Raw genomic sequence first — 199,149 nt, forward strand, 5'->3', positions numbered from 1 at the left:
GGGTGAAGGCGGGGGTGGGGGTGGGGATGTGGAGCACGGGCATGGCCGGGGGTGCTCCGTTCAGGACCGGGCCCGCTGGCCGCGCCGGGTCAGCCAGAGCACGCCGGCGGCGCCGGAGAGCAGCACCGTGCCGCCGAGGGTGCCGAGGGCGAGGGCGGAGTCGGTGGGTCCGGTCTGCGGGAGGGTGTCTTCCGTACCGGCGGAGTCCCCGGACCCGGACGGCGCGGAGCCGGTGACGTCCAGCTCCAGGGAGGGCTTGGGGCTGTTGCCGGGGGTGCAGGTGGTGGTGGTCCCCAGCGCCTTGATGGTGAGCACGCCCGCGGTGAAGGTGACCTTGCCGCTCTTCTTGGGGGTGTAGGTGCCCGAGAGATCGGTGATCTTGATGGGGGTGTTGGCGGGCACGGCCTCGGGATTGGGCGGTCCCGAGACCGGCACGGACGCCTTCTCGGCGCCGCCGACGAGGATGACGGCGCTGGGGCTCATGGCGCCCTTGCCGAGTTCGACGGGGCTGGACGAGACGCCCTTCTGGAAGGACATCGTCAGCTTGTACCCGTCGCCCTCCTTGACGGCCTTGATGTCGATGGGCGAGACCGCCGACTTGTCCCCGATGGGGGTCTTGCAGTCGTACGCGACGTCGACGACGTCGGCATGGGCCGCGGGGGCGGCCAGCAGGACCGCCGCTGCGGCCAGCGCGGAGGCCAGTGCGAGCGCGGTGGAGCGTTTCCGGTCGGACACCTTCGTCTTCCCCTCGGGCCACGAATTCCTGACGGCACATCAGATTGGTGGCTCAAGGTACGCCCGGGGCCTTACGGAGGGAAGACAAAGGACAGGCCCGGATTGACCGTTCGTCAGTGCGCGCGCAGGCCCTTCCGCCAGACCGCCGAAACCAGCGGAACGCCCGGCCGGTAGGCCAGGTGGACGTGGCTCGGGGCCTCCAGGAGGGCCAGGTCGGCGCGGGCCCCGGGGGAGATCCGGCCGATGTCGGTGCGGCGCAGGGCGCGGGCCCCGCCGGCGGTGGCGGACCAGAGCGCCTCGTCCGGGGTCATCCGCATGTCGCGCACGGCGAGGGCGATGCAGAAGGGCATGGAGCTGGTGTACGAGGAGCCCGGGTTGCAGTCCGTGGACAGCGCGACGGTGGCGCCGGCGTCGATCAGGCGGCGGGCGTCGGGCCACTGGGCGCGGGTGGAGAACTCGGCGCCGGGCAGCAGGGTGGCGACGGTGGTGTCCGCGGCCTGGACGAGGGCGTCGACGTCGGCGTCGGTGAGGTGGGTGCAGTGGTCGGCGGAGGCGGCCTCCAGCTCCACGGCGAGCTGCACGCCGGGGCCGTAGGACAGCTGGTTGGCGTGGACGCGCGGGATCAGCCCGGCGGCGGCGCCGGCGGTGAGGATCGCGCGGGCCTGGTCGCCGTCGAAGGCGCCCTTCTCGCAGAACACGTCCACCCAGCGGGCGTACGGGGCGCAGGCCGCCAGCATCTCGCCGGTGACGAGGCCGACGTAGCCGGCCGGGTCCTCGGCGTAGTCGGGGGAGACGATGTGGGCGCCGAGGTAGGTGACCTCCTCGGTGTGCGCGGCGGCGATGCGCAGGGCGCGGGCCTCGTCCTCGACGGTGAGGCCGTAGCCGGACTTGGTCTCGAAGGTGGTGGTGCCCTGGCGGCGGGCCTCGTCGAGGTGGCGGACGAGGTTGGCCTCCAGCTCCGCGTCGGTGGCGGCGCGGGTGGCGGCGACGGTGGTCCGGATGCCGCCGGCGGAGTAGCTCCGCCCGGACATGCGGGCGTTGAACTCGGCGGTGCGGTCGCCGGCGAAGACGAGGTGGGAGTGGGAGTCGACGAAGCCGGGGATCAGTGCCCGGCCGTTCGCGTCGAACGCGGAGTCGGCGGCCGGGGCCTCGTCGGCCGGACCGACCCAGGCGATCTTGTCGTCCTCGATGACGACGGCCGCGTCCTGGAGGAGACCGAGGGGGGAACCGTCGCCGAGGGCGGGGTCGTTGGTGACGAGACTGCCGATGTTGGTGATGGCCGTGGTGGTCATGGGTTCCTCTCAGGGCTTGCTCGTCCCCCGCTCCGCCCCTTCCCGAAACCGGGCTCTGCCCGGTTTCGGGAAGGGGCGGAGCGGGGGAAGGACGACGTCAGCCGCGGAGGGCTGCGATCGATTCGGCCAGGGCCGACGGGACGTCAGGGACCAGGGTGTGGGCGCCGTCGCGGACGACGTGACGGCCGCCGACCACCGTGTGGCGGACGTCCGACGCGGTGGCGGCGAAGACGGCGGTCTCGGCGCCCAGCCGCGGCAGCGGACCCGCCGTGCGGACGGAGTCCAGGGCGATGGTGGTGAAGTCCGCGAGCGCCCCCGCCTCCAGGCGGCCCGCGTCCGCGAGCCCCAGCGCCGCGTGCCCGTCCGCCGTGGCGGCGGTGAGCAGCGCGTTCGCCGTCCAGTGTCCCCGGGTCCGGCTCCGCAGCCGCTCGTTGAGCTCCATCGCGCGGGCCTCCTCCAAGAGGTCGATCACCGCGTGGCTGTCGCTGCCGAGCGAGAGCGGGCTGCCCGCCTGCTGGAGGCGGGTTGCCGGGCCGATGCCGTCGGCGAGGTCCCGCTCCGTCGTGGGGCACATGCAGGTACCGGTCGTCGTGCCGCCCAGCAGTGCGATGTCCCCGTCCGTCAGGTGGGTGTTGTGGACCCCGGTGGTCCGCGGGCCGAGCACCCCGTGGTCGGCCAGCAGCTGCGTCGGGGTGCGCCCGTGCGCGGCCTGGCAGGCCTCGTTCTCGGCGGTCTGCTCGGAGAGGTGGACGTGCAGCGGGGCCTGCCGTTCCTGCGCCCAGCGGGCGACGGTGGCCAGCTGGTCCGCCGGCACGGCGCGTACGGAGTGGATCGCCGCACCGATCAGCGCGTGCCCGCGCGGCTTGAGGGCCGAGACCCGCTCGGCCCAGGCGTCGGCCGTCCCGTCCGAGAACCGCAGCTGGTGCGGGTTCGGCGCCTCGCCGAAGCCCGACGACAGGTACGCCGTGTCCAGCAGCGTGATCCGGATGCCCGCCGCCGCGGCCGCCTCGATCAGCGCCTCGCCCATGGCGTTGGGGTCGGCGTACGGAGCGCCGCCGGGCGCGTGGTGCACGTAGTGGAACTCGCCGACGTTGGTGATGCCGGCCAGCGCCATCTCCGCGTACGCCGCGCGCGCGAGCGCGAAGTACGTGTCGGGGGTGAGGTTCTGGGCGACCTGGTACATGAACTCGCGCCAGGTCCAGAAGGTCCCCGAACCCACCTGCACCAGCGAGCGCAGCGCCCGGTGGAAGGCGTGGGAGTGCGCGTTGGCGAGCCCCGGGACGGTCAGGCCGCGCAGCACCTCGGCGCCCGGCGGCGGGGTCTCGGCCCCGGTCCGCAGGGCGGCGATCCGGCCGTCGGCGCCCACCTCCAGGGCCACGCCCGGCTCGACGTGCGTGCCGAGCCAGGCGTGTTCCAACCAGTACGTCTTCACCGGCAGGCCAGTCCTTCCAGTACGTCGGCCAGCGCGAGGACGCCGGCCACGCAGTCGTCCTCGGGGGCGAACTCCCGCGGGGAGTGGGAGACCCCGGTGGGGTTCCGCACGAACAGCATCGCGGTCGGGACGGCGGCGGAGAGGATTCCGGCGTCGTGTCCCGCCCCGGTGCCGAGGACGGGGACGGAGCCGCCGAGGATGCGGTTCATCTCGTCGCGCAGGGCGTGCTCGAACTCGACGACCGGGGTGAAGGACTCCCGTACGACGGCCAGGTCGATGCCGTCCTGGTCGGCGCGCTCGCGGGCGGCCTTCTCGATGGCGGTGACCACGGTGTCCAGCGTCGCCTGGTCGGCGGCGCGGGAGTCGAGCCAGCCGCGTACGAGGGACGGGATGGCGTTGACGCCGTTCGGCTCGACCGAGATCTTGCCGAAGGTCGCGACGGCGCCGGCCAGGGCCGCCTCGGTACGGGCGGCCAGGACGGTCGACGCGTACGTGAGCATCGGGTCGCGGCGGTCCACGAGGCGGGTGGTGCCGGCGTGGTTGGCCTCGCCGCGGAAGTCGAACCGCCAGCGGCCGTGCGGCCAGATCGCGGACGCGATGCCGACGGCGTCGCCGGAGAGGTCCAGGGCGCGGCCCTGCTCGACGTGGAGCTCGACGAAGGCGCCGATGCGGGCGAGGCGCTCGGGGTCGGCCCCGATGGTCTCGGGGTCGTACCCGGCGGCCTCCATGGCCCGGGGCAGGCTGATCCCGTCGGCGTCGCGGAGCTCGTACGCCTTCTCCTTGGTCAGCTGCCCGGCGGCGAGCCGGGAGCCGACGCAGGCGAGGCCGAAGCGGGCCCCTTCCTCGTCACCGAAGTTGGTGATGGCGAGTGGCCTGGAGAACTCCGCGCCCCTCCTGCGGAGTTCGTCCAGGGCCGCGAAGGAGGACACCACGCCGAGGGGGCCGTCGAAGGCGCCGCCGTCGGGCACGGAGTCCAGGTGGGAGCCGGTGACGACGGCGTCACCGGGGAGGACGTCCTTGTATGTCTCAGCGCCGAGCCAGGCCCACTGGTTGCCGTTGCGGTCGGTCTCGTACGCGAGGCCGCGGGCCTCCGCCTGGGCCTGGAACCAGGTCCGGCAGTCGGCGTCGGCCCCGGTCCACGCGTAACGGCGGTAGCCGCCGGACTCGGCGTGGCGGCCGATGGGGGCGAGCTCGTTCCACATGCCGTGGAACGAGGCCGCCCCGGCGGGGTTGTCGCTCACGCGTCGTCGCCCTCGCGCATGGGGACGCGGACGCCGCGCTCGTCCGCCACGGTCTCGGCGATGTCGTAGCCCGCGTCGACGTGGCGGATGACGCCCATGCCGGGGTCGTTGGTGAGCACGCGGCGGATCTTCTCGCCCGCGAGCTTGGTGCCGTCGGCGACGGTGACCTGGCCCGCGTGGATCGAGCGGCCCATGCCGACGCCGCCGCCGTGGTGGATCGAGACCCAGGAGGCGCCGGAGGCGACGTTGACCATGGCGTTGAGCAGCGGCCAGTCGGCGATCGCGTCGGAGCCGTCGAGCATGGCCTCGGTCTCGCGGTACGGGGAGGCGACGGAGCCGCAGTCGAGGTGGTCGCGGCCGATCGCCAGCGGGGCGGCGAGGGTGCCGTCGGCCACCATCTCGTTGAAGCGCTCGCCGGCCTTGTCGCGCTCGCCGTAGCCGAGCCAGCAGATGCGCGCCGGCAGGCCCTGGAAGTGGACGCGCTCGCCGGCCATCTTGATCCAGCGGTGGAGGGACTCGTTCTCGGGGAAGAGCTCCAGCATCGCCTTGTCGGTCTTGTGGATGTCCGAGGCCTCGCCGGACAGCGCCGCCCAGCGGAAGGGGCCCTTGCCCTCGCAGAAGAGGGGGCGGATGTAGGCGGGGACGAAACCGGGGAAGGCGAACGCGCGGTCGTAGCCGGCGATCTGGGCCTCACCGCGGATGGAGTTGCCGTAGTCGAAGACCTCGGCGCCCGCGTCCATGAAGCCGACCATGGCCTCGACGTGCTGGGCCATGGACTCGCGGGCGCGGGTGGTGAACCCGGCCGGGTCCTTCGCCGCGTACGCCGCCATGTCGTCGAAGTCGACGCCCACGGGGAGGTAGGCGAGCGGGTCGTGGGCGCTCGTCTGGTCCGTCACGATGTCGATCGGGGCGCCCTCGGCGAGCATCTGCGGGAGCAGCTCGGCGGCGTTGCCGAGGAGGCCGATGGAGAGCGGCTTGCGGGCGTCGCGGGCCTCGACGGCCAGCTGGAGGGCGTGGCGGAGGTTGTCGGCCTTGACGTCGAGGTAGCGGTGCTCGATGCGGCGCTCGATGGCGCGCGGGTCGACGTCGATGCAGATCGCGACGCCGTCGTTCATCGTCACGGCCAGCGGCTGGGCGCCGCCCATGCCGCCGAGGCCGGCGGTGAGGGTGATGGTGCCGGCGAGGGTCCCGTCGAACTTCTTCGCCGCGACGGCCGCGAAGGTCTCGTACGTGCCCTGGAGGATGCCCTGGGTGCCGATGTAGATCCAGGAACCGGCGGTCATCTGGCCGTACATGGTCAGGCCGAGGGACTCCAGGCGGCGGAACTCCTCCCAGTTGGCCCAGTCGCCGACCAGGTTGGAGTTGGCGAGCAGCACGCGCGGCGCCCACTCGTGCGTCTGCATCACGCCGACCGGGCGGCCGGACTGGACGAGCATCGTCTCGTCCTGCTTGAGGGTGCGCAGGGTGCGGACCATGGCGTCGTAGGAGCGCCAGTCGCGGGCCGCCTTGCCGGTGCCGCCGTAGACGACGAGCTTGTCGGGGTGCTCGGCGACCTCGGGGTCGAGGTTGTTCTGGAGCATCCGGAGGGCGGCTTCCTGCTGCCATCCCAGGGTGCTGAGCTCGGTGCCTCGCGCAGCACGTACGGGGCGGGGTCCTGACATGGCGGTGCCTCCTCCGGTGTTGGGCAATCTATTCACATCCTGACTTCCTGAATAGATTCAGTCAACAGCTGCGGGCCGACCCGCCGGATGATTGGCTGGCGGACATGGCTGCCGAGATGCACGCGCAGGGCGCCGTCGCGCGCCGGGACCTGGCCGTACGGGCCGCGGTGGAGCAGGGCCTGGTGGGCGGGGCCGACGACGCGCCGCCACTGGTCTGCCTGCTGGACACGGCCGGGATCCGGGCCTCCGCCGCGGCCCTGACCGACGCCTTCGCGGCCGCGCTGCCACCCGGTACCCCCGTTCTGCACGCCTTCGCCGTGAAGGCCTGCCCGCTGGTGCCGGTGCTGCGGCTGCTGGCGGACGCCGGGATCGGCTGCGAGGTGGCCGGCCCCGGCGAGCTGGCGCTGGCCCGGGCCGCCGGGGTGCCGGCCGCCCGGACCGTGCTGGACTCCCCCGCCAAGACGGCGGCCGAGCTGCGCGAGGCCCTGGCGCTGGGCGTCGCCGTCAACGCCGACAACCTCCAGGAACTGGAACGGCTCGACGCACTGGTCGGCGCGGGCCCGGCCCGGTCCCCGATCGGCGTACGGATCAACCCCCAGACCGGGGCCGGCGCCATCGGCGCCCTGTCCACGGCCACGGCGACCTCGAAGTTCGGCATCGCCCTGCGCGACCCGGGAGCCCGTGCCCGGTTGGTCCGCGCCTGCCTCGACCGCCCGTGGCTGACCCGGCTGCACGTCCACTCGGGCTCCCAGGGCGTCCCCCTCCCCCTGATCGCGGAGGGGGTCCGCGACCTCCACGCGCTGGCCGAGGAGATCAACGCGGCGGCCGGGCGCCGCCAGATCGACACCCTCGACATCGGGGGCGGCCTGCCGGTGAACTTCACCTCGGACGAGCAGGACCCGACGTACGCGCAGTACGTGGGCGCGCTGCGCGAGGCGGTGCCCGCGCTCTTCGACGGCGGGTACGGGCTGGTGACGGAGTTCGGCCGGTCGCTGCTGGCCAAGCACGGGCTGGTGCTGGCGCGGGTCGAGTACACCAAGAGCACGGGGGCCCGGCCGATCGCGCTCACCCACGCGGGGGTGCAACTGGCGACGCGCACGGTGTACGCCCCGGCCCAGTGGCCGCTGCGGATCCTGCCGTACGACGCGAAGGGAGCCCCGAAGGACGGCGACCCGGTCGCCCAGGACGTGGCCGGGCCGGCCTGCTTCGCGGGGGACCTGCTGGCGACGGCCCGGGAGCTGCCGCCGCTGGCCCCGGGCGACCTGATCGGCGTCCCGGACACCGGCGCGTACTTCTTCACCGCCCACTACGGCTACAACAGCCTCCCGCGCCCGGCGGTGCACGGGTTCACGGTCACCCCGCGGGCCGGCGTCCGCTTCGCGGAGGTCCGCCCCGCCCAGTCCCTCGCGGAGATCGTCGCCGAATCCGGCGGCCCGCTGCGCGACGCCCTGCTGTAGGTGCCGGCGGACCAGAGGCCGGCGACCGGGGCCGGCGACCGGGGGTCACTCCACGAACAGGCCTCGGGCCGCCGCCCGGGCGTCGAAGGCTTCCAGGCGGGCCTGGGCGTCGGGGAGGGCGTCGGCCATCGCCTCCAGGAGGACCCGGCCCAGCAGCATCGGCGCGCACGCCGTGTCGAAGGCCAGGCCGGTGCCGACCGGCGCCGGGATCAGCAGGTCCGAGGAGCGGGCCACGGGCGCGAAGGCCGAGTCGGCGACCGTCACCACCTTCAGCCCCGCCTCCCGCGCGTGGTCCAGCGCCTCCGCCACCTCCCGCGGATGCCGCGGCAGCGCGAAGCACAGCAGCGCCGAAGCCCCCGCCCCCGCGGCCGCGTCGATCCGGTCGGCGAGCATCGAGCCGCCCTCGTCGAGGAGGCGTACGTCCGGATGCACCTTGGCGGCGAAGTACGCGAACCCGCGCGCCTGCGAGGACGCCGCCCGCAGTCCCAGTACGGGCAGCGGGCGGGAGGCGGCCAGCACCCGCCCCGCCTCCTCCACCGGCGACGGGTCGGCGAGCATGGCCGACAGCTGCCGCAGGTTCTCGATCTCGCCCTGGACGGCCTGCTGGTACTCGTTGTACGCGTCCTCCTGCGCGGCCGCGGCGGCGCGCTCGGCGGGTGCCACCTCGCGCAGGTGCCGGCGCAGCGCCGGATAGCCGTCGAAGCCGAGGGCCACCGCGAACCGGGTCACCGAGGGCTGGCTCACCCCGGCCAGCTCGGCGAGCTCCACGCTCGACAGGAACGGCACGTCCGCCGCCCCGCGCACCATGCAGTGGGCGATCCGGCGCTGGGTGGGCGTCAGCCGGTGCCCCTCGAACAGCTTCTGCAGCCGCGCCGCCGGGCTGTCACTCATCCCGACCCCTCCGTCCCCGTGATTATTCAGTCACCGAGCACTCTGCATGCGGTTATGCAGCACGGCAAGCCACGGACCGCTCCGCGAGACGCCCTGACGGGGCTTGGCCTGCGGGCGGGCTTCCGCGGATGTGCGGCTTTCCTCGTTCAGGGTGCGGTGCGACGAGGTGTTCCGGCGGACGGTGTTCGCGGCGACGGGTGTGCCCGATGAGCGGGTGGACGCGCCACCACCGGCCGACGCCGCATCCTCCGCCTCGCCGACCACTTGCTCGCCTGCCGCACTCTCAGGCCAAAGCCGTCCCCAGCAGCTCGACGCGATGCGAAGTCGTTTGGACGCTCACACCGAGTATGCCGAAGATGAGATCACGGCCCATTGTCGCGCCCACCAGCGTATTGACCGGGCCGAACGAGGCCGCCATCGGTGCGACCGCAGCTCCTACCGTGGCCTTTGCCTCCTGGCGTGACGCGATGAAGGCCGGGACATCGGCGGGCCGGATCAGCGGGCCACTCGACCCGACTCGGAGGCCGCAGCCTCCGGTGATCATCGACGCCCCGCGCTCAAGACACGCCTGAGCGCACAGTTCCGGCAGCGATGCAGGATGGTCGGCCGCGACAACGAGGAACCCGCCTTCGCGCAGGTACGGCACCAACGCCTCGCTGGTCGTGATGGTTTCCATCACAGCGGTCGGCTCCGCTTCAGGGAGGCGCTCGCGCACCCACTCGCGGGCCACATCGACCTTTGCTCGTCCGACGTCACAACGCCGGTAGAGATATTGGCGGTTCAAGTTCTCCAGCGCGACTCGGTCGCCGTCCACGAGCGTGAGCCCGCCCACGCCCGCACCCGCGATTTCAGCCAGCACCGCGCCGCCGATGCCGCCGACGCCGAGAACGGTCACGTGCGCCGCACGCAGCCGATCCTGTGCCGCGCCGGCATCCAGACCCAAGGCCGCGAAGTACTCGACCTGGTTCCTCCAGGCGGACGAGTGCCACGAACGGTCGAACGGTGCGACTACGAGGCGAAGCCGAAGAAGCGTACGCACGATGGCGTCCACGTGGCTTCCGCTCGGCGCTGGGAGGCCGGCCGGCTCATCGGAGACCGCTGTGAGCCACGCGAACATCGATTCGGGGCAGCGCCGGACCAGCAGTACGTCGTCGGAAAAAACGCGCAGCTCGTCGCCGTCACGGGACCAGGTCGCCGCAGGCGAGAGAACGTAGCGGTCGATTCCGTCAGCCATCTCTGGCCTTCCTTCGTAGCGAGATCACCGTTTGACGAAGATCATGGAGAATCGGCGCTCCAGCTGAACCGGGGGAAGCGCACAGCGCCCATCGGTGGCCAGGGCTGACCTGCAAGTGCCCCGCGCTGCAGCCAGTGGCCTCGGAGACGCACGAGCGGCAGGACCGGACACTGCTCGCGGACCGCTCGACGCAGCGCGTCGCACGCCGCACCGTCGTCCGGGACTTCGGACAGCCGACGCAGCAGCGGCGCGAGTACGGGGTCACGGCGCGCCGGGTCGAGCAGGTCCAGAGCACAGATCGGATCCTCGAAAAGCGGGCCCCGCAACGCGAGGAGCAAGTCGCAGGACTGCGCCGAGCCCGAGACGAAGTCGGCGGGTGCCACCTCGACCTCGACACCGAGGTTCTCGGTCAGCTGAGCCGCGACCTCTTCGGCCACGACCAGGTTGGGGTAGTAGTCCCAGTACCCCAAGCGCAGCCGTTCACCGGAGCCGATGGTGCTGGGCGGTGCCTCGACGTGGTGGTCGGGCGCCGCCGCCTCCACACCGTTCCAGCACCGTGCGACAAGGCGGTCATAGCGAATCGCGCCGAGGAGCCGGCGACGGAACTCCGCGTCGCCCACCACCGACGGGCTGCCGGGGGTGATCTCCAGACGCATCTCGATCGCGGTCGGTGCCGTGTGGAACTCCTGGCTGTCCGCGAAGTCCGGGACACGGTCGAGCGGAAAGGCCGTCGCGCACGTCACATCGACCTCGCCTCGCCGGAACCTCGCCGGGGCGTCGTGCGGATCGTGGCGGACGAGCACCCGCACAGGTGGCGTGCCGGCCTTGACGGGTTCAAGCCAATACTCGTCATCGGCGGTGCGCACGGCACGCTCGTACGTACCGGAGGACAGTTGCCCGCACGACGAGATCGGAGCGAGATCGACGCTCCGGAGCAGGCTTGGAAGGTGCGGCGCCTGGCGGCGGAGCTCGATGACGAGCGCATCCTTCGATGTGCGGACCGCGTGGATGTCGAGTAGGAACCGCTGGAGCGACGGAACCGTGAGCGCGGTCCGGATCGCCCGAGCGTGATCGCGCGCACGCACCGGGCTCCCATCGGAGAAAGACGCGCCCTGCCGGACGCGGTAGTGCTGGCTCAGCCCATCGTCCGCGACCCACACGAGATCGAGCCGGCTGCGTTGGCTCGCCGCGGCGAACCAACGGCTCAGGTAGTCGCCTCCCGTGGGCCCGTGCCATCGAATCGGGTCGTCGTCCACCTCGACAATGACGGGGCGCGTCACGTTCACGTGGTCACGAGGGGACTGTCGGCCACCTGAGGATTCTGTTCGGGGGCGTCCGGCGAGGCGTCGATCTGGGCACACACCCTTGCCACCGCCGTCGCGACCTCGCGCAGCCGACCAGGGGCGAAATTCGCGAGGAGAGCTTCGCGTTCTTCCCGCTCGCGCGGCATGAGGGCCTTGAACACCTTGGCCTGCGCCGGCGTCAGGCGGAGAGTCGACACCTCTGCCTCACTCACGCGATACACGACCACGACGGTCGGACGGCTCAGCTCCGGCTTCCAGGTGACTTCGCGTGGGTCGGAAATCATCGTGACGACGTCGACATCAAGGTCCGCGATCAGGAAATGCGACTTGTCCCCTACGACGGCGGGCCGCCGGTATACGTTGACGAGCTCTTCCTCGACCTCGTCTCCCCGGAACTCCGCAAGCATCGAGTCGTATGCGAACAGCGCCCTAGCGGCTTGCGCATGCACGCCTTCCATGTGCGCCAGAATCTCACCGAGCGCTTCCTGAATGGGCATTGCAGCCCGTTCGAGCAGTGCGTCGATAAGTTCAACGTATGTGAGCCCCGCACCCTGCTTGAGGAATCGCAGCAGATGGTAATAGCGGCGTGTGAAGTACCGCGAAAGGCGCAACACGTCCTGATAGTATGCGTAGTCCCGATTCCCGCTGCGAATGAAGCTGAATCCGGTGAAGGTCGCCACATCGTCCCTGATGAGCGCGCGGACATCCGACGGGAGGAAGGTACCCATGGCGTCGATTCCACTATCGAGCGGTTCGAGTTCGGCTCGGTACTCATCTGTGATCTCAGCGCCGGGAAGCGGCTGAAGCACACTGAGGTCACTGTTGACGGCACCGTAGGCGATCGCGTCGAAGACGACCTCCAGCGACTTCTCGAGGTCTTCGGCGCTCTCGTCCGGGTATCCTACGATCGTGTTCGTCTCGAACTGGATGCCGACTTCCTGGGCAGACCGGAAGAACTCGTAGGTCCGCTTCGTCGAGGGCATCTTCAGCATGGCCTTGAGAATCTTCTCCGACCCCGCGTCCGTGCCGCAGAAGATGTTGAAGCATCCCGCGTCGGCCATGCGTCGCAGAAGGGACGGGTTGACATTGTCCGGTCGAACCGCGCAGCCCCACTCGAACATGTCGTTGTGCTCGGAGAAATAGGACACGAACTCGTCGAGATACGTGCGCTTGTTGGCGAAGTTGTCGTGCAGGAAGTTGAACTGGGTCACCCCATACGTGCGGTGCAGGAAGCGAAGCTCATCGAGGATGACCGCAGGATCCTTGATCCGGAAGTCGCGATCCCAGAACGTCGACGTCATGCAGAACTTGCACGAATAGGTGCACCCGGAGCCGATGTGCACGTCGAAGATGTGCGGGGTCGACAGCCGGATGTAGTCGCCCATCGGGACGGCGTCATACGCGGGCATCGGCACAAGGTTCAGGTTCGTGGTCGGCTGAGGCCCCTTGGACACGGACTGGCCGTTCTCACACGACCAGAACCCGCGCACCTCGGCGGGATCGGCCCCGTCGGCAAGGGCATCCGCGAGAGCGGTGATCGCGAGCTCTCCCTCACCGCGGCACACGAAGTCGACGCAGTCGGCGAAGCGTGGGAGCGCATCGGGGAAGACACCGAACGTCCCGGGTCCACCGAGAACCACCGTGACATCGGGCCGGAGCCGCTTGACCTGACGCCCGATAAGAAGGCATGCCGGGAGGGTGTCCGCGAGACACGTGAGGCCGAGAATGTCGGGATCGGCGGCGAGCAGACGAGCGCAGGTTTGGTCGAGCCAGTCAGCATCACCGGGTTCGAAGGCACCGATCCGGTGCTCGTACTCCAGGTCGACGACGACGGTGGGATGGCCATGCGCCATCAATGGCGAGGCGATGCAGAGCAGTCCGAGAGGAACGAAGAACGGAGAATTGACGTCGGCATTGATCAAGGGCCGGCCGAGCGTCACGCGAGCATGCTGCGTAGACGATCGAACCGACACCTGGCCCTCTCCCGCAAACGAGAGGGCCAGTCGTTTCGGAGTCGGCATCAGATGCGATCAGCAGCGCCGCGCAACGATGGCACCCAAAGTAGCCGATGACAGGGTGATCAGCTCGACATCATCGGCGAGGTCAAGACCTTCCTCGTCGGAGAAGAGCACCATGTCCGGCTCTGCCTCGTCCATCACGATCACCGGACGTTCCTGTACTTTTTCCGTCATCGTTGTCCCCTCTTCGCCGTGACTGGCATCAACAGCCCCATCTCATACAGTCCTTGGCACCCCGTCAATAGGGAGTGCACACACTGCCCGGTGTAACAGCTGATCCAGAATCCATCGGTCGATGTGCGGCGGTGATGTTGCCGGGAATGAGGAAGTGCCCTGTGGCCTGCGATGACGTAAGTTATTCGGGCTTCCGGCACGCAAGATCACGAGGGCACTTCCGAGATGAAGTCTCCCCGCGACGCGGGCGGGTCTCGGCGCGGTTCGATGATCCGAATCCGATCGCGTACGGGTGCCGGCCCTGCTGGTGAGTATCTCCCTGAGTGGCGGACACGAGGATGCCGAGCCTGCTTGATCAGGAGAAAGCGAGAAGACCACCGACGGCCAATAGATTCCGCTTCTCCCCCGGTTGTCGGCACAGCAGGTGGTGAATGTCCTGGTCGGGGCCCTCGTCGCGCCAGAGGGAGATGTAGTTTCACCGCTCCGGGTGGGGAAATTTCGTGTGCATCGCCTACGTGCCCCGATGTCCGCTGACCGACGGATGCCGGTCCTTTCCCGCCCCTTGTAAGGCTTGATCGAGTCTGGGTAGGCTGCTGCCGGTCCGGAACAGTTAATGCGTCTTCCTTTATGTGACATTCGGGACGGAGCTAGGTGTGACGTCTTCGCAGGCCAACGTTCCTGATCCGGAATCCGCGGCGGTCCCGTTCTTTCCCATTCCCAGGGCGCCTGGTTGTCCACTGGATCCGGCACCTGAGCTCGCCGAGCTGCAGGAACGGGCGCCGCTGGTCCGGGTTCGGCTGTGGGACGGCAGCACTCCGTGGCTGGTGACGAGGCATGCGGAGCAGTGCGCGCTGCTGTCGGACCGCCGGGTCAGCGCGGACTGGATGCAGCCGGGCTACCCGTTCGACAGTCAGTTTCTGCAGGACCACCATGAAGAAGGCCAGTTCCTGACCGCCATGGAGGGCCCCGAGCACCTCCGGCTGCGTCGGATGATCGCCCGGCCGTTCACTCCCCGCAAGGTCGAGCAACTGCGGCCCGCGGTCCAGCAAGTCGTCGACGACCACATCGATGCGCTGCTGGCCGGCCCGAAGCCGGCTGATTTCGTGGCGGATTTCGCCCTGCCGATTCCGTCCATTGTCATCTGCCACGTGCTCGGCGTCCCTTACGAGGACCACGACTTCTTCCACCGCGCCATCAGGACAATGACCAGCAGCGACGTCCCGGACGATGTCGTGAGCAAGTCCGAGCGCGAGCTGTACCACTACCTGGCCCAGCTGATCGGCCGCAAGCTCGATGCCCCCGATGAAGACCTGCTGTCCCAGCTGGCCACCGAACGGCTGGCCACCGGCCAGCTGAACCGGCACGAGCTGGTGATGTTGGTCTTGTTCCTGCTGATCTCGGGGCACGAGACCACGGCCAGCATGATTGCGCTGGGCACGCTGGCCCTGCTGCTCCATCCCGACCAAATCGCTGTGCTGAAGGACGCCGACGGCCCCGAGGTAGCTGCGGCCGTCGACGAGCTGCTGCGGTACCTGACCACCGTCCAGCCCGGCCGTCGCCGCGTGGCCGTGGAGGACATCGAGATCGCCGGGCAGGTGATCCGCGCCGGCGAGGGTCTGATCCTCCCCGAGGAGATCGGCAACCGCGACGAAAGCGTGTTCCCCGGTGCCGGGATGCTGGACCTGCGTCGCGATGCCAGCCGACAACTCGCCTTTGGGTTCGGTGTGCACAAGTGCACCGGCCAACCGCTGGCCCGCTTGGAGCTCCAGGTCGTGTTCACCGCCTTGTTCCGGCGCATTCCGACACTGGCCTTGGCCGTCGACCTCGGCGACCTCCCGTTCATGGACGACGGGCTCGGATATGGCCTCAAGAAAATGCCCGTGAGCTGGTAGGTGAATGAGGTTGAGCCGGTGACAGGAGGCGGAGTGGAGTTGTTGCAGATCGGGCACAGCCGGCCGGAGCCGGAGCCGAGTCCGTCAGTGGTGGAGGAAGGCGCGCTCTCGGTCACGCTGGTGTGCATGCCCTGGGCTCTGGTCGACATGCCGTCCCTGGCCATCAGCACCATCGCCCCGCTCTTCGCGGGGCGTGGCGAAGTCGGACGGCTGGATGCCCTCTACGCCAACATCCGGTGGCTCGACTACCTCACCCAAAGGGTCGGCCTCGCCCGAGAACACTACGAGCTGGTCGTCGACGCCGAGGTTCTCGGGGTCGGAGAATGGATTTTCTCCAGCTGTTTCCGCCCTGATATGGATCCTCGCAAGACGAGCTTCTTCGAATTGCTGCGCGGGCGCGAGCAGGTCGACGCCTATTGTGAAATGTTCCGCGCCGCCCCCCGCTTCGTCGACGAGCTGGGCGAGGAGATCGTCGAGTCCCGTGCGGACGTGGTCGGCTTGACGACGACCTTCGATCAGAACATCGCCTCATTCGCGCTTGCGCGGCGCGTGAAGGAGCTGTCCCCGATCACCGTCACAGTTCTCGGCGGGGCGAACTGTGACGGCGTCCAGGGCACGGCGATCCACCAGGCTCGCACCGAGATCGACTATGTCGTCCGGGGCGAGGCGGAGCACTCGATCGCACCGCTCATCGCGCACATCGCGGCTTGCCGGAGTGGCCGGACCGATCCACGGGACGAAGCGGCACGCGCGATTCCAGGACTCTGCTGGCGATCCGGTCCGGATGGCGCCTCGGTCAGCAATCCTCTCGGGACCAAGCCCATCTTCATGGACGCCGTCCCAGAGCCTGTCTACGACCACTACTTCCGCGAACTGGAAGGATCCGCGCTCACCGAGCTCGTCGATGTCAAGATCCCGCTCGAAGCCAGCAGAGGGTGCTGGTGGGGGGCCAAGCACCACTGCACGTTCTGTGGCTTGAACGGATCGGCAATGGCTCATCGCGCCAAGCCGCCGGAGCGAGTTCAGGCCGAGGCTTCTCGGGCCATTCGGCGGCACAACGTCCTCGACCTGGTGTTCACGGACAACATCCTGGGCCCGGACCACGTCCGCCAGCTCACCACTGACATGGCGCTGCCGGCCGACTGGGACGTTCGGCTGTTCGCCGAGGTGAAGTCCAACCTCGGGTTCCACCATCTCGAGGCACTCGCCCGGGCCGGCTTCACGCAACTCCAGCCGGGCGTGGAGAGCCTGTCCACACCCGTCCTGCGCCTCATGCGCAAGGGAGTCACCGGGTGGCAGAACGTGCGGTTCCTGCGAGACTGCACGACCTGCCGGATCTTTCCGTCGTGGAACGTCCTCGTTGGTTTCCCGGGAGAGGATGACCACGAATACTCGGCATTGGTCGAGTTGCTTCCGGCCCTTCACCACCTCACCGCACCCGACGGTGTCCACCGCATCCAGTTGACGCGTTTCAGCCCCTACTTCGATGACCCCCAGCTCGGTCTGCGGACTCTGGGGCCTTCGAGCGAGCTCACCCGCGCCTACGAAGGGGTGGCCGACGCTCTCGATGACCTCGTCTACGTATTCGACTCCGAGCCCGCCGGCATATCAGCGGGCATGTACGAGACCTTGTCCGAGGCGGTTGGCGTATGGATGGAGAACTCATCGACATCGCGGCTGGTCGCCCTGCCGGCGTCGGAGAACTCCCTCGTTGTCGTCGACGACCGGTACGGCTGGCCCTCGCGCGAACTGGTGCTCTCACGCGGCCTGGAGACCGAGGCCTACCGTGCGCTCGCCAAAGGACGGACTCTCCCCGCACTCGTTCGCCAATTGGACGATCTCGGAATATCAGTGATCGACGGCCGACTCGAAGCACTCGTCGAGGAGTGGACCACGCTCGGGCTCACGTTCCGCGAGGGTTCGACGTACCTGGCACTCGCGACGGGACTGCGCTGGTGACCCCGTCGGCAGCAGGCCCGCGGACGAGCCGTCGGCACCTGTTCGCGACCATGGAATTCCGTTCCGTTGACAATCGGGCAGGCCTCGTCTCCCTGGCGCGAACGGGCTACGCCGGAGTGCGGTTGTCCGGACATCACGTCATGCCGTCCATGCCCGATCGTGATCTCGTCGCCCTGATCGCACTGCTGCGCGACGCGCGCGGCGTCGGCCTGCGGTTCTTGTGGAGTGGCGAATGCGGCGACCTCGACGTCCGATACCTCCGGCACCTCGATCCGCCGCGTCAGCCTGACCGTACTTTCGCATGGTCTCCACGAGCTGATGCGCAGCTCCTCGCACGGCGCGGTCCGACGTTCATCTCCGTCGACGACACGCGTCTTGGTCCCCGCCGACGCATCGTCATCGACCGCTCCACACCCGAGGCGCACGTTCTCGAGGCCGTCGACTGGGGACGCGAGATCACGACCATGGAGCGGGCCGGCATTCGCGGCCTGACACGGGACGGCTTGGCTTTCTCTTCTGGTGACTACTGTGTGGGCCTTCCCGTACGCCAGGGGATCTGGTGTGTCTGAGAGCGTGTTTGAGATCTGTCTCCTGCCGAGCGGGGCCTGGCACGCGCCCCCGCTACGTTGGAACGCCGCGCCCGTACTTCCAGTAGGAACGAGGCCTTCCGCCTTGCGCTCGTACACACCAGGCCCCGCTCGGCCCGCCCTTCGGGCGGACGAAGCCAGATCTCAGACACGCTCTGAGCGCTTCGTTCGCTTCCGGACGGCGGAAATCCTGATTCCAGGCCGTCGCGGAGGCCCAACACCAATGATCACCGGAGTCACCAGGGAGCCCACCGCATGACCGGCACCACGGAGGCCCTTGGCGGGTCGGCTGCAGTCGACGATGCAGCACGAAGCGTCACGCGCCCGTTCTACGTATACGCCGTGCTCGCCAACACGCTGTTCCAGCGCGGCGTATTCGTCATCTTCCTTTATGAGCGAGGCTTCTCCGCCGGGCAAGTGGCCCTGCTTCAGACACTGCTCTACCTGGTCAGCGGACTTGCTGAGTTGCCGACGGGAGTCATCGCCGACCGAATCGGCAGGCGTGCCAGCATCGTGATCGGCCAGGTGCTGATAGCTGGATGTCTGCTCGGTCAGGTGGCGTTCTCCACCTACTGGGTGTTCCTGGCGCTGTTCATCGGGCAGGGCGTGGGCATGGCATGTGTGTCCGGTTCGGACACCGCCCTGCTGTACGACCTGCTCGTGCGTCGTGGTGCAACGGCCAGCTACGTCAAGATCAATTCCCGGTTCACCATGCTCGGGACGGTCACCTCGGGAGCCGCCATCGTCATCGGCGGCCAACTGCAGCAGATTTCCTGGGGAGTCGTCTACGTCGGTTCGGCGGCGTGCCTCGTCCTGGCCGTGGTGGTGCTGATGTCACGGGTGCCCGAGATCCGCGGCGCGGACGCGGTGGACGAGCAGGACGGAGCCGCGGAGGAGCACCGCGACACCACAGCATGGCGGGCGATGCTTCGGGTCGCCACGCCGGCGCTCGTGACGCTTGTCGTGGTGTCCGGATTGATGCATGCGACGTTGACGCCGTACATCATTTTCACGCAGAAGACCCTCTCCGATCAGGGAGCGGGCACCGCATTGGTCAGCGTGGTCATATCGGCGGGATTCTTCGTCGGCGGGCTCACTCCATTGCTGTCGGACCGCGCGGACCGGCACATCGGGTACCGGGTCATCGTCCCGGTGTCCCTCCTGACGCTCGCCGTGGCGCTCGGCCTGAGCGGCCTCGGCCTTGTCTGGGTCACCATCGCCGCGTTCCTGGTCCTGGTCGGAATTCCCGAGATCACCGCCGTGATCGTGGACAACGTCTTCAACGAGGCAGTGCCGTCGCGCCACCGGGCGAGCCTGCTGTCGATGATCGCATTCGTGGAGTCGGCGCTCATCGGCATCGGCTATCTCGTCGTCGGCGCGCTCATGGACGGACTGGGCTCCAGCGTGGGCATGGCCACCTACGCCGCGGTCCCCCTGCTGGCATGTCTCCTGTGGCTCCCGGTGCTCTTCCGAAGGGCACGGGTGACCACCGAGATCGAGAAGCCCGCCGAGCAAAAGGCGTCCTGAAACAGACCATTTCGAGCAACGCCCCGGGCCGGACGGCGGCGGGGATACGGGGGCTAACCCCAGTGCCGCGGGCCGCCGGCCGTTCCTACGCTGGGCGCATGGAGTCCCAGGAGCTGAAGAAGGAACTCGACGCGACGTTGGACGCCCGGCGCGAGCTGGGGCCGGACTACGAGGCCGCGCTCGTGGACTCCTTCGTGGAGAAGGTCGACACGCAGGTCCGGCGCCGGCTGGCCGAGGAACGTCTGGCCGCCGCCCGCGGCGGCCACGCCGCCGGCGCGTCCCCGCTGGAGGGCGGCTTCGGCGAGCGCTTCGGCTTCGCCATCATCACGCTGGTCCTGGCGATCCCGCTGTCGGCCATCGGCGCCGCGCAGGCGGGGTTCAGCGGGCTGCTGGTCGCCTGGGCGGGCGTGCTCGGCGTGAACTTCATCCACGCGACGAAGCGCCTGCGCCCAGGCCACCGGGCGCAGTAGCGCCACGAGGAGTGTGCGCGGGGACCGCCGCACCCTCGCGAGTGCGAGGGGCGGGACGACGGCGGTCCCCGCGAAGGACACGGGCCGGGTCAGGGCCGTCCGCGTCCGTGGCGTTCACGCGGTCCGGGAGCCGCTCCGGAAGTACGCCAACGCCGTTCGGTGGTGCCGGCCGGGACGTTTCCGTTCCCTGCCGACAACCACCACTGTGCCGGAGGCGTGTTAAGCCGGTGCTGCCGTCACATGACGGGCCCGTACCTTTTGTGCGACGGGCACTTCGGCCATTCCTTCCGGCAGTTCGGCCGCTTCGGCCGAAGCGGCCACATACGCCGCTTCGGCTACTTCGCGCCCTTCGCGAGGAACGCCAGCAGGTCCTGACGGCTCACGACACCGGTCGGCTTGCCCTCGACCAGCACGATCGCCGCGTCCGCCTCGCCCAGCACGGCCATCAGCTCGGAGACCGGCTCGCCCGAGCCGACCTGCGGCAGCGGCCGGCTCATGTGCTTCTCCAGCGGGTCCGACAGCGAGGCCTGCTTCGCGAACAGCGCCGCCAGCAGCTCCTTCTCCACGACCGAGCCGATGACCTCGGCGGCCATCACGTCCGGGTGACCGGCGCCGGGCTTGACGATCGGCATCTGGGAGACGCCGTACTCGCGCAGCACCTCGATGGCCTCGCCCACGGTCTCCTCGGGGTGCATGTGGACCAGGGACGGCATGGCGCCCTCCTTGTCCGCGAGCACGTCGCCGATGCGCGCCGCCGGGCCCGCCTCCTCCAGGAAGCCGTGTCCCGCCATCCACTCGTCGCTGAAGATCTTGCTGAGGTAGCCGCGGCCGCTGTCCGGCAGCAGGACGACGACCACGTCGTCCGGGCCGAGCCCCTCGGCGGCCTTCAGCGCCGCGACGACCGCCATGCCGCAGGAGCCGCCGACGAGCAGGCCCTCCTCCTTGGCGAGGCGGCGGGTCATCTGGAAGGAGTCCTTGTCGGACACCGCGATGATCTCGTCCGTCACGTTCGGGTCGTACGCGGTCGGCCAGAAGTCCTCGCCGACGCCCTCGACCAGGTACGGACGGCCCGAGCCGCCGGAGTAGACCGAGCCCTCGGGGTCGGCGCCGATGACCTTGACCTTGCCGCCGGACACCTCCTTGAGGTAGTTGCCCGTACCCGAGATCGTGCCGCCCGTGCCGACGCCCGCGACGAAGTGGGTGATCTTCCCGTCCGTCTGGTCCCACAGCTCGGGACCGGTGGTCTCGTAGTGCGAACGGGGGTTGTTCGGGTTGCTGTACTGGTCGGGCTTCCAGGCGCCGGGCTCGCGCGCGAGGCGGTCGGAGACGTTGTAGTACGAGTCCGGGTGCTCCGGGTCGACGGCGGTCGGGCAGACCACGACCTCGGCTCCGTACGCGCGCATCACGTTGATCTTGTCCATGGACACCTTGTCAGGGCAGACGAAGATGCACTTGTAGCCCTTCTGCTGGGCCACGATGGCGAGTCCTACACCGGTGTTGCCGCTGGTGGGCTCCACGATGGTGCCGCCGGGCTTGAGGGCACCGCTCTGCTCGGCGGCCTCGATCATCCGGACGGCGATCCGGTCCTTCACGGACCCACCGGGGTTGAAGTACTCGACCTTGGCAAGGACGGTGGCCTGCAGGCCTTCGGTCACACGGTTGAGCTTCACCAGCGGGGTGTTGCCGACGAGGCTGATCATCGAGTCGTGGAATTGCACCATGTTCTCCAGGGAGGGGACTCCACGGGTTCTCCGGGAGGTCCCGCCAGACTAAGCGGAAAGGGATTGGCCGACCGGCACTACGGGGCAGGAAGGTCATCGAGACCGGACGGGAAAGGGAGGTGGCTCGAGGGGTGTCCAGGGCGAGGACGGCCCGCCGGATCGCGGCGGGCGCGGCGTACGGCGGAGGCGGGCTCGGGCTGGTCGGAGCCGCCGCGGTCGGGCTGGTGCTGGCGGAGGTCCAGTTCGCGAAGCGGACGGTCGGCACCGGGCTCGGCGATCCGCCGCGGGCGGACGGGCTGTACGGGAGCGAGTTCGCGCTGGCGGCTCCCCCCGGTCCGCATGCGGGCCCGGGGGCCGTGCGAGAGCCGGGCCAGGTGCCGCTGCGGCTGGGCATGATGGGTGACTCCACGGCCGCCGGGCTCGGCGTGCGCCGGGCGAGACAGACCCCGGCCGCGCTGCTGGCCTCGGGGCTGGCGGCGGTGGCCGAGCGGCCGGTGGTGCTGCGCAACGTGGCCGTCTCGGGGGCCATGTCCGACGACCTCGACCGCCAGGCGGGGCTGCTCCTGGACGGGGAGCTGCCGCCGCCGGACGTGTGCGTGATCATGATCGGCGCGAACGACGTCACGCGGCGCATGCCGCCCACGCAGTCGGTGCGCCACCTGACCTCGGCCGTACGCCGGCTGCGGCTCGCGGGCTCCGAAGTGGTGGTCGGCACCTGCCCCGACCTGGGCACCATCGAGCCGGTGTACCAGCCGCTGCGCTGGCTGGCCCGGCGGGTCTCGCGCCAGCTGGCCGCCGCCCAGACGATAGGGGTCGTCGCCCTGGGCGCCCGTACGGTCTCCATGGGGGACCTGCTGGGCCCGGAGTTCGCGGCGAACCCGCGCGAGATGTTCGGCCCGGACTCGTACCACCCCTCGGCGGAGGGCTACGCGACGGCGGCCATGGCCGTGCTGCCCACGCTGTGCGCGGCCCTGTCCCTGTGGCCGGAGTCGGACCGCCTGGAGGTGGCGCGCAACGAGGACATGCTGCCGGTGGCGAAGGCGGCGTCGGCCGCCGCCGGGCAGGCGGGCACCGAGGTCACCCCGGCCCGCGGCCCTTGGGCCCTGCTGAAGCACCGCCGCCGCAGGCGGGTCCCGGCCGAGGACCTGGCGGCCCCCACGGCCCCCCGGTCGGCGGGCCCGGCCCTGCCGCCCCGGGCCGACTCCCCGTCGGCCAACTGACGCGCGGGCCGGCGGGCCGCCGCCCGCCCGGCCCCGGCGGGGCCGGGGGCCCGGGGCGCGGTCCCGCGGACCTCGGCCCACGGCGCGCCGCGCGCGGGCGCGGGCGCGGCGCGCGGGCGCGGCGCCCGTGCCCGGAACAGAACCGCCCGGCGGCGCGTTCCACCCGCGGAGCGACCGGCATCACACGCCCAAGTCGGTGACCTCGACCGTACGGGCCGGTAACTTCGCTTGCGGTCCAGCAACGAGCCGCAACTCACCCCCCTTGGAGCCCCGATGCCCGAAGCAGTCATCGTTTCCACCGCCCGCTCCCCCATCGGGCGCGCCTTCAAGGGGTCCCTCAAGGACGTGCGACCGGACGACCTGACCGCCACGATCATCCAGGCCGCCCTCGCCAAGGTCCCCGAGCTGGACCCGCGCCAGATCGACGACCTGATGCTGGGCTGCGGCCTCCCGGGCGGCGAGCAGGGCAACAACCTCGGCCGCATCGTGGCCGTGCAGATGGGCATGGACTTCCTGCCCGGCACCACGATCACCCGCTACTGCTCCTCCTCGCTCCAGACCTCCCGCATGGCGCTGCACGCCATCAAGGCGGGCGAGGGCGACGTCTTCATCTCGGCCGGTGTCGAGATGGTCTCGCGGTTCGCCAAGGGCAACTCCGACTCCTGGCCCGACACCCACAACCCGCTCTTCGCCGACGCGGAGGCCCGTACGGCCGCCGTCGCCCAGAGCGAGGGCTCGACCTGGCACGACCCGCGCGAGGACGGCCTCGTCCCCGACGCCTACATCGCGATGGGCCAGACCGCCGAGAACCTGGCCCGGATCAAGGGCGTGACCCGCCAGGACATGGACGAGTTCGGCGTCCGCTCGCAGAACCTCGCCGAGGCCGCCATCAAGAACGGCTTCTGGGAGCGGGAGATCACTCCGGTCACCACCCCGGACGGCACCGTCGTCTCCACGGACGACGGCCCGCGCGCCGGCGTCACCCTGGAGGGCGTCCAGGGCCTCAAGCCCGTCTTCCGCCCCGACGGCCTGGTCACGGCCGCCAACTGCTGCCCGCTCAACGACGGCGCCGCCGCGCTGGTCATCATGAGCGACACCAAGGCGCGGGAGCTGGGCCTGACCCCGCTGGCCCGGATCGTCTCCACCGGTGTCACCGGCCTCTCCCCCGAGATCATGGGCCTCGGCCCGGTCGAGGCGTCGAAGCAGGCCCTGAAGCGCGCCGGCCTGACCGTCGGCGACATCGACCTGTTCGAGATCAACGAGGCCTTCGCGGCCCAGGTCATCCCGTCGTACCGGGACCTGGAGATCCCGCTGGAGAAGCTGAACGTCAACGGTGGCGGCATCGCCGTCGGTCACCCGTTCGGGATGACCGGCGCCCGCATCACCGGCACGCTGATCAACAGCCTCCAGTTCCACGACAAGCAGTTCGGCCTCGAGACGATGTGCGTCGGCGGCGGCCAGGGCATGGCCATGGTCATCGAGCGCCTTAGCTAGGCGGTCCGTCCAGATGCCGCAAGGGATCCGCTTGATCCCTTGCGGCGTACTGACGCCGAATCTAATCCCGTCGCGGCCGACCTGTGACCGAATCTCCCCCAGGATGTGACCTTCGTCCTGGGGGTTTGGCATTTCCGCAGGTCAGGGCAGATTTGCAGGGCCCGTGTGTGACCAAAGCCCTGTCCAATTCGTGACGTAATGCACTGCACGCCATTCCCAGGTCAGGACACTCTGATGTAGGAAGTCGGGGGATCGAATCAATCAGGAGTTAGTCAGTGAGCGCCATGTCTCTTGCCCTGCTGCTGACCACGGCCGCCGCCGCGACCGTGGGCGCTGCTGCGCTGCACGCCGTACACGGCCTGCGCAAGCAGGTGACGGCCCTCCGCGGTGAGCTGGCGACGCCCGCCCACACCCGCGGCACGACCGTCCCGCACGCCCGCAGTGCCGTGCATTCCCCCGCCGCCGAGATACGAGCCGCCGTGGCCGAGGCCCTGGCCGAGGAGCGCGAGCGCGAGCTCGCCGAGGCGCGGGCCTTCTGGGCCGCGCAGGAGGCCCGGGACGCCGCCGACGCGCCTTCGCTGCTGGGCGGCCTGCCCGGCCTCGGCGAGGATGGCCCGGCCGTCTTCCTGCCCCGCCAGGCCGACCTGGTGGGTCTGGAACCGGTGCTCGGCGACGAAGCCGCCGACGACTACCCCGAGGATTCGGCCGAGCTGGCCGCGGCGCGCCGGCGCCACCCCTCGCACCCCGACTTCGTACCGGTCCAGACCCCGCCTCCCGGCGCCGACCACGAGCGCACCGTCTCGCGCCTGGAGGAGCTCGCGGAGGCCCGTACGGCCCTCGCGGACGTCCGTCCGGGCCCGCTGGGCACGCTCGACGTGTACGTCTTCACCGACGGCACCACGCTGTGCATGACCCCGGGCCACCGGGAGACGGCGGAGCGCCTCGCCGAGGCACTGCGCTCGGGCACGGCGCCGGTCCTGCTGGGCGGCTCCGGCATCTCGGGCGCCTACGCGCTGACCTTCTCCTGCGGCGACGCGCAGGACCCGGACAACAACGTCTACATCCTCGCGGACCGCGTCATCGCGTCCCTCTGATCCTGATCACCGCGTCGCCCTGGCTTCCGCCCGCTCCACCAGCCGTACGGCCTCGTCCAGCATCCCGGACGGGGCCTTCGCGGTTTCCGGGGGCCCCGACGGCTCCTCGGCAGCGGCGGCGCGCAGCGCCTGCGCGAGGTCCAGTCCGGCCACCGCCACCTGGTCCCCGACCACGAACACCCCCGCGTCGGGCATCTCCCGCGCCGGAGCCGCCCCCGCGCCCTGCCGCGGCGCCTCCAGCGCCTGGGCCCGTACGGAGAGCTCCCGGGCCAGCTCCAGCGCCTCGGCGGCGGCCCCCTGCCGGAGGCGGCTCTGCGGCATGGCCCGCAGCCGGTCGGCGAAACGTTCCACGGCGGCGGTCAGAGGCGAAGTATCAAGCACCCGGCCGACCTTACGCGCCGCCGCGGCGCCATTGCCAACGGGCGAACTCTCCGGCACGGTGGCGTGAAGAGAACAGCACAGCACGGCGATACCTCCGGAGGCGCCCATGTCCGTAGAGTTCTCCGAGCAGACCCACCGCAACATGATCGACAGAATCCCCCTGACCACCGGTCGTGAAGTGTCCGACTGGCTCCGCACCGTGGACGACGGCCCCTCCCTCGTCCGGTTCGAGGAGAAGGTCAGCTGGCTGCGCGGCGCGCACGAACTCTCGTACGGCCAGGCCAAGGCGATCATCCACGAGTACGACCTGCGCAGGGCGGCCCGCAAATTCGGCTGAGCCCTCCCCCGACCCGAGCCCTCGATCCCCGGACCTTCCGATCCCCCGATCCCCCGACCTTTCGTCCCCGACCCCGTACCCCTCCGAGACGCGGGAAGGCCCCGCGAGCGGTGAGCTCGCGGGGCCTTCCCCCTGCCGACGCGCCGGTGGGCCGGCCGGTACGACTAGTCGTCGCCGGAGAGGATCTGGAACAGGCGCAGCAGCTCCAGGTAGATCCACACCAGGGTCAGCGTGAGGCCGAAGGCGGCCAGCCAGGCCTCGTCGCGCGGGGCGCCGTAGGTGATGCCGTCCTCGACCTGCTTGAAGTCCAGGGCGAGGAAGCAGGCGCCGAGGACGACGCCGACGATGCCGAACAGGATGCCGAGGCCGCCGCTGCGGAAGCCGAGGCCGTCACCGCCCGCGAAGACCGAGAACAGCAGGTTCGCGACCATCAGCAGCATGAAGCCCATGGCGGCGGCCATCACGAAGCCGTAGAAGCGGCGGGTGACGCGGATCCAGCGCATCTTGTACGCGAACAGCACGGAGGCGAAGACGCACATCGTGCCGAGCACGGCCTGGATGACCACGCCGGCACCGAAGTAGGTGCTGGTGGCCGCGCTGAGGACGCCGAGGAAGAAGCCCTCGAAGGCCGCGTAGGCGAGGATGATCGGCGGCGAGGCCTTGCGCTTGAACGACTGGACGAGCCCGAGGACCATCGCGACGAGCGCGGCGCCGACGGCGATGCCGTACGACTTGTTCACGTTCGCCGGGTCGACGGGCATGGCGATCCACGCGATCGTCGCCGTGAGGATGACCGTGCCGAGCGTCATGGCCGTACGGCTCACGACGTCGTCCATGGTCATCACGTCGGCGCGGGCGGGCGCCGGCGGCATGCCGGTGGTCGTGTCCGTGGCGTAAGGATTCGTCGCGTACGGGTTGGTCCCGGCCTGCTGGTGCTGCGCGTCAAAGCCCGCGTAGCCCCCGCTGTCGCGGCTGAACCCCCGTCGCGAGAAGACCGGGTTGCTGCTCCTCATCTCACTCCTCCATGGCCACCGTGCGCGGCCTTGCAACAAGAGTAATGCGTTAGCAAAAATCTGACCCTACTGCTCAGGGAGGATCTTTGCCCAGCATCGGCTTCGGCATTTACGCAGGTCGCACAGGAGATTTCCCCCGGGTGCAGCACACCGGAACGGTCGGGTTCGCCGTCCACCGGGCGGCCGGGAGCCCCCGGGGGAAAACAGGACGCCGGGGGCGCCTCGTGGGCGCCCCCGCCGGTCTGTGTGCGGTGTGGACAGAGCGTGTGTCGTGCCCGGAGCCGGACTTGAACCGGCACGGCCTAAGCCAGCGAGGTTTAAGCTCGCCGTGTCTGCATTCCACCATCCGGGCAGGGCGTAGCGGCTCCCGTACAAAAAGCACTGAACGCTGCGCCGAGCCTATCCGGATCACCCTGGTCAGCAGTGGGCCGTCTATCCGATGTTGTCTGATTTTATTGGCGCTTGAGGGGGCGTCAGGGCCCAGAACACGCGGTGGGCCCGTTACAGGCGGCGATCACCCTCGATGCGGGATTGACGGGATTTCGATGGCCCCCGCCACCCCGCGCGCCACCCTCCACGCCACCCCGGGCCACCCCACCCTCCGGAGGCCTCCCCCGGACACCACCCAGCGGCCGTCATACCAGAGGAGGAGGCGCCCGGCCCCGTGATCAGACTCCAGTGGGCCAGCGAACGGGCACCTCGGCTGATCCCCCGCGGGGGTGCGCCCGGCGAGGATGGAAGGGTCCCGCCGATCCGCAGACCGCACCCCGGTCCGCAGCCCGAGGAGTCGCTTCCGTGACCACCATGAACTACGCCCCGCACACCACCCAGGCCGTGGCCGCCCGGGCCACCGGCCTCTCCAAGGTGTACGGCCAGGGCGAGACCCAGGTGGTCGCCCTGGACAACGTCTCCGTGGACTTCGGCCAGGGCCAGTTCACCGCGATCATGGGCCCCTCGGGCTCCGGCAAGTCCACCCTGATGCACTGCGTCGCCGGTCTGGACACCTTCTCCGCCGGCTCCGTCCGCATCGGCGAGACCGAGCTCGGCACCCTCAAGGACAAGCAGCTGACCCAGCTGCGCCGGGACAAGATCGGCTTCATCTTCCAGGCGTTCAACCTGCTGCCGACGCTGACGGCGCTGGAGAACATCACCCTGCCGATGGACATCGCGGGCCGCAAGCCCGACAAGCAGTGGCTGGACACCGTCATCGAGATGGTCGGCCTCTCCGGCCGCCTCGGCCACCGCCCCACCCAGCTCTCCGGCGGCCAGCAGCAGCGCGTGGCCGTGGCCCGCGCCCTGGCCTCCCGCCCCGAGATCATCTTCGGTGACGAGCCCACCGGAAACCTGGACTCCCGCTCCGGCGCCGAGGTCCTCGGCTTCCTGCGCAACTCCGTCCGCGAGCTCGGCCAGACCGTCGTCATGGTCACCCACGACCCGGTCGCCGCCTCCTACGCGGACCGCGTCATCTTCCTCGCCGACGGCCGCATAGTCGACGAGGTGCTCAACCCCACCGCGGACGGGGTGCTCGACCGCATGAAGGCCTTCGACGCCAAGGGCCGCACCAGCTGAGGGACGTTCCCTCCCCGTCCCCGCTGACCCCTTACCACCTGGACTCCTCCACCATGTTCCGTACCGCGCTGCGCAACGTGCTCGCGCACAAGGCCAGGCTGATGATGACGGTGCTCGCCGTCGTCCTCGGCGTCGCCTTCGTCTCCGGCACCCTCGTCTTCACCGACACCCTCAGCAAGGCCCTCTCCAGCCAGTCCGCCAAGAGCTACGACGGCGTCGCCGTCTCCGTGACCTCCTACGGCCAGGGCCGGGGCGATGACGGCCAGCGCGAGGGCGAGGTCGGCCTCAGCCAGCAGACCCTCGACAAGGTCAAGGCGGTCAAGGGCGTCGACTCCGTCTCCGGCCGCGTCTCCGGTTTCGCCGGCGTCGGCGACGAGAAGGGCGAGCTGATCGGCTCCGGCTGGTCCAACAAGGGCTCCAACTTCGCCCCCGTCAAGGACGGCAAGGACCCGCGCTACGCCTTCGCCGAGGGCACCGGTCCGGCCAAGGCCGACCAGATCGCCCTCGACGAGGCGACCGCCGCCACCGGCAAGTACAAGGTGGGCGACAAGGTCCGCGTCGCCACCAACGGCCCGGTGAAGGAGTACACCCTCTCCGGCGTCTTCACCACCGAGGACGGCGCGGTCAGCGCCGGCGGCAGCCTGGTCCTCTTCGACACCGCCGTCGCCCAGGAGCTGTACCTCAAGCCCGGCTTCTACCAGGAGCTGTCGGTCGCGGCCAAGGCCGGGACCTCCGCCGACCAGCTGCTGACCGACATCAAGCCGCTGCTCGACTCCCAGCACACCAAGGCCCAGACCGGCGCCGCCCTCGCCGCCGAGCAGGCGAAGGACGTCGAGCGGGGCATGTCCAACATGAACCAGATGCTGCTCGCGTTCGCCGGCATCGCGCTCTTCGTCGGCATCTTCCTGATCTACAACACCTTCACCATGCTGGTCACCCAGCGCACCAAGGAGCTGGCCCTGCTGCGCGCCGTCGGCGCCAACCGCGGCCAGGTCATCCGCTCGGTCCTCACCGAGGCACTGGTCGTGGGCGTCGTCTCCGCCGTCCTCGGCCTGGTCGCCGGCACCGGCCTGGCGGTCGCCATGCGCTCCGCGATCGAGGCCTTCGGCGCCAAACTCCCGGCCGGCGACCTCGTGATCGCCCCGGGCACCGTCATCGCGGCCGTGGTCATCGGTGTCCTCGTCACCACCCTCGCCGCCCTGCTGCCCGCCTGGCGCACCGGCCGGATCGCCCCGGTCGCCGCCATGGGCAGCGCCCACCTGCCGGCCACCGCCAAGTCCCTGGTCGTACGGAACGTCCTCGGCTCGGTCATCAGCCTCGGCGGCATCGGCCTGGTCCTGCTCGGCGTCTCCATGGGCGGTGAGAACGGCCGCCTGACCCTCGGCGCCGGCGCGTTCTTCATGCTCATCGGTCTGATCGTGGTGCTCCCGCTGCTCTCCAAGCCGGTCATCGGGGCGCTGCGACCCGCGCTGCAGAAGGTCTTCGGCATCCCCGGCAAGCTCGCCGCGCAGAACGCCGTGCGCAACCCGCGCCGCACCGCCGTCACCGCCGCCTCCCTGTCGATCGGCCTGACCCTGGTGACCACGCTGTCGGTGCTCGGCATCACCATGGGCACGGCCGTCGACAAGATGAGCACGGACAAACTGAAGGCCGATTACAAGGTCTCCATGGCCGCCGAGGGCATGAGCCTGGACAAGTCGGTCGCCGAGACCCTGGCCAAGGCCCCCGGCATCAAGGCGGTCTCCCCGCAGGCCGACGGCTACCTGAGGATCGGCGGCGAGTTCCGCTCCGCCTCCGGCGTCACCCCGTCCGCCATCGGCCAGATGCTGAACATCGACACCATCAGCGGCTCGATGGACAGCCTCGCCAAGGGCGAGGTGGCCGTCGCCGAGACCACCGCGAAGAAGCAGAACCTCTCCGTCGGCTCCGCGCTCCAGGTCCAGTACGACGACGGCGAGAAGGGCACGCTCAAGGTCGGCGCGGTCTACAAGGACCTGGAGGGCCTGCTTTCCCCGTACGTGCTCGACAACAAGATCCTCGCCCCGCACAGCGAGGAGCAGTACATCCGCGAGGTGTACGTCAACACCACCGACGGCGCCTCGAAGGCCGCGCAGCAGACGGTCATCGACGCCCTCGGCAAGAACCCGGCGATCAAGGTCGCCACCCAGGAGGACATGCGCAACGAGATGGGCGGCATCATCAACACGATGCTGAACATCATGTACGGGCTGCTCGGCATGGCGCTGATCATCTCGGTGCTGGGCGTGGTCAACACCCTTGCGATGTCCGTCTTCGAGCGCACCCAGGAGATCGGCATGCTGCGGGCGATCGGCCTCGACCGCAGCCGGGTCAAGAACATGATCCGCCTGGAGGCCGTGGTGATCTCGCTCTTCGGCGCGGTCCTCGGTGTCGCCATCGGCGTCTTCCTCGCCTGGGCGGTGGGCACCACCATCGCCAAGAGCGTCCCGAACTACGCCCTGGTCCTCCCCTGGGACCGGATCGGCATCTTCCTCCTGCTGGCCGCCGTGGTCGGCGTCCTGGCGGCCATGTGGCCCGCCCGCAGCGCCGCCCGGCTGAACATGCTGACCGCCATCAAGACCGAGTAGGCACGAGCGGTACGCGGGGACACGGAAGGGCCCCGGGGCACACGCCCCGGGGCCCTTCCCGCTGTCTTGCGAGGTCTTACGAGGTCTTACGAGGCCGGACGGGCCTGCTGTACGGGGCCTGCCGTCGTACGGGGCCTGCCGTGCGGGTCACGCCCCCCAGGTACGCAGCCGCAGCGGCAGCTCCGAGCGTCCGGCCGCCGCGGGCTTCACGGCGAGGACCTGGTTGACGCCGAGCCGGCCGTGCTCGAAGCCCAGCGCCGAGGCCGCCATGTACAGCCGCCAGACCCGGGCCCGCCCCGGCGAGGTGAGCCGTACGGCCTCCTCCCAGCGCTCTTCCAGCCGCGCCACCCAGGCCCGCAGGGTCAGCGCGTAGTGCTCGCGCAGCGCCTCCACGTCGCGGACCTCGAACCCGGCCCGCTCCAGCTCGCCCACCGTCGTTCCCAGCGGGGAGAGTTCGCCGTCGGGGAATACGTACGCGTCGATGAACTCGTCGATCCGGTACGCCTCTTCGTCCGGCTCCGGCGGGCGCGCGATCTGGTGGTTCAGCAGCCGGCCGCCGGGCGCCAGCAGGGCGTGCAGGGTGCGGGCGTACTCGCGGTAGCGCTCCGCGCCGACGTGCTCGGCCATGCCGATGGACGAAATGGCGTCGTACGGGCCGTCCTTGACGTCCCGGTAGTCCTGGATCCGGATGTCGAGCCGGTCGGCCAGGCCCTCCTCCGCGGCCCGCTTGCGGGCGTACACGGCCTGCTCGCGCGAGAGGGTGATGCCGGTGACGCGGACCCCGTACTCCCGGGCGGCGTGCAGGGCCATGGAGCCCCAGCCGCAGCCGACGTCGAGGAGCCGCCGGCCGGGCTGGAGGCCCAGCTTCCGGCAGACCAGGTCGAGTTTGTCCCGCTGGGCCTCCTCCAGGGTGGAGCCGGGGCTCCAGTAGGCGCAGGAGTACACCATCGAGGGACCCAGGACGTGCTCGTAGAACTCGTTGCCGACGTCGTAGTGGTGGCTGATCGCCTGCCGGTCCCGGCTCCTGGTGTGCGTCGCCCCGCCGCGGCGGGGGGCCTCCTCCGGCGGCGGCGCGGGCGCCGGCCAGGGCCGGGCCAGGGTGACGAGGTCGCGCAGGGCGGCCCGGGCGTCCGGATCGCGCAGCAGCGCGGCGGTCCCGGCGGCGCCCGCGGCCCGCTCCGACAGCTGCGGCAGCTGGGGGCGCAGGGCGGCGAGCTTGCCGAGGCCGGAGCGGCGGAGCGCCGGCGGGGTCTCGGGGACGGGGGCGGCGGCGGGCCCGCGCTCCCAGAGCAGCCCGGCCACCCGGTCCAGCAGTTCGAAGAGGTCGCCCTCCACGGTCAGGTCCCCGGCGACCCAGGCCCGGGCCAGGCCCAGTTCGCCCGGCCGCCACAGCACGCGGCGCAGGGCGCGCCGGTTGGCCAGCACCAGGGTGGGTCCGGCGGGCGGCCCGGCCTCGCTGCCGTCCCAGGCGCGAATCCGGACGGGCAGGGGGGCGCCCAGCAGGGTCTCGGCAAGAGCGGCCAGCCGCGGCGCGGCTTCGGTCATCGTAGGCACCTCCGGTAATGATCCGACCGAACGGCCTACCCACTTCGGGCGGCCGTCAATCGGACGACACCCCGAACAGGCCTACGGGGGCACGCCGAAGGGGCCGCCCGCACCACGGATGGCGGACGGCCCCTTCGGGGACGTGCTGGAGGAGTTGCCGGTCAGGCCCGGGTCAGGAGGCCTTGGCCTTCGCGGCCGGGGAAGCGGCGGCGGCCGGAGCCGGAGCCGGCTTGGCGGCCTCGTAGAACTCCTCGCGCGGGGTCTCCAGCGCACCGAGGGAGACGACCTCGCGCTTGAGGAACATGGCGAGGGTCCAGTCGGCGAAGACGCGGATCTTGCGGTTCCAGGTCGGCATGGCCATGCCGTGGTAGCCACGGTGCATGTACCAGGCGAGCCGGCCCTTGAGCTTGATCTTCGTCTTGCCCATGACGATCATCGCGACGCCCTTGTGGAGGCCGAGGCCCGCCACCGCACCCTTGTTGGAGTGCGAGTACTCGGCCTGCGGGAAGCCGCGCATGCCCGAGATGACGTTGTCGCCGAGGACCTTGGCCTGGCGCAGCGCGTGCTGGGCGTTCGGCGGGCACCAGGCGTTCTCGACGCCGGCCTTGCGGGCGGCGATGTCCGGGACCTGGGCGTTGTCGCCCGCGGCCCAGATGTAGTCGGTGCCCTGGACCTGGAGGGTCGGGGCGGTGTCGACGTGGCCGCGCGGGCCCAGCGGCAGGCCGTAGCGGGCCAGCACCGGGTTGGGCTTGACGCCGGCGGTCCACACGAGGGTGTCGGAGTCGACCTCGAGGCCGTTCTTCAGCACCACGTGGCCGTCCACGCAGGAGTCCATGGAGGTGTTGAGGTAGATCTCGATGCCGCGGGACTCGAGGTGCTCCTTGCCCCAGGTGCCGAGCTTGGGCCCGACCTCGGGGAGGATCTTGTCGGCCGCGTCCACCAGGATGAAGCGCATGTCCTCGCGCTTGATCGTGGTGTAGTACTTCGCGGCGTCGCGGGCCATGTCCTCGACCTCGCCGATCGTCTCGGCACCGGCGAAGCCGCCGCCGACGAAGACGAAGGTGAGGGCCTTGCGGCGGACGTTCTCGTCCGTCGTGGACTCGGCCTTGTCGAGCTGCTCGAGGACGTGGTTGCGCAGGCCGATGCCCTCTTCGACGCCCTTCATGCCGATGCCCTGTTCGGCGAGGCCGGGGATCGGGAAGGTGCGGGAGACGGCGCCGAGCGCGATCACCAGGTAGTCGAAAGGCAGCTCGTACGCCTCGCCGACCAGCGGCGTGACGACGGCGACCTTGCGGTCCTGGTCGATGCTGGTGACCCGGCCGGTGAGAACCTCTGCCTTGGGCAGCACGCGTCGCAGCGGGACGACGACGTGCCGAGGCGAGATGCTGCCTGCGGCCACTTCGGGGAGGAAGGGCTGGTAGGTCATGTACGACCGCGGGTCGACGACCGTGACGGTCGCCTCGCCATAGCGCATCTTCTTCATGATCCGCTTGGCCGCGTACAGGCCTACGTACCCACCTCCTACAACGAGGATCCTGGGACGCTCCGTGGTGCTCATGGAACGAGTATCCAGCACCCCAAGGGGTGACGCTCGTGAGCCCCTTCACAAGGTGACGGAAGGCCTCTGCTACACTGCGCGGCCCACGTGACGGAGGTCATGGCGCGAAACGGGAACCAGGGTGTAACAGGATTCGTTGTTCACCCGTCCTGAACTGGCCTCCAGGCCCGTAAGCGGAGTAGACCACCGGGTTGGTGGATACCTACCGACGGGGCCGGACCGCACCCTCATTTCGCACGAACGCTCGGATGAAAGAGGCCCGATGGCCCGCGGAGCGCCCCGAAGGACCCTTCCCGCGGCCCATCAGGCCTCTTTTCCTTGTGAAGAACTTCACGAACTTTCTGTGGGCGAGGGGACCTAAGCCCCCCGTAAAGCCCTCCGAAGGTCCCCCGAGGGGGCCCCGAGGCCCCCCGAGAGCCCTCCGGGGACCTCTCACAGGCTCGCTCCCTCAGGCGATGGACCAGGCGATCCCGTCGAGGATGTCGTGCTCCGAGACCACGACCTCGGCGGCTCCGGTGCGCTCCATGACGGCGAGCAGGACCAGGGTGCCCGCGCCGATCACGTCCACGCGGCCCGGGTGGAGGACCGGGATCGCCGCGCGCTCGGCGTGCACCGAGGTCAGCATGCGATCGGTGATCTCGCGGACCTGCTCGTACGGGATCCGGGCGTGGTGGATCGCGGAGGAGAGGTACTCCGGCAGCCCGAGGGCGATCCCGGCGACCGTGGTCACCGATCCGGCCAGGCCCACCAGCGTGCGCGCCTCGGTCAGCGGGACCGTCCGCTCGACCAGGTCCAGCGCCGCCTCGATGTCGGCCCGTATGGCCGCGATCTGCTCCGCGGTCGGCGGGTCGGTGACCGCCCCGTCCACCACCAGGTGGCGCTCCGTCATCCGGACGCAGCCCACGTCGACCGAGCGGGCCGCCCGTACGTGCTCCTCGCCGACCACGAACTCGGTCGAGCCGCCGCCGATGTCCACCACCAGGAACGGCCGTTCCAGGTGCTCGTGGCCGACCAGTTCCTTCGTGGCGCCGATGAAGGAGAACTCCGCCTCCTGGTCGCCGGAGATCACCTCGGGCTCGACGCCCAGGATGCCGAGGACGCCCTGGACGAAGTCCTCGCGGTTCTCGGCGTCGCGGGAGGCCGAGGTCGCCACGAAGCGCAGGCGCTCCGCGCCGAGCTCCTTGATGACCGCCGCGTACTCGCGGCAGGCCGCGAAGGTGCGCTCCAGCGCCTCCGGGGCCAGCCGGCCCGTCTTGTCCACGCCCTGGCCCAGGCGGACGATCGTCATCCGCCGGTCCAGCTCGACCAGCTCGCCGGTGGCGGGGTCGCAGTCCGCGACGAGCAGGCGGATGGAGTTCGTACCGCAGTCGATTGCGGCGACCCGCGTCACCCGTCCGACTCCTTCTTCTCCGCCTTCTCCGCGCACGGCGTCACGCACGCGCCCTTGGCCCACCACTCGGGCAGCATCGCCAGCGCCTCGTCGCCGAACGGGTTCACCCCGGGGCCGGCGGCCAGCGAGTGGCCGACCAGCACGTGCAGGCACTTCACGCGGTCCGGCATCCCGCCGGCGCTCGGGAAGCCCTGGAGCACCTCGATGGCGTCGCGGCGCCGGATGTAGTCCTCGTGCGCGGCCTGGTAGGCGGCGGCGAGCTCGGGGTCCTCGGCGAGCCGGGCCTGCATCTCCTTCATCACGCCGTTGGCCTCCAGCGTGCCGATCGCGGAGGCCGCGCGCGGGCAGGTGAGGTAGTACAGCGTCGGGAAGGGGGTGCCGTCGGGGAGGCGCGGGGCGGTCTCCACCACGTCCGGCTGGCCGCAGGGGCAGCGGTGGGCGATGGCGCGCAGCCCGCGCGGCGGGCGGCCGAGCTGCTGCTGGAACGCGTCGATGTCCGCGTCGGTCGGCTCGGTCCGGTCGGTCTGGGGCGGGGGCGTCTGCATGCCTGGAGGAAGTCTCTTCGTTCTCGTGGATGGGTGGTGCCGCGGTACGGCGGGCGGTGCGGGCGGTACGGTCACTCGCCGGGGCGGTCGGCCTTGTCGACCCCGTCCCAGACGTTCGAGTACCAGGGCCGGTCGGACCCGGCCGTTCCGGTGCGGTGCCGCTCGGCGGCCCCGGCCCCGGGGTCGGTCATGATGTAGCTGATCTCGCCCGGGCGGACGAAGTGCAGGTGCTTGCGCGCCTGCTGCTCCGCGTACGCGTTGTCCTGCCAGCGGGCCTTCTCGTCGCGGAGGCGTTCGAGGCGCCGGCCCGCGGCCTCGGCGGCCCGCCGCTGCTCCGCGATCTCCGAGCGCTGGGAGACGTACTGGCGCATCGGATACGCGAGGGCGACGACCAGCGTACAGAGGACGAGCACCAGGAGCGCGGCACGGCCGGTGAGCCGGCTGCGGCGGACCTGACGGCGCGTCTGCGAGCGGTAGACGTGGGCGGCGGTCCGCTCGCCGAGCTGCTTGAGCCTGGTCGCGGTGGAGAAGGTGGAGAACCGATCCCGGTTCCCGGCCATTGATCCCGCCTCCCCTATGTCCCTCTGTCTCCAGGTGCGTGGTACGCGCTACGCAATACGTCCCCGCACACGGTACGGGACCGAGTGCGGGGACGTACGGAGGCCAGCCCCGGAGGGGCTGCCGTGATTAGCCCTTGAAGCGCGGGAAGGCGCTGCGGCCGGCGTACACGGCGGCGTCGTCGAGGATCTCCTCGATGCGCAGCAGCTGGTTGTACTTGGCGACGCGGTCCGAGCGGGCCGGGGCGCCGGTCTTGATCTGACCGCAGTTCACGGCGACGGCGAGGTCGGCGATGGTGACGTCCTCGGTCTCGCCGGAGCGGTGCGACATCATGCACTTGAAGCCGTTGCGCTGGGCCATCTCGACGGCGTCGAGGGTCTCGGTCAGCGAACCGATCTGGTTCACCTTCACGAGCAGGGCGTTCGCGGAGCCCTCCTCGATGCCGCGGGCCAGGCGCTCCGGGTTGGTGACGAAGAGGTCGTCGCCGACGATCTGGACCTTGGAGCCCAGCTTGTCGGTGATGACCTTCCAGCCGGCCCAGTCGTCCTCGTACAGCGGGTCCTCGATGGAGACGAGCGGGTACGCGGAGACGAGCTCCTCGTAGTACTCGGTCATCTCGGCGGCCGAGCGGGACTGGCCCTCGAACTCGTACTTGCCGTCCTTGTAGAACTCGGACGCGGCGACGTCGAGCGCGAGCGCGATGTCCTTGCCCGGGGTGTAGCCGGCCTGCTTGATGGCCTCGACGATGAGGTCGAGCGCGGCGCGGTTGGACTCCAGGTTCGGGGCGAAGCCGCCCTCGTCGCCCAGGCCCGTGGAGAGGCCCTTGGTGTGCAGGACCTTCTTGAGGGTGTGGTAGACCTCGGCGCCCCAGCGCAGCGCCTCGGAGAAGGACTCCGCGCCGATCGGGGCGATCATGAACTCCTGGATGTCCACGTTGGAGTCGGCGTGCGACCCACCGTTGAGGATGTTCATCATCGGAACGGGCAGCAGGTGCGCGTTCGGGCCGCCGAGGTAGCGGAAGAGCGGGAGGTCCGAGGCCTCGGACGCGGCGTGCGCGACGGCGAGGGACACGCCGAGGATGGCGTTGGCGCCGAGCGAGCCCTTGTTGTCGGTGGCGTCCAGGTCGAACATGGCCTGGTCGATCAGGCGCTGCTCGGTGGCGTCGTAGCCGACGAGCTCCGGGCCGATCTGCTCGATGACCGCGAGGACGGCCTTCTCGACACCCTTGCCCATGTAGCGGTTGGGGTCACCGTCGCGGAGCTCAATGGCCTCGAAGGCACCGGTGGAGGCGCCGGACGGAACTGCAGCACGGCCGGTGCTGCCATCGTCGAGGCCCACCTCGACCTCGACCGTGGGGTTGCCTCGGGAGTCCAGGATTTCCCGGGCTACGACGACGTCGATGGACGGCACGAGCATCTCCTTCTGGGATGTGACGCTGGGTGTGCGGTGGCATGTCGGGCCGTGGGATGGCCCCGCCGACTAGAGCCTAACCGGATCCGGGCACTCGGCCTGCCGACCGCCCGCCTCCTGGGACGAAAAAGGGCCCGAATACCCGCCTTACGGGACATAGGGGCCTTGACCGCCGGCACAGAGGAGCGGGCTGGGGCCGGTCCGGAGCCACTTCCGGGTCGGTCCGCGCCGGTCCGCGCCGGTCCGGGCCGGGCCGGATCCCGGGAAACGCCGCCGCCCGGCGCGTGAGGGGAAGACGCGCCGGGCGGTCGGGACGCCGCGGCGCCGCACGGGCGGCCGCGGTTGTTACTGCAGGATTCAGCTGAGCTTCAGCATCTGGCCCGGGAAGATCAGGTCAGCGTCCGAGACGATGTCCTTGTTGAGCTCGAAGAGCTTCTCCCAGCCGCCCTTGACGCCGTTGGCCTCGGCGATGGTGCCCAGGGTGTCGCCGGACTTGACCTCGTACGAGCCGTTGCCGGTCTTGACGGCCGGGGCCTCGGCGCGCTCGGAGCGGGTGACCGGCGCGGGGGTCTCGCGCTTGGTCTCCTTCTTCGGCTCGGTCTTCTTCGGCTGGGTCTTCTTGGTCTCGGTCTTCGTCTCCGTCTTCTTCGGGGTGTCGGTCGTACCACCACCGGTGTAAGAGGAGTTGGAGAGGCCGACGCCGCAGGACGGCCACGCGCCCTTGCCCTGGCCCTTGAGGACCTTCTCGGCGATGGCTATCTGCTGCGACTTGGAGGCCTGGTTGGCCTGCGCGGCGTACGCCTTGCCGCCGTACGCGGCCCACGTGGAGGACGAGAACTGCAGGCCGCCGTAGTAGCCGTTGCCCGTGTTGATGGACCAGTTGCCGCCGGACTCGCACTGCGCGACGCGGTCCCACTCACCGGCGGTGGCGGCGGAGGCCGATCCGGCCGCCATCAGGGGGGCGGCGACGACGACACCGGTGACACCGGCGAGCGTGACGATGCGAGCGGCCTTGGAGGCGCGGCGGTGCTTGCCCTTGCCGGAAATCAGCATGGAGTTCTCCTCACCGACGCCTACGAGGTGAGCTGTCGGGTTCGGGCTGATGAGTGCCCGGCCGTGCGACTGGCGCACGACTTAACCCCTAGCCGGTTCCCCGGCCGTCTCTCAACGGCCGCTCCCGGCGCCTACCTTGGTTCCCCCGCTCCTGCCTTCGGCGCTTGACGCGACGACTGTTCCCTCCGTCCGCCGGCAGGATTCGGCGATGCGGTCGAAGGAGCCCGCGGTGGCGGGCGACTCAGAAGGTAGACAGGTCTCTCCCCGATGTTCAACGAGGAACACCGGGGAGAAACGGCCCCTACTTGCCCTCCCCCCACCAGCGTTTGCGCAGGTGAGGGCGGGGTTTGCGGAAGGCTCCAGGCGGGACACGCCAGTTGACCGGAAGAGACACATGTCTCACTTGCAGATAACGGACATTCAGCCTTTTCCGGGTGTCCGAAGTGCCGTTATTTCTAACTTAGATCCAGATTCTGACCGGGCTTGATCAGATTGGCGTCATCGCCGATGACCTGCTCGTTGGCCTGGTAGAGCGCGTTCCAGCCGCCCTTGACCCCCTTGGCAGACGCGATCGTGGCCAGGCTGTCGCCCGCCCGGACCGTGTACGAGGGATCCGACGCCGCGTCAGACGCGGCGGGCAGCTCAAGAGCGGGCGTACCGCGGTGCTTGCCGGTGCCGGAGGGGTCCGGGATGCCGGCCGGGTCGGTGGTGGCGCCCGGGGTGCCCGGGGCCGAGGGGGTGCCGGGAGCGGTCGGGTCGGCCGGATCGACCGGAGCCGTCGGGTCCGTCGGGCTCCCGGGCGTGCTCGGGCTCCCCGGGGCCGTCGGGTCGGCGGGCGCGGTCGGGGTGCCCGGGGTCGTCGGGTCGCCGGGGGTGCCCGGGAGCACCGGGGCGCTCGGCGAGGTGGACGGCGCGTCCGGGTCGGGCATGACGGGCAGTCCGCTGTTGGGCGCGAGCGGCGCCGGCGGAAGCGTGAAGACCGGGGCCGGAGCCGGGGTGGGGGCGCCGAAGTCCCGCGCCTTCGCGCCGGAGCCGCCGGCCGGGACCGAGTCGTCGGGGCGCGAGGGGCTCGGGGCGATCGGGCCGAGCGTGCCGGGCAGGCCCGGGTCCACGGCCGCCGCGGGGCCCTGCTGGGTCAGTCCGGCCGACTCCGAGCAGTGCCCGAAGGCCTGGGCGCCCTGGGTGCCCAGCACGCGCTCGGCGACGGCGATCTGCTGCGAGCGGCTCGCGAGGTCGGGGCGCTCGGCGAATTCGAGGCCGCCAGAAGCGTTCCACTGCTCCTGCGTGAACGAAAGTCCGCCGTAGGACCCGCTGCCGGAGTTGGCGCTCCAGGAGCCGCCGCTCTCGCACTCGGCGACCTTGTCCCACGTGGAGGTGTCTGCTGCGCTCGCGCCGGTGGCGGCGAGCAGCGGCAGGGCCAACGCGGAACCGGTCACTCCGGCGGTGACGACTATCGCGGGTACCTGGCGGGGGCGTCTGTGGCGGCCGTTCCCGGAACGCATGAGCTGCACCTTTCGCATAACGGCTGGGTAACGGCAGAACCTAGCCTTCTTAGCACGTCAGTAACAACTCTTGCCGGGGGCTGACTTACGGTCAGGGAGCGTTCAGGGGTTTCGGGGTGTGAACGTGACGGGAAGAGTGCGCAGGCCACGCATGATCAGACCCCCGCGCCAGCGAAGGTCGTTGGGCGGAACTGCGAGTTCCAGATCCGGCAGACGCGTCAGCAAAGTCGCAAGCGCCGTCTGTCCCTCAAGTCGTGCGAGCGGAGCACCCAGGCAGTAGTGGATGCCGTGCCCGTATCCGAGGTGCTGGTTGTCGGTGCGGGAGAGGTCGAGGGTGTCCGGATCGGCGAACCGCTCGGGGTCCCGGTCGGCCGCGGCGAGGACGACGAGCACCGGATCGCCGGCCGCGACGTCCCGGCCGCCGAGGGTCAGCGGCTCGGTGGCGAACCGCCAGGTGGCCAGCTCCACGGGGCCGTCGTAGCGCAGCAGTTCCTCGATGCCGGTCTCCAGCAGAGCGGTCTCGCCGGCGGCGAGGGAATCCTGGAGGCGGGTGCGCTGGCCGGGGTTCATGAAGAGGGAGTGGACGCCGTTGCCGATGAGGTTGACAGTCGTCTCAAATCCGGCGAACAGCAAGATAAAGGCCATCGCCGTGGCCTCGGCCTCGGTCAGGTGGTCTCCGTGGTCACTCGCGCGGATCAGGTCCGAAATCAGGTCATTGCCCAGATCATCCCGTTTGCGGTGGATGAGTTCACCGAGATAGGTCCGCATCTGCTTCACGGAACGGGCGACCCCGCCGCGCGGGCCGCCGCCGTGCCGGATCATCATCCCGGCCCAGTCCCGGAAGTCGTCCTGGTCCTCGCGCGGTACGCCGAGCATCTCGCAGATGGCGTAGATGGGGAGCGGGAACGCGAACTCGTGGATGAGGTCCGCTTCCCCCCTGCTCGCGAACTGCTCGATGAGGTGGTCGGTCAGCTCCTGCACCCGCGGGGTGAACTCGGCCACCCTGCGCGGGGTGAACGCCTTCGACACCAGCCGCCGCAGCCGGGTGTGGTCCGGCGGATCGATGTTGAGCAGGTGCGTCATCAGCTCCGCCTTGCGCTCCCCCGGGATCCCGGTCTTGCCCTTGGCGTGCGCCGGCTCCGCGTGGTGCGCCGGGTTCTTGCTGAGCCGCTGGTCGGCGAGGGCCTGGCGGGCGTCGGCGTACCGGGTGACCAGCCAGGCCTCGACCCCGCTCGGGAGCTTGGTGCGGTGTACCGGGGAGTGCTCGCGCAGCCAGGCGTACGCCGGGTACGGATCGGTCGCGAACTCCCAGTCGAACAGGGTCGGGCCCTGGGGAGGAGCGCTGTCTTCGGGGACTTCGGAGGCTGCGGGGGTCGGCTCATGCACCCGCTGACCGTATCCCGCGCGCCCGCCGCCATCCCATATGGGTGGTTCGCCGCGGCTGTCCGTAGATCCGCCATCGCTTGACCTCACGTTCCCCGGCGTTCCTACTTTCGGTTTTGTGGATGTGAGGATCTTGAAGAGCAGCTTCGCGGTGGTGGAGAGAAGGGCCGAGCACGCGGTCAAGTACTTCTACTCCCACCTCTTCTGGCACAACCCCGGGATCCGTGAGCTCTTCCCGGCCTCCGCCGAGGACATGGAACGCCAGCGCGACCGGCTCTTCGCCGCGCTGACCCACGTGGTCGCCCACCTCGGCGACGAGAGCCTGCTCCCCTATCTCCACGACCTCGGCCGCGACCACCGCAAGTTCCTCGCCGGCCCCGAGCACTACGCGGCCCTCGGCACCAGCCTGCTCGCCGCCCTCGCCCGGACCTGCGGCGAGTCCTGGAACCCGACCGTGGAGAAGGCCTGGTCCGAGGCGTACCAGGTGATCGCCGACGCCATGATGGCCGGAGCCGCCGCGAGCGAGGACCCGCCGTGGTGGGAGGCCGAGATCGTGCGCCACCTCCAGTACGGGCAGGACATAGGGGTACTGACCCTGCGCCCGCACGCCCCTTTCCCCCACCTCCCCGGCCAGTACGCGAGCGTGAGCAGCGAACGGGTCCCCAGGACCTGGCGCACGTACTCCATCGGGAACGCCCCGCGCCCCGACGGCACGCTCGACCTGCACGTCAGCCGCGTCGAGGGCGGCCGGCTCAGCACCGCCCTGGTCCGCGAGGCCCGGCCCGGCGAGATGCTGCGGATCGGCGCCGCCGGCGGGCAGCTGACGCTGCGCCGCGCCGACCGCCCGGTCAGCCTCATCGCGGCGGGCACCGGCTGGGCGCCGATCCGGGCCATGGTGGAGGAGCTCGCCGGGCAGCCCCCCGACCGGGACGTACGGCTCTTCGTCGTCGCCCGGGACGCCGCGTACCTGTACGACCGCCCGCTGATCGACGAGTACGCCGCCGCCTTCGGCTGGCTCGGCGTCACCTACATCACGCCCGCCCCCGGGCAGCACCGCAACCAGGCCACCGGGCGGCTCGCGACCGCGCTCGGGCACCGGGCCATGTGGCCCGAGCAGGACGTCTACCTCAGCGGGCCGACGCCGTTCGTCGAGCAGACCGTGCACGTACTGAAGGAGCTGGGCGCCCTGCCGGGCCGGATCTTCCACGACTCCGTGCCCGCCGCCGGCACCGGCCACGGCCCGAACGGCCGGCCCCTGGGCTTCGGCGAGTGGTTCCTCGGCCGCCCCGAGCCGCACTGGCACAACCCGTCGGGCCGCGCCCCCCGGTAAGCCCCGCCGGGGCCTACGCCCCGACGCCCTCGGCGGCCCGGATCGCGTCCCGGTAGGCGCGGGCCGCCGCGCGCAGCGCGGTCTCGGGGTCGACGCCCGCCGCCTCGGCGCGCGCCGCCAGTTCCAGCAGCTCGTACCCGATGCCCTCGCCGCGGGGAAGTTCCACGGCCATGCCGCCCGCGCGGACCCGGCCGGCGAGCTTGGCCGCGAGCGCGAGTCCGGGCTGGCCCAGCGGGATCCCGTCGGTGACCGACTCCCGCTGCTTCTCGACCGCCTTGGTGCGCTGCCAGTGCGCGCTGACCTCCTCCGGGGTCTGCGCGTCCGCGTCCCCGAAGACGTGCGGGTGCCGGTGGATCAGCTTCTCGACGAGGCCGCCGGCCACGTCGTCGATGGAGAACGGCTCGTCGGCGTCCTCCTCGGCGATCCTCGCGTGGAAGACCACCTGGAGGAGTACGTCGCCGAGCTCCTCGCGCAGCGCGTCCCGGTCCCCGTCCTCGATGGCCTCGACGAGTTCGTACGCCTCCTCCGTGGCGTACTTGACCAGGCCCTCGTGGGTCTGGCGCGAGGTCCAGGGGCATGCGCGGCGGACCCGGTCCATCACCTGCACGAGGTCGAGCAGGCGGGCGCCGGGGAGGTCGTACGAGCCGGGCAGCAGTTCGAGGTCGGGCATGTCGACGCGGCCGGAGCCGGCGAGCCTGGCCAGTCCGTCGGTGAGCCGCCGGTCGCCCTCGCCGGACGGGATCACCACGACCGTGCGGCCGCCGGCGCAGGCCTCGACCAGCTCGTGCGCGTCCGGGTCCTCGTGCGCGACCTCGACGCCCGCCTCGCGCAGGTACGGCAGCTGCGGGTGGTCCGGGTCGGCGCACAGCACCCGGTCCGCGGCGTGCAAGGTCTGCCAGGCCGGCCAGGACAGCAGGCCGGGGGCGACCCGGTGGCTCGCGGTCAGCAGGACGATCCGGCCGGCGGCCGTGGCGTCGGGGCCGGCCACGGGGGACGGGGCCGGGGCGGGCACGGCGGGGGCGGGTTCGGCGGCGTGGTCGGTCACCCTCCGAACCTACCTCCGTACGGGCGGGTCAGGCTCCGGCGGGGGCCTGCTCGGGCCGGGTCCGCTGGACGATCCAGGGGGTGTCCTGGTCGCCGAGCACGATCTGCTGCGCATCCCAGACCCCGTAGCGCGGGTTCACCTCGATGTGCAGGGCCTTCGCGGCGGCCGCGAGCTTCGAGACGGCCTTGTCCTGGCTGCCGTAGTGGTCGAAGAGCTTGTCGCGCAGCAGCTTGAAGCGGGCGTCGGCGTCGAGCTGCCCGGGCGCCAGCTGGGCCTGCTCCAGGGCCGCCGCGGCCAGCTTGTCGCTGCCGCCCGCCTTCTCCAGCTGGGCCTTGCGGAAGTCCTGGACCTCCTTCTCGCCGACGCTCACGCCCGCGTCCTCGGCGGCGCGCTCCAGCACGACGGTCTGGATCATCTTGTTGAGCTTGACGCGCTCCAGGCCGGGCGAGGACTGGATCAGCTGGGCGGCGGTGGGCCCGGCGTCGTTCTGCGCCGCGCGGACGTCCTTCACCTGGGCCTGGAGCGCGGAGGTGGTGATGCGTTCGCCGCCGACGACGGCCGCGGTACCGGGCCGGGCCTGGCCCGAGCAGGCGGTCAGCAGGGGGGCCGCCACGAGCAGGGCGGCGGAGACGGAGAGCGCAGTGCGACGGTGCAAAGGAGCCTCCAGGGCCGGGAGATTGTGCGTCGGTGCACAGGACACCCCCTAAGGGCCGTGCGGTGATCGATGGTATGCAGTCAAGCTGATCCGAGCCACTGCTTCGACCAACGATTCCCGGGGTGTTGGGGTACGCGTCTGTTGATGTCGCAGCCACCCGGCGGCAACCCTGTGGTCGACCGGCGGTGCCAAGGTCGGCCCACCATGTCGACACCGCACCGCTCGCCGCGCCGCCTGAGCCTGCGCGGCTCGGCCCTCGCCGCCCTGATCACGGTGGTGGCCGTCTGTGCCGGGGACGCGGTCGCCCGCGTGTTCCCGTACGGGCACCGCCACCGCAGCATCAACGACCTCGGCAACCAGTTCGTCCCCTTCCACGCCCACCTGTGGGACCTCCTGCACGGGCGGGCGGAGGGCGGGCTGCTGTTCAACTGGCAGTCCGGCTTCGGCACGAGCTTCCTGCCCGACTTCGGCACGTACCTCTCCAGCCCCTTCGCGGTGCTCGTCGGCCTCTTCCCGCGCGAGGACATCGACCTCGCGGTGTACGTGGTCACCGTGCTGAAGATGGCCGCGGCCGCGGCGGCGATGGCCTGGCTGCTGCGCACGCAGCGCCGCGGGCCGTGGTGGGCGGCGGGCCTGCTGGGGGCCTCGTACGCGCTGTGCGGCTGGTCGGTGATCGAGGCCTCGTACAACCCGATGTGGCTGGACGGGCTGATCGCGTTCCCGCTCCTGTGTCTGACGGGTGAATGGGCGCTGCGGGGGCGCCGGCCCGCCGCCGCCGTCCTCGTGGTGGCGCTGTGCTGGACGGCGAACTTCTACACGGCCTACATGGCGACGCTGGGCGCGGCGCTGGTGCTCCTGGTACGGGTGGTGCTGACGCGCGAGGGCGTACGGGAGCGGCTGCCGGTGCTGGTGCGCGGCGCCGGAACGACCCTGCTGGGCATCGCGGTGTCCGCACCGGTGCTGGTGCCGCTCTTCCTGAGCTCTAAACAGGCGTACCCGGGGTGGACGCGGCAGTTCGACCCGGTGCCCTGGCCGGACCTGTTCGCGCGGATCCTGCCCGCGACGTACTCCTTCTCCTCTCCCGCGCTGTTCGTGGGCACGGGGACGCTGCTGCTGGTGGCGGCCCTGCCGTTCCACGGGGCGGTGCCGGTGCGCACCCGCCTGTGGTGGGCGGGGCTGACGGCGGCCGTGCTGCTCTCCTTCCAGTGGACGCCCACGCATCTGGCCTGGCACGTCTTCGCGACCCCGAACGGGAGCCCGTACCGGCAGACGTTCGTGCTGGCCGGGGTGGCCGTGATCGCCGCGTGGACCGGGCTGGCGGCCGGGCTGCCGAAGCCGCGGGCGCTGGCGGCGGGGGCCGCGGTGCTGGCCGCGGCGGCCGTGGCGGCGAGCGGCAGCACACTGGCGACGGCCTGGGGCTTCGGGCTGTTCTGCGGCGGCCTGGCGCTGGCGGCGGTGGCCTGGTGGTCCCTGCGCCGGCGCGGGCTGGTCCTCCCGGCGGCCGGGGTGCTGGCGCTCGTACTGATCGGGCAGGCGGCCGCGACGACGGCGTTCGGGCACAAGGGCAAGCTGGGCGGGCTGGACGACTACCCCGCGTGGGGCGCGGCGCACACGGCCCGCTCCACGGCACTGGCCGGCGCCGAGGGCTGGCCCGCGTACCGCACGGACCCGAGCCGGCCGGCGCTGACGGGCAACGATCCGCTGCTGCTGGGCGGGGAGGGCGGCGCGTACTACAGCAGCCACACCCCGGACGTGTTCACGCGGACGATGGTGGCCCTCGGTGCGGGCTGGACCTCGCGCGGGCGCAACGTGCAGAGCATCGACAACCCGGTGACGGACGCGGTCTTCGCGGTCGGCGCCCGCCTGCGGCCCGACGGCACGATCAGCCGCGCGCGGGACGTCCCGCCGCTGGTCACGCTCCGCCCGCCGGGGCCCGCGCCCTCGTACGGCGCGGCCGACGGGCCCCCGTTCGCCAACCAGGAGCTGCTGCTGGGCGCCAAGGTGTACGAGGACCCCGTCGCGCCCGGGGTGTGCCGCGCGGGTACGGAGGCCTACCTGTGGGCCCCGGAGTACAACGCGACGGCCCGCCTCGCGGACGGCCGCGCCTTCCGCCTGAACGGCAACGCCCCGCGCAACCGGGCGGCCCTCCAGCCGCTCGGCGCCTCCCGGGGAGCCTCCTCGGCGCTGGTCTTCGACGCTCCGGCGCCACCGCGCTGGGCCCTGTCCTGCCTGGACCGCGCCCGCCTGGACCCGGCGGTGGCCGCCCTGCGGGCGACGGCTCCGACGGAGCTGCGGGTCGGCTCCTCGACCGTCGGCGCCACCGTCCCGGCGGGCACCACGGGCACGGTGGTCCTCTCCTCCCCGGCGATCGCGGGCTGGACCTGCAACGGCCGGCCCGCCACGCCCTACCTGGGGCTGGTCTCCGTCCCGCTGGCCCCCGGCACGACCACCGTCTCCTGCTCCTTCCGCCCCCCGGGCCTCGTCCCGGGCGCGGCGGTCGCGGCCGCGTCCCTGCTGGTCCTGGCCGGCCTGCTGCTGGCGGAGCGCCGCCGCAGGCCCACGGCCGGCCGCATCGCCGGTCCGGCCGACACCGACGCCGGGGCACCCGCGGAGCTCGCCGCGGCCGCCGCGGCCGGGGGCTGAGCCGGGGTCCTCAGCGGACCTGGCTGAGCCAGTGGAGGGTGCGGCGGACCTCCGCCGAGAAGGGGTGCGCCGGGCCGTGGACGCGGTCCGCGTCGAACAGCAGCCGGACCAGGGTGTCGTGGGCCGCCGGCCGGTCGCCGAGGGAGAGCAGCAGCTGGGCTATCCGGCGGCGGACCTCCAGCGGGAGGCCGGGGTCCGGGTTGGCGTAGTGGTTCTCGAACAGCGGGAGCAGCGAGCGGTATTCGGCCAGGGCCGCTCCCGGCGCGTCGAGCTGTTCCAGGCACTGCGCCGCGTCGTAGCGGAAGCGCAGGGACTGCGGGTCTCCGGCCGGGAACTCGTCGGCGAGGCGGCGCAGTTCGGGCAGGGCGCGGCGGTACTGGCCGTCGTCCATCAGGGTGGCCGCGTACTGCTTGCGCAGCGAGCGGACCACCGTGGAGTGTTCGCCGTGCTCGGCCGCCGCGGCCGGCAGGATCCCGCCGAGGATGTCCACGGCCTGGGTGAGGCGGCCCTGCTCCAGGAGGCTGCGGGCCTCGTCCACCGCGGCCGGGATGTCCGGCTTGGGCGGCGGCTGCGGCGTGGGCGGTGAGGTGGGCTGCGGCGGGATGGTGGTGGCGCGGTCCGGCCAGGGGGCGTGCGGGCGCAGGAAGGGGCGGGTCGGGTCGAGCGCGCCCACCGGGGTGCCCTGCTTGGGCAGCAGCGAGGTCAGCGACTCGTACACGTGCTGCGCGGAGGCCGGCCGGTCCTGCGGGTCCTTCGCCAGGAGGTGCAGCAGGACCGCCTCCAGCTGGTGCGGGATCTCCGGGCGCAGCCGGCGCACCGGGACCGGCGGCTCGTACAGGTGGCGGTGCAGGACGCCGAGCGCGGTGGACCCGGCGAACGGGACGTTGCCGCTGAGGAGTTCGTACAGCAGGACACCGAGGGCGTAGAGGTCGGTGTACGGGCCGACGGCGCCGCCCATCGCCTGTTCGGGCGCCATGTACGCCGGGCTGCCGATCGGGGTGCCGGTGCTGGTGAGGCGGGTGGTGTCGGTGTCCATCACCGAGGCGACGCCGAGGTCCAGGACCAGGACGGTGCCGTCCGGGCGGACCATCACGTTGCGCGGCTTCAGGTCGCGGTGCACGATCGGCACCGCGTGCACGGCCGACAGCACCCCGCACAGCTGCGCGATCACGGCGACCGCCCACGGCCAGGGGTACGGGTCGTGCTGCGCGAGGTGGTCGGCGAGGTCGGTGCCCTCGACGTAGCCCATGACGAGGAACAGCTCGTCGCCGTCGCTGCCCGCGTCGTGGACCGTCACCAGGCCCGGGTGGTCCACCTGCGCCGTGACCCGGCACTCGCGCACGAAGCGGCGGCGCAGCTCGTCGGCGACGGAGCCGGGGCCGGCCACCTTGTCGGGGCGCAGCAGCTTGACGGCGACGCGGCGGTCCAGCCGCTGGTCGTACGCCGTCCAGACCTGGCCCATGCCGCCCTGTCCCAGGATGGAGGCCAGCCGGTAGCGCTCGCCGATGATCCGGTCGTCCTCGGTCACCGGGCCGGGCCCTCACCGTCGTTGCCCGGGGCGTGCGGGTACGGGTTCGGGTTCGCCTGCGGGTTGGGGCCCGGGTGCGGGTGCGGCGTCTGCTTGCGCAGCAGTTCGCTCAGCTCGTCGAGCTCGGCGCGGACCTGCCCGATCCGCGGCGGGGCGGCAGGGCCGGGAGCGGGGGCCGGAGTCGGCGTGGGCGTCTGCTGCTGCACCGGCGGGTACCCGTACGCCGGGCGCTGCGGCTGCTGCTGCGGTACGTACGGCGCGGGCTGCGCCGGGTACCAGGGGGCGGTCATGGCCGCCGCCCGCGCCGCCGAGTGGTGCTGGATGTCGGCGACGAGGAAGTACACGCAGGTCACGAACCCGGTGATGATGACGCCGAAGGCGCCCGTATTGCCCTGCCAGCCGTTGGTCTCGGGCGTCGGGTCGGCGCCGATCAGCGCGATCCAGGCGACGGTGAGCACGCAGTTGACGGCCAGCAGCCACCAGTCCCGGGGCTTGCGGGTGACGACCGCGAGCCGCAGCATCGTGCCCCAGCCCAGGAAGCCGCAGCTCAGGACGGGCAGCAGGGCGAACAGCACGCGCAGTGCCACGACTCCCCCGGTACTGGGCTGGGGGCCTTGCTGCGGCGGGAGGCCGGGGCCGTGCATCGCTGCTCCTGACGGACCGTGTCGACGAAGTTTCGGGTCTGAGCGTATACAGCGTTTCCGGCCGCCAGTGAGGGGATGCGCGCAACCGTTGCAGGGTCGCCGCACAGCTCCCGGCGGGCGCGGGCCGCGGGGGGCGCGCGGAAATCACGGACGCCCCCTGACCGGCGGCGACTACCCTCGGCAGTCGATTTGTTGTTCCAGGGGGGAATCCACATGCGAAGCCGGACCATCGGCGTGTCGGTGCTGACCACGACGGCCCTGTTCGGACTGACGGCGGCCTGCGCGCCGGTCGGCGCGGGCAAGGCCGCCGACATCGGCCGGGCGGCCCGGGCCGCCGCTCCGGCCTCGGCCGGGGCGACGCCCCCGCCGGCCGCGAAGGGCAAGGCGGCGGGCAAGGGCACCGGCATGCTCGCGGACCTGTCGGGAGCCGAGATCCTGAGCCAGGCGCACGAGGCGATGCGCAAGGTCGAGTCGGCCCGTGTCGTCGCGAAGATGCACGAGGAGGGCGGCCCGGTCGAGTTCGACCTCACCCTCGACAGGAAGGGCAGCTGCAAGGGCGCGGTCCGGTACGAGGGGATGGGCAAGGTGGACCTGATCAAGTCCACGGACCTGATCCACTTCAAGGGCGACGCCGCCTACTGGCGGGCCACGGCCGCGAAGGAGCACGCCCCCAAGAGGCAGGCGGAGGCGATGGTCACGATGCTCGCCGACCGCTGGCTGAAGATGCCGGTCTCCGACGCCAAGGCCTCCGCGATGAAGCACCTCTGCGATCTGGACGAGCTGACGGACGGCGGCGGCCGGCCCAACCCGCTGGCCCGCAAGGGCGAGACGGTCACCATCGACGGCAAGCAGGGGCTGGCGGTCACCACGGCCGCCAAGAACGGCACGGAGACCGACTACATCGCGACCCAGGGCACTCCGTACGTCCTGAAGTCCACCGTCTCGGGGGACGAGACCGGAGAGATCCTCTTCTCGGACTTCGGCGCGCCGGTCGACACGGCCCTGCCGGAGGGCGCGGACGTCCTGGACCTGTCGAAGCTGGGCGACGGCGGGCCGGCCGAGACGGTCTGAGCCTTCACGGCCGGCGCCGCGGCCGGGACCCCGGGATCCTCAGGGTCCCCGGACCCGGGATCCCCGACCTCGGGATCCCCGACCCCGGGAGCCCCGGCCGCGTACGCCTCACGAACCGAGGATCGTGGTGAGGAACTCCCCGGTCCAGGCCAGCAGTTCCCGCCCGACCAGCGGCTTGCCGCCCACCCGGGCCGTCTTCGGCCGCGGGATCAGCACCTGCGAGGTGGCCGGCTTGAGCACCGAGCCCGGGTAGAGCCGCTTGAGCCGCAGCTCCTGCGACTCCCGCAGCTCCACCGGCCCGAAGCGGATGTTGACGCCCTGGAGGGTGATGTCGCCGACCCCGCAGGCCCGCGCCAGCATCCGCAGCCCCGCCACCAGCAGCAGGTTCTCCACCGGCTCGGGCAGCTTGCCGTAGCGGTCATGGAGCTCCTCCCGTACGGCCTTGATGTCCGCCTCGGAGTTCGCCGACGCGATGGACCGGTACGCCTGGAGGCGCAGCCGCTCGCCCGGCGCGTAGTCGTGCGGGACGTGCGCGTCGACCGGCAGCTCGATCTTGACCTCCAGCGGCGGCTCCTCCTCCACGCCGCCCTCCACGGCGGCCCGGTAGTCGGCGACCGCCTCGCCGACCATCCGGATGTAGAGGTCGAAGCCGACGCCCGCGATGTGGCCGGACTGCTCGCCTCCGAGCAGGTTGCCCGCGCCGCGGATCTCCAGGTCCTTCATCGCCACGTACATGCCCGCGCCCATCTCGGTGTGCTGGGCGATCGTCGCGAGCCGCTCGTGCGCGGTCTCGGTCAGCGGCTTCTCCGGCGGGTAGAGGAAGTACGCGTACCCGCGCTCGCGCCCTCGGCCCACGCGGCCGCGCAGCTGGTGGAGCTGGGAGAGGCCGAAGTTGTCGCCGCGCTCCACGATGAGGGTGTTGGCGTTGGAGATGTCGATGCCGGACTCGACGATCGTCGTCGAGACGAGCACGTCGAACTTCTTCTCCCAGAAGTCCACGACGACCTGTTCCAGGGCCTGTTCGGACATCTGGCCGTGCGCCGTCGCGATCCGCGCCTCGGGCACGATCTCGCGCAGCTTGGCGGCCGCCCGGTCGATGGACTCGACCCGGTTGTGGATGTAGAAGCACTGGCCCTCGCGCAGCAGTTCGCGCCGGATGGCCGCGCCGATCTGCTTCTCCTCGTACGGGCCGACGAAGGTGAGCACCGGGTGGCGCTCCTCCGGCGGGGTGGTGATCGTCGACATCTCGCGGATGCCGGTCACCGCCATCTCCAGGGTGCGCGGGATCGGGGTCGCGGACATCGTCAGCACGTCCACGTTGGCGCGCAGCTTCTTCAGCTGCTCCTTGTGCTCGACGCCGAAGCGCTGCTCCTCGTCGACGATGACCAGGCCCAGGTCCTTGAACTTGGTCTCCTGCGAGAACAGCCGGTGCGTACCGATGACGATGTCGACCGCGCCCTCCTTGAGCCCCTCCAGGGTGGCCTTGGACTCGGTGTCGCTCTGGAAGCGGGACAGCGCCTTCACGTTGACCGGGAACTGGCTGTAGCGCTCGGAGAAGGTCCCGAAGTGCTGCTGCACCAGCAGGGTGGTGGGGACGAGGACGGCGACCTGCTTGCCGTCCTGGACCGCCTTGAAGGCCGCCCGGACCGCGATCTCGGTCTTTCCGTAGCCGACGTCGCCGCAGATCAGGCGGTCCATGGGGACGGACTTCTCCATGTCCTCCTTGACCTCGGCGATGGTGGTGAGCTGGTCGGGCGTCTCCGCGTACGGGAAGGCGTCCTCCAGCTCGCGCTGCCAGGGGGTGTCCGGGCCGAAGGTGTGGCCGGGGGCCGCCATGCGGGCGCTGTAGAGCTTGATGAGGTCGGCGGCGATCTCCTTGACCGCCTTCTTCGCGCGCGCCTTGGTCTTGGTCCAGTCGGCGCCGCCGAGCCGGTGCAGGGTCGGGGCCTCGCCGCCGACGTACTTGGTGACCTGCTCCAGCTGGTCGGTGGGGATGTAGAGGCGGTCACCGGGCTGGCCGCGCTTGGCGGGGGCGTACTCGACGAGGAGGTACTCGCGGGTGGCGCCCTGGACGGTGCGCTGCACCATCTCGATGTAGCGGCCGACGCCGTGCTGCTCATGGACGATGTAGTCGCCGACCTCCAGGGTGAGGGGGTCGATGGACTTGCGGCGCCGGGTCGGCATCCGGCCGAGGTCCTTGGTGGCGGTGCGCTGGCCCGTCAGGTCGGTCTCGGTGAGGACGGCGAGCTTGAGGGCGGGGTCGATGAACCCGTTGTCGAGGGAGCCGCACGCCACGTGGACGATCGAGGGCTCCAGGGTGCGCAGGTCCGCTTCCAGGCGGGCCGCGATGCCCTCGCCGCCGAGCACCTCGACGGTGCGGGCGGCCGGGCCGTGGCCCTCGGTGAGGTAGACGGTGTGCCAGCCGTCGGCGATCCAGCCCTTGGTGTCGGCGAGGGCCCGGGCGGTGTCGCCGCGGTAGGCCTCGGGGGCGTGCATGCCGAGCTTCAGGGTATCGGCGGCCAGGTCGGTGTCGTCCGCCGCGAAGGGGGAGACCGACCACCACATCATGCCGAGCTCGCGCGCGTGCTCCCGTACGTCCGCGATCCCGCGCAGGGAGGCCGCGCCGACGTCGATGGGGGCCTGCCCGCCGCCCGCGGTGGCCGCCCAGGAGGCCATCAGGAACTCCTGGCTGGTGGCGACGAGGTCGGCGGCGCGGGTGCGGACCCGCTCCGGGTCGCACACGACGGCCATGGACCCGGCCGGCAGGACGTCGATCAGCAGTTCCATGTCGTCGACGAGGACCGGCGCGAGGGACTCCATGCCCTCCACCGCGATCCCCTCGGCGATCTTGTTCAGCAGTTCGCCGAGCTCGGGGTGGGCTTCGGCGAGGGCCGCGGCCCGCTCCCGCACCTCGTCGGTCAGCAGCAGCTCCCGGCAGGGCGGGGCCCAGAGCCCGTGCTCGGCGACCTCCAGGGAGCGCTGGTCGGCGACCTTGAAGTAGCGGATCTCCTCGACCTCGTCGCCCCAGAACTCCACGCGCAGCGGGTGCTCCTCGGTGGGCGGGAACACGTCGAGGATGCCGCCGCGCACGGCGAACTCCCCGCGCTTCTCGACGAGCTCGACGCGGGCGTACGCGGCCGCGGCGAGCGCCTCGGTGAGCTCGCCCAGATCGGCGCTCTCGCCGTGCCGCAGGCTCACCGGGACCAGGTCCCCGAGCCCCTTGACCTGCGGCTGGAGCACCGACCGGATCGGCGCGACGACGACGGAGACGGGCCCCGCGGCCGGGTCGTCCTTGCTCGGGTGCACGAGCCGGCGCAGTACGGCGAGCCGCCGGCCCACGGTGTCGCTGCGCGGGGAGAGCCGCTCGTGCGGAAGGGTCTCCCAGGACGGGTACTCGGCGACCTCGTCGGGCGGCAGGAAGGACCGCAGCGCGGCGGCCAGGTCCTCGGCCTCGCGCCCGGTGGCGGTGACCGCGAGCACGGTCCGCTCGCTCTTGGCGGCCAGCGCGGCGATGGCGAAGGGCCGTGCGGCCGGGGGTCCGACGAGGTCCACGTGCATGCGGTTGCCGTCCCCGGCCGCGGTGACCGCCTCGGCGAGGGCCGGGTCCCGGGTGACGGCGTCGAGCAGTCCGTGCAGGCTCATGAAAGGAGGCTTCCGTCCGGTGAAGGGGCAACGCGAAGGACCCGACACGTCTCACGGGCCGGGGCTTCCCACCCTACGACGCCCCCCGGTCCCCCGCGCGAGGGATTGCGGCCACCGCGAGGAGCGCCGGCCCGGGAACGCCGTCGGTCCCGGCCGGCCCCCGAAGGGCTGACCGGGACCGGCGGTCCCCCGAACGAACGCCGAGCCCGCTACTCGCTCGCGATCGCGTTCAGTACGTTCATCCGCCCTGCCCGGAAGGCCGGGACCAGTGCGGCGAACAGGCCCACGAAGGCCGACCCGGCGAACACGCCGATGATCGTCGGCCAGGGGATCTCCAGCACCTTCAGGCCCTCCAGGGCGAGCAGCTGCTGTGCGGTGGCTCCCCAGCCCATGCCCAGGCCGAGGCCCAGCAGGGCGCCGAAGAGGGCGATGACCACCGACTCCAGGCGGATCATGCGGCGCAGCTGGCGGCGGGAGAGGCCGATGGCGCGCATCAGGCCGATCTCGCGGGTCCGCTCGACCACCGAGAGGGCCAGGGTGTTCACGACGCCCAGGACCGCCACGATGATCGCGAGGCCGAGAAGCCCGTAGACCATGTTCAGCAGCTGGCCGACCTGGTCCTTGAGGGACTTCTTGTAGTCGGTCTGGTTCTGCACCTGGTACTGGGGGTACTCCGCGAGCGCGCCCTTGACGGCGGTGTACGCGGTGTCCGCCTTCCCGTCGGCGGCCTTGGCCAGCAGCATGAACGGCCGCGGCATCCGGTCGGCCGGCAGGAACTGCTCGGCGGTCGCGGTGCTGATGTACATCACGCCCTTGTCGAGGTTGCCCTCGTCGGAGGTGATCGCGGCGACCTTCAGCTTGGTGCTCTGGCCGCCGGTGAAGGCGACCGTCAGCTCGTCGCCGACCTTGACGTGGTGCTCGTTCGCGAAGAGCGAGCCGACCGACATCGCGCCCTTGCCGTACGCCGCCGCGTGCTCGCCGGCGATCATCTTGCGCCGGACGTCCTGGGCGTACGTGGGGTCGTTGACGCTGATGCCGCCTTCCTTGACGAAGCCGTCGGGGGCGGTGATCTTCGCCGCCACCTCCCGGTACGCGGTGACGTGGTCGAGGCCCTTGGTGGCGCGCAGCGCCTGCTCGGCCTGCGGCATGATCGGCTGGCCGGTCTGGGACTGGACGATGTAGTCCGCGCCGACCGACTTGTCGAGCTCGTCGGTGGCGGAGGCCACCATCGAGGAGCCGACCACCGACAGGCAGGCGACCAGCGCCAGTCCGATCATCAGCGCGGCGGCGGTGGCGCCGGTGCGCCGCGGGTTGCGCAGCGCGTTGCGCTCGGCGAGGCGGCCGACGGACCCGAAGGGCCGCAGGACGATGCCGGAGAGCAGCCGGACCACGAGGCCGGCGAGCAGCGGGCCGATCACGATGAAGCCGATGAGGGTGAACAGCACGCCCAGGGAGAGCCAGAGCGAGCCGGCGGCGGCCTTGTCGGCGCCCGCGGCGAGGAACAGGCCCGCGCCGCCGATGCCGGTGAGGACCAGGCCCACGGCGGCCCGGATGCGGCCGGCCTTCTTGTCGCCGGGGGTGCCGGCGTCGCGCAGCGCGGCCATCGGGGAGACCTTGCCGGCCCGGCGGGCCGGGATGAAGGCCGAGACCACGGTGACGACGATGCCGAGCACCAGGCCGACGACCGGGGTGGTCCAGGCGACGGTCAGGTCGTCGGTGGACAGGTGCATGCCCATCTGGCCCATGAGCTGCATCAGGCCGACGGCCAGGCCCACGCCGGCGCCGACCCCGAGGACCGAGCCGACCAGGCCGAGCAGGAACGCCTCGACGATCACGGACTTGAGTACCTGCCCGCTGTCGGCGCCGATGGCGCGCATCAGGCCGATCTCGCGGGTGCGCTGGGCGACCAGCATCGAGAAGGTGTTGAAGATGAGGAAGATGCCGACGAGGAAGGCGATCCCGGCGAAGCCGAGCATCACGTACTTCATGACGTTGAGGAAGGAGCCGACGTCCTTGCGGTTGGCGTCCGCGGACTCCTTGGCGGTCTGGAGCTTGTACGCGTCCGCGCCGACGGCCTTCGCGACGTTCGCCTTCAGCTGTTCGTCGCTGACCCCGTCCTTCGCGGTGACGTTGACGTGCGTGAAGAGGCCGGGGCCGCCGAGCAGCTTCTCCTGTGCGGTGGCGGTGTCGAAGTAGACGACGGCCGCACCCGGGTTGGTCACGGTGAAGGTGGCGATACCGCTGATCCTGGCGCGGATGTCGCCGGTGATGGCGATGGTGCGCAGCTCGTCGCCGATCGCCAGGTGGTGCTTCTTCGCGGTGTCCGCGTCGACCATCATCTCGGTCGGGCCGCGCGGGGCCTGGCCGGAGGTGATCTTCATCGACTTGAGCTCGTTGTCGTTCCAGTTGCCCGCGATGGTCGGGGCGCCGGTGGTCGAGCCCATGTTCTCGTTCTTGGCGTTGACGACCGTGACGGACATCGAGACGACGGCGCCCTGGGCGCTCTTGACGCCTTCGGCCTTGCCGACCTGCTCGACGGCGGAGGCGGCCAGCACCTCGGGCTTGCCGCGGTTCGGGTTGTCCTCGCCGCCCTGGGCCGCCTTCGGGGTGACCGTGACGTTGGCGCTGGTGACGCCGAACAGCTTGTCGAAGGTGGTGTTCATCGTGTCGGTGAACACCAGGGTGCCGCAGACGAAGGCCACGGAGAGCAGGACGGCGACGGCGGAGAGCGCCATCCGCCCCTTGTGCGCGACGAAGTTGCGCCGCGAGGTCTTCAGTACGGTGCCCGCGCTCACGAGGTCCGCCCGCGCGCGTCGAAGTCCTTCATGCGGTCCAGCACCTGGTCGGCGGTGGGCGCGTACATCTCGTCCACGATCCGGCCGTCTGCCAGGAAGATCACCCGGTCCGCGTACGAGGCGGCCACCGGGTCGTGCGTGACCATCACGATGGTCTGGCCGAGCTCGTCCACCGAGCGGCGCAGGAAGCCGAGGACCTCGGCGCCGGCCCGGGAGTCCAGGTTTCCGGTGGGCTCGTCGCCGAAGATGATCTGCGGGCGGGCCGCGAGGGCGCGGGCGACGGCCACGCGCTGCTGCTGGCCGCCGGAGAGTTCGGTCGGGCGGTGCTTGAGGCGCCCGGCGAGGCCGACGGTCTCGACGACCCGATCGAGCCACTCCGCGTCGGGCTTGCGGCCCGCTATGTCCATGGGGAGCGTGATGTTCTCCAGGGCGTTGAGCGTGGGCAGCAGGTTGAAGGCCTGGAAGATGAAGCCGATCCGGTCGCGGCGCAGCTGCGTGAGCTTCTTGTCCTTCAGCCCGGTGATCTCGGTGTCGTCCAGGTGGATCTGCCCGCTGGTCACGGTGTCGAGACCGGCGAGGCAGTGCATCAGCGTGGACTTGCCGGAGCCGGAGGGTCCCATGATCGCCGTGAACTGGCCGCGCTTGATGTCCACGTCCACCTCGTCGAGGGCGACCACGCGGGTCTCCCCGGCGCCGTAGGCCTTGACGACCTTGCGCGCCCGGGCGGCGACGGCTCCATGCCCTCCAGTACCCCCGTGCCTGGTTTCGGTCATAGCCGTTGTCACGGTGCTTCCCCTCGTTGATGCGTTGCTCGCGCTGCGATGTGGCCGGATTCGGCTGTCTTGCCGTCGTGAAGTCTGCGGGGCGGAGGCGGCCGGCGCGCTGGTGCCCATCGCCGTATCCGGCGGGGGGTTAACCCCACCCCTGCCCGTAGGAACCAGTTAAGGACCTCGCCGGGCCGTCCTCCTCCTCCGGCGGGACGAATGACCCCTGGGCCCTTGTGAGGAGCAACCCCTAGGGGTTCTGCATCTTTTGGCGGATCACCTCTGGGGGATACCGGGGGGATACCGCCGGATACCCCGCGATGAGAAGGTGTTCCCCGCGGATACGTGCACGGTGAAAGGATCTTGGTGGGCGCGGAGGAGAGCACGGGCGAGCGCACCGGGGCCGGACCGGCGGACGGACCGGCGGCCGGAGCGGCGGCGGAAGCAGCGGCCGGAGCAGCGGCGGAAGCAGCGGCTCCCGGCGGGCCGGCGCCCCGTACCGCCCTGGTCAGCGCCCTGATGCTGGCGATGGCCCTCGTCGCCCTCGACAGCTCGATCGTCTCCACCGCCGTCCCGCAGATCGTCGGCGACCTCGGCGGCTTCTCCGTCTTCTCCTGGCTCTTCGCGGGCTACCTGCTCGCCGTCACCGTCACGCTCCCCGTCTACGGGAAGCTCTCCGACACCTTCGGCCGCAAGCCCGTCCTGCTCTTCGGCATAGCCCTGTTCATCGTCGGCTCGCTGCTGTGCGCGCTCGCCTGGAACATGGCCGCCCTCATCGCCTTCCGCCTCGTCCAGGGGCTGGGCGGCGGCGCCCTCCAGGGCACCGTGCAGACCTTGGCCGCCGACCTCTACCCGCTCAAGGACCGCCCGCGGATCCAGGCCCGGATGTCCTCCGTCTGGGCCGCCTCCGCCGTGGCCGGGCCGGCGCTCGGCGGGCTCATCGCCTCGTACGCCGACTGGCGCTGGATCTTCCTGATCAACCTGCCGCTCGGCGGCCTGGCCCTGTGGATGCTCGCCCGCCACCTCGTCGAGCCCGTACGCTCCCCCGGGCGCCGCGGCCCGATCGACTGGGCGGGCGCCCTCGGCGTCTTCGCCTGCGGCGGACTGCTGCTCTTCGCCCTCGTGCAGGGCGGGGTCGCCTGGCCCTGGCTGTCCGCCCCCTCCCTCGGACTGCTGGGCGCGAGCGCCCTGCTGGCGGCCGTCGTCGTCCGGATCGAACGCCGGGCGGCCGAGCCGGTCATTCCGGGATGGGTCTGGCGCCGGCGCACCATCGCCGCCGTGAACCTGGCCCTCGGCGCACTCGGCGTGCTCATGATCGCCCCGATGGTCTTCGTCCCCACGTACGCCCAGTCCGTGCTCGGCCTCGGGGCCGTCAGCGCCGGGCTCGTCATGTCCGCGATGACCCTCACCTGGCCGGTCTCCGCCGCCTTCAGCCAGCACGTGTACCGGCGCATAGGCTTCCGCAACTCCGCGGCCGTCGGGAGCTCGCTCGCCGCCGTGATCCTGTTCTCGTTCACGCTGCTCCCGTATCCCGCCCGGCCCTGGCAGCCCACGCTGATCATGCTGCTGCTGGGCGCGGCCCTCGGCCTCTTCCAACTGCCGCTGATCGTCGGGGTCCAGTCCACCGTGGGCTGGTCCGAGCGGGGTACGACGACGGCCTCGGTGCTGTTCTGCCGCCAGGTCGGCCAGAGCCTCGGGGCCGCGCTGCTCGGGGCCGTCGCCAACGCGACCATCGCCTCCCGGCTGGCGCACGCCCCGATGCCCGGCCTGCCGGACCACCTCGACGACGTGTCCAAGGCCCTCGACCGGCCCGACCTGCTCCCGCGGGCCGCCGCCGACTACCTGCGCCAGGCGGTGGCCGCCGCCGTGGACCACGTCTTCCTCGGCGCGACCGCCGCGGCCGTGGCGGCGCTGCTCGTCCTGCTCCTGGTGGCACCGCGGCGGTTCCCGATACTGGAGGAGCACCGGGAGAAGGAGCGGAGCGACACGTAACGGGCCGCCGCGCCCGGGTCCCGCTTGTCATGACCCCGGTCAACGGAGTAGACCTCGGAGTCCTGCATCCGAGATCCGTTCCGGGGGGACGACATGGCTTCCGCACTCTTCGCACTGGCCTTACTGGCAGCCCTCGCCGGGCCCATCGGCCTCCGGCTGCGCCGCCATCCGGGCTTCGTCACCGGCCGCGACGGCCGCCTCTCCACCTCCACCACCCTGGCGCTGGCCTGGACGGTGATCCTGGTCTGGCTCCTGCTCACGATCCTCGCGTACGGGCTCACGGCGGGCGGCGGCATCGGCTGGTTCACCGGGGAGCACGGCCCGCTGTCCTCCCTGACCACGGTGTACCTGCCGCTGCTCGGGGGCCCGTACGTGGCCATGATCGCGGCGAAGACGGTCGTCGGGATCCGCGTCGAGAACGGCAGCATGGCCAAGCCCGCCCCGAAACCGACCGGCTCCGGGCAGCGGCCGCTGCGCGAGCTGATCGCGAACGACAGCGGGCGCACCGACCTCGTCGACCTCCAGTACGTGGCGCTCAGCGCGGTCACCATGCTGTACGTGGTGCTGTTCTTCGTCTCCGACGTGGGCGGCGGGCTCCCCCGCCTGCCCGCCGAGATCTGGGCGCTGACGGGCGCCCCGGCCGGGGCGTACCTGGTGAACAAGATGGCCACGCGCGCGAACCCGGTGGTCACGGGCGTGACGGTGACGGGCGCCGCGCTGCTCGTCGAGGGGGGCGGTTTCGGCCCGGAGGCCCGGGTGGAGCTCGACTCCACCGCCCTGCCGACCGAGTACGACCCGGCGAGGGGCACCCTGACCGCCCCGCTGCCGGCCGCCGCACCCGCCGCGTTCACGGTGGTGGTCACCTCCCGCGGCCTGCGCAGCGACCCGTACCGCCACGCGCCGACGGCCCCGGCACCGACATCGACATCGACCCCGGACCCGGCACCGGCACCGGCACCGGCACCGGCCCAGCAGCCGGCGGGGTAGTACGCGGGGGGGGGGCGGGTCAGGTCACGGGAGCTTCGCGAGGAACTCCTCGACCAGCGGGACGATCTCCCCGAGGTGCGTCTCCAGCGCGAAGTGCCCCGCCCCCTCCACGAGGTGCACCTGCGCCTCCGGCGCGTCCCGCAGGTACGCCTTCGCCCCCGCCGGGACGAAGAACGGGTCCCCCGCGCCCCAGACGACCAGGACGGGCACCCGGGAGGCGCGCAGCCAGGCCTGCCAGGCCGGGTACCGGGCGAAGTTCGAGGAGTAGTCGAAGGCCAGGTCGGCCTGCGCGTCGGCGCGCCCCGGCAGCCCGACGTAGTGCACGTCGAGCGTCCGCCCGTCCGGGGAGACCAGGCCGGGGTCGGCGACGCCGGCCTCGTACTGGAACCGGATGCCCTCTGGAGCGAACAGCCCGCGCACCTTCTCCTCGTCGCCCGGCACCTCCCGCCGGTGTCCGGCGAACTCGCGGGCCGCGTCGGAGAGCCCCTCCTCGTACGCGTTGCCGTTCTGCACGATCAGGCCGGTCACCCGCTCGGGCCGGCGCACGGCGAGCCGCAGCCCGACGGGGGCGCCGTAGTCGAAGACGTAGAGCGCGTAGCGGTCCAGCCCGAGGGCGTCGGTGAAGCCCTCCACGATGTCCGCGAGCCGGTCGAAGGTGTACGTGAACCCGGCCGGAGTCTCGGTGCGGCCGAAGCCGGGGTAGTCGGGGGCGATCAGCCGGTACGGCGTGTCGCCGAGGGCGTCCATCAGCCGGGCGAACTGGTGGGAGGAGGTGGGGAACCCGTGCAGGAGCAGCAGGACCGGCCCGTCGGCCGGGCCGCTCTCGCGGTAGGCGACGCGGACCCCGTGCACGTCGGCGGTGCGGTGGTGAACGAGCGACATCACATGCCTCCAATGACCTTGTTCCCATTAGTCTCACCGCATGCACCTAACGGGTCAAGTGCTTCGCGTAGCATTAGTTACATGACGTCGACACCGCCGTTCCCGCTCACGGGCGAGCCCCTCGCCCTGGACCTGCTGAACACCCGGCCCGCCGACACGGGCGATCTGATCGCCGCTCCGGCCGGGCTCGCGGCCTGGCTGACCGTCCAGGAGGGCCGGCTCGGGCCCGTCGCGAAGGTGGGCCCGGCGGAGGTGGCGGCCGTGCACGCCGTACGGGAGGCGGCCGGCGCGGCGCTCGCGGCCGCCCGGCGCGGCGAGCGGCCCCCGGCCGGCGCGCTGCGCGCGCTGAACGAGGCCGCGGCGGGCGCCCCGGCCCACCGCGCGCTCGCCTGGACCGCGGAAACCGGCCTGGCGGCGGCCCCGCACCGTACCGGCACCCCGGCGCGGCGACTCGCGGCGGAGCTGGCCGACGCCGCGGCCGAGCTCCTGACGGACCCCCGGGTGCGGGACGTACGGGAGTGCGAGGGAGCGGACTGCGTCCTGCTGTTCCTCCCGGCGCACCCCAGACGCCGCTGGTGCGTGGCCTCGGCCTGCGGCAACCGCGCCCGCGTGGCCCGCTACTACGCCCGCCACAAACCCTGACCGGCCCCGGCCGCAGGTCTCGGCGGCCCACCCGAGGCCGACCGCGGGCGGCCGGGTCAGCCCTCGGCCGGAGCCCGGCCCGTCAGGGCCGCCAGGCTGGAGCGGACGTGGTTCATGTGCGCCCGCATCTCGTCCTGCGCCTCCGCGTGCTCCCGCAGGATCCGCTCCGTCTCGCGGCCCGTCCGCTCCTCCTGCACCCGCGCCTGCGCCAGCTGCTCCGCGGCCCGCGCCTCCGCGTCCTCCTGCCCGTGCCGCGCCGCCTCCTCCGTCTCCGCGTACCCGCGCCGCGCCTCCGCCAGCCGGACCTCCGCGTACCGCTCCAGCTCCGCGAGCCGGGCCTCCAGATCGGCCTCCCGGGCCGCCAGCTCCCGCTCCGCCGCCTCCCAGCGCTCCACGTGCTCCTGCTCGCGGTCCGCGAGCAGCGCGTCCGACCGGCGCCGCATCTCCGTCAGCGCCGCCTGCGCCTGCGCCCGCCACTCCGCCGCGTCGTCCCTGGCCTCCGCCCGGACCGCGTCGGCCTCCCGGCCCGCCCGCAACAGCCCCTGCCGCGCCCGGACCTCCGTCTGCTCGCGCACCGCCTCCGCGTCCTGCCGCGCCAGCTCCGCCGTCCGGTCCGCGTACGCCTCGGCCGCGCCCATCGCGTCCACCGCGTCCGCCCGCGCGTCCCGCCGTACGGTGTCCGCCTCCTCCTCCACCAGCAGCAGGATCCGCCGCGCCCGCTCGCTCAGCTCGTCGTACGTCTGCGGAGCCAGCGCGGCCACCGCCTCGCGCAGCCGTTCCGCCTCCGCCTCCATCCGCTTCGCGAGGACCGTCAGCCGCGCCACCCGCTCCCACGCCTCGTCCCGGCTGCCGGAGAGCCGGGCCAGATACCGGTCGACCTCTTCCGCGCGGTAGCCGCGACCTCGTACGGTCGCGAAGCCCGGTCCGTGAGGTGACATGGGTGCAGTCATCCTGGAAGCGCCTCTCTCGGGGGGATTCCTGTCAAGGATGCGCCATTTGCGGCCAGAAGCCGGAATGGCCGGGCCGGGACCCCTTACGAGGGTCCCGGCCCGGCCATCCGCCCGACCGTCCGATCAGAGCAGCCCGTCCCACATCTGCTCAAGCAGCACCGACCACCAGCTCTCCGGCGACGCCAGCGCCGCACTGTCGAGCCCCGCCAGATTCGTCTGGAAATCGACGGTCCAGCGCCCCGCCTGCTCCGGCGTCAGGTGCTGTCGCAGCCGCCACATGTGACCCAGCATCGCCAGCGACCGCGCGAACTGCGGCAGGCTCGAATTCACGAACTGCGGCGGCACCGGCGCACCGCCCGGACCGGCCTCCACCGGGACCGCCACTATGTGCGCCGTCCCGTACTGCACGCACAGCGCCTTGCCGAAGTCACTGCCCACGACCAGGTACGAGCCCGCGTCGGACGCCGGCTGCACCTGCCGCTGCGCCGCCAGCTCCGCCAGCGTCGGCACCGGCTGGCCCGGCACCGCCTGCGCCCAGAAGAACGGCCCGAAGTCCGTCGGCAGGCCCGCCCACACCAGGGTCTGCGCCACGATCTCCGGCACGCCCTGGCGCGACACCGCACGCTGATCGAAACGGAACACGCCCTGCGGACCGAACGCCCCGGCCAGCTCCGCGCCGATGGCATCCAGCGGAATCGCCGGCTGGAGCGGCACCTGCTGTACCGGAACCCGCACCGGCGCGGGGCGCGCCGGACCGTCCGCCACCTGGTGCAGCTCACCCTGATGGGTCAGCAGATGGCGCATGCCCTGCTGACGGCCCGCGTGGTCCTTGCCGTACGGGGCCACGCTCGTGATCCGCACCTGCGGCCAGGTCTCCCGGATCATCCGTGCGCAGTAACCGCCCGGCAGCTCGCAGGACTCCAGCTCGGTGTGCAGTTCCAGCACCTGCTGCGGCGGCACGTTCATCGCGCGCAGCTCGTACAGGATCTGCCACTCGGGGTGCGGGGTGCCCGGCGCGGAACGCCGGATGAGCTGCTGCTCGGAGCCGTCGGGCGCGCGGTAGCGCAGTACGGCCTGGTAGCCCGGGCCGACGGTGGGCGCACCGGTGGGCGCCGGAGGCTGCGCCGCGGGACCGGGACCGGCCTGCGGCTGCCCGGGCGGGCCGGGAGGCGCGGGCGGCTGACCCGTCACGGCCGGACCCGCCAGCATCGTCGCGGCATGGTCGAGCCCGCCCCCGGGCGCGCCCGGAGCCCCCGGCGGACCGGGGGGCTGGGGTACGCCGGGACCCGCGAGCATCGTGGCGGCGTGATGGGCCGGGCCTCCGGGAGCACCGGGCGGACCGGGGGGCGCGGGAGGCTGACCCGCACCGGGGGCACCGGGCGGACCGGGAGGCGCCGGCGGCTGACCCGTCACGGCCGGACCCGCCAGCATCGTCGCGGCATGATCCAGCCCACGCCCCAGCGAACCCGGAGCACCGGGAGGACCGGGAGGAGCCGGCGGCTGACCCGCACCCGGAGCACCGGGCGGACCCGGAGGCGCCGGCGGCTGACCCGTCACGGCCGGACCCGCCAGCATCGTCGCACGGCCGGACCCGCCAGCATCGTCGCGGCATGGTCGAGCCCGCCCCCGGGCGCACCGGGAGCACCGGGAGCACCGGGAGCCCCCGGCGGACCGGGAGGCGTCGCCGGAGCCGCACCCGGCCGGGAGACCTGTGCCTTGCTCGTCGGCGCATCGGCGATCGACCCGGAATCCGAGCCGCCGCCCGCACCCGCCCCGAGGTCCAGCGCGGGCGCGATCGCCGTCTTCGGGAGCCGGCTGCCCCCGGGGATCAGCGCGGTCTTGGCCTCCGAGGACCCGCCGGACGGCGGCGCCATGTCGTCCAGGTCCGAACCCGACAGCGGCGGCGCGAACACCGTCGCGGGCAGCGGTACGGACACGTCGTCCGCGCCGGGGTTCACATCGGTCCCGGCCCACGGCGTGGCCCCGACCGGCACCCCGTCGTTCGCGGTCGGCTCGTACGGCACCTCGCGGCGCAGCGGTACCGCCTCCACCGCAGCGGGAGCGGGAACCGGAGCCGGAGCCGGAGCGGCGGGCTCCGGGGCGGGCGCGGGCTCGGCCGCGGCGGGAGCCGGCGTCGGCGCGGGCGCCGGAGCAGCCGGAGCCGCCGGAATCCCCGCCCGGTCCGCCGCCTCCTGGAGCCACTCCGGCGGACTGAGCATGAACGAGGTCTGCTCCGAGTCGATCCGCGGCGTCGGCACCGAGGCCTCCGCCACCGGCGCGGCCGCGGCCCCGTACTCCTCCTCGTACCGGCGGATCACCTCACCCACCGGCAGCCCGGGCCACAGCGTCACCTCACCGCTGTCCCGCGCGATGACCAGCCGCTGCCGGCCGCCACCGGACACCGGACCGGCCGCACGGTCCTCCGCCCACACCACGAACCCGAGTCCGAACTCCCGTACGCGCACCTCCCGGTGCTGGTACGCGGGCACGTCCCCGTTGATCCACTCCTCGGCGCGCTCCTGCGCCTGCGCAAACGTCACCATCGCGCCGTCACCCCTCCACCGGTGCCGCACCGGACACGGGAACCGAGCGTGCGAATCCGCCGTCCACCATCAGACCGGCCACCGTTTCCAACTCCGGCGGATTGCCCGCCAACCGCTCCAGAAAGGCATCGAAATCGGCACCGCACGGCAGCAACAGACGCTCCACGCGCTCCTGCACCGACCAGCCGTCCTGGTCGCGGGCGTCGTCGTACGGGGAGAACCAGACCGAGCCGATCGCCTCGCCCTTCACCTTCACCGCGAGCAGACCGCCCTGGACGAAGGCCACGCACAGGTAGTCCTTCGTCAGGTGGTCCCGCAGACACTTGTTGACGTACACGAGGTCGTTGACCGCCGCCTCCTCACGCACCGTGAAGAAGGGCTGGTCCACCAGCAGACCGAGGTCCACGTCGAGCCCGGCGCCCACCGGCGCGCAGCCGCCCGCCGCCTTCAGGAACGCGCGGTACGCCTCCGGCAGCCGGTAGCCGAGGTCCTCCTCGACGCCCTGCACCGCCTCCTCGGAGACCGACACCACCGTCTTCGGCAGCCCCAGATGCACCGGGCGCAGCTCCTGCAACGGCCGCGTCCCGCGCTTGCCGTGGTCGACCGGCGCCGTCGCCAGCCCCGCGTGATGCCGCAGCAGCGCCTTCACCTCGACCGGGACCAGCTCCATCCGCCGCGTCCCGGCCACGTGGTGCCAGGTCCAGCCGTGCGGGGTCGCCACCGGTCCGACGGTGTCCCACAGCGCGTGGCCGGCCGCGTGCATCGCCGCGTTCGCGGAGACGCAGTCCGTCAGCCGCAACTCGTCCACGCCGAAGCCCTCCGGCGGCTCGGCGATCTCCACGGCCGCGCGCGCGTACGGGGCGAAGTCGGGATGTCCGTCCGCGTCCATCCGTACCCCGTGGGGATGCCGAGCGGCCCGGACCGGGTCCGGGAAATGCACGACCTGCCCGGAGTACGCGGCGTTGGGTGGCGCGGCCTGGTGCCCGAGCCGACCTGTCGTCATGGCGGTAGCCCCCTGCTGGATCTGGCTGGTTCACCACAGCCTATGTGGTCGGGCAAGAGCGTCACCCGCCCACGACCCCCGCACCCGCGCGAGGGCCAGGAACATCCGAATTGATACGAATATTCGACCCCGCTTCCACACGACAGGGGACATTTGACAGGCTGTCCCCTCAGCACGGGGGCGTGCGCGACAGCGGCCACCACCGCCGCCACGGGAGGGAAGACGCGACCATGCAGAACACGGCGACACGCACGGACACGGCCGACGGCGCCTCGGGACGGGGCGACCAGGGCGACCCGGCGGCAGGCCGGCCGGCCGGAGGAACGTCCGCGGCCGGAGACCCCCGCCTGCGCTGGAGCAGCACCGACGGCCGGCCCGCCGCGCCCGTCCTGCGCTTCCGCCGCGACGGCATCCTGCCCACCGTCGCCGCCGCCCTCTCCGTCCGCGGCGAAACCCTCACCGGCACCGCGGGCAAGGCCGACCAGGCGCCCGCCCTGCACGCCCTCGTCCAGGACTTCCTCGACACCCTCACCAGCGGCCAGCGCGAACGATTCACCGGCCGCTGTCCCGAGGCGATACTGCTCTCCCGCCACCTCACCGCCGTCGAGGGCGCGCGCAGCAGGCGCGCCTCCCGCAAACCCCTCACCGCGAGCGAAGCCCGCCGCTCCCTGAAGCACTCCAAGATCACCGCCCGCCGCATCCGCGAGGACGGCGACCCGCTCCACGGCAGCTACGCGCCCCCCTGCCGCTCCTGCGAAGCACTCCTCGCCCACTTCGGCGTACGCGCCGTCGACCTCACCCCCGCGTCAGAGAAGGCCTGACTCCCGCCACCATGACCACCTCCTCCGCCTCCTACGACCGCTCCTCGGCCACCCGCTTCCCGGCCGCCGTGGACACCGCCCTGCGCACCGCCGGCTGGGAGCCCGGCCGCTGGGACATCAAGCAGGCCGAGTTCTGGGCCGATGCCCTGCGCGACCACACCACCCCGGCCGGCCACCGGCACACCGTCTTCCCGGCCGCCGTCGAAGCCTGGGCCGAATTCGGCGGGCTCACCGTCACCGCCCCCGGACCGGGCCGCCAGACCGCACCCGTCCCGGTCCGCCTGGACCCCCTGACCGGACTCCACCTGGCCCGTACCTTCGCCGACCTCGGCCGGGCCCTCTCCACCCAGCTCTGCCCGCTCGGCACCGACTCCGACGGCGGCTCGCACCTGGCCATCGACCGCGAGGGCCGCGTCTACGGGATCGACCACACGGGCGACTGGTACCTGGGCGCGGACGTGGACGAGGCCCTCACCCTCCTCCTCACGGGCCTCCAGCCCACCCGCCTCACCACGGCCACCGCGCCGTAGAGCCGGAGGGATCGCGTCCGGCCCCGGCCGCCGCGTGCACCGCGCGGGGGCCGGGGCCCTGACCGGGCCGCGCCGCGCCGCGCCGCGCAGGGCCGGGCCGCGCCGCGCAGGGCCGGGCCGCGCCGCGTCCGTTCCGCACTACCCCCGGCGCGGGGCGCGCGGCAGGACCGCCGAGACCTTGAAGCCGCCCTCGTCCGTCGGGCCGGACACGAAGACACCGCCCAGGCCGAGCACCCGCTCGCGCATGCCGACCAGACCGTTCCCGCCGCTCGGCAGGCCGGGCCGGTCCACGTCCGCCCCGCACGGCCCGTTCTCCACCTGCATGGCCACCTCACCCTCCCGATGAGCCAGCCGCACCACCACCCGCGCACCCGGCGCGTGCTTGTGGCAGTTCGTCAGCGCCTCCTGCACCACCCGGTACGCCGTCTGCTCCACCTCCGCCGGATACCCCGCCCCCGCACCCCGGACATCCAGCTCCACGGCCATCCCGGCCGCCCGCGACTGCCCGACCAGCGCCTCCAGCTCACCCAGCGAAGGCCCGGGCCCGTCCTCGAAACTCCCCACCAGCGCGGCCACCGGCACCCGCGCAGCCGCGGAAGGGGCCCGCTTGGGCGACTCCGCCGCCCGCAGCACCCCCAACATCTCCCGCAGCTCCGTCAACGCCTGGCGCCCCATGTCCCCCACGAGCGCGGCGTTCTTCGCCGCCCGCTCCGGATCCTTGGCCGCCACCGCCTCCAGCGCCGCCGCGTGCACCACCATCAGCGAGACCCGGTGCGCCACCACGTCGTGCATCTCCCGCGCGATCCGCGTCCGCTCCTCCGTACGGGCCCACTCGGCCCGCTCCTCCGCCCGGTCCGCGAGCAGCGACAGCTCGCGCTCCAGCGAATCCGCCCGCTCCTGCAAGCTCTCCATCAGCCGCCGCCGCGCCCCTATGTACAGGCCGAGCAGCACCGGCGGCACGGTCAGCGCCACCGCCACGAACACGGACAGCACGATGACGAGCGACTGCGAGGCCCCCTGGTCCCCGCTGGTCCGCACGTACATCACCACGAGGGTCGCCACCAGCGACATCGAGGCCAGCGTCGCGGTGATCCGCCGGGGCACCTCGCAGGCGGCGAGCGTGTACAGCCCGACCACCCCGAGCAGGAACCCCATCGCGGCCGGCGACACGGCGATCCCGACCAGCACCACGGCGATCGGCCAGCGCCGCCGCAGTACGAGCGTGGACCCCACGAGCAGCCCGAACAGCACCCCGACCGGCACCGGAAGCCCGGCCTCGTGCGCGAAGGGCACCCCCTCGACGGCGCACTCGACGGCCGAAACCGCCGCCAGTCCCACATCGAGCACGGCCCCCCGCGGCCGCTCCCACCACCACGGCCCGTCGCGCCCGGCCCCGCCCCGCTCTTCCCCCGTACTGGTCATGCCGTCCAGCGTACGCAGCGCCCCCAGCACAGAGCCGACCGAAATTCCGGCAGACCCGCGGCAATCGCACGTACGACTGAATCGTCCGCTGAGCGAGACCTGAATCCCGCATTCCGGACGACATTGGGGACATGACCGAAATCCGACGTCACCCCGGCGACGGCACGGGCGGCCTCCGCACGGGCGCCGCGACCTTCGAGGATCTCCGCGATCAAGCCATCGCCCTCCGCCGCGAGGGCCTCAGCCGCCGCCAGATCCGTGACCGCCTGCACGTCCACAACAACGACATCCTGAACCGCCTCCTGGACGGCGAGCCCGCCCCCGAATGGACCAAGCGCCCGAACGCGAAGGACGACCTGCGCGCCAAGGCCCGCGAACTCCGCCTCCAGGGCATGACCTACGACCAGATCCAGGTCGAGCCGGGCTGCTCGAAAAGCTCGATCTCCCTCTGGGTCCGCGACCTCCCCAAGCCGGCCGCACAGCGCACTCCGGAAGAGTCGTCGGCCATTGCCCGGCGAGGGTGGGAGCGCACCCTCGAAGTCCGCGAGCAGGACCGCCGCGAGACCAAACAGGCCGCGACCGCAGAGGTCGGCGCCCTGTCGGAGCGTGAACTCTTCCTCATCGGCGTCAGCCTTTACTGGTCCGAGGGCAGCAAGGACAAGACGTACGACCGCCGTGAGCGCGCGATCTTCGTGAACAGCGACCCCGGAATGGTGAGCGTCTACCTCGCTTGGCTACGCCTACTCGGAGTCGAAGAGGAACACCTTCGCTACGCAGTCACCATCCACGAAACCGCTGACGTCGCGGGCGCGGAAAGATTCTGGGCGGAGCTCACCCGGGCCACCCCCGGCCAGTTCCTCAAGACCACACTCAAGCGGCACAATCCGAAAACCATCCGGAAGAACACCGGCGAGAGCTACCACGGCCGCCTCGCCGTTCGCGTACTCCAAAGCGCCGGTCTGTACCGTCGCATCGAAGGCTGGTGGTGCGGCATAGTAGGGGCTGCATCGCAGTTCGATCGGCCAAATCGGACATAAATGGCGAACTATCCCGAGTCGTCTAATGGCAGGACAAATGGTTTTGGTCCATTGAATGAGGGTTCGATTCCTTCCTCGGGAGCGTCACAAGCTCGGGTCCTGACCGGTCGGTCGGGACCCGGCTTCGTTTCCGGGGTGCGGCCCCCCGGTATCCTTCACGGGTCCACCACCCGAAGCCGAAGGGCACACCCGTGAGCGCCAACCGCCCGGCAGCCGTCGTCGTACTCGCAGCGGGTGAAGGCACCCGCATGAAGTCGGCCACTCCCAAGGTTCTGCACGAGATCTGCGGGCGCTCGCTCGTGGGCCACGTCGTCGCCGCCTCGCGCGAGCTGGACCCCGAACACCTCGTGGTCGTCGTCGGCCACGCCCGCGAGCAGGTCACCGCGCACCTCGCCGGGATCGACGCCGGCGTCCGCACCGCCGTCCAGTACGAGCAGAACGGCACCGGACACGCCGTCCGCATGGCCCTCGAAGAGCTCGGCGGCCAGCAGAACGGCACCGTGGTCGTCGTCTGCGGCGACACCCCCCTGCTGACCGGCGAGACCCTGCGGCAGCTCGCGCGGACGCACGAGGCCGACGGCAACGCCGTCACCGTGCTCACCGCCGAGGTGCCGGACTCCACCGGCTACGGCCGCATCATCCGCGGCGCGGACGGCGCCGTCACCGCCATCGTCGAGCACAAGGACGCCACCGACTCCCAGCGCGCGATCCGGGAGATCAACTCCGGGGTCTTCGCCTTCGACGGCGCCCTCCTCTCGGACGCGCTCGGCAAGGTGCGCACGGACAACAGCCAGGGCGAGGAGTACCTCACCGACGTGCTCGGCATCCTGCGCGAGGCCGGTCACCGCGTCGGCGCGGCCGTCGGCGGCGACCACCGGCAGATCCTCGGGATCAACAACCGCGTCCAGCTCGCCGAGGCCCGCGCGCTGCTCAACGCGCGCCTGCTGGAGCAGGCGATGCTCGCGGGCGTGACGGTCGTCGACCCGGCGAGCACGTTCGTGGACGTGACGGTGACCTTCGGGCAGGACGCGCTGATCCACCCGGGTACGCAGCTGCTCGGCGCGACGCACGTCGCCGAGGGCGCCGAGGTCGGTCCGAACGCGCGGCTCAAGGACACCCAGGTGGGCCCGCGGGCGCGCGTGGACAACACGGTGGCGGACACGGCGGTCATCGGCGAGTCGGCGTCGGTCGGCCCGTACGCGTACCTGCGTCCCGGCACGAACCTGGGCCCGAAGGCGAAGGCCGGCACGTACGTGGAGATGAAGAACGCGACGATCGGCGAGGGCACGAAGGTGCCGCACCTGTCGTACGTGGGCGACGCGACGATCGGCGAGTACACGAACATCGGCGCGGCCAGCGTGTTCGTGAACTACGACGGTGAGCACAAGCACCACACCACGGTCGGCTCACACTGCAAGACGGGTTCGGACAACATGTTTGTGGCGCCCGTCACGATCGGGGACGGCGCGTACACGGCGGCCGGTTCGGTGATCACGAAGGACGTGCCGCCGGGTGCGCTGGCCGTGGCCCGCGGCCAGCAGCGCAATATCGAGGGCTGGGTGGCCCGCAAGCGTCCGGGAAGCGCCGCGGCGACGGCGGCCCAGTCGGCGGTCCAGGAGGATTCCGACCCCCGCTGAGGCCTCGTTGAGGTGAACTGACCGGAAACAGGTAGGCCCGGCAGGGCGTACCGTGATAGGTGCACGCAATTCGGCTGGCTCACCGTGTGCGGGACGGACGCACACGGGGGCGAGCAGCTTTCAACACGTCTGAGGAGACTGTGCTGTGACCGGGATCAAGACGACCGGCGAGAAGAAGCTGATGCTCTTCTCCGGCCGCGCCCACCCCGAGCTGGCCGAGGAGGTTGCGCATCAGCTGGGCGTTGCCCTCGTGCCGACCAAGGCTTTCGACTTCGCGAACGGTGAGATCTACGTCCGCTTCCAGGAGTCGGCTCGTGGCGCGGACTGCTTCCTGATCCAGAGCCACACGGCTCCGATCAACAAGTGGATCATGGAGCAGCTGATCATGATCGACGCGCTGAAGCGCGCGTCGGCTCGCTCCATCACCGTGATCATCCCCTCCTACGGGTACGCCCGCCAGGACAAGAAGCACAAGGGTCGCGAGCCGATCTCGGCCCGCCTGGTCGCCGATCTGCTGAAGACCGCGGGTGCGGACCGCATCCTGACGGTCGACCTGCACACGGACCAGATCCAGGGCTTCTTCGACGGCCCGGTGGACCACCTGTCGGCCCTGCCGGTCCTCGCGGACTACGTGGGCGCGAAGGTGGACCGCACCAAGCTGACGATCGTCTCCCCGGACGCCGGCCGCGTGCGCGTCGCCGACCGCTGGTGCGACCGTCTGGACGCGCCGCTGGCGATCGTGCACAAGCGCCGTGACAAGGACGTCGCCAACCAGGTGACGGTCCACGAGGTCGTCGGCGAGGTCCGCGGCCGCGTCTGCGTCCTGGTCGACGACATGATCGACACGGGTGGCACCATCTGCGCCGCTGCCGATGCGCTGTTCGCGCACGGTGCGGAGGACGTCATCGTGACGGCCACGCACGGCATCCTGTCGGGGCCGGCGGCGGACCGTCTGAAGAACTCGAAGGTCAGCGAGTTCATCTTCACGAACACCCTGCCGGACCCGTCCGACCTGGAGCTCGACAAGATCACGGTCCTGTCGATCGCCCCGATGGTCGCGCGCGCGGTGCGCGAGGTCTTCGAGGACGGTTCGGTCACCAGCCTGTTCGAAGAACAGCAGTAACCGGTAGTACAGAGATCCTTTTGAGTGCGGCCTCCGCGCCGGGTAGACTCCACGAGTTGCTCGGCGAGGGAGGCCGCACCTTTTTTCGGTGCCGGCGCTCCGTTATCGACGCGCTCTTCGTAGCAGGCCGTTCAGGCCGGGTGACCGTTGTCCATTTCCGTCACCCCACGAGGAGTGAGCATGTCCGAGGTCAAGCTTTCCGCCCAGCTCCGCAACACCTTCGGCAAGGGCTCTGCCCGCCAGGCCCGTCGCGACGCCATGGTTCCCGGTGTCATCTACGGCCACGGCAACGACCCGAAGCACGTCAACGTCGAGGGCCACGGCCTGGCGCTGGCGCTGCGCACCCCGAACGTCCTGATCTCCCTGGACATCGAGGGTGACGGCACCGAGCTGGTCATCCCGAAGGCCGTGCAGAAGCACCCGCTGAAGCGCTCGCTCTCCCACGTCGACTTCCTGATCGTCAAGAAGGGCGAGAAGGTCACCGTCGAGGTCGCCGTCGTCACCGAGGGCGAGCTGGCCGCCGGCAACAACATGCTGGAGACCCTGCTCAACACCATCACGGTCGAGGCCGAGGCCACCCACATCCCGACCGAGGTCACCGTCTCCATCGCGGGCCTTGAGGCCGGTGCCTCCATCCACGCCAAGGACCTGGTCCTGCCGGCCGGCACCACGCTGGCCGTCGACGGCGAGACCGCCGTGCTGCAGGTCGTCTCCCCGCAGGCCGAGGAGCCGGCCGCCGAGGCCGCCGAGGGCGAAGAGGCCTGAGCCTCGCCTTTCCCCCTCAGCACTTGCTGATCGACCGCCGTCCGGCTCCACTGGGAGCGGGACGGCGGTCGTCCTCGTTAAGGAGCATGGATGTCGGACGACACGGCGCCCTGGCTGATCGTCGGCCTCGGCAACCCCGGGGCGGAGTACGCGGGCAACCGCCACAACATCGGGTTCATGGTGGTGGACCTGCTGGCCGAGCGGATGCGCGGGAAGTTCAAGGCGCACAAGTCGCGGGCGCAGGTGGTCGAGGGCCGCATGGGCCCGCCGGGTCCGGCGAACCGCCGGGTGGTGCTGGCGAAGCCCATGTCGTTCATGAACCTGTCGGGCGGGCCGGTGACGGCGCTGCGCGACTTCTACAAGGTGCCGGTGGACCGGATCGTGGCGGTCCACGACGAACTGGACATCGACTACCCGACGCTGCGGCTGAAGCTGGGCGGCGGGGACAACGGGCACAACGGCCTGAAGTCGATGACGAAGTCGATGGGCCCGGAGTACCACCGGGTGCGCTGCGGCATCGGGCGCCCGCCGGGCCGCATGCAGGTCGCGGACTTCGTGCTGAAGGACTTCTCGTCCACGGAGCGCAAGGAGCTGGACTGGTTCGTGGACCGGGCCGCGGACTCCGTCGAGTGCCTGATCGCGGAGGGCCTTGAGCGGGCCCAGTCCGCCTACAACTCCTGACGGACACGACACGAGGAAGCCCCCGCACCGGCCGGTGCGGGGGCTTCCTCGTGTTCCGGGCCGGTACGGGCCCCGAGAGCCCTCAGCCGGTGTTGCGCAGGCCCGCCGCCACGCCGTTGACCGTGAGGAGCAGGGCTCGGGCCAGGAGCGGGTCGGGGTCCTCGCCGCGGGCGGCGGCCGCGCGCTGGCGGGCCAGCAGGGATACCTGGAGGTAGGAGATCGGGTCCAGGTAGGCGTCGCGGACGGCGAAGGTCTGCTGGAGGACCGGGTTGGAGTCCAGGAGCTTCTGGCCGCCGGTGATGCGCAGGACCTCGCGGACGGTGAGCTCGTGTTCGGCCTCGATGCGGGCGAAGACGTGCTTGAGGTCGTCCGGGACGAGGGTGTCGACGTAGTGGCGGGCGATCCGCAGGTCGGTCTTGGCCAGCGTCATCTCGACGTTGGACAGGAAGTTGCGGAAGAAGTGCCAGCGCGCGCCCATCTCGGCGAGGGCGTCGCCCTGGCCGGCCTCGCGCAGGGCCTTGAGGCCCGAGCCGACCCCGTACCAGCCGGGGACGATCTGGCGGGACTGGGTCCAGCCGAAGACCCACGGGATGGCGCGCAGGCCGTCGAGGCCCGCGCCGGAGTCGGGGCGGCGCGAGGGGCGGGAGCCCAGGTGGAGGTCGGCGAGCTGGTCGACGGGGGTGGCGGCGAAGAAGTACGCCGGCAGGTCCGGGTCCTCGACGAGCTCGCGGTACGCGGTGTGGGCGGCGTCGGAGACGGTGTCCATGGCCGCGTCCCAGCGGGCGAGGTCGTCCTCGGACTGCCGGGGGGCGGTGTGCAGGGCGGAGGCCTGGAGGGTGGCCGCGACGGTCAGCTCCAGGTTCTCGCGGGCCAGCGACGGTACGAGGTACTTGTCGGAGATGACCTCGCCCTGCTCGGTGACCTTGATCTCGCCTTCGAGGGTGCCCCAGGGCTGGGCGAGGATCGCGTCGTGAGAGGGGCCACCGCCGCGGCCGACGGTGCCGCCGCGGCCGTGGAAGAGGCGCAGGCGCACCCCGTACCGGTGGGCGACGTCGCGCAGCCGGCGCTGGGCGCGGTGGATCTCCCACTGGCTGGTGGTGATGCCGCCGAACTTGGAGGAGTCGGAGTAGCCGAGCATGACCTCCTGGACGTCGCCGCGCAGCGAGACGAGGCGCCGGTAGGAGGGGTCGGCGAGCATGGCGTCGAGGATGACGTCGGCGGCGCGCAGCTCGTCGGTGGTCTCCAGGAGCGGGACGATGCCGATCTTGGCCCAGCCCGCGTGGAGGTCGACGAGGCCGGCCTCGCGGGCGAGGACGGCGGCGGCGAAGACGTCGTCGGCGCCCTGGCACATCGAGATGATGTACGACTCGATGACCTCGGGGCCGAACTTCTCGAAGGCGTCCTTGATGGCGGAGAAGACGCCGAGGGTCTTCTGGCCGGCGGCGTCGAGCGGGGCCGGGGTGGGGGCCAGCGGGCGGCGCGAGCGCAGCTCCTTGGCCAGCAGCTTCTGCCGGTAGTCGCGCGGCATGTCGGCGTAGCGCCAGGACTCCTCGCCGAGGCGGTCGAAGAGCTGGCCGAGGGCGTGGTGGTGGGCGTCGGCGTGTTCGCGGACGTCCATGGTGGCGAGCTGGAGGCCGAAGGCGGCCAGCGTGCGGATGGTGCGGTCCATGCGGCCGTCGGCGAAGAGGGCGCCGCGGTGTTCGCGCAGGGAGGTCTGGATGAGGGTGAGGTCGGTGAGGAGCTCGGCGGTGCCGAGGTAGTCGCGGCCTTCCTCGTGGGGGGTGCCCTTGGCGAGGCGCTCGCGGGTGTTGACGAGCTTCTGCCGGATGCAGGTGGCCTTGAGGCGGTACGGCTCTTCCGCGTTGAGCCGCTTGTAGCGCGGGCTGATCTCGGGGAGGCGTTCGAGGTCGGCCTGGAGGGAGGAGAGGAGTTCCTCGGTGGCGCCGGTGTAGCGGATGGAGTTCGACAGCAGTCCGCGCAGGAAGTCGACGAGTTCGAGGGCGTCGGTGATGCCGTGCTCGTGCTGGAGGATCAGTACGTCGCGGGTGACGTCGGGGGTGACGTTGGGGTTGCCGTCGCGGTCGCCGCCGATCCAGGTGCCGAAGGTGAGCGGGCGGGTGCCCGCGGGCAGCTCGACGCCGACGCGCTGGAGTTCCGCGGCGAGGTCTTCGAGTACGTCCCCGACGGCGCCGGCGTGCAGCTCGTCGAGGTAGTAGATGGCGTTGCGGGCCTCGTCGGCGGGTTCGGGGCGTACGACGCGCAGCTCGTCGGTCTGCCAGACGAGGTCGATGTTCTCGGCGAGCCGCAGGTCGTGGCGGCGGCGTTCGCCGGCGCCGGCGACGGGCTCCTCCAGCAGGGCCGCGATGCGGCGCAGCTTGTTGAGGACGCTGCGGCGGGCCGCCTCGGTGGGGTGCGCGGTGAAGACGGGGCGGACGTTGAGGTTCTTGACCGTCTCGCGCAGGTGCTCGGGGTCGGCGTCCTTGAGCATGTCGGCGGTGCGGGCGAGGAGCCCGCCCTCCGCGGCGCGGTGGGCGCGCAGTTCCTTGCCGCGGTGCACCTGTTCGGTGACGTTGGCGAGGTGGAAGTAGGTGGAGAAGGCCCGTACGAGCTTGGCGGCGGTCTCCAGGTCGGTGTCGCCGAGCAGCGCGGCGGCGGCTTCGCCGTCGGTGCGGGTCAGGGCGCGCACTCGTTCGACGAGGTCGAGGAGGTCTTGCCCTTCCTGGCGGACGAGGGTCTCGCCGAGGAGGTCGCCGAGGCGGCGGATGTCCGCCCGCAGCTCCGCGTTGGCGGCGGCGACGGCGGTGGCCGGGGCCTTGGCCGGGGTGGAGGAGGCCTGGTCAGCACTGCTCACAGGTGCGGCTCCTTGCAGTGTTCGAGCGCTACTGGGAGGTGGGCTCCGAGGTGCGCGGGGGTGTGCCCGGATTCCTCCCCCGGCTGTCGCTGGGAGGGGCCCCGGTGGGTGTCCCCCACCTGGTGCGCAGCTCGGCTGCCCGTGCGGACCGCGCTGTCCGACGACACCAGGATAGGTGTCCGGGCCTCGTGCCTCGCTAAACGTCTCACCAGGCGGCGCGCGGGCTGCTGCGAGCGCCCTTGAGAGCGCCTCGGGCCCGGCCGTGCTCCCCTTGCCCCGGGCGGCGGCTTTGCCATACTTACGTTGCCGTAGGTTACGGATCCGTAGCCTGGGTGGGCGCCAGGGGCGCCCGCCGATTCCTCACCCCCCAGGGGACCCTCATGACCACCAGTCCGGAGCTGATCAAGGACGCCTCGGCGGCCTCCGATTCCGATTCCCCCGTGCCCTCCGCGACACTCGGAGGCGAGAGCAAGCGTTCCGTCGAACAGATCGCACTGCTGCTGTTCATCGTCGTTCCCTTCCTGGCGCTGCTGGCGACGATCCCGCTGGCCTGGGGCTGGGGGGTGAGCTGGCTGGATCTCGGCCTGATGGTGTTCATGTACTTCCTGGCCTGCCACGGGATCACCATCGGCTTCCACCGGTACTTCACGCACGGTTCCTTCAAGGCGAAACGGCCGCTGCGGATCGTGCTGGCCGTGATGGGTTCGATGGCGGTGGAGGGCCCGCTGGTGCGCTGGGTGGCGGACCACCGCAAGCACCACAAGTTCTCCGACCACGACGGGGACCCGCATTCGCCGTGGCGGTTCGGCGAGACCGTCCCGGCGCTGATGAAGGGGCTGTGGTGGGCGCACATCGGGTGGCTCTTCGACGAGGAGCAGACCAACCAGCAGAAGTACGCCCCGGACCTGGTCAAGGATCCGGCGATCCGGCGGATCTCGCGTGACTTCGTCCTGTGGACGATCGTGTCGCTGGCGATCCCGCCGCTGGTCGGCGGTCTGGTGACGATGTCGTGGTGGGGTGCGTTCACGGCGTTCTTCTGGGGCTCTCTGGTACGGGTCGCGCTGCTGCACCACGTGACGTGGTCGATCAACTCGATCTGTCACGCGGTGGGCAAGCGTCCGTTCAAGTCGCGGGACCGCTCCGGCAACGTGTGGTGGCTGGCGGTGCTCTCCTGCGGGGAGTCCTGGCACAACCTGCACCACGCGGACCCGACGTCGGCCCGGCACGGCGTGCTGCGCGGCCAGGTCGACTCCAGCGCCCGGCTGATCCGCTGGTTCGAGCTGGCCGGCTGGGCGACGGACGTGCGCTGGCCGTCCGAGGACCGCATCGACGCCCGGCGCAGGGAAAACGCGTCGAACGCGGCATGATGGGGGACGTGGCGATCGACGGCAGCAGTTCCAGCAGCGACAAGCCCCGGCGCGGCCGCCGGGTCCGGATGACGGGCGCCGAGCGGCGTCAGCAACTGCTGGACATCGGCCGCACCCTGTTCGCGGAGAAGGGCTTCGAGGGCACGTCGGTGGAGGAGATCGCGGCGAAGGCCGGGGTTTCCAAGCCGGTGGTGTACGAGCACTTCGGGGGCAAGGAGGGCCTGTACGCGGTCGTCGTGGACCGGGAGATGCGCCAGCTCCTGGACGGGGTGACCGGCGCGCTGACGGCCGGGCATCCGCGCGAGCTGCTGGAGCAGGCGGCGTTCGCGCTGCTCGACTACATCGAGTCGTACACGGACGGCTTCCGCATCCTCGTCCGGGACTCGCCGGTCGCCCAGTCGACGGGTACGTTCGCCTCGCTGATCAGTGACATCGCCACGCAGGTCGAGGACATCCTGGGGCTGGAGTTCAAGGCGCGCGGGTTCGACCCGAAGCTGGCCCCGCTGTACGCGCAGGCGCTGGTCGGGATGGTCGCGCTGACCGGGCAGTGGTGGCTGGACGTGCGCCGGCCGAAGAAGTCCGAGGTCGCGGCGCATCTGGTGAACCTGGCGTGGCACGGGCTGGACGGGCTGGAGTCGAAGCCGCGGCTGGTCGGCCACCGCAAGAGCTGAGCGGTACGGCGGCGCGCCGAGGCGCACCGGCACGCGACGGCGCCCCGTCACCGGATTTCCGGTGGCGGGGCGCCGTCGCGTCGCAGGGGGACCGGTGGGGCTCAGGCGAGGGGCTCGGGGCCGCGTTCTTCCAGAAACTCGATCCGGTTGCCCACGGGGTCCTCGGAGTAGAAGCGGCGGTGTCCCGGCAGGTCGTCGTCCCAGACGACCGGGGCGCCGCGCTCCGCCAGTCTCCGCGCGTACGCCTCTATCCCCGTCACCCGCAGCCCCGGGTGCGCCTTGCGGGCGGGCCGGAAGTCCTCCTCGACGCCCAGGTGCAGCTGCACCGGCCCGGCCGCGAACCAGCAGCCGCCGCGGGCGGCGAGGACCGGCGGCTTGGGCACCTCGGTCATGCCGAGGACGTGCGTGTAGTAGGCGCGGAGCCGGTCCTCCGAGCCCGGCGGCGCGGCGAGTTGGACGTGGTCGACTGCGCTCAGCACGGTCAGATCTCCTTGCGGGCCACGACGAAGATGCGGCGGAACGGGAAGACGGTGCCGCGCGGCCCGGGCGGGTAGGCCTCGCGCAGCAGGTCGCGGTATTCGGCGAGGAAGGCGTCCACGGCGTCCCGGTCGTCCCCGAGGGCGGTCAGGACGGGCCGCAGGGCGGTTCCCTTGACCCAGTCGAGCACCGGGTCGGTGCCGGTGAGCAGCTGGTGGTAGGTGGTGTCCCAGGTGTCGACGGCGCATCCCAGCTCGATGAACCGGGCCAGGTATTCGGCGGGTTCGAGGAGGTGGACGTAGCGGGCGCCGTGGCCGGCGAGGCGGCCCCGCCAGCGCGGGGTGTCGCAGAGCCGGGCGAGCAGGGCGTGGCTGGGGGCCGTGAAGTTGGCGGGGATCTGGAAGGCGAAGGTGCCGCCGGGGCGCAGTCCGTTGATCCAGGCGGCGAAGGAGCCGGGGTGGCTCGGGACCCACTGGAGGGCCGCGTTGGAGACGATCAGGTCGTGGGGCTCCTCGGGGAGCCAGCTCGCGAGGTCGCCGTGGCGGAAGTCGAGTCGGCCGCCGCCGGAGGTCTCGCCCGCGTACTCGTCGGTGGCGCGGCGGAGCATCTCTCGGGAGAGGTCGAAGCCGGTGATGCCGGCTTCGGGCCAGCGTTCGGCGAGGAGCGCGGTGACGTTGCCGGGGCCGCAGCCGAGGTCGGCGATGCGGGCGGGCCGGGTGGGGAGTTCGGGTATCCGGTTCAGGAGGTCGAGGAAGGGACGGGTTCGGTGTCCGGCGTGCCGGAGGTATTGCTGGGGGTCCCAGGTGGGCGCGGCGTGGGCGGTGGGTGCGGGGATCCTTGCCGACGCGGTATCGGAATGCATGTTCGAGCCTCCCTACTGGCGGGGCGGTCGGAAGCGGAAGCGGTTCCGGCACCCTCCATGCCCATCGTCGCCCAGAATATATCTCGATGTCAAGATTCATGAGATCGAGATATCGATCCCCGAGATCCTCGATTTGAAGAGACTTCACGTCGACAGACCCCTTACACTGATCGGCATGGAGGACGAGGTCGACCGATTGGTCGCGGCATGGCGGCGGGAGCGCCCTGACCTCGACGTGGAACCGCTCGAAGTGCTGAGCCGCGTCAGCAGGCTCGCCCGGCACCTCGACCGCGCCCGCAGGCTGGCCTTCTCCGAACACGGCCTGGAGCCTTGGGAGTTCGACGTCCTGACGTCGCTGCGCCGCGCCGGCGCGCCCTACCAGCTCTCCCCCGGCCAGCTGCTGACGCAGACCCTGGTCACCTCGGGCACCATGACCAACCGCATCGACCGGCTCGCCAAGAAGGGCCTCGTCGAGCGGCTGCCCGACCCCAACGACCGGCGCGGCGTGCTGGTCCGGCTCACCCCCGAGGGGCGCGACCGCGCCGACCAGGCCCTGGCCGGCCTGCTGGCCCAGGAGAGGGCGATCCTCGCTCAGCTCTCCCAGGCCCAGCGCGGCGATCTCGCGGCGCTGCTACGCCAGTTGACCGCTCCGTTCGACAACATCCCCGGCTAGGTCGGCCGGCCGCACCCCGGCCCGCCGGGCCAGTGCCACCGCCGCGAGCGTGGAGTGCACCCCGAGCTTGCCCAGCACGTTCTGCATGTGCGTACGGACGGTGTGCGGGGACAGGAACAGCCGCGCCGCCACGTCCTTGCGGCCCAGCCCCGCCACCATGCAGCGCAGCACCTCGTGCTCCCGCGGCGTGAGGGACTCGACGAGCCGCTCGCTGTCCGTACGGTGCTTGCGCGCGGCGGTCAGTTCACGGAGCACTCCGGTCAGCAGCGCGGGCGGGAGGTGGGTCTCCTCGCGCAGGACCCCGCGGATGACGGCCAGCAGCCGCGAGAGCGAGCAGTCCTTCGCCACCCAGCCGGAAGCCCCCGCCTGGAGGGCGTGCGCGGCCCGGCGCGGATCGTCGCGCTCGGCGAGCACGACGGTGCGGACCCCGGGGTGGGACACCCGCACCCCGGCGACCAGCGCGATCCCGTCCGCGCCGGGCGATGGACCGGAGCCCGATTCGCGCTGTGCGGGCACCGCCCCGGCGGCGGCGCCGAGATCGGCGTCGACGAGCAGGACGTCGAAGCGGCGGCCCTCGGCCACCGCCCGTTCGAGGCAGCGCAGCGCGGCGGGACCGCTGCCGGCCGCGGACACGTCCACGTCGGGCTCGGCCGCGAGCGCGGCTGCGAGCGATTCGGCGAAGATGCGGTGATCGTCCACCACGAGAACCCGGATGCGAACCACAAAACCCCCAAGGGTCGGGGAACGGACGACTGCGGGTACGGCGCCCGGACCGGGTGATCCGCAGCTGCCGCGGCCGCCGCCGAGACATCTCTGCACTACCCCGGACCGGACGCCGTACCCGGCGTGTCTCGACCCCTGAATCAACACCGGCCCCCACCGGCGTCACGCATCAGCGTAGAACGGGTGACGGCTCGCGGTTGGCCGAATAGCGGAAGTTTTCCGAGCGATTTTCCGGCTGGGCAGGCGCGAACCGGGTTTGTCGTGGCCTGAATTCGACCATATGGACGATCTGGAAGACGGTTTCCGGCAGGCCCGTGCCACGGGCAGTTGCACGGAGGGCTTTTCACCCCGCGTGTGCGCGCCGGGCGCCCGCGCACCGCGCCCGCCCACGGCGCCCCCACCCGTCCGCGCTCCCACCCGTCCGCGCTCCCCGCGCACGCCGCGGCCCGCACGGCGCCGTACGCACCGCGCCCCCCGCACCGTCGGGTGCGGGGGGCGCGGGTGAAGGCGGGCAGCGGGTCAGGAACGGTGCTTGCGGGTGAAGTTCCAGGCGTCCGTGATGATGCCGGTCAGGTCCGAGCGGGCCGGGGTCCAGCCGAGCCGCTCGTGGGCGGTGCGCGCGGAGGCGACGAGCACCGCCGGGTCGCCGGCCCGGCGCGGGGCGACGACCTCGGGGATCTCGGCGCCGGTGACCTTGCGGACCGTCTCGACGACCTCGCGGACCGAGAAGCCGTTGCCGTTGCCGAGGTTGCAGATCAGGTGCTCGCCCTCGGTGGCGGCCTCCAGGGCGGCCAGGTGGGCCTCCGCCAGGTCGGCGACGTGGATGTAGTCGCGTACGCAGGTGCCGTCCGGGGTCGGGTAGTCCTCGCCGAACACCGAGATCGACGCCCGCTCGCCCAGGGCCACCTGGAGCACCAGCGGGATCAGGTGGGTCTCGGGGTCGTGCCGCTCGCCGAACTCCCCGTACGCGCCGGCCACATTGAAGTAGCGCAGCGAGACCGCGGCGACGCCGTGCGCCGCGCACTCGCCGGCGATCATGTGGTCGACGGCCAGCTTCGAGGCGCCGTACGGGTTGGTCGGCTTGGTGACCGAGTCCTCGGTGAGCAGGCCCTCGGTGGGCTCCCCGTAGGTGGCGGCGGTGGAGGAGAAGACCAGCTTGCGCACGCCGTGCCCGCGCATCGCGGCCAGCAGGGCGAGCGTGCCGCCGACGTTGTTCTCCCAGTACTTGCCCGGGTTGGCGACCGATTCGCCGACCTGCGAGGAGGCCGCGAAGTGCAGCACCGCGTCGTAGGAGGGGTCCAGGTACCGCTCGGCGTCCTGGATCCGGCCCTCGATGAACGCGGCGCCCGCCGGGACCCCCTCGCGGAAGCCGGTGGAGAGGTCGTCGAGGACGGTGACCTCGTGCCCGGCCTCCAGGAGGTGCGCCGCGACGACGCTGCCGACGTATCCGGCGCCGCCGGTGACCATGTACTTGAAAGTCGCCGTTTCCGATGCCGCCGTCTTGGAAGTCGCCGTCTCGCTCACTCGTCTACTGCCTCTCGCGGGGGGATGCACGCGGGCGCGTGCACATGCCGGTCACTGGCTTACCGGATTACGGCCCCACGGGGAAATCGGCGGCCGCCGCCGAAAGCCCCGCCCGGTCCAGCAGCCCGGTCCGGGCGGCCAGCGCGGCCGCCTCCAGCCGGGAGCCGACGCCCAGCTTCATCAGCACCCGCTGCACGTGCGTACGGGCGGTGCTCGGCGCGATCTCCATGCCCGCCGCGATGAGCCGGGTGTCCTCGCCCTCGGCGACCCGGACCAGCACCTCCACCTCGCGCGGGGTGAGCAGCCGCAGCAGCCGGCTGCCCTCGTCGTCGGGCTGGGCGGCGGGGTTGAGGAGCTCCGCGAAGGCCCCCTGGAGCAGCTGCGGGGAGATCGCGACCTCCCCCGCCCGGGCCTTGGCCAGCGCCCGCTCCACCCCTTCGATCCGCTCGTCGTGGCGTACGTACCCCGAGGCGCCGGCGGCGAAGGCGGCCGCGATCCCGCGGGGGCTCGGCACCGGGCCGAGGACCACCACGGCGATCTGCGGCCGTTCCCGCTTGATGCGGACGACCGGCTCGAAGACCCCCGGCTCGGCGGGCGTCGCGGTGCCCAGCAGGCAGACCTCCGGCGCCCGGCTGATGACCAGCTCGGCGGCGCCCGCGGCCGGGGCGGCCGCGGCCAGCACCCGGTGCCCGCGCAGCTTGAGGGCCGAGGCCAGCGCCTCGGCCAGCAGCCGGTGCTCGTCGAGCACCATGACCCGTACGCCCATCGCGCACCCACCCCCGACCCTTCTGACCCGGCAAGCTACACGCTTGTTCGACGGTGCGCGGCGGATACCGCGCAGAAGCCCCCGGAAGGCGGACCTTCCGGGGGCTTGGGCCCGCTGCGGTGAACGGCCGGGATCGGCCGGGGATCAGCTGGCGCTGAAGGAGACGAACAGGTACTCGGGGTCGCCCTTGTCGGAGTACGGCTTCCTGGCCGTCGTCCGGGAGATGAAGAGCTTGCCGTTGTGGTAGCGGTATTCGGAGTAGTCCGGCGAGAAACCGGTCTCGGCGGTGCGGCTGGCCTTCTCCGCCGGGTTCTCCATGAGGACGGTCTCCTTCATCGTCGTACCGTCGATGCTGACGACCTGGCCGCCCTTGTCGTACGGGGGCTCCTTGTACGCGATGATGTTCGACCCGTCCATGCGGAGCGGGAACATGGTGTACCGCTCGCCCGCGTCGGCGCGGTCGGTGGTCTGCTTGCCGGTCTCCAGGTCGAAGGAGACCAGCTCGTTGGTGCGGCCGACCTCCGCCGTGCCCTGGTGCTCGATCGTGGGCATGTAGACCTTGCCGTTGCCGACCACGAAGCCGGCGCACTTCTCGACCTCGGTGCCGCCGCACTTGCCGCCGTAGGTGCCGGAGGCGAGCGAGATGCGCGCCTTCAGCTCGCCCTTGGGGTCGACGACGAACAGGTCGCTGACGCCGGTGGCGTTCTTGGCGGTCTTGCCGACGTCGGCGGCGACGATCAGGGGCTTGGTGGAGACGATGGACGCCCACTCGATGCCCGGGGAGAGCTTGTACGAGGACGTCTGCGCGCCGGTGGCCGGATCCAGGGTCTGCGCGTACAGCGACTGGTTGTCGCCGCGGCCGCACTTGCGGATCACGCCGAGGGCCTCGCCGCCGGCGTAGCCGCTGTCGTAGCAGCCCTCGCCGTCGACCTTGGGCGTCCACAGGGACTTTCCGTCGGCGAGGTTCCAGGCGGCGCCGCCGCTGGTGCCGCCCGCGGCGACGGTCTGGCCGCTGAGGGTGACCTCGTAGTAGGAGGCGGGCTTGTCGCCGGTGGTGGCGCCCTTGGCGTTGCCGGACCAGACGAGCTTGCCGGCGTTCAGGTCGATGACGCCGACCTCGGTGCACGCCGGGTACTTGTTCTCGGGCGTGGGCTTGGCGGCCCGGAAGAGGACCGCCGTCTTGTTGTCGCTGACGTGCTTGGTGGCGCCGCAGAGCTCGCCCGGGAGCGGGATCTCCCACTTCTTGCCGCCGTCGACGGTGTTGTAGCCGACGACCTTCGCCACGTCCGACTTGACGTACGTCGAGTCGGTGAGCCAGGAGCCCGCGACGGTGACGACCTCTTCCGGAGTCGGGTTCGGCTGGTTGAACAGCGGCTTCGACTTGGTGTTGGCGGGCGCCTTCTCCGAACCGGGCGTGCCGGAGCCGGGCTTGTCGCCGCCGGTGGTGCCGTTCGCGGTGGGCTGCTTGTCGCTGCCGCCGTCGTCGCCGGATACGTACCAGAAGCCGCCCGCGATGATCAGGACGATGGCCAGCAGGGCCGCGCCGACGATCATCAGCTGGGTGCGCTTGTCGTTGCCGCCGCCCGCGCCGGCCGGGGCCGGGGACTGGGCCGCGTACATGGGGGCCGTGGGCGCGCCGTAGGAGGACGGGGCGCCGGCGCCGGCGGGGGGCTGCGGCTGCTGCGGGTAGCCGTATCCCTGCTGGGGATAGCCGTACGCCGGCTGTCCCTGCGCGGGTACGCCGGGCGCGGCCGGCGCTGCCGGCGCGGTGGGCGCGGCCGGCGGTACGGGCGGCTGCTGCGGCGCGGCCGGCGGCACCGGCGGCGGCTGCGGGGCGGCCGGCGGCACGGGCGGCACCGGCGGCGGCGCTCCGAAGCCCCCGGGTGCGGGCTCCTGCGGCGCTCCGAAGCCGCCGGCGGGCGGCTGGTTGGGGGGCGGCGGGGTACTCATCGCTTGCTACTGCCTCTCGGTGGGCTGCTCGGTGGACGCGTTCACTTGCCGAAGACCATCAGGAGCTTCTCGTCCGTGCCCTTGGCGGAAAGCATGGTGACGCCGATGAAGAACCGGCCGTCCACGTAGTCGATCAGCGGGTTGTAGAAGGCGCTCTCGATCGGGGCGGCGGGTCCTGACGGGTTGCGCAGGAGCGCGGTGGGCGTGCCGCCGGCGGCCGGGATCGAGACGACCTCGCCGCCCTGGTCGGAGGTGGCCTTCCGGTAGGCGAGCAGCTGCCCGTTGGCGGCGCTCAGCGGGGTGATGGTGCGGCCGTCCCCGGCCGGGGTGCGCCACTTGGCCTTGCCGGTGCCCAGGTCGAAGGCGACGATCTCGTTGGTCTTGCCGGACTCGGCGACGGTCGGCATGTAGAGGACGTTGCCGTCCACGGCGGTGCTGGAGCAGATCTCGACGGAGTGGAAGATGCCGTTGTTGCACTCGGTGGCGAAGGTGCCCTCGCCGCTGACGGTGGCGCGCTGCTTCCCGTCGGGTCCGAGGACCACGATGGCGCGTTCCTTCTTGTCCTGGTTGCCGATGTCGAGGACGAGGGGGTCCAGCGAGTAGACGGCGCTGACCCTGTACTTGGCCGGCAGTTTGAAGGTCCAGGTCTTCTTGCCGGTGACCGGGTCGGCGTCGGAGACCTCGCCGGAGAGGTCGTCGTCGTAGCAGGTCGAGATGGCGATCATCTTGCCCTTGTCCGCCACGTACGAGTCGGGCTTGCAGCCCTCCGCGGTGGCGCTGCCGAAGAGCTTGTCGCCGGTGCTGACCTTGAAGGCGCTGGCGGTGCCGCTGCGGCTGACGGCGACGGTGTCGCCGGTGATGCCCAGGGTGGGGCTGGTCATGATGTCGAAGAGGCCCTCCTTGGGGACCTCCTTCGTCCAGCCTTCCTTGCCCGCCTTGAGGTCGACCTGCTTCATCTGGTTGCAGGTCGCGGAATCGCCGTCGCCGTCCTTGACCATGACGACCGTCTTGGAGTCGGCCGCGGTCTGTTGGGTGACGGAGCAGATCGGAGTGGGGAACGCGAGCGTCCACTTCTGCTTGCCGTCCGTGACCCCGTACGCGGTGAGGGTCTTCCAGGCGCTCTTGACGACGGTGTCGCCGACGATCCACTGGCCCTCGGCCTCCACGCCCATGCCGGGGCCGTCGATCTTGGCGGTCTTGAGCCAGAGGACCTTGTCCTCGCCCTGCTTGCGGCCGGCGTTGAGGTCCTCGGCCCCCGCGGAGCCGTTGCCGCTGCCGTCGCCCTTGTCCACCTCGGCCGAGGGCTTGCCGTCGGCGGGCGCGGAGCTCTGCGCGACGGGCTTCTTCGGGTCCGCGTCCCCGCCGTTGAAAAAGGCGAAGTAGCCGCCGGTACCGACGACGAGCACGCCGGCGACGGCTGCGGCGATGACCACGGCCGTCTTCTTCCTCGGCTGCGGCGCGCCACCGGCCGGGTGCATGCCGACGGTGGGCACGCCCGGGGGCGGCGGGAAGTGGCCCTGCTGCGGCGGGGACTGCTGAGGCATCGGCTGCATGGGCTGCATCGGCTGCGTCGGGGGCTGCTGCGCGTACGGGTTCTCACCCTGCTGCGGGTATCCGTAACCGGGCTGCGGCGGGCCGGGCAGGTGACCGTAACCGGAAGGTGTGGGCGGCTGGTTCGGCGGCTGGGGCGGCTCGGTCATCAGCGCGTACCTTCGGCGTCGGGTGGCGTGGGGAGATGACCTTTCTATCACTGACAACGCTTTTACATCGGGCCGGTCCGGCCCCTGTTCCCAAGGGAGGACCGGCCCGTGACAACGCCGTTATCCGGTCGGCTGATGCCTTCGGCCGACCGGATCTAGGCCTCCTCGGCCAGCTCCAGCCAGCGCATCTCCAATTCGTCCCGGTCCGCGATGAGTTCGCGCAGCTCGGCGTCGAGCTTGGCGACCTTGTCGAAATCGGTGGCGTTCTCGGCGATCTGCGCGTGCAGGTTCGTCTCGCGGTCCGACATCTTGTTGAGCTGCCGCTCGATCTTCTGGAGCTCCTTCTTCGCCGCGCGGGAGTCGCCGGAGGCCGACGACTTGGCGGCGGCCGGGGCGGGGGCCGGGGCGGCCGCCTCGATCATCCGCTGCCGGCGCTCCAGGTACTCGTCCAGGCCGCGCGGCAGCATCCGCAGGCTCGCGTCGCCCAGCAGGGCCATCACCGTGTCGGTGGTGCGCTCGATGAAGAACCGGTCGTGGGAGATGACGATCATCGAGCCCGGCCAGCCGTCGAGGAGGTCCTCCAGCTGGGTCAGGGTCTCGATGTCGAGGTCGTTGGTGGGCTCGTCGAGGAAGAGGACGTTGGGCTCGTCCATCAGCAGCCGCAGGATCTGCAGCCGGCGCCGCTCACCACCCGAGAGGTCGCCGACGGGCGTCCACTGCTTCTCCTTGGTGAAGCCGAACTGCTCGCACAGCTGACCGGCCGTCATCTCGCGGCCCTTGCCGAGGTCCACGCGGTCGCGGACGCGCTGCACGGCCTCCAGGACCCGCAGGGACGGGTCGAGTTCGCCGACCTCCTGGGAGAGGTACGCCAGCTTGACCGTCTTGCCGACGGTGACGGTCCCGGCAACCGGCTGCACGTCGCCCTGCGTACGGGCCGCCTCCGCGAGGGCGCGCAGCAGCGAGGTCTTGCCCGCGCCGTTGACGCCGACGAGGCCGATGCGGTCGCCGGGGCCCAGGTGCCAGGTGAGGTGCTTGAGCAGCACCTTCGGGCCGGCCTGGACGCTGACGTTCTCCAGGTCGAACACCGTCTTGCCGAGGCGGGCGTTGGCGAAGCGCATCAGCTCGGACTTGTCGCGCGGCGGCGGCACGTCGGCGATGAGCTCGTTGGCGGCCTCGATGCGGTAGCGCGGCTTGGAGGTCCGGGCGGGGGCTCCGCGGCGCAGCCAGGCCAGCTCCTTGCGCATCAGGTTCTGCCGCTTGGTCTCCTCGGTGGCGGCGATGCGCTCGCGCTCGGCGCGGGCGAAGACGTAGTCGCTGTAGCCGCCCTCGTACTCGTAGACGGAGCCGCGCTGGACGTCCCACATGCGGGTGCAGACCTGGTCGAGGAACCAACGGTCGTGGGTGACGCAGACGAGCGCGGAGCGGCGCTCCTGGAGGTGCTTGGCCAGCCAGGAGATGCCCTCGACGTCGAGGTGGTTGGTGGGCTCGTCGAGGACGAGGAGGTCCTGGTCGGCGATGAGCAGCTGGGCCAGCGCGATGCGGCGGCGCTCGCCGCCGGAGAGCGGCCCGATGACGGTGTCGAGGCCCTGTCCGAAGCCGGGGAGGTCGAGGCCGCCGAAGAGTCCGGTGAGCACGTCGCGGATCTTGGAGTTGCCGGCCCACTCGTGGTCGGCCATGTCCCGGATGATCTCGTGGCGGATGGTCGCCGCGGGGTCGAGGGAGTCGTGCTGGGTGAGGACGCCCATGCGCAGGCCGCCGCTCTGGGTGACCCGGCCGGTATCGGGCTCCTCCAGCTTGGCGAGCATGCGGATGAGGGTGGTCTTGCCGTCGCCGTTGCGGCCCACGACACCGATCCGGTCTCCCTCGGACACGCCGAGGGAGATGCCGTCGAGCAGGGCACGGGTTCCGTACACCTTGCCGACTGCCTCGACATTGACCAGATTGACGGCCATCAGACGCGCTCCAGGGAAGGGTGTGGATCAGCCCCTCAGCCTAACCCTCCGAACCGACGCCGGGCGCTCTACCAGGAGCCAGCCCCCCAGAGCCATGCCGATGGCGGCGGGCGCGGTGACCGGGAGGGCGATCAGGGTGGCGCTGTGGCCCTCCAGCAGGCCGCCGAGCCCGGTCATGGACAGGCCGAGGACGCCGAGCAGGCACAGGGTGATGCCGAAGGCGGCGCCGGGTCCGGATCCGGGGCGTACGCCGCCGCGGCCGGGGGCCTCGAAACGGCGGAAGACGGCGACCAGTACGCCGGTCAGCGCGGCGGCGGCCGCCAGCCGGACGGGGACCTGGGCCCACCAGGCCGCAGTGGCGGGCTCGGGCAGGCGCAGGCCGAGGCCGAGCTGGGCGGCGTACACGGCGAGCATGGCGGTGAGGTGCCAGAGGAAGGCGGTCATGGCGATCCCGTTGGCGGCGACCACGCAGCGCCAGACGCGGGGCCGGGCGAGCAGGGCGGCGGCGGGCGTCTTGAGCAGCTCCACGGCTCCGACGAGCCACATCCCGTGCGCCAGCAGCGCGAGGGTGGGCGGGGCCATGTTGGACACCTTCTCGCCCGGCATCCCGACCATGGACAGCGGGTACGGCCCGTACGCGACGAGCAGCACGGCGCCGGTCAGCCCGGCGGCGGCGAGCAGCCCGGGCCGGGTGATCCGGCCGTCGGCGCGCAGGAAGCCGAGCTGGTGGACGGCGAGCCAGACGAAGGCGAAGTTCAGGAACTCGACGTACGGGACGGTGAGCGCGAAGCGCAGCACGTCGACGGCGGCCGCGGACCCGGCCGCCAGGGCGAAGGCCCCCCAGCCCCACCGCTGGTGGAGCTTCAGCATGGCCGGGGTGAACGCCACCATGGCGAGGTAGATCCCGATGAACCACAGGGGCTGGGTGACCAGCCGCAGGGCGGCCCCGGTCAGCTTCCCCTCCCCGCCGCCGGCGAGCTGTACGGCGAGCGCCCCGGCGGTCCAGAGCAGGACGAAGACGAGCGTGGGCCGCAGCAGCCGCTGGAGCCGGGCCCGCAGGAACGCGGCGTAGACGGGCCGCCCGTCGGCGCGCCGGGCCAGGGACCGGTACGACAGGGCGTGCGAGAACCCGCCGACGAAGAAGAACACCGGCATGATCTGCAGGCCCCAGGTGAGCACTTGGAGCGCGGGGACGAGGGCGAGCAGGTTCCCTATGCCGTCGCTGCTGACGGCGGCCATCAGCCAGTGCCCGAGGAGCACGGTCCCGAGCGAGGCGACCCGCAGCAGGTCGACGTACCGGTCCCGGCTGTCGGGGGTGGCCCCGGCGAGGTCCTTGGCGGTGTGTGCGGCGTATCCCATGGGTGCACGTTCCCGCCCGGGACCCGGGCGGGAACAGAGCGCGGATACTCACTTCGCCCTGGGTACTCGGGAACGTCAGGCCGGAAGGACCGTGGCCCCCGGGGCCGGGCTGGTGGCCGTACGGGTGGTGCGGCAGGTGCCGGAGGCTTCGAGGGCCGCGGCCACCTTGAGCGCGGATTCCGGGTCGCGGACCAGGAACGCCGTGGTCGGGCCGGAGCCGGAGACCAGCGTGGCCAGGGCTCCGGCGGAGGTGCCCGCCTCCAGCGTCGCGGCGAGCTGCGGGCGCAGCGACAGCGCCGCCGGCTGGAGGTCGTTGGCCAGGGTCGCGGCGAGGGCGTCCGGGTCCCCCGAGGCGAGGGCGGCGAGCAGCGCCGGCGAGGCCTCCGGGACCGGGACGGTCCGGCCTTCGGCCAGGCGGTCGAACTCGCGGAACACCGCCGGGGTCGACAGCCCGCCGTCGGCCACCGCGAACACCCAGTGGAAGGTGCCCGCCTCGACCGGGGTGAGGAGCTCCCCGCGCCCGGTGCCGAGCGCGGCCCCGCCGACCAGGCTGAACGGCACGTCGCTGCCGAGTTCCGCGCACATCTTCAGGAGCTCGTCGCGCGGCGTGTCCAGGCCCCACAGGGCGTCGCAGGCCAGCAGGGCGCCGGCGCCGTCGGCGCTGCCGCCCGCCATGCCGCCGGCCACCGGGATGTTCTTCGCGATGTGGAGGTGCACGGCGTCGGACAGGCCGTGGCGGGCCGCGAGGATCTCCGCCGCCCGCGCCGCCAGGTTCGTACGGTCCAGCGGGACCTGGTCCGCGTCCGGGCCGGCGCAGGTGACGGTGAGGGTGTCGGCCGGAGTGACCGTCACCTCGTCGTACAGCGACACCGCGAGGAAGACGTTGGCCAGGTCGTGGAACCCGTCCGCCCGGGCCGCGCCCACGGCGAGCTGCACGTTGACCTTGGCGGGGACCCGTACGGTCACGCTCTTCGGCAGGCTCACAGCGCGGGCCTCTCGGCCGCGGGCTTGTTCTCGGCGATCGCCGCGAACTCCTCCACCGTCAGGGACTCCCCGCGCGCCTGCGGGGACACCCCGGCGGCGACCAGCGCCTGCTCGGCGCCCGCCGCCGAGCCGGCCCAGCCGGCCAGCGCGGCACGCAGCGTCTTGCGGCGCTGCGCGAAGGCGGCGTCCACGACGGCGAAGACCTCCGCCTTCGTGGCGGTCGTCTTGATCGGCTCGGCCCGCCGCACCAGCGAGACCAGGCCCGAGTCCACGTTGGGCGCGGGCCAGAACACGTTGCGGCCGATGGACCCGGCCCGCTTCACGTCCGCGTACCAGTTCGCCTTGACCGACGGCACCCCGTACACCTTGTTGCCCGGCTTGGCGGCCAGCCGGTCGGCGACCTCCGCCTGCACCATCACCAGCGTGCGCTCGATGGTCGGGAACCGGTCCAGCATGGTCAGCAGCACCGGCACGGCCACGTTGTACGGCAGGTTCGCGACGAGCGCGGTCGGCGCTGGCCCGGGCAGCTCCTCCACCAGCATCGCGTCGGAGTGCACCAGCGCGAAGCGGTCCTTGCGCTGCGGCATCCGCGCCTCGATGGTGGCGGGCAGCGCCGCGGCCAGGACGTCGTCGATCTCGACGGCGGTGACCCGGTCGGCGGCCTCCAGCAGCGCGAGCGTCAGCGACCCCAGCCCCGGCCCGACCTCGACGACGACGTCGTCGGGCCGTACCTCGGCGGTGCGCACGATGCGGCGCACCGTGTTGGCGTCGATGACGAAGTTCTGGCCCTTCTGCTTCGTCGGCCGTACGCCGAGTACGGCGGCCAGCTCACGGATGTCTGCCGGTCCGAGAAGGGCGTCGGAGGTCGTGCTGGTCGTGCTCTCGGGCTGCTGCTCTGCGGTGCTCACCGGTAAAGCCTACGGCCGCAGTGGGGCCACGGAGTCGCGCCCCGTTGTACGTAGAGCTTCTTCGCCCGGTACGTCTGTTCCTGCCCCGGGGCGTCCTGGGGGCGGCCGGAGCCGCCGAGGCTCTGCCAGGTGCGGACGTCGAACTGGTACAGGCCGCCGTACGTGCCCGAGGCGTCGGTGGCGGAGGGGCGGCCGCCGGACTCGCACTGGGCCAGTGCCGCCCAGTCGAGGCCGTCGGCGCCGGCCACGGAGCTCGGCAGCGGCCTGGTGCCGACTTTGACGAGCTGGGTGACGGGCTCGCGGACGGTCTCCTCGGCGACCATGCGGGGCTGCTGCCGGACCCCGTTGACCGTGCGCAGGACGTACGTGACCCGGCGCGCTCCGGGCCGGCCGGCCCGCTCGACGAGCTCGGTGCCGGCGAACAGGTCGTCGTCCTCGGTCCTCTCGGTCGCGTACGGGATGCGCTCCTCGCGGACCTCGCGGGTGCCGGTGATGCGTAGCACGGTGACGGTCTGGCCGTCGCGCGGGAAGGAGGTGGGCGGCACCGAGGTGGTGTCCTGGCCCTGGAGGGTGATCCCGGCCTGGCCGAGGGCCTCCTGGACGGTGGCGGCGTTGGTGCGGATGGTGCTCTCGCGGCCGTCCGCCATGAAGGTGACGCTGCGCTCGGTGCGGACGGAGAGGGTGAGCCCGGCCCGGGGCACGGGGGCGGTGCGGGGGGCGGAGAGGTAGGCGCCCTCGACGCGGACGCCGAACTGGCGCAGTGCCCCCTCGACGGTGCCGGCGGTGGTCCACGCCTGGCGGCTCTGTCCGTCGAGGGTCAGGCGCAGGGGGCGGCCGTAGCGGACGACGATCTCGTCGCCGTCGTCGAGGGCCTCGGTGCGGGCGGGGGCGACGAGGTCGTGGGGGCCGACGCCGAGGCCTTCGGCGGCGAGGAGTTCTTCGACGTCGTCGGCGAAGGTGTGCAGGGTCCGGGGCTCTCCGTCGACGGTGAGCCGTACGGACTTGTCGGCGGCGACGAAGGCCGTGGTGCCGCCGGCGAGGAAGGCGACGACCAGGGCCTGCGGGACGATCCGCCGCCAGCTGCCCTGGCCCGCGGCGGTCCCGGCGGGGGCGCTGCGGCGGCGCCGCCCGGTGGGGGCGGTGGCGGACGGGGCGGCGGGGCCGGGGTCCGGGCTGCGGCGGCGGCCCGTACCGGGTCCGGGGCCCGCTCCCGGTCCGGGGCCGGCGGGCGCCGCGAGGGCCGTGCCCCCGGGGGGCGCGCGGCGCCGTCCGGTCGGGGCCGGGGGCGGCGCGGCCGCGACCTCGGCGCTCTTGCGGCGCCGGGCGGCCCGCCGGTCCCCGGTGCGCGGGGCGGGCACCACGGCGGGCTCGGGGTCCGGGGCGACCGCCTCGTTCCCGTACACCCCGGTGAAAGGACTCTCGCTCACGACGCTCGCTCCACTGGTCCGGCCCCATCGGTTCGGGCACGGCACCCTAGCGGACGTCCGTCACTCACCAAAGTCGATCGGCTACCCAGCGTGTCGGACGCCCGGGGCGGGTCCGGGGCGGGTCCGGGGGCTCTCAATAATCGAAGGCGCGGGCCGTGTTCGCCGCCAGGGCGGTGGCCATCGCGTCCTCGCCGATCCCCCGCACCGCCGCCATCGCCCGTACGGTCAGCGGAATGAGGTACGGCGCGTTGGGCCTTCCGCGGTACGGCGCCGGGGTGAGGTACGGGGCGTCGGTCTCGACGAGCACCAGCTCCAGCGGGGCCACGGCGAGGGCCTCGCGCAGCGGCGTGGCGTTCTTGAAGGTGACGGTCCCGGCGAACGACATGTAGTACCCGGCGGCGGCGCATTCGCGCGCCATCTCGGCGTCACCGGAGTAGCAGTGGAAGACGGTGCGTTCGGGCGCGCCCTCCTCGCGCAGGATGCGCAGGACGTCGGCGTGGGCCTCGCGGTCGTGGATGACCAGGGCCTTGCCCTGCCGCTTCGCGATCTCGATGTGGGCGCGGAAGGAACGCTCCTGTGCGGCCATTCCGTCGGGTCCGGTGCGGAAGAAGTCGAGGCCGGTCTCGCCGACGGCCTTGACGTGCGCGAGCTTCGCGAGCTCCTCGATCTCGGCCAGCGCCTCGTCGAGCGCTGCCTCGCCGCCGCCGGCCCGCGCCCCCTGGCGGGACCACCCGTCGGGGTCCCCGAGCACGATGCGGGGCGCTTCGTTCGGGTGAAGGGCCACGGCCGCGTGGACGTTCTCGTACGCGGCGGCGGTCTCGGCCGCCCAGCGGGACCCCTTCACGTCGCAGCCGACCTGGACGACGGTGGTCACGCCGACCGAGGCGGCCTTGGCGAGGCCCTCCTCGACGGTGCCGCGCTGCATGTCCAGGTGGGTGTGGGAGTCCGCCACCGCCACCCGGAGGGGTTCGGGCAGCGGCGGCGGGGTGTCCTTGGAGGCGTCCTTGGCGGCGTCCTTGGCGGCAGTGCTCATGGGGCCGATCTTATGACCGGGTCCTCATGACCGGCGGAAGAGCCTCATCAGCCGGGAGAGCCAGCCCCCGCGCTCCCCGTCACCGTCCGCCGGGACGGGCCCGGGGGCGTCGTGCAGCGGGGCCTTGCGCTGCTTCGGGGCGCGCGGGACGTTCGCGCCGGCCGGCACCGGGCCGGCGATCCCGGGCGAGATGCGGTGGTGGTAGAGCTTGTCGATGGTGCCGAGCACCGAGGACACCTGGCCTTCGCGCATGATCCGCACCACGTGCCCGTCGCAGTTGTGGCAGGTCGGGTTCGACAGCGGGGAAGGGACCCGCTCGCCCTGGACGGTGTAGATGATGAAGGGCTGGCCCTTGCCGTCGACGTGGTGCTCGATCTCGTAGCCCTGCTCCCAGGCGTAGCCGCACTTCATGCACGCGAAGGAGTAGGCCTCGTGCACGGTGTGCACACCAGGCTTCGGCACGGAGACGGGTACGGCCACTGCGGGCGCGGGTACGGGTACCGAGGTGTCTGCGATCTCACTCATGCCAGCTCCTCTTGTTCCACTGGTGCCATTGCCAGTGGACGCCTCTTCGGGCGGGAGCGCATCAGGCCCTGTCTAGTGTTGGACCGCCTTTGGGCGACTCATGTCCCAAGGCGCCCGGTGCGCGGTCTGAGCTTTGCTTTTCAGGTTAGCTCTTTACCGTCTTACAGCACCTTTTGAGCCGCATTCTTTGCCGCGACGACCGCGTCGAAGACCTCCCGCTTGGGTACTCCCGCCTCGGCCGCGACCGCCGCGATGGCTTCTTTTCGCCGCTCCCCGGCCTCCTCGCGCACCCGCACCCGGCGCACCAGCTCCTCGGCGTCCACATCGCCGGGCCGGGCCGCCGGTGCGCCCTCCACGACGACGGTGATCTCGCCGCGGACGCCCTCGGCGGCCCAGGCCGCCAGCTCGCCGAGCCCGCCGCGCTTGACCTCCTCGTACGTCTTGGTCAGCTCGCGGCACACGGCCGCCCGCCGGTCGGCGCCGAAGACCTCGGCCATCGCGGCGAGGGCGTCGTCGAGCCGGTGCGGGGCCTCGAAGTAGACGAGCGTGCGGCGCTCGCCCTCGACCTCGCGGAGCCGGCCGAGGCGCTCGCCCGCCTTGCGCGGCAGGAACCCCTCGAAGCAGAAGCGGTCCACCGGCAGCCCCGACAGGGCGAGCGCGGTGAGCACCGCGGACGGCCCGGGCACGGCGGTGACCTTGATGTCCTTCTCGACGGCGGCGGCGACCAGGCGGTAGCCGGGGTCGGAGACGGACGGCATGCCGGCGTCGGTCACCAGCAGCACCCGCTTGCCCTGCTCCAGCGCCTCGACCAGCTCCGGGGTGCGCGCCGATTCGTTGCCCTCGAAGTACGAGACGACGCGCCCGGTGGTGTGCACGCCGAGCCCCTGGGTCAGCCGGCGCAGCCGCCGGGTGTCCTCGGCGGCGATCACGTCGGCGCGCTCCAGCTCGGCCGCGAGCCGCGGCGGGGCGTCGGCGAGGTCGCCGATCGGGGTGCCGGCGAGCACGAGCACGCCGGCGGATCCCGCCGCGCCTGCGGAACCTGCGGAACCTTCCGGAGAAGAGGCCGGGGCGGAGGCGGAAGCGGGGGTTTCGGAGCCGGTGGGCTGGTCAGTCGTCACCCGCCCATCCTCTCAGCCGTCCCACCCGGCACACGTCATCCGTCCGACCGGGAAACACGCCGTCCGTCCCACCCGGCACACGCATCGACGGTCCCCGGCGCTGGGGTTCGCACAGGTGCGTTCCCTACGATGACCCGGTGACCAGTACCGCGACGCCGCCGCCCAGCCCCGCGGGGGCCCCGCCCGCCCCTTCGGCGGGGCGCGTAGACCAGCCGTCCACCTGGCTGCGCCGCCTGCGCGGCTTCGGCTACGCGCCGCCCGCCGAAGCCCGGCGCGCGGGCACCCGGCACGCGGACGCCCCGAGTCCGGACGTCCGCGCCCGCCTGGTGCCCCCGTACGCCCGGCCCTCCGTGCAGCTGTGGACGGCGCTCGGCGTCCCGCTCTCCGCGGCGGGCACCTGGCAGCGCGTGCTGGCGTGGGCGGGGCCCGTGCTGGTGGCGCTGGTGGCCGGGGTGCTGCGCTTCGTGCACCTGGGCAGCCCGAAGGCGGTGATATTCGACGAGACGTACTACGCCAAGGACGCCTGGGCCACGATCCGGCAGGGCTACGAGGCGAGCTGGCCCAAGGACATCGACAAGTCGATCCTCGCCAACCCCGACGGGGTCGCCCTCCCACTGGACCCCGGGTACGTCGTGCACCCGCCGGTCGGCAAGTGGGTCATCGGGCTCGGCGAGTGGATGTTCGGCTTCACCCCGTTCGGCTGGCGGTTCATGACGGCGGTGCTCGGCACGCTGTCGGTGCTGATGCTGTGCCGGATCGGGCGCCGCCTCTTCCGCTCCACCTTCCTGGGCTGCCTGGCGGGCGCGCTGCTCGCGGTGGACGGCCTGCACCTGGTGATGAGCCGGACCGCGCTGCTCGACCTGGTGCTGATGTTCTTCGTGCTCGCCGCGTTCGGGGCGCTGCTGATCGACCGGGACAAGGCCCGGGCCAGACTGGCGGACGCGCTCCCGGTGGACGAGGAGGGGCGCACCCGCCCGGACGTCACCGTCGCCGAGACGCTGCGCCTGGGCTGGCGCCCGTACCGGATCCTGGCGGGCGTCTGTCTGGGGCTGGCGTTCGGCACGAAGTGGAACGGCCTGATCGTGCTGGCGTTCTTCGGCGTGCTGACCGTCCTGTGGGACGCGGCCGCGCGCCGCACCGCGGGCGCGGGCGCCCCGTACGCGGCGATGCTGCGCCGCGACGCGCTGCCGGGCTTCCTGTCGACGGTGCCGGTGGCGATCGCGGTGTACCTGGGCTCGTGGACCGGCTGGATCCTGTCCCCCGACAACGGCAAGGGCGGTTACTTCCGGGACTGGGCGGCCAAGAACGACCAGCACAGTTCGCTGTCGTTCCTCCCGGAGTGGCTGCGCAGCCTGTGGCACTACGAGACCGAGGTCTACAAGTTCCACGTCGGCCTGACCTCGGGCCACACGTACGAGTCGAACCCGTGGAGCTGGCTGGTCCTGGGCCGGCCCGTCTCCTATTTCTACGAGTCCCCCGATCCGGGGACGGACGGCTGCCCCGCGACGGAGGCGGGCAAGTGCGCCCGCGAGGTGCTGGCCCTGGGCACCCCGCTGCTGTGGTGGGCGGGCTGCTTCGCGCTGCTGTACGTGCTGTGGCGGTGGTTCTTCCGCCGTGACTGGCGGGCGGGCGCGATCGCGTGCGCGCTGGGTGCGGGCCTGCTGCCCTGGTTCAACTACCAGGAACGGACCATCTTCTTCTTCTACGCCGTGGTCTTCGTCCCGTACCTGTGCCTGGCGGTGGCGATGATGATCGGCGCCCTGCTGGGCCCGTCGGGTTCGACGGAACGCAGGCGCGCGCTGGGCGCGATCGCGGCGGGCGTCCTCGTCCTCCTCATCATCTGGAACTTCATCTATTTCTGGCCGATCTACACGGGCCAGACGCTCCCGATGGACTCCTGGCGCGGCCGCATGTGGCTGGACACCTGGGTGTAGCGGCCCGCCTCCGCGACGAGCCCGCCCCACCTCTCGCGGGCTTGTCGACGGGCGCCCATGCTGGAAAGAGGAAGAGGTGGTGCGTCATGCGCATACGACGACTGCTCGGCCTCGCTCTTGCCACGGCAACCCTTGCCGGTATGGGTGCCCTTGGTGCCGCGACGGCCCAGGCGGCGGCATCCCCGACCATCACGTCCCCGGAGTGCACGGCCCAGGGCGGAACGGTCCACAACCAGCCCTACAGCGGAACCTGGTGTGTGCTCCCCGACGGCAGCAAGGTGGCGGTCAGTTGACCTGCCGCGGTGTTCCGGTCTGGTAACAAGCTGTACGCGCTCCGTTCGCACAGCGTAAGGTCCGCACCAGAGGTTCTTTGAACACGTTCAGAGAATACGGGGATCTGGGGAGGAACGTACGTGAACGGGGCGGCGAAAGGGGCCATCGTCGGCGGGGTGTTCCTCGCGATGGTGGGCGGGGCCGGGTACGGGGTGTACGCGCTGGTCGGGGACGCCGACGGGGAGGGCAAGAACGGAGACAAGGGCGGCGGCACCACCGCCGCGTCGGCGAAGGGCAGCGGGCCCGTCACCGACAAGGAGGCCGCACAGACCGCGAAGGCCTTCTTCGCCGCGTGGGCAGCCGGGGACGCGCAGGCGGCAGCCGAGTTGACGAACAACGTGCAGGCCGCGCAGACCGCCGTGGCCGACTACCGGGCCAAGGCGTACGTGTCCAAGGCCGTGATCACTCCGGGGGCGCAGACGGGCACGACCATCCCGTTCGCCGTCGCCGCGGAGATCACGTTCGAGGGCGCCACCAAGCCGCTCGCGTACGAGTCCAAGCTGACCGTCGTACGCGGGCTGACCAGCGGGAAGCCGCTCGTCGACTGGCAGCCCTCGGTGATCCACCCGCAGTTGCAGAAGGACGAGAAGCTGCGCGCGGGCGCGCCCGCGGCCCCGCCGGTCAAGGCCGTCGACCGCAACGGCGAGGAGCTCAGCGCCGAGAAGTACCCGTCGCTGCGGCTGGTCCTCGACCAGCTGCGCCAGACGTACGGCGGCAAGCTGGGCGGGAAGACCGGGGCCGAACTGTGGATCGAGCCGGCCGCGCAGGACGCGCCGAAGCGGACCCTGCTGACGCTGGTGGAGGGCGAGCCGCGCACGCTGAACACGTACCTGGACGCCAAGGTGCAGGCGGCGGCCGAGAAGGCCGTCGCCAAGTACCCGGAGTCCTCGGTGGTCGCCGTCCAGACGGGCAACGGGCACATCCTGGCCGTCGCCAACAACCGCAAGGACGGCTTCAACGCGGCGATGGAGGGGCGGCGGGCACCCGGCTCGACGATGAAGGTCGTGACGGCGGCGATGCTGATCGACCGGGGCAAGGCGGCGGCGGACCGGCCGGCGGAGTGCACCAAGGACGTCGCCTGGGGCGGCCGCACCTTCCACAACCTGAACAACTTCGAACTGCCCGGCGCGAACTTCGCGACCAGCTTCGCCAAGTCCTGCAACACCGCCTTCATCAAGCAGATCGACGACGTCAACGACGACCCGGCGCTCGCGAAGGAGGCCCGGGAGGTCTTCGGCCTCGGGCTGGACAACTGGAAGACGGGCATCCGCTCGACGGACGGCCAGGTGCCGGAGGCAACGGGCGCGGAGGCGGCCGCCGAGTACATCGGGCAGGGCCGGATCACCATGAACCCGCTGAACGTGGCCTCGTTCACGGCCACCGCACGCAGCGGGAGCTTCCACCAGCCCCTTCTCGTCTCGCCGGAGCTCGACGGTCGGCCGATCGCGCAGGCGGCGCGGCAGATGAAGCCGTCGGTCCAGCAGCAGCTGGTGCGGATGATGAAGCTGACGGCGACCAGCGGCACGGCGGCCCAGGCGATGAGCTCGGTGGGCGGCTCCGACAAGGGCGCGAAGACCGGCTCGGCGGAGGTCGACGGCGCGGGCAGCCCGGACAGCTGGTTCACGGGCTTCAGCGGCGACGTGGCCGCGGCGGCGATGGTCGAGGCCGGCGGCCACGGCGGCGACGCGGCGGGCCCCTTGGTGGCGTCGGTCCTGAACGCCTCCTGAGGGTCCGGGCTTCCTGACGGTCCGGGGGTCCCGGCCGTCTCCGGGGGTCCCGGCCGCGGCCGGGACCCCGGGGACGGTCAGAGCGAGGCGCGGACCGCCCGCAGCAGGGACTGGGCGCGGGGGTCGGCGGTGACCGACTTGGCGTGGGCGTTCGTCACGTAGCCGAAGGCGATGCCCGTCTCCGGGTCCGCGAAGCCCAGGGACCCGCCCCGCCCCGGATGACCGAACGACCCCGCCGACAGCAGCGGCGACGCTGGGCTGTGCAGCATGTACCCGGGGCCGAAGCGCGTGTTGACCACCAGCACCCGGTCCGGCCCGGACGACAGCTCCGTACCCGCCAGCCGGCGCGTCTGCGGGGTGAACAGCCCCGCGCCGTCCTGCGTGTCGCCCAGCAGCGCCGCGTACACGCCCGCCAGGCCGCGCGCCGTGCCGATGCCCGCCGAGGCCGGGAGTTCGGCCGCCCGGAACTCCGGGGCGTTCTCGTCGGGCAGCGGCGTGATCGCCGCGAACGCCCGCCGGGTCAGCGAGGACGGGTCCGCCCAGGCCTCCGAAACGTTTCTCCGCGGACGCGTCCTGAGCACGCCCGCCGTCTGCGAAGGCGGCTCCACCGGCTCCACCGGCCCCACCCGACCCACGCGCCCCGTCTCCCCCGCCGGCAGGCCGATCCAGAACTCCAGTCCTCGCGGGCCCGTGACCTCCTGGGCCAGCCACTGGCCCAGCGAGGCCCCGGTCACCCTCAGCACCAGCTCCGACAGCAGCCAGCTGTACGTCTGCGCGTGGTAGCCGTGCGCGGAGCCCGGCTCCCAGAAGGCCGGCTGCCCGGCGACCGCTCGCGCCCCCGAGAGACCGTCGACGGCCTCCGCCGGCGTCAGCGGAGCGTCCAGCGCCGGCACGGCCGCCCGGTGCGCGAGCAGGTCCCGTACCCGTGCCCGCTCCTTGCCGCCCGCCTTGAACTCCGGCCAGTACGCCCCCACCGGGGCGTCCAGGTCCAGCAGCCCCCGCTGGTGCAGCAGCAGCGGTACGACGGCGGCCACGCCCTTGGTGGCCGAGCGCACCACCTGCGCGGTGCCGGCCGCCCAGGGCTCGCCGCCGGCGCCCCCGTCCACGTCCTTCGGGCCCGCCCACAGGTCCACGGCCTTGCGGCCGTCCCGGTACACGGCCACCGCCGCGCCCCGGTCCCCGAGCACCTCGAAGTTGCGTACGAAAGCGTCCCGGACGGCCTCGAAGCCCGCCGTCACCTCACCCTGGATCTCCACGAGCGGTCCAACAACCACCCGGTCGGACTTATGCCACCGACACCGAGCGCGGGTCGAACCCGAACGGCAGCTCCAGCCGGTGCGCCCGCATCAGCTCCTCGTCGCACAGCAGGTCCTGCGTGCGCCCGTCGGCCGCGATGACCCCCTCGCTCAGGATCACCGACCGCGGGCACAGCTCCAGCGCGTACGGCAGGTCGTGGGTCACCATCAGCACCGTCACGTCCAGCGAGCGCAGGATGTCGGCGAGCTCACGCCGCGAGGCCGGGTCGAGGTTCGACGAGGGCTCGTCCAGCACCAGGATCTCCGGCCGCATGGCCAGTACGGTCGCCACCGCGACCCGGCGGCGCTGCCCGAACGACAGGTGGTGCGGCGGGCGGTCCGCGAAGGCCTCCATGCCGACCTGCTCCAGCGCCTCCCGGACCCGCGCCTCCAGCTCCGCGCCCCGCATCCCGGCGGCCGCCGGCCCGAAGGCCACGTCCTCCCGCACGGTCGGCATGAACAGCTGGTCGTCCGGGTCCTGGAAGACGATGCCGACCCGGCGCCGGATCTCGGCGAGGTTCCGCTTCTCGACCGGCAGCCCGGCCACCGTCACGGTGCCGACCCCGCCGCCGAGGATGCCGTTGAGGTGCAGCACCAGCGTGGTCTTGCCGGCGCCGTTCGGGCCGAGCAGGGCCACCCGCTCGCCCTGTCCGACGGTCAGGTCCACGCCGAAGAGGGCCTGGTGCCCGTCCGGATAGGCGTACGCGAGGCCGGAGACGTCGAGGGAGGCAGGAGGGACGGAGGGGGAGGGAGAGGGAGTCACAGGGTCCATCCCATCAGACAGACGGCGAGCGCCGCCGCCGGGAGTACGGCCGCGTACGCCCACTGGGCGCGCGTGGCCACGACTTCGTCGATCACCGGCATCGAGCCGGCGTAGCCGCGGCTGACCATCGCGAGGTGGACCCGCTCGCCGCGTTCGTAGGAGCGGATGAACAGGGCTCCGGCGGTCTTGGCCAGCACTCCCCAGTGCCGGATCCCGCTGGCCTCGAACCCGCGCGAGCGCCGGGCGATGGACATCCGCCGCAGCTCGTCGGTGATCACGTCGCCGTACCGGATCATGAAGGAGGCGATCTGCACCAGCAGCGGCGGCAGCTTCAGCCGCTGGAGTCCGAGCAGCAGCGCCCGCAGCTCCGTGGTCGAGGCGAGCAGGACGGACGCCGCGACCCCGAGCGTGCCCTTGGCCAGGACGTTCCAGGCGCCCCACAGGCCCGAGACGCTCAGCGACATGCCGAGCACCTCCACCCGCTCGCCCTGCGCCACGAACGGCATGAGCACGGCGAAGGCCACGAACGGGACCTCGATCAGCAGCCGCCGCAACAGGAAGCCGGCCGGGATCCGGGCCGCGGCCGCGACGGCCGCGATGAGGACGGCGTACAGCCCGAAGGCCCACACCGCCTCGCGCGGTGTGGAGACGACGACCACGACGAAGGCGAAGGCCGCGGCCAGCTTGCAGTGCGGCGGCAGGGCGTGGATCGGCGAGTGCCCGTGCCGGTAGAGCTTGTGGGCGTGGCCCGCGCCCATCTCAGACCGCCGTGGAGGCGGTCGAGGAGGTGGAGGCGGCCGTCAGGTCTTCCGCGCGCCGGCGGCGTACGGTCCAGAAGATCCCGGTGCCGACGGCCACGGTCGCGCCGACGCCGATGACCCCGGCGAGGCCGCCGGAGAGTCGGGCGTCGCCGACGTCCTTGACGCTGTAGTCGGCGAGCGGGGAGTCGGCGGTGGCGTGCTCCTTGACGTTCTGGTCGATGCCCTTGTCGGCGGCGACCTTCTCCAGGCCGTCGGGGCTGGTGGAGGCGTAGAAGGAGACGAACCCGGCCAGGACCAGGGCGGTGATCAGACCGGTGATCCACACGGGCTTCGTGGAGCGGGCGGCGGCGGGCGCCGCGACCGGAGCCGCCGACGGGGCGTCGACCAGCTCGCCGCCGACCCGCAGCTTCAGCGGCGCGGCCAGCCCGCGCGCCCCGTGCACCAGGTCCGGCCGTACGGCCAGTACGGCGCCCACGGTCGCGGCGGTGATGACGGCCTCGCCGATGCCGATCAGGACGTGCACGCCGACCATCGCGGTGAACACCTTGCCGAGCGGGACGTCGGTGGTCCCGCCGAGGGCGTACAGGAGGGTGAACATGACGGCCGCGCCGGGCACCGAGAGCAGTGCTCCGGCGAAGGCGGCGACGGTGACCGAGCGCCGGGTGTCGGGCAGGAGCTTCAGCAGCCCGCGGAAGACGGCGTACGCGACGACCACGGTCACGACGGCCATGTTCATGACGTTGACCCCGAGGGCGGTCAGCCCGCCGTCGGCGAACAGGACGCCCTGCATGAGCAGCACCACGGACACGCACAGCACACCCGTGTAGGGGCCGACGAGGATCGCGGCGAGCGCCCCGCCCAGCAGGTGCCCGCTGGTGCCGGCGGCCACGGGGAAGTTCAGCATCTGGACGGCGAAGATGAAGGCGGCGACGAGACCGGCCAGCGGGGCCGCACGCTCTCCCCCAGAGCCTTCGGCCTGGGAGGTGCCCCCAAGCTCTCGGCGGGCGCCGCGCAGGCTCACGGCCACCGCACCCGCGGCGGCGACACCTGCGGCGATGGAGACGGGGGCGTCGATGAAGCCGTCGGGCACATGCATGGGGCTGCTCCGCTTCCTGCGGTCTTTGAGCTGACAAAATCTTTAACCGCTTAAGAATAGTGCCCAATTGCAAACTGTTGGCAAGAGCGTCCACACCACAAATACCTCCGCGCGGATTCGTGGGAATGTGCGAGGCTGGGGGCAATAAGGACTTATATGTCCCGATTAGAGGAGTCTTGTCGTGTCAGCCACCGCCGAGAATCCCCCCGCGGCCGCAGCCGCCACCGCCGTCGCCACCGCCGTCGCCACCGCCGTCGAGGACCGCGTCACCGCCCGCGTGATCAGCGACGACCCGCTCTTCCGGAAGATCCCGGTCGCCCTGCGCTTCGCCCCCGCGGAGCCGCTCGCCGTACGGATCGTCTTCCCCGCCGGGCTCTCCCCCGAGGGCACCGACAACGAGTGGGTCTTCCCCCGGGCCCTCCTCGAAGCAGGCTTGCAGGCGCCGACCGGCACCGGCGACGTACGCGTCTGGCCCTGCGGCCGCGTCCAGGCGGTCGTCGAGTTCCACTCCCCCGAGGGCGTCGCGGTGATCCAGTTCGACATCGCCGCGCTGCGCCGCTTCCTGCGCCGTACGAACGCCGCCGTCACCCGGCAGGCGTAACGGGACCGGACGAAACGGACCCGGACGAAACGGGACCGGCGCACAACGGGATCAGCGCACAACGGGCCCGGCCCCGCACCTGAGATCAGGTGCGGGGCCGGGCCCGTTGTGGATCGGGGTCGGGTCAGGCGTTGACCAGCTCGCGGTCCTTGTCCGGTCCCTCCGCGGACCCGGCGGAACCTTCGAGGTGCTTGCGCAGGCTCTCGCCCTCCACGTCCACGTTGGGCAGCAGCCGGTCCAGCCAGCGCGGCAGCCACCAGGCCTTGTGGCCGAGCAGCGCGAGCACCGCCGGGACGATCGCCATGCGGACGACGAAGGCGTCGAAGAGGACGGCGATCGCGAGCCCGAAGCCGATCATCTTGATCATCTGCTCGCTGGCGCCGATGAAGCCCGAGAACACCGCGATCATGATGACGGCGGCCGCCACGACCACCCGCGCGCTGTACTGGAAGCCGGTCACGATGGCCTGGCCCGGGCGCTCGCCGTGGACGTACGCCTCACGCATGCGGGTGACGAGGAAGACCTCGTAGTCCATGGCCAGACCGAAGACGACGCCCACCATGAAGATCGGCATCATGCTCATGATCGGACCGGTCTGCTCCACCCCGAAGAGCGAGCCGAGCCAGCCCCACTGGAAGACCGCGACGACCGCGCCGAGGGCGGCGACCACCGAGAGCAGGAAGCCGAGGGCCGCCTTGAGCGGAACCAGGATCGAGCGGAAGACCAGCATCAGCAGCAGGAAGGCGAGACCGACCACGAGCGCCAGGTAGGGCAGCAGCGCGTCGTTCATCTTCTGCGAGAAGTCGATGTTCATCGCGGTCGCGCCGGTGACGAGGACGTCATCGCCGCTGCCGTCGCGGATCTCGTGGACCAGGTTCTCGGTCTCCACCGAGGACGGGCGGTCCTTCGGGAACACCGTGATCACCGCGGCGTCGCCGTCCTGGTTCGGGGTCGGCGGGGTGACCACGGCCACGCCCTCCAGGCCCTTGATCCGGTCGACCGTGTCGTTGGCGAGCTTCTTGTCGCCGTCGACGACCACCATCAGCGGGCCGTTGAAGCCCGGGCCGAAGCCCTCCGACAGCAGGTCGTACGCCTTGCGCTGGGTGGTGGAGACCGGCTGGGCGCCGTCGTCCGGCAGGCCCATCTCCAGCTTGCTCGCCGGGATCGCGATGGCGCCGAGGCCGATCACACCGACGAGCAGCACCATGACCGGGCGGCGCAGGACGAAACGGGCCCAGCGCGTGCCGCCGTTGGCCTTGGGCTCGGCGCCGGCCGGCTTGCCCTTGCCGAACAGCCTGCTCTTCTTTCCGGCGGGCAGGACCTTCTTGCCGGCGAAGCCCAGGATGGCCGGGACCAGCGTCAGCGCGACGAGGACGGCGATGACCACGGTGCCCGCGGCCGCGAAGCCCATCTTGGTCAGCATCGGGATGTTGACGACGGCCAGGCCCACGAGGGCGATGACCACGGTGAGACCGGCGAAGACGACGGCGGATCCGGCGGTTCCCGCAGCCCGGCCGGCGGCCTCGTCCCGCTCGTGGCCCTCGGCGAGCTCCACGCGGTAGCGGGAGACGATGAAGAGCGCGTAGTCGATGCCGACCGCGAGGCCGATCATCATCGCGAGGGTGGAGGTGGTGGTGCCGAGGTCCAGCACGTTGGCGAGCGCGGTGATGGAGGAGACGCCGATGCCCACGCCGATGATCGCGGTCAGCAGCGGCAGCCCGGCCGCGATCAGCGAGCCGAAGGTGATGACGAGCACGATCGCCGCGATCAGGATGCCGACGATCTCGCCGGAGCCGGTCTCGGGGGCCGTCATCAGGGCGTCGCCGCCGATCTCGACGGTGAGCCCGGCGGCCCGGGCCGCGGTGCCGGAGTCCTTGAGCGCGTCGCGCGTCTCGTCCTTCAGCTCCATGCCGCTGACGTTGTACTTGACGCTCACGTACGCGGTGGAGCCGTCCTGGCTCACCGCCTGGGCCTGGTACGGGTCGGCGACCGAGGCGACCTGGGCCTTGCCCGGGCCGTCCTTCAGGCCGGAGACGATCTTCCCGACCTCGGTCTTGTTCTTCTCGTCGTTGACCGAGGAGCCCGCGGGCGCCTTGACGACGATGCGGGCGGTGGCGCCGTCGGCGGCCATGCCCGGGAACTTCTTGTCCAGCACGTCGAAGGCCTTCTGGGCCTCCGTGCCGGGTATCGAGAACGATCCGGAGGTGGGTGCGGACGCCGTCGCCGCGCCGAAGCCGGCGGCGAACAGCAGCGCCACCCACAGGAGGGCGACGAGGCCGCGGCGCCGGAAGGCGCCCCTGCCGAGTCGGTAGAGGAAGGTAGCCACGGAGGCGGTTCTCCCGTTCAGGTCGTGGTGGATCCGGGACGGATCAGGGCGTGGAGAGCCGGCCCGACGACGAGAGCGGCGTGTCAGGAGCAGCAGGAAGGAGTCGCGAGTCCGAGGGGAGAAGGACTCAGACGCCGAGGGCGGGGAAGACCACGGAGTCGATGAAGTCGGCGAGGAACGCCTGGTCCACGGATCGGTCCTCCATCAGCGGCAACGCGATGAAGGCGCCGATCAGCATGTGCGGCACGAAACGGACGGCGGGGCAGTCCGGGGCGATCTCTCCCCGCTCCACTCCGCGCCGCAGGATCTCGTCGAGGCCGGAGATCTCCGGCTCCATGAGCAGCCTGCGCAGTGCCTGGTGCAGTTCGGGGCTCTCGTGGACGGCGTGGGCGAGGCCCCGCAGCAGTGCGGTGTCCTTCGCCATCTGCGCGTTGTCGGAGAGCTCGACCATGCGGTGGAAGTCGCCGCGCAGCGAGCCCGTGTCGATCTCCCGGAGGGAGGTCGGCTGGGTGCACCGCAGGGCCCTGGCGACCAGCTCGGGCTTGCTCCCCCACTGGCGGTAGAGGGTGGCCTTGCTGGACTTGGTACGGGCGGCGACCGCGTCCATGGTCAGCGCCTCGTAGCCGACCTCGCGGAGGAGGTCGAGGACCGCCTCGTGGAGCTCGGCCTCCCGCTCGGGGGTGATCCGGCTGCGCCGCGACGAGACCTCTGGCGAGACTTCTTCGGACATCTCCGGCACCTCCCTTGCGAACGAAACTGTTTCGTACACCGATGACGATACCCCTGCCCTGAACGAAACGAAACCGTTCCGTTTCGTTTCGGCGCGTGGCGTGGGTCACCTGTCGCGGCCATGGATCACCTGTACGAGTTGCCAGGCCCCCTCGGCGCGGAAAGCATTGTGGGGTGAGTCACGACGGCGCGTACCTCCGCTTCCCGCACCTCCACGACGATCTGCTGTGCTTCGCGACCGAGGACGACCTCTGGGTCGCCCCGCTGGTCCCCGAAGGCGAGACGCCCGGCCGGGCCTGGCGGATCACCGTGGACCGGACCAGGGTCGGCCACCCCCGGTTCTCCCCCGACGGCCGGCACATCGCCTTCACGAGCTGGCGCAGCCTCGACCCCGAGATCCACCTCGCCCCGGTGGCCGGCGGTCCGGCCCGCCAGCTCAGCTACTGGGGCGCCACCGACACCCGGGTCTGCGGCTGGACCCCGCCCGACAAGGACGGCCACAGCGACATCCTCGCCGTGTCCTCGCACGGCCAGCCCTTCTCGTACTACGCCTGGGCCTACAGCGTGCCGACCGACGGCTCGCCCGGCGGCAAGCTCCCCTGGGGACCGGTCTCCGACATCGCGGTCCACGAGGAGGTCCGCGACGGGGAAGGCACCGGGGAGCGGCGCACCCTGCTGCTGACCGGCAAGCCCCCGCACGAGCCCGCCGCCTGGAAGCGCTACCGCGGCGGCGCCACCGGCCGGCTGTGGCTGCACGGCAAGCGGCTGCTGGAGCACATCGAGGGCCACCTCGACGCCCCGATGTTCGTGGACGGCCGGATCGCCTTCCTCTCCGACCACGAGGGCATCGGCAACCTGTACTCCTGCCTGCCCGACGGCACCGACCTGCGCCGGCACACCGACCACGAGGAGTTCTACGCCCGGCACGCCTCCAGCGACGGCTCCCGCGTCGTCTACCAGTGCGGCGGCGACCTCTGGCTCGTCGCCTCGCTCGCCCCCGGGGCCGTCCCGCGCCGGCTCCGGATCCGGCTGGGAGGTCCGCGGGCGGGCCGCCGTACGTATCAGATCCCGGCCGCCAGCCACGTCGACTCGCTCTCCGTCGACGCCACCGGGCGGGCCAGCGCGGTCGTCATCCGCGGCAGCCTGTACTGGCTCACCCACCGCGACGGGCCCGCCCGGACCATCGCCGACACCCCGGGCGTACGGGTGCGGCTGCCCGAGATGCTCGGCAGCAGCGGGCAGGTCGCGTACGTGACGGACGCGGAGGGCGAGGACGCGATCGAGATCGCCTACCTCCCGCGGGCCTCCGGGGACCGGGAGCCGCGCCGGCTGGCCTCCGGCGAGCTGGGCCGCGTACTGGAACTGCTCTCCGATCCGGACGGGGAGCGGCTCGCGATCGCCTCCAACGACGGGCGGCTGCTGCTCATCACCGTGCCCGACGACGAGGCCGGCGCCTCGGGGAGCGCGGAGTCCGGCGGGGAGGTCACCGAGCTGATCCGGTCCGTCAACGGGCCCGTCACCGACCTGGCGTTCTCGCCCGACGGGGACTGGCTGGCCTGGTCGCACCCGGGCATCGGGCGCTCGCTGCGGCAGATCAAGATGGCCCGGATCTCCGGCCCGGGGCCCCACTCCATCGTGGACGTCACCAACGGCCGCTTCGAGGACGAGAACCCGGTCTTCACCCGCGACGGCCGCTACCTGGCCTTCCTCTCGTGGCGCGGTTTCGACCCGGTGTACGACGTGCACACCGGCGACCTGTCCTTCCCCCTGGGCTGCCGCCCGTACCTGGTGCCGCTGTCCTCGGCGACCCCCTCGCCGTTCGCGTTCACCCCCGACGGGCGTCCCGCGGCGGGCGGCCTCGACCCGGGCGAGGGCGAGCCCACCGAGGGCGAGGGCGCGGTCATGGTGGAGGTGGAGGGGCTGGAGAGCCGCGTCACCCCGTTCCCGGTGACGGCGTCGAAGTACTCGGCCCTGTACCCGGTCAGCGGCGGCGGGCTGGTGTGGCTGCGCTGGCCGATCTCGGGCGCGCTCGGCGAGACCTTCGCCAACCCGACCGACACCAGCGGCAAGCCCACGCTGGAGCACTTCGAGATCACCAAGGCGCGCAAGAGCGAACTGGCCTCCGCGCTGGACTGGTTCGCGGTCAGCGGCGACGGCACCCGGCTCGTCATCAACGACGACGGCGACCTGCGCGCGGTCCCGTCGACCGAGTCCGGCGACAGCGACTCCACCGTCTACCTGGACCTGCGGCGCATCCTGCACGAGGTGGACCCCGCCGCCGAGTGGCGCCAGGCCTTCGAAGAGGCCGGCCGGCTGATCCGCGCGTACTTCTGGGAGCCGGGCATGTGCAACATCGACTGGGACGGGGTGCTGCGCCAGTACCGCCCCCTGGTCGAACGGGTCGCCTCGCCCGACGAGTTCGCGGACCTGCTGCGCGAGGTGCTCGGCGAGCTCGGCACCTCGCACGCGTACGTCTCCCCCGCGCGCCGCAACGAGGGCCCGCCGCACTACCACCGGCCCATCGGCCTGCTCGGCGCCAACCTCGTCCCGCGCGAGGAGGGCTGGGTGCTCGCACGGATCCTGCCGGGCGAGTCCTCCGACTCCAAGGCCCGCTCCCCGCTCGCCGGCACCGGCATCCGGGAGGGCGCCGTCCTCACCCACGTCGACGGGCGGCCGGTGGACCCGGTGGCCGGGCCCTATCCGCTGCTCTCGGCGGCGGGCGGCACCACGGTCGAGCTGACCTTCAAGCCCGCCGAGGGCGAGGGCCGGGGCCTGGCGCGGCGGGTGGCGATCGTGCCGCTGATCGACGAGCGGCCGCTGCGCTACCAGGACTGGGTGTCCAAGCGGCGCGCGGTGGTCCGCGAGGTCAGCGGCGGCAAGTGCGGCTACCTGCACATCCCCGACATGGGCGGCTCGGGCTGGGCGCAGTTCAACCGGGACCTGCGGATGGAGATGTCCCGGCCCGCGCTGATCGTGGACGTACGCGGCAACGCGGGCGGCCACATCAGCGAGCTGGTGGTGGAGAAGCTGACCCGCTCGATCCTCGGCTGGGACCTGACGCGCAACGCCCAGCCGGTCAGTTACGCCTCCAACGCGCCCCGCGGTCCGATCGTGGCGCTGGCCGACGAGGCGACCTCCTCGGACGGGGACATGATCACGGCGGCCTTCAAGCTGCTCGGGCTCGGGCCGGTGGTCGGCCAGCGCACGTGGGGCGGGGTGGTCGGGATGACCGGCCGGCACACCCTGGGCGACGGCACGGTGATCACGGTGCCGATGAACGCCGCCTGGTTCCCGGAGTACGGGTGGTCGGTGGAGAACCACGGCGTGGAACCGGACCTCGCGATCCTGCGGACTCCGCTCGACTGGGCGGAGGGCCGGCACGCGCAGCTGGACGACGCCGTGTTCCTGGCGCTGGAGCTGCTGGAGCAGGAGCCGGCCGCGGTGCCGCCGGGGTACGCGGACGTACCGGACCTGCGGCGTCCGAAGCTGCCGCCGAGGCCGTAGGGGGCACCGGCACGGGGAAGGGGCGCGGCCCGCGCACTGCACGGGCCGCGCCCCTTCCTCACTTCCGTGACGAACTCCGGGCGTCAGAAGTCCCAGTTGTCGTCGAGCTCGTCGTGGACCTTTTCCTTCTTCTTCTTGGCCGGCTCGGAGGCGTGCGCAGCGCGCTGGGACGCCTCGTCCTTCGCGCTCCTGCCGGCCTCGTCGGCCTTGTCCTTGAGCTCGCGCGCCTTGTCCTGGAACTGGTCCTTGATGCCCATGCTGTTCACTCCTGGAGGGGTGTAGGGGACCGGGCTGCGACCAGATTTGCACGAGCGGACAAAGCTCGCATTTCGATCAATGACGCTCCGTGCCCAGCGTGCGCTCCTTCTCGTCGGCGGCGCCCCCGGCCCCCACCAGCCCCCGGGAGACGCTCGTCAGCCGGGGCTCGAAGCGCTTCATCTCCCGCTGTCCGACGGTCGCGATGATCCCGGGCAGGTAGCCGCGCACGCCCTGCATCCCGCGCAGCCACCACTGCGCGTACACGTGCGGCGAGCGCCGCTCGATCCCGGCGACGATCCGGTCCACGGCCGGGCCCAGCGGGTACGTGCGGTTCGACGGCCACGGCAGCCGCTGGCGCAGCTCCCGCATGACCTCGTCCTGGTCGGCCCCGCGCACCATGTCGGTGTCGGTCCAGGAGAGGTAGCCGACCCCCACCTTGACGCCCTTGTGGCCGACTTCGGCGCGCAGGCAGTGCGCGAAGGCCTCGACGCCGGACTTGGAGGCGCAGTACGCGCTCATCATCGGCGCCGGCGTGATCGCGGCGAGCGAGGCGATCTGGAGGAAGTAGCCGCGGCTCTCGGCCAGTACGGGCAGGAAGGCCCGGGCGGTGACGGCCCCGCCGATCAGGTTGACCTCGATCACCCGGCGCCAGGCCTCGGGGTCGGAGTCGGCGAACGGCCCGCCGGCGGCCACGCCCGCGTTGGCGACGACGATGTCGACCTTGCCGAAGCGCTGTTTGACCTCCTCGGCGACCCGGGCCATGGCCTCGTGGTCGGTGACGTCGGCGTGCCAGTGGCCGCTGTCGGTGTGCAGCCGCTCGGAGACCTCCTTGAGGGCCTCGGGCTCCAGCCCCACCAGCGCCACCTTCGCGCCGCGCGCGGAGAGCTTGCGGGCGAGGAGCTCACCGACCCCGCGTGCCGCGCCGGTGACGACGGCGACCTGGCCTTCCAGACTCCTGCTCGCGCTCACGGCGTCTTCTCCTTCGGTTCGTCGGTCACGTTCGCCAGGTGGACGGTCAGCTCGCGTATGGCGCCGGTGACCGCCTCGGGGGCCTCGATCGGGGTCATGTGCCCCATGCCGGTCAGCTCGGTCAGCCCCACGCAGTGCGGCAGCGCGGCGGCGAGGCCCCGGGCGTGCACGATCGGGGTGAGCCGGTCGTTCTTGCCGCCGATCACGGCGGTGGGCACGGTGAGCGCCGCGAGGTTCGCCTCCAGGTCCAGCCCGGCCAGCACCTCGGACCAGGCGTACCGGACACCGGTGGGGCAGGCGTGGACGATACGGGCGCACGCCTCCACCTTGTCGGGCGCGGAACCGGGGCCCATGGTGGCGTACTTCAGCACCCGCTTGGCGACCGGCGTGACGGGCCCGAGGGGGGCGCGCGCTCCGAGGACCGCGCCGGTGATACGGGTCCGTACGCGCCCCGGGCGCAGGGGCACGACCAGCGATTCCGCGACCAGCCGGGCGCTGCCGGTGCTGCACAGCAGCGCGGCGGCGGTGTGCTCGGCGAACTCCGGCCGCCCGGCGGCGGCCATGATCGTCATCCCGCCCATGGAGTGCCCGGCGACGACTGCCCGCTCGCCGGGGGCCAGGGCGGACCCGAGGACGGCGACGAGGTCGTCGGCGAGGGCGCCGGTGCCGTAGCGGGAGGCGGCGGGACTGCGCCCGTGCCCGCGCTGGTCGTACGCGATGACCCGGTGGTCCTTGGCGAGCTCCCGGATCTGCGCGGCCCAGAAGGCGGTGGAGCAGGTCCAGCCGTGCGCCAGCACCACGGCCGGAGCGCCCTCTTCCCCGTGCTCCTCCACGTGCAGCCGGGCTCCGTCGGCGGAGACCGCGACCAGCTCGCGCCGGGCGGCGGGCGGGGCGTACCGCCCGGAGGTGACGTACGCGGGCCGGCTCACGCGGCGCCCTCCGCGTGCGCGACCGCGCCGCGGACGGCGTCGGCGTCGGCGCCGGCGTCGGTGGCTCCGGCGGTGGCTCCGGCGGCTTCGCGCTCGGCGTCCCGGAGCCGGATGACCTCGTACTCGGACAGGTCCACGCTCCGCGTCTCCTTCCGGAACTCGCCGGTCGTGCCCGGCCAGACCGTCGTGTTGCGCCCCTGCGCGTCCAGGTACCAGCTGGTGCAGCCGCCGGTGTTCCACACGGTGCGCTCCATACGGGTCTGGACCCGCCGGTTCCACTGGTTCACGGCCGAGGGACGGGCCGCGAGCGCGACCGAGCCGCCGAGCACACGGAGCTGGCGCAGGTAGTCCGCCATGTAGTTCAGCTGCGACTCGATCATCAGGATCATCGAGCTGTTGCCGAGCCCGGTGTTCGGCCCGATGATCGTCATCCAGTTCGGGAAGCCGGCCGCCGTCGCCCCGCGCAGCGACTGCATCCCGTCCTTCCAGTGGTCCGCCAGCGTCCGTCCGTCCGCGCCCACCACCCGGTCCGCGATCGGCATGTCCGTGACGTGGAAGCCGGTGCCGAAGACGATCGCGTCCGCCTCCGTCTCCGTCCCGTCGGCGGCGACCAGCGTGTTGCCCCGGATCTCCCGGAGCCCGGAGGCGACCAGGTCCACATTGGGCCGGGCCAGCGCCGGGTAGTAGTCGCTGGAGAGCAGGATCCGCTTGCAGCCGATCCGGTACGAGGGCGTCAGCTTGGCCAGCAGCGCCGGGTCCTTGATCGAACGCGCCATGTTGGCCTTGGCCAGCGACTCGATGAGCCCGAGCTGGTTCGGCCGCTTGGTGAAGGCGCTGACCTGGAGCTCCCGGATCCCCCACAGCAGTCCCCGGCGGGCCGCCCGGGTGAACGGCAGCTGGCGGTGCAGCCAGCGCTCCGCGCCGCTGATGGCCCGGTCGGTGCGCGGCATCACCCACGGCGGTGTCCGCTGGAACAGCGTGAGCCGCCGTACGTCGGGCGCGATGGCCGGCACGATCTGGATGGCCGAGGCGCCGGTGCCGATCATGGCGACGCGCTTGCCGCGCAGGTCGTAGTCGTGGTCCCAGCGCGCGGAGTGGAAGACCTTGCCGGGGAACTCGGCGAGCCCCGGGATCTCCGGCATCTTCGGGTCGGACAGCGGCCCGGTGGCGGAGACCACGACGTCGGCGGTGAGCTCCCCGGACGAGGTCTCGATCTCCCACCTCAGCCGGTCGGCGTCCCAGCGCATCAGCCGGACCTCGGAGTTCAGCCGCACGTGCGGGCGCAGCCCGAAGGTGTCGGCGACGTGCTCCAGGTACGCGCGGATGGCCGGCTGCCCGGAGAACGTCCGCGGCCAATCGGGATTGGGCGCGAAGGAGAACGAGTAGAGGTGGGAGGGGACGTCGCACGCGCACCCGGGATAGCTGTTGTCGCGCCAGGTCCCGCCCACGGAACCGGCCCGCTCCAGGACGACGAAGTCCGTGATCCCCTCCCGCCGCAGCCGTACGGCCGCGCCCAGTCCGCCGAACCCGGACCCGATCACCGCCACTCGTACGTGCTCGCGCCCGCCCATGCCACCGCTCATGCCCGCCGCCTTCCGCAGCCCCACAGCGCAACACTGCCAGCAATCACTGGCACAATCGGGAGACTAGAGCAGCTCCGTACTCATGGGTAGAGGTCGCGCCCGGAAAGTTACTGTCGGTACGCCATAGGCTGCGCCTGTGGAAGACACGGAAGCGGGGACGACAGTGCGTGAATACCGTACGGAGGAACTGGCCGAGGCGGCCGGCATCCCCGTCCGCACCCTGCGCTTCTACCGCGAGCGCAAGCTCCTCCCGCCGCCGCGCCGCGAGGGCCGGATCGCCTGGTACGACGACCACCACCTGGCCCGGCTGCGCACCATCGCGGCCCTGCTGGAGCGCGGCCACACCCTCGGCGGCATCGCCGAGCTGACCGCCGCCTTCGAGAACGGGCGCGACGTGAGCCAGCTCGGCGAACTGCTCGGCATCGGCTGGTCCGAGGAGACCCCCGTACGGCTGACGCCGGAGGCCCTCGCCGACTACTTCGAGGGCGAGGTCACCCCGGAGAACCTGGCGGCCTCCCTGGACCTCGGCTACCTCGCCACCGACGGCGACGAGATCGTGCACGTCAGCCGCCGCCTGCTGGACGTCTCCTCGGCACTGGTCCGCGAGGGGGTCCCGCTCGCGGCGGTGCTGGAGACGGGCCGCCGGGTCCGCGAGCACGCGGACGCGATGGCGGCCCTGTTCACGGAGCTGATATCGGCCCACCTGACGGAGGAGGCGCTGCCGCGGCTGCGCCCCCTCGCCAAGAGCGTGGTGGAGGCGGAGCTCACCATGGCGATGGACCGCCTCCTGGCCTCGGGGGCTCCGTCGGGGGCTCAGGACCCCAGCTCGTAGACCACGGTCACGGGCGCGTGGTCGGACCAGCGCTCCGGGTGCGTCTCGGCCCGCTCGACGAACGCCTTCACGGCCCTGGCGGCCAGCCCCGGGGTCGCGACCTGGAGGTCGATGCGCCACCCGGCGTCGTTGTCGAAGGCCCGCCCCCGGTAGGACCACCAGGAGTACGGCCCCTCGGTGTCGGGGTGCAGGCTCCGTACGACGTCCACGTACCCGGCGGCGTCGTACACCCGCCCGAGCCACTGCCGCTCCTCGGGCAGGAAGCCGGCGTTCTTCCGGTTGGTCTTCCAGTTCTTGAGGTCGGCCTCCTGGTGACAGATGTTCCAGTCACCACAGACGACGACCTCCCGCCCGTCCGCGGCCGCCCGCTCCCTCAAGGCGCTCAGGTAGGGGAGGAACTCACCCATGAACCGGTACTTCTCGTCCTGCTTCTCGGTACCGGCCTCGCCGGAGGGCAGGTAGAGGCTGGCGACGGTGACACCCGGAAGGTCGACCTCCAGGTAGCGTCCGCTCGCGTCGAACTCCTCGCTCCCGAACCCCACCCGCACCCGCTCGGGCTCGCGGCGCGTGTAGAGCGCGACCCCGGCCCGCCCCTTGACGGCGGCCGGCGCGAACACGGTGTGCCAGCCGTCGGGCTTGCGGACCTCCTCCGGAATCTGCCCCTCCTCGGCCCGCACCTCCTGGAGGCAGACCACGTCGGCGTCCGACCCGGCCAGCCACGGGGAGAAGCCCTTCTTGGCCGCGGCGCGGATCCCATTCACATTCACGGAGGTCACAGTGAGCATCCCCGCACCCTAACGGGAGCGTTCCGTACGATGTTCCGATGTCTCACGGGATCCAGCTCCGCGCCGTGCCGTACGACCACCCGGACGCGCTCAAACTCAACGACCAGGTCCAGATCGAGTACCAGGTGCGCTACGGCGGTGAGGGCGATGTCACACCGCTCGACCCGGCGATGTTCGCCCCGCCGAACGGCCTGTACCTGCTGGCGTACGACGCCTCGGGCTCGCCGGTGGCCAGCGGCGGCTGGCGCGGCCAGGAGGAGAACGACGAGGGCTACTCGGACGGCGACGCCGAGCTCAAGCGCATGTACGTCATACCCGAGGCCCGCGGCCTGGGCCTGGCCCGCCGCATCCTGGCCGAACTGGAAGCCGACGCCCGCGCGGCGGGCCGCACCCGCATGGTCCTGGAAACGGGAGACCGGCAACCGGAGGCGATAGCCCTCTACTTCTCCTCGGGCTACGCGCTCTCCGAAAAGTTCGGCCACTACCGCACCTACGACTCCAGCCGCTGCATGGCCAAACCGCTCCACCCCTGATCCCGAGCCCCGGCCGGCCCGCCCCGTCCGGGCCGCCCCGTCCGCTACCGCGGGAGCCACTCCGCCCGGTCCGTCCCCCACCGGGACGGACCCCGCACCCAGTCCCCGAACGGCACCGGCGGCGCCGCGTACCGCAGCACCCCGTACCCCGAGTCCGTCTCCCTCAGCCACGGCTCCGCGGCGTACGCCGTCCCGGCGGGCCCATCGGGCGCGGCCGGCGGAACGTCCCGTACGAGCCACGACGCCGTCCCCGCCAGCGAGAACCGCAAGGACCGCCCGCCCCCCGCGGCCAGCGCCCGCAGCACGCCCGCGGCCGCCAGGTACCCCGTCCCGTGGTCCAGCGCCTGGGCCGGCAGCACCCCGGGCACCCCGCCGGCCCCGTCCGCGTACGCCGCGGCCACCCCGTACCCCGCCTGCACCAGCGAGTCGAACCCCCGCCGCCCCGCCCACGGCCCCTGCCACCCCCACGCGCACAGCTGCGCCACCACCAGCCCGGGCCGGCGCTCCAGCAGCTCCTGCGCGCCGAGTCCGTACCGCTCCAGCGCCCCCGGCCGGTACCCGGTCACCACCACGTCGGCCTCGGCCAGCAGTCCCTCGAAGACCGCCCGGTCCCCCGCGTCCGCGAGGTCCAGCAGCGCCGACCGCTTCCCGAAGCCGGTGTCCGCGTTCGCGTCGTCCGGCTCCGCCGGCAGCGGCGGGTCGATCCGCAGCACGTCCGCCCCCAGCAGCCCGAGCGTCCGCGTCGCGACGGGTCCCGCGATCACCCGCGTCAGGTCCAGCACCCGCACCCCGGCCGCGGGCAGCGCCCCCGGCCCGAGCTCCCGCCCGGCGCCCCCGGACGCCCGCACCTCCGCCAGCGGCTGCGGATCCCCGTACTCCGCCGCCACGGCGACGGCCAGCCCGCCCTCCCCGTACACGAGCTCCTGCACCTCGACGGCCCCGCGCCCCGCCACCGCCTCCCGCAGCGCCCCGGGGGTCGCGGACGGCAGCCCCAACGCCCGTACCAGGGCCTCCCGGTGGTGCGGATAGTTGGCGTGCGTCCGCACCCACCCGTCCGCCGCCCGCCAGAACCCCGACAGCGGCGCGAAGTTCACCGGCTCGCGCCCCGCCACGCGCAGGTGCCGCTCGCTGACGAACGCGGTGGCCACGGCCCCCTCGTCCACCACCAGCGGCTCCACGTCCTGCGCCGCGCCCCCGCCCCGTACCGCGGCCAGCTCCGCCGCGGCCAGCGCGCACACCCCCACCGTGGCCCGCGCCAGCTCCCGTACGGGCAGCGGCCCCTCCCCCAGCCCGCTCGCACCCCGGTAGGCCACCCGCCCCACCTGCCCGGCCGCCCCGCCGAGCGCACCCCACGCCTGCGCCGTCCCGCCGTCGTAGATCACCATGGCCCCATTCTCCGTGCCGCTCCCCCACGCGGAAGGGTCCCGCCCGATCGTGCGATCGGACGGGACCCTCGTCGGCGCGGGAGCGGTCAGATCCCGTCGCCCTGGCGGTACCAGCGCTGGTCGTCGTTGTTGTTGCAGTCCCACTGGATGAGGTTGGCGCCCTGGTTGGTGGCGGCGCCGTACACCCCGAGGCACTTGCCGGAGTTGCGGTTGACCAGGCGGAACGTTCCACCGGGCTGGTTCGTGTCCATCCACCACATCTGGTCGGCGTTCCCGTTGCAGGCCCACGCCACCGCGTCGGTGCCCTTGTCCGTGCTGCCGCCGTAGATGCCCAGGCACTTGCCCGCACGGTTCGTGACGGTGATGTAGCCGTTGTCCTTCAGGTCGAACTTCCACAGCTGGTCCGGGTTCCCGTTACAGCCCCACTGGATCGCCTCGATCCCGGTGTAGGACCAGATCCCCATGCACAGGCTCGAGTTCGCATTGCGGATCGACTTGCTGCCCGAAGGCAGGGCGGAGGCCGACGGAGCCGCGGCCAGCGCCGCGGCCGCCACCATCGCCGTCCCGGCCGCGACAACCGACATGCTTTTCATCATACTTGCCATGACATTCCCCCAATTGGCGTTGCTTGCCCGTCCTTTGGATCATCTCAGACGACAAACGCCACTCGATCGGGCGACACGCCGCGCCCGACCCTCCTGGCGCCGGAAGTCCGGGCAGACGCCTGTGGGCCACCCCGGCTCCGCGACCGAGACCGGTCCCGAGGCCCGGCCCGCGTGCGGACAGCACCGCGAACACATCCCGAAAACGCCAAAATCCCGCCCGGTCTTCCGACCGGACGGGATCTTGGGACGTTCCCGGGAGCTACCCGCGAACTGTCGTTTGTGGACCTGTGGGGATTTGAACCCCAGACCCCCTCGATGCGAACGAGGTGCGCTACCAGACTGCGCCACAGGCCCTTGCGACGTGTGAAACATTAGCATCCCCGCGCTGGTGCTCCAAAACCGATACCGGGGAGCGTCCGCGCAGGTCCGCTCACTCGTTCGCGGCGCGGGGGCGGTCGTCGCTCTCGTACTGGTCGAACAGGGGCGTGCGGCCGCGGCCCTGGCCGCGCGGGCGGGCGTTCGGGTGCGGCTTCGGGTCCGGCTTCTGGTCCGTCTTCGCCTCGGGCTTCGCGGCCGGCGCGGGCTGGGCCCGCAGCCGGGGGTCCGTCGGCTCGGCCGTGCTGGAGCGGGTCGCGCTCCAGGCGTCCGGGGTCACCGGCCCGGTGGCGCGCGGGGCGACGGGGGCCGTCACGTACGTCGGCAGCGGGACCGGTACCGGCTCCCAGCTGTCACCGCGGGCGGGGCCGCGTTCGCGCTCGCGCTGCTGGTCCACCCACTCGGCGTGGTCGGTCTGCTCGACCAGCGCCCGCCGCCCCGCCTCCTGCGGCGAGACCGGTGGCGCGGGGTCCGGTTCGGAGCCCGCGGCCGCCTCCGGCTCGCGGCGGCGCGGCCGGTTCTCGCGCAGCTGCCGGGCGGCGGCCTCGGCGCGCCGCCGGTCCATCGTGAACTCGTAGCGGCGCCGCTCCTGGACCCGCAGGTGCACGATGTACGCGCTCAGCAACAGGGCCGGCACGGCGGGCGCCCAGAGATAGCCCAGGCCGCCGACCGCGGCCACGATCGCGCCGAGCGTGAAGATCAGGAAGAGGAGTGCGGTGGTGCGCCGGCGGCGCGCGAGCACCTGGAGGCGCTGCTCGCGCCGGTGCCGCTCCGCCACGGCCGACCTCGGCTCCGCCCTGGTCGGGGGTACGACGAGGGCCCGGGCGTCGGCGTCCACGGAATTCACCGTTTCCGTCGCGGCGTCCGGGTCCGCGCGGTGCTGTGGACCGGCCTCCTGGTCGCCGCGTTCACGCAGCCCCTTGGCGTAACGGCGCTCCATTCCCGCCCGGCCGGAAAGCAGCCGAATGGCAGTGGAGAAGCGTTCCGTCGGACGGGCTTCGTTCAGCTCGTCCTGCCTCCGGAGCCACATGGGCACCAAGTAGGCGGCCCAGGCCCCGACAATGACTGCGTAGATGAGGCCGCTGCTGCTCACACCTCACACCGTAGAGGGGCGCGGCCGGGCGGATCCGCCAATTGGGCCGGTGTGTCGCGCGAACCGGCTGATATCACGGACTTTTTTTGTGATTCTTCGGATCAGGTTATGGGCGAATCGGTTCCGGCCCCCGATAATTCGAACAGATATTCGTTTATGCGCGAGCGCGGTGCCACCGGCGCAGCAGCCCCTCCGGGACCTCCTCCGCCGTCAGCGCGTACACGAGATGATCGCGCCACGCGCCGTCGATGTGGAGGTAACGCGGCCGCATCCCCTCCTCGCGGAAGCCCAGCTTCTCCACGACCCGCCGGCTCGGCCCGTTCTCCGGGCGGATGCACACCTCGATCCGGTGCAGCCCGACCTTGGCGAAGCAGTGGTCCACGGCGAGCGCGACCGCCGTCGGCATCACGCCCCGGCCCGCCACCTCGCGGTCCACCCAGTAGCCGACGTGGCCCGCGCACATCGAGCCCCAGGTGATCCCGGCGACCGTCAGCTGGCCGACGAGGCGCCCCCGGTACTCGATGACGAAGGGCAGCATCCGCCCCGCGTTCGCCTCGGCCCGCAGATGGCGGACCATCTGCCGGTACGTCGGCCGGTGGATCACCGGCCCCCAGGGCGCGGGAGGCGGAATCGTCGCCTCCCACGGCCGGAGCCAGTCGCGGTTGCGCCGGTTGACCTCGCGCCAGGCACTTTGGTCCCGCAGTTTTATCGGCCGGAGCGTGACGTCGCCGTCGGTGAGCACCACCGGCCAGGAGGGTCCGTTCAGCTCGCGCTCCCGTGGGACTCCGCCGGTCTGGGGTGGTCTCCGCCCCGGATCTGGTCCACGGCGTGCGGCAGGATCCGGGCCAGGACGGCCAGGCCGTCGCGGACCCCGCCCGTCGAGCCCGGCAGGTTCACGATCAGGGTGCGCCCGGCCACGCCCGCCAGCCCCCGCGACAGGGCCGCGGTCGGCACCTTCGCCAGGCCCTCGGCGCGGATGGCCTGCGGGATGCCCGGGACCTCGTAGTCCAGCACCCGCGCCGTGGCGTCCGGGGTGCGGTCGGTCGGCGAGATGCCGGTGCCGCCGGTGGTCAGGATGACGTCGTACCCGGCGGCCACGCCCTCGCGCAGCGCCTGCTCGACCGGGTCCCCGTCGGGGACGACCCGCGGGCCGTCCACCGCGAAGCCGAGCTTCTCCAGCCCCTCGGCCAGCAACGGCCCGCCCCGGTCGGCGTACACGCCCGCCGAGGCGCGGTTCGAGGCGGTGACCACGAGCCCGCGCGGGGCGCGCCCGGGCTCCCGCACCTCGCCCGCCGCATCCGGTTCCGCGGCCCGCGCCGGTCCGCTCCCGCCGGCCGGTACGGGCACGTGGCTGAAGGCGTCGCCGCCGCGCGGGGCGTTCACGCGCGGGTCCAGTCGCCGGACTTCCCGCCGGTCTTCTCCTCCACCCGGACGTCCGTGATGACGGCGCCCTTGTCGACGGCCTTCACCATGTCGATCACGGTGAGCCCGGCGACCGCGACGGCCGTCAGCGCCTCCATCTCGACGCCCGTGCGGTCGGTCGTCTTGACGGTGGCGAGGATCTCGACGGCGTCGTCGGCGACCGACAGGTCCACCTTGACGCCGGACACGGCGAGCGGGTGGCAGAGCGGGATCAGGTCGGGGGTCTTCTTCGCGCCCATGATGCCGGCGATCCGCGCGGTGGCGAGGGCGTCGCCCTTGGGCACGCCCTCGCCGCGCAGCAGCTCGATCACCCGTGCGGAGACGAGCACGCGCCCGCTGGCCCGTGCCGTCCGCGTCGTGACGTCCTTCTCCGAGACGTCCACCATCCGGGCCGCGCCGGCCTCGTCGATGTGCGTCAGCCTGCTGTGCTCAGGGGGTCCGGGGGTCTCCCCCCGGGAAAACGCTGCCATAGGTTCGTGCCGCTCCCGCTCCGGGCCCCGCAAGGGCCTGTGTGGTGCAACACGCTACCCGCACCGGCCGCACTTCAGCCGAGCAGGACCACTTCGAGCTCGGCCCCCGGCTCCACCGAGGTGACGTCCTCCGGTACGACCATCAGGGAGTCGGCGTGGGCCAGTGCCGCGATCAGGTGGGAGCCCGATCCGCCGACCGGGCTGACCGTGCCGCTCTCCGCGTCGTACGTGCCGCGCAGGAACTGGCGGCGGCCGGCCGGGGAGCCCAGCGCCTTGTCGGCCTTCAGGGCGGCCCGCACGCTGGGCCGGCTGACGTCCGCCAGGCCCATGAGCGCGCGGATCGCGGGACGCACGAACAGTTCGAAGGAGACGTACGAGGACACCGGGTTGCCGGGCAGGGCCAGCAGGGGGGTGTGGTCCGGGCCGATCGTGCCGAAGCCCTGCGGCTTGCCGGGCTGCATCGCCAGCTTGCGGAAGTCCATCCGCCCGCCGTCGGCCCCCTCGTCCGTACTGCCCACCGAGGACAGCGCCTCCTTGACCACGTCGTACGCGCCGACGCTCACGCCGCCCGTGGTGACCAGCAGGTCCGCCCGGATCAGCTGGTCCTCGATGGTGGAGCGCAGGGTCTCGGCGTCGTCGGCCACGGCCCCGACCCGGTAGGAGATCGCCCCGGCGTCGCGCGCGGCCGCGGCCAGCGCGAAGCTGTTCGAGTCGTAGATCGTCCCCGCCGCCAGCGACTCGCCCGGCTGGACCAGTTCGCTGCCGGTGGACAGCACGACCACGCGCGGGCGCGGCCGCACCCGTACGGTGCCCCGCCCGATGGCGGCGAGCAGCGCGATCTGCGGCGGCCCGAGCACCGTGCCCGCGGCCAGCGCGAGGTCCCCGGCCTGGACGTCGCTGCCGCGCGCGCGGACGTGGGCGCGCGCCTCGGCGGCCCGGTGCACCCGCACCTCGCCGCCGGCGCCCTCGGGGGCCGCGCTGGCCGGGGTCATGCCGGCGGCCGCGCCGCCGCCGCTGCCGCCGTCGGTCCACTCGACCGGTACGACGGCTTCCGCGCCCGGCGGCAGCGGGGCGCCGGTCATGATGCGGGCGGCCTGGCCGGGGCCGACGGTGGGCAGCTCGCCGCTGCCCGCCGCCACGTCCCCGATCACCGTCAGCACCGCGGGGAACTCCTCGCTCGCGCCCTGGACATCGGCCGTGCGGACGGCGTACCCGTCCATGGAGCTGTTGTCGAAGGGCGGGAGGGCGACGGGCACGGTGACGTCCTCGACCAGGACACAGCCCTGGGCGTCGAGCAGCTGGAGCTCGATGGGCTCCAGCGGCCGGATCGCGGCGAGGACGTCCGCGAGGTGCTCGTCGACCGACCACAGGCGCTGGGCGGCCTGGCCGGAGTCCTGCGGTACGCGGCTGCTCAAGGTGCTACATCTCCTCCGTGACGTAACGGTGAAGCCAGGTGCGGAACTCCGGGCCCAGGTCCTCACGCTCGCACGCGAGGCGGACGATGGCCCGCAGGTAGTCCCCGCGGTCCCCGGTGTCGTAGCGGCGGCCCCGGAAGACCACGCCGTGCACCGGGCCGCCCACGGTCTCGTCGGCGGCCAGCTTCTGCAGGCCGTCGGTGAGCTGGATCTCCCCGCCGCGGCCCGGCTCGGTCTCCCGCAGTATGTCGAAGATCGCGGGGTCGAGGACGTACCGTCCGATGACCGCGTAATTGCTGGGCGCGTCCTCGGGGTCGGGCTTCTCGACGAGCCCGGTGATCCTGACGACGTCCTCGTCGTCCGTGGCCTCGACGGCGGCGCAGCCGTACAGGTGGACGCTGGCGGGGTCGACCTCCATGAGGGCGATGACCGTGCCGCCGCTGCGGGCGTGGACGTCGGTCATCTGGCGCAGCAGCGGGTCGCGCGGGTCGATCAGGTCGTCGCCGAGGAGGACGGCGAAGGGCTCGTCGCCGACGTGCGGCTCGGCGCACAGGACGGCGTGGCCGAGGCCGCGCGGGTCGCCCTGGCGGACGTAGTGCATGGTGGCCAGGTCGCTGGACTCCTGGACCTTCTTGAGCCGGTCGTCGTCGCCCTTGGCGATGAGGGCCGATTCCAGCTCGTAGTTGCGGTCGAAGTGGTCTTCGAGGGCGCGCTTGTTACGTCCTGTGATCATCAGGACGTCGTCCAGGCCGGCCGACACGGCCTCCTCGACCACGTACTGGATGGCCGGCTTGTCCACGACCGGGAGCATTTCCTTGGGCGTCGCCTTCGTCGCCGGAAGGAAGCGGGTACCGAGACCTGCGGCCGGGATCACGGCCTTCTTGATCACAGGGTGCAACTGAGTCATGGGCAGAACGATAGTGGGTCGCGCAGACCGCTCCGGGTTTGATTCCGGTGAATAGATCCGACATTGCCCCGCTTTGAAAGGAAATCCGAGTCAGCTGTGGTAGAGAACCCGCCCCACCCGTCCGAAAAGGCCCGGCTGCGCCGGGAACTCCTCGCCGCCCGCCGGGCCCTGTCCCCCGGTTCCTTGCGTACGTCGGCCCGCGCGCTCTCCCGCTCCGCCTGTGAACTGCCCGAGCTGGCCGGTGCCCGGACGGTGGCGGCGTACGTGTCGGTCGGATCCGAACCCGGCACCCGCGATCTGCTGGACGCCCTGCGCGCGGCCGGGAAGCGGGTGCTGCTGCCCGTCCTGCTCCCCGACAACGACCTCGACTGGGCCGCGTACGAGGGCCCGGGCAGCCTGGCCGAGGCCGCCCACCCCGGGAAGATGCGGCTGCTGGAGCCGGCCGGGCCCCGGCTCGGGCCGGACGCGGTCACCGGCGCCGACGCCGTCCTGCTGCCCGGGCTGGCCGTCGACGGGCGCGGGATGCGCCTGGGGCGCGGCGGCGGCTCGTACGACCGGGTGCTGGCGCGCCTGGCGCGCGCCGGGGCACATCCCGCGCTGGTCGTGCTCCTGTACGACGAAGAGGTGGTCGCGCGGGTCCCGGAGGAACCGCACGACCACCCCGTTCAGGCGGTGGCCACCCCGTCGGGGGTGGTCAGATTCACGGCTTGAGGGCCGCTCACGGCTTGAGCGTCAAGGTCTCCGTCGTCGCCTTGTCCACGGCCTCCTTGCCGAAGGGCCAGTCCAGCAGCTCGCCCTTGGCCCACATCGTCGTCTGGTCCGTGTAGTTGTCGTGGTACGCGTGGCCCGAGGCGCCGGTCAGGTTGATCCAGCGCGACTTGTCGAGGTCGTTGAGGTTCACGACCATCCGCATCGACGGGACCCAGGTGACCCCGTACCCGCTGGAGGCGTTCCAGCCGGTCGCGTTCACGGTGGCCTCGCCGCCGCCCAGGTTCCACGGGCCGCGGTTGAGGAGCCACTGCATGAAGCCCGGGCCCCCGGTGCCGATGGTCTGGTTCTTCAGCGTCAGCTGGTGCAGGCGGCCCCAGCTCCAGGTGGACTGGTCCTTGCCGAGCTTGGCGGTCAGCTCCCAGCGGGCGTCCTTCATGGCCCGCGCGAACAGCTGGTCGCGGGTGGCGGTCGCCGGCTGGTTGCGGGCGGCCGGCGTCTGCCACCACGCCGACTTCTCGTCCTTGACCAGGCGGCGGACCACCTCGAACCAGCGGTCGCCGCCGTCCGGCTGCGCCGAGTCGGCGTCGCGCGCACCGCACTCGCGGACGGTCTTGGCCAGGTCGTCGACCGGACCGCTGCTCTCCTCCTGGACGTTCATGCAGCTGCCCTCGATCCGCAGCTCCTTCGGCATCTTGTCGCCGAAGGACAGCTTGAGGATGTTGCGCCAGACCGCGTTGAAGTACGCGGCCGCCGCCGAGTCGGGCTCCTGCGTGTAGTTCCAGCCCTCCAGCAGCTTCTGCGCGGAGCGCACGTCGGGGTCCGAGACCTCGATCTTGGCCAGCATCGGGGTGAGCAGCGCGGCGATCTCGCTGCCGTTGTCCATCTGCATGGTCCGCATGTCGTCGGTGGAGATCTTGCCGTTGTCCTTGGTCTTCGCCTCGATGAGGTCGTTGATCCGCTGGCTCCGGGCGCCGTAGCCCCAGTCGGTGGTCAGCACGTACGGGTACTTGCCCGCGCCGGTGCCGCTCTCCACGACCGCCTGGTTCGCGGTGACGATGTAGCCGCGCGCCGGGTTGTAGTCGTACGGCATCTCGTCCTGCGGGATGTAGCCCGCGTTGCCGTCCTTGCCGCCCTTCCAGGCGTACTTGGAGTCCCAGCCGGGGGCCGGCATGCGGCCGTCGCCGGCGCCGCGGATCGGGATGCGGCCCGGGGCCTGGTAGCCGATGTTGCCGGCCTGGCCCTTGCTGTCGGCGTAGATCAGGTTCTGCGACGGCACCTCGAAGTCGCGGGCGGCGGCGCGGAAGCTCGGGAAGTCCTTGGCCCGGTTGAGGCTGAAGACGGCGTCCATCGACTTGCCGGGGTCCAGGGCGGTCCAGCGCAGGGCGACGGCGTAGCCGTTGCCGCGGTCGGGGGCCGAGCTGGAGACGGGGGCGCGGCTGCCGACCGTGCCGAGCTCGTCGCTGCGGTCGGAGATCAGCGGGCCGTTGTTGGTGGTGCGGACGGTGATCTTCTTGCTCTTGCCGCCCGCGATCTTGATGACCTCTTCACGGGTCGTGAAGGGGACCGTCTTGCCGTCGTAGACGTAGCCCTCGGGCTTGACCTGCTCCAGGTAGAGGTCGGTCACGTCGGCGCCGAGGTTGGTCATGCCCCAGGCGATGTCGGCGTTGTGGCCGATGACCACGCCGGGCATGCCGGAGAAGGTGTAGCCGGCGACGTCGTACTTGCACTGGTTGGAGACCGCGCGGCAGTGCAGGCCCATCTGGTACCAGACCGAGGGCAGCTGCGGGGACAGGTGCGGGTCGTTCGCGAGCAGCGGCTTGCCGGTGGTCGTGTACTGGCCGGAGACGACCCAGGAGTTCGAGCCGATGCCGCTGCCGTTGGGGCCGAGGATCGCCGGGACCTTGTCCAGGGTCTTGGCGAGGGAGGTCAGCGAGTTGCGCAGCCCCACGGTGGCGCCCTGGGCGGTGGTGTCGTCCGCGAGGCCGGTGGGGTTGGCGGGGGCGGTGGAGCCCTGCGCGCCGGTCGAGGCCTGCGAGCCGGTGGCGCCGCCACCGCCGGAGCCCTTGCCGGAGCCCGGGCCCGTGGAGCCCGCGGCCGCGCCCTGGGGGGCGTACTTGCCGCCGTCGATCTTGCCCGCGTCCACGATCGGCTTGTTGCGGTCGAAGGGGTACGGCGGGTAGAGCTCGTCGATCTGCGCCTGCGTGAGCTTGTTGGACATCAGTGCGCGGTCGATCTCGTCCTGCATGTTGCCGCGCAGGTCCCAGGCCATCGCCTTGAGCCAGGCCACCGAGTCCACCGGCGTCCACTGCTCGGGCTGGTAGTCGTCACTGAGCTTGAGGGCGGAGTGCTCGACGGAGAGGTCCTTGCCGGACTTCCCCTTCAGGTACGCGTTGACCCCGTCGGCGTAGGCCTGGAGGTACTTCTTCGTCTCGGCCGAGAGCTTCGTGTCGTACTCCGCCTGCGCGACCTGGCGCCAGCCGAGCGTGCGCAGGAAGGCGTCGGTCTCGACCTGGTCGGGCCCGAACATCTCGGAGAGCCGGCCGGAGGTCATGTGGCGGCGGACGTCCATCTCCCAGAAGCGGTCCTGGGCGTGGACGAAGCCCTGCGCGCGGAAGAGGTCGTCGTCGTTGTCGGCGTAGAGCTGGGGAATGCCGTGCGAGTCGCGCTTGACCTCGACGGTCCCGGTCAGGCCGGGGACCTTGAGGGTGCCGGTGGCCTGGGGGAACGAGGCGCGGACGTTGTCCATGCTCCAGTACGTCCCGTAGCCGAAGCCCGTGAGGAGCGCCAGGACCAGCACGAGCACGATCAGACGGGCGCGTCGTCCCCTCTTCTTGGCGGGAGGAGCGGTTTCGTTGGCGGGCATCGCTGTCCTTAGAGGGGCAGGGTGGTCCTGGGAGTGCTGGGAGCAACCATAGGCGCAGGACCCGGTCCGTTGATCCGCCAGGGGTCGAGGTGACGAGGACAGGGCCGAACAGGCGTTTCACAATGTGGTTATCGCGTAAAGAGCGCGTCAAATATTAGGTAAGGTAACGAAGTACCTGCCGATCTTGCCGGACTTGTCGCCTGGAGGAACGTTCCACCGGGCGCCTTGAGGAAAGGGCCGCCCGCTGACCGTCCACACGCTCAATGAGCTCCTGCTGGTCTGCTCGCTCGTGCTGCTCGTCGCCGTCGCGGCGGTACGCATCTCTTCACGCAGCGGCCTCCCCAGCCTGCTCATCTACCTCGGCATAGGCATAGCGATAGGCCAGGACGGCATAGGCAACGTCGTTTTCGACAATGCCGAGCTGACCCAGGTCATCGGCTACGCCGCGCTCGTCGTGATCCTCGCCGAGGGCGGTCTGGGCACCAAGTGGAAACAGATCAAACCGGCCCTGCCGGCCGCGATCGTGCTGTCGCTGGTCGGCGTCGCGATCAGCGTCGGCGTCACGGCCGCGGGCGCGCACTACCTGGTCGGGCTGGACTGGCGGCAGGCGCTGCTGATCGGCGCGGTCGTCTCCTCGACCGACGCCGCGGCCGTCTTCTCCGTCCTGCGCAAGGTCCCGCTGCCCTCCCGGATCACGGGTGTGCTGGAGGCCGAGTCGGGCTTCAACGACGCTCCCGTCGTCATCCTGGTCGTCGCCTTCGCGACCGTCGGCCCCGTGGACCAGTGGTACGTCCTGGTCGGCAAGATCGCCCTTGAGCTGGCGATCGGCGTCGCGATCGGCCTGTCGGTCGGCTTCCTGGGGGCCTACGGCCTGCGGCACGTGGCCCTGCCCGCCTCCGGCCTCTACCCGATCGCCGTGATGGCGATCGCGGTGTCGGCGTACGCGGCCGGCGCGATGGCGCACGGCTCCGGCTTCCTCGCCGTGTACCTGGCGGCGATGGTGCTCGGGAACGCGAAGCTCCCGCACTGGCCGGCGACCCGGGGGTTCGCGGACGGGCTCGGCTGGATCGCCCAGATCGGCATGTTCGTCCTGCTCGGGCTCCTGGTCACCCCGCACGAGCTGGCCCAGGACTTCTGGCCGGCCGTGATCATCGGACTGGTGCTGACCATGGTGGCGCGGCCGCTGGAGGTCTTCGTCAGCCTGCTGCCGTTCCGGCTGCCCTGGCAGGAGCAGGCCCTGATGTCGTGGGCGGGGCTGCGCGGCGCCGTGCCCATCATCCTGGCGACCATCCCGATGGTGACCGGGATCGAGGGCAGCGACCGCGTCTTCAACATCGTCTTCGTCCTGGTCGTCGTCTACACCCTGGTCCAGGGGCCGACCCTGCCCTGGCTCGCGCGCAAGCTGGAGCTCGGCGATTCCGACGCGGGCGCCGCCGACCTGGGGATCGAGTCGGCGCCGCTGGAGAAGCTGCGCGGGCACCTGCTGTCCTTCGCGATCCCGGAGGCCTCGCGGATGCACGGCGTCGAGGTGAGCGAGCTGCGGCTGCCACCGGGGGCGTCGGTGACGCTGGTGGTCCGGGACGCGAAGAGCTTCGTACCGCTGCCGTCCACGGTGCTGCGGCGCGGGGACGAGCTGCTGGTGGTGGCCACGGATCCGGTACGGGACGCGGCGGAGGCCCGGCTGCGGGCGGTGGCGCGCGGCGGCAAGCTGGCCGGATGGCTCGGGACGGGCTCGAACGGCGGCTGAGCGGGAGCTGAGCGGGGCCCTCGCGGCCCGGGCACGGCCCGCACCTGACTTCAACAGAGCGTTAGAGCGTCGTTCTAATTCTGTGTTTTCGGGGTTTGCGGGCCGTTTCACCCCGCTTTCATGGGCTCCGGAATGCGAACTTCCAGTTAATCGCAGGTGAAGACATCACATGTCGCCGGAATCACAGGACACACAACCGGTCTGCCTGTACGATAAAGGCACACCACATCGAACCAACTCTGCCTGACGCAGAGCTGGCGCGACCGCAAAGCGGCCGTGGCTCCCTCCCGCAGTGGGCGCCCAGGTATCACTCGGTTCTGCGCAAGAGGACAGCTCTCGGGGCTCCCACATGTACGGGTGCGGTCGCTCACGAGGCGGCCCGCCGTCCGCAGACGGGGACGCTCTACCAGGCAGCGGAAAGGCCAGGCCGTGACATCCGCGGTCACGACCGACACGTCCGCCCGCCCCGGTTACGGGCAGCTCCTGCGCACGCCCGGCGCCATCGGCTTCGTCCTCCCGGGATTCGCCGCCCGGCTCCCCTTCGGCATGCTGACCATCAGCATTCTGCTGCTCGTCCAGCACACCACCGGCTCCTACGGCAGCGCCGGCATCGTCGCCGCCGTCACCGGTGTCTCGATGGCGCTGTCCGCCCCGGTGATGGGCAAGCTCACCGACCGCCGCGGCCAGAGCGCCGTCCTGGTCCCCGTCGTCCTCATGCACTCCGCCGCCGTCTCCACCCTCGTGGCGCTCGCGCTGCTGGGCGCTCCCGTGTGGGCGCTGGCCCTGGCAGCCGTCCCGGCCGGTGCCTCCGTCCCGCAGGTCGGACCGATGGTCCGGGCCCGCTGGGCCGCCAGGCTGGAGGGCTCCCCGCTGCTGCCGACGGCCGCCGCGTTCGAGTCCGTCACCGACGAGTTCACCTTCGTCGTCGGCCCGGTACTGGCCACCGCGCTGTGCACCGGCGTCCACCCGGCCGCCGGCCTGATCACCGAGGCCGTGCTCACGCTGGCCGGCGGTCTGGTCTTCGCCGCGCAGCGCGCCACCCAGCCGAAGCCGCACGCCGCCCTCGCCGGGGGCGAGAAGCACGCTTCCGCGCTGTCCTTCCCGGGCCTGCGCGTCCTGATCGTGGCCTTCCTCGGCATCGGCGCCGTCTTCGGCGGCATGCAGGTCTCGCTGGCCGCCTTCTCGAACGAGATCGGCAACCCGGGCGCGAACGGCCTGCTGTACGGCGTCTTCGCGGCCGGCAACATGACCGCGGGCATCGCCTGCGGCGCCATCGCCTGGAAGATCGGCCCGCGCCGCCGGCTGCTGCTCGGCTACGCCGGCCTCACCGTCGCCGCCTCGGTCCTGTGGACCGCGCACTCGATGGTCCTGCTGGGCGCGCTCGGCCTGGTCGTCGGCCTGTGCATCGCCCCGGCCCTGATCACCGGCTACACGATGATCGAGTCCCTGATCCCGGCGAACGCCCGGACCGAGGCCTTCACCTGGCTGACCGGCGCCGTCGCCTTCGGCCAGGCCACCGCCGTGACCCTGGCCGGCCGCCTGACGGACGCGCACGGGTCCTCGTACGGCTTCCTGGTGCCCATGGCGGGCACCGTGCTGGCGCTGGCGACCCTGCTCGCGCTGCGGTCGAGCCTGGCCCCGAAGGCCCCGAGCCGGATCATCAACTCCTCGGCGGGATCACCCGCCACCGCTGCTCCGGAGGCCCCTGCTGCGCGGGTGAACGAGCGTGGTGTCGGTCACCGCGTGCCGGTGACGGTGGACTGATCGGCCGGAATAGGTCACCATGGAACGTCGTTAGCACTCATTGAGTCAGAGTGCCAGGAGGAAATTCGTGCCGACCTACCAGTACCAGTGCACCGAGTGCGGTGAGGGCCTTGAGGCCGTGCAGAAGTTCACCGATGACGCACTGACCGAGTGCCCGAACTGCCACGGACGCCTGAAGAAGGTGTTCTCCGCGGTCGGCATCGTCTTCAAGGGTTCCGGTTTCTACCGGAACGACAGCCGCGGCGCTTCGTCGAGCAGCACCCCTGCCTCCTCGAAGCCGTCGACGCCCGCCGCCGCCCCGGCCGCTTCGTCGACGTCCTCGACGTCGAGCACGAGCACCGGCTCCAGCTCCAGCTCCACGTCGGCAGCCTGATCTCTGATCTCGTCCGCTGTTCGTAAGGCCCCGCAGCCCCTTCCGGGCGGCGGGGCCTTGCGCATGCCCGGTTAGGGTGACCGCATGGCTAACGCAGAGATCGGTGTCATCGGCGGCTCGGGCTTCTACTCCTTCCTGGACGACGTCTCCGAGGTCCGGGTGGACACCCCGTACGGGCCCCCGAGCGACTCCCTCTTCATCGGGGAGCTGGCCGGGCGCCAGGTCGCCTTCCTCCCGCGCCACGGCCGCAGCCACAAGGTCCCGCCCCACAAGATCAACTACCGCGCCAACCTGTGGGCGCTGCGCTCGGTGGGCGTGCGCCAGGTGCTCGGCCCGTGCGCGGTCGGCGGCCTGCGCACCGAGTACGGTCCGGGCACCCTGCTCGTTCCCGACCAGCTGGTCGACCGTACGAAGTCCCGCGCCCAGACGTTCTTCGACGGGGAGCCGCTGCCCGACGGCAGCGTGCCGAACGTCGTGCACACCACCTTCGCCGACCCGTACTGCCCGGTGGGCCGCTCGGTGGCGCTGGCGGCGGCGCGCGGGCGGGCGTGGGAACCGGTGGACGGCGGCACGATGGTCGTGGTCGAGGGCCCGCGCTTCTCGACCCGCGCCGAGTCGAAGTGGCACGCGGCGATGGGCTGGTCGGTCGTCGGCATGACGGGCCACCCGGAGGCGGTCCTCGCCCGCGAGCTGGGGCTCTGCTACACCTCGATGGCGCTGGTCACCGACCTGGACGCGGGCGCGGAGACGGGCGAGGGCGTGTCCCACACGGAGGTCCTGAAGGTGTTCGGCGAGAACGTCGGCCGCCTGCGCGAGGTCCTCTTCGACGCGGTGTCGGCCCTCCCGGCGACGGAATCCCGCGCCTGCCTGTGCACCCACGCCCACGACGGCTGGGACCTGGGCATCGAACTGCCGTGAACGACGAGGACCTCCTCGGCGAGCGCGTGGCGCGGTGCGCCGCCACGGGGATCGGCCCGGACGTCTGACGCCGGCCCACTCCTGTGGGTGGCGGCGTTGTCCACAGGCTGGGGATTGTCCACAGGCGTGAGCGGGATTTCGCGGGGCGGCGGATCGTGAGGGGTGTCCGGGCGTCGGGTCCGGGCATCGGAACCCGATTCACCGGTGGTGGCCGCCATGTCCGAGTCCCCGTGCTTCTCCTCCCCTTCCACGTGTCCCCCCGCGCGCCCCGTGCCGTCCTTCCCCCCGCTTCGCGTGGGCCGGGGCGGGGACCGGCTGCGCCGAGCCGTACGGCGCCGGCGGCGGGCCGCGTCGGCCGGCCTGGCCGTCCTGGCGGCCGCGCTCGCGGTGGTGGGCGGTACGGAGGCCCAGGCTTCGCGGGGCGCCGCGCCGCCGGAGGCGAAACCGGCCCCGGCGGCGGTGCGGTGGGTGTCGGCGCCGGTGCGCATCGCGGACGCGGCGACGGTGCGGCTGTTGCGGCCCGGGGACCGGGTGGACGTGGTCGCGGCGGAGCGCGCGGGCCCGCCGCGGGTGGTGGCCGCGGGCGCCCGCGTGGCCGAAGTGCCCGATCCCGAGAAGGGTGTGGCGGACGCCGGGGCGCTGGTGGTCCTGTCGGTGCCCCGGGATACCGCGCGGGCCCTCGTCGGGGCGGGTGCGGTGGCACGACTGGCGGTGACGTTGTGCTGAATCGGACGGGCGTGCCGTCAAGTCACCACAAGACGGGCCCCGATTGGACACGTCGTGCCCGGACTGCCGTAGCTTTCGGAACCGTTGGCTCCATGTTCGGCGGATTCGAAGAGAGGCTCAGTGGTGAGCGAGAAGAAGAAGGAGAGCGTCCTGGCAGGCTTCAAGGCCTTCCTGATGCGCGGCAACGTGGTCGACCTGGCGGTGGCGGTCGTCATCGGCGCCGCGTTCACGAACATCGTGAACTCGGTGGTGAAGGGGATCATCAGCCCGCTGGTCGGCGCCATCGGCACGAAGAGCCTGGACGGTTACACGTCCTGCCTGAAGGGCCCCTGCGGCATCGACGCGAAGGGGGACGCCATCGGCGTGAACATCCTCTGGGGCTCGGTGCTGAACGCCGCCCTGACCTTCCTGATCACCGCCGCGGTCGTCTACTTCCTGATGGTGCTGCCGATGGCGAAGTACCTGGCCAGGATGGAGCAGCGCCGCCGGGCCAGGGAGGGCGTCCAGGAGACCATGGAGATCACCGAGCTGGTGGTCCTCAAGGAGATCCGGGACGAGCTCATCGCCCAGCGCGGCCAGAATGGCCAGGGCGGCCAGGGCGGGTACGGCGGCCAGGGTGGCCAGGGCGGGTATGGCGGCCAGGGTGGCCAGGGCGGCCAGTACGGCCACCCCGGCTCGGGGTACTAGCAGGTCAGACGTGGTGCGGCGGCTTCTCGTCGAGGAAGCGGGCCAGGTCGGCCGCGCTCCCGGCGGAGGCCGGCCGCTCGCCCCACCCGCGGTCGGTGTCGTCCGAGGACTGCTGGTCCAGCGGGTCGTCGAAGACGAGCCGGGGCTTGGGCCGCGCCGCGGGGACGGCCTCGGGCCGGGGTTCGGGCTGCGAGGACTGCGGGTCGGAGGCGGGGGCGCTGCTCATGCCTCCAGGGTACGGCCGCCCCCGCCGGCGCCCGCGCCCCTGCCCCTGCCCCCTCCAGGCTCCGCCCCGGCGGCCCCCGGCATCAGAGGAGAACGTCGCGCGGGCGGCAAGGACAAGGTCCCGTCGCCCACAGTGCGTAGGTCTGGGGCTCCGGCCGCGCGCCTCGCCAGCCGGCCGGCGTACGGCTGCTGTCCTGTGCGGTATGACGTACGTACGGATGACCTCCCGCAGCCGGCACGAGAGCCACCGGGCCTCGACCCCGCTGGAGCTGTTCTTCGACCTCTGCTTCGTCGTCGCCGTGGCGCAGGCCGGCCGTCAGCTCGTCCACGCGCTCGCCGAGGGCCATGTCGGCGACGGCATCGCCGGCTTCCTCTTCGTGTTCTTCGGGGTGTGGTGGGCCTGGATGAACTTCACGTGGTTCGCCTCCGCCTACGACGTCGACGACGTGCCGTACCGGATCGCGACCCTCGTGCAGATCGCCGGCGTGCTCATCTACGCGGCGGGGATCCCGCGCGCCTTCAACGACAACGACTGGACCATCTGCGTCCTCGGCTACGTGGTGATGCGGCTCGCGCTCACCGTGCAGTGGCTGCGCGCCGCCGCCGGGGAGCAGGGGGCGGCCCGGCGCACCGCGCTCACGTACGCGATCGGTCTGCTGGTCTGCCAGGCCGGCTGGGTGGCGCTGCTCGCCGCCCCCGAGCACTCCCGCAGGTGGCTGTTCCTGATCCTGGTGATGGTCGAGCTGCTGATCCCGGCCGTCGCCGAGCGCAGCTACCAGACCCAGTGGCATCCGCACCACATCGCCGAGCGGTACGGCCTGTTCACCATCATCGTGCTCGGCGAGACCATCGCTGCCAGCACGGTCGCGGTCCAGTCCGCGATCGACGAGCACGAGGCGCTGGGCGAGCTGCTGCCGATCGCCGCCGGCGGGCTGCTGCTGGTCTTCGCGGCCTGGTGGATCTACTTCGCGGTCCCCGCGCACGACCGGCTGCGGGGCAACCGCGAGGCCATCCCGTGGGGGTACGGGCACTACGTGATCTTCGCGTCGGCCGCGGCCATCGGCGCCGGCATCGAAGTGGCGATCGAGCACGCGGTCGGCAAGGCCCACGTCTCGGCCCTGTCCGCCAACCTCGCGGTGTGCGTCCCGGCGGCGCTCTTCCTGGCCTTCGTCTGGCTCCTGCACTCCCGCCACTTCAAACGCGGTACGGCCCAGCAACTGGTACTGCCGTCCACGGCGCTGGCGATCCTCGCCTGCGCGTGGACCGGCGCTCAGGCGGTGCTGTGGGCCGGGCTGATCGCCTCGGCCGCCGTCGCGGTGGGCGTGACCTTGGCCGACCGGGAGCGTTCTGGTGCGTGAGGACGGCGGGCGGCACGGCCGCGGCGGCCATGGCGAGCGCGCCGGCGACAGGGAGAAGAAACGATGAAGGTCCCGGTACAGCGGTACGCGGACACGGGCGCGGCGGTGGCGGAGTACGGGGAGCTCGCCGACCCGGCGTTCTGGCAGCAGCCCCCGGCGGCGCGGCTGGCGGCGTTCGCCCGGCTGCGGGCCCTGGACTCCCCGGTCTACGTGCCCGAGGGCAAGGGCCGCGGGCACTGGGCCCTCGTACGGCACGCGGACGTGCAGGAGGCGAGCCGGCTGCCCAAGGTGTTCGCCAGCGCGCCCGGGGTGACCACGCCCGAGCCGGCCCGGTGGGTGCGGGCGCTGTTCGGGGACTCGATGGTCAACCTGGACGGCACGGACCACGCCCGGCTGCGCAAGATCGTGCAGCGGGCGTTCACCCCGCGGCTGCTGGCGGCGGCCGAGGCGGACGTCCACGCCGTGGCCGCCCGGATCGTGGACGACGTACTGGCGCAGGAGCCCGACGAGTTCGTCACGGCCGTGGCCTCCCGGCTGCCGCTGGAGGTCATCTGCAACATGATGGGGATCCCGGAGCGCTACCGCGCCGAGATCGCCGACCGCGTCAACCACGCCTCGGAGAACATCGGCGTCGAGCGGGGCCTGGCCTCGCGGCTGCGGATGCCCGGGCGCGGGCTGCGGGCCCTGGCCAAGATGCAGCGGATGGTCGCGGGCATCGGCCGGGAGCGGCGCAAGAACCCCACCGGTGACCTGATCTCGGCCCTGGTCACCGCGGACGTGGACGGGCAGGCGCTGAACGCCCGCCAGCTCGGCGCGTTCTTCTCGCTGCTGATGGTGGCCGGGGTGGAGACCACGCGCAACGCGATCACCCACGGGCTGACCCTGCTGACCGACCACCCCGCCCAACGGGACCTGCTGCTCGGGGACTTCGAGACGTACGCGGACGGCGCGGTGGACGAGATGATCCGCCACTCGACACCGATCATCCAGTTCCGCCGGACGGTGGCCGCCGAACACACCCTGGGCGGGCATCTGTTCCGGCCCGGCGACAAGGTGGTGCTGTACTACGCCTCCGCCAACCGCGACGAGGCGGTCTTCCCCGACCCCGACGCCTTCGACATCACCCGCTCGCCCAATCCGCACCTGGGCTTCGGCGGCGGCGGCCCGCACTTCTGCCTGGGCGCGCACCTGGCCCGGGTGGAGATGAAGGCCCTGTTCCGCGAGCTGCTGACCCGGCCGGTGGGGCTGCGGGCGGTGGGGCTGCCGGACCTGGCCGGCTCGAACTTCGACAACCGGGTCCGCTCGCTCAAGTTCGCCTTCGAGCGCCCCTGAGGGGACGCGGCCGGCCACCGGGCGGGCTGGGAGCCCGGCGGCCGGAGCGGAGAGGGGATCCCCGGGATCCCGGGAGCGGATCCCCGGGAGCGGATCCCCGGAAGTGCCCCTACCGGAGGCGCTGCACCGCGAGCACGCAGTGGGCGCTGCCCGTGAGCACGGACTCGTCGCCCGCGAACTCCTGGAGGGTCTTCGGGTCGACCGGCTGGCCCGGGACGGCCTCGGGCCAGGCGCGCGTCGCGAACAGGAAGTAGGCCTGGCCGCTCTCGTTGGCCGCGGCGACCCACTCGTCCGGGGCGGTGCAGGTCGCGTTCAGCCCCGGCAGGGTCAATGCGACCTGGTTGTCCGCGAGGACGATCTGCACGGGGAAGCCGGCCGGGTTGCGGGTGCCGTCCATGACCACGTCACCGATGGGCAGACCGATCTCCTCCAGCAGCCCGCGGGCGGCCGTCTCGCCGGCCTCCCGCCCCTGCGGCCCGTCGCCGAGGGTGTAGGCGAGCAGGTACGGGATGTCGTGGCCCTCGGAGGGGTCGCCGATCCAGGCGAGCACGGAAAGGGTGCCGAGGTGGGACCGGTCGGTTTCGGCTTGAGTTGAAGTCATGCGCCGCACCCTAGTGCTCTCTCCGCCGCGCCTTTTCGGCCTTTCACCCGCGCGGGCTATACGACCCAGAATCCCTCTCCGGAATTCGCCTGAATGTTCGCGTCCTGGTACTGGAGCCGCACAATGCGCGCCTTTTCCGGGATTTCGAACACCACCCATCCCTCGGCCCGCTGGCCTACGGCGAGGGATTCGAAGACGAGGGGCTTTCCGGTGGTCAGTTCGCCGGTCGGCACCACCGGGTGACGGCCGCCCGCACTGTCGTGCGCCCACATCTGCCCGAGGTCCCCGTACGAGTCCCCGCCGACGTTGACGAACGACATCGAGGCGGCCACCCAGCGCTTGCCCGCGGGCGGGGCGTAGTCCTTCTCGACGCTGACGGCCGGGTCGACGTACGCGTTGAGCACGGCTTGCAGGTGCCGGCCCACCTGGCGGCCGCGCACCCGTACGGGTTCGCCCACATGGGCATCCCTCGAAGCGGCCCGGGCCGCCCCCGGGGCCCCGGCCGCCGGATCCTCCCCGGCCCCGGGCGCGCCGTCGTCCACCGGGACGGCGGGCGCCGCGGCGGGGGCGAGCGCGGCCCCCTCGGGGGCGCCGGAGCAGGCCGTGGAACCGAACAGCAGCAGGGGCAGGAGGGCGGCGGCGAGGACGGAAGCGGACTGGCGCATGCGTGATCCCTTCGGGGACCTTCGGAGAGTTATTCCGGCCAGTCTCACGCGCCCGAGCGGGCAATTGCACACACCGACACGAGTGTGCGGAAGGAGTTGCCCGCCATCTGCCAGCACAATGCGTTTCGGCGCTTTTGTGCCGACCCACCCCCCATGGAGGATTCATGCGAGTTTCCACCCGCCGCCTGGCCGTGACGGTACTTTCGGCACTGGCCGCCGCGACCGCGTTCACCGCGCCGGCCGACGCCCGCTCCCACGACAATGAGATTTCCGTACAGGAAGTCGGTCACATTTCCGAAGACGGCCACGTCACCCTTTTCGGGACCTACCGGTGCGAGCCCTCGTCACCCCGTGGGGTGCAGATCCAGATCACGCTCGCCCAGGACTCGACCCGTCTGGGCTTCGGCGGCGAGGAGGCCGACTGCGACGGACAGGAGCACGAGTGGTCCGCCTCCGCGTCGCTGGAGCTGGTGAAGGTGCACCCGGGCGCGGCCGGCGCGGAGGCCCGGCTCCAGGCGGCGAGCCTGCACTCCGGATTCGCCGTGCGCGTGTCCTACCTGGCGCAGACCGAGCGGGACATCTGGCTGGAGGAGAAGCACCGCTGAGCCACCGCTGAGCCCCGGGCCCGCTCCGGGCCCCCGCCGGGCCCCCGCCCGGCCGACCGGATCCGCCCGCCGCCGGCAGCCGCCGCTACCGGCAGGCGGGGGCCACGCCGGTCATCGACATGAACGCGACGGTCCGGCAACCGGGATCCGTGTGCGGACGCCCGGCCGTACGGTGCACGGCCGCCGGTACGCCGGCGGCCAGCAGGAGCAGCGCGAGGAGAGCGGTCGTGGCCCCCCTGCCCGGCCGCTTGTTCAGCCGGTGCACGGCGGGGTCCCGGTCCGTGTGGTCGTCCGTTCCATGGACCGCATCATCACTCCGGTCCCCGCATGCCGCAACTCGCAGTGATGGTGCGGTCGCCGTCCGGTACGGGATCACCCGACGCTCCGCGCCGTGCCCGCGACGTCGAACTCGCACCACACCGCCTTGCCGTCGCCCCGGGACTCCACGCCCCAGTGCGTGGCCAGCGCGTCCACCAGCAGCAGCCCGCGCCCGGTGGTCGCGGCCTCCCCCGGGGTGCGCCGGCGCGGCCAGACGCTGGAACGGTCCTTCACCCACAGCCGGATCCGCCGGACCGGCTCCGGCAGCACCTCCATGGTCAGCACCGCCCCGCCGTCCGTGTGCAGCAGGGCGTTGACCAGCAGTTCCCCGGCGGCCAGTTCCACGTCGTCGGCGAGCTCCGGCATGCCCCAGTCGCGCAGGGCCTGGCGCAGGGCGTAGCGGGCCTCCGAGAGGCCCTCCGGGTCCGCCTGGTGGATGTACTGGTGGATCCGCGGGGCCCGGTGGGTGCCCGGGTCGGGTGCCCGGCGCAGCACCAGCAGGGCCACGTCGTCCCCGGAGCCCCAGCGCTCCCAGAGCCGGTCCGACAGGTGGTCGGCGAGCGCCCCCGCCTCCTGCGGGCCGCTGCGCACGGCGTGGGCGAGGGCCTCCATGCCCTGGGTGATGGCGGTGCCGGGCTCCTCGACCAGGCCGTCGGTGCACAGCACCAGCGTCTCCCCGGGGACCAGGTCGAGCCGGGTCTCGGGGAAGTCCTCCTGTTCGAACACCGAGGCCAGCCCGAGCGGCAGTCCGCCCCGTACGTTGGGCCAGCCCGTACGCCCGTCCGTGTGCCGGATCAGCGGCCCGAGATGGCCCGCGCGGACCGCCCGTACGCCGCCGGTCTCCAGGTCCACCTGTGCGTACATGCAGGTCGCGAAGCGCTCGGTGTCCAGTTCGGCCAGGAAGCGGGAGGCCCGGGCCAGGACGGTGGACGGCGGATGGCCCTCGCCCGCGTACGCCCGCAGCGCGATCCGCAGCTGGCCCATGATCGCCGCCGCGTGCGTGTCGTGGCCCTGTACGTCGCCGACGACGATGCCGACCCGGTCGCGCGGCAGCGCGATCACGTCGTACCAGTCCCCGCCGACCTCCCGCCCGCTCCACGCGGAGTGGTAGCGCACCGCGATCTCCCCGCCGCTGATCTCGGGGATCCGGCGCGGCAGCATCGAGGCCTGCAGGCCCGTGGCGAACTCCCGCTCCTGGTCGAACAGGAGCGCCCGCTGGAGGGACTGCGCCACGATGCCGGCGAGGCCCAGGCAGAGGTTGCGCTCCTCGGGGCTGAACTCGGTGCGCCGCCGGTAGAACAGCACCAGCCCGCCGATGGCCTTGGCCTGCGCGATCAGCGGCAGGTAGGCGGCGGCGTCGAAGCGGATCCGGCGCAGGTAGTCCGCGAGCAGCGGGAACTCGCCCGCGAGGTCGGTGAGGGAGGTGACGAACCGCGCCTTGCGGGTGAGGACCGCCTGCGACAGCGGCAGCGAGCCGTCCAGCCGGGTGAACCGCCGCTCGCTGAGGATCTCCAGCGACTCCCCGCTCAGCGCGATGATCTTGATGGCGCCGTTCTCGACCAGCCCCAGGGCCAGACCGTCCGCGCCGAGCCGCTCCAGCGCCCCCGCCCCGGTCAGCGTGGCCGTGACGTCGTCGACCGTCACCGCCCGCGACAGGGCCTCCGTCGTCCGCTGCACGATCGTGGCCTGCTGGGCCCGCGCGGACTCCAGCTTCCGCAGCACGGTGGCGTGCGCGAGTTCGGCCGTCGCGTCCCGTACGATCCCGACGATCCGCAGGGCCTGCCCGTCGGCGTCGCGCAGGATCCGGCCCTGCGTGTGCGTCCACTGGTCGACGCCGTCGCGCCGCTGCACGGTGAAGTACGAGCCGTACGTCTCCAGGCCGTCGTCCAGGGCGGCCTGCGTGGACTCCGCCAGCCGGGCGCCGTCGTCGGCCGGGATCCGCAGCCCCAGCGTCTCCGGGGTGTCGTCGAACTCCTCGCGCTCCAGGTCGAAGACCACGAGCCCGGACTCGTCGAGCGTCAGCGTCCCGGCGGCCAGGTCCCACTCGAAGCTGCCCATGCCGTTCAGCGCGAGCCGCTCGCCGGGCCCCGTCACGGGGTCCCGGCTGCCCTGCCCGGATCTGTCGCGCTCCGCCGCTGCCACGAGACACACCACCTAACGGCCGGGCCAGCACGGCTGGGAGATCAACCGCTCCCACTCCTCGTCAGGATGCCCCGGAAGGGTGCGCCCGGCCTCCTGCCAGCGCTTGACGAGGGAGAGGTAGATCGTCGGCTGGTCCGGTGCCGCGTGCCCGGGAGCGGTGTGGGCGGGAGGGGCGTACGGCGAGGCGGCGGGCTTGACCGCCGGCCTCGGCGCGGGCCTCGCGCCGGGCCTGGCCGCGCCGGGCTGCTCCGCCCGGCTCGCGGGAATGCGCACCCAGCCACGGCCGCCCTGCGCTCGCTGCTCCGCACTCATCGCGGTCCCCTCTCGACCTCACCGCAGAGACGTCTTCGGATGCCCGGCACCGGCCCGGTCGGTCCGTACGGTCCCGGTGGAGCCCGCCGGCCTGCCCCGGGAGCCGAGGCGCTTTCGGACTCCTGCAACCAGTCTCCCCGCCGTGAACCCCGCACCGTGCACGAATCGCATGGAAGGGCCGAATGAGGGAGCCGTCAGCAGCCCCGCGAAGAACAGTCCCGGCCACGAGGACTCGAAACCGGCGCTCAGCTCCGGCGTGCCGCCGTCCCCGACGGTGTCCAGGACGGCCCGCAGCCGGGCGTCCAGCAGCTCCAGGCGCCCCAGGTGCGGGGTGAACCCGGTGGCCGCGACGACGTGCGCGACGTCCAGTACGACCGACTCCCCGGCCGCGGTGGTCAGCCCGAGCCGGGTCCGCCCGCCGCCCACCGCCACCGCCCGGTGCAGCCGGTGCCCGAGCAGCACCGGGACGCTCCGCTCGAAGCGGTCCCGCAGCCACCAGGCCCCGGCGGGCCCGAGCGCGGTCGCCGCGATCCGCTCCCGGGTCGGCGCGGGCAGCCGGCGCACCGCCCAGGGCAGCTCCGACCACACCCAGCTGCGCCAGCCGGTGCCGAGGCCGCTGTGCGGATCGCGCAGGGCGCGCAACACCGGGCGCTCCAGCGGCTGGGGCACGGTGTTCCAGTTCAGCCGGGAGCGGCGGGCGACCAGGCAGGGCCGGGCCCCGTTCTCCGCCAGCAGGGCGGCCGTCTCCAGGGCCGCCTGCCCGGCCCCGATCACGGCGACCTCCCGGCCGGCGAACCGGGCCAGGTCGCGGTGGCCGCTGCTGTGCGAGCAGTGCCCGGGGGGCAGCTCCCGCAGCGGCCCGGGGAGGTGGACGAACGGCATCACCCCTACGGCGAGCGCGACCGTCCGGGCGAGCAGCGGCGGCCCCTCGGCGGTGCGGACCAGGAAGCCGTCGCCCTGCGGGGAGACCTCGGTGACCGTCACCTCCTCCACCTCGGGCACGGCGTGCCGGGCGAACCACATGCCGTACGAGCTGAACACGTCGATCGGCAGCGGGCTGCCGTGCTCGGCCGCCATGCCGCGCCCGGCGCAGTACGCGGCGAGGGTGCGCCGGCCGTCGGGCGCGGACAGGTTGGAGGACCAGGGCTCCGATTTCAGGTACATGCCCTCGGGCATGTGGTCCCGCCACGAGGCCATGGGGCGTCCGAGCACCCGTACGCCGAGCCCGGCCGCCGCCGCGTGCGCGGCGATCGACAGCCCGTACGGCCCGGCGCCGACCACGACGAGATCGTCCATCCGCGTCACCGCTGTCCCTCCAGTCTCATGGGCCCCGCGCCCCTGCCCGGGCCTCCAGCGGTGGGCGGGGGCGGAGGCGGGTGGCGGGGCGTCATCGGGTCACCAGCTCGTCCGGTTCGGCGGAGGCGGCCGGGGTGGTCGGCGCGGCCGGGGCGGCCGGCGGGGTCAGATCGCGGGCGCGCTGGCGCGGGGCGCGCACCACGGCGCGGGCCGTGCGCCGGCCGTGGGCCGGAACACCGCGCAGGGCGCGCGCGCCCTTCCCCGCGCCCCGGCCGAGGAAGGCGGCGAGCATCGCGAAGAACGGCATCGGGTCGTCGGCGGCGAACCAGGCCGCCTCCACCCGCTCCCGCTCCGCGCGCGGCGCCACCCGTACGGGCCCGGGCCGCGCGCCGCCGGGCCGCTCGCCGCCCGCCCGCTCGCCCGCGGTGCTGCCCTGCCCGGCCCCGGTGTCCTCGGCCCGCGCCGGAGCGGGGACGGCGTCCCGGCCGCCCGCCGCGGAGCGCCACGGGAGTTGGCGGCCGCGGACCGCCGCCAGCAGGGCGTAGTTCTCCGCGACGAACACCCGGCCCGGACCGCCCGCGGACTCCGGGACCCGTTGACCCGTCAGGTCCAGGTACATCGCCTGGACCACGTCCAGCCCGCCCGCGTCCGTGAACAGCCGGAACTGCGCGCCCGGCCGGGGGTTGAAGTCCACCAGCCGGAAACAGCCCTTCTCGTCCCGGCGGAAGTCCAGGTCCAGGATCCCCTGGTAGCCCAGCCGCCGGGCGAGCCGCAGCCCCGCCTCCTCCACCGCCGGATCCGGCAGCCAGCGCCCCACCGCCGTCAGCCCCGTCCGCACCGGCCAGGACAGCTCCTTGCGGCCCGACCCCGCGAGCAGCGGGTGCCCGCCCCGGCCGAACGCGCCGTGGAAGAACCAGTCGGTGTCCGTCCCGGCCGGCAGGAACCGCTGGAGCAGCAGCCGGCTCCCGGCCTCCTCCGTGCGCTCGTACAGCCGGCGCGCCTCGGCGGCGGTGTGCACGAGCGTGGTGCTGCGCAGTCCGGCGCCCGCGGGCAGCAGCCAGGGCCGGCTCCACTTGGCCACCACCGGCAGGCCGAGCCGCCACGCGGCCTCCGCCGCCTCGGCCCCGCTCGCCGGGATCACCGTCTCCGGGTGCGGGATGTCCCAGCGCGCGCACAGCCGCGACAGCTCCGCCTTGTCCGCCACCCGGGCCGGCAGCCCGTCGGGCTGATGGGGGATCCGGAACCGCCCGTCGAGCATCGGCGCGATCCGCGCGACGGCGATGGCGCTCAGGTCGTCCATCGCCACGAGCACCGCCGGCCTGCCGATCCGCTCCGACACCCCGACGAGGCACTCCAGCAGCGTCTCCGGGGCCTCGGGGTCCAACCCCCCGGCCGGCCCGGGATGTGCGGCGCGCAGGTAGCGCGAACGCCCCATGGGACCTCCCCCGGCCTCGACGACGGCATGGACCTCCACGCCCCTGCGCCCGAGCGATCTGACGGCGCCGAGGGTTCCGTGGTGGAACGGATTCCGATCGAGTCTGAGCACTACTGCGGGCACATGGCCGTCGAACGCGTGCATGGGAACGGTGTCTTTCACCTAGTCGGACCAAGCGGGGAGGATACGCAGCTGCGAATGGCCTACGCGGCGGTCACCGGACAGGCCATTCGTCAGATGTGATGCCTAACGTCTTTGACAAGCACACCGATTCAGGAAAGTTCGGGAGACGCCATGCCCAGACCACACCGCCGACTGGCGAGCACCTGCATCGGTACGGTGACGGCCGGACTGCTCGCCACCGGAGCCGCGCTCGCGGCCCCCGAGAAGGAGCAGCCCAAGGGTTCCGACATCGCCATGGGCGCGTTTCTCGACTCCGGCCAGACCGGAGTCGCCCGGATCCCGCACCTGTCGCGCTGGCTGGGCGGCAAGGAGATCCGCGTCGGGCACACCTATCTGCCCGGAGACCGGTGGGCCCGCATCGAGAACCCCGACTTCCTGGAGGCCTGGGCCCAGTGGCGGCGGGCCAAGGCGGACCGGCTCTTCGTCCTCAACGTGCCCATGCAGGAGCGCAACGAGGACCACGTCCCCGACCGCGAGGTGGCCCGGCTGATCCGGGCGGGCGCGGAGGGACGGTTCGACCACCACTTCGAGAAGCTCGCCCACCGGCTGGTGGAGCTGGGCGTCCCGGACACGGTGATCGTGCTGGGCTGGGAGATGAACGGCGCCACGTACACGCACCGCTGCGCGCCGGACCCGGAGGGCTGGAAGGAGTACTGGAACCGCATCGTCAACACGATGCGCTCCGTCCCCGGACAGGAGTTCAAGTTCGATTTCGCCCCCAACCGCGGGTCGGACGCGATCGGCTGGACCACCTGCTACCCGGGCGACGACGTGGTCGACGTCGTCGGCATGGATTCGTACGACCAGGCTCCCGGCAAGACCTTCGACGAGATGGTCAGCCAGCCGTACGGGCTCCAGCAGCACGTCGACTTCGCGAAAGCGCACGGCAAAGAGATCTCGTACCCGGAGTGGGGGCTGTTCCGGCACGGGGACAACCCGGTGTACGTGCAGCGCATGCTGAAGTGGATCGAGCAGCACAAGCCGCTCTACCACACCATCACCGACTACTGCCCGCACGGCGTGTGGCAGTGCAAGCAGAACCCCCGGTCCGCGAAGGCCTTCCGGGCCGCGCTCGCACCCGAGCGGCCGGGCCCGGTGATCCCGACCCCGGTGATCCCGACGCCGGTGATCCCGACCCCGGTCATCCCGACCCCGGTGGTGCCGACCCCGGTCATCCCGACCCCGTCGATCCCGACGCCCGAGATCCCGACCCCCGAGGTCCCCGTGCCCTCGCCGGTGGTCCCGAGCCCGCAGATCCCGGTGCCGGTCCCCTCCCCCGAGACTCCCAGCACGAGCCCCGGCACGAGCCCCGTACCCGCCCCCGAGCCGGTGCCCGAGCCGGTGCCCGTCCCCTCGCCGGCCGTTCCGTCGCCCGAGGTCCCGGCACCGGCACCGGTCCCGGTCCCGGTGTCCCCGGAGCCGGTCGAGCCGAGCCCGCAGGTCCCGGCTCCCGAGAGCCCCTCCGCCGAGCCGGCTCCCGACCCCGTGCCCTCGCCGATGGCCCCGAGCCCGAGTCAGGACCCGGTCCCGGTCCCCGTTCCGGTCCCGGAGCCGTCGCCGGTGCTGCCCCCGGTCCCGGTCCCGGTCCCGGTCCCGGTCGTGCCGAAGCCCGAGCCGGCCGATCCGCCCACCAACAGCACGGAGTGGTGCGTGCCGGTCAACTTCGGCGAGTGGCTCTCCAAGCTGGTCGGAAAGCAGTCGGTCTGCGTCAAGATCGACTGGGGCAAGGACTCCGGCTTCTGGCCCTGGTAGAGCCGTCATCGGACCCGCAGTTCGTTGAGCCGCGCCCGCCAGTCCCTGGCGGCCGGCAGCGCCTCGCGCAGCGCGTCCACCGCCCGCTCGCGCCCCGTCACCTGCGATTCGTGCAGGCGGAGCAGGGGCGCGAGCGCCGTCCTGGCCAGCAGGAACCGCTGGTTGACGACGGTCTCGGGCCGCCAGTGGTTCTTGTACGGCTCGTTGCCGCGCAGGAAGCTCACCACCGGGCGGCCCTCCGCCAGGGCGCGGCCCGCCTCGTAGCGCAGCAGCAGCGTGGCCACGTCCACCTTCCGGGTCCGCAGGTCCGGGTCGGCCCCGTACAGGTAGCCGCCGCTGAGCGCCCCCGACAGCAGGGTGACGTTGGCGGCCACCACCTTCCCGTCCAGCCGGAACTCGGTCAGCCGGCCCTCGCCGACCCGCACCATCCGCCGGGTGGCCCGGGTCAGGTGCTCGGCGAAGCGGGGCCTGAGGTGCTCCGGGGTCACCCCGCGCCCGCGCCACTGCTTCTCGTGGAGCTGCAGCAGCGTCCGTACGGCGCGCGGCACCTCCTGCTCGGTGACCTCGTGCTCCTCGATCCCGGCCGCGTCGGTCTTGCGCAGCTTGGCCCGGACCCGCTGGGCACCGGAGGCCGGCATCCGCTTCACGAGCTCGTCGAAGGGCAGCGCGGGCAGCTCCATGCAGGTGGAGTCGGTGAGCTTGCTCCGGATCCCCGGCCACTGGCCGTACAGCGCCTCGGCGGCGGCCCCGGGCCGTACCTCGCGCAGGTCGACGACCGCGCCGCGGGCGGCCCGGTGCAGGCCGTGGGCCAGCGCCGGGACGACCTGGTCGGCGTACTCGGCGGCCACCAGGACGTCGAAGTAGTCGGTGATGCCGCCGCCGAGCGGCACCAGGAGCGGCAGCGGCCGGTGGACGAGCATCAGCGCGCACGCGCCGACGAGTTCCCCGCCCCGCCGTACGAGCACGATCCGCAGCCGCCCGTCCCGGCCGTAGGAGAGCCACCAGGAGTGCAGCCAGGCGTGGCTCTGGAACGGGGTGGCGGTGGGACAGGCCCGGAAGAGCCGGTTCCACGGCTCTTCCAGCGCGGCGAACTGCCGGGGGTCGCGGCACAGCGTCACCGACAGGGCCCCGGTGGAGCCCGTGGTCATCGCACGGACTCCTTCTCCTTGGTCTCGGTGTGGTCGCCCTGGGCGGGCAGGGAGGCGTACTCCTCGACGACGGGCCCGGCGAGGAGCTGCTCCTCGGGCCGCCGGGTGCGGCCGGCGGGCCGGGCGAGCAGCCACAGTCCGCCGAGCAGCCCGCCGGCGCACAGCCCGACGGCCCCGCTGATGGCGGCGGACGGCGAGGCGGGCTCGCTCGGCGCGACGGCCTGGTTGAACAGCAGCAGCTGGACGCCGGTGTTCTTGGCGGCCTGATTGCTGCTCAGCGAGAGCGCGTCGGCTACGGCGTTGGCGATGTCGGCGGCCTCGGCCGCGCTCTTCGACGTCCCCGTGATGGCGATCATCGGCGACTCGGGGGAGGTCTCGGCGCGCACCTGCGTACGGAGCCGTCCGGCGCTGATGCCCGCGCGCGGCTGGGCGTACGCGAGGGTGGAACTGCTGGTGGCGATGCGGGCGTACGCCTGGGCGAAGCCGAGGGCGGTGGCCGGCTCGGTCGTCTCGTTCGGGACCGCGACGACGTAGCTGGTGGCGGCGTACTCGGGGGCCTTCAGCACCCCGTACGCCCCGCCCGCGGCCAGCCCCAGCACGGCGGCGGCGGGCAACGGCCACCAGGCGGGCGGCGGCAGCAGCCGCACCTTGCGACGGCGGCGGTCGGTCTTCCTCTGATCGGCCTTCCTCTGGTCGCCCTTCCTCTCGGCCTTCTTCTCGGCCTTCTCGGCCTTCTTCTGATCGGCGGTGTCAGCCATGTACGTGCCTTCCTGGAGGGGTGGGAGTGGTTTCGGTCCCCCGCTCGGGGGACCCCGTCGGTGGTGCGTCGATCGAGGCGCCCCCCGGCGTCGGGGCGGGACGGGACCCCGGCAGGGCCAGGGCGTAGACCGCGAGGAGGCGCTCCGCGCTGCGGGCGATGTCGTAGCGGCGGGCCACCGGGGGCTGGGGCAGACGCCGCGCTCCCGCCTCCATGTGCCCGCGCAGGGCGGCGACCAGTTCCTCCGTCCCGGTCCCGATCCGCCGCGCCCCGGGCGCCTCCGCGGCCGGGAGGTCGTCGATCGCCGGACAGGTGACGTGCAGCACCGGCAGCCCCGCGGCCAGCGCCTCCACCACCGCCAGCCCGAACGCCTCCTCCCGCGACGGCGACACGAACACGTCCATGGCGGCCAGCAGTGCCGGGATCCCGGGCGTCCGCCCGTCCGCGCTGTCACCGAGCGGGTCCCGCTCCCCCAGCAGGTGGACCCGGCTCTGCGCGCCCAGCTCCGCGGCGAGCCGCCGCAGCGACGCCCGCTCCGGACCCTCCCCGGCCAGCAGCAGGTGCGCTCCCGGCAGCGCCGCCACCGCCCGCACCAGCGAGTCGAACCGCTTGCCCGGCACCAGCCGCCCGACCCCGCCGACCACGAACGCCCGCTCCGGCAGCCCGGTCCGGGCCCGGGTGGCCCGGCGCACCCCCTCGTCGAAGCGGAAGCGGCCGGCCTCGATGCCGTTCGGTACGACGTGCACGCGCGCGGCCGGCACCCCCCAGCCCTCCAGTCGCGCCGCCACGGTCTCCGACACGGCCACGGTCGCCGCGCCCAGCCGTTCGCTGGCCAGGTACAGCGCCCGCACGCCGCCCGTCAGCGGCCGGCCCTCGATCTCTCCCTCGCCGAGCGAGTGCTCGGTGGCCACGGTCGTCCCGACCCCGGCGAGCCGGGCCGCGAGCCGCCCGTACACGCAGGCCCGGTACAGGTGCGTGTGCACGAGGTCGTACTGCTCGCGCCGGATGAACCGCACCAGCCTCGGCAGCGCCCCCAGGTCCCGGTTTCCCCGCATCCCCAGGTGCACCACCCGCACCCCGTCGGCCCGCAGGCCCTCGGCCACCGGCCCGGGGTTGGTCAGCGTGAGCACGTCGCAGCGCATCGGCATGTGCCGCAGCAGCAGCCGGAGCTGCTGCTCGGCGCCGCCGACCCCGAGCCCGGTGATGATGTGCAGCGCCCGCAGCGACTTCACGGGCGCACCGCCCGCCGCAGCTCCCGCACCCGGTACCGCAGCTGCTTGATCCGCAGCCGCCCGGGCCCGTCCGCCTGGCTGACGTGGGTGCGCGGCAGGGCGTGCGGGCCGGCCAGCGGGCCGGGGTCGATGGCGCACGCGTACCCGTACCCGGCGGCCCGCGTCGCCGCGACGACCCGCGCGTCGAGGTGTCCGTACGGGTAGCAGAACCCCTCGGGCAGGGTCCCGGTCAGCTCCCGGATCAGCTCCCGGCTGCCCCGCAGCTCCTGCTGGAGGATGTCGTCGGCGGCCGCGGTCAGGTCCTGGTGGAGCAGGCCGTGCGAGCCGATCTCCTGCCCGGCGGCGGCGACTTCGCGGATGCCCTCGGCCGTCAGCAGGGACTTGCGCGGGCCCAGCGGGTCCCACACGTTGTCCACCCCGAGCCGTCCCGGCAGCACGAACAGCGTGGACGTGCAGTCGTGGCGGCGCAGCAGCGGCAGCGCCCGGGTCAGGTAGTCGGTGTAGCCGTCGTCGAAGGTCAGCCCGACGAGCCCGGCGCCGCGTCCGGACGCGCAGGCCCGGAGCAGTTCGCCGACGGAGACCCCGCGCAGGCCCCGCGAGCGCAGCCACTGCAGCTGCGCCTCCAGCGTGCCCGGGGTGACGGTGATGCCGTACGGGTCCTCGGAGGGGTCGGTGAACTCGGCGACCGAGTGGTACATGAGGACCCACGGCGAGGCGGTCCGGCGGGCGGGGACCGTGGCGGCGGCCGGCGCCGTGCGGGTGTCAGCGGGCATTGCGGAACCTCTGGGTCATCTGGGTGATCTGGGCGGGGAGGGCGGTGATCTCTAGCGCCCGTATGGCCATGCCGCAGGCGCCGAACATGGCGGGGACGAGCAGGCAGCCGAGCGCGGCGCTGAGCAGCGGGTCGGGGATCATCGGCCCGGCGATCCAGCCGGTGCCGCAGGCGCCGACGGCGGCGACGGAGAGCCGGCCGATGCTGAGCGCGACCCGGCGGACCTGGATGGCGACGATCCGCGAGCCGAGCCCGGTGAGCAGCAGGGCGGCGGTGGTGGAGATGCCGGCGGCGTTGGCCGCGGCGATGCCGTACGTGCCCCACCAGCGGACGGCGAAGGCTCCGGCCACGATGTTGACGAGGAGTCCGGCGCCCATCGCGAGCGCCGGGAACCAGGTGGGCCGGGCGGTCGAGAAGAAGGGCCGGGACAGCGCCCCGACGAGGCAGTGGCCGAGGAGTCCGAGGGCGTAGACCCGCATGACGGAGGCGGTGGCCAGGGTGTCGCGGTGGGTGAACGCGCCGCGTTCGAAGAGCACCTGGATGATCTGGGGCGCGTACCCGATGACGAGGGCGCTGCCCACGAGGACGGCGAGGGAGGCCAGCGCGAGGTCCTGTTCGACGCGCCGCCGGGCCTTCTCGCGCTCTCCGCCGGCCATGGCCTGGGCGACGACGGGGAAGGTGACGGTGCAGATCATCAGCGACAGCACCATCGGCATCTGCGCGACCTTCTGCGCGTAGTTCAGGTGCGAGATGGCCCCGGGCGGCAGCGAGGCGGCCAGGAACCGCTCGACCAGTACCTGCGACTGCCGGAACACCGCGAAGAAGATCACCGGGGCGATCAGGCCGAACGCGATGAGGGTGGGCCGGTCCCGGTCGCGCTGGCTGCGCGGCGCGCCCTTGGCGCGGGGCGGCCCGAAGCCCACGTTGCGGAGGAACGCGGGCAGTTGGACGAGCGCCATCAGCAGCCCGCCCGCGGCGACCCCCGCGGCGGCGGCCCGCACCCCCCACACCGCGTGCAGGGCGATCATCGTCCCGATGATCCCGACGTTGTACGAGACGTAGATCGCGGCCGGCGGCACGAACGAGCGGTGCGCCCGCAGCGCGGCGCTGAAGTACCCCGCGACCCCGAAGGACAGCACGGTCAGCGCCGTCATCCGGGTGCACTCCACGGCCAGCGCCGGGTCGGGCAGTCCGGGCGCGAGCACGGCGACGACGAGCGGCGCGGCGACGACGAGCAGGGTGGCGACGACGGCCAGGAACACGGTGAGCCGCGGCAGGGTCGCGCCCACGAGGAGCCGTACGGGGTCCTGCGCGCGGGCCTCCTTGCGGGTGAGCCCGGCGCGGGAGGCCGCCCGCCGGGCCAGGGCCTGGCTGAACGCCGGCACCATCAGCAGCGCCATGGCGTCCTCGATGAGCAGCGTCGAGGCCATCTCGGGCACGGTCCAGGCGATCAGGAAGGCGTCGCTGTCGTGCCCGGCCCCGAAGAGGTGCGCGATGGTCTGGTCCCGGAACAGCCCGAACACCGCCCCGGCGGCGGTCAGTCCGGCGGTGACGGCGGCGGCCTTGGCCAGGAACCGCCCCAGCGGGGCCGGCGCCGCGTTCGCGCCCGCGGTCCCGGCGGGCGGGTCGTCCCGTACGGGCCCCGGGCCTTGGGGCGGTTCGCGGCGCGCGGCCCCGGCCCGGGCCCGGGCCGCCACCCGGACATTGCGCCCGTCCCCGGGCGCGCCCGGGGAGGGGCGGACCCCGGCGGAGCCGTGCGGGGCTGCGGGGGACGCCGGGACCGGCGTGCCCGGGACGCGGGCGGGGCCCGCCGCGGCCGGGGGGCCGGAAGCGGGCCGCCAGGGCGTCGTATCGGTCACCGGCCGTCCGCACCCGGAACGGCGCGCGGTGCGGCCAGGAGGCCGGTGCGCCCGCCCGCCGCAGCGGCCGAGTCCCGTCCGGAGGGCGAGGGCAGTGCCCACCAGGCCGCCAGGCCGATGATCACCCCGGTCAGGACGGTCGACGGCCCGCCGATGTCCGCGTACAGGAAGTCGGTCAGCTGCCAGACGAACAGCCCGATCGCGATCAGCCCGCAGTCCCGCAGCGCGGAACCGCCGCTGACGCACCGCCGCAGACCCGCGACGAGCAGCGCCGCCCAGCCGCCCGCCAGTGCGGTCAGCCCGATCAGCCCCTGCTCGCTCAGCACCAGCAGGTACATGTTGTGCGGGGAGAGCAGCGGCTGGCGGATGTACGCCTGCCCCGCGCCGGCGGTGTCGCTGCCGGAGGACAGCCCCAGCGAGGAGTGCCCGTCCCGGTTGGCCGGGAAGCCCTTGAGGCCCACCCCGACCGCCGGCCGCTCGCGCCACATCGACTCGGCGGCGGCCCACATCGTGTAGCGGTCGGTCACCGACTGGTCGGGGGCGCTGGAGACCTGCGTGATCGAGGTCAGCCGCTCGGCGACCATCTCGGAGCCGACCCCGAGCCCGCCCACCAGGACCACCCCGGCCGCGGCCAGGGCGAGCAGCACCTTCAGCGCCCGCCGGATCCCGGCGAGCAGCATCACCAGCACCGCCGCGCCGACCGTGGCGATCCACACGCCCCGGCTGAACGACAGCACCAGCGGCAGCACCAGCAGCAGCGCCACGCCCCCGCCGATCCGCCGGACCCGCCGCGGCAGCCCGGGCGCCAGCCCGACCGCGGTCGCCACGATCAGCCCGTACGCCACTACGGTGGCCATGCCCATCACGTCACCGGGGCCGAAGGTGCCCACGGCCCGGACGTCCTGGCCCTGGTACGAGGCCCCGGTGTGGGTGGCGAACTGCACGACCCCCACCGCGCCCTGCACCAGCGCCAGCACCACGAAGCACCCGGCGGCCAGCCGGAACTCCCCGGCGTCGCGCACCAGCAGCACGATCGCCGCCGGGACCAGCACGAACACCTGGAGGTAGCGCACGAACCCGGGCAGCGCCGCGTACGGGTCCCCGGCGGTCGCGGTCGCCACCGCCAGCCCCACGGCGGGCACGCCGAGCACCAGCACACCCAGCGGGCTCAGCTCCCGCACCCGGCCGCGCAGCGCCTGCACCGCGCAGACCAGCACCAGCAGCAGCGAGGCGGCGTCGGCCGGGCCGACCTTGCCGGAGGTGCTCGCGTCGCCCGCCGCGATCGGGGCGAGCAGCAGCAGGACGGTCGCGGCGAGCGGCAGCAGCGGCCAGTGCCGCCGCAGCAGGCCCGCCGCGTCGGGCCGGACGCCGGCCGGCGACAGGGCGAGGCTCATCAGCTGCCCCCCAGCCGGAAGCGGAAGAAGGAGGCCGCGGTGCGGGCGAGGATCCACAGGTCCTGCCACAGCGACCAGGTGTCGATGTAGTGGTTGTCGAAGCGGGCCCGGTCCTCGATCGAGGTGTCCCCGCGCAGGCCGTTGATCTGGGCGAGCCCGGTGATGCCGACGGGCATCCGGTGCCGGGCCTCGTAGCCGGGGTGCACGCTGCTGAACTTCGCCACGAAGAAGGGCCGTTCCGGCCGCGGTCCGACCAGGCTCATGTCACCCCGTACGACGTTCCACAGCTGCGGCAGCTCGTCCAGCGAGGACTTGCGCAGGAAGGAGCCGACGGGGCTCATCCGGTGGTCGCCCGCGACCGTCCACCGGGTGGCGGACTCGTGCTCGTCGGCGCGCAGGGTGCGGAACTTCAGCAGCGTGAAGGGGCGCCCGTACAGGCCGACGCGCTCCTGCCGGAAGATCACCCCGGGCCCGTCGGCGATCCGTACGGCCAGCGCGCACACGCCCATGACGGGCGCGGCGGCGATCAGCGCGAGCGCGGCCAGCAGCCCGTCGATGGCCCGCTTCACCCAGCGCTCCACCGGGCGGGACGGGCGCGGCAGCAGCGGCTGTACCGCGTACCCCCACAGCTGGTCGGCGGGCTGGGCCACCCGCATGCCGGTGACCTTGGCGGTGCCGGCCGGGTCGGCGAGCCAGAGCCGGCAGCCGTGGTCGTGGAAGAGGCGGACCAGGGCGGCGGTGCGCTCGTCGGCCTCCGGCGGGCGGGTGAACACCGCGTGCCGGACCGAGTTCTGGATGACCGCGCGCCGGATGTCCTCGTGCGTGGCGAGCACCGGTACGGCGCCGCCGCCCTCCTCGGGGGCGGCGGTGGCGGCGAGCCCGACGGGCCGCAGCCCGTACTCCGGGCGCCCGTGCAGGGCCGCGGCGACCGCGCTCGCCCCGGCGCCGGGGCCGACGACGAGGGCCGAGGCGGGCCGGCGGCGGGCCGCGCGGCGGCGGATCCGGTGGGCGAACCCGCGCCCGGCGCAGGTCAGTACGGTCTGCAGACAGACGGCGCCCAGCAGGGCCGGCCAGCCCAGGGCCCGGCCCGGCGCCACGGCGGCCACGACGGCGGCGAAGGCGCACCACAGGGCGGCGGCCCGCCCGGCCAGCGCGGGCAGCTCCAGCAGCGCGCAGGGCGCGAGCCGCGGCCGGTACAGCCCGGCCTGCGCGTGCAGCGCGGCCGCCAGCACGGCCATCGGGACGGCCGCCCCGGCCGGCACCGCCGTCCCGGGCGCGGACAAGGCCGTCGTGGTGAGCACGGCGGCCAGCGCGTCGGCGGTCAGCAGCGGGAGGACCCCGTCGCGGCGACGGACCCGCTGCGGCCGCGCCAGTGGCCTGGCCGGGTCGGCCCGGGGCCGGCGCGGGGGGTGGATGGCGGTCACGGACCGTCGGACGGCTGCGGTGCCGGCGGTGCCGCCGGCGGGCCCCGTGCCGCCCTGCCCGGTGTGCCGGGCGGGTGCGCTGTCCATCGTCATCGGCTGATGCGCTCCTGGTTCAAGGGCCGGGGCCTGCCCAGCAGTTCGTGGTACAGACCGGTGACCGCGTCCGCGGTCCGCCGCACGTCGAAGTCGGTCCGGGCGTGCTGTTGGGCCTGCTCCCCGAGTTCGGCGAGCAGCCGCGGTTCGGCGAGCAGCCGTCCCATGGCCTTGGCCAGGGCCGTCGGGTCCTCCGGCGGTACCAGGCAGAGCCGTCCCTGACCGGGCGGCAGGCTCTCCCGGGCACCGCTGACGTCGGAGACCAGGACCGGTCGGCCGCAGGCCATGGCTTCGAGCGGGGCGAGCGCCATGCCCTCCCACCGCGACGGCAGTACAACGAGATCGGCGGCCCGAAGCCACGGTCGGATGTCGGGGGCGGCCCCCGCGAAGAGCACTCCGGGCGGGGCGCTGCGCCGCAGCCGCTCGGTGTCGGGGCCGTCGCCGACGAGCGCGAGACGGGCTTCGGGGACGTTGCCGAGCACCTCCCGCCAGGCCCGGAGCAGGATGTCCTGGCCCTTCTGCTGGCAGAGCCGGCCCACGCAGACGGCGAGCGGCCCGTCGCCCAGGAAGGCGGCGGGCAACGGGAGTTCGGTACGCGCCCGGGTCCGGTCGGCGTCCCGGTCGGGGCCGCCGGGCCGGAAGTGGTCCAGGTCCACGCCGTTGCGGATCACCGACCAGTGGGCGGTGATCCCCTCGGCCTCCCCGGCCCGGCGTTCGGCCTCGCTGACGCAGAGCACCCGATCGGCCCAGCGCGCCCCGAACCGCTCCCAGCGCAGGGCGAGCGCGGCGGTGGCCCCGCCGACGGCGTCGAAGGACCAGGCGTGCGGCTGGAAGACGGTCGGCACGGCCCCGCGCACGGCGAGCCGCCCGGCGAGGCCCGCCTTGGCGCTGTGGGCGTGCAGGACGTCGGGCCTGACCAGCCCGACGATCCGCCGGGCGCCGAGCACTTCGGCGGGCAGGTCGGGCCCGGGGGCCCGGCCGGCGCGCCAGGTGAGCACCTCGGCCCCGGCCGCGCGGGCGGCGTAGGCCAGCCGTCCGCCGAGCGGGCAGCCGACGGCGGTCCGCAGGCCGGCGGCCGTCTGGGCGCGGACGAGGTCGACGACGACGCGGGCGACACCGCCGTCGACGGGCTGGACGAGGTGCAGGACGGACAGGGGGCGGGGAATCGGAGCCTGCGCGGGAGAGGACTGCGCAGGGGAAGGCTGTGTCGGCACGCGGAGTGGTCTCCTACGTTCAGCGGCGCGCGTCTGTCTGAACGAAGAGCACACCGAGGAATTGACCCTGGCTTTCGCCCGTGAACCTGAAGCTCAGGCTGCGGGCACCACCGGACAGGGCGGGACTCAGGTCGAACACGTCCGCGTCATATCCGAGATTATTCATATGTTCGGGCTGTCGCACGAACGAGGGATCTCCGAATTCCGTGATCGTGGAATTCATAACATCATTAAAAGGATTTTCTGCATCGCTGATGTTGACCCGGCGGCCGCTGTCGGAGGTCACGGTGAGTGAGTCACCGAGGGTCCCGCGGTCCCCGTCGTACGCGACCACCCCGGCCTTGCCGGCCGACCCCGCGGCCACGTCCAGACCGGCGATCTCCACCGTCTCGCCGGCCCCCGCGCCGGCGCCCGCGGCGATCGACTCGAAGCCGTCCCACACCGAGATCCGGCGCACCGGCTCCTGCGGGTGCTCGTACGCCACGACCAGCGTCCAGCCGCCCCAGGCACCCACCTCGGAGTGGCCCATCGCGATGTTCAGCTGGGCCACCGTCCACATCCCGGCGCCGCCCTTGCGGACCAGCGGGGTCACGTCGGCCGAGGCCTGGTAGGCATCGCTGCCCGCGTCCGTCCGGTGGCCGATCACCGTGTCGGCGAGGACCTCCTTGTAGGCCCCGCCGGGCTCGGCGACCAGCACCCGGCCGTTGTCCTCCGGCGGTTTCTGCTCGCCCACCCGCAGGTTCCCGCCCCAGTACAGGCGGGCGTACGAGACCTTCGCGCCCTGCGGGACCTTGAGCTCGGCCCGGGTGGAGTTGTAGGTGTCCGGGTCCTTGTCGACCTCGCTGTAGAACATGTCGAAATCGCTGTTGACCCCCGCCGCGCCCTGCTTGACCTCGGCGCACGGCTCGGCGTCCGGCGCCTCCTCACGGCGGCAGGCGATGGAGGAGTTCGAGGCGCGGACCAGTCCGCCGCGCTGGACGGCCTGGTAACGCTGGGCGAAGGGGATCTTGGTCATTTCCCGCGCGGCGGGAGCGGCGGGGCCCGGCGGGGCGGCCGTGGCCCCGGATGCCGTGGGGACGTTCGCCGAAAGTACGAGGCAGGACAGCAGACCGAGCGTGCCGAGGATTCTGCGGGACGAACCCATGACCCTGTCTCCATTTTCGATCAAGGGGACAAAACAGGAGTGAACTTTGTCAGAAATCAGGCGGGAAATCACGCCGGACTCGCTCGTACGGCCTTTTGGGCGATAACACGCACCCTCGCAGGCGGCGGGTCGTTATGCGGTGCACCATTGTTCGAACCGAAAGGAAAAACGGAGATGAAGAAGAGGCTGATGCGCGCCACCACTCTGGCGGTCGCCGGCGCTGCGGCGCTGATGGGCGGCGCGGGCCTCGCCTCCGCGGACTCGGCGGCGCAGGGTCTCGCGGCGGGTTCCCCCGGCGTGGCGAGCGGCAACCTGGTCCAGGTCCCGGTCAACGTCCCCGTGAACGTCTGCGGCCTCACGGTCAACGTGATCGGCGCGCTGAACCCGGCGTTCGGCAACACCTGCATCAACGCCTGACCGCCCGTCCTACCGTCCGACCGTCAGCCCAAACGTCAATCGGATCGCTCGAAACCAAGGCATCCGGGTGAAGGCACGCAACCCGAACGCGGGCCCCGCCGTTGATCCGGGTGCTCCACTACCGGGCAATCCAGCAAAAAAGGGACGACAATGATCAAGAAGATGATGGCCACTGCGGCTGCCGCAGCCTCGGTCGTGGGCATCGGTGCCGCCATGGCCCCGCAGGCGATGGCCATCGGCAACGACAACGGCATCAACACCGTCAACGGCAACGGCGCCTCGCAGATCTACGGCAACCAGGCCACCTACGGCAACATGAGCCCCCAGATGGCGCTCATCCAGGGCTCGTTCAACAAGCCCTGCATCGCGCTGCCGGCCAAGGTCAACGCCCAGTCGATCCTCGCGCTCGTCAACGTCGGCGTCCAGGACATCCCGATCCTGTCCAACCCGATGAACCAGCAGTGCACCGAGAACTCCACCCAGGCCAAGGGCGACGAGCCGCTCTCGCACATCCTGGACAACATCCCGGTCCTCTCGGGCAACGCCTCCGCCGGCAGCTGACCGCAGCCCGCGCAAGCGAGGCCGCCGCACCCTCCGGGTCGCGGCGGCCTCGCCGCTTCTCCCCACCGCTCGGCCGCAGCACCCGACTGCGCCGCAATGAGCGCGTAAATCCGCCGCGAATTCCTGGCGGCGTACGCGCGGGTGAATTACGGAGCCACCCGCAAAAATCTCCGGTTTCTTTTCACGGACCCACTCGTTGTTATTTCTGCAGTGGACACGCCCCTGCGGGAAGGATCGAAAACAAATGACGTACAAGAAGGCAGTGGTGCTGGCCGCCGGCGCTCTCATGGCCGCCGGTGCCGCCTCGCCCGCCATGGCCGACTCGGTCGCCGACGGCCAGGCCATCGGCTCCCCCGGCGTGCTCTCCGGCAACCTGGTCCAGGTTCCGGTGCACGTCCCGGTCAACGTCTGCGGCAACACCGTCAACGTGATCGCCGCGCTGAACCCCACGTTCGGCAACACCTGCGTCAACGCCTGACGAAGCGCCTGCCCGCAAGGGCAAACCTCCTCGGGGTGGCCTCGGAGTGCACGGCGGTGCACTCCGGGGCCACCTTCGATCAGCACCGGCGGGAGAGCCGGTAGACAGGGAAGGACCCATGCGACAGGTACTGAGCCGACAGGTACTGGGCAAGGGGGTGCTCACGGCGGCGGCCGCCTCGAGCCTGCTGTCGATCGCGACCGGCGCGGCCTACGCGCACTCGGGGGCGATGGCCGAGGCCTCGCATTCGCCGGGTGTGCTGTCCGGCAACAGCGTCTCGGTACCGATCACCCTCTCGCCGAACGTCTGCGGCAACAGCGTGGACGGCGGAGCGGCGCTCAACCCCGCGATGGGGAACACGTGCGCCACCACGACCGGCTCGGACGCGCACCACTCCGACCGGGACTACGAGCGCTACCTCAGCCCCGAACGCTCCGAGGCCATCGAGCGCTACCTAGAGGAGCACCAGCGCGGCCGGCACGCGCTGCCGGAGCAGCGCCGCGAAGAGCCCAGCCGCGAGGAGCCCCGCCACGAGGGGGCCCGCCACGAGGGGGCCCGCCGCCCTGCGCCCCGGCACGCGGCCCCCCGGTACGAGGAGCCGCGCGACGAGGGCGGCTACGGCGGATCGGACGAGTCGAGCAGCTCCGGCGGCTACGGCGGATCGGACGAGTCGAGCAGCTCCGGCGGGTACGGAGGCTCGGACGAGAAGGAGTGCGACGACCATCCGCACGCCCTCCCGGCCCCGGCCCCGGTGGCCCACCCCGCTCCCCCGGCGCCCGAGCGGCCGCAGCCGCGGCCCCACCCCGCGCCGAAGCCCATCCCCCACCCGGCCCCGAAGCCCCCGGTCCACGAGGTACCCGCGCCGCCGCAGCCCGCGCCGGAGCCGGCCCCGGCCCCGGTGCCCCTGCCGGCCCCGGTCCACGAGGCGCCCGTACCGCTTCCCGCGCCGGCTCCGGGGCCCGCCCCGGTGGCGGAGGCGCCCCGGCCGCTTCCGGCTCCCGCGCCGGTCGCCCAGGAGGCCCCCGCACCGGCGCCGCCGCGCGGCAGCCAGTTCGTGGAGCACCCGGCTCCGGCACCGGCGCCCGAGGCCGTCCGTCCCGCCGACCAGCCGCCGGCCGCCCCCGCCGGTGACACCCCGATCCACCTGGCTCCGGCGCCCGCACCGGCACCGCTCCCGGTGACGCCGGCGGCTCCGGCCCCCGTACCCGTACCCGCTCCGGCACCCGCCCCCGCGCAGGTGTCCGCGCCGGCGCTCGCCGAGACCGGCGCGGGTCAGCCGGGTGCGGCGGCGGCCCTCGCCTCGGCGCTGATCCTGGGCGGCGCCATTCTGTACCGGAGGTCCCGGATCGCCTGACCGGCAATGCCGGTAATCGGAAGAAATATCGGCCGGAGAATCCCTCGTCGGATTCTCCGGCCGTTGCCGTACGCGTTTCCGGAGCGGCGGGGAATCGTTACGCAGGGCGAAAGCGGCGCGACGGTCGCCGCCGACGCCTCTGTCCACGAAAGAAGAGGATTTCGATAATGAAGCTCACGAAGGTCGCCGCGGTCATCGCCGGCTCCGTTGCCGCGCTCGGCGCCGCTGCTCCCGCCTTCGCGGCCGCCGCGCCGGCCGCGATGCCCCCCATGAGTCTCACGGGCGGAGCCACCGAAGCCGTCAACTCGCTCGCCCCGGTCACCGAGTCGCTCCCGCAGACCCTGAACAACGGGGTGGCCGAGCAGGGCGAGACCGTCACCAAGGTCGTGGACACCGCGCAGCGCGTCAACAAGGTCCGCAACGATGCGCCGGGCGAGGTGCTCAAGGTGGCGGACGGGGCCACGCAGGTGTCCCCGCTGCTCGGCGGTGTGAAGCTCAACGGCGGGGCCCACTGAGCCGGTCGGGTCCCCCGCCCCCGCCCCGGCGGGATCCGCGGGAGCAAAAAAGCCGTGGGCGCCACCGGCGAGGCCGGTGGCGCCCACAGTCAGGTGCGCCGACTGACGTCAGTCGTTGACGCAGACGTTGCCGAACGCGGGGTTCAGCAGGGCGATCACGTTGACGGTGTTGCCGCAGACGTTGACCGGAACGTGAACCGGGACCTGGACCAGGTTGCCCGAGAGGACACCGGGGGAGCCCACGGCCGCGCCCTCGGCCGACGAGTCGGCCATGGCGGAGCCGGCGGCACCGGCCGCAACGAGACCGGCGGAGGCCAGGACCAGGGCGGCCTTCTTGGCAGAGTTCATGGGAAGTGCACCTTCTGTTCGATGTTCTGCCCCGACGCGGGGCTCACACCGAGCGAAACGGTCCGGCTTCCCGGATGACACGGCCTCGCGCGCAATCAGACCTGTTCAGCTCAATAGTCGTAACCGCGTGCGGTTTTCGGGCCGTCCTCTGCTATAGCGCCCGCCCGCTACGGGAGGCCGGGGACCTCCGGCACGAGCTCCACCGGCATCAGGACCGGGCCGGCCGGCTTGACCGGTGCCGGCTTGACCACGACCGGCTTCGCCGGGACGGCCGGCGCTGCGGGCACCACGGGTACCGCGGGCACCGCGGGCACTACCGGCGCTGCGGGTACGGCCGGAACCGCCGGTACCGCCGGCTTGGAGACGGGGGCGGCCGGCTTGGAGACGGGGACGTCGGGGATCTCCGGAATCGCGGGGATCTCCGGAATCGAGGGAATCGAGGGAATCTCCGGGATCTCCGGGATCTCGGGGACGGAAGGGATCGGCAGCGCCGGGACGTCCGGGATCGCCGGGAGGTTCGGCAGGGTCGGCAGCTTGATCGGCGGGAGCGTCACCCCGGGCAGGAGCGTCTCGAGGGACTTGGTGACTCCGTCGAGGATCGCGGAGATCTGCGCGAGGAGGTCGTCGAGCAGGCCGGCCGCCGCCACGCGGCGGTCGATCTGCTGCTGGGCGGCCGCGACTCGTTTCCTGGCGGCGGCGGCCGTGTCACCGTCCGCGGCGCCCGCGGGGGCGGCCGCGCCGAAGAGTATGACGACGGCGAGGGCCGACGGGACGAGGACGCGGATGCGGGACGGCTTCGTGCGGTGCATGGCGGTTCCTTCGGTGGTCGCACAGAGGCGGACCCGAGCGATCCGCTTCCTTACCCACCGTGCGAAGGCCTTCTACGGAGCGCAACCGGATCTTGAACGGCCCGGCCGTCCCTGGGCGCTTCGTACGGGCTTCGCGCACGCGTCCGCAGAAGGCTCACCCGGGGCGGGGAAATCCTCGGGCCGAGCGGGCCGTTTGAGTGAAGCAGCGGAACCAACCCCCGGGAAGGGCAGTTGACCAGGGCGCTCCACTAGCGGGCACTCGTGCGACAAAAGGACCAATGATGCTCAAGAAGATCATGACTGCTGCCGCGGTCACCGCCGCCGCCGTCGGCGCGGGCGCTGCTGTTGCGGCCCCGGCCATGGCCATTGGCAACGACAACGGGATCAACACCGTCAACGGCAACGGCGCCTCGCAGATCTACGGCAACCAGAAGACCGAAGGCCCGATGAGCCCGCAGCTCAGCCTGGTCCAGGGCACCCTCAACAAGCCCTGCATCGGCCTGCCGGTCAAGGTCAACGCGCAGTCGATCCTCGCGGCCCTGAACGTCGGCGTCCAGGACATCAACGTCCTGTCCAACCCGATGAACCAGCAGTGCACCGAGAACTCCACCCAGGCCAAGGGCGACGAGCCGCTCTCGCACATCCTGGACAACATCCCGGTCCTGTCGGGCAACGCCTCCGTCGGCAGCTGATCTCCGCTCCCTGCTCTTCCGAGGTCCGGGCCCCTTGCGCCCGTGGAGCGATGTGACGAGGGCCCCGGCAGCGTCCAGCTGCCGGGGCCCTCGGGCGTGCCGGGCGGTGACGCTCACCCGGTCCAGAACTCCCACCACCGGGTGAGGACCAGCATCCCGATCACACCGATGTGCAGGGCGGGCGGGGCCCAGCCGAACTCGGCGAAGAAGGTCCGTACGGGGCCGGGCGCGGGCAGCGCACCCGTACGGACGTTGTACGCGGTGACCGCCCAGAACATCAGCAGGGTGGCCGCCCAGGTCAGACAGCACCACAGGCAGAGCGCGTTGATCTCGTACAGGGACTGGACCATCAGCCAGGTGCAGAAGCCGACTCCGAAGAGCATCCCGGCGTTCAGTCCCAGCCAGAACCAGCCGCGGTAGCGGGCGCCGGCCAGCAGGCCCGCGCCGACGCACACGACGGCCCCGAACGCGACGAGCCCGAGTAGGGGGTTGGGGAAGCCGAAGGCCGCCGCCTGGTCGCTCTTCATGACGCTGCCGCAGGAGACCACCGGGTTCAGACTGCAGGCGGGCTTGAAGTCCGGGTCCTCCAGCAGGAGGAACTTGTCGAGGGTGATCACCCAGGAGGCCAGCACCCCGGCGGCCCCGGTGAGCGCCAGCAGCCAGGCCAACGCCCGCGGGCCGGCCTCCGGTTCGCCCTCGTGTCTGCTGTGGGGCAGCCCCTGCTGGCGGGGAAGGCCCACTGTTTTCGTTGCCATACGGGCCATGTTCCCGCGCTCCGGCACAGACCCGGGCGAACCATGCTCATCCCGGGACAAGTTGACCTGAAGGGATGGCGGGAACCCCTGATGCTTCCCGGACGTTTTACCGAACCCCGGACGTGATGTCAGAGCCAGGGGCTACGTTGAGCTTCCGCGAAGTCACAAGCTGCGACGGCCTGGAGACCCACCTTGAGCGATCCGCACGAGACAACCGAGGCGCACCTCGAGCGACTCCTGGGCCGCGCCCTCAACTCTTTCGACCTGCCGGACCGGTTGGTCGAGCGCCTCGGCACGGCGCTCGCCCACAGCTCCTCGCTGTACGCCACCCACCACAGCCCGGCGGCGGGCCTGTGGCGGGAGACCCACCGGCACACGTACCTGCTGGCCGACGGTGAATCGGCCTCCCTGTGGGAGCTGGTGTACCGGCTGGTGGGCGACCGGACGATCCGGCACGAGGTCTTCGTGAGCAAGGCGGAGGCCTGCCTGGCCGTGGCCCGGCTGTTCGGCGAGGCCCCGGCGGAGGCGGCTTTCGACCCGGCGCTGGATCCGGCGCTCGCCGCCGCCGAGGAGGAGCCGGACACCGATGTGGCGGCGCTGAGCGCGCTGTTCGCGGCGAGCACACCGGCGCGGCGGCGCCGGGAGTACGCGGTGGAGGAGTCCGCCGACCACGCCCGCCGGGTGCTGCGGCGGGCGGAGAACCCGGACCGGCCCGGCGAGGGGACGGCGGTGCTGCTGAGGTCGGCGTACGCGCACCAGATCACCCAGGCGTTCGGCACCCGGCCGTTCACGGCGGACGGGCGGGGCACCGGCTTCAACCTGTACGAGCACTCGTTCGTGTTATCGGACGGGAGCGAGCTCAGCCTGTGGGAGGTCGAGCACACGGCGACGCCTGACGGGCGGCACATGTGCGAGGTGTACGAGAGCGAGGCGGCCGCCCGCGGGGCGATGGAGCTGCGCGCGCGGGTGAGGTGACGGCTTCCCGGGCGGACGTTCCCTAGGGAAGGGCGGGAGCGGAGAGGCGGAGGCCCGCGGGCGGGTTCCCGGTGATGCGGACCGTCTCCGGGCGCAGGTCCGCGGGGGTCGGCATGGCGCTGCCGGGGAGCTGGACGGCGGCCGCGCCGTGGGCCAGGGCCGAGGCGAGGGCCTTGGGTCCGGTCCCGCCCGCGATGAGGAAGCCGGCCAGGGAGGCGTCGCCCGCCCCGACGTCGCTGCGGACTGCGGCCACGGGGGCCGTGCCGTGGAAGGTGCCCTCGGCGCTCACCAGGAGCTGGCCGTCCGCGCCGAGCGAGGCCAGCACCGCGCCCGCGCCCCGGGAGCGGAGCTCCTGGGCCGCCCGGGTGACCTCGCCGAGGGTGGCGAGCGGGCGGCCGACCGCGCGGGCCAGCTCCGAGGCGTTGGGCTTGACCAGGTCCGGGCGGGCCGGCAGGGCGGCGGTCAGCGCCGGGCCCGAGGTGTCGAGGGCGACCCGGGCGCCGGCTTCGCGGGCGCGGGCGACCAGGTCGGCGTACCACTCGGGTGCGAGGCCGCGCGGGAGGCTGCCGCAGGCCGCGATCCAGTCGGGGTGGCCGGCGGCGGTGCGGACGGTCTCCAGCAGGAGGGCCGATTCCTCCGCGGTGAGTTCGGGGCCGGGCGCGTTGATCTTGGTGAGGGTGCCGTCCGGTTCGACGAGCGCGATGTTGGAGCGGGTCTGGCCGGCGACCGTCACCGCCGTGACGTCCACGCCCTGTACGCCCAGCAGTTCGGCGATCAGCGCGCCCGGGGCGCCGCCCAGCGGGAGGACCGCCGTCGTGAGGACTCCCGCGGCGGCCACCGCGCGGGAGACGTTGACCCCCTTGCCCCCGGGGTCGACGCGGTCGCCGGTGGCGCGCAGCACCGCACCGCGCACCAGCGGGGGGACCTCGTAGGTCCGGTCGAGGGAGGGGTTCGGGGTGACGGTGAGGATCATACGAGCACGACTTCCGTACCGGCGGCCTCGATGGCCGCCTGCTGGGCAGGGGCGAGCCCCTGGTCGGTGATCAGGAGGTCCACGTCCGCGAAGGAGCCGAAGCGCGCGAAGTGCTCCTGGCCTGCTTTCGAGGAGTCGGCGAGCAGTACCACCCGGCGGGCGGCTGCCATCGCGGCCCGCTTGACGGCGGCCTCCGCGAGGGCGGGGGTGAAGAGGCCGTGCTCCGAGAAGCCGTTCGCGGCGAGGAAGGCGACGTCGGCGCGGATCTCCGCGTAGGCGCGCAGGGCCCAGGCGTCGACGGCGGCCCGGGTGCGGTGGCGGACGCGGCCGCCGACGAGGTGGAGGTCGATGCCGGCGTGGTCGGCGAGCCGGGCGGCGACGGGCAGCGCGTGGGTGACCACGGTGAGCGCGGAGTCGACGGGGACGGCGGCGGCGAGGCGGCCGACGGTGCTGCCCGCGTCGAGGACGATGCTCCCGCCCTCGGGGAGTTCGGCGAGGGCGGCGGCCGCGATGCGCTCCTTCTCGTCGGCGCGGGTGGCCTCGCGTTCGGCGAGGTCCGGTTCGAAGTCGAGGCGGCCGGCCGGGATGGCCCCGCCGTGCACGCGGCGGACCAGGCCGGCCCGGTCCAGGGCCTTGAGGTCGCGGCGTACGGTCTCGGCGGTGACCTGGAAGCGGTCGGCGAGGGAGAGGACGTCGATGCGGCCCGCCTCGCGGGCGAGCCGGAGGATCTCCTGCCGGCGTTCCGGTCCGTACATGTTGATTCGCGTCCGTTTCTGCGGATTTGGCCCCACTGTACGCCGATATCAGGCCAGACCAAAGCAAACGGGCATGTCCGCCAACAGAAGCGGACATGCCCGTCAGGCAGGCGCGGGAGCCGGTCAGCCGGCCGGGACCGCCTCCGGCGTCGCCGGGGCGTCCTGCGTGCCGCCCTCGCGCTCGTCCATCGGGATCTGCTTGCGCGGCAGCACGAACATCACCGCGAAGATCACGACGAGCACCGCCACGACCCACCACAGCGCGCCGCGGAAGGCTTCGACGTACGGGACACCGAAGATCCTGTCGTCCTCGATCGACCCGAAGAAGACGACGGAGGTCAGGGCGAGGCCGAGCGCGTTGCCCATCTGGCCGGTGGTGTTGATCAGACCGGAGGCCGAACCGGCGTGCTCGCGCGGCACCTGGGACAGGATGGTGTCGTTCAGCGGGGCGACGATCAGGCCCATGCCGAGGCCCATGACGACCAGCGGGGCGGCCATCTGCCAGGAGACGATCTCCATGCCGTAGCGCTGCGACTCCCAGATGTAGAGGAGCAGGCCCGCGGCCATGACCAGCGCGCCGGCCTGGAGCACCTTGCGGCCGAAGCGCGGGACCAGCTTCTCGACCGAGAGGCCGGCGGCGACGGAGACGGCGATGGAGAAGGGGATGCCGGTGCTGCCCGCGTGCAGGGGGGTCCAGCCGAGGCCCATCTGCATGTAGAGCGTCCAGACCAGGAAGAAGATGCCGGTGGCCAGGCCGAAGGCCAGCTGGACCGCGATGCCGCCGGCGAAGCTCTTGACCTTGAAGAGGGAGAGCTCGACGAGTGGGGAGCCGTCCTTCTTGATCTTGTACTTCTCGTACGCGATGAAGGCGGCGAAGACGAGCGGCGACGCGATCATGCAGACGAAGCCCCACAGCGGCCAGCCGTTCTCCCGGCCCTGGGTGAGCGGGAAGATCAGCAGGACCAGTGCGGCGGTGGCGAGCACGACGCCGACCAGGTCCAGGCGCAGCGCCTGGGGAGCCTTGGACTCGGAGATGAACTTGCGGCCCAGGATGACGGCCGCGATGCCGACGGGCAGGTTGATCAGGAAGATCGTGCGCCATTCGAGGCCGAACAGGTTCCACTCGGTGAGCAGCGCGCCGAGCATCGGCCCCGAGACCGCACCGAGGCCGACGATCGCGCCGAACATGCCGAAGACCTTGCCGCGCTCCTGCGGCGGGAAGGTGACGTGGATGATCGCCAGGACCTGCGGGACCATCATCGCCGCCATGCCGCCCTGGAGGAGGCGGGAGGCCACGAGCATGGCGGGATCGGCCGCGATGCCGCAGAGCAGCGAGGCGGCGGTGAAGCCGGCGACACCCACGAGGAAGAGGCGCTTGCGGCCGAAGATGTCACCGAGACGGCCGCCGGTGATCAGGCCGGCGGCGAAGGCGAGCGCGTAGCCCGCGGTGATCCACTGGATCGCGCTGGTCGAGGCGCCGAAGTCCTGGCGCATGCTGGGTATCGCGATGTTGACGATCGTGACGTCGACCAGGTCCATGAAGGACGCGGTCATCACGATGGCGAGCGCCAGCCAGCGGCGGCGGTCGGTGGGCGGACTGGGTGGCTGGGACGTCTCGGTGGTCATGAGGAGAAACCTAGAGGGCATCTAGGTCGGTTAGTGTCCTATTTCCCAGGCAATCTGGAGAGCATGACCGACACCCCGGCACGGCTGCTGACCCTGCTCTCCCTGCTTCAGACCCCGCGCGAATGGCCCGGGAGCGAGCTGGCGGAGCGGCTGCGGGTGAGCCCGCGCACGATCCGGCGCGACATCGAGCGGCTGCGGGAGCTGGGGTACCCGGTGGAGGCCACGCTGGGCGCGGAGGGCGGGTACCGGCTGGTGGCGGGGGCCGCGATGCCGCCCCTGCTGCTGGACGACGAGGAGGCGGTGGCGATCGCGGTGGGGCTGCGGGCGGGCGCCGGCCACGCGATCGAGGGGGTGGAGGAGGCCTCCGTACGGGCCCTCGCGAAGCTGGAACAGGTCCTGCCGGGGCGGCTGCGGCGCCGGGTGGGCGCGCTGCAGTCGGCCACGGTCGCGGTGACCCGCGGGGACGGGGCCAGCATCGACCCGCGCACGCTGACCACGATCGCGGCGGCGGTGGCGGGGCCGGAGCGGCTGCGGTTCGCGTACCGGGCGCGGGACGGGGCGGACTCCCGGCGGCTGGTCGAGCCGTACCGGCTGGTGAGCACGGGCAGCCGGTGGTACCTGGTCGCGTACGACCTGGACCGGGGGGACTGGCGGACGTTCCGGGTGGACCGGGTGGCGGAGCCGTTCGCCACGGGCGCCCGCTTCGCGCCGCGGGAGCTGCCGATGGACGCGGCGGAGTTCGTACGGCGCGGGCTGCACGGCGGGGAGACGTACGCGGTGGACGTGTCGTTCGCGGCCCCGGCCGAGGTGCTGCCGGGGTGGCTGCGCCAGCATGCCGAGCCCGTGGGCGGGGGCTGCCGGGTGCGGTTCTCCAGCGGGGATTCCCCGGAGTGGGTGGCGGCCCGGCTGGCGCTGACCGCGGTCCCCTTCACGGTGCACACCCCGGACTTCCTGGCCGCGGCGGCCCGCGCGCTGGCGTCCCGGCTCACCGCGGCCGTGCCCGCGCAGGGGTGAGTACGGGGAAACAGGGGGGAGTGCGGGGAAAGGGGAGCCCCCGGCGCCTGGGGGGGTAGGCACCGGGGGCTCGTTCTTGGGGGGCGCGGGTCAGGCCACCGCGTCGAAGCCCGTGTCGCGGGCCATCCGCTTCAGCTCCAGCAGGGCGTGCTTCTCGATCTGGCGGATCCGCTCGCGGGTCAGGCCGTGCTGCTTGCCGACCTCGGTCAGGGTCCGCTCGCGGCCGTCGTCGATGCCGTACCGCATCTTGATGATCGAGGCCGTGCGCTGGTCCAGCTTGCCCAGCAGGTCCTCCAGCTCCTCGCTGCGCAGGAGCGACAGGACGGACTGCTCCGGGGAGATCGCGGAGGTGTCCTCCAGCAGGTCGCCGAACTGCGTCTCGCCCTCGTCGTCCACGGACATGTTCAGACTGACCGGATCGCGCGCCCAGTCCAGTACGTCGCCCACGCGCTTCTCCGTCGAGTCCAGCTCGGCGGCGATCTCGGCGTGCTCCGGGTCCCGGCCGTTCTCGCGGTTGAACTCGCGCTGGACGCGGCGGATCCGGCCGAGCTCCTCGACCAGGTGGACGGGGAGGCGGATGGTGCGGGACTGGTCGGCGATGGAGCGGGTGATGGCCTGGCGGATCCACCACGTGGCGTACGTGGAGAACTTGAAGCCCTTGGCGTAGTCGAACTTCTCGACGGCGCGCACCAGGCCGGCGTTGCCCTCCTGGATCAGGTCGAGCAGGGGCAGGCCGCTGCGCGGGTAGCGGCGGGCGACGGCCACGACGAGGCGCAGGTTGGAGCGGATGAAGATCTCCTTGGCCCGCTCCCCCTCCGCGGCCAGCGCTTCCAGCTCCTCGCGCGCCGGGCTCTCGCCCTCGCGCTCTATCTCGCCGTCGAGGATCTGCTGGGCGTACACGCCCGCCTCGATGATCTGCGAGAGCTCCACTTCCTTGGCCGCGTCGAGCAGCGGGGTACGCGCGATCTCGTCCAGGTACATGCCCACCAGGTCGCGGTCGGCGATCTCCCCGCCCACAGCGCGGGCGCTGCCCCTGGACTGACGACGGGCGACGGCGCGGGTTGCCATGCGTGCTCCCTTGCAATGAGTTAGGTCGCGGTGCGGCTGCTGGAACGCGGCTCCGCGTCCCTGGACACTCTCCCGAGTGCCCGCTTCCGAAGGAAACAACGACTGGAATCGGGACAGAATTCCCACGCTGGTCCCTCTTTTTGGGGATCTTGCAGTATCCTGCCCCGCCACCGCGCTCACGTGACCGTCGTCACACTCCGCGGTGCGTGCCGTGGCTGCACGCTCCGCCTTTGAAGACGGCCCCCGCCCGCTTCTGGTTGCCTGGCCCGGCCGGCGAATCGCTTGATACGCGACAACCGGCCCATCCACCCCAAACCGACGCCCCTCCCGCACCCCCGCCTCACCCGTCCGAATGAGAGGCGGGCATATCCCTGCGGCATGGTCGGGGGCTCTTGGCTTCCGGAGAGTCGCTTGTGCCGCCCGGCCGGCGACGCCCAGACTGAGAGGAGGTGCTGCACCATGACCGCTCTCGCACACGAGACGCTGGAGGCCGTAATGCCGAAGGTCACGACGTCCCCGTCCGATCAGGACGAGGCCGTGTGGCAGTCATGGAAAGCCATGGACCCCCCCGAGGGCTATCACGCCGAGATCGTCGAGGGGTTCATCGAGGTGTCGCCCACGGGTCGCTTGTCCCACAGCGGGATCGCCAACCGCCTGCGCCGGAGCTTGGACAGGTTCCTGGATCGGAGCGAGTTCGCGGCGCACCAGGACACGAACGTGATCCATGACCGGAGAGCCTGGATCCCCGACGTCCTGGTCGCACCCGAAGACCTGGAGGAACACGGCAGTGAGGACGGGATCGGCGTCAAGGCGTCCGCCGTCCACGTGATCATCGAGGTGGTCTCCCCAGGCCACGACAACATCACGCGCGACCGCACCCGCAAGCGGCGCGAGTACGCGCGCGCGGGGATTGCGGTCTACGTGCTCATCGACGACTACGACGCGGGCGGCACCGTCACCGTGCTGAGCGCGCCCGACCCCGAGAGCGCCGTCTACCAGGACGAGGTCAGGGCCTCCTACGGAACCGGCGCCACCATCCCTTCGGGGCCCGCCAAGGGGTTCACCATCGGCGAGGACGTCACCGGGCCCGGCGGGACGGGCTGAACGCGGACAAAAAGACCGGCCCCGTGCCGTTCGCATCCGAACGGCACGGGGCCATCAGTCATTCCCGGGGTTCCCCGAGCCGCGTCAGTGGGCGATCACCGGGATCTTCACCTCGGCGTCCGCGCCCGCGCCGTCGCCGGAGGCGACCGGGCCGCCGGCGCCCGGCCGGCCCGTGTTGATCAGCGTCAGGGCAATGGCGGAGCTGGCGACGAGGATGCCGACCGCCCACCAGATGGCGGAGGAGTAGCCCTCGACCATCGCCTGGGCCTGGATCAGCTTCGCCGCCGGGCCGCCCGCAGCGGCCTCGGCCGCGTGGTCGGTCAGGTACGCGGTGGTCGCCGAGGCGGCAATCGTGTTCAGCAGGGCGGTGCCGATGGCGCCGCCCACCTGCTGCGAGGTGTTGACCATGGCGGAGGCGACACCGGCGTCGGCCGGGTTCACCCCGTGCGTGGCCAGCGACATGGCCGGCATGAACGCCGTACCCATGCCCAGGCCCAGCAGCAGCTGCGCCGGCAGGATCAGCGCCGGGTACGAGGACCCGACCTCGAGCTGGGTCAGCAGCAGCATGCCGGTGGCGGCGAGCAGGAAGCCCGGGCCCATCAGCAGCCGGGGCGGGACCCGGGTCATCAGACGGGCGCCGATCTGGGTGGAGCCCGTGATCATGCCCGCGATCATCGGCAGGAAGGCGAAGCCGGTCTTGACCGGCGAGAAGCCCTTGACGACCTGGAGGTAGTACGTGAGGAAGAGGAACAGGCCGAACATCGCGATGACGGCCAGGCCGAGCGAGAGGTAGACACCGCCGCGGTTGCGCTCCAGCAGGACGCGCAGCGGCAGCAGCGGGGACTTCACGCGGGACTCGACGAACACGAAGGCCGCGAGCAGCACCGCCGAGCCGACGAACATGGCCACGGTGACGGCGTCCGACCAGCCGGCCGACTCGGCGCGGGTGAAGCCGTAGACCAGCGCGACGAGGCCGAGCGTGGACAGGACCACGCCGGGGATGTCGAGCGGCGCGCGGTTGCGGCCGCCGGCGGGCTCACGGATGATCATCCACGCACCCATGGCGGCGATGATCGCGAACGGGATGTTGACGAAGAAGGTCCAGCGCCAGTTCAGGTACTCGGTGAGGAAGCCGCCGAGGATCAGGCCGACGGCGCCGCCGCCGCCCGCGATCGCACCGTAGATGCCGAAGGCCTTGGCCCGCTCCTTGGCGTCGGTGAACATGACGGCCAGCAGGGAGAGCGCGGCCGGGGCCAGCAGTGCGCCGAAGGCACCCTGGAGGGCGCGGGCACCGAGCATCATCGCCTCGCCGCCCGCGGCGCCGCCGAGCGCGGAGGCCAGGGCGAAGCCGATGAGGCCGACGATGAAGGCGTTCTTGCGGCCCCACTTGTCGGCGATGCGGCCGCCGAAGAGCAGCAGTCCGCCGAAGGCCAGCGCGTACGCGGTGATGACCCACTGGCGGTTGCCGTCGGAGATGCCGAGGTCGGTCTGGGCGGACGGGAGGGCGATGTTCACGATCGTCGCGTCGAGGACGACCATCAGCTGGGCCAGGGCTATGAAGACGAGTGCCTTCCAGCGACTGGGGTCGGCAGCCAGCGGCGCAGGCGCGGCTGTTTTCGGCATGGGGGTACCCACTTACTGTGCGGAATGACTGAAACGTTATGTTTAAGACGGGTTTACGACGTTAACGGGCGCGACCCGGGGCGTCACATGGTTTTCTGCCTCAGGTCTGCGAGGGTGGCCGCCTCGCCCGGCAGTTCGGAGCGGGCCGGCGCCCGCAATCCGTCCAGGAACAGCTGGAGATGGCGGTGGACGAACCCGTCCACGTCCATGCAGGTGACGCCCGGCAGGGGCCGGCTGAGCTGGGAGAGGGCGACCATCAGGTCGCCGACGCCCACGTCCGTGCGGACCAGCCCGGTCTCCTGGCCCGCGGCCACCAGCGCCTCGACGGCTTCCGCCAAGGCCTCGCGGGCCGCGATGAGTTCGGGGTGCTCGTGGTCGAAGTCCCCCGCGAGCATGGGGCACAGGGCGCCGATCCGCTCGTCCGCCGCGGCGTGCGTGAAGCGGCACAGGGCGGCGAAGGCGTCGGTCTCCTCGGCCAGGGAGTCCTCGGCCTGGACGGTGACCCGGTCCATGACGAAGAGCACGACGTGGTGCACCAAGGCCGCCCGGTCGGGGAAGTGCCGGTAGAGGGTCGCGTTGCCGACGCCCGCCCGGCGGGCGATCTCGTCGAAGGGCGCCGTCGAGCCCTGCTCCACCAGCATCTCGCGCGCCGCCACCAGGATCCGCTCGCGGTTGCGCACGGCGTCCGCGCGCGGCCGCGGGACCCGGGTGGGCGCCGTGGCCGACGGGGCCGCCCGGCCCGCCGAGTCCGCCACGTCCGCCGGACCCGCCAGGTCCGCGGACGGATCCGCCGACGGTTCCGCGGCCGCCTCCGGGGCGGACGGGTCCGCCGCCGAGGTGGTGGGGCGATTCATGCGAGGCCTCCCTGGGCCTGGGTCTCGTACCCGCCCCCCAAACGGGGAGTCGGTCCCCGCTTTGCGGGACTCACGTACAAACGGGGATTGCGTCCCCGGTTATTTCACTCCCTCGTGTGACCCGGGTCACATCGCGGTTCCCGTTCGGACGTACTCGACGCGCGGGCGCGCCGCAGCCGACGGAGGGTGATCGCACAGAGCGCAGTCCGGGCCCGGCCGGCTGCCGCGGACCCGAAGGCGATCTCCATGCCGCAGACCCGCCACCGGATACGCGCACCACGCCGCGCCGGCGCGTACATCGGCCTCACCGTGCTGGCCCTCGGTGTCACGGCCACTGCGAGCACCGGGATTTCCAGCCGCGGCCACTCCGCGGCCGGGCCCGTGGCCACGAGCGCCGAGTCCGCTCTGGCTCCCTGCCGGATCACCGGCGCGATGGGCGTCCAGATGTCCGAGGGAATGCCGACCCCGCCCGGGTACTCGCGCTCGACCGGCGAGGTCCGCGCGCTGAACCTGATGATCGACTTCCCGGACGCCAAGGGCGAGGGCACCGCGCTGGACCGCATGGCGGAGTTCTTCCCCCAGACCTCCGACTGGTTCCGCACCAGCTCCTACGGCCGGCTCACGTACCGGGCCGAGGCGCCGATAAGGACCTGGCTGCGGATGCCGATGCCGTTCGCCGCGTACGGGATCGAGCGCGGATCCGCGTACGAGCCGGGCTACCGGCAGCTCGTCGAGCACATCGCGAAGGCCGCCGACCCGGAGGTGGACTTCAGCCGCTACGACCTGGTCAACGTCCTGGTCACGCCGAACGCCGGACCGTCCGCCCTGGACACCGTGCTGTCGGTCACCTTCTCCGGCAACGCCGAGGCCCCGATGGCCGACGGCGTACCGCTCGCCAACACGTCCTTCGTCTACAGCCGGCAGGACGACGGCTCGGGCACCTACCGGGAGACCGGCTACCGGGTGCTCCCGCACGAGAACGGGCACGTCTTCGGGCTGCCCGACCTGTACACCTCCGACGGCGGGGGCACGGTCGGGCACTGGGACATCATGAGCGAGGACTGGGGGGCCAACAACGACCTGCTGGGCTGGCACAAGTGGAAGCTGGGCTGGCTGGACAGCTCGCAGATCAGCTGCGCCGCGAAATCCGGCGTCAGCGACCACACTCTGACCCCGCTCGGCGTGGAGGGCGGCACCAAGCTGGCCTTCGTGCCGCTGTCGGAGACCGCCGGGTACGCGGTGGAGGTGCGCACCCGGGCCGGGAACGACGAGGCCGTCTGCAAGCCCGGCGTACTGATCTACAAGGTGGACTCCCAGGTGGACACCGGGCGCGGGCCCGTCACCGTCTCCGACAGCGCGATCGGCAGCGGCGGCTGCACCCGGCGGCCCAATGTGCACGGGGAGCTGTCGGACGCGCCGTTCCGGCCGGGCGAGACCTTCACGGACGAGCAGGCCGGCGTCAGCATCTCGGTGGTGGGCGAGCTGCGCAACGGCAGCTTCCAGGTCCGGATCACCCGCCCCTGAGGCGCCGCCCGGCCACCAGAACGACCACACGACCACACGACGACGAGCCGACAACCGACAGCCGACAGCCGCCGAGACCGACAGCCGACGACACCGAGGAGACACAGGATGACGACCGGCACCCCCGAAGAGCGGCTCGCCGCAGCCGGGTTCACCCTCCCGAAGACCCTCGCCCCGCTGGGCGCGTACGTGCCCGCGCTGGTCAACGGGCATCACGTGTACACCTCCGGCCAGCTGCCGATGGCCGACGGCGCGCTGCTGCTGACCGGGAAGGTCGGCGCCGAGGTCACCGAGGAGCAGGCCAAGGGGCTGGCCCGGCAGTGCGCGCTGAACGCGCTCGCCGCCATCGCCTCCGTGGCCGGGGACCTGTCCGCCGTCAAACGGGTGGTCAAGGTGGTCGGCTTCGTGGCGAGCGATCCGCGGTTCACCGGCCAGCCGGGCGTGGTCAACGGGGCCAGCGAGCTGTTCGGCACCGCCTTCGGCGACGCGGGCATCCACGTGCGGAGCGCGGTGGGCGTGGCGGTGCTGCCGCTGGACGCGCCGGTCGAGGTGGAGGTCGTCGTGGAGCTGCACACCCCGATGGGCGTCTGAGGCCCGGGCCGGACGGGGGCCGGGGTCAGCCGGCCCCGCCGCGGTACTCCTCCCAGGTCCACAGGAGCTGGCGGCGGGCCAGGACGCCGACGGCGTACCGGCGGTACGCCGCGGTGCCGCGGACGTCGTCGATGGGGTTGCAGGCCGCTGCCGCGAGGTCCCCGAACCGCTTCGCGATCGACGGGGTGATGACCTTGCGGGACTCCCAGAACCCGCCCTCGTCCAGGGCCGCGGCCAGGAACTCCTCGGCCGTCTTCGCCCGGACCGGCGTGGGCGCCGCCGAGCCGATGCCCGTACGGACGCTCCGGGTCGCCGGGTGCAGGGCCAGGCCGAAGGCGCAGACGGCGATGACCATGGCGTTGCGGGTGCCGACCTTGGAGAACTGCTGGGGCCCGTCGGCGGTGGCCACGTGCACGGCCTTGATCAGCTCGTCGGGGGCGAGGGCGTTGCGCTTGACCCCGGTGTAGAACGCGTCGATCGGGATCAGCCGGGAGCCCCGTACGGACTCCACCTCGACCCGCGCGCCGGCCGCGAGCAGCGCCGGGTGGGCGTCACCCGCCGGGGAGGCCGTACCGAGGTTGCCGCCGACGCTGCCGCGGTTGCGGATCTGCGGGGAGGCGACGGTGTGCGAGGCGAGGGCCAGGCCCGGGAGCTGCGGGCGCAGGTGCTCCATGATCTGCGTGTACGGGACGGACGCGCCGAGCCGTACGACGTCCTCGCCGACCTCCCACTCCCGCAGCACGGCGATGCGGTTCAGGTCCATGAGGTACTCCGGCCGGCGGTGGTCGAAGTTGATCTCGACCATCACGTCGGTGCCGCCGGCGATGGGCACGGCGGTGGGGTGCTCGGCCTTGGCGGCGAGCGCCTCCTCCCAGCCGGCGGGGCGAAGGAATTCCATGGGTGTCCCATGGACCGGCGTGTTCGACCTCAAACCGAATCAGGCGGAATTCCCCCGGCCATCGGGCCGCTCGGAGAAGCCGGTGTGGAGCCCGGCACGCTGCCGGTCCGGTGCGGCCAGAACCGTTTTCGCACCGCATCTCTGATAACCGGGGTTATCAAGCAGGTTCAACCCCTGCGCGCTACCAGCTGTAAGCTCCTGTCACCCGCAGCACAGAGGCTCATGGACGGCTCATCCGGGGCCGTCGGCGACGGGCACGGTTTCCGCACGGGGGAGGGGAAAAAATGGGTGGTTCCGCGCCGCGCGGCCCTTCTCCGATCTTGCCCGAGCAGCCGTCCTGGCGTATCGGATACGCCGAGATCGCCGCCCTCGCCCAGGTGAAGCGGCCCGTCCCCACCACCTGGAGCCGACGGCACCCCGATTTCCCCGCGCCCGTGACCCGCGAGGGCGGCCGGCCGCTCTTCGACGCCCTGGAGGTCGTGGACTGGCTGGTCCGGACCGGCCGCGGCAACAGCGACCCCCGGCGCCTGCGGGCCGATGCGGCCCTCCACACCCTGTCCGCCTGGCGGGTCTCCGGCCTGTCCGCATCCGCGCTGATCAGTGCGCTGACCGCCCTGATCTGTCTGCGGCAGCAGTACGACTCCCCGATCGGGGGGCGCGCCTGGGACGACCTCCTGCGCCGGGCCGCCGACCTCGACGCGGAGGACACCTTCCTCCTCTCCGAGCTGCGGGCCGTCCCCGACCCGGAGCACCTGGGACCGGCCCTGAGCGCCCTGGCCGACGAACTGACCGAGGCCGCCTACACCCCCGCCGAGGCCTTCGACTGCGTCCTGGACGCCCGCCGCCGGCTCGGCTCGCACGACCCGGCCGCCGACGAACCCACCCCGGCCATGACCCGTGCTCTCGTGGCCCTGGCCGGCATGGACTCCCTCGGCGCGGAGTCCGTGGTCGCCACCCCGTACGCCCGCACCGGCGACCTGCTCACCGCCCTGCACGCGGCGGCACCCGAGGGCTCCGGCCACACCTACCTCGCGGCCGACCCCGACCCGTCCCTCGTCCGTCTCGTCCGGCGCCGGATGCTCGTCCGGGGGGTCTACGAGTTCGCGCTCGACGTGGTCGAGGGCGAGGAGCCGGCCACGGACGACTGGGGCGACCCCGGTCTGCTGGTCTGCGCCCTCCCGTACGAGGCGGGGGAGACCCGCAGCGCCCGCCAGGTCCTGGAACGCGTGCAAGACCTGGCCGACCACCTCGGCGACGGTGCGACGGCCATCGTCCTCGGCCCCGCCGACGCACTCGTCCGGCCCCTGCCGCGGCACGGCGACGCGGACCGGCTGCGCCGTTCCTTCCTCCGCAAGGGCCTCCTCAAGGCGACGATCAGCCTCCCCGACGGGGCGTTCCCCTACCGTCCCGGCTACCGCACCGCCATCTGGCTGCTGCACCGCACCCCGCAGGCCGAGCGCACGGGACGCGTCCTCCTCGCCGACTACTCCGCGCGGCCGCTCACCGAACCGGTCCTCGACGGGCTCGCCGAGGACATCGCCATCTGGCGGACCTCCGGCTGGCGCGGGGACCGCAGGCACGAGCCCCGCGACGCGGCCGTCGTCCTGGTGAAGGAACTCGACGACCGACCGGGATCCGCCCTCACTCCCCAGCACCGCTCCCCCGAGGCCCGGTACACGCGTACGGTCGCCGAGCGCCCCGCACGCATCGGTGACGCAGAACGGCGTATCGCGGAACTCGACGAGCGGGCCCTCGCCCGGGCCGGTGGGAACGGGGCACTGACGGCACGGGCCGTACTGCGCCCCGAGCACCAGCCGGTGTGCCGCACCACCGTCGGCCGGCTCCTCGACAACCAGCGCCTGCGCCGCCGTCCCGGGCACCGCCTCGCCCCCGAACACCTCACGGCGGAGGGTCACTACGCGGTGATCGGGCCCGACGAGATCCTCGGCACCGCGCGCCTCGGCAGCCGGCGCATCGACCGCGGCCTCCTCTTCACGGTGTACGAGCACACCCAGTTCACCGAGCCCGGAGACGTCGTCGTCACCGCCAGCCCACGCTTCGGCGCCCACGTCGATGCCGAAGGCCTGTCGGTCGTCATCGCCCCCGCCCGCATCCTGCGCGTGCGCCCCGACGCCGACCCTCCGGTCCGGCCCCGGGTCCTGGCGGCGCTGCTGCTCGCCGCCGCCCGCGACCACGGCCGCACCACCGGAGCCGTACGGGCCTCGCGCGGCATCGAGGACCTGATCATCCCGGACCTGGGGCGCGAGGAGGCGGAGCGGTATGACGCCGTACTCGCCGAGATCGAGCGCCGGGCCGGGCTTCTGCGGCAGCAGTCCGCCGCCCTCGACGACTTGGCCCGCCTCACCGCCGCCGGCATGGCCGACGGCACGCTGACCATCCAGGACTTTCCCGTTCCTCCCGGAACCGACGACTGAAGGAGCCGGCCCACACCATGCCACCGCGTACGAAGAAGGCCGCCGACCAAGCGGAGCTGTTCAGCGCCTCCACCGCCAAGGAGCTCCAGACGATCCTCTGGAAGGCGGCCGACAAGCTGCGCGGCTCCATGGACGCCGCCCAGTACAAGGAGTTCGTGCTCGGGCTCATCTTCCTGAAGTACGTCTCCGACGCCTTCGAGGAGCGCCGGAACGAGCTGGCCGGGGAGCTCGCCGAGGACGGCATCTCCGAGGACCAGATCGGCGAGTTCCTGGAGGACCGCGACGAGTACACCGGCGCCCACGTGTTCTGGGTCCCGGAAGCCGCCCGCTGGTCCTGGATCGCCGCCCATGCCAAGAGCCAGGGCGTCGGCGAACTCCTCGACGCGGCGATGGACGCGGTCATGCGGGAGAACGCCGCCCTCACCGGTGTCCTCCCCAGGATCTTCAACCGTGACAACGTCGACCAGAAGCGCCTGGCCGAACTCGTCGGCCTCATCAGCGACGCCCGTTTCGGCGGGACCGAGGACAAGCCGGCGCAGGACGTGCTGGGCGAGGTGTACGAGTACTTCCTCGGCAACTTCGCGCGGGCGGAGGGCAAGCGGGGCGGCGAGTTCTACACGCCGCAGTCGGTGGTCCGGCTGATCGTGGAGATCCTGGAGCCGTACAACGGGCGGGTGTACGACCCGGCCTGCGGTTCGGGCGGCATGTTCGTCCAGGCCGGCAAGTTCATCGAGGCGCACCGGGGCCGCGGGCACAAGGCCGACATCGCCGTCTACGGCCAGGAGCTCAACGAGCGCACCTGGCGCCTGGCGAAGATGAACCTCGCCATCCACGGCATCGACGGCAACCTGGCCGCCCGCTGGGGCGACACCTTCGCCGACGACAGGCACCCCGACCTCAAGGCCGACTTCGTGATGGCCAACCCCCCGTTCAACATCAAGGACTGGGCGCGGGACGAAGGGGACCCGAGGTGGAAGTTCGGGGTCCCGCCGCGGAGCAACGCCAACTACGCGTGGCTCCAGCACATGGTCTCCAAGCTGGGTGAGCGCGGCTCGGCCGGCATCGTCCTGGCCAACGGCTCGATGAGCTCCCAGTCGAGCGGCGAGGGCGAGATCCGCCAGGCGATGGTGGAGGCGGACCTCGTGGCGTGCATGGTCGCCCTGCCGTCCCAGCTCTTCCGTACGACCCAGATCCCGGCGTGCCTGTGGTTCCTGGCCAAGGACAAGTCCCCGCAGGGTGCGAAGGCGCTGGCCGACCGGCGCGGCGAGATCCTCTTCGTCGACGCCCGCGGGATGGGCGAGATGGTCGACCGTACCGAGCGCGTCCTCACGGCGGCCGACCTCGCGAAGATCGCCGGCGTTTACCACGCGTGGCGGGGCACGGCCTCGGCGCGGGACGAGGGACTGACGTACGAGGACGAGGCGGGCTTCTGCTTCTCGGCCGGCCTGGAGACCGTGCGGGCGCACGGGTACGTCCTGGCGCCGGGGCGGTACGTGGGCGCGGTCGCGGCGGAGGAAGAGGACGGGGGGGCGGTGGCGGCCCGCATCGCCCGGCTGACGGAGGAACTGTCCAGGCTGTTCGAGCGGTCGGCGGAGCTGGAGAAGACGGTGCGGGAGCAGCTGGAGGGCCTCGATGTCTGAGGTCATCACGCTGGGCGAAGCGTGCCTCAAGATCGTCGACTGTGAGCACAAGACGGCCCCGGAGGCCGCTCCCGGAACCGAATACGGCTACTCGGTCGGCACGCCGCACCTCCGGAACGGGCGCATCCTTCTGGAGGCCGCGAAGAGGGTGGACAAGGAGACGTACGAGGGCTGGACGGCGCGGGAGGTTCCGCGCGACGACGATCTGATCCTTGCCCGCGAAGCCCCGGTGGGACAGGTGGGCCGCATCACCCAAGGGGAAAGGATCTGCCTCGGGCAGCGCACGGTTCTGCTGCGGCCGGACAGCGCTGTCGTCGACTCGCGCTACCTCCATTACCTCCTGCTGTCGCCGGCCGTTCAGGAAGCCATGGCGTCCAAGGCGGCCGGGTCGACCGTCGCCCACCTGAACGTCAAGGACATCCGGGAACTCCCCCTGCCCTCATTGCCCGTCCGGCCGTATCAGGTCGCCGTGGCCGACCTCCTCACCGCGCTGGACGACAAGATCGCCGTCAACGAGCGCATCACGGCCACGTACGAGCAATTGCTCCAGTGCAGGTTCACGGAACTGGGGCTGTCCGACGAACCCGACGACGCGACGGCCGTCGCCGTGACGGAGCTCGTCCGGTTCAACCCGAAGCTGGCCAAGCCCTCGGCCGATGAGCCGGTGTACGTGGACATGGCCGCGCTGCAGACCGGCCGGGCCGGCATTCCCGCATGGGCCCGGCGCGCACCCAAATCCGGTCCGCGGTTCATGAACGGCGACACGCTCCTGGCGCGCATCACCCCGTGTCTGGAGAACGGGAAGACCGGATACGTCGACTTCATGGAGGAAGGCGAAGTGGGGCTCGGGTCGACCGAGTTCATCGTGATGCGCTCTCGCGAGGGAGTCCCTTCCGAGCTCAGCTACTTCCTGGCGCGCGACAACAGGTTCCGTGAGCACGCGATGCGCAACATGGTCGGCACGTCCGGGCGCCAGCGGGTCAGTGCGGCGGACGCGGCGAACTACTTCGTGAATCGTCCTGACCCCGATGCGCTGGCCTCCTTCGGCAGGAACGCACAGGCCGCCTTCCGCCACATGAATGCGTTGCAGGGCGAGCAGCGGAACCTCGCGGCCCTCCGCGACACCCTCCTCCCCCAGCTCATGTCCGGCCGTCTCCGCGTCCGTGACGCCCAGAAGATCGTCGAGGAGCAGGTATGACCGACGCCCCCGACGACCGGCACAACCACCGCCCCCACGAGTCCGACTGGGAGCTCCTCGCCCTCGCAGAGCTGGCCGGGCTCGACTGGAAGCCCTCCCCCGGCAACGAGTTCGCGCCCGGATCCGGGCACCGGAGGTCCTGGGACGACCTGATCCTGTACCCGGACCTCCGGGAGGCGGTGGAGCGGCTCAACCCGGACCTCCCCCCGGCCGCCGTCCGGGACGCGGTCGGTGCCGCCGCGACGCCCGCGTCCCAGGACACGTACGAGGAGAACCGGACCGCCCACGGCCACCTGACCACCGGCATCCGGTCCGTCACGTACACCGATGCCTTCGGCGCCGAGCACAACCCCACCATCAGGCTCGTCGACCTCGACGACCCGGACGGGAACGTGTGGCGCGCCCTCAACCAGGTCACCGTCGTCGACGGTGAGAAGCGCCGCCGCTTCGACGTCGTGCTGTACGTCAACGGGCTGCCGCTCGCCGTCCTGGAGCTGAAGCGCGCCGGCGACGAGGACGCCACGCTCCACGACGCGCACTCCCAGGTCTCCCGCTACGTACAGGAGTTCCCGACCGCGTTCCGGTACAACGCGGCCGTGCTGGTCTCGGACGGCGTCACCGCCAAGTACGGCACGCCGTTCACACCGTACGAGCACTACGCGCCGTGGAACACGGACGAGCTCGGCGTGCGCGTCGACCCGTTCTCCGCCGGGGGCATAGGCGACTCGGGCCAGAACCTGGCCCTGCACGGCCTGTTCACCCGGGACCGGTTCCTCACCCTCATCGGGTCCTTCGTCAACTTCGTGCCGTCGAAGCGGATGAAGCGCATCGCGAAGCCGCACCAGTACCACGCGGTGAAACGCGCGGCCGAGGCCGTGCGCGAGGCGGCGGCGACCGACGGGAAGGCCGGCGTCGTCTGGCACACGCAAGGCTCGGGCAAGTCCGAGGAGATGGTCCTCACCACCACCATGGTGATGAAGGACCCCGCACTGCTGAACCCGACCGTCGTGGTCATCACCGACCGGACGGACCTCGACGACCAGCTGTACTCGACGTTCCTGGAGAGCGAGATCCTCCCGGAGGCGCCGAAGCAGGTCCTGACCCGGGCCGAGCTGCGCGAGGAACTGGCGGCCAAGCGGGTCGGCGGCATCCTCTTCACGACGCTGCAGAAGTTCGGCCGCACCAGGGAGGAGAAGGAGTCCGGCGCGGACCACCCGCTGCTCTCCGACCGCCGCAACATCGTGGTCGTCGTCGACGAGGCGCACCGGAGCCACTACGACAGCCTCGACGGCTACGCCCGTCACCTGCGCGACGCGCTCCCCCACGCCACGCTGCTCGCCTTCACCGGTACGCCGATCTCCGAGGCCGACCGCAACACGCGGGAGGTGTTCGGCGACTACATCGACACGTACGACCTGAAGCGCGCCGCCGACGACGGGGCGACGGTCAAGGTCTATCACGAGAGCCGGGTCATCCAGCTGGTCCTGGACCGCGACGTGGACCCGGCGAAGGTCGACGAGGAGGCCGACCGGATCACCGACGGGCTCGATGACGTCGAACGCCGCCGGGTCGAGCAGGCCGTCGCCACGATGAACGCGTTGTACGGCGCGCCCGCCCGCATCCGCGACCTCGCCGCCGACCTCGTGCGGCACTGGGAGACGCGGCGCACGGCGATGCAACCGTTCATCGGTGTCTCCGGGACGGGCGGTGCGACGGGCAAGGCGATGATCGTGTGCGCGACCCGCGAGATCTGCGTCAGCGTGTACGACGCCCTGTGCGAACTGCGGCCCGGGTGGCACAACGCCGAGGTCGACAAGGGCGTGATGAAGATCGTGTTCTCTTCGAACTCGCGCAAGGACCCCGACCGTCTGCTCGCCCACGCCCTGAGCGACAGCCGCCGCAAGGCCGTCATCAACCGGGCCAAGGACCCCGACGACGAGCTGGAGCTGCTCATCGTCAACAACATGCTGCTGACCGGCTTCGACGCGCCGCCCCTCCACACCATGTATCTGGACCGGCCGCTCAAGGGCGCGGGCCTGATGCAGGCCCTGGCCCGGGTCAACCGCCGCTTCCGGGGCAAGGAGGACGGGCTCCTCGTCGGGTACGCGCCGCTCACCGAGAACCTCCGGCGAGCCATCGCCGAGTACACCGACGCCGACCAGCAGGACCGCACGCTCGGACAGGACCTCGACCGGGCGCTGGACGAGCTGCGCAACGAGTACGGAGTCCTCGACGACATCCTGCGGGGCTTCGACTGGCGGACGCGCCTGGACATGCCGTCCAAGACGGCGTTCATCGACGCCGCGATCCGGGCCGCGAACCACCTCCGCGACCCCCTTACGGCGGGCAACGACCCGGAGAAGCTCGACGACCCCCGCCAGACGCTCGGCCGGCGCTTCCGCGATCACTCGTACCGTCTGGAGCGCTTCCACGCGCTCTGCGGCAGCTCGGCCGACATCGGCGGACGCTTCCCGGACCACCCGGCCTGGCGGCGGGACGTCCAGTTCTTCGTCGAGGTCCGCGCCTACATGGCCAAGTACGACGCGATGGAGCGCGAGGCCCGCGGTCTGCCCGTCGCCCGCGACGTCGAGCTGTACCTGGCACAGCTGACGTCCTCGGTCGTGGAGACCGGCGGGGTGACCGACCTGCTCGCCGAGGCCGGCCTGGAGACCGCCGACCTGACGCACCTCAACGATGCGCTCGCCGCGAGGCTGCAGAACAGCGAGACCCCCCACCTGGCGGCCGAGGCCCTGCGGAGGCTCATCGAGCGCAAGATGCGCGAGGTGACCCGGCACAACATCGTGCGGCGCACGACGTTCTCCGAGCGGCTGCAGGACCTCATGGTCCGGTACATGCGGCAGCAGTGCACGAGCGCGGAGCTCATCGCCAAGCTCGTGGAGATGGCCAAGGAGGTCATGGAAGACGCCCGGCGCGGCGAGAAGTTCGAGCCGCCGCTGGACTGGCGCGAGCTCGCCTTCTACGACGCGGTCGCCGACCACGGAACGGCTCGCTCGGTGATGGGCGACGAGGTGCTGGCCGACATCGCTCGCGAACTGGTCGCGGAGATCGGCAGCAAGCTCAAGCCGGACTGGATCGCGCGGGAGGCGGTCCGCGCGCGCCTGCGCAGTGCCATCAAGCGTCTCCTGGCCCGCCGCAACTACCCGCCGGACGAGGCACCCGAGGCCATCAACCTGGTCCTGAAGCAGATGGAGCACTTCGCCCACGAGTGGTCCGCGAACGGCACCCCGGACAGCTGACCCGCGTGAACGTTCCCACCACGACGGTGGCAGCGCGCCGGCGGGCCGTCGCGCGGACCGCCCCGGCCCGGGGGTCCCGCGACGCCGCCGGCCGCCGACCGCCCTGGAGGCCCGGAACCCCCAGGTCACAGCCACGCCGTCAGGGCAGCTCAGCTCCTGCGGCAATCCGTGCGACCACTCCCAGCACGATCCGCTAGGCTGTCAGCGGTCAGTCGACTACCAGGCGTGTGCCCGGGAACGTGTCCGCGAGGACATCTCCACCGGGGGTGCGCACGTCATCCGACCAGCACGCTTGCCGAAGCAACTCGCGCGACCCCTCTGGGGTTTCCGACAACGCCTCCGACAAGCCCCCGCCTTCGTAGCTCAGGGGATAGAGCACGGCTCTCCTAAAGCCGGTGTCGCAGGTTCGAATCCTGCCGAGGGCACAGGGGGAAAGGGCACCTACTGGATCAGTGGGTGCCCTTTCGCGTCGGGTGGGGGTCAGGCCACGGTCAGGCCACCAAGTCGGCGTAGAAGATGACGTTGTTGGTGCGGTGGCCGTCCTTGATCTCGCCGCCGCAGGTGAGGAGGCGGAGCTCGGGGCGCTGGGTCTCGCCGTAGACCTTGTCGGTCGGGAAGTCCTTCTTGTTGACGTCCTCGATCTCGCGGATCTTGAACCTCGCGGTCTTGCCGTCCTCGCGCGGCACCTCGATCAGGTCGCCGAGCCCGATCTTCTTGACGTCCTTCATCAGCGCCGGGCCGTGCTTCGTGTCGAAGTGGGCGACGAGGACGGAGACGCCCTTCTCGCCCGGGGTCGCGCCCCCGGTCCACCAGCCGGGGCTGTCCGCGTCCGTGTCGGCGTTGGGGACGCCGAGCTCGCCGGTGGCCGCGTCCACCTTGAGGTCGACCATCCTCTTCGCGTCCACGCCCGCCGCGTCGATCTTCATGCCGGTCGGCTTCGACGGGGGGAGGGCCGTTGCCGTGTGGGCCACGGGGGCCGCCGCGGACGCGTTGCCGACCTTGGGGTCCGGCGGGAGCTTGGTGCCGCCGCCACCGGTACCGGGGCCGGCGCCGGTGCCGCAGGCGGCCAGGGCGCCCGTGACGGACAGCGCCAGGGCCGCCGTCACGATCGCGCGGGGCGTGCGGGGCGTGCGGGGCATGAGGGTGCTGGGCATGGTGTTCTCCGGGCGGGGGAAGGCGGTGTGGCCGGGAGCTTCGGTGTGGTTCGGCCTGGCGACGAACCCGACGTTACGAGGGCCATGTCTTGGTGATCCGTCGGCGATGTAACGATTGTCCGGATACTGGGGCGCGACCCCGTGAAGGACCAAAGTCCCTGGTGGGAGATGCGCGAAAGCCCTCCCGGCCGGAACCGGGAGGGCTTTCGATGCGTGTCGTGGGTCGTGGGATCAGCTCAGGCCTCTGCTGCGTTCACCGATGCGGTCACCCTGCGGGGCGCCGGCCCGCTTCAGGGCCGCCTTCGTGTGCGCTCCGCCCTTGACCTTGCTCCGCACGAGACCGTCGAAGCCGTGGCCTGCCGGGCGCGGCGGCCGATCCGGCTCCTGGGCCTGGAAGGCCTCTCGGAAATCCTGCCTCTGCTGCTCTTTGCTCATCCCGTCGTCAACTCCCTCGGGAAGCACCCAATCGGACTATTGGGATGGTATGCAGATATGCGGAGCAACGCACCTGGACCGACCGTAAAAACTCCCGATCAAGGACGCGGCGGAGCCGGGCGCTCCAGCGGCCCCGCCAGCCACCGGGTCAGCTCCTCCGGGCACGGCGTCCCCCGCGGCAGCTGGTACTTCGCCGCCACCCGGTACACCCCCGGCCCCGGCGCCAGCAGCTCCGTCCACACGTCGCCCGCCGTGTCCGGAGCCGCCTTGAACAGGCACCCCGCCGTGTTCGCGTACTCCTTCGGCAGCGTGCCCGAGCCGCCGCCCCCGCCCCCGCTGCGCGCCTTCGACGCGAACGTCTCCTGCGGCGGCGGCACCGGCTTGCCCGCCCCGTCCACCAGCCCCAGCCACGGCGAGTGCGGGATCCGTACGAGCACCCGCCCGGCCGTCTTCACGTCCACGACCAGCTGGTCCGCGCCCGCCCGCACCACCGTGGCCGGCCCGGACACCAGGTCCGTCGGCGCGTCGACCTTGAACAGCCGCCAGTTCCGGTCGCCCCATACCTGCTGGAGGTACGGGAGCCCTTCGCTCACCAGCTTCGCCTCGTCCTCCCCGCCCGAATCGGGTTGGTCGGCCGGCAGCACCACGTAGTGCACGGCCCAGCGGTCCAGCCACTCCCGGTAGCTCACGGCCGTGAGGGTGTCGTCGTAGAAGAGCGGGTTCCGCTCCAGGTCGGCCTGCCGGTTCCAGCCGCGCGCGAGGTTGACGTACGCGGGGAAGGCGGAGGACTCGCGGTGGCTGCTGGCCGGGACCACCTCGACCCGGCCGCGCTCGGCGCCCGCCTTCTTCAGCTGGTCGACCAGCGGGGCCAGCTCCCGGTTCCAGGCGGCCACCGGGGTGGTGCGGACGATGTCCGTGATGCTGTTGGCGGTGATCCAGACGTTGATCCCGACGAACGCGAACAGCACCGCGTACCAGTGCCGGCTGCGCGGGACCGCGTACGGGAGGGCCGCGAGCAGCACCGCCCCGCCGAACAGCATGACCAGCCGGGTGACGTTCGAGCCGACCTGCGAGTCGATCGCCCAGGTCAGCAGCACCCCGAAGGCGTACACGGCGGAGGCGATCCGGACGGTCTTCCACCGCTTCGGTACGAGGAACAGGATCGCCAGCCCGAAGAGGAACGGCGGCGCGGCCGAGCCCAGCTTCATCGGCTGCGTCCCGGAGAACGGGAACAGCCAGGCCGACAGACCGACGACCGCCACCGGGGCGAGGCCGAGCGCGTACGCCCCCGGGCGCCGCCCGCTCAGGAACAGCGCGGCCGCGATCACGCCGAGGAAGAGCCCCGCGACCGGGCTGGAGGCGGTCGCGAGCCCGGCCAGCGGCGCCGCCACGGCCGCCTTGGCCCAGCGCCGCTCCGCCCATTTGCGGGGCCAGCAGAAGACGGCGGCGACGGCGCCGAGCGCGAACATCGCGCCGAGCCCGAAGGTGACGCGGCCCGACAGGGCGTTGCAGAGCAGCCCGTAGACCCCGGCCAGAGCCGGCCACAGGGGCTCGCGGACGGTGCCCCGGCAGCGGGTCAGTATCAGTGCGAGCAGCCCGGCCGAGACCGTACCGGCGACCATCATCGTGGTCCGCACGCCGATCATGTACATCACGTACGGGGACACCACGCTGTACGAGACGGGGTGCATGCCGCCGTACCAGGCGAGGTTGTACGCCGAGTCCGGGTGGCGGCCGACGAACTCGGCCCAGGCGTCCTGCGCGGCCAGGTCGCCGCCGCTGTTGGCGAAGCTGAAGAACCAGATCACGTGCAGGAGGGCCGCCACGGCGGTGGCGACGAGCACCGGGTGGCGGCGCAGCCGGCCGAGGGCGCGGGAGGTGACGGAGGCAAGGGAGCCGACGGGAGCCGGAGAAGCCGTGGCGGCCGGGGAGACCGCGGCGGCCGTGTCAGCCCCTATGCCGCCGGGTGCGGCCTCGGGCACGTCGCCGGCCCCGGACGCACCGGATCCGCCGGCGGCCGCCGGTGCACCCCGGTCGCCCTGGCTCTGCTGCTCAGCGGTGGTCACTGCACTACTCCCCGGATTCCCCGGACTCCCCGGGTTCACCGGAGCATCGATCGAACTTCTGCGTACCGTTCCCGGGACGCTAGACGCGCGGCGGCGCCCCGGGGTTGCCCGGGGCGCCGGAATCACGCGGTGTCGCGGCGAGCGGTCACTTCACCACTTCACCGTTTGCGGGGGCGATCAGCCGACACGGGTCAGTTTGCTGCCGATGCCCGGCGCGGCGAGGTCGCTCTGCAGCGCCACCGGCACCTTCACCTGGCTGGCCCCTTCGCCGACGGTCAGCACGCCGATCTCGGTGCCCGCCTTGGCGGTCTGCGGGAGCTTTCCGTCCCCGGCGGCGAGCTTGACGGTGACGGTGAGCGACGGCCAGCCGACCGCCTCCACGTCCGCGGTCGCGACGACCGGGGTGTGGCCGCCGAGACCGTCGTCCACGTACCCGACGACGTCGCCCTTCTTCACGACGGGCGCGTTCACCAGCAGCTTCTGCGTGGCCAGCATGACCTGCTTGCTGGCCGCGATGGCGGTGTCGAGGATCGGGACGCCGTACTGGCCGAGCACCGCGCCGACGATCAGCTGCTTGGTCTTGCCGACCTGCTTCTCGGCGGCGAAGAGCAGGTTGCCGCCGGCCTTGGTGGTGGAGCCGGTCTTGATGCCGAGCGCGCCGTTGCCCGGGATGAGCGTGTTGTAGTTGCGCCACTTCTTGCCGTACTGGTCGGTCCATTCCGGCAGCTTGGTGATCTCGATCAGCTCCGGCATCTCCACGACCTTGAGACCGAGCTTGACCTGGTCCTCGGCGGTGCTGACCGTCGTCGCGTCCAGACCCGAGGGATCCGTGTACGTGGTGTTGGTCATGCCGAGTTCCTTGGCGGCCTCGTTCATCTTCTTGACGAACGCCTCCTGGTCGCCGCCGGCGTCCCACCGCGCGAGCAGCCGCGCGACGTTGTTGGCCGACGGAATCATGATCGCGGCGAGGGCGTCGTACTCCGAGATCTTGTCGCCCGCCTTGAGGGTGCCGACCGTGGACTCGCCCTCGGAGCTCTTGGCGCCGTCGTCGACCGCCGTCTGGTCGATGTCGATCATCGGACCCTTCTTCTCACCCTTCTTGAGGGGGTGGTTCTTCAGGATCACGTACGCCGTCATCGTCTTGGCGACGCTGCCGATGGCGACCGGCTTCTGCTCGCCGAAGCTGCCGACGGTGCCGAGGCCCGCGGCGGCCATGTAGGCCTGGCCCTCCTTCGGCCAGGGCAGGACCGGGTTGCCGCCGTCGAAGGTGTACGAGGACTTCGCGGTCATCGTGAGCTTCGGCTCGGGCAGGGGGCGCACGAGTTGGACGACGGCCAGGACGATCACGAGGAGCGCGACCAGCGGGGCGTAGATCTTGAACCGCCGGACGGCCGTGCGCATCGGGCTCGGCGGCGGGGGCGGGTTGTTGGTGAGGTCCGCGAGCATGTCGAGCGGCGGCTTGGGCGGCAGCGGCTGCTGCGTGGTCCGCTCGCTCCGCTCGGGTACGGGTACGGGTGCGGGTGCGGATACGGGCGCGGGGGCCGCGGCGGGGGCCGGAGCCGGAGCCGCTGCCGCGGGGGCCGTCGGCGTCGGCTTCGGAGCCGGGCCGTCCTCCTTGCGCAGCGGCACGAACGTGCTGGCCCGCTCCCCGCCGACCGCCTTCGGCGGCACGGGCCGGGAGGCCGCGGGCTTCTGCGGAGCCGGGGCAGAGGCCTTGGCGTCCGGCTTCACGGCCCGGAACACGGCGGTGCGCTCGCTGTCCGCGGCCTCGCCGGAGCCCTTGCCCGCGCCGCCGGCACCGGAGCCGGACCCGGAACCGGAACCGGCAGCGGAACCGGAATCCACCTTCGGAGCCCGGAACACGGCGGTGCGCTCGCTGTCGTCCGCCGACGGCTTGGCCGACGCGCCGGCCGCGGACGGCGAACCGGAACCCGCAGCCTCGGAGCCCGGACCGCCCTTGGCGGGAGCCGAACCCGGCTTCACGGCGCGGAAGACGGCCGTGCGCTCGCTGTCGTCCGCCGACGGCGTGCCGGAGGTCTCGGCGGCGGCCGCCGAACCGGAGCCCGCGGGCGCGGCGCCTGCCGAACCGGAATCCGGTCGGGCGGCTCCGGCCGGCTTGGTGGCGGAAGCCGGATCCGGCTTCCGTGCAGGGGTATCGGCGGCAGCGGGCTTCGCCGCGGCCGACGCAGCACCGGAACCAGAACCGGAAGCGGAACCTGCGGCTGCGGCACCCGAGCCGCCCGGCTCCGCACCCGGCCGCACGGCCCGGAAGACGGCGGTGCGCTCACTGTCGTGCGCCGGCGACGGCTTGGCCGGAGCATCGGCGGCGGCCGGTCCGTCCGCGCCGGAGGGCTTGGCGGGGGAAGCCTGATCCGGCCTGCCGGCCGGGCGGCCGACGCCGGCCGCAGCGGTGCCGGAACCGGAACCCGTGGCAGTGGTGTCGTCGGTGGCGGCGTCCGAAGCGGAACCCGCTGCGGGGCCGCGCTCGGCGGCGGCCGGCTTCCCGGCGGCGGGCGCCGGGGCGTCCGTACCGGCTCCGGGCCGGACGGCCCGGAAGACAGCGGTGCGCTCACTGTCGCGCGACGGCTCCTCGGCCGGGGTCCCGGCAGCGGCGTCCGGCTTCGGAGCGGCCTTGCCGCCCTCGGCGGGGGCCGGAGCCGAGCCCGCCTCGGGAGCGGTCGGCGCTGCGGCGTCCGCATCGGCCTCGGCCGCAGCCGAGCCCGCCTTCGGAGCGGCGGCCGGCGCCGGGGTGTCCGTACCGGCCTCGGCAGAGGCCGGAGCGGGCTCCGACTCCTCGGCGGCCTGCTTCGACTCGGCCTGCTTCGACTCGGCCTGCTTCGGTTCCTCAGCGGCCGACTTCGGATCCGCCGGCTTCGGGGCACGGAAGACCGCCGTGCGCTCGCTGTCCGCCGGTGCCGAGTCCGGGTCCACCCGTCCGGAGGACCCGGAAGACCCGGTGGACTCCTCCTCGGTCGTGGCCACCCACGCCGCCACCGCCTCGCGCAGCGGATCCCGGCCCTCGGCCGAGGCGGCGGCGGAGGTCCCCGACTCGGGGTCCCGCGGCCGGAACACCGACAGCCTCGGGTCACGCTCCGCGGAGGACATCGCCGCCCCCGACGCTCCTTCATCAACCGACTTGTCGGGGGACTCGCCCGCCACCAGTTCCTCCTCGATCGCCACCACGTTCGGCTGTCCGAATGTCTAACAGTGTCCCGTCTAGGGGGCATCGCCCCCGCGCTAGACGAGAACGACATACTTGCCGGTTCCCCCACAAAGCGACCAGGCGCTCTCGACAGATGAATGTGAGAGGCGTCACCCTGTCACTCATCCACGCGGGGAGGCATGGATGGGCAGGAGCCGCAGAACAATTCCGGAGGAGCTTCTGCTGCTCGCTTTGGACCCGACCACGGGTACCACGGCGCAGCCGCAGTCGCTCGACCTCGGCCTGGCCGGGGCACAGCTAGTAGAGCTGGCTCTGGCAGGACGGATAGCCCCTGACGGGGATCGTATCGCCGTGGTGATGCCACGGCCGACAGGAGATCCGACCCTGGACTCCGCACTGGAACTGCTGCGCAGGCGCGGCAGCCCGGTACGGGCCGTCCACTGGATCGGCGGACCCCGGCTGGGGCTCCGCCAGATTTACCTCGCTCATCTGGAGCGCTGCGGCATGGTCCATGCCGTCGCGGGCCAGATGTGCGGAGTGCTGCCGACGACTCGCTACCAGGCGACCGACACGGCGATCAGCCGGGAGATCCGTGCCCGGCTCGACAGTGCGATCCGCACCGGCGTACCGCCGGACCCGCGGACCGCGGCGCTCGCCGCACTGGCCCACGCGGTCGGACTCGGCAAGCACCTGTACCCCGGCAACGAGGGGCGGTCGTCCAGGTCCCGGCTGCGGGACCTGATCCGGCACGACCCGATGGGCGGTCTCGTGGCGCACGCCGTCATGGACGTCCAGAACGGTGTGGCTGCTCAGCCGCGCCGTGACCGCGCACCGGCGGCGCCGCCGCCCGCCCGGGCCACGGCGAACGGCGTACCGATGCAGGCGCGCCGGACGGGCGCGATGGCCCGCGCCGGCGTGGCCGCGCACTGATCCACGGCTTTACCGATTCACCGCTCCACCGAACCGCCATCGCCGCAACCGGCGTCCCCGATGACCCGGTTCGGGAGCCGCCAGCGCGCGGGATGGCGGGGCCGGTCCGCCGGCCCCGCCGTCCCGCGCGTCTGCGTTTCCGGGCCGTTCTCCGGCGCCGCCCCGCCCTTCGGTGGCAGTCTGCTCACCATCAGACACGCAGAGAGACAGAACCAGAAGAAGGCGGAGGTGCCGTTCAAGTGGCGTCCAATGTCAATCCCACCGTCCGACGCCGCCGACTGGGCATGGAGTTGCGCAAGCTCCGCGAGGACAAGGGCATGACGGCCGAGCAGGTCGCCGAACGCCTGCTCGTCTCCCAGTCGAAGATCAGCAGGCTGGAGAACGGCCGCCGTTCCATCAGCCAGCGCGACGTCCGCGACCTGTGCGACGTGTACGAGGTCGAGGACCGCCGGCTCGTCGACTCCCTCATGCAGATGGCCAAGGACTCCCGCCAGCAGGGCTGGTGGCACGCCTTCGGCGACATCCCGTACAGCGTGTACATCGGCCTCGAAACCGATGCCGCCAGCCTGCGCACCTACGAACCCCAGATGGTGCCCGGCCTGCTCCAGACCCCGGAGTACGCCCAGGCCCTCATCCGCGGCGCGCTGCCCGAGACCGCTCCGGCCGACGTCGAGAAGCGCGTCCAGGTGCGCATGCACCGGCAGAAACGGCTCTCCGAAACGGACAACAACAATCCGGAAGTCGGGCCGTTGCGGCTGTGGGCGGTCATCGACGAGGCCGCGCTGCGCCGGCACGTGGGCGACCCGCAGCTGATGATCAAGCAGCTCGAGTACTTGATAGAGCAGTCCGAACAGCCGTACATCACCGTGCAGGTGATGCCGTTCTCGATGGGCGCGCACCCCGGCGTGAACGGTCAGTACGCGATCCTCGAATTCCCCGACGCGTCGGACTCGACGGTGGTCTACATCGAGGGCGTGACGAGCGATCTGTACCTGGAGAAGGCGAACGACGTCCAGAAGTACAGCGTGATGTACGAGCACCTGCGCGCGCAGGCCCTCAACGTGGAACAGACGCGTCAGTTCATCGCGGAGATCATCGGCCAGTACGCCGGCAAGGGAAGTAGGTAAAAGGGGAGAAAACCGGGCAGGTGGCGAGGGGGGCCGGTACGGTACACCGTCACTCCCCAGCCACAGAAGTCCTGAATGGAATATGCCACTCGGTCGGGTGAATGACCCCTTCGCCCGTCGGAAGGTGCCGGTAGCGTCGATCACGTCGGTCAGAGAAGCGAAATGGCCGACACCTCACTGGCACGACTCGCTGAACCGGAGAGAAACATGGCTATTCGTCAGGGCGCCACGGACAACTGGATCAAGTCCTCCTACTCCGGCGGAAACGGCGCTTGCGTCGAGGTCAAGTCCCCCGTCGTGGAGGCCATCGCGGTCCGCGACTCGAAGGTGCAGGACGGTCCGTCCCTCACCTTCGCGCCGGGTTCCTGGACCTCGTTCGTCGCCGACGTCACCGAGGGCCGGCTGGGACGCCTCGTCTGAACGTCACGGCGTACGGCCCCGCCGATCCCTCCTCTGCATCACGCGCCACGACCGCATTACCCGCACCACTGACTGAAGCCCTCTCGACTGGCCCGCCGTCCCGGCCGAGGGGGCTCGGCCATGTCCGGGGCCGGATTCCGACCACCCCCGGACACTCCTAGCGGAGCTCCCCCACGTACCGGTCCGTTCCCGGCACCGTCGGGATGAACGGCGCCACCAGCTCCACCCGTCCCACTCCGGCCTCGGCGACCTCGGCGTCCAGGCCCTGGAACCGGTCCCAGCAGGTACGCGGATCCGCCTCCAGGAACCACAGCAGCGTCAACCGGGTGTCGACCCCCTCGACCTGCTTGACGTACGTCATCCGGTCGCCGGGCAGCGGGGTCGGCCGGAAGACCGTCACCATCGCGGCCGGCGAGCCGTGCAGCCGCTTCGGCAGGGCGCGCGAACGCAGCCACTCCAGCAGCTCCGCCCGCTGCTCGGGGCCGTCGGCGTCGATGACCTGGAGGACCAGGCCGGCGTACGGATGGTCGAGGGCGTGGAAGTCCCGGGGGCCCGCGGCCCCGTCGCGGTAGACCGTGGCCTCGTGGTCCTGGAAGGCCGTGAAGACGTGGGTGCGGTCCTGGTAGACGCGGCCGTCACGATTGAGCCGCTTGTTGATGCCGACCGTCCACTTCATGTGCTCGTCGTAGCGGCCCTCGGTGACCCAGTAGGTGGAGATGTAGCACCCGGCGGTGACGGGCTGGGCGACCGCCGATTTCTCCGGGTAGCGCAGCTGCTGGAGCTCGCGGGTGGCGACCCAGCGGCGGCCCGCGTACATCCAGGGCATGGCCATGGCGCCGGCGTAGTAGTGGTCGTCCTCGTACCAGCGGTTGTACGCGTACTCGTGGCCCGGGTGCGGTTCGACCATGGTGATCAGCGCGTGGCCGGGGCGGACTCCGTACGGGCCCACCGCCGCCAGGTCGGCATAGGTCTCGGGGCGGGCGTCTTGGCTCTGGCGTTCCGTCGTCATGCCGAAGGGTCTAGCTGATGAGACGTCAGATGGGGAGGGGGTGCGCGGCGTTCCACCCCTTGACATATAGGTGCCGCATACATCTTTACGTGGCTAGGATGCGCGCACCCGCCTCCCCTAGGAGCCCCCCGTGCCGTCTTCCACGCCCTCCCCCACCACCCTGCCCACGTCGCCGCCGCCCGCGTTCGCCGCCCGCGCCACCGCCGTCGCCGGGTCACCCGTCCGCGAGATCCTCGCGCTCACCGCGCGCCCGGGGGTGATCTCGTTCGCCGGTGGCCTGCCCGCGCCCGAGCTCTTCGACGCGGAGGGACTGCGGGCCTCGTACGACGCCGCGTTCGCGGAATCGGCCGGCCGGGCGCTCCAGTACTCGACCACCGAGGGCGCGCCGGAGCTGCGCGAGGAGGTGGCCGCGCGGGTGACGGCCCGGGGGCTGGCGACCTGCGCGGAGGACCTGGTGGTCACCACGGGGTCCCAGCAGGCCCTCACCCTGATCACCTCGACGCTGGTGGAACCGGGCGACGCCGTCCTCGTCGAGAACCCCACGTACCTGGCGGCGCTCCAGTGCTTCGGGCTGGCCGGGGCGCGGGTCATACCCGTGCCCTGCGACGGGGAGGGCATCCTGCCCGACGCGCTGGAGGAGATCGTGGCCCGGGAGCGACCCAAGCTCCTCTACTCGGTGCCCACGTTCCAGAACCCCACCGGGCGCACCCTGCCGGGCGTCCGGCGGGCTGCGGTGGCGGAGATCGCGGCACGGCGCGGCCTGTGGCTGGTGGAGGACGACCCGTACGGGGAGCTCCGGTTCGAGGGGGCCGAGGTCCCGTGGCTCGCGGCGCATCCGGGGGCTCAGGACCGTACGGCACTGCTCGGGAGCTTCTCGAAGGTCATGGCCCCGGGGCTGCGGCTGGGCTGGCTGCGCGCACCGGAGGCGCTGCGGCGGGCGGCGGTGGTGACGAAGCAGGCGGCGGACCTGCACACGTCGACCGTGGACCAGCTGGCGGCGGCCCACTACCTGCGGACCGCGGACCTCGACGCGCACATCGGCGCGGTGCGCGCGGCCTACCGGGAGCGGCGCGACGCCCTGCTCGCGGGGCTGGGCGCGGCCCTGCCGGAGGGCTCGGCCTGGAACCGGCCGGAGGGCGGGATGTTCGTGTGGGCCCGGCTGCCGGAGGGGTACGACGCGACGGGCCTGCTGGCCTCGGCGGTCTCCCGCGATGTGGCGTTCGTCCCCGGAGCACCCTTCTACACGGGCGCCCCGGACCCCCGGACCCTGCGCCTGTCGTTCACGACGCACACGCCGCGGGAGATCGGGGTGGGCCTGGAGCGGCTGGCGGCGGCCGCCCGATCGGGCCCCGCCGGCGCCTGAAGCGCCGGGGCGCCGACGGGGGCCGCCGGGGCGCGGCGGGGCCGGGGGTGCCGACGCGGCCGGGGTGCCGGGGGTTCCGGGGG

At 72.2% G+C, this 199,149-nt stretch carries 166 protein-coding genes, 4 tRNA genes, 1 pseudogene and 1 riboswitch; of the genes and pseudogenes, 67 read left to right on the plus strand and 104 right to left on the minus strand.

The window, feature by feature from the left end:
* Positions 1 to 60: 60 nt before the first annotated feature.
* From ADK52_RS02615 to hutU, 5 genes are all read right to left on the minus strand, one after another.
* Positions 61 to 735 carry an LPXTG cell wall anchor domain-containing protein gene (locus tag ADK52_RS02615; protein WP_053688141.1) on the minus strand — a complete coding sequence of 225 codons (675 nt, stop codon included), beginning with the start codon at positions 733 to 735 and terminating at the stop codon, positions 61 to 63.
* Positions 736 to 848: 113 nt separating this feature from the next.
* Positions 849 to 2,027, minus strand: a complete 1,179-nt coding sequence (hutI, locus tag ADK52_RS02620) for an imidazolonepropionase (protein WP_053688142.1) — start codon at positions 2,025 to 2,027, stop codon at positions 849 to 851.
* Between the two features lie 97 nt (positions 2,028 to 2,124).
* The gene (locus ADK52_RS02625) at positions 2,125 to 3,465 is read right to left on the minus strand and encodes a formimidoylglutamate deiminase (RefSeq protein ID WP_053688143.1); all 1,341 of its coding nucleotides are present in this window, start codon (positions 3,463 to 3,465) and stop codon (positions 2,125 to 2,127) included.
* The gene (locus tag ADK52_RS02630; RefSeq protein ID WP_053688260.1) at positions 3,456 to 4,661 is read right to left on the minus strand and encodes an allantoate amidohydrolase; all 1,206 of its coding nucleotides are present in this window, start codon (positions 4,659 to 4,661) and stop codon (positions 3,456 to 3,458) included. Before ADK52_RS02630 ends, ADK52_RS02625 begins: the two co-directional genes overlap by 10 nt.
* Before the next feature lie 35 nt (positions 4,662 to 4,696).
* Positions 4,697 to 6,361 (minus strand): urocanate hydratase, encoded by a 1,665-nt coding sequence (gene hutU, locus ADK52_RS02635; RefSeq protein ID WP_078987851.1) that lies wholly within the window; start codon positions 6,359 to 6,361, stop codon positions 4,697 to 4,699.
* A 104-nt stretch (positions 6,362 to 6,465) separates the two neighbouring features.
* On the opposite strand from hutU, the gene ADK52_RS02640 reads away from it, so the two are divergent.
* A complete protein-coding gene (locus ADK52_RS02640) occupies positions 6,466 to 7,818 on the plus strand; it encodes a diaminopimelate decarboxylase (RefSeq protein ID WP_053688145.1) in 1,353 nt (450 codons plus the stop codon).
* Positions 7,819 to 7,863: 45 nt separating this feature from the next.
* Here the strand turns inward: ADK52_RS02640 and ADK52_RS02645 are convergent, their stop codons facing one another.
* The 5 genes from ADK52_RS02645 to ADK52_RS42120 form a co-directional block, all read right to left on the minus strand.
* Positions 7,864 to 8,709: a MurR/RpiR family transcriptional regulator gene (locus tag ADK52_RS02645; protein WP_053688146.1), complete on the minus strand. Its 846-nt coding sequence runs from the start codon at positions 8,707 to 8,709 to the stop codon at positions 7,864 to 7,866.
* A gap of 283 nt (positions 8,710 to 8,992) precedes the next feature.
* Positions 8,993 to 9,943 carry a ThiF family adenylyltransferase gene (locus ADK52_RS02650; RefSeq protein WP_053688147.1) on the minus strand — a complete coding sequence of 317 codons (951 nt, stop codon included), beginning with the start codon at positions 9,941 to 9,943 and terminating at the stop codon, positions 8,993 to 8,995.
* A 41-nt stretch (positions 9,944 to 9,984) separates the two neighbouring features.
* Positions 9,985 to 11,229 carry a hypothetical protein gene (locus ADK52_RS02655; RefSeq protein WP_159045831.1) on the minus strand — a complete coding sequence of 415 codons (1,245 nt, stop codon included), beginning with the start codon at positions 11,227 to 11,229 and terminating at the stop codon, positions 9,985 to 9,987.
* Entirely contained in the window at positions 11,226 to 13,187 is a 1,962-nt protein-coding gene (locus ADK52_RS02660) for a B12-binding domain-containing radical SAM protein (RefSeq protein WP_053688149.1), read from the minus strand. Before ADK52_RS02660 ends, ADK52_RS02655 begins: the two co-directional genes overlap by 4 nt.
* A 90-nt stretch (positions 13,188 to 13,277) precedes the next feature.
* Complete coding sequence (locus tag ADK52_RS42120) at positions 13,278 to 13,439, minus strand: hypothetical protein (protein ID WP_159045832.1); 162 nt, start codon at positions 13,437 to 13,439, stop codon at positions 13,278 to 13,280.
* Positions 13,440 to 14,092: 653 nt separating this feature from the next.
* On the opposite strand from ADK52_RS42120, the gene ADK52_RS02665 reads away from it, so the two are divergent.
* The 5 genes from ADK52_RS02665 (at position 14,093) to ADK52_RS02685 (ending at position 19,874) form a co-directional block, all read left to right on the plus strand.
* The gene (locus ADK52_RS02665) at positions 14,093 to 15,331 is read left to right on the plus strand and encodes a cytochrome P450 (RefSeq protein WP_053688150.1); all 1,239 of its coding nucleotides are present in this window, start codon (positions 14,093 to 14,095) and stop codon (positions 15,329 to 15,331) included.
* A gap of 33 nt (positions 15,332 to 15,364) precedes the next feature.
* Positions 15,365 to 17,290: a RiPP maturation radical SAM C-methyltransferase gene (locus tag ADK52_RS02670; protein ID WP_078987856.1), complete on the plus strand. Its 1,926-nt coding sequence runs from the start codon at positions 15,365 to 15,367 to the stop codon at positions 17,288 to 17,290.
* 50 nt (positions 17,291 to 17,340) lie between these two features.
* Positions 17,341 to 17,859 carry a DUF5825 family protein gene (locus ADK52_RS02675; RefSeq protein WP_147420045.1) on the plus strand — a complete coding sequence of 173 codons (519 nt, stop codon included), beginning with the start codon at positions 17,341 to 17,343 and terminating at the stop codon, positions 17,857 to 17,859.
* 273 nt (positions 17,860 to 18,132) lie between these two features.
* Positions 18,133 to 19,404, plus strand: coding sequence for an MFS transporter (locus ADK52_RS02680; RefSeq protein WP_199828437.1), 1,272 nt, complete (start codon positions 18,133 to 18,135; stop codon positions 19,402 to 19,404).
* 98 nt (positions 19,405 to 19,502) lie between these two features.
* Positions 19,503 to 19,874, plus strand: coding sequence for a hypothetical protein (locus ADK52_RS02685; protein ID WP_053688262.1), 372 nt, complete (start codon positions 19,503 to 19,505; stop codon positions 19,872 to 19,874).
* A gap of 335 nt (positions 19,875 to 20,209) precedes the next feature.
* On the opposite strand, the gene ADK52_RS02690 is transcribed toward ADK52_RS02685, so the two are convergent.
* Positions 20,210 to 21,592, minus strand: a complete 1,383-nt coding sequence (locus ADK52_RS02690; RefSeq protein ID WP_030156474.1) for a cystathionine beta-synthase — start codon at positions 21,590 to 21,592, stop codon at positions 20,210 to 20,212.
* A 122-nt stretch (positions 21,593 to 21,714) separates the two neighbouring features.
* Between ADK52_RS02690 and ADK52_RS02695 the strand changes: the two genes are divergently transcribed.
* The 3 genes from ADK52_RS02695 (at position 21,715) to ADK52_RS02705 (ending at position 25,403) form a co-directional block, all read left to right on the plus strand.
* Complete coding sequence (locus ADK52_RS02695; RefSeq protein WP_053688152.1) at positions 21,715 to 22,815, plus strand: SGNH/GDSL hydrolase family protein; 1,101 nt, start codon at positions 21,715 to 21,717, stop codon at positions 22,813 to 22,815.
* Positions 22,816 to 23,088: 273 nt separating this feature from the next.
* Positions 23,089 to 24,309, plus strand: coding sequence for an acetyl-CoA C-acetyltransferase (locus tag ADK52_RS02700; RefSeq protein ID WP_053688153.1), 1,221 nt, complete (start codon positions 23,089 to 23,091; stop codon positions 24,307 to 24,309).
* Between the two features lie 284 nt (positions 24,310 to 24,593).
* Entirely contained in the window at positions 24,594 to 25,403 is an 810-nt protein-coding gene (locus tag ADK52_RS02705) for a hypothetical protein (protein WP_182508856.1), read from the plus strand.
* Positions 25,404 to 25,409: 6 nt separating this feature from the next.
* Here the strand turns inward: ADK52_RS02705 and ADK52_RS02710 are convergent, their stop codons facing one another.
* Positions 25,410 to 25,784 (minus strand): hypothetical protein, encoded by a 375-nt coding sequence (locus ADK52_RS02710; protein ID WP_053688155.1) that lies wholly within the window; start codon positions 25,782 to 25,784, stop codon positions 25,410 to 25,412.
* 106 nt (positions 25,785 to 25,890) lie between these two features.
* Here ADK52_RS02710 and ADK52_RS02715 point away from each other — a divergent pair, with 106 nt between their 5' ends.
* Positions 25,891 to 26,121: a DUF4287 domain-containing protein gene (locus ADK52_RS02715; RefSeq protein WP_048479109.1), complete on the plus strand. Its 231-nt coding sequence runs from the start codon at positions 25,891 to 25,893 to the stop codon at positions 26,119 to 26,121.
* 164 nt (positions 26,122 to 26,285) lie between these two features.
* Here the strand turns inward: ADK52_RS02715 and ADK52_RS02720 are convergent, their stop codons facing one another.
* Together ADK52_RS02720 and ADK52_RS02725 are read right to left on the minus strand one after the other, a co-directional pair.
* Complete coding sequence (locus ADK52_RS02720) at positions 26,286 to 27,134, minus strand: Bax inhibitor-1/YccA family membrane protein (RefSeq protein WP_053688156.1); 849 nt, start codon at positions 27,132 to 27,134, stop codon at positions 26,286 to 26,288.
* A gap of 272 nt (positions 27,135 to 27,406) precedes the next feature.
* Positions 27,407 to 27,486 (minus strand) — tRNA-Leu (locus ADK52_RS02725).
* 452 nt (positions 27,487 to 27,938) lie between these two features.
* On the opposite strand from ADK52_RS02725, the gene ADK52_RS02730 reads away from it, so the two are divergent.
* Together ADK52_RS02730 and ADK52_RS02735 are read left to right on the plus strand one after the other, a co-directional pair.
* The gene (locus ADK52_RS02730; RefSeq protein ID WP_107089959.1) at positions 27,939 to 28,703 is read left to right on the plus strand and encodes an ABC transporter ATP-binding protein; all 765 of its coding nucleotides are present in this window, start codon (positions 27,939 to 27,941) and stop codon (positions 28,701 to 28,703) included.
* Positions 28,704 to 28,756: 53 nt separating this feature from the next.
* Entirely contained in the window at positions 28,757 to 31,309 is a 2,553-nt protein-coding gene (locus ADK52_RS02735) for an ABC transporter permease (protein WP_053688158.1), read from the plus strand.
* 147 nt (positions 31,310 to 31,456) lie between these two features.
* Here the strand turns inward: ADK52_RS02735 and ADK52_RS02740 are convergent, their stop codons facing one another.
* The 9 genes from ADK52_RS02740 to ADK52_RS02780 form a co-directional block, all read right to left on the minus strand.
* The gene (locus ADK52_RS02740) at positions 31,457 to 32,854 is read right to left on the minus strand and encodes an SAM-dependent methyltransferase (protein ID WP_053688159.1); all 1,398 of its coding nucleotides are present in this window, start codon (positions 32,852 to 32,854) and stop codon (positions 31,457 to 31,459) included.
* Positions 32,855 to 33,026: 172 nt separating this feature from the next.
* The gene (locus ADK52_RS02745) at positions 33,027 to 34,412 is read right to left on the minus strand and encodes an NAD(P)/FAD-dependent oxidoreductase (protein ID WP_053688160.1); all 1,386 of its coding nucleotides are present in this window, start codon (positions 34,410 to 34,412) and stop codon (positions 33,027 to 33,029) included.
* A 448-nt stretch (positions 34,413 to 34,860) separates the two neighbouring features.
* Positions 34,861 to 35,802 (minus strand): Ppx/GppA phosphatase family protein, encoded by a 942-nt coding sequence (locus ADK52_RS02750; protein WP_053688161.1) that lies wholly within the window; start codon positions 35,800 to 35,802, stop codon positions 34,861 to 34,863.
* Entirely contained in the window at positions 35,799 to 36,347 is a 549-nt protein-coding gene (locus ADK52_RS02755) for a DUF501 domain-containing protein (RefSeq protein ID WP_053688162.1), read from the minus strand. Before ADK52_RS02755 ends, ADK52_RS02750 begins: the two co-directional genes overlap by 4 nt.
* Before the next feature lie 71 nt (positions 36,348 to 36,418).
* Positions 36,419 to 36,907: an FtsB family cell division protein gene (locus ADK52_RS02760; protein WP_030156499.1), complete on the minus strand. Its 489-nt coding sequence runs from the start codon at positions 36,905 to 36,907 to the stop codon at positions 36,419 to 36,421.
* Between the two features lie 127 nt (positions 36,908 to 37,034).
* Entirely contained in the window at positions 37,035 to 38,321 is a 1,287-nt protein-coding gene (gene eno / locus ADK52_RS02765) for a phosphopyruvate hydratase (protein ID WP_053688163.1), read from the minus strand.
* Between the two features lie 351 nt (positions 38,322 to 38,672).
* A complete protein-coding gene (locus tag ADK52_RS02770) occupies positions 38,673 to 39,368 on the minus strand; it encodes a transglycosylase family protein (protein ID WP_053688164.1) in 696 nt (231 codons plus the stop codon).
* Positions 39,369 to 39,370: 2 nt separating this feature from the next.
* A riboswitch (cyclic di-AMP (ydaO/yuaA leader) is annotated at positions 39,371 to 39,541 on the minus strand.
* Between the two features lie 282 nt (positions 39,542 to 39,823).
* Complete coding sequence (locus ADK52_RS02775) at positions 39,824 to 40,870, minus strand: LysM peptidoglycan-binding domain-containing protein (protein ID WP_053688165.1); 1,047 nt, start codon at positions 40,868 to 40,870, stop codon at positions 39,824 to 39,826.
* 102 nt (positions 40,871 to 40,972) lie between these two features.
* A complete protein-coding gene (locus ADK52_RS02780) occupies positions 40,973 to 42,256 on the minus strand; it encodes a cytochrome P450 (RefSeq protein WP_053688166.1) in 1,284 nt (427 codons plus the stop codon).
* Positions 42,257 to 42,377: 121 nt separating this feature from the next.
* Between ADK52_RS02780 and ADK52_RS02785 the strand changes: the two genes are divergently transcribed.
* A complete protein-coding gene (locus ADK52_RS02785; protein ID WP_234343278.1) occupies positions 42,378 to 43,583 on the plus strand; it encodes a globin domain-containing protein in 1,206 nt (401 codons plus the stop codon).
* Positions 43,584 to 43,596: 13 nt separating this feature from the next.
* Here ADK52_RS02785 and ADK52_RS02790 read toward each other — a convergent pair whose 3' ends face one another.
* Both ADK52_RS02790 and ADK52_RS02795 read right to left on the minus strand, forming a co-directional pair.
* The gene (locus tag ADK52_RS02790) at positions 43,597 to 44,595 is read right to left on the minus strand and encodes a nucleoside triphosphate pyrophosphohydrolase (RefSeq protein WP_053688263.1); all 999 of its coding nucleotides are present in this window, start codon (positions 44,593 to 44,595) and stop codon (positions 43,597 to 43,599) included.
* 61 nt (positions 44,596 to 44,656) lie between these two features.
* Positions 44,657 to 45,283: a SurA N-terminal domain-containing protein gene (locus ADK52_RS02795; protein WP_053688168.1), complete on the minus strand. Its 627-nt coding sequence runs from the start codon at positions 45,281 to 45,283 to the stop codon at positions 44,657 to 44,659.
* A 204-nt stretch (positions 45,284 to 45,487) separates the two neighbouring features.
* Here ADK52_RS02795 and ADK52_RS02800 point away from each other — a divergent pair, with 204 nt between their 5' ends.
* Positions 45,488 to 47,926 carry a YfhO family protein gene (locus ADK52_RS02800; protein WP_053688169.1) on the plus strand — a complete coding sequence of 813 codons (2,439 nt, stop codon included), beginning with the start codon at positions 45,488 to 45,490 and terminating at the stop codon, positions 47,924 to 47,926.
* A gap of 10 nt (positions 47,927 to 47,936) precedes the next feature.
* Here the strand turns inward: ADK52_RS02800 and ADK52_RS02805 are convergent, their stop codons facing one another.
* Both ADK52_RS02805 and ADK52_RS02810 read right to left on the minus strand, forming a co-directional pair.
* Complete coding sequence (locus ADK52_RS02805; RefSeq protein WP_324615870.1) at positions 47,937 to 49,454, minus strand: serine/threonine-protein kinase; 1,518 nt, start codon at positions 49,452 to 49,454, stop codon at positions 47,937 to 47,939.
* Positions 49,451 to 50,041 carry a hypothetical protein gene (locus tag ADK52_RS02810; protein ID WP_053688265.1) on the minus strand — a complete coding sequence of 197 codons (591 nt, stop codon included), beginning with the start codon at positions 50,039 to 50,041 and terminating at the stop codon, positions 49,451 to 49,453. Before ADK52_RS02810 ends, ADK52_RS02805 begins: the two co-directional genes overlap by 4 nt.
* A 270-nt stretch (positions 50,042 to 50,311) precedes the next feature.
* Here ADK52_RS02810 and ADK52_RS02815 point away from each other — a divergent pair, with 270 nt between their 5' ends.
* A complete protein-coding gene (locus ADK52_RS02815) occupies positions 50,312 to 51,169 on the plus strand; it encodes a hypothetical protein (protein ID WP_053688170.1) in 858 nt (285 codons plus the stop codon).
* 108 nt (positions 51,170 to 51,277) lie between these two features.
* Here ADK52_RS02815 and mfd read toward each other — a convergent pair whose 3' ends face one another.
* The 3 genes from mfd to ADK52_RS02830 all read right to left on the minus strand — a co-directional run bounded on the left by mfd (position 51,278) and on the right by ADK52_RS02830 (position 58,379).
* Positions 51,278 to 54,811: a transcription-repair coupling factor gene (gene mfd, locus ADK52_RS02820; RefSeq protein ID WP_053688171.1), complete on the minus strand. Its 3,534-nt coding sequence runs from the start codon at positions 54,809 to 54,811 to the stop codon at positions 51,278 to 51,280.
* 209 nt (positions 54,812 to 55,020) lie between these two features.
* Positions 55,021 to 57,546 (minus strand): FtsX-like permease family protein, encoded by a 2,526-nt coding sequence (locus tag ADK52_RS02825; protein ID WP_053688266.1) that lies wholly within the window; start codon positions 57,544 to 57,546, stop codon positions 55,021 to 55,023.
* Between the two features lie 56 nt (positions 57,547 to 57,602).
* Positions 57,603 to 58,379: an ABC transporter ATP-binding protein gene (locus tag ADK52_RS02830; RefSeq protein ID WP_420714785.1), complete on the minus strand. Its 777-nt coding sequence runs from the start codon at positions 58,377 to 58,379 to the stop codon at positions 57,603 to 57,605.
* Between the two features lie 357 nt (positions 58,380 to 58,736).
* Here ADK52_RS02830 and ADK52_RS02835 point away from each other — a divergent pair, with 357 nt between their 5' ends.
* A complete protein-coding gene (locus ADK52_RS02835; protein WP_107089950.1) occupies positions 58,737 to 60,362 on the plus strand; it encodes an MFS transporter in 1,626 nt (541 codons plus the stop codon).
* A 93-nt stretch (positions 60,363 to 60,455) separates the two neighbouring features.
* Positions 60,456 to 61,349, plus strand: a complete 894-nt coding sequence (locus ADK52_RS02840) for a hypothetical protein (RefSeq protein ID WP_234343279.1) — start codon at positions 60,456 to 60,458, stop codon at positions 61,347 to 61,349.
* A gap of 24 nt (positions 61,350 to 61,373) precedes the next feature.
* Here ADK52_RS02840 and ADK52_RS02845 read toward each other — a convergent pair whose 3' ends face one another.
* Complete coding sequence (locus tag ADK52_RS02845; RefSeq protein ID WP_053688173.1) at positions 61,374 to 62,231, minus strand: alpha/beta fold hydrolase; 858 nt, start codon at positions 62,229 to 62,231, stop codon at positions 61,374 to 61,376.
* A gap of 81 nt (positions 62,232 to 62,312) precedes the next feature.
* Between ADK52_RS02845 and ADK52_RS02850 the strand changes: the two genes are divergently transcribed.
* Entirely contained in the window at positions 62,313 to 62,873 is a 561-nt protein-coding gene (locus ADK52_RS02850; RefSeq protein ID WP_053688174.1) for a CGNR zinc finger domain-containing protein, read from the plus strand.
* A gap of 56 nt (positions 62,874 to 62,929) precedes the next feature.
* On the opposite strand, the gene ADK52_RS02855 is transcribed toward ADK52_RS02850, so the two are convergent.
* From ADK52_RS02855 to ADK52_RS02865, 3 genes and pseudogenes are all read right to left on the minus strand, one after another.
* Positions 62,930 to 63,811, minus strand: coding sequence for a DivIVA domain-containing protein (locus ADK52_RS02855; protein WP_234343280.1), 882 nt, complete (start codon positions 63,809 to 63,811; stop codon positions 62,930 to 62,932).
* A 135-nt stretch (positions 63,812 to 63,946) separates the two neighbouring features.
* Positions 63,947 to 66,366 (minus strand): annotated as a pseudogene (locus ADK52_RS02860) (SUKH-4 family immunity protein).
* A 7-nt stretch (positions 66,367 to 66,373) separates the two neighbouring features.
* On the minus strand, positions 66,374 to 67,369 hold the full coding sequence (locus ADK52_RS02865) for an SMI1/KNR4 family protein (RefSeq protein WP_078987860.1): 996 nt from the start codon (positions 67,367 to 67,369) through the stop codon (positions 66,374 to 66,376).
* 230 nt (positions 67,370 to 67,599) lie between these two features.
* On the opposite strand from ADK52_RS02865, the gene ADK52_RS02870 reads away from it, so the two are divergent.
* Complete coding sequence (locus ADK52_RS02870; protein ID WP_078987862.1) at positions 67,600 to 68,190, plus strand: YwqJ-related putative deaminase; 591 nt, start codon at positions 67,600 to 67,602, stop codon at positions 68,188 to 68,190.
* An 11-nt stretch (positions 68,191 to 68,201) separates the two neighbouring features.
* Entirely contained in the window at positions 68,202 to 68,720 is a 519-nt protein-coding gene (locus tag ADK52_RS02875; RefSeq protein WP_053688177.1) for an SUKH-3 domain-containing protein, read from the plus strand.
* A 138-nt stretch (positions 68,721 to 68,858) separates the two neighbouring features.
* On the opposite strand, the gene ADK52_RS02880 is transcribed toward ADK52_RS02875, so the two are convergent.
* Positions 68,859 to 70,142, minus strand: coding sequence for a sensor histidine kinase (locus ADK52_RS02880; RefSeq protein ID WP_053688270.1), 1,284 nt, complete (start codon positions 70,140 to 70,142; stop codon positions 68,859 to 68,861).
* A 131-nt stretch (positions 70,143 to 70,273) separates the two neighbouring features.
* Here ADK52_RS02880 and ADK52_RS02885 point away from each other — a divergent pair, with 131 nt between their 5' ends.
* The 6 genes from ADK52_RS02885 (at position 70,274) to pth (ending at position 75,385) form a co-directional block, all read left to right on the plus strand.
* Positions 70,274 to 71,179: a hypothetical protein gene (locus ADK52_RS02885; protein ID WP_053688178.1), complete on the plus strand. Its 906-nt coding sequence runs from the start codon at positions 70,274 to 70,276 to the stop codon at positions 71,177 to 71,179.
* 11 nt (positions 71,180 to 71,190) lie between these two features.
* Positions 71,191 to 71,261 (plus strand) — tRNA-Gln (locus ADK52_RS02890).
* A gap of 109 nt (positions 71,262 to 71,370) precedes the next feature.
* Positions 71,371 to 72,816: a bifunctional UDP-N-acetylglucosamine diphosphorylase/glucosamine-1-phosphate N-acetyltransferase GlmU gene (gene glmU, locus ADK52_RS02895; protein WP_053688179.1), complete on the plus strand. Its 1,446-nt coding sequence runs from the start codon at positions 71,371 to 71,373 to the stop codon at positions 72,814 to 72,816.
* A gap of 145 nt (positions 72,817 to 72,961) precedes the next feature.
* Complete coding sequence (locus tag ADK52_RS02900) at positions 72,962 to 73,939, plus strand: ribose-phosphate diphosphokinase (RefSeq protein ID WP_030297029.1); 978 nt, start codon at positions 72,962 to 72,964, stop codon at positions 73,937 to 73,939.
* A gap of 180 nt (positions 73,940 to 74,119) precedes the next feature.
* Positions 74,120 to 74,704: a 50S ribosomal protein L25/general stress protein Ctc gene (locus ADK52_RS02905; RefSeq protein WP_053688180.1), complete on the plus strand. Its 585-nt coding sequence runs from the start codon at positions 74,120 to 74,122 to the stop codon at positions 74,702 to 74,704.
* 90 nt (positions 74,705 to 74,794) lie between these two features.
* Positions 74,795 to 75,385, plus strand: a complete 591-nt coding sequence (pth, locus tag ADK52_RS02910) for an aminoacyl-tRNA hydrolase (RefSeq protein ID WP_053688181.1) — start codon at positions 74,795 to 74,797, stop codon at positions 75,383 to 75,385.
* Between the two features lie 82 nt (positions 75,386 to 75,467).
* On the opposite strand, the gene ppc is transcribed toward pth, so the two are convergent.
* Positions 75,468 to 78,236, minus strand: a complete 2,769-nt coding sequence (ppc, locus tag ADK52_RS02915) for a phosphoenolpyruvate carboxylase (protein WP_053688182.1) — start codon at positions 78,234 to 78,236, stop codon at positions 75,468 to 75,470.
* A 380-nt stretch (positions 78,237 to 78,616) separates the two neighbouring features.
* On the opposite strand from ppc, the gene ADK52_RS02920 reads away from it, so the two are divergent.
* Together ADK52_RS02920 and ADK52_RS02925 are read left to right on the plus strand one after the other, a co-directional pair.
* The gene (locus tag ADK52_RS02920) at positions 78,617 to 79,603 is read left to right on the plus strand and encodes an acyl-CoA desaturase (RefSeq protein WP_107089951.1); all 987 of its coding nucleotides are present in this window, start codon (positions 78,617 to 78,619) and stop codon (positions 79,601 to 79,603) included.
* Positions 79,600 to 80,274 (plus strand): TetR/AcrR family transcriptional regulator, encoded by a 675-nt coding sequence (locus ADK52_RS02925; RefSeq protein ID WP_078987864.1) that lies wholly within the window; start codon positions 79,600 to 79,602, stop codon positions 80,272 to 80,274. The genes ADK52_RS02920 and ADK52_RS02925 overlap by 4 nt, the downstream gene beginning before the upstream one ends.
* A gap of 101 nt (positions 80,275 to 80,375) precedes the next feature.
* Here ADK52_RS02925 and ADK52_RS02930 read toward each other — a convergent pair whose 3' ends face one another.
* Positions 80,376 to 80,753: a VOC family protein gene (locus ADK52_RS02930; protein ID WP_053688184.1), complete on the minus strand. Its 378-nt coding sequence runs from the start codon at positions 80,751 to 80,753 to the stop codon at positions 80,376 to 80,378.
* Between the two features lie 2 nt (positions 80,754 to 80,755).
* Positions 80,756 to 81,613 carry a trans-aconitate 2-methyltransferase gene (locus tag ADK52_RS02935; RefSeq protein WP_053688185.1) on the minus strand — a complete coding sequence of 286 codons (858 nt, stop codon included), beginning with the start codon at positions 81,611 to 81,613 and terminating at the stop codon, positions 80,756 to 80,758.
* A gap of 175 nt (positions 81,614 to 81,788) precedes the next feature.
* Between ADK52_RS02935 and ADK52_RS02940 the strand changes: the two genes are divergently transcribed.
* Complete coding sequence (locus tag ADK52_RS02940; RefSeq protein WP_030297045.1) at positions 81,789 to 82,286, plus strand: MarR family winged helix-turn-helix transcriptional regulator; 498 nt, start codon at positions 81,789 to 81,791, stop codon at positions 82,284 to 82,286.
* On the opposite strand, the gene ADK52_RS02945 is transcribed toward ADK52_RS02940, so the two are convergent.
* From ADK52_RS02945 to rsmI, 13 genes are all read right to left on the minus strand, one after another.
* Positions 82,245 to 83,009, minus strand: a complete 765-nt coding sequence (locus ADK52_RS02945) for a response regulator transcription factor (protein ID WP_053688186.1) — start codon at positions 83,007 to 83,009, stop codon at positions 82,245 to 82,247. The genes ADK52_RS02940 and ADK52_RS02945 overlap by 42 nt on opposite strands.
* 519 nt (positions 83,010 to 83,528) lie before the next feature.
* A complete protein-coding gene (gene galE, locus ADK52_RS02950; RefSeq protein WP_053688187.1) occupies positions 83,529 to 84,476 on the minus strand; it encodes a UDP-glucose 4-epimerase GalE in 948 nt (315 codons plus the stop codon).
* Positions 84,477 to 84,600: 124 nt separating this feature from the next.
* Entirely contained in the window at positions 84,601 to 85,299 is a 699-nt protein-coding gene (locus tag ADK52_RS02955) for a response regulator transcription factor (RefSeq protein ID WP_053688188.1), read from the minus strand.
* Between the two features lie 144 nt (positions 85,300 to 85,443).
* Positions 85,444 to 87,249 (minus strand): PQQ-binding-like beta-propeller repeat protein, encoded by a 1,806-nt coding sequence (locus tag ADK52_RS02960; RefSeq protein ID WP_053688189.1) that lies wholly within the window; start codon positions 87,247 to 87,249, stop codon positions 85,444 to 85,446.
* A 41-nt stretch (positions 87,250 to 87,290) separates the two neighbouring features.
* Positions 87,291 to 88,949, minus strand: coding sequence for a PQQ-binding-like beta-propeller repeat protein (locus ADK52_RS02965; RefSeq protein ID WP_053688190.1), 1,659 nt, complete (start codon positions 88,947 to 88,949; stop codon positions 87,291 to 87,293).
* Positions 88,950 to 89,104: 155 nt separating this feature from the next.
* Complete coding sequence (locus ADK52_RS02970) at positions 89,105 to 90,901, minus strand: ABC-F family ATP-binding cassette domain-containing protein (RefSeq protein ID WP_053688191.1); 1,797 nt, start codon at positions 90,899 to 90,901, stop codon at positions 89,105 to 89,107.
* Between the two features lie 27 nt (positions 90,902 to 90,928).
* Positions 90,929 to 92,260, minus strand: a complete 1,332-nt coding sequence (locus tag ADK52_RS02975) for an acyltransferase family protein (protein ID WP_053688192.1) — start codon at positions 92,258 to 92,260, stop codon at positions 90,929 to 90,931.
* Positions 92,261 to 92,335: 75 nt separating this feature from the next.
* Complete coding sequence (locus tag ADK52_RS02980) at positions 92,336 to 93,238, minus strand: 4-(cytidine 5'-diphospho)-2-C-methyl-D-erythritol kinase (RefSeq protein ID WP_053688272.1); 903 nt, start codon at positions 93,236 to 93,238, stop codon at positions 92,336 to 92,338.
* 2 nt (positions 93,239 to 93,240) lie between these two features.
* A complete protein-coding gene (gene rsmA / locus ADK52_RS02985) occupies positions 93,241 to 94,152 on the minus strand; it encodes a 16S rRNA (adenine(1518)-N(6)/adenine(1519)-N(6))-dimethyltransferase RsmA (protein WP_053688193.1) in 912 nt (303 codons plus the stop codon).
* Positions 94,149 to 95,579 (minus strand): ubiquitin-like domain-containing protein, encoded by a 1,431-nt coding sequence (locus ADK52_RS02990; protein ID WP_324615872.1) that lies wholly within the window; start codon positions 95,577 to 95,579, stop codon positions 94,149 to 94,151. The genes rsmA and ADK52_RS02990 overlap by 4 nt, the downstream gene beginning before the upstream one ends.
* 133 nt (positions 95,580 to 95,712) lie before the next feature.
* Positions 95,713 to 96,612: a TatD family hydrolase gene (locus tag ADK52_RS02995; RefSeq protein WP_053688194.1), complete on the minus strand. Its 900-nt coding sequence runs from the start codon at positions 96,610 to 96,612 to the stop codon at positions 95,713 to 95,715.
* Between the two features lie 24 nt (positions 96,613 to 96,636).
* A complete protein-coding gene (locus ADK52_RS03000; RefSeq protein WP_420714787.1) occupies positions 96,637 to 97,137 on the minus strand; it encodes a hypothetical protein in 501 nt (166 codons plus the stop codon).
* Positions 97,138 to 97,298: 161 nt separating this feature from the next.
* Positions 97,299 to 98,147, minus strand: a complete 849-nt coding sequence (rsmI, locus tag ADK52_RS03005) for a 16S rRNA (cytidine(1402)-2'-O)-methyltransferase (protein WP_199828441.1) — start codon at positions 98,145 to 98,147, stop codon at positions 97,299 to 97,301.
* A 245-nt stretch (positions 98,148 to 98,392) separates the two neighbouring features.
* Here rsmI and ADK52_RS03010 point away from each other — a divergent pair, with 245 nt between their 5' ends.
* The 3 genes from ADK52_RS03010 to ADK52_RS03015 all read left to right on the plus strand — a co-directional run bounded on the left by ADK52_RS03010 (position 98,393) and on the right by ADK52_RS03015 (position 102,249).
* Complete coding sequence (locus ADK52_RS03010; RefSeq protein WP_053688195.1) at positions 98,393 to 100,189, plus strand: phospholipid carrier-dependent glycosyltransferase; 1,797 nt, start codon at positions 98,393 to 98,395, stop codon at positions 100,187 to 100,189.
* Positions 100,190 to 100,329: 140 nt separating this feature from the next.
* Positions 100,330 to 100,482 carry a hypothetical protein gene (locus ADK52_RS39470; protein WP_234343281.1) on the plus strand — a complete coding sequence of 51 codons (153 nt, stop codon included), beginning with the start codon at positions 100,330 to 100,332 and terminating at the stop codon, positions 100,480 to 100,482.
* A 120-nt stretch (positions 100,483 to 100,602) separates the two neighbouring features.
* Complete coding sequence (locus tag ADK52_RS03015; RefSeq protein WP_107089952.1) at positions 100,603 to 102,249, plus strand: penicillin-binding transpeptidase domain-containing protein; 1,647 nt, start codon at positions 100,603 to 100,605, stop codon at positions 102,247 to 102,249.
* A gap of 77 nt (positions 102,250 to 102,326) precedes the next feature.
* On the opposite strand, the gene ADK52_RS03020 is transcribed toward ADK52_RS03015, so the two are convergent.
* The 4 genes from ADK52_RS03020 to ADK52_RS03035 are packed head-to-tail and all read right to left on the minus strand — an operon-like array spanning position 102,327 to position 106,164.
* Entirely contained in the window at positions 102,327 to 103,505 is a 1,179-nt protein-coding gene (locus ADK52_RS03020; protein ID WP_053688196.1) for a serine hydrolase domain-containing protein, read from the minus strand.
* A 28-nt stretch (positions 103,506 to 103,533) separates the two neighbouring features.
* Positions 103,534 to 104,316 (minus strand): energy-coupling factor ABC transporter ATP-binding protein, encoded by a 783-nt coding sequence (locus ADK52_RS03025; RefSeq protein WP_053688197.1) that lies wholly within the window; start codon positions 104,314 to 104,316, stop codon positions 103,534 to 103,536.
* Entirely contained in the window at positions 104,304 to 105,065 is a 762-nt protein-coding gene (gene cbiQ / locus ADK52_RS03030; RefSeq protein WP_030156582.1) for a cobalt ECF transporter T component CbiQ, read from the minus strand. The genes ADK52_RS03025 and cbiQ overlap by 13 nt, the downstream gene beginning before the upstream one ends.
* A 1-nt stretch (position 105,066) precedes the next feature.
* Positions 105,067 to 106,164, minus strand: a complete 1,098-nt coding sequence (locus ADK52_RS03035; protein WP_053688198.1) for an energy-coupling factor ABC transporter permease — start codon at positions 106,162 to 106,164, stop codon at positions 105,067 to 105,069.
* 181 nt (positions 106,165 to 106,345) lie between these two features.
* Between ADK52_RS03035 and ADK52_RS03040 the strand changes: the two genes are divergently transcribed.
* Positions 106,346 to 106,765 (plus strand): SsgA family sporulation/cell division regulator, encoded by a 420-nt coding sequence (locus ADK52_RS03040; protein WP_078987870.1) that lies wholly within the window; start codon positions 106,346 to 106,348, stop codon positions 106,763 to 106,765.
* A gap of 124 nt (positions 106,766 to 106,889) precedes the next feature.
* Here ADK52_RS03040 and ADK52_RS03045 read toward each other — a convergent pair whose 3' ends face one another.
* On the minus strand, positions 106,890 to 109,091 hold the full coding sequence (locus ADK52_RS03045) for an MMPL family transporter (RefSeq protein ID WP_053688199.1): 2,202 nt from the start codon (positions 109,089 to 109,091) through the stop codon (positions 106,890 to 106,892).
* 127 nt (positions 109,092 to 109,218) lie between these two features.
* A complete protein-coding gene (locus tag ADK52_RS03050; RefSeq protein ID WP_053688200.1) occupies positions 109,219 to 109,821 on the minus strand; it encodes a TetR/AcrR family transcriptional regulator in 603 nt (200 codons plus the stop codon).
* 173 nt (positions 109,822 to 109,994) lie between these two features.
* On the opposite strand from ADK52_RS03050, the gene ADK52_RS03055 reads away from it, so the two are divergent.
* Positions 109,995 to 113,324, plus strand: a complete 3,330-nt coding sequence (locus ADK52_RS03055; protein ID WP_053688201.1) for a S41 family peptidase — start codon at positions 109,995 to 109,997, stop codon at positions 113,322 to 113,324.
* Between the two features lie 83 nt (positions 113,325 to 113,407).
* On the opposite strand, the gene ADK52_RS42825 is transcribed toward ADK52_RS03055, so the two are convergent.
* The 4 genes from ADK52_RS42825 to ADK52_RS03070 all read right to left on the minus strand — a co-directional run bounded on the left by ADK52_RS42825 (position 113,408) and on the right by ADK52_RS03070 (position 117,051).
* The gene (locus tag ADK52_RS42825) at positions 113,408 to 113,581 is read right to left on the minus strand and encodes a hypothetical protein (RefSeq protein ID WP_182508637.1); all 174 of its coding nucleotides are present in this window, start codon (positions 113,579 to 113,581) and stop codon (positions 113,408 to 113,410) included.
* A gap of 76 nt (positions 113,582 to 113,657) precedes the next feature.
* Positions 113,658 to 114,551 carry an SDR family oxidoreductase gene (locus ADK52_RS03060; protein ID WP_053688202.1) on the minus strand — a complete coding sequence of 298 codons (894 nt, stop codon included), beginning with the start codon at positions 114,549 to 114,551 and terminating at the stop codon, positions 113,658 to 113,660.
* Entirely contained in the window at positions 114,548 to 115,480 is a 933-nt protein-coding gene (locus ADK52_RS03065) for an alpha/beta fold hydrolase (protein WP_053688203.1), read from the minus strand. The genes ADK52_RS03060 and ADK52_RS03065 overlap by 4 nt, the downstream gene beginning before the upstream one ends.
* On the minus strand, positions 115,477 to 117,051 hold the full coding sequence (locus ADK52_RS03070; RefSeq protein ID WP_078987872.1) for a flavin-containing monooxygenase: 1,575 nt from the start codon (positions 117,049 to 117,051) through the stop codon (positions 115,477 to 115,479). The genes ADK52_RS03065 and ADK52_RS03070 overlap by 4 nt, the downstream gene beginning before the upstream one ends.
* 148 nt (positions 117,052 to 117,199) lie before the next feature.
* Here ADK52_RS03070 and ADK52_RS03075 point away from each other — a divergent pair, with 148 nt between their 5' ends.
* Entirely contained in the window at positions 117,200 to 117,895 is a 696-nt protein-coding gene (locus ADK52_RS03075; RefSeq protein WP_053688204.1) for a MerR family transcriptional regulator, read from the plus strand.
* Here ADK52_RS03075 and ADK52_RS03080 read toward each other — a convergent pair.
* Positions 117,877 to 118,680, minus strand: a complete 804-nt coding sequence (locus tag ADK52_RS03080) for an exodeoxyribonuclease III (RefSeq protein WP_053688205.1) — start codon at positions 118,678 to 118,680, stop codon at positions 117,877 to 117,879. The genes ADK52_RS03075 and ADK52_RS03080 overlap by 19 nt on opposite strands.
* A 38-nt stretch (positions 118,681 to 118,718) precedes the next feature.
* Between ADK52_RS03080 and ADK52_RS03085 the strand changes: the two genes are divergently transcribed.
* A complete protein-coding gene (locus tag ADK52_RS03085) occupies positions 118,719 to 119,213 on the plus strand; it encodes a GNAT family N-acetyltransferase (RefSeq protein ID WP_107089953.1) in 495 nt (164 codons plus the stop codon).
* 44 nt (positions 119,214 to 119,257) lie between these two features.
* Here ADK52_RS03085 and ADK52_RS03090 read toward each other — a convergent pair whose 3' ends face one another.
* The 9 genes from ADK52_RS03090 to galU form a co-directional block, all read right to left on the minus strand.
* Positions 119,258 to 120,598 (minus strand): CoA transferase, encoded by a 1,341-nt coding sequence (locus ADK52_RS03090; RefSeq protein ID WP_053688206.1) that lies wholly within the window; start codon positions 120,596 to 120,598, stop codon positions 119,258 to 119,260.
* Between the two features lie 86 nt (positions 120,599 to 120,684).
* Entirely contained in the window at positions 120,685 to 121,182 is a 498-nt protein-coding gene (locus tag ADK52_RS03095) for an RICIN domain-containing protein (RefSeq protein WP_053688207.1), read from the minus strand.
* 301 nt (positions 121,183 to 121,483) lie between these two features.
* Positions 121,484 to 121,557: transfer RNA gene (locus ADK52_RS03100), tRNA-Ala, on the minus strand.
* Between the two features lie 76 nt (positions 121,558 to 121,633).
* Positions 121,634 to 122,671 carry a hypothetical protein gene (locus ADK52_RS03105; protein WP_053688208.1) on the minus strand — a complete coding sequence of 346 codons (1,038 nt, stop codon included), beginning with the start codon at positions 122,669 to 122,671 and terminating at the stop codon, positions 121,634 to 121,636.
* 154 nt (positions 122,672 to 122,825) lie between these two features.
* Complete coding sequence (locus ADK52_RS03110) at positions 122,826 to 123,416, minus strand: GNAT family N-acetyltransferase (RefSeq protein ID WP_053688209.1); 591 nt, start codon at positions 123,414 to 123,416, stop codon at positions 122,826 to 122,828.
* Positions 123,417 to 123,433: 17 nt separating this feature from the next.
* Positions 123,434 to 123,955 carry a MogA/MoaB family molybdenum cofactor biosynthesis protein gene (locus ADK52_RS03115; protein ID WP_053688278.1) on the minus strand — a complete coding sequence of 174 codons (522 nt, stop codon included), beginning with the start codon at positions 123,953 to 123,955 and terminating at the stop codon, positions 123,434 to 123,436.
* Positions 123,956 to 124,050: 95 nt separating this feature from the next.
* Positions 124,051 to 124,563, minus strand: a complete 513-nt coding sequence (gene moaC / locus ADK52_RS03120; protein WP_078987875.1) for a cyclic pyranopterin monophosphate synthase MoaC — start codon at positions 124,561 to 124,563, stop codon at positions 124,051 to 124,053.
* A 74-nt stretch (positions 124,564 to 124,637) separates the two neighbouring features.
* Positions 124,638 to 125,978, minus strand: a complete 1,341-nt coding sequence (gene glp, locus ADK52_RS03125) for a gephyrin-like molybdotransferase Glp (protein ID WP_053688211.1) — start codon at positions 125,976 to 125,978, stop codon at positions 124,638 to 124,640.
* Between the two features lie 4 nt (positions 125,979 to 125,982).
* Positions 125,983 to 126,885 (minus strand): UTP--glucose-1-phosphate uridylyltransferase GalU, encoded by a 903-nt coding sequence (gene galU / locus ADK52_RS03130; protein WP_053688212.1) that lies wholly within the window; start codon positions 126,883 to 126,885, stop codon positions 125,983 to 125,985.
* Positions 126,886 to 126,981: 96 nt separating this feature from the next.
* Between galU and ADK52_RS03135 the strand changes: the two genes are divergently transcribed.
* Positions 126,982 to 127,596 carry a 5-formyltetrahydrofolate cyclo-ligase gene (locus ADK52_RS03135; protein WP_053688213.1) on the plus strand — a complete coding sequence of 205 codons (615 nt, stop codon included), beginning with the start codon at positions 126,982 to 126,984 and terminating at the stop codon, positions 127,594 to 127,596.
* A gap of 7 nt (positions 127,597 to 127,603) precedes the next feature.
* On the opposite strand, the gene ADK52_RS03140 is transcribed toward ADK52_RS03135, so the two are convergent.
* Positions 127,604 to 130,459 (minus strand): penicillin acylase family protein, encoded by a 2,856-nt coding sequence (locus ADK52_RS03140; protein ID WP_053688214.1) that lies wholly within the window; start codon positions 130,457 to 130,459, stop codon positions 127,604 to 127,606.
* A gap of 289 nt (positions 130,460 to 130,748) precedes the next feature.
* Between ADK52_RS03140 and ADK52_RS03145 the strand changes: the two genes are divergently transcribed.
* The 6 genes from ADK52_RS03145 to mscL all read left to right on the plus strand — a co-directional run bounded on the left by ADK52_RS03145 (position 130,749) and on the right by mscL (position 136,674).
* Positions 130,749 to 132,206 (plus strand): potassium/proton antiporter, encoded by a 1,458-nt coding sequence (locus tag ADK52_RS03145; protein ID WP_053688215.1) that lies wholly within the window; start codon positions 130,749 to 130,751, stop codon positions 132,204 to 132,206.
* Positions 132,207 to 132,635: 429 nt separating this feature from the next.
* A complete protein-coding gene (locus ADK52_RS03150; protein WP_053688216.1) occupies positions 132,636 to 133,970 on the plus strand; it encodes an MFS transporter in 1,335 nt (444 codons plus the stop codon).
* A gap of 67 nt (positions 133,971 to 134,037) precedes the next feature.
* A complete protein-coding gene (locus ADK52_RS39475; RefSeq protein WP_078987879.1) occupies positions 134,038 to 134,343 on the plus strand; it encodes an FmdB family zinc ribbon protein in 306 nt (101 codons plus the stop codon).
* 84 nt (positions 134,344 to 134,427) lie between these two features.
* The gene (locus ADK52_RS03155) at positions 134,428 to 135,261 is read left to right on the plus strand and encodes an S-methyl-5'-thioadenosine phosphorylase (protein ID WP_053688217.1); all 834 of its coding nucleotides are present in this window, start codon (positions 134,428 to 134,430) and stop codon (positions 135,259 to 135,261) included.
* A gap of 216 nt (positions 135,262 to 135,477) precedes the next feature.
* Complete coding sequence (locus tag ADK52_RS03160) at positions 135,478 to 135,987, plus strand: hypothetical protein (RefSeq protein WP_053688279.1); 510 nt, start codon at positions 135,478 to 135,480, stop codon at positions 135,985 to 135,987.
* A 123-nt stretch (positions 135,988 to 136,110) separates the two neighbouring features.
* Complete coding sequence (gene mscL, locus ADK52_RS03165) at positions 136,111 to 136,674, plus strand: large conductance mechanosensitive channel protein MscL (RefSeq protein ID WP_053688218.1); 564 nt, start codon at positions 136,111 to 136,113, stop codon at positions 136,672 to 136,674.
* 4 nt (positions 136,675 to 136,678) lie between these two features.
* On the opposite strand, the gene ADK52_RS03170 is transcribed toward mscL, so the two are convergent.
* Positions 136,679 to 136,900 carry a hypothetical protein gene (locus tag ADK52_RS03170; RefSeq protein WP_053688219.1) on the minus strand — a complete coding sequence of 74 codons (222 nt, stop codon included), beginning with the start codon at positions 136,898 to 136,900 and terminating at the stop codon, positions 136,679 to 136,681.
* A 202-nt stretch (positions 136,901 to 137,102) separates the two neighbouring features.
* Between ADK52_RS03170 and ADK52_RS03175 the strand changes: the two genes are divergently transcribed.
* On the plus strand, positions 137,103 to 138,257 hold the full coding sequence (locus ADK52_RS03175; protein WP_053688220.1) for a low temperature requirement protein A: 1,155 nt from the start codon (positions 137,103 to 137,105) through the stop codon (positions 138,255 to 138,257).
* A 63-nt stretch (positions 138,258 to 138,320) separates the two neighbouring features.
* A complete protein-coding gene (locus ADK52_RS03180; RefSeq protein WP_053688221.1) occupies positions 138,321 to 139,589 on the plus strand; it encodes a cytochrome P450 in 1,269 nt (422 codons plus the stop codon).
* A gap of 109 nt (positions 139,590 to 139,698) precedes the next feature.
* Here the strand turns inward: ADK52_RS03180 and ADK52_RS03185 are convergent, their stop codons facing one another.
* Positions 139,699 to 140,190 carry a DUF5949 family protein gene (locus tag ADK52_RS03185; protein ID WP_053688222.1) on the minus strand — a complete coding sequence of 164 codons (492 nt, stop codon included), beginning with the start codon at positions 140,188 to 140,190 and terminating at the stop codon, positions 139,699 to 139,701.
* A 56-nt stretch (positions 140,191 to 140,246) separates the two neighbouring features.
* Positions 140,247 to 140,855, minus strand: coding sequence for a hypothetical protein (locus ADK52_RS03190; RefSeq protein WP_053688223.1), 609 nt, complete (start codon positions 140,853 to 140,855; stop codon positions 140,247 to 140,249).
* Positions 140,856 to 141,019: 164 nt separating this feature from the next.
* Between ADK52_RS03190 and ADK52_RS03195 the strand changes: the two genes are divergently transcribed.
* Positions 141,020 to 141,460, plus strand: a complete 441-nt coding sequence (locus tag ADK52_RS03195) for a DUF6299 family protein (protein ID WP_159045833.1) — start codon at positions 141,020 to 141,022, stop codon at positions 141,458 to 141,460.
* 85 nt (positions 141,461 to 141,545) lie between these two features.
* Here ADK52_RS03195 and ADK52_RS03200 read toward each other — a convergent pair whose 3' ends face one another.
* The 5 genes from ADK52_RS03200 to ADK52_RS03220 form a co-directional block, all read right to left on the minus strand.
* Positions 141,546 to 141,725, minus strand: a complete 180-nt coding sequence (locus ADK52_RS03200; RefSeq protein WP_053688225.1) for a hypothetical protein — start codon at positions 141,723 to 141,725, stop codon at positions 141,546 to 141,548.
* A gap of 107 nt (positions 141,726 to 141,832) precedes the next feature.
* Positions 141,833 to 143,920, minus strand: a complete 2,088-nt coding sequence (locus ADK52_RS03205) for a SpoIIE family protein phosphatase (protein WP_053688226.1) — start codon at positions 143,918 to 143,920, stop codon at positions 141,833 to 141,835.
* 12 nt (positions 143,921 to 143,932) lie between these two features.
* On the minus strand, positions 143,933 to 144,232 hold the full coding sequence (locus tag ADK52_RS03210) for a hypothetical protein (RefSeq protein ID WP_053688227.1): 300 nt from the start codon (positions 144,230 to 144,232) through the stop codon (positions 143,933 to 143,935).
* An 18-nt stretch (positions 144,233 to 144,250) separates the two neighbouring features.
* Complete coding sequence (locus ADK52_RS03215; protein WP_053688228.1) at positions 144,251 to 145,528, minus strand: NAD(P)-binding domain-containing protein; 1,278 nt, start codon at positions 145,526 to 145,528, stop codon at positions 144,251 to 144,253.
* Positions 145,529 to 145,619: 91 nt separating this feature from the next.
* Positions 145,620 to 146,963: an ATP-grasp domain-containing protein gene (locus ADK52_RS03220; RefSeq protein ID WP_420714790.1), complete on the minus strand. Its 1,344-nt coding sequence runs from the start codon at positions 146,961 to 146,963 to the stop codon at positions 145,620 to 145,622.
* A 294-nt stretch (positions 146,964 to 147,257) separates the two neighbouring features.
* Here ADK52_RS03220 and ADK52_RS44730 point away from each other — a divergent pair, with 294 nt between their 5' ends.
* Complete coding sequence (locus ADK52_RS44730; RefSeq protein ID WP_053688230.1) at positions 147,258 to 148,898, plus strand: glycosyl hydrolase; 1,641 nt, start codon at positions 147,258 to 147,260, stop codon at positions 148,896 to 148,898.
* Between the two features lie 5 nt (positions 148,899 to 148,903).
* Here ADK52_RS44730 and ADK52_RS03230 read toward each other — a convergent pair whose 3' ends face one another.
* The 9 genes from ADK52_RS03230 to ADK52_RS03270 are packed head-to-tail and all read right to left on the minus strand — an operon-like array spanning position 148,904 to position 160,007.
* Entirely contained in the window at positions 148,904 to 150,046 is a 1,143-nt protein-coding gene (locus ADK52_RS03230) for a GNAT family N-acetyltransferase (protein ID WP_053688231.1), read from the minus strand.
* The gene (locus tag ADK52_RS03235) at positions 150,043 to 150,804 is read right to left on the minus strand and encodes a lipopolysaccharide biosynthesis protein (RefSeq protein WP_078987881.1); all 762 of its coding nucleotides are present in this window, start codon (positions 150,802 to 150,804) and stop codon (positions 150,043 to 150,045) included. The genes ADK52_RS03230 and ADK52_RS03235 overlap by 4 nt, the downstream gene beginning before the upstream one ends.
* Positions 150,797 to 152,026 (minus strand): glycosyltransferase, encoded by a 1,230-nt coding sequence (locus ADK52_RS03240; protein ID WP_078987896.1) that lies wholly within the window; start codon positions 152,024 to 152,026, stop codon positions 150,797 to 150,799. Before ADK52_RS03240 ends, ADK52_RS03235 begins: the two co-directional genes overlap by 8 nt.
* A 5-nt stretch (positions 152,027 to 152,031) precedes the next feature.
* Entirely contained in the window at positions 152,032 to 152,808 is a 777-nt protein-coding gene (locus ADK52_RS03245; protein WP_053688232.1) for a polysaccharide deacetylase family protein, read from the minus strand.
* Complete coding sequence (locus tag ADK52_RS03250; RefSeq protein WP_234343282.1) at positions 152,798 to 154,666, minus strand: murein biosynthesis integral membrane protein MurJ; 1,869 nt, start codon at positions 154,664 to 154,666, stop codon at positions 152,798 to 152,800. Before ADK52_RS03250 ends, ADK52_RS03245 begins: the two co-directional genes overlap by 11 nt.
* Complete coding sequence (locus tag ADK52_RS03255; RefSeq protein WP_107089955.1) at positions 154,663 to 156,060, minus strand: O-antigen ligase family protein; 1,398 nt, start codon at positions 156,058 to 156,060, stop codon at positions 154,663 to 154,665. The genes ADK52_RS03250 and ADK52_RS03255 overlap by 4 nt, the downstream gene beginning before the upstream one ends.
* Positions 156,060 to 157,577, minus strand: coding sequence for an exopolysaccharide biosynthesis polyprenyl glycosylphosphotransferase (locus ADK52_RS03260; RefSeq protein WP_053688233.1), 1,518 nt, complete (start codon positions 157,575 to 157,577; stop codon positions 156,060 to 156,062). Before ADK52_RS03260 ends, ADK52_RS03255 begins: the two co-directional genes overlap by 1 nt.
* Entirely contained in the window at positions 157,574 to 158,791 is a 1,218-nt protein-coding gene (locus ADK52_RS03265) for a glycosyltransferase (RefSeq protein WP_078987883.1), read from the minus strand. The genes ADK52_RS03260 and ADK52_RS03265 overlap by 4 nt, the downstream gene beginning before the upstream one ends.
* Before the next feature lie 19 nt (positions 158,792 to 158,810).
* On the minus strand, positions 158,811 to 160,007 hold the full coding sequence (locus ADK52_RS03270) for a DUF3344 domain-containing protein (RefSeq protein WP_107089956.1): 1,197 nt from the start codon (positions 160,005 to 160,007) through the stop codon (positions 158,811 to 158,813).
* Between the two features lie 102 nt (positions 160,008 to 160,109).
* Here ADK52_RS03270 and ADK52_RS03275 point away from each other — a divergent pair, with 102 nt between their 5' ends.
* From ADK52_RS03275 to ADK52_RS03295, 5 genes are all read left to right on the plus strand, one after another.
* Positions 160,110 to 160,352: a chaplin gene (locus ADK52_RS03275; protein WP_107089957.1), complete on the plus strand. Its 243-nt coding sequence runs from the start codon at positions 160,110 to 160,112 to the stop codon at positions 160,350 to 160,352.
* 150 nt (positions 160,353 to 160,502) lie between these two features.
* On the plus strand, positions 160,503 to 160,913 hold the full coding sequence (locus ADK52_RS03280) for a rodlin (RefSeq protein ID WP_048474569.1): 411 nt from the start codon (positions 160,503 to 160,505) through the stop codon (positions 160,911 to 160,913).
* Positions 160,914 to 161,157: 244 nt separating this feature from the next.
* A complete protein-coding gene (locus tag ADK52_RS03285; protein WP_053688235.1) occupies positions 161,158 to 161,391 on the plus strand; it encodes a chaplin in 234 nt (77 codons plus the stop codon).
* Between the two features lie 118 nt (positions 161,392 to 161,509).
* Positions 161,510 to 162,745: a chaplin gene (locus tag ADK52_RS44735; RefSeq protein WP_053688236.1), complete on the plus strand. Its 1,236-nt coding sequence runs from the start codon at positions 161,510 to 161,512 to the stop codon at positions 162,743 to 162,745.
* A gap of 167 nt (positions 162,746 to 162,912) precedes the next feature.
* Positions 162,913 to 163,260, plus strand: coding sequence for a hypothetical protein (locus ADK52_RS03295; protein ID WP_053688237.1), 348 nt, complete (start codon positions 162,913 to 162,915; stop codon positions 163,258 to 163,260).
* Between the two features lie 108 nt (positions 163,261 to 163,368).
* On the opposite strand, the gene ADK52_RS03300 is transcribed toward ADK52_RS03295, so the two are convergent.
* Together ADK52_RS03300 and ADK52_RS03305 are read right to left on the minus strand one after the other, a co-directional pair.
* Positions 163,369 to 163,608: a chaplin gene (locus ADK52_RS03300; RefSeq protein ID WP_053688238.1), complete on the minus strand. Its 240-nt coding sequence runs from the start codon at positions 163,606 to 163,608 to the stop codon at positions 163,369 to 163,371.
* Between the two features lie 167 nt (positions 163,609 to 163,775).
* A complete protein-coding gene (locus tag ADK52_RS03305; protein ID WP_053688239.1) occupies positions 163,776 to 164,417 on the minus strand; it encodes a hypothetical protein in 642 nt (213 codons plus the stop codon).
* A gap of 281 nt (positions 164,418 to 164,698) precedes the next feature.
* On the opposite strand from ADK52_RS03305, the gene ADK52_RS03310 reads away from it, so the two are divergent.
* On the plus strand, positions 164,699 to 165,109 hold the full coding sequence (locus ADK52_RS03310; protein ID WP_053688285.1) for a rodlin: 411 nt from the start codon (positions 164,699 to 164,701) through the stop codon (positions 165,107 to 165,109).
* A 113-nt stretch (positions 165,110 to 165,222) separates the two neighbouring features.
* Here the strand turns inward: ADK52_RS03310 and ADK52_RS03315 are convergent, their stop codons facing one another.
* The gene (locus ADK52_RS03315) at positions 165,223 to 165,864 is read right to left on the minus strand and encodes a vitamin K epoxide reductase family protein (RefSeq protein ID WP_053688240.1); all 642 of its coding nucleotides are present in this window, start codon (positions 165,862 to 165,864) and stop codon (positions 165,223 to 165,225) included.
* Positions 165,865 to 166,056: 192 nt separating this feature from the next.
* On the opposite strand from ADK52_RS03315, the gene ADK52_RS03320 reads away from it, so the two are divergent.
* Complete coding sequence (locus ADK52_RS03320; RefSeq protein WP_053688241.1) at positions 166,057 to 166,839, plus strand: DUF6227 family protein; 783 nt, start codon at positions 166,057 to 166,059, stop codon at positions 166,837 to 166,839.
* Between the two features lie 22 nt (positions 166,840 to 166,861).
* Here the strand turns inward: ADK52_RS03320 and pfkB are convergent, their stop codons facing one another.
* From pfkB to ADK52_RS03335, 3 genes are all read right to left on the minus strand, one after another.
* The gene (gene pfkB / locus ADK52_RS03325) at positions 166,862 to 167,812 is read right to left on the minus strand and encodes a 1-phosphofructokinase (RefSeq protein WP_053688242.1); all 951 of its coding nucleotides are present in this window, start codon (positions 167,810 to 167,812) and stop codon (positions 166,862 to 166,864) included.
* Entirely contained in the window at positions 167,809 to 168,567 is a 759-nt protein-coding gene (locus ADK52_RS03330; RefSeq protein WP_053688243.1) for a DeoR/GlpR family DNA-binding transcription regulator, read from the minus strand. The genes pfkB and ADK52_RS03330 overlap by 4 nt, the downstream gene beginning before the upstream one ends.
* A gap of 123 nt (positions 168,568 to 168,690) precedes the next feature.
* Positions 168,691 to 170,193: an MFS transporter gene (locus ADK52_RS03335; protein WP_107089958.1), complete on the minus strand. Its 1,503-nt coding sequence runs from the start codon at positions 170,191 to 170,193 to the stop codon at positions 168,691 to 168,693.
* 63 nt (positions 170,194 to 170,256) lie between these two features.
* Between ADK52_RS03335 and ADK52_RS03340 the strand changes: the two genes are divergently transcribed.
* Entirely contained in the window at positions 170,257 to 171,207 is a 951-nt protein-coding gene (locus ADK52_RS03340) for a helix-turn-helix transcriptional regulator (RefSeq protein WP_053688245.1), read from the plus strand.
* Positions 171,208 to 171,297: 90 nt separating this feature from the next.
* Here the strand turns inward: ADK52_RS03340 and ADK52_RS03345 are convergent, their stop codons facing one another.
* Complete coding sequence (locus ADK52_RS03345) at positions 171,298 to 172,275, minus strand: sigma-70 family RNA polymerase sigma factor (RefSeq protein ID WP_053688246.1); 978 nt, start codon at positions 172,273 to 172,275, stop codon at positions 171,298 to 171,300.
* 459 nt (positions 172,276 to 172,734) lie between these two features.
* Between ADK52_RS03345 and ADK52_RS03350 the strand changes: the two genes are divergently transcribed.
* Positions 172,735 to 173,379, plus strand: a complete 645-nt coding sequence (locus ADK52_RS03350; protein ID WP_053688286.1) for a Uma2 family endonuclease — start codon at positions 172,735 to 172,737, stop codon at positions 173,377 to 173,379.
* An 84-nt stretch (positions 173,380 to 173,463) separates the two neighbouring features.
* On the opposite strand, the gene ADK52_RS03355 is transcribed toward ADK52_RS03350, so the two are convergent.
* The gene (locus ADK52_RS03355; protein WP_053688247.1) at positions 173,464 to 175,002 is read right to left on the minus strand and encodes an MFS transporter; all 1,539 of its coding nucleotides are present in this window, start codon (positions 175,000 to 175,002) and stop codon (positions 173,464 to 173,466) included.
* An 83-nt stretch (positions 175,003 to 175,085) separates the two neighbouring features.
* Positions 175,086 to 175,856: a TetR/AcrR family transcriptional regulator gene (locus tag ADK52_RS03360; RefSeq protein ID WP_078987885.1), complete on the minus strand. Its 771-nt coding sequence runs from the start codon at positions 175,854 to 175,856 to the stop codon at positions 175,086 to 175,088.
* A 246-nt stretch (positions 175,857 to 176,102) separates the two neighbouring features.
* On the opposite strand from ADK52_RS03360, the gene ADK52_RS03365 reads away from it, so the two are divergent.
* Both ADK52_RS03365 and ADK52_RS03370 read left to right on the plus strand, forming a co-directional pair.
* Positions 176,103 to 177,380 carry a M6 family metalloprotease domain-containing protein gene (locus tag ADK52_RS03365; protein WP_053688288.1) on the plus strand — a complete coding sequence of 426 codons (1,278 nt, stop codon included), beginning with the start codon at positions 176,103 to 176,105 and terminating at the stop codon, positions 177,378 to 177,380.
* A 108-nt stretch (positions 177,381 to 177,488) separates the two neighbouring features.
* On the plus strand, positions 177,489 to 177,971 hold the full coding sequence (locus ADK52_RS03370; RefSeq protein WP_053688248.1) for a RidA family protein: 483 nt from the start codon (positions 177,489 to 177,491) through the stop codon (positions 177,969 to 177,971).
* Positions 177,972 to 177,996: 25 nt separating this feature from the next.
* On the opposite strand, the gene ADK52_RS03375 is transcribed toward ADK52_RS03370, so the two are convergent.
* Complete coding sequence (locus tag ADK52_RS03375) at positions 177,997 to 178,869, minus strand: FAD binding domain-containing protein (protein WP_053688249.1); 873 nt, start codon at positions 178,867 to 178,869, stop codon at positions 177,997 to 177,999.
* 320 nt (positions 178,870 to 179,189) lie between these two features.
* On the opposite strand from ADK52_RS03375, the gene ADK52_RS03380 reads away from it, so the two are divergent.
* The 5 genes from ADK52_RS03380 (at position 179,190) to ADK52_RS03400 (ending at position 187,824) form a co-directional block, all read left to right on the plus strand.
* Complete coding sequence (locus ADK52_RS03380) at positions 179,190 to 181,304, plus strand: hypothetical protein (protein ID WP_234343283.1); 2,115 nt, start codon at positions 179,190 to 179,192, stop codon at positions 181,302 to 181,304.
* A gap of 17 nt (positions 181,305 to 181,321) precedes the next feature.
* Positions 181,322 to 182,944: a type I restriction-modification system subunit M gene (locus tag ADK52_RS03385; protein WP_053688251.1), complete on the plus strand. Its 1,623-nt coding sequence runs from the start codon at positions 181,322 to 181,324 to the stop codon at positions 182,942 to 182,944.
* The gene (locus ADK52_RS03390; protein WP_053688252.1) at positions 182,937 to 184,142 is read left to right on the plus strand and encodes a restriction endonuclease subunit S; all 1,206 of its coding nucleotides are present in this window, start codon (positions 182,937 to 182,939) and stop codon (positions 184,140 to 184,142) included. The genes ADK52_RS03385 and ADK52_RS03390 overlap by 8 nt, the downstream gene beginning before the upstream one ends.
* Positions 184,139 to 187,399, plus strand: coding sequence for a type I restriction endonuclease subunit R (locus tag ADK52_RS03395; RefSeq protein WP_053688253.1), 3,261 nt, complete (start codon positions 184,139 to 184,141; stop codon positions 187,397 to 187,399). Before ADK52_RS03390 ends, ADK52_RS03395 begins: the two co-directional genes overlap by 4 nt.
* 352 nt (positions 187,400 to 187,751) lie before the next feature.
* Positions 187,752 to 187,824 (plus strand) — tRNA-Arg (locus ADK52_RS03400).
* Positions 187,825 to 187,890: 66 nt separating this feature from the next.
* Here ADK52_RS03400 and ADK52_RS03405 read toward each other — a convergent pair.
* The 4 genes from ADK52_RS03405 to ADK52_RS43295 form a co-directional block, all read right to left on the minus strand.
* Complete coding sequence (locus ADK52_RS03405) at positions 187,891 to 188,553, minus strand: sortase domain-bontaining protein (protein ID WP_234343284.1); 663 nt, start codon at positions 188,551 to 188,553, stop codon at positions 187,891 to 187,893.
* 231 nt (positions 188,554 to 188,784) lie between these two features.
* Positions 188,785 to 188,988 (minus strand): hypothetical protein, encoded by a 204-nt coding sequence (locus ADK52_RS03410; RefSeq protein WP_234343285.1) that lies wholly within the window; start codon positions 188,986 to 188,988, stop codon positions 188,785 to 188,787.
* Positions 188,989 to 189,086: 98 nt separating this feature from the next.
* Positions 189,087 to 191,054, minus strand: coding sequence for a hypothetical protein (locus tag ADK52_RS03415; protein WP_053688255.1), 1,968 nt, complete (start codon positions 191,052 to 191,054; stop codon positions 189,087 to 189,089).
* Between the two features lie 177 nt (positions 191,055 to 191,231).
* Positions 191,232 to 194,237 carry a D-alanyl-D-alanine carboxypeptidase family protein gene (locus tag ADK52_RS43295; protein WP_234343286.1) on the minus strand — a complete coding sequence of 1,002 codons (3,006 nt, stop codon included), beginning with the start codon at positions 194,235 to 194,237 and terminating at the stop codon, positions 191,232 to 191,234.
* A gap of 163 nt (positions 194,238 to 194,400) precedes the next feature.
* On the opposite strand from ADK52_RS43295, the gene ADK52_RS03430 reads away from it, so the two are divergent.
* From ADK52_RS03430 to ADK52_RS03440, 3 genes are all read left to right on the plus strand, one after another.
* A complete protein-coding gene (locus ADK52_RS03430; protein ID WP_053688257.1) occupies positions 194,401 to 195,147 on the plus strand; it encodes a GOLPH3/VPS74 family protein in 747 nt (248 codons plus the stop codon).
* Positions 195,148 to 195,386: 239 nt separating this feature from the next.
* Complete coding sequence (locus tag ADK52_RS03435) at positions 195,387 to 196,274, plus strand: helix-turn-helix domain-containing protein (RefSeq protein WP_053688258.1); 888 nt, start codon at positions 195,387 to 195,389, stop codon at positions 196,272 to 196,274.
* Between the two features lie 207 nt (positions 196,275 to 196,481).
* Positions 196,482 to 196,694 (plus strand): DUF397 domain-containing protein, encoded by a 213-nt coding sequence (locus ADK52_RS03440; protein ID WP_030156708.1) that lies wholly within the window; start codon positions 196,482 to 196,484, stop codon positions 196,692 to 196,694.
* A 157-nt stretch (positions 196,695 to 196,851) separates the two neighbouring features.
* Here ADK52_RS03440 and ADK52_RS03445 read toward each other — a convergent pair whose 3' ends face one another.
* On the minus strand, positions 196,852 to 197,703 hold the full coding sequence (locus ADK52_RS03445; RefSeq protein WP_053688259.1) for a hypothetical protein: 852 nt from the start codon (positions 197,701 to 197,703) through the stop codon (positions 196,852 to 196,854).
* A 130-nt stretch (positions 197,704 to 197,833) separates the two neighbouring features.
* Between ADK52_RS03445 and ADK52_RS03450 the strand changes: the two genes are divergently transcribed.
* Positions 197,834 to 199,066 (plus strand): PLP-dependent aminotransferase family protein, encoded by a 1,233-nt coding sequence (locus ADK52_RS03450; RefSeq protein WP_199828438.1) that lies wholly within the window; start codon positions 197,834 to 197,836, stop codon positions 199,064 to 199,066.
* Positions 199,067 to 199,149 lie beyond the last annotated feature (83 nt).

The sequence above is a fragment of the Streptomyces sp. WM6372 genome (genome assembly GCF_001279655.1).
Classification (GTDB): Bacteria; Actinomycetota; Actinomycetes; order Streptomycetales; family Streptomycetaceae; genus Streptomyces.

Coding starts and splice junctions, on each gene's coding strand:
- hutI (WP_053688142.1), bottom strand. CDS start 2,027: ATGACCACCACGGCCATCACCAACATCGGCAGTCTCGTCACCAACGAC.
- ADK52_RS02630 (WP_053688260.1), bottom strand. CDS start 4,661: ATGTGGAACGAGCTCGCCCCCATCGGCCGCCACGCCGAGTCCGGCGGC.
- hutU (WP_078987851.1), bottom strand. CDS start 6,361: ATGTCAGGACCCCGCCCCGTACGTGCTGCGCGAGGCACCGAGCTCAGC.
- ADK52_RS02640 (WP_053688145.1), top strand. CDS start 6,466: ATGGCTGCCGAGATGCACGCGCAGGGCGCCGTCGCGCGCCGGGACCTG.
- ADK52_RS02645 (WP_053688146.1), bottom strand. CDS start 8,709: ATGAGTGACAGCCCGGCGGCGCGGCTGCAGAAGCTGTTCGAGGGGCAC.
- ADK52_RS02650 (WP_053688147.1), bottom strand. CDS start 9,943: ATGGCTGACGGAATCGACCGCTACGTTCTCTCGCCTGCGGCGACCTGG.
- ADK52_RS42120 (WP_159045832.1), bottom strand. CDS start 13,439: ATGACGGAAAAAGTACAGGAACGTCCGGTGATCGTGATGGACGAGGCA.
- ADK52_RS02675 (WP_147420045.1), top strand. CDS start 17,341: ATGGAATTCCGTTCCGTTGACAATCGGGCAGGCCTCGTCTCCCTGGCG.
- ADK52_RS02680 (WP_199828437.1), top strand. CDS start 18,133: ATGACCGGCACCACGGAGGCCCTTGGCGGGTCGGCTGCAGTCGACGAT.
- ADK52_RS02685 (WP_053688262.1), top strand. CDS start 19,503: ATGGAGTCCCAGGAGCTGAAGAAGGAACTCGACGCGACGTTGGACGCC.
- ADK52_RS02700 (WP_053688153.1), top strand. CDS start 23,089: ATGCCCGAAGCAGTCATCGTTTCCACCGCCCGCTCCCCCATCGGGCGC.
- ADK52_RS02705 (WP_182508856.1), top strand. CDS start 24,594: ATGTCTCTTGCCCTGCTGCTGACCACGGCCGCCGCCGCGACCGTGGGC.
- ADK52_RS02715 (WP_048479109.1), top strand. CDS start 25,891: ATGTCCGTAGAGTTCTCCGAGCAGACCCACCGCAACATGATCGACAGA.
- ADK52_RS02720 (WP_053688156.1), bottom strand. CDS start 27,134: ATGAGGAGCAGCAACCCGGTCTTCTCGCGACGGGGGTTCAGCCGCGAC.
- ADK52_RS02730 (WP_107089959.1), top strand. CDS start 27,939: ATGAACTACGCCCCGCACACCACCCAGGCCGTGGCCGCCCGGGCCACC.
- ADK52_RS02735 (WP_053688158.1), top strand. CDS start 28,757: ATGTTCCGTACCGCGCTGCGCAACGTGCTCGCGCACAAGGCCAGGCTG.
- ADK52_RS02740 (WP_053688159.1), bottom strand. CDS start 32,854: ATGACCGAAGCCGCGCCGCGGCTGGCCGCTCTTGCCGAGACCCTGCTG.
- ADK52_RS02745 (WP_053688160.1), bottom strand. CDS start 34,412: ATGAGCACCACGGAGCGTCCCAGGATCCTCGTTGTAGGAGGTGGGTAC.
- ADK52_RS02755 (WP_053688162.1), bottom strand. CDS start 36,347: ATGCAGACGCCCCCGCCCCAGACCGACCGGACCGAGCCGACCGACGCG.
- ADK52_RS02760 (WP_030156499.1), bottom strand. CDS start 36,907: ATGGCCGGGAACCGGGATCGGTTCTCCACCTTCTCCACCGCGACCAGG.
- eno (WP_053688163.1), bottom strand. CDS start 38,321: ATGCTCGTGCCGTCCATCGACGTCGTCGTAGCCCGGGAAATCCTGGAC.
- ADK52_RS02770 (WP_053688164.1), bottom strand. CDS start 39,368: ATGCTGATTTCCGGCAAGGGCAAGCACCGCCGCGCCTCCAAGGCCGCT.
- ADK52_RS02775 (WP_053688165.1), bottom strand. CDS start 40,870: ATGCGTTCCGGGAACGGCCGCCACAGACGCCCCCGCCAGGTACCCGCG.
- ADK52_RS02800 (WP_053688169.1), top strand. CDS start 45,488: ATGTCGACACCGCACCGCTCGCCGCGCCGCCTGAGCCTGCGCGGCTCG.
- ADK52_RS02815 (WP_053688170.1), top strand. CDS start 50,312: ATGCGAAGCCGGACCATCGGCGTGTCGGTGCTGACCACGACGGCCCTG.
- mfd (WP_053688171.1), bottom strand. CDS start 54,811: ATGAGCCTGCACGGACTGCTCGACGCCGTCACCCGGGACCCGGCCCTC.
- ADK52_RS02825 (WP_053688266.1), bottom strand. CDS start 57,546: ATGGCGCTCTCCGCCGTCGCCGTCCTGCTCTCCGTGGCCTTCGTCTGC.
- ADK52_RS02830 (WP_420714785.1), bottom strand. CDS start 58,379: ATGACCGAAACCAGGCACGGGGGTACTGGAGGGCATGGAGCCGTCGCC.
- ADK52_RS02840 (WP_234343279.1), top strand. CDS start 60,456: ATGGCTTCCGCACTCTTCGCACTGGCCTTACTGGCAGCCCTCGCCGGG.
- ADK52_RS02845 (WP_053688173.1), bottom strand. CDS start 62,231: ATGTCGCTCGTTCACCACCGCACCGCCGACGTGCACGGGGTCCGCGTC.
- ADK52_RS02850 (WP_053688174.1), top strand. CDS start 62,313: ATGACGTCGACACCGCCGTTCCCGCTCACGGGCGAGCCCCTCGCCCTG.
- ADK52_RS02855 (WP_234343280.1), bottom strand. CDS start 63,811: ATGTCACCTCACGGACCGGGCTTCGCGACCGTACGAGGTCGCGGCTAC.
- ADK52_RS02865 (WP_078987860.1), bottom strand. CDS start 67,369: ATGACGACAGGTCGGCTCGGGCACCAGGCCGCGCCACCCAACGCCGCG.
- ADK52_RS02870 (WP_078987862.1), top strand. CDS start 67,600: ATGCAGAACACGGCGACACGCACGGACACGGCCGACGGCGCCTCGGGA.
- ADK52_RS02875 (WP_053688177.1), top strand. CDS start 68,202: ATGACCACCTCCTCCGCCTCCTACGACCGCTCCTCGGCCACCCGCTTC.
- ADK52_RS02880 (WP_053688270.1), bottom strand. CDS start 70,142: ATGACCAGTACGGGGGAAGAGCGGGGCGGGGCCGGGCGCGACGGGCCG.
- ADK52_RS02885 (WP_053688178.1), top strand. CDS start 70,274: ATGACCGAAATCCGACGTCACCCCGGCGACGGCACGGGCGGCCTCCGC.
- ADK52_RS02905 (WP_053688180.1), top strand. CDS start 74,120: ATGTCCGAGGTCAAGCTTTCCGCCCAGCTCCGCAACACCTTCGGCAAG.
- pth (WP_053688181.1), top strand. CDS start 74,795: ATGTCGGACGACACGGCGCCCTGGCTGATCGTCGGCCTCGGCAACCCC.
- ADK52_RS02920 (WP_107089951.1), top strand. CDS start 78,617: ATGACCACCAGTCCGGAGCTGATCAAGGACGCCTCGGCGGCCTCCGAT.
- ADK52_RS02925 (WP_078987864.1), top strand. CDS start 79,600: ATGATGGGGGACGTGGCGATCGACGGCAGCAGTTCCAGCAGCGACAAG.
- ADK52_RS02935 (WP_053688185.1), bottom strand. CDS start 81,613: ATGCATTCCGATACCGCGTCGGCAAGGATCCCCGCACCCACCGCCCAC.
- ADK52_RS02940 (WP_030297045.1), top strand. CDS start 81,789: ATGGAGGACGAGGTCGACCGATTGGTCGCGGCATGGCGGCGGGAGCGC.
- galE (WP_053688187.1), bottom strand. CDS start 84,476: ATGGTCACCGGCGGCGCCGGATACGTCGGCAGCGTCGTCGCGGCGCAC.
- ADK52_RS02955 (WP_053688188.1), bottom strand. CDS start 85,299: ATGGGCGTACGGGTCATGGTGCTCGACGAGCACCGGCTGCTGGCCGAG.
- ADK52_RS02960 (WP_053688189.1), bottom strand. CDS start 87,249: ATGAGTACCCCGCCGCCCCCCAACCAGCCGCCCGCCGGCGGCTTCGGA.
- ADK52_RS02965 (WP_053688190.1), bottom strand. CDS start 88,949: ATGACCGAGCCGCCCCAGCCGCCGAACCAGCCGCCCACACCTTCCGGT.
- ADK52_RS02970 (WP_053688191.1), bottom strand. CDS start 90,901: ATGGCCGTCAATCTGGTCAATGTCGAGGCAGTCGGCAAGGTGTACGGA.
- ADK52_RS02975 (WP_053688192.1), bottom strand. CDS start 92,260: ATGGGATACGCCGCACACACCGCCAAGGACCTCGCCGGGGCCACCCCC.
- ADK52_RS02995 (WP_053688194.1), bottom strand. CDS start 96,612: ATGAGCACTGCCGCCAAGGACGCCGCCAAGGACGCCTCCAAGGACACC.
- ADK52_RS03000 (WP_420714787.1), bottom strand. CDS start 97,137: ATGAGTGAGATCGCAGACACCTCGGTACCCGTACCCGCGCCCGCAGTG.
- ADK52_RS39470 (WP_234343281.1), top strand. CDS start 100,330: ATGGGTGCCCTTGGTGCCGCGACGGCCCAGGCGGCGGCATCCCCGACC.
- ADK52_RS03025 (WP_053688197.1), bottom strand. CDS start 104,316: ATGGACCCTGTGACTCCCTCTCCCTCCCCCTCCGTCCCTCCTGCCTCC.
- cbiQ (WP_030156582.1), bottom strand. CDS start 105,065: ATGGGCGCGGGCCACGCCCACAAGCTCTACCGGCACGGGCACTCGCCG.
- ADK52_RS03035 (WP_053688198.1), bottom strand. CDS start 106,164: ATGCATGTGCCCGACGGCTTCATCGACGCCCCCGTCTCCATCGCCGCA.
- ADK52_RS03050 (WP_053688200.1), bottom strand. CDS start 109,821: ATGTCCGAAGAAGTCTCGCCAGAGGTCTCGTCGCGGCGCAGCCGGATC.
- ADK52_RS42825 (WP_182508637.1), bottom strand. CDS start 113,581: ATGGGCATCAAGGACCAGTTCCAGGACAAGGCGCGCGAGCTCAAGGAC.
- ADK52_RS03070 (WP_078987872.1), bottom strand. CDS start 117,051: ATGGGCGGGCGCGAGCACGTACGAGTGGCGGTGATCGGGTCCGGGTTC.
- ADK52_RS03080 (WP_053688205.1), bottom strand. CDS start 118,680: ATGCTCACTGTGACCTCCGTGAATGTGAATGGGATCCGCGCCGCGGCC.
- ADK52_RS03085 (WP_107089953.1), top strand. CDS start 118,719: ATGTCTCACGGGATCCAGCTCCGCGCCGTGCCGTACGACCACCCGGAC.
- ADK52_RS03090 (WP_053688206.1), bottom strand. CDS start 120,598: ATGGTGATCTACGACGGCGGGACGGCGCAGGCGTGGGGTGCGCTCGGC.
- ADK52_RS03095 (WP_053688207.1), bottom strand. CDS start 121,182: ATGTCGGTTGTCGCGGCCGGGACGGCGATGGTGGCGGCCGCGGCGCTG.
- moaC (WP_078987875.1), bottom strand. CDS start 124,563: ATGGCAGCGTTTTCCCGGGGGGAGACCCCCGGACCCCCTGAGCACAGC.
- galU (WP_053688212.1), bottom strand. CDS start 126,885: ATGACTCAGTTGCACCCTGTGATCAAGAAGGCCGTGATCCCGGCCGCA.
- ADK52_RS03140 (WP_053688214.1), bottom strand. CDS start 130,459: ATGCCCGCCAACGAAACCGCTCCTCCCGCCAAGAAGAGGGGACGACGC.
- ADK52_RS03155 (WP_053688217.1), top strand. CDS start 134,428: ATGGCTAACGCAGAGATCGGTGTCATCGGCGGCTCGGGCTTCTACTCC.
- ADK52_RS03160 (WP_053688279.1), top strand. CDS start 135,478: ATGTCCGAGTCCCCGTGCTTCTCCTCCCCTTCCACGTGTCCCCCCGCG.
- ADK52_RS03170 (WP_053688219.1), bottom strand. CDS start 136,900: ATGAGCAGCGCCCCCGCCTCCGACCCGCAGTCCTCGCAGCCCGAACCC.
- ADK52_RS03175 (WP_053688220.1), top strand. CDS start 137,103: ATGACGTACGTACGGATGACCTCCCGCAGCCGGCACGAGAGCCACCGG.
- ADK52_RS03180 (WP_053688221.1), top strand. CDS start 138,321: ATGAAGGTCCCGGTACAGCGGTACGCGGACACGGGCGCGGCGGTGGCG.
- ADK52_RS03185 (WP_053688222.1), bottom strand. CDS start 140,190: ATGACTTCAACTCAAGCCGAAACCGACCGGTCCCACCTCGGCACCCTT.
- ADK52_RS03190 (WP_053688223.1), bottom strand. CDS start 140,855: ATGCGCCAGTCCGCTTCCGTCCTCGCCGCCGCCCTCCTGCCCCTGCTG.
- ADK52_RS03195 (WP_159045833.1), top strand. CDS start 141,020: ATGCGAGTTTCCACCCGCCGCCTGGCCGTGACGGTACTTTCGGCACTG.
- ADK52_RS03210 (WP_053688227.1), bottom strand. CDS start 144,232: ATGAGTGCGGAGCAGCGAGCGCAGGGCGGCCGTGGCTGGGTGCGCATT.
- ADK52_RS03215 (WP_053688228.1), bottom strand. CDS start 145,528: ATGGACGATCTCGTCGTGGTCGGCGCCGGGCCGTACGGGCTGTCGATC.
- ADK52_RS03220 (WP_420714790.1), bottom strand. CDS start 146,963: ATGGGGCGTTCGCGCTACCTGCGCGCCGCACATCCCGGGCCGGCCGGG.
- ADK52_RS44730 (WP_053688230.1), top strand. CDS start 147,258: ATGCCCAGACCACACCGCCGACTGGCGAGCACCTGCATCGGTACGGTG.
- ADK52_RS03230 (WP_053688231.1), bottom strand. CDS start 150,046: ATGACCACGGGCTCCACCGGGGCCCTGTCGGTGACGCTGTGCCGCGAC.
- ADK52_RS03235 (WP_078987881.1), bottom strand. CDS start 150,804: ATGGCTGACACCGCCGATCAGAAGAAGGCCGAGAAGGCCGAGAAGAAG.
- ADK52_RS03245 (WP_053688232.1), bottom strand. CDS start 152,808: ATGCCCGCTGACACCCGCACGGCGCCGGCCGCCGCCACGGTCCCCGCC.
- ADK52_RS03255 (WP_107089955.1), bottom strand. CDS start 156,060: ATGAGCCTCGCCCTGTCGCCGGCCGGCGTCCGGCCCGACGCGGCGGGC.
- ADK52_RS03260 (WP_053688233.1), bottom strand. CDS start 157,577: ATGACGATGGACAGCGCACCCGCCCGGCACACCGGGCAGGGCGGCACG.
- ADK52_RS03275 (WP_107089957.1), top strand. CDS start 160,110: ATGAAGAAGAGGCTGATGCGCGCCACCACTCTGGCGGTCGCCGGCGCT.
- ADK52_RS03280 (WP_048474569.1), top strand. CDS start 160,503: ATGATCAAGAAGATGATGGCCACTGCGGCTGCCGCAGCCTCGGTCGTG.
- ADK52_RS03285 (WP_053688235.1), top strand. CDS start 161,158: ATGACGTACAAGAAGGCAGTGGTGCTGGCCGCCGGCGCTCTCATGGCC.
- ADK52_RS44735 (WP_053688236.1), top strand. CDS start 161,510: ATGCGACAGGTACTGAGCCGACAGGTACTGGGCAAGGGGGTGCTCACG.
- ADK52_RS03295 (WP_053688237.1), top strand. CDS start 162,913: ATGAAGCTCACGAAGGTCGCCGCGGTCATCGCCGGCTCCGTTGCCGCG.
- ADK52_RS03300 (WP_053688238.1), bottom strand. CDS start 163,608: ATGAACTCTGCCAAGAAGGCCGCCCTGGTCCTGGCCTCCGCCGGTCTC.
- ADK52_RS03305 (WP_053688239.1), bottom strand. CDS start 164,417: ATGCACCGCACGAAGCCGTCCCGCATCCGCGTCCTCGTCCCGTCGGCC.
- ADK52_RS03310 (WP_053688285.1), top strand. CDS start 164,699: ATGCTCAAGAAGATCATGACTGCTGCCGCGGTCACCGCCGCCGCCGTC.
- ADK52_RS03315 (WP_053688240.1), bottom strand. CDS start 165,864: ATGGCAACGAAAACAGTGGGCCTTCCCCGCCAGCAGGGGCTGCCCCAC.
- pfkB (WP_053688242.1), bottom strand. CDS start 167,812: ATGATCCTCACCGTCACCCCGAACCCCTCCCTCGACCGGACCTACGAG.
- ADK52_RS03330 (WP_053688243.1), bottom strand. CDS start 168,567: ATGTACGGACCGGAACGCCGGCAGGAGATCCTCCGGCTCGCCCGCGAG.
- ADK52_RS03335 (WP_107089958.1), bottom strand. CDS start 170,193: ATGACCACCGAGACGTCCCAGCCACCCAGTCCGCCCACCGACCGCCGC.
- ADK52_RS03340 (WP_053688245.1), top strand. CDS start 170,257: ATGACCGACACCCCGGCACGGCTGCTGACCCTGCTCTCCCTGCTTCAG.
- ADK52_RS03345 (WP_053688246.1), bottom strand. CDS start 172,275: ATGGCAACCCGCGCCGTCGCCCGTCGTCAGTCCAGGGGCAGCGCCCGC.
- ADK52_RS03350 (WP_053688286.1), top strand. CDS start 172,735: ATGACCGCTCTCGCACACGAGACGCTGGAGGCCGTAATGCCGAAGGTC.
- ADK52_RS03355 (WP_053688247.1), bottom strand. CDS start 175,002: ATGCCGAAAACAGCCGCGCCTGCGCCGCTGGCTGCCGACCCCAGTCGC.
- ADK52_RS03360 (WP_078987885.1), bottom strand. CDS start 175,856: ATGAATCGCCCCACCACCTCGGCGGCGGACCCGTCCGCCCCGGAGGCG.
- ADK52_RS03365 (WP_053688288.1), top strand. CDS start 176,103: ATGCCGCAGACCCGCCACCGGATACGCGCACCACGCCGCGCCGGCGCG.
- ADK52_RS03370 (WP_053688248.1), top strand. CDS start 177,489: ATGACGACCGGCACCCCCGAAGAGCGGCTCGCCGCAGCCGGGTTCACC.
- ADK52_RS03375 (WP_053688249.1), bottom strand. CDS start 178,869: ATGGAATTCCTTCGCCCCGCCGGCTGGGAGGAGGCGCTCGCCGCCAAG.
- ADK52_RS03385 (WP_053688251.1), top strand. CDS start 181,322: ATGCCACCGCGTACGAAGAAGGCCGCCGACCAAGCGGAGCTGTTCAGC.
- ADK52_RS03390 (WP_053688252.1), top strand. CDS start 182,937: ATGTCTGAGGTCATCACGCTGGGCGAAGCGTGCCTCAAGATCGTCGAC.
- ADK52_RS03395 (WP_053688253.1), top strand. CDS start 184,139: ATGACCGACGCCCCCGACGACCGGCACAACCACCGCCCCCACGAGTCC.
- ADK52_RS03405 (WP_234343284.1), bottom strand. CDS start 188,553: ATGCCCAGCACCCTCATGCCCCGCACGCCCCGCACGCCCCGCGCGATC.
- ADK52_RS03410 (WP_234343285.1), bottom strand. CDS start 188,988: ATGAGCAAAGAGCAGCAGAGGCAGGATTTCCGAGAGGCCTTCCAGGCC.
- ADK52_RS03430 (WP_053688257.1), top strand. CDS start 194,401: ATGGGCAGGAGCCGCAGAACAATTCCGGAGGAGCTTCTGCTGCTCGCT.
- ADK52_RS03440 (WP_030156708.1), top strand. CDS start 196,482: ATGGCTATTCGTCAGGGCGCCACGGACAACTGGATCAAGTCCTCCTAC.
- ADK52_RS03445 (WP_053688259.1), bottom strand. CDS start 197,703: ATGACGACGGAACGCCAGAGCCAAGACGCCCGCCCCGAGACCTATGCC.